General features: G+C 54.9%; 214 protein-coding genes, 1 tRNA gene and 2 riboswitches (1 of these 217 cut by a window edge). Of the genes, 132 read left to right on the forward strand and 83 right to left on the reverse strand.

Annotated features, from left to right (window positions below):
- Nucleotides 1–85 precede the first annotated feature (85 nt).
- Genes hpxZ through ACT3RR_RS00020 form a run of 4 tightly spaced genes read right to left on the reverse strand, consistent with a single transcriptional unit; the run spans nt 86 to nt 3,690 of the window.
- Nucleotides 86–469: an oxalurate catabolism protein HpxZ gene (hpxZ, locus tag ACT3RR_RS00005; protein WP_496199484.1), complete on the reverse strand. Its 384-nt coding sequence runs from the start codon at nt 467–469 to the stop codon at nt 86–88.
- A 19-nt stretch (nt 470–488) separates the two neighbouring features.
- Nucleotides 489–1,889 carry an AtzE family amidohydrolase gene (locus tag ACT3RR_RS00010; RefSeq protein WP_496199485.1) on the reverse strand — a complete coding sequence of 467 codons (1,401 nt, stop codon included), beginning with the start codon at nt 1,887–1,889 and terminating at the stop codon, nt 489–491.
- Nucleotides 1,886–2,083, reverse strand: a complete 198-nt coding sequence (hpxX, locus tag ACT3RR_RS00015; protein WP_353501140.1) for an oxalurate catabolism protein HpxX — start codon at nt 2,081–2,083, stop codon at nt 1,886–1,888. The genes ACT3RR_RS00010 and hpxX overlap by 4 nt, the downstream gene beginning before the upstream one ends.
- A gap of 20 nt (nt 2,084–2,103) precedes the next feature.
- Complete coding sequence (locus ACT3RR_RS00020; RefSeq protein ID WP_353501141.1) at nt 2,104–3,690, reverse strand: gamma-glutamyltransferase family protein; 1,587 nt, start codon at nt 3,688–3,690, stop codon at nt 2,104–2,106.
- Nucleotides 3,691–3,842: 152 nt separating this feature from the next.
- Between ACT3RR_RS00020 and ACT3RR_RS00025 the strand changes: the two genes are divergently transcribed.
- The 7 genes from ACT3RR_RS00025 to hpxK all read left to right on the forward strand — a co-directional run bounded on the left by ACT3RR_RS00025 (nt 3,843) and on the right by hpxK (nt 10,368).
- The gene (locus tag ACT3RR_RS00025; protein ID WP_353501142.1) at nt 3,843–4,682 is read left to right on the forward strand and encodes a MurR/RpiR family transcriptional regulator; all 840 of its coding nucleotides are present in this window, start codon (nt 3,843–3,845) and stop codon (nt 4,680–4,682) included.
- A 282-nt stretch (nt 4,683–4,964) separates the two neighbouring features.
- Nucleotides 4,965–5,756 carry a transporter substrate-binding domain-containing protein gene (locus ACT3RR_RS00030; protein ID WP_353501143.1) on the forward strand — a complete coding sequence of 264 codons (792 nt, stop codon included), beginning with the start codon at nt 4,965–4,967 and terminating at the stop codon, nt 5,754–5,756.
- 21 nt (nt 5,757–5,777) lie between these two features.
- Nucleotides 5,778–6,443 (forward strand): amino acid ABC transporter permease, encoded by a 666-nt coding sequence (locus tag ACT3RR_RS00035; protein ID WP_353501144.1) that lies wholly within the window; start codon nt 5,778–5,780, stop codon nt 6,441–6,443.
- A 2-nt stretch (nt 6,444–6,445) separates the two neighbouring features.
- The gene (locus ACT3RR_RS00040) at nt 6,446–7,096 is read left to right on the forward strand and encodes an amino acid ABC transporter permease (protein ID WP_154146353.1); all 651 of its coding nucleotides are present in this window, start codon (nt 6,446–6,448) and stop codon (nt 7,094–7,096) included.
- Nucleotides 7,096–7,845, forward strand: a complete 750-nt coding sequence (locus ACT3RR_RS00045) for an amino acid ABC transporter ATP-binding protein (RefSeq protein WP_396130068.1) — start codon at nt 7,096–7,098, stop codon at nt 7,843–7,845. The genes ACT3RR_RS00040 and ACT3RR_RS00045 overlap by 1 nt, the downstream gene beginning before the upstream one ends.
- A 43-nt stretch (nt 7,846–7,888) precedes the next feature.
- On the forward strand, nt 7,889–9,127 hold the full coding sequence (locus tag ACT3RR_RS00050; RefSeq protein ID WP_496199486.1) for a pyridoxal-phosphate-dependent aminotransferase family protein: 1,239 nt from the start codon (nt 7,889–7,891) through the stop codon (nt 9,125–9,127).
- Complete coding sequence (gene hpxK / locus ACT3RR_RS00055; protein WP_496199487.1) at nt 9,127–10,368, forward strand: allantoate amidohydrolase; 1,242 nt, start codon at nt 9,127–9,129, stop codon at nt 10,366–10,368. The genes ACT3RR_RS00050 and hpxK overlap by 1 nt, the downstream gene beginning before the upstream one ends.
- A 57-nt stretch (nt 10,369–10,425) precedes the next feature.
- Here hpxK and ACT3RR_RS00060 read toward each other — a convergent pair whose 3' ends face one another.
- From ACT3RR_RS00060 to ACT3RR_RS00120, 13 genes are all read right to left on the reverse strand, one after another.
- Nucleotides 10,426–11,697 (reverse strand): glutamine amidotransferase-related protein, encoded by a 1,272-nt coding sequence (locus ACT3RR_RS00060; protein WP_353501147.1) that lies wholly within the window; start codon nt 11,695–11,697, stop codon nt 10,426–10,428.
- Between the two features lie 166 nt (nt 11,698–11,863).
- Entirely contained in the window at nt 11,864–12,637 is a 774-nt protein-coding gene (locus ACT3RR_RS00065) for an amidohydrolase (RefSeq protein WP_353501148.1), read from the reverse strand.
- Nucleotides 12,625–13,785, reverse strand: coding sequence for a pyridoxal phosphate-dependent aminotransferase (locus ACT3RR_RS00070; RefSeq protein ID WP_485901866.1), 1,161 nt, complete (start codon nt 13,783–13,785; stop codon nt 12,625–12,627). Before ACT3RR_RS00070 ends, ACT3RR_RS00065 begins: the two co-directional genes overlap by 13 nt.
- A 124-nt stretch (nt 13,786–13,909) precedes the next feature.
- Complete coding sequence (locus ACT3RR_RS00075; protein WP_496199488.1) at nt 13,910–14,722, reverse strand: prepilin peptidase; 813 nt, start codon at nt 14,720–14,722, stop codon at nt 13,910–13,912.
- Between the two features lie 21 nt (nt 14,723–14,743).
- Complete coding sequence (locus tag ACT3RR_RS00080) at nt 14,744–15,772, reverse strand: type II secretion system F family protein (RefSeq protein ID WP_353501151.1); 1,029 nt, start codon at nt 15,770–15,772, stop codon at nt 14,744–14,746.
- A complete protein-coding gene (locus tag ACT3RR_RS00085; protein ID WP_437341989.1) occupies nt 15,756–17,285 on the reverse strand; it encodes an ATPase, T2SS/T4P/T4SS family in 1,530 nt (509 codons plus the stop codon). The genes ACT3RR_RS00080 and ACT3RR_RS00085 overlap by 17 nt, the downstream gene beginning before the upstream one ends.
- Nucleotides 17,282–17,776 (reverse strand): hypothetical protein, encoded by a 495-nt coding sequence (locus ACT3RR_RS00090; RefSeq protein ID WP_496199489.1) that lies wholly within the window; start codon nt 17,774–17,776, stop codon nt 17,282–17,284. Before ACT3RR_RS00090 ends, ACT3RR_RS00085 begins: the two co-directional genes overlap by 4 nt.
- The gene (locus ACT3RR_RS00095) at nt 17,758–18,585 is read right to left on the reverse strand and encodes a hypothetical protein (RefSeq protein ID WP_496199490.1); all 828 of its coding nucleotides are present in this window, start codon (nt 18,583–18,585) and stop codon (nt 17,758–17,760) included. The genes ACT3RR_RS00090 and ACT3RR_RS00095 overlap by 19 nt, the downstream gene beginning before the upstream one ends.
- 6 nt (nt 18,586–18,591) lie before the next feature.
- Entirely contained in the window at nt 18,592–19,152 is a 561-nt protein-coding gene (locus tag ACT3RR_RS00100; protein ID WP_496199491.1) for a hypothetical protein, read from the reverse strand.
- Nucleotides 19,149–20,618 (reverse strand): type II and III secretion system protein, encoded by a 1,470-nt coding sequence (locus tag ACT3RR_RS00105; protein WP_496199492.1) that lies wholly within the window; start codon nt 20,616–20,618, stop codon nt 19,149–19,151. The genes ACT3RR_RS00100 and ACT3RR_RS00105 overlap by 4 nt, the downstream gene beginning before the upstream one ends.
- Before the next feature lie 18 nt (nt 20,619–20,636).
- The gene (locus ACT3RR_RS00110; protein ID WP_496199493.1) at nt 20,637–21,047 is read right to left on the reverse strand and encodes a TcpQ domain-containing protein; all 411 of its coding nucleotides are present in this window, start codon (nt 21,045–21,047) and stop codon (nt 20,637–20,639) included.
- A gap of 24 nt (nt 21,048–21,071) precedes the next feature.
- A complete protein-coding gene (locus ACT3RR_RS00115; RefSeq protein ID WP_496199494.1) occupies nt 21,072–22,643 on the reverse strand; it encodes a type II secretion system protein in 1,572 nt (523 codons plus the stop codon).
- Between the two features lie 62 nt (nt 22,644–22,705).
- On the reverse strand, nt 22,706–23,383 hold the full coding sequence (locus ACT3RR_RS00120) for a type IV pilus major pilin (protein WP_353503910.1): 678 nt from the start codon (nt 23,381–23,383) through the stop codon (nt 22,706–22,708).
- 503 nt (nt 23,384–23,886) lie between these two features.
- On the opposite strand from ACT3RR_RS00120, the gene ACT3RR_RS00125 reads away from it, so the two are divergent.
- A complete protein-coding gene (locus ACT3RR_RS00125; RefSeq protein ID WP_353501158.1) occupies nt 23,887–24,357 on the forward strand; it encodes a YehS family protein in 471 nt (156 codons plus the stop codon).
- 89 nt (nt 24,358–24,446) lie between these two features.
- On the opposite strand, the gene fadE is transcribed toward ACT3RR_RS00125, so the two are convergent.
- Nucleotides 24,447–26,903, reverse strand: a complete 2,457-nt coding sequence (gene fadE / locus ACT3RR_RS00130; RefSeq protein ID WP_485901847.1) for an acyl-CoA dehydrogenase FadE — start codon at nt 26,901–26,903, stop codon at nt 24,447–24,449.
- Between the two features lie 248 nt (nt 26,904–27,151).
- Between fadE and lpcA the strand changes: the two genes are divergently transcribed.
- Together lpcA and ACT3RR_RS00140 are read left to right on the forward strand one after the other, a co-directional pair.
- Nucleotides 27,152–27,733: a D-sedoheptulose 7-phosphate isomerase gene (gene lpcA, locus ACT3RR_RS00135; protein WP_496199495.1), complete on the forward strand. Its 582-nt coding sequence runs from the start codon at nt 27,152–27,154 to the stop codon at nt 27,731–27,733.
- A 26-nt stretch (nt 27,734–27,759) separates the two neighbouring features.
- Nucleotides 27,760–28,527 (forward strand): class II glutamine amidotransferase, encoded by a 768-nt coding sequence (locus ACT3RR_RS00140; RefSeq protein ID WP_034787904.1) that lies wholly within the window; start codon nt 27,760–27,762, stop codon nt 28,525–28,527.
- Here the strand turns inward: ACT3RR_RS00140 and dpaA are convergent.
- Together dpaA and ACT3RR_RS00150 are read right to left on the reverse strand one after the other, a co-directional pair.
- Complete coding sequence (gene dpaA, locus ACT3RR_RS00145; RefSeq protein ID WP_034787907.1) at nt 28,498–29,223, reverse strand: peptidoglycan meso-diaminopimelic acid protein amidase; 726 nt, start codon at nt 29,221–29,223, stop codon at nt 28,498–28,500. The two genes, ACT3RR_RS00140 and dpaA, sit on opposite strands and share 30 nt — an antisense overlap.
- A 297-nt stretch (nt 29,224–29,520) precedes the next feature.
- Nucleotides 29,521–30,420 carry a glycerophosphodiester phosphodiesterase family protein gene (locus ACT3RR_RS00150; protein WP_496199496.1) on the reverse strand — a complete coding sequence of 300 codons (900 nt, stop codon included), beginning with the start codon at nt 30,418–30,420 and terminating at the stop codon, nt 29,521–29,523.
- Between the two features lie 231 nt (nt 30,421–30,651).
- On the opposite strand from ACT3RR_RS00150, the gene dinB reads away from it, so the two are divergent.
- Complete coding sequence (dinB, locus tag ACT3RR_RS00155; protein ID WP_353501162.1) at nt 30,652–31,710, forward strand: DNA polymerase IV; 1,059 nt, start codon at nt 30,652–30,654, stop codon at nt 31,708–31,710.
- Between the two features lie 76 nt (nt 31,711–31,786).
- Here the strand turns inward: dinB and pepD are convergent, their stop codons facing one another.
- The gene (pepD, locus tag ACT3RR_RS00160) at nt 31,787–33,247 is read right to left on the reverse strand and encodes a beta-Ala-His dipeptidase (RefSeq protein WP_496199497.1); all 1,461 of its coding nucleotides are present in this window, start codon (nt 33,245–33,247) and stop codon (nt 31,787–31,789) included.
- A 307-nt stretch (nt 33,248–33,554) separates the two neighbouring features.
- Here pepD and gpt point away from each other — a divergent pair, with 307 nt between their 5' ends.
- The 6 genes from gpt to ACT3RR_RS00190 all read left to right on the forward strand — a co-directional run bounded on the left by gpt (nt 33,555) and on the right by ACT3RR_RS00190 (nt 38,801).
- A complete protein-coding gene (gpt, locus tag ACT3RR_RS00165) occupies nt 33,555–34,013 on the forward strand; it encodes a xanthine phosphoribosyltransferase (RefSeq protein WP_353501164.1) in 459 nt (152 codons plus the stop codon).
- A 298-nt stretch (nt 34,014–34,311) separates the two neighbouring features.
- On the forward strand, nt 34,312–35,559 hold the full coding sequence (frsA, locus tag ACT3RR_RS00170; RefSeq protein WP_496199498.1) for an esterase FrsA: 1,248 nt from the start codon (nt 34,312–34,314) through the stop codon (nt 35,557–35,559).
- Between the two features lie 64 nt (nt 35,560–35,623).
- Nucleotides 35,624–36,025, forward strand: a complete 402-nt coding sequence (crl, locus tag ACT3RR_RS00175; RefSeq protein ID WP_034787922.1) for a sigma factor-binding protein Crl — start codon at nt 35,624–35,626, stop codon at nt 36,023–36,025.
- Between the two features lie 142 nt (nt 36,026–36,167).
- Nucleotides 36,168–37,271: a glutamate 5-kinase gene (proB, locus tag ACT3RR_RS00180; protein WP_396130089.1), complete on the forward strand. Its 1,104-nt coding sequence runs from the start codon at nt 36,168–36,170 to the stop codon at nt 37,269–37,271.
- A gap of 23 nt (nt 37,272–37,294) precedes the next feature.
- A complete protein-coding gene (proA, locus tag ACT3RR_RS00185; protein WP_496199499.1) occupies nt 37,295–38,548 on the forward strand; it encodes a glutamate-5-semialdehyde dehydrogenase in 1,254 nt (417 codons plus the stop codon).
- Between the two features lie 177 nt (nt 38,549–38,725).
- Nucleotides 38,726–38,801, forward strand: a tRNA-Thr gene (locus tag ACT3RR_RS00190).
- A gap of 30 nt (nt 38,802–38,831) precedes the next feature.
- Here ACT3RR_RS00190 and mdlD read toward each other — a convergent pair.
- Entirely contained in the window at nt 38,832–40,142 is a 1,311-nt protein-coding gene (gene mdlD, locus ACT3RR_RS00195; protein WP_496199500.1) for an NAD(P)-dependent benzaldehyde dehydrogenase MdlD, read from the reverse strand.
- 392 nt (nt 40,143–40,534) lie between these two features.
- Between mdlD and ACT3RR_RS00200 the strand changes: the two genes are divergently transcribed.
- From ACT3RR_RS00200 to ACT3RR_RS00220, 5 genes are all read left to right on the forward strand, one after another.
- Nucleotides 40,535–41,971: an amidase gene (locus tag ACT3RR_RS00200; protein WP_496199501.1), complete on the forward strand. Its 1,437-nt coding sequence runs from the start codon at nt 40,535–40,537 to the stop codon at nt 41,969–41,971.
- Between the two features lie 31 nt (nt 41,972–42,002).
- On the forward strand, nt 42,003–43,322 hold the full coding sequence (locus ACT3RR_RS00205; protein ID WP_496199502.1) for a purine-cytosine permease family protein: 1,320 nt from the start codon (nt 42,003–42,005) through the stop codon (nt 43,320–43,322).
- On the forward strand, nt 43,323–44,012 hold the full coding sequence (gene biuH / locus ACT3RR_RS00210) for a biuret amidohydrolase (protein ID WP_496199503.1): 690 nt from the start codon (nt 43,323–43,325) through the stop codon (nt 44,010–44,012).
- Nucleotides 44,013–44,153: 141 nt separating this feature from the next.
- Nucleotides 44,154–45,524 carry a 2-oxoadipate dioxygenase/decarboxylase HglS gene (gene hglS / locus ACT3RR_RS00215; RefSeq protein ID WP_496199504.1) on the forward strand — a complete coding sequence of 457 codons (1,371 nt, stop codon included), beginning with the start codon at nt 44,154–44,156 and terminating at the stop codon, nt 45,522–45,524.
- A gap of 296 nt (nt 45,525–45,820) precedes the next feature.
- A complete protein-coding gene (locus tag ACT3RR_RS00220; protein WP_496199505.1) occupies nt 45,821–46,303 on the forward strand; it encodes a RidA family protein in 483 nt (160 codons plus the stop codon).
- A gap of 3 nt (nt 46,304–46,306) precedes the next feature.
- On the opposite strand, the gene ACT3RR_RS00225 is transcribed toward ACT3RR_RS00220, so the two are convergent.
- Genes ACT3RR_RS00225 through ACT3RR_RS00240 form a run of 4 tightly spaced genes read right to left on the reverse strand, consistent with a single transcriptional unit; the run spans nt 46,307 to nt 52,891 of the window.
- Entirely contained in the window at nt 46,307–47,962 is a 1,656-nt protein-coding gene (locus ACT3RR_RS00225) for an ABC transporter ATP-binding protein (RefSeq protein WP_496199506.1), read from the reverse strand.
- Nucleotides 47,959–49,674 carry an ABC transporter ATP-binding protein/permease gene (locus ACT3RR_RS00230; protein ID WP_353501177.1) on the reverse strand — a complete coding sequence of 572 codons (1,716 nt, stop codon included), beginning with the start codon at nt 49,672–49,674 and terminating at the stop codon, nt 47,959–47,961. Before ACT3RR_RS00230 ends, ACT3RR_RS00225 begins: the two co-directional genes overlap by 4 nt.
- Nucleotides 49,671–50,762: an ABC transporter substrate-binding protein gene (locus ACT3RR_RS00235; protein ID WP_496199507.1), complete on the reverse strand. Its 1,092-nt coding sequence runs from the start codon at nt 50,760–50,762 to the stop codon at nt 49,671–49,673. The genes ACT3RR_RS00230 and ACT3RR_RS00235 overlap by 4 nt, the downstream gene beginning before the upstream one ends.
- 11 nt (nt 50,763–50,773) lie before the next feature.
- Entirely contained in the window at nt 50,774–52,891 is a 2,118-nt protein-coding gene (locus ACT3RR_RS00240; protein ID WP_486031993.1) for a TonB-dependent siderophore receptor, read from the reverse strand.
- Between the two features lie 271 nt (nt 52,892–53,162).
- On the opposite strand from ACT3RR_RS00240, the gene ACT3RR_RS00245 reads away from it, so the two are divergent.
- Nucleotides 53,163–54,050, forward strand: a complete 888-nt coding sequence (locus ACT3RR_RS00245) for a helix-turn-helix domain-containing protein (protein ID WP_496199508.1) — start codon at nt 53,163–53,165, stop codon at nt 54,048–54,050.
- A 13-nt stretch (nt 54,051–54,063) separates the two neighbouring features.
- Here the strand turns inward: ACT3RR_RS00245 and ACT3RR_RS00250 are convergent, their stop codons facing one another.
- Together ACT3RR_RS00250 and ACT3RR_RS00255 are read right to left on the reverse strand one after the other, a co-directional pair.
- Nucleotides 54,064–55,011 (reverse strand): sulfonate ABC transporter substrate-binding protein, encoded by a 948-nt coding sequence (locus ACT3RR_RS00250; RefSeq protein WP_100937870.1) that lies wholly within the window; start codon nt 55,009–55,011, stop codon nt 54,064–54,066.
- 107 nt (nt 55,012–55,118) lie between these two features.
- Nucleotides 55,119–57,023, reverse strand: coding sequence for an aliphatic sulfonate ABC transporter substrate-binding protein (locus ACT3RR_RS00255; RefSeq protein ID WP_496199509.1), 1,905 nt, complete (start codon nt 57,021–57,023; stop codon nt 55,119–55,121).
- Nucleotides 57,024–57,297: 274 nt separating this feature from the next.
- Here ACT3RR_RS00255 and ssuD point away from each other — a divergent pair, with 274 nt between their 5' ends.
- From ssuD to ACT3RR_RS00320, 13 genes are all read left to right on the forward strand, one after another.
- A complete protein-coding gene (gene ssuD, locus ACT3RR_RS00260) occupies nt 57,298–58,470 on the forward strand; it encodes an FMNH2-dependent alkanesulfonate monooxygenase (protein ID WP_496199510.1) in 1,173 nt (390 codons plus the stop codon).
- Between the two features lie 13 nt (nt 58,471–58,483).
- Nucleotides 58,484–59,902 carry an FAD/NAD(P)-binding protein gene (locus ACT3RR_RS00265; RefSeq protein ID WP_496199511.1) on the forward strand — a complete coding sequence of 473 codons (1,419 nt, stop codon included), beginning with the start codon at nt 58,484–58,486 and terminating at the stop codon, nt 59,900–59,902.
- Nucleotides 59,903–59,989: 87 nt separating this feature from the next.
- On the forward strand, nt 59,990–61,399 hold the full coding sequence (locus ACT3RR_RS00270) for an LLM class flavin-dependent oxidoreductase (RefSeq protein WP_100937868.1): 1,410 nt from the start codon (nt 59,990–59,992) through the stop codon (nt 61,397–61,399).
- Nucleotides 61,396–62,412 carry a methionine ABC transporter ATP-binding protein gene (locus tag ACT3RR_RS00275; RefSeq protein ID WP_496199512.1) on the forward strand — a complete coding sequence of 339 codons (1,017 nt, stop codon included), beginning with the start codon at nt 61,396–61,398 and terminating at the stop codon, nt 62,410–62,412. The genes ACT3RR_RS00270 and ACT3RR_RS00275 overlap by 4 nt, the downstream gene beginning before the upstream one ends.
- Nucleotides 62,409–63,116: a methionine ABC transporter permease gene (locus ACT3RR_RS00280; RefSeq protein WP_496199513.1), complete on the forward strand. Its 708-nt coding sequence runs from the start codon at nt 62,409–62,411 to the stop codon at nt 63,114–63,116. Before ACT3RR_RS00275 ends, ACT3RR_RS00280 begins: the two co-directional genes overlap by 4 nt.
- Nucleotides 63,113–63,988, forward strand: a complete 876-nt coding sequence (locus ACT3RR_RS00285) for a MetQ/NlpA family ABC transporter substrate-binding protein (protein ID WP_496199514.1) — start codon at nt 63,113–63,115, stop codon at nt 63,986–63,988. Before ACT3RR_RS00280 ends, ACT3RR_RS00285 begins: the two co-directional genes overlap by 4 nt.
- A gap of 185 nt (nt 63,989–64,173) precedes the next feature.
- Nucleotides 64,174–65,637 (forward strand): MFS transporter, encoded by a 1,464-nt coding sequence (locus ACT3RR_RS00290; protein ID WP_496199515.1) that lies wholly within the window; start codon nt 64,174–64,176, stop codon nt 65,635–65,637.
- A complete protein-coding gene (locus ACT3RR_RS00295; RefSeq protein ID WP_496199516.1) occupies nt 65,630–66,838 on the forward strand; it encodes an acyl-CoA dehydrogenase family protein in 1,209 nt (402 codons plus the stop codon). Before ACT3RR_RS00290 ends, ACT3RR_RS00295 begins: the two co-directional genes overlap by 8 nt.
- 79 nt (nt 66,839–66,917) lie before the next feature.
- Nucleotides 66,918–67,937, forward strand: coding sequence for a sugar ABC transporter substrate-binding protein (locus tag ACT3RR_RS00300; protein WP_496199517.1), 1,020 nt, complete (start codon nt 66,918–66,920; stop codon nt 67,935–67,937).
- Entirely contained in the window at nt 67,927–69,468 is a 1,542-nt protein-coding gene (locus ACT3RR_RS00305; RefSeq protein ID WP_496199518.1) for a sugar ABC transporter ATP-binding protein, read from the forward strand. Before ACT3RR_RS00300 ends, ACT3RR_RS00305 begins: the two co-directional genes overlap by 11 nt.
- On the forward strand, nt 69,465–70,493 hold the full coding sequence (locus tag ACT3RR_RS00310) for an ABC transporter permease (RefSeq protein ID WP_496199519.1): 1,029 nt from the start codon (nt 69,465–69,467) through the stop codon (nt 70,491–70,493). Before ACT3RR_RS00305 ends, ACT3RR_RS00310 begins: the two co-directional genes overlap by 4 nt.
- A complete protein-coding gene (locus tag ACT3RR_RS00315) occupies nt 70,486–71,478 on the forward strand; it encodes an ABC transporter permease (protein WP_496199520.1) in 993 nt (330 codons plus the stop codon). The genes ACT3RR_RS00310 and ACT3RR_RS00315 overlap by 8 nt, the downstream gene beginning before the upstream one ends.
- 10 nt (nt 71,479–71,488) lie before the next feature.
- Nucleotides 71,489–72,829: an LLM class flavin-dependent oxidoreductase gene (locus tag ACT3RR_RS00320; protein WP_496199521.1), complete on the forward strand. Its 1,341-nt coding sequence runs from the start codon at nt 71,489–71,491 to the stop codon at nt 72,827–72,829.
- On the opposite strand, the gene ACT3RR_RS00325 is transcribed toward ACT3RR_RS00320, so the two are convergent.
- Nucleotides 72,826–73,242 (reverse strand): hypothetical protein, encoded by a 417-nt coding sequence (locus ACT3RR_RS00325; protein WP_496199522.1) that lies wholly within the window; start codon nt 73,240–73,242, stop codon nt 72,826–72,828. The genes ACT3RR_RS00320 and ACT3RR_RS00325 overlap by 4 nt on opposite strands.
- A gap of 182 nt (nt 73,243–73,424) precedes the next feature.
- On the opposite strand from ACT3RR_RS00325, the gene ACT3RR_RS00330 reads away from it, so the two are divergent.
- Complete coding sequence (locus tag ACT3RR_RS00330) at nt 73,425–73,634, forward strand: hypothetical protein (RefSeq protein ID WP_496199523.1); 210 nt, start codon at nt 73,425–73,427, stop codon at nt 73,632–73,634.
- A gap of 57 nt (nt 73,635–73,691) precedes the next feature.
- Here the strand turns inward: ACT3RR_RS00330 and ACT3RR_RS00335 are convergent, their stop codons facing one another.
- Entirely contained in the window at nt 73,692–74,423 is a 732-nt protein-coding gene (locus ACT3RR_RS00335; protein WP_496199524.1) for a Type III secretion system effector HopBA1, read from the reverse strand.
- 389 nt (nt 74,424–74,812) lie between these two features.
- Here ACT3RR_RS00335 and trpC point away from each other — a divergent pair, with 389 nt between their 5' ends.
- Nucleotides 74,813–75,598: an indole-3-glycerol phosphate synthase TrpC gene (trpC, locus tag ACT3RR_RS00340; protein ID WP_496199525.1), complete on the forward strand. Its 786-nt coding sequence runs from the start codon at nt 74,813–74,815 to the stop codon at nt 75,596–75,598.
- Nucleotides 75,599–75,705: 107 nt separating this feature from the next.
- Here the strand turns inward: trpC and ACT3RR_RS00345 are convergent, their stop codons facing one another.
- The 3 genes from ACT3RR_RS00345 to ACT3RR_RS00355 form a co-directional block, all read right to left on the reverse strand.
- Complete coding sequence (locus tag ACT3RR_RS00345; RefSeq protein WP_485901774.1) at nt 75,706–76,560, reverse strand: helix-turn-helix transcriptional regulator; 855 nt, start codon at nt 76,558–76,560, stop codon at nt 75,706–75,708.
- Between the two features lie 20 nt (nt 76,561–76,580).
- The gene (locus ACT3RR_RS00350) at nt 76,581–77,207 is read right to left on the reverse strand and encodes a YbhB/YbcL family Raf kinase inhibitor-like protein (protein WP_396130121.1); all 627 of its coding nucleotides are present in this window, start codon (nt 77,205–77,207) and stop codon (nt 76,581–76,583) included.
- A gap of 155 nt (nt 77,208–77,362) precedes the next feature.
- The gene (locus ACT3RR_RS00355; RefSeq protein WP_154146284.1) at nt 77,363–77,632 is read right to left on the reverse strand and encodes a hypothetical protein; all 270 of its coding nucleotides are present in this window, start codon (nt 77,630–77,632) and stop codon (nt 77,363–77,365) included.
- A 187-nt stretch (nt 77,633–77,819) separates the two neighbouring features.
- On the opposite strand from ACT3RR_RS00355, the gene ACT3RR_RS00360 reads away from it, so the two are divergent.
- Nucleotides 77,820–78,110, forward strand: a complete 291-nt coding sequence (locus ACT3RR_RS00360; protein ID WP_396130124.1) for a hypothetical protein — start codon at nt 77,820–77,822, stop codon at nt 78,108–78,110.
- 135 nt (nt 78,111–78,245) lie between these two features.
- Nucleotides 78,246–78,695, forward strand: a complete 450-nt coding sequence (locus tag ACT3RR_RS00365; protein ID WP_496199526.1) for a GFA family protein — start codon at nt 78,246–78,248, stop codon at nt 78,693–78,695.
- Nucleotides 78,696–78,778: 83 nt separating this feature from the next.
- Here the strand turns inward: ACT3RR_RS00365 and msrA are convergent, their stop codons facing one another.
- The 7 genes from msrA to ACT3RR_RS00400 form a co-directional block, all read right to left on the reverse strand.
- Entirely contained in the window at nt 78,779–79,498 is a 720-nt protein-coding gene (gene msrA, locus ACT3RR_RS00370) for a peptide-methionine (S)-S-oxide reductase MsrA (RefSeq protein ID WP_496199527.1), read from the reverse strand.
- Nucleotides 79,499–79,518: 20 nt separating this feature from the next.
- Nucleotides 79,519–81,258 (reverse strand): cytochrome c biogenesis protein DipZ, encoded by a 1,740-nt coding sequence (locus ACT3RR_RS00375; RefSeq protein ID WP_496199528.1) that lies wholly within the window; start codon nt 81,256–81,258, stop codon nt 79,519–79,521.
- 362 nt (nt 81,259–81,620) lie between these two features.
- A complete protein-coding gene (locus tag ACT3RR_RS00380) occupies nt 81,621–81,956 on the reverse strand; it encodes a biofilm/acid-resistance regulator YmgB/AriR (RefSeq protein ID WP_353501202.1) in 336 nt (111 codons plus the stop codon).
- Nucleotides 81,937–82,230, reverse strand: a complete 294-nt coding sequence (locus ACT3RR_RS00385) for a hypothetical protein (RefSeq protein WP_353501203.1) — start codon at nt 82,228–82,230, stop codon at nt 81,937–81,939. Before ACT3RR_RS00385 ends, ACT3RR_RS00380 begins: the two co-directional genes overlap by 20 nt.
- Before the next feature lie 157 nt (nt 82,231–82,387).
- On the reverse strand, nt 82,388–82,633 hold the full coding sequence (gene ycgZ / locus ACT3RR_RS00390; RefSeq protein ID WP_353501204.1) for a regulatory protein YcgZ: 246 nt from the start codon (nt 82,631–82,633) through the stop codon (nt 82,388–82,390).
- A 273-nt stretch (nt 82,634–82,906) separates the two neighbouring features.
- A complete protein-coding gene (locus tag ACT3RR_RS00395; protein ID WP_496199529.1) occupies nt 82,907–91,474 on the reverse strand; it encodes a GH36-type glycosyl hydrolase domain-containing protein in 8,568 nt (2,855 codons plus the stop codon).
- 156 nt (nt 91,475–91,630) lie between these two features.
- On the reverse strand, nt 91,631–91,855 hold the full coding sequence (locus ACT3RR_RS00400) for a hypothetical protein (RefSeq protein ID WP_353501205.1): 225 nt from the start codon (nt 91,853–91,855) through the stop codon (nt 91,631–91,633).
- Between the two features lie 126 nt (nt 91,856–91,981).
- Between ACT3RR_RS00400 and ACT3RR_RS00405 the strand changes: the two genes are divergently transcribed.
- The 4 genes from ACT3RR_RS00405 (at nt 91,982) to ACT3RR_RS00420 (ending at nt 94,801) form a co-directional block, all read left to right on the forward strand.
- Nucleotides 91,982–92,155, forward strand: coding sequence for a helix-turn-helix domain-containing protein (locus ACT3RR_RS00405; protein WP_496199814.1), 174 nt, complete (start codon nt 91,982–91,984; stop codon nt 92,153–92,155).
- Between the two features lie 63 nt (nt 92,156–92,218).
- Nucleotides 92,219–93,049, forward strand: coding sequence for an AraC family ligand binding domain-containing protein (locus tag ACT3RR_RS00410; RefSeq protein ID WP_496199530.1), 831 nt, complete (start codon nt 92,219–92,221; stop codon nt 93,047–93,049).
- A gap of 119 nt (nt 93,050–93,168) precedes the next feature.
- Nucleotides 93,169–94,143 carry a DMT family transporter gene (locus tag ACT3RR_RS00415; protein ID WP_496199531.1) on the forward strand — a complete coding sequence of 325 codons (975 nt, stop codon included), beginning with the start codon at nt 93,169–93,171 and terminating at the stop codon, nt 94,141–94,143.
- A 160-nt stretch (nt 94,144–94,303) separates the two neighbouring features.
- Nucleotides 94,304–94,801 carry a GNAT family N-acetyltransferase gene (locus tag ACT3RR_RS00420; protein ID WP_496199532.1) on the forward strand — a complete coding sequence of 166 codons (498 nt, stop codon included), beginning with the start codon at nt 94,304–94,306 and terminating at the stop codon, nt 94,799–94,801.
- 238 nt (nt 94,802–95,039) lie between these two features.
- On the opposite strand, the gene ACT3RR_RS00425 is transcribed toward ACT3RR_RS00420, so the two are convergent.
- Nucleotides 95,040–95,315: a hypothetical protein gene (locus ACT3RR_RS00425; RefSeq protein ID WP_496199533.1), complete on the reverse strand. Its 276-nt coding sequence runs from the start codon at nt 95,313–95,315 to the stop codon at nt 95,040–95,042.
- Between the two features lie 90 nt (nt 95,316–95,405).
- Complete coding sequence (locus ACT3RR_RS00430) at nt 95,406–96,146, reverse strand: DUF3053 domain-containing protein (protein WP_485901751.1); 741 nt, start codon at nt 96,144–96,146, stop codon at nt 95,406–95,408.
- Between the two features lie 146 nt (nt 96,147–96,292).
- Between ACT3RR_RS00430 and ACT3RR_RS00435 the strand changes: the two genes are divergently transcribed.
- The 3 genes from ACT3RR_RS00435 (at nt 96,293) to cspE (ACT3RR_RS00445) (ending at nt 98,790) form a co-directional block, all read left to right on the forward strand.
- Nucleotides 96,293–97,390 (forward strand): DUF1615 domain-containing protein, encoded by a 1,098-nt coding sequence (locus tag ACT3RR_RS00435; protein WP_496199534.1) that lies wholly within the window; start codon nt 96,293–96,295, stop codon nt 97,388–97,390.
- A gap of 110 nt (nt 97,391–97,500) precedes the next feature.
- On the forward strand, nt 97,501–98,226 hold the full coding sequence (locus tag ACT3RR_RS00440; RefSeq protein WP_496199535.1) for a YnfC family lipoprotein: 726 nt from the start codon (nt 97,501–97,503) through the stop codon (nt 98,224–98,226).
- 351 nt (nt 98,227–98,577) lie between these two features.
- A complete protein-coding gene (gene cspE, locus ACT3RR_RS00445) occupies nt 98,578–98,790 on the forward strand; it encodes a transcription antiterminator/RNA stability regulator CspE (protein ID WP_034788110.1) in 213 nt (70 codons plus the stop codon).
- Nucleotides 98,791–99,827: 1,037 nt separating this feature from the next.
- Here cspE (ACT3RR_RS00445) and ACT3RR_RS00450 read toward each other — a convergent pair.
- Nucleotides 99,828–100,028 (reverse strand): hypothetical protein, encoded by a 201-nt coding sequence (locus tag ACT3RR_RS00450; RefSeq protein ID WP_353501213.1) that lies wholly within the window; start codon nt 100,026–100,028, stop codon nt 99,828–99,830.
- 128 nt (nt 100,029–100,156) lie between these two features.
- Complete coding sequence (locus ACT3RR_RS00455) at nt 100,157–101,395, reverse strand: L-lactate MFS transporter (RefSeq protein ID WP_353501214.1); 1,239 nt, start codon at nt 101,393–101,395, stop codon at nt 100,157–100,159.
- Between the two features lie 522 nt (nt 101,396–101,917).
- On the opposite strand from ACT3RR_RS00455, the gene ACT3RR_RS00460 reads away from it, so the two are divergent.
- The 8 genes from ACT3RR_RS00460 to glnB all read left to right on the forward strand — a co-directional run bounded on the left by ACT3RR_RS00460 (nt 101,918) and on the right by glnB (nt 111,541).
- Entirely contained in the window at nt 101,918–102,265 is a 348-nt protein-coding gene (locus ACT3RR_RS00460) for a YuaE family lipoprotein (protein ID WP_396130137.1), read from the forward strand.
- Nucleotides 102,262–104,226 (forward strand): FKBP-type peptidyl-prolyl cis-trans isomerase N-terminal domain-containing protein, encoded by a 1,965-nt coding sequence (locus ACT3RR_RS00465; protein WP_496199536.1) that lies wholly within the window; start codon nt 102,262–102,264, stop codon nt 104,224–104,226. The genes ACT3RR_RS00460 and ACT3RR_RS00465 overlap by 4 nt, the downstream gene beginning before the upstream one ends.
- A 260-nt stretch (nt 104,227–104,486) precedes the next feature.
- Nucleotides 104,487–104,771: a hypothetical protein gene (locus ACT3RR_RS00470; protein ID WP_353501217.1), complete on the forward strand. Its 285-nt coding sequence runs from the start codon at nt 104,487–104,489 to the stop codon at nt 104,769–104,771.
- A gap of 237 nt (nt 104,772–105,008) precedes the next feature.
- Complete coding sequence (gene mrdA / locus ACT3RR_RS00475) at nt 105,009–106,958, forward strand: peptidoglycan DD-transpeptidase MrdA (RefSeq protein WP_353501218.1); 1,950 nt, start codon at nt 105,009–105,011, stop codon at nt 106,956–106,958.
- Between the two features lie 562 nt (nt 106,959–107,520).
- On the forward strand, nt 107,521–108,960 hold the full coding sequence (locus ACT3RR_RS00480; RefSeq protein WP_496199815.1) for a sensor histidine kinase: 1,440 nt from the start codon (nt 107,521–107,523) through the stop codon (nt 108,958–108,960).
- Complete coding sequence (gene qseG / locus ACT3RR_RS00485; RefSeq protein WP_496199537.1) at nt 108,953–109,744, forward strand: two-component system QseEF-associated lipoprotein QseG; 792 nt, start codon at nt 108,953–108,955, stop codon at nt 109,742–109,744. Before ACT3RR_RS00480 ends, qseG begins: the two co-directional genes overlap by 8 nt.
- Nucleotides 109,741–111,078 (forward strand): two-component system response regulator GlrR, encoded by a 1,338-nt coding sequence (gene glrR / locus ACT3RR_RS00490; RefSeq protein WP_353501220.1) that lies wholly within the window; start codon nt 109,741–109,743, stop codon nt 111,076–111,078. Before qseG ends, glrR begins: the two co-directional genes overlap by 4 nt.
- Before the next feature lie 124 nt (nt 111,079–111,202).
- Nucleotides 111,203–111,541, forward strand: a complete 339-nt coding sequence (gene glnB / locus ACT3RR_RS00495) for a nitrogen regulatory protein P-II (protein WP_013574351.1) — start codon at nt 111,203–111,205, stop codon at nt 111,539–111,541.
- Between the two features lie 83 nt (nt 111,542–111,624).
- Here the strand turns inward: glnB and hmpA are convergent, their stop codons facing one another.
- Entirely contained in the window at nt 111,625–112,815 is a 1,191-nt protein-coding gene (gene hmpA / locus ACT3RR_RS00500; protein ID WP_496199538.1) for an NO-inducible flavohemoprotein, read from the reverse strand.
- Between the two features lie 351 nt (nt 112,816–113,166).
- On the opposite strand from hmpA, the gene glyA reads away from it, so the two are divergent.
- Complete coding sequence (gene glyA / locus ACT3RR_RS00505) at nt 113,167–114,420, forward strand: serine hydroxymethyltransferase (RefSeq protein WP_353501222.1); 1,254 nt, start codon at nt 113,167–113,169, stop codon at nt 114,418–114,420.
- A 198-nt stretch (nt 114,421–114,618) separates the two neighbouring features.
- Complete coding sequence (locus tag ACT3RR_RS00510) at nt 114,619–115,767, forward strand: 3-phenylpropionate MFS transporter (protein WP_353501223.1); 1,149 nt, start codon at nt 114,619–114,621, stop codon at nt 115,765–115,767.
- Here the strand turns inward: ACT3RR_RS00510 and csiE are convergent.
- A complete protein-coding gene (gene csiE / locus ACT3RR_RS00515; RefSeq protein ID WP_496199539.1) occupies nt 115,764–117,059 on the reverse strand; it encodes a stationary phase inducible protein CsiE in 1,296 nt (431 codons plus the stop codon). The genes ACT3RR_RS00510 and csiE overlap by 4 nt on opposite strands.
- 253 nt (nt 117,060–117,312) lie before the next feature.
- On the opposite strand from csiE, the gene ACT3RR_RS00520 reads away from it, so the two are divergent.
- A complete protein-coding gene (locus tag ACT3RR_RS00520) occupies nt 117,313–117,933 on the forward strand; it encodes a DUF1007 family protein (protein ID WP_496199816.1) in 621 nt (206 codons plus the stop codon).
- Entirely contained in the window at nt 117,924–118,943 is a 1,020-nt protein-coding gene (locus tag ACT3RR_RS00525) for a nickel/cobalt transporter (protein ID WP_496199540.1), read from the forward strand. Before ACT3RR_RS00520 ends, ACT3RR_RS00525 begins: the two co-directional genes overlap by 10 nt.
- A 67-nt stretch (nt 118,944–119,010) precedes the next feature.
- Here the strand turns inward: ACT3RR_RS00525 and suhB are convergent, their stop codons facing one another.
- Nucleotides 119,011–119,814: an inositol-1-monophosphatase gene (gene suhB / locus ACT3RR_RS00530; RefSeq protein WP_034788147.1), complete on the reverse strand. Its 804-nt coding sequence runs from the start codon at nt 119,812–119,814 to the stop codon at nt 119,011–119,013.
- A 127-nt stretch (nt 119,815–119,941) separates the two neighbouring features.
- On the opposite strand from suhB, the gene trmJ reads away from it, so the two are divergent.
- The 16 genes from trmJ (at nt 119,942) to ACT3RR_RS00610 (ending at nt 136,356) form a co-directional block, all read left to right on the forward strand.
- Nucleotides 119,942–120,679: a tRNA (cytosine(32)/uridine(32)-2'-O)-methyltransferase TrmJ gene (trmJ, locus tag ACT3RR_RS00535; RefSeq protein WP_353501226.1), complete on the forward strand. Its 738-nt coding sequence runs from the start codon at nt 119,942–119,944 to the stop codon at nt 120,677–120,679.
- Between the two features lie 206 nt (nt 120,680–120,885).
- Nucleotides 120,886–121,380 carry a Fe-S cluster assembly transcriptional regulator IscR gene (iscR, locus tag ACT3RR_RS00540; RefSeq protein ID WP_353501227.1) on the forward strand — a complete coding sequence of 165 codons (495 nt, stop codon included), beginning with the start codon at nt 120,886–120,888 and terminating at the stop codon, nt 121,378–121,380.
- A gap of 187 nt (nt 121,381–121,567) precedes the next feature.
- The gene (locus ACT3RR_RS00545; RefSeq protein WP_496199541.1) at nt 121,568–122,737 is read left to right on the forward strand and encodes an IscS subfamily cysteine desulfurase; all 1,170 of its coding nucleotides are present in this window, start codon (nt 121,568–121,570) and stop codon (nt 122,735–122,737) included.
- 103 nt (nt 122,738–122,840) lie between these two features.
- Nucleotides 122,841–124,151, forward strand: a complete 1,311-nt coding sequence (gene pepB, locus ACT3RR_RS00550) for an aminopeptidase PepB (RefSeq protein WP_396130145.1) — start codon at nt 122,841–122,843, stop codon at nt 124,149–124,151.
- A 70-nt stretch (nt 124,152–124,221) separates the two neighbouring features.
- Nucleotides 124,222–125,082, forward strand: coding sequence for an enhanced serine sensitivity protein SseB (gene sseB, locus ACT3RR_RS00555; protein ID WP_353501230.1), 861 nt, complete (start codon nt 124,222–124,224; stop codon nt 125,080–125,082).
- Nucleotides 125,083–125,258: 176 nt separating this feature from the next.
- The gene (gene ndk, locus ACT3RR_RS00560) at nt 125,259–125,684 is read left to right on the forward strand and encodes a nucleoside-diphosphate kinase (RefSeq protein ID WP_013574367.1); all 426 of its coding nucleotides are present in this window, start codon (nt 125,259–125,261) and stop codon (nt 125,682–125,684) included.
- Between the two features lie 246 nt (nt 125,685–125,930).
- Nucleotides 125,931–127,139 (forward strand): dual-specificity RNA methyltransferase RlmN, encoded by a 1,209-nt coding sequence (locus tag ACT3RR_RS00565; protein ID WP_034788173.1) that lies wholly within the window; start codon nt 125,931–125,933, stop codon nt 127,137–127,139.
- A 153-nt stretch (nt 127,140–127,292) separates the two neighbouring features.
- Nucleotides 127,293–128,060, forward strand: a complete 768-nt coding sequence (gene pilW / locus ACT3RR_RS00570; RefSeq protein WP_496199542.1) for a type IV pilus biogenesis/stability protein PilW — start codon at nt 127,293–127,295, stop codon at nt 128,058–128,060.
- Complete coding sequence (gene rodZ / locus ACT3RR_RS00575; RefSeq protein ID WP_486032065.1) at nt 128,050–129,042, forward strand: cytoskeleton protein RodZ; 993 nt, start codon at nt 128,050–128,052, stop codon at nt 129,040–129,042. The genes pilW and rodZ overlap by 11 nt, the downstream gene beginning before the upstream one ends.
- A 42-nt stretch (nt 129,043–129,084) precedes the next feature.
- Nucleotides 129,085–130,206 (forward strand): flavodoxin-dependent (E)-4-hydroxy-3-methylbut-2-enyl-diphosphate synthase, encoded by a 1,122-nt coding sequence (gene ispG / locus ACT3RR_RS00580; protein ID WP_353501233.1) that lies wholly within the window; start codon nt 129,085–129,087, stop codon nt 130,204–130,206.
- A gap of 86 nt (nt 130,207–130,292) precedes the next feature.
- On the forward strand, nt 130,293–131,567 hold the full coding sequence (gene hisS, locus ACT3RR_RS00585) for a histidine--tRNA ligase (RefSeq protein WP_353501234.1): 1,275 nt from the start codon (nt 130,293–130,295) through the stop codon (nt 131,565–131,567).
- Nucleotides 131,568–131,580: 13 nt separating this feature from the next.
- On the forward strand, nt 131,581–132,201 hold the full coding sequence (locus ACT3RR_RS00590; protein ID WP_353501235.1) for a YfgM family protein: 621 nt from the start codon (nt 131,581–131,583) through the stop codon (nt 132,199–132,201).
- An 11-nt stretch (nt 132,202–132,212) separates the two neighbouring features.
- On the forward strand, nt 132,213–133,394 hold the full coding sequence (gene bamB, locus ACT3RR_RS00595; RefSeq protein WP_353501236.1) for an outer membrane protein assembly factor BamB: 1,182 nt from the start codon (nt 132,213–132,215) through the stop codon (nt 133,392–133,394).
- A 209-nt stretch (nt 133,395–133,603) separates the two neighbouring features.
- Nucleotides 133,604–135,094 (forward strand): ribosome biogenesis GTPase Der, encoded by a 1,491-nt coding sequence (gene der / locus ACT3RR_RS00600; RefSeq protein ID WP_353501237.1) that lies wholly within the window; start codon nt 133,604–133,606, stop codon nt 135,092–135,094.
- 62 nt (nt 135,095–135,156) lie between these two features.
- Nucleotides 135,157–136,113 (forward strand): AEC family transporter, encoded by a 957-nt coding sequence (locus ACT3RR_RS00605; RefSeq protein WP_353501238.1) that lies wholly within the window; start codon nt 135,157–135,159, stop codon nt 136,111–136,113.
- Nucleotides 136,114–136,128: 15 nt separating this feature from the next.
- Nucleotides 136,129–136,356 (forward strand): zinc ribbon domain-containing protein, encoded by a 228-nt coding sequence (locus ACT3RR_RS00610; RefSeq protein ID WP_353501239.1) that lies wholly within the window; start codon nt 136,129–136,131, stop codon nt 136,354–136,356.
- On the opposite strand, the gene ACT3RR_RS00615 is transcribed toward ACT3RR_RS00610, so the two are convergent.
- From ACT3RR_RS00615 to ACT3RR_RS00625, 3 genes are all read right to left on the reverse strand, one after another.
- Nucleotides 136,353–136,685, reverse strand: coding sequence for a protealysin inhibitor emfourin (locus ACT3RR_RS00615; RefSeq protein WP_496199543.1), 333 nt, complete (start codon nt 136,683–136,685; stop codon nt 136,353–136,355). The genes ACT3RR_RS00610 and ACT3RR_RS00615 overlap by 4 nt on opposite strands.
- Nucleotides 136,685–137,722 carry a M4 family metallopeptidase gene (locus ACT3RR_RS00620; protein WP_496199544.1) on the reverse strand — a complete coding sequence of 346 codons (1,038 nt, stop codon included), beginning with the start codon at nt 137,720–137,722 and terminating at the stop codon, nt 136,685–136,687. Before ACT3RR_RS00620 ends, ACT3RR_RS00615 begins: the two co-directional genes overlap by 1 nt.
- A gap of 98 nt (nt 137,723–137,820) precedes the next feature.
- The gene (locus tag ACT3RR_RS00625; protein WP_496199545.1) at nt 137,821–138,927 is read right to left on the reverse strand and encodes a LacI family DNA-binding transcriptional regulator; all 1,107 of its coding nucleotides are present in this window, start codon (nt 138,925–138,927) and stop codon (nt 137,821–137,823) included.
- A 223-nt stretch (nt 138,928–139,150) separates the two neighbouring features.
- Here ACT3RR_RS00625 and ACT3RR_RS00630 point away from each other — a divergent pair, with 223 nt between their 5' ends.
- Nucleotides 139,151–140,464, forward strand: a complete 1,314-nt coding sequence (locus ACT3RR_RS00630; protein ID WP_353501243.1) for an MFS transporter — start codon at nt 139,151–139,153, stop codon at nt 140,462–140,464.
- A complete protein-coding gene (locus tag ACT3RR_RS00635; RefSeq protein WP_496199546.1) occupies nt 140,461–142,824 on the forward strand; it encodes a glycoside hydrolase family 31 protein in 2,364 nt (787 codons plus the stop codon). Before ACT3RR_RS00630 ends, ACT3RR_RS00635 begins: the two co-directional genes overlap by 4 nt.
- A 57-nt stretch (nt 142,825–142,881) precedes the next feature.
- On the opposite strand, the gene xseA is transcribed toward ACT3RR_RS00635, so the two are convergent.
- On the reverse strand, nt 142,882–144,258 hold the full coding sequence (xseA, locus tag ACT3RR_RS00640) for an exodeoxyribonuclease VII large subunit (RefSeq protein ID WP_496199547.1): 1,377 nt from the start codon (nt 144,256–144,258) through the stop codon (nt 142,882–142,884).
- 168 nt (nt 144,259–144,426) lie between these two features.
- On the opposite strand from xseA, the gene guaB reads away from it, so the two are divergent.
- From guaB to ACT3RR_RS00655, 3 genes are all read left to right on the forward strand, one after another.
- Nucleotides 144,427–145,893 (forward strand): IMP dehydrogenase, encoded by a 1,467-nt coding sequence (gene guaB, locus ACT3RR_RS00645; protein ID WP_441655842.1) that lies wholly within the window; start codon nt 144,427–144,429, stop codon nt 145,891–145,893.
- A 119-nt stretch (nt 145,894–146,012) separates the two neighbouring features.
- The gene (gene guaA, locus ACT3RR_RS00650; protein WP_353501247.1) at nt 146,013–147,590 is read left to right on the forward strand and encodes a glutamine-hydrolyzing GMP synthase; all 1,578 of its coding nucleotides are present in this window, start codon (nt 146,013–146,015) and stop codon (nt 147,588–147,590) included.
- A 466-nt stretch (nt 147,591–148,056) separates the two neighbouring features.
- Nucleotides 148,057–148,350, forward strand: a complete 294-nt coding sequence (locus ACT3RR_RS00655; protein WP_496199548.1) for a HigA family addiction module antitoxin — start codon at nt 148,057–148,059, stop codon at nt 148,348–148,350.
- 249 nt (nt 148,351–148,599) lie between these two features.
- Here ACT3RR_RS00655 and ACT3RR_RS00660 read toward each other — a convergent pair whose 3' ends face one another.
- On the reverse strand, nt 148,600–149,172 hold the full coding sequence (locus tag ACT3RR_RS00660) for a hypothetical protein (RefSeq protein WP_496199549.1): 573 nt from the start codon (nt 149,170–149,172) through the stop codon (nt 148,600–148,602).
- A gap of 316 nt (nt 149,173–149,488) precedes the next feature.
- Here ACT3RR_RS00660 and ACT3RR_RS00665 point away from each other — a divergent pair, with 316 nt between their 5' ends.
- Together ACT3RR_RS00665 and ACT3RR_RS00670 are read left to right on the forward strand one after the other, a co-directional pair.
- Complete coding sequence (locus ACT3RR_RS00665; RefSeq protein WP_496199550.1) at nt 149,489–151,795, forward strand: ATP-dependent nuclease; 2,307 nt, start codon at nt 149,489–149,491, stop codon at nt 151,793–151,795.
- Nucleotides 151,792–153,681, forward strand: coding sequence for a UvrD-helicase domain-containing protein (locus tag ACT3RR_RS00670; protein ID WP_496199551.1), 1,890 nt, complete (start codon nt 151,792–151,794; stop codon nt 153,679–153,681). The genes ACT3RR_RS00665 and ACT3RR_RS00670 overlap by 4 nt, the downstream gene beginning before the upstream one ends.
- A gap of 439 nt (nt 153,682–154,120) precedes the next feature.
- Here ACT3RR_RS00670 and ACT3RR_RS00675 read toward each other — a convergent pair whose 3' ends face one another.
- The 3 genes from ACT3RR_RS00675 to ACT3RR_RS00685 form a co-directional block, all read right to left on the reverse strand.
- On the reverse strand, nt 154,121–155,551 hold the full coding sequence (locus ACT3RR_RS00675) for a 6-phospho-beta-glucosidase (protein WP_496199552.1): 1,431 nt from the start codon (nt 155,549–155,551) through the stop codon (nt 154,121–154,123).
- 14 nt (nt 155,552–155,565) lie between these two features.
- Nucleotides 155,566–156,456 (reverse strand): beta-glucoside kinase BglK, encoded by an 891-nt coding sequence (gene bglK, locus ACT3RR_RS00680; protein WP_353501249.1) that lies wholly within the window; start codon nt 156,454–156,456, stop codon nt 155,566–155,568.
- A 337-nt stretch (nt 156,457–156,793) separates the two neighbouring features.
- Nucleotides 156,794–157,513 (reverse strand): GntR family transcriptional regulator, encoded by a 720-nt coding sequence (locus ACT3RR_RS00685; protein ID WP_034788239.1) that lies wholly within the window; start codon nt 157,511–157,513, stop codon nt 156,794–156,796.
- A gap of 197 nt (nt 157,514–157,710) precedes the next feature.
- On the opposite strand from ACT3RR_RS00685, the gene ACT3RR_RS00690 reads away from it, so the two are divergent.
- The 4 genes from ACT3RR_RS00690 to ACT3RR_RS00705 all read left to right on the forward strand — a co-directional run bounded on the left by ACT3RR_RS00690 (nt 157,711) and on the right by ACT3RR_RS00705 (nt 161,587).
- Nucleotides 157,711–158,025, forward strand: coding sequence for a PTS sugar transporter subunit IIB (locus ACT3RR_RS00690; protein WP_496199553.1), 315 nt, complete (start codon nt 157,711–157,713; stop codon nt 158,023–158,025).
- 170 nt (nt 158,026–158,195) lie between these two features.
- Nucleotides 158,196–159,518 carry a PTS sugar transporter subunit IIC gene (locus ACT3RR_RS00695; protein ID WP_353501251.1) on the forward strand — a complete coding sequence of 441 codons (1,323 nt, stop codon included), beginning with the start codon at nt 158,196–158,198 and terminating at the stop codon, nt 159,516–159,518.
- A gap of 19 nt (nt 159,519–159,537) precedes the next feature.
- A complete protein-coding gene (locus ACT3RR_RS00700; protein WP_353501252.1) occupies nt 159,538–159,849 on the forward strand; it encodes a PTS lactose/cellobiose transporter subunit IIA in 312 nt (103 codons plus the stop codon).
- Between the two features lie 64 nt (nt 159,850–159,913).
- Nucleotides 159,914–161,587, forward strand: a complete 1,674-nt coding sequence (locus ACT3RR_RS00705; protein ID WP_485901694.1) for a carbohydrate porin — start codon at nt 159,914–159,916, stop codon at nt 161,585–161,587.
- 62 nt (nt 161,588–161,649) lie between these two features.
- Here ACT3RR_RS00705 and ACT3RR_RS00710 read toward each other — a convergent pair whose 3' ends face one another.
- Nucleotides 161,650–162,267, reverse strand: coding sequence for a LysE family translocator (locus ACT3RR_RS00710; RefSeq protein WP_496199554.1), 618 nt, complete (start codon nt 162,265–162,267; stop codon nt 161,650–161,652).
- Between the two features lie 204 nt (nt 162,268–162,471).
- Between ACT3RR_RS00710 and ACT3RR_RS00715 the strand changes: the two genes are divergently transcribed.
- From ACT3RR_RS00715 to ACT3RR_RS00725, 3 genes are all read left to right on the forward strand, one after another.
- A complete protein-coding gene (locus ACT3RR_RS00715) occupies nt 162,472–163,392 on the forward strand; it encodes a LysR family transcriptional regulator (protein ID WP_496199555.1) in 921 nt (306 codons plus the stop codon).
- A gap of 239 nt (nt 163,393–163,631) precedes the next feature.
- Nucleotides 163,632–164,849 (forward strand): MFS transporter, encoded by a 1,218-nt coding sequence (locus ACT3RR_RS00720; protein WP_496199556.1) that lies wholly within the window; start codon nt 163,632–163,634, stop codon nt 164,847–164,849.
- Between the two features lie 88 nt (nt 164,850–164,937).
- On the forward strand, nt 164,938–165,933 hold the full coding sequence (locus ACT3RR_RS00725; protein WP_485901687.1) for a LacI family DNA-binding transcriptional regulator: 996 nt from the start codon (nt 164,938–164,940) through the stop codon (nt 165,931–165,933).
- A gap of 85 nt (nt 165,934–166,018) precedes the next feature.
- On the opposite strand, the gene ACT3RR_RS00730 is transcribed toward ACT3RR_RS00725, so the two are convergent.
- The 4 genes from ACT3RR_RS00730 to ACT3RR_RS00745 form a co-directional block, all read right to left on the reverse strand.
- The gene (locus tag ACT3RR_RS00730; RefSeq protein WP_034788271.1) at nt 166,019–166,450 is read right to left on the reverse strand and encodes an OsmC family protein; all 432 of its coding nucleotides are present in this window, start codon (nt 166,448–166,450) and stop codon (nt 166,019–166,021) included.
- A gap of 72 nt (nt 166,451–166,522) precedes the next feature.
- A complete protein-coding gene (locus ACT3RR_RS00735) occupies nt 166,523–166,879 on the reverse strand; it encodes a type II toxin-antitoxin system HicB family antitoxin (protein ID WP_353501258.1) in 357 nt (118 codons plus the stop codon).
- The gene (locus ACT3RR_RS00740) at nt 166,876–167,133 is read right to left on the reverse strand and encodes a type II toxin-antitoxin system HicA family toxin (RefSeq protein ID WP_154146338.1); all 258 of its coding nucleotides are present in this window, start codon (nt 167,131–167,133) and stop codon (nt 166,876–166,878) included. Before ACT3RR_RS00740 ends, ACT3RR_RS00735 begins: the two co-directional genes overlap by 4 nt.
- Before the next feature lie 279 nt (nt 167,134–167,412).
- Nucleotides 167,413–168,084, reverse strand: coding sequence for a DUF3313 domain-containing protein (locus ACT3RR_RS00745; protein WP_485901684.1), 672 nt, complete (start codon nt 168,082–168,084; stop codon nt 167,413–167,415).
- A gap of 565 nt (nt 168,085–168,649) precedes the next feature.
- Here ACT3RR_RS00745 and ACT3RR_RS00750 point away from each other — a divergent pair.
- The 3 genes from ACT3RR_RS00750 to ACT3RR_RS00760 are packed head-to-tail and all read left to right on the forward strand — an operon-like array spanning nt 168,650 to nt 172,048.
- Nucleotides 168,650–169,159: a sugar dehydrogenase complex small subunit gene (locus tag ACT3RR_RS00750; protein WP_496199557.1), complete on the forward strand. Its 510-nt coding sequence runs from the start codon at nt 168,650–168,652 to the stop codon at nt 169,157–169,159.
- Between the two features lie 16 nt (nt 169,160–169,175).
- Nucleotides 169,176–170,783, forward strand: a complete 1,608-nt coding sequence (locus tag ACT3RR_RS00755) for a GMC family oxidoreductase (RefSeq protein WP_353501261.1) — start codon at nt 169,176–169,178, stop codon at nt 170,781–170,783.
- A 2-nt stretch (nt 170,784–170,785) separates the two neighbouring features.
- Nucleotides 170,786–172,048 carry a c-type cytochrome gene (locus tag ACT3RR_RS00760; RefSeq protein ID WP_496199817.1) on the forward strand — a complete coding sequence of 421 codons (1,263 nt, stop codon included), beginning with the start codon at nt 170,786–170,788 and terminating at the stop codon, nt 172,046–172,048.
- Nucleotides 172,049–172,729: 681 nt separating this feature from the next.
- Here the strand turns inward: ACT3RR_RS00760 and ACT3RR_RS00765 are convergent.
- Nucleotides 172,730–173,155 carry a GNAT family N-acetyltransferase gene (locus ACT3RR_RS00765; RefSeq protein ID WP_496199818.1) on the reverse strand — a complete coding sequence of 142 codons (426 nt, stop codon included), beginning with the start codon at nt 173,153–173,155 and terminating at the stop codon, nt 172,730–172,732.
- A 72-nt stretch (nt 173,156–173,227) separates the two neighbouring features.
- A riboswitch (TPP riboswitch) is annotated at nt 173,228–173,330 on the forward strand.
- 34 nt (nt 173,331–173,364) lie between these two features.
- Between ACT3RR_RS00765 and thiM the strand changes: the two genes are divergently transcribed.
- Nucleotides 173,365–174,174, forward strand: coding sequence for a hydroxyethylthiazole kinase (gene thiM / locus ACT3RR_RS00770; RefSeq protein WP_496199558.1), 810 nt, complete (start codon nt 173,365–173,367; stop codon nt 174,172–174,174).
- Nucleotides 174,171–174,971 carry a bifunctional hydroxymethylpyrimidine kinase/phosphomethylpyrimidine kinase gene (gene thiD, locus ACT3RR_RS00775; RefSeq protein ID WP_496199559.1) on the forward strand — a complete coding sequence of 267 codons (801 nt, stop codon included), beginning with the start codon at nt 174,171–174,173 and terminating at the stop codon, nt 174,969–174,971. The genes thiM and thiD overlap by 4 nt, the downstream gene beginning before the upstream one ends.
- Before the next feature lie 17 nt (nt 174,972–174,988).
- Here thiD and ACT3RR_RS00780 read toward each other — a convergent pair whose 3' ends face one another.
- The 8 genes from ACT3RR_RS00780 to ACT3RR_RS00815 all read right to left on the reverse strand — a co-directional run bounded on the left by ACT3RR_RS00780 (nt 174,989) and on the right by ACT3RR_RS00815 (nt 182,315).
- Nucleotides 174,989–175,852 (reverse strand): hypothetical protein, encoded by an 864-nt coding sequence (locus ACT3RR_RS00780; RefSeq protein ID WP_485901677.1) that lies wholly within the window; start codon nt 175,850–175,852, stop codon nt 174,989–174,991.
- Between the two features lie 127 nt (nt 175,853–175,979).
- Nucleotides 175,980–178,073 (reverse strand): flagellar biosynthesis protein FlhA, encoded by a 2,094-nt coding sequence (flhA, locus tag ACT3RR_RS00785; protein ID WP_353501266.1) that lies wholly within the window; start codon nt 178,071–178,073, stop codon nt 175,980–175,982.
- The gene (gene flhB / locus ACT3RR_RS00790; RefSeq protein WP_353501267.1) at nt 178,057–179,199 is read right to left on the reverse strand and encodes a flagellar type III secretion system protein FlhB; all 1,143 of its coding nucleotides are present in this window, start codon (nt 179,197–179,199) and stop codon (nt 178,057–178,059) included. The genes flhA and flhB overlap by 17 nt, the downstream gene beginning before the upstream one ends.
- On the reverse strand, nt 179,189–179,962 hold the full coding sequence (fliR, locus tag ACT3RR_RS00795; protein ID WP_496199819.1) for a flagellar biosynthetic protein FliR: 774 nt from the start codon (nt 179,960–179,962) through the stop codon (nt 179,189–179,191). Before fliR ends, flhB begins: the two co-directional genes overlap by 11 nt.
- A 9-nt stretch (nt 179,963–179,971) precedes the next feature.
- Entirely contained in the window at nt 179,972–180,244 is a 273-nt protein-coding gene (fliQ, locus tag ACT3RR_RS00800) for a flagellar biosynthesis protein FliQ (protein ID WP_353501268.1), read from the reverse strand.
- Between the two features lie 27 nt (nt 180,245–180,271).
- Nucleotides 180,272–181,027: a flagellar type III secretion system pore protein FliP gene (gene fliP, locus ACT3RR_RS00805; RefSeq protein WP_353501269.1), complete on the reverse strand. Its 756-nt coding sequence runs from the start codon at nt 181,025–181,027 to the stop codon at nt 180,272–180,274.
- Entirely contained in the window at nt 181,024–181,377 is a 354-nt protein-coding gene (fliN, locus tag ACT3RR_RS00810; RefSeq protein WP_437342021.1) for a flagellar motor switch protein FliN, read from the reverse strand. Before fliN ends, fliP begins: the two co-directional genes overlap by 4 nt.
- 29 nt (nt 181,378–181,406) lie before the next feature.
- Nucleotides 181,407–182,315, reverse strand: coding sequence for a FliM/FliN family flagellar motor switch protein (locus tag ACT3RR_RS00815; RefSeq protein WP_353501271.1), 909 nt, complete (start codon nt 182,313–182,315; stop codon nt 181,407–181,409).
- Nucleotides 182,316–182,751: 436 nt separating this feature from the next.
- On the opposite strand from ACT3RR_RS00815, the gene ACT3RR_RS00820 reads away from it, so the two are divergent.
- Genes ACT3RR_RS00820 through ACT3RR_RS00860 form a run of 9 tightly spaced genes read left to right on the forward strand, consistent with a single transcriptional unit; the run spans nt 182,752 to nt 190,953 of the window.
- On the forward strand, nt 182,752–183,756 hold the full coding sequence (locus ACT3RR_RS00820; RefSeq protein ID WP_353501272.1) for a sigma-54 interaction domain-containing protein: 1,005 nt from the start codon (nt 182,752–182,754) through the stop codon (nt 183,754–183,756).
- A gap of 34 nt (nt 183,757–183,790) precedes the next feature.
- Nucleotides 183,791–184,144: a flagellar hook-basal body complex protein FliE gene (locus ACT3RR_RS00825; RefSeq protein ID WP_353501273.1), complete on the forward strand. Its 354-nt coding sequence runs from the start codon at nt 183,791–183,793 to the stop codon at nt 184,142–184,144.
- Between the two features lie 21 nt (nt 184,145–184,165).
- Nucleotides 184,166–185,809: a flagellar basal-body MS-ring/collar protein FliF gene (gene fliF / locus ACT3RR_RS00830; RefSeq protein ID WP_353501274.1), complete on the forward strand. Its 1,644-nt coding sequence runs from the start codon at nt 184,166–184,168 to the stop codon at nt 185,807–185,809.
- Nucleotides 185,787–186,809 carry a flagellar motor switch protein FliG gene (locus ACT3RR_RS00835; protein ID WP_353501275.1) on the forward strand — a complete coding sequence of 341 codons (1,023 nt, stop codon included), beginning with the start codon at nt 185,787–185,789 and terminating at the stop codon, nt 186,807–186,809. The genes fliF and ACT3RR_RS00835 overlap by 23 nt, the downstream gene beginning before the upstream one ends.
- A complete protein-coding gene (gene fliH, locus ACT3RR_RS00840; protein ID WP_353501276.1) occupies nt 186,809–187,528 on the forward strand; it encodes a flagellar assembly protein FliH in 720 nt (239 codons plus the stop codon). The genes ACT3RR_RS00835 and fliH overlap by 1 nt, the downstream gene beginning before the upstream one ends.
- Nucleotides 187,521–188,843, forward strand: coding sequence for a flagellar protein export ATPase FliI (gene fliI, locus ACT3RR_RS00845; RefSeq protein WP_496199560.1), 1,323 nt, complete (start codon nt 187,521–187,523; stop codon nt 188,841–188,843). Before fliH ends, fliI begins: the two co-directional genes overlap by 8 nt.
- A 24-nt stretch (nt 188,844–188,867) precedes the next feature.
- A complete protein-coding gene (gene fliJ, locus ACT3RR_RS00850) occupies nt 188,868–189,305 on the forward strand; it encodes a flagellar export protein FliJ (protein ID WP_496199561.1) in 438 nt (145 codons plus the stop codon).
- 8 nt (nt 189,306–189,313) lie between these two features.
- Nucleotides 189,314–189,706: an FAD synthase family protein gene (locus ACT3RR_RS00855; RefSeq protein WP_353501279.1), complete on the forward strand. Its 393-nt coding sequence runs from the start codon at nt 189,314–189,316 to the stop codon at nt 189,704–189,706.
- Between the two features lie 47 nt (nt 189,707–189,753).
- Entirely contained in the window at nt 189,754–190,953 is a 1,200-nt protein-coding gene (locus ACT3RR_RS00860; RefSeq protein ID WP_496199562.1) for a CDP-glycerol glycerophosphotransferase family protein, read from the forward strand.
- Between the two features lie 31 nt (nt 190,954–190,984).
- Here ACT3RR_RS00860 and ACT3RR_RS00865 read toward each other — a convergent pair whose 3' ends face one another.
- The 7 genes from ACT3RR_RS00865 to flgA form a co-directional block, all read right to left on the reverse strand.
- Nucleotides 190,985–191,521 carry a GNAT family N-acetyltransferase gene (locus ACT3RR_RS00865; RefSeq protein ID WP_496199563.1) on the reverse strand — a complete coding sequence of 179 codons (537 nt, stop codon included), beginning with the start codon at nt 191,519–191,521 and terminating at the stop codon, nt 190,985–190,987.
- Nucleotides 191,502–191,813: a type II toxin-antitoxin system TacA family antitoxin gene (locus ACT3RR_RS00870; protein WP_353501282.1), complete on the reverse strand. Its 312-nt coding sequence runs from the start codon at nt 191,811–191,813 to the stop codon at nt 191,502–191,504. The genes ACT3RR_RS00865 and ACT3RR_RS00870 overlap by 20 nt, the downstream gene beginning before the upstream one ends.
- A gap of 129 nt (nt 191,814–191,942) precedes the next feature.
- Nucleotides 191,943–194,504 (reverse strand): glycosyltransferase, encoded by a 2,562-nt coding sequence (locus tag ACT3RR_RS00875; protein ID WP_353501283.1) that lies wholly within the window; start codon nt 194,502–194,504, stop codon nt 191,943–191,945.
- A gap of 42 nt (nt 194,505–194,546) precedes the next feature.
- Entirely contained in the window at nt 194,547–195,494 is a 948-nt protein-coding gene (locus ACT3RR_RS00880) for a hypothetical protein (protein ID WP_496199564.1), read from the reverse strand.
- Nucleotides 195,495–195,680: 186 nt separating this feature from the next.
- Nucleotides 195,681–196,121 carry a flagellar export chaperone FlgN gene (locus ACT3RR_RS00885; RefSeq protein ID WP_353501285.1) on the reverse strand — a complete coding sequence of 147 codons (441 nt, stop codon included), beginning with the start codon at nt 196,119–196,121 and terminating at the stop codon, nt 195,681–195,683.
- A gap of 3 nt (nt 196,122–196,124) precedes the next feature.
- A complete protein-coding gene (locus ACT3RR_RS00890; RefSeq protein ID WP_353501286.1) occupies nt 196,125–196,397 on the reverse strand; it encodes a flagellar biosynthesis anti-sigma factor FlgM in 273 nt (90 codons plus the stop codon).
- Nucleotides 196,398–196,487: 90 nt separating this feature from the next.
- Entirely contained in the window at nt 196,488–197,300 is an 813-nt protein-coding gene (flgA, locus tag ACT3RR_RS00895; protein ID WP_496199565.1) for a flagellar basal body P-ring formation chaperone FlgA, read from the reverse strand.
- Nucleotides 197,301–197,395: 95 nt separating this feature from the next.
- On the opposite strand from flgA, the gene ACT3RR_RS00900 reads away from it, so the two are divergent.
- The 12 genes from ACT3RR_RS00900 to ACT3RR_RS00955 all read left to right on the forward strand — a co-directional run bounded on the left by ACT3RR_RS00900 (nt 197,396) and on the right by ACT3RR_RS00955 (nt 207,801).
- Nucleotides 197,396–197,746, forward strand: coding sequence for a flagellar basal body protein (locus tag ACT3RR_RS00900; protein WP_353501288.1), 351 nt, complete (start codon nt 197,396–197,398; stop codon nt 197,744–197,746).
- Between the two features lie 3 nt (nt 197,747–197,749).
- A complete protein-coding gene (gene flgC / locus ACT3RR_RS00905; protein WP_353501289.1) occupies nt 197,750–198,175 on the forward strand; it encodes a flagellar basal body rod protein FlgC in 426 nt (141 codons plus the stop codon).
- Nucleotides 198,175–199,017, forward strand: a complete 843-nt coding sequence (locus ACT3RR_RS00910; protein WP_353501290.1) for a flagellar hook capping FlgD N-terminal domain-containing protein — start codon at nt 198,175–198,177, stop codon at nt 199,015–199,017. The genes flgC and ACT3RR_RS00910 overlap by 1 nt, the downstream gene beginning before the upstream one ends.
- 15 nt (nt 199,018–199,032) lie before the next feature.
- Nucleotides 199,033–200,217, forward strand: a complete 1,185-nt coding sequence (gene flgE, locus ACT3RR_RS00915) for a flagellar hook protein FlgE (RefSeq protein WP_353501291.1) — start codon at nt 199,033–199,035, stop codon at nt 200,215–200,217.
- A gap of 40 nt (nt 200,218–200,257) precedes the next feature.
- On the forward strand, nt 200,258–200,992 hold the full coding sequence (locus tag ACT3RR_RS00920; protein WP_353501292.1) for a flagellar basal body rod protein FlgF: 735 nt from the start codon (nt 200,258–200,260) through the stop codon (nt 200,990–200,992).
- A 27-nt stretch (nt 200,993–201,019) separates the two neighbouring features.
- Nucleotides 201,020–201,802 carry a flagellar basal-body rod protein FlgG gene (gene flgG, locus ACT3RR_RS00925; RefSeq protein WP_496199566.1) on the forward strand — a complete coding sequence of 261 codons (783 nt, stop codon included), beginning with the start codon at nt 201,020–201,022 and terminating at the stop codon, nt 201,800–201,802.
- A 92-nt stretch (nt 201,803–201,894) separates the two neighbouring features.
- Complete coding sequence (gene flgH / locus ACT3RR_RS00930) at nt 201,895–202,497, forward strand: flagellar basal body L-ring protein FlgH (RefSeq protein ID WP_437342022.1); 603 nt, start codon at nt 201,895–201,897, stop codon at nt 202,495–202,497.
- A gap of 57 nt (nt 202,498–202,554) precedes the next feature.
- Complete coding sequence (locus ACT3RR_RS00935; RefSeq protein ID WP_353503919.1) at nt 202,555–203,631, forward strand: flagellar basal body P-ring protein FlgI; 1,077 nt, start codon at nt 202,555–202,557, stop codon at nt 203,629–203,631.
- 12 nt (nt 203,632–203,643) lie between these two features.
- On the forward strand, nt 203,644–203,952 hold the full coding sequence (locus ACT3RR_RS00940; protein ID WP_353501295.1) for a rod-binding protein: 309 nt from the start codon (nt 203,644–203,646) through the stop codon (nt 203,950–203,952).
- 92 nt (nt 203,953–204,044) lie between these two features.
- Complete coding sequence (flgK, locus tag ACT3RR_RS00945; protein ID WP_353501296.1) at nt 204,045–205,418, forward strand: flagellar hook-associated protein FlgK; 1,374 nt, start codon at nt 204,045–204,047, stop codon at nt 205,416–205,418.
- 417 nt (nt 205,419–205,835) lie between these two features.
- Nucleotides 205,836–206,756, forward strand: a complete 921-nt coding sequence (gene flgL, locus ACT3RR_RS00950; RefSeq protein WP_353501297.1) for a flagellar hook-associated protein FlgL — start codon at nt 205,836–205,838, stop codon at nt 206,754–206,756.
- 19 nt (nt 206,757–206,775) lie between these two features.
- Entirely contained in the window at nt 206,776–207,801 is a 1,026-nt protein-coding gene (locus ACT3RR_RS00955) for a flagellar hook-associated protein (protein WP_353501298.1), read from the forward strand.
- An 8-nt stretch (nt 207,802–207,809) separates the two neighbouring features.
- On the opposite strand, the gene ACT3RR_RS00960 is transcribed toward ACT3RR_RS00955, so the two are convergent.
- The gene (locus tag ACT3RR_RS00960) at nt 207,810–208,286 is read right to left on the reverse strand and encodes a hypothetical protein (protein ID WP_496199567.1); all 477 of its coding nucleotides are present in this window, start codon (nt 208,284–208,286) and stop codon (nt 207,810–207,812) included.
- On the reverse strand, nt 208,264–209,226 hold the full coding sequence (locus ACT3RR_RS00965) for a winged helix-turn-helix domain-containing protein (RefSeq protein WP_496199568.1): 963 nt from the start codon (nt 209,224–209,226) through the stop codon (nt 208,264–208,266). The genes ACT3RR_RS00960 and ACT3RR_RS00965 overlap by 23 nt, the downstream gene beginning before the upstream one ends.
- A 418-nt stretch (nt 209,227–209,644) precedes the next feature.
- Between ACT3RR_RS00965 and ACT3RR_RS00970 the strand changes: the two genes are divergently transcribed.
- The 10 genes from ACT3RR_RS00970 to ACT3RR_RS01015 all read left to right on the forward strand — a co-directional run bounded on the left by ACT3RR_RS00970 (nt 209,645) and on the right by ACT3RR_RS01015 (nt 218,187).
- Nucleotides 209,645–210,538 carry a flagellin N-terminal helical domain-containing protein gene (locus tag ACT3RR_RS00970; RefSeq protein WP_353501301.1) on the forward strand — a complete coding sequence of 298 codons (894 nt, stop codon included), beginning with the start codon at nt 209,645–209,647 and terminating at the stop codon, nt 210,536–210,538.
- Between the two features lie 238 nt (nt 210,539–210,776).
- Nucleotides 210,777–212,114: a flagellar filament capping protein FliD gene (gene fliD / locus ACT3RR_RS00975; protein WP_496199569.1), complete on the forward strand. Its 1,338-nt coding sequence runs from the start codon at nt 210,777–210,779 to the stop codon at nt 212,112–212,114.
- A gap of 26 nt (nt 212,115–212,140) precedes the next feature.
- Complete coding sequence (gene fliS / locus ACT3RR_RS00980; RefSeq protein ID WP_353501303.1) at nt 212,141–212,533, forward strand: flagellar export chaperone FliS; 393 nt, start codon at nt 212,141–212,143, stop codon at nt 212,531–212,533.
- 3 nt (nt 212,534–212,536) lie between these two features.
- On the forward strand, nt 212,537–212,848 hold the full coding sequence (locus ACT3RR_RS00985; protein ID WP_353501304.1) for a hypothetical protein: 312 nt from the start codon (nt 212,537–212,539) through the stop codon (nt 212,846–212,848).
- On the forward strand, nt 212,845–214,101 hold the full coding sequence (locus ACT3RR_RS00990) for a flagellar hook-length control protein FliK (RefSeq protein ID WP_496199570.1): 1,257 nt from the start codon (nt 212,845–212,847) through the stop codon (nt 214,099–214,101). Before ACT3RR_RS00985 ends, ACT3RR_RS00990 begins: the two co-directional genes overlap by 4 nt.
- A 10-nt stretch (nt 214,102–214,111) precedes the next feature.
- Nucleotides 214,112–214,585: a flagellar basal body-associated FliL family protein gene (locus tag ACT3RR_RS00995; protein ID WP_353501306.1), complete on the forward strand. Its 474-nt coding sequence runs from the start codon at nt 214,112–214,114 to the stop codon at nt 214,583–214,585.
- A 25-nt stretch (nt 214,586–214,610) separates the two neighbouring features.
- On the forward strand, nt 214,611–215,351 hold the full coding sequence (locus tag ACT3RR_RS01000) for a FliA/WhiG family RNA polymerase sigma factor (protein ID WP_353501307.1): 741 nt from the start codon (nt 214,611–214,613) through the stop codon (nt 215,349–215,351).
- A gap of 39 nt (nt 215,352–215,390) precedes the next feature.
- On the forward strand, nt 215,391–216,257 hold the full coding sequence (gene motA, locus ACT3RR_RS01005) for a flagellar motor stator protein MotA (protein ID WP_353501308.1): 867 nt from the start codon (nt 215,391–215,393) through the stop codon (nt 216,255–216,257).
- Complete coding sequence (gene lafU / locus ACT3RR_RS01010; protein ID WP_496199571.1) at nt 216,257–217,267, forward strand: putative lateral flagellar export/assembly protein LafU; 1,011 nt, start codon at nt 216,257–216,259, stop codon at nt 217,265–217,267. The genes motA and lafU overlap by 1 nt, the downstream gene beginning before the upstream one ends.
- Nucleotides 217,268–217,272: 5 nt before the next feature.
- Nucleotides 217,273–218,187: a C40 family peptidase gene (locus ACT3RR_RS01015; RefSeq protein WP_485901938.1), complete on the forward strand. Its 915-nt coding sequence runs from the start codon at nt 217,273–217,275 to the stop codon at nt 218,185–218,187.
- Between the two features lie 8 nt (nt 218,188–218,195).
- Here the strand turns inward: ACT3RR_RS01015 and ACT3RR_RS01020 are convergent, their stop codons facing one another.
- On the reverse strand, nt 218,196–218,882 hold the full coding sequence (locus ACT3RR_RS01020) for a GntR family transcriptional regulator (protein ID WP_353501310.1): 687 nt from the start codon (nt 218,880–218,882) through the stop codon (nt 218,196–218,198).
- Nucleotides 218,883–219,312: 430 nt separating this feature from the next.
- Between ACT3RR_RS01020 and ACT3RR_RS01025 the strand changes: the two genes are divergently transcribed.
- From ACT3RR_RS01025 to cspE (ACT3RR_RS01050), 6 genes are all read left to right on the forward strand, one after another.
- Nucleotides 219,313–219,492: a hypothetical protein gene (locus tag ACT3RR_RS01025; protein ID WP_185688334.1), complete on the forward strand. Its 180-nt coding sequence runs from the start codon at nt 219,313–219,315 to the stop codon at nt 219,490–219,492.
- A gap of 259 nt (nt 219,493–219,751) precedes the next feature.
- Nucleotides 219,752–220,780 carry a Ppx/GppA phosphatase family protein gene (locus ACT3RR_RS01030; RefSeq protein WP_496199572.1) on the forward strand — a complete coding sequence of 343 codons (1,029 nt, stop codon included), beginning with the start codon at nt 219,752–219,754 and terminating at the stop codon, nt 220,778–220,780.
- Between the two features lie 61 nt (nt 220,781–220,841).
- Nucleotides 220,842–222,914, forward strand: a complete 2,073-nt coding sequence (locus tag ACT3RR_RS01035; RefSeq protein ID WP_496199573.1) for a prolyl oligopeptidase family serine peptidase — start codon at nt 220,842–220,844, stop codon at nt 222,912–222,914.
- 244 nt (nt 222,915–223,158) lie between these two features.
- On the forward strand, nt 223,159–224,289 hold the full coding sequence (locus ACT3RR_RS01040) for an ABC transporter substrate-binding protein (RefSeq protein WP_353501313.1): 1,131 nt from the start codon (nt 223,159–223,161) through the stop codon (nt 224,287–224,289).
- Nucleotides 224,290–224,507: 218 nt separating this feature from the next.
- Nucleotides 224,508–225,296: a DUF2076 domain-containing protein gene (locus ACT3RR_RS01045; RefSeq protein ID WP_496199574.1), complete on the forward strand. Its 789-nt coding sequence runs from the start codon at nt 224,508–224,510 to the stop codon at nt 225,294–225,296.
- A 168-nt stretch (nt 225,297–225,464) separates the two neighbouring features.
- The gene (cspE, locus tag ACT3RR_RS01050) at nt 225,465–225,674 is read left to right on the forward strand and encodes a transcription antiterminator/RNA stability regulator CspE (RefSeq protein ID WP_353501315.1); all 210 of its coding nucleotides are present in this window, start codon (nt 225,465–225,467) and stop codon (nt 225,672–225,674) included.
- A 68-nt stretch (nt 225,675–225,742) separates the two neighbouring features.
- Here the strand turns inward: cspE (ACT3RR_RS01050) and ACT3RR_RS01055 are convergent, their stop codons facing one another.
- From ACT3RR_RS01055 to crcB, 3 genes are all read right to left on the reverse strand, one after another.
- Nucleotides 225,743–226,936: a multidrug effflux MFS transporter gene (locus ACT3RR_RS01055; protein ID WP_353501316.1), complete on the reverse strand. Its 1,194-nt coding sequence runs from the start codon at nt 226,934–226,936 to the stop codon at nt 225,743–225,745.
- A 52-nt stretch (nt 226,937–226,988) separates the two neighbouring features.
- Nucleotides 226,989–227,639, reverse strand: coding sequence for a TetR family transcriptional regulator (locus ACT3RR_RS01060; RefSeq protein ID WP_353501317.1), 651 nt, complete (start codon nt 227,637–227,639; stop codon nt 226,989–226,991).
- Between the two features lie 424 nt (nt 227,640–228,063).
- Nucleotides 228,064–228,447, reverse strand: coding sequence for a fluoride efflux transporter CrcB (gene crcB, locus ACT3RR_RS01065; RefSeq protein WP_496199575.1), 384 nt, complete (start codon nt 228,445–228,447; stop codon nt 228,064–228,066).
- A gap of 65 nt (nt 228,448–228,512) precedes the next feature.
- A riboswitch (Fluoride riboswitch) is annotated at nt 228,513–228,575 on the reverse strand.
- A 75-nt stretch (nt 228,576–228,650) separates the two neighbouring features.
- On the opposite strand from crcB, the gene ACT3RR_RS01070 reads away from it, so the two are divergent.
- Nucleotides 228,651–229,073, forward strand: coding sequence for a GNAT family N-acetyltransferase (locus tag ACT3RR_RS01070; RefSeq protein WP_485901624.1), 423 nt, complete (start codon nt 228,651–228,653; stop codon nt 229,071–229,073).
- Between the two features lie 8 nt (nt 229,074–229,081).
- Here ACT3RR_RS01070 and ACT3RR_RS01075 read toward each other — a convergent pair whose 3' ends face one another.
- Nucleotides 229,082–229,198, reverse strand: the end of a protein-coding gene (locus ACT3RR_RS01075) for an aminotransferase-like domain-containing protein (protein ID WP_496199576.1). It continues 1,227 nt past the right edge of the window; the window shows 117 of its 1,344 coding nt (coding positions 1,228–1,344); the start codon falls outside the window, past its right edge; its stop codon occupies nt 229,082–229,084.

Raw genomic sequence — 229,198 nt, forward strand, 5'->3', positions numbered from 1 at the left:
CGGTGTGGGCCGGCGCCCACGGTTTTGAATTTGAAGTTAAGAAAGTTTCCTCAGCTTTCCAAAAGCTGAACCGCCCATGGTTCGGTCAAACCATCAAACTGACATGTGCCGCCACGATCTTCCAGCCACTCGGCATCTTCACCCATGTCTGCTGCTGGCGGCCGATTTTGTCGCTGCCTGCGCGGCGGAACTCGGTACTGGCGACAGCCATATCGTCGCCGAAGGTGGTGATGATGGTATTGACCAAATCACGGTCCAAACCCTGTGAAGGGCGGGAGGCGCGGAACGCGCGAATGGCTTCGATGCCGTATAGATTCTCGCCTGCGCCGAAGCGTACGGTGCGCGGGTCGTGCCAGAACAGCTCGTCGAGCACGTCAATATCATTGCTGATCAACGCCTGCTCATAACGGTAAAACGCGGCGTTCATTTCGGCCAAAATCGCCGGGCGGTCAATATTGTCAGTTTTCATTTTTTCTTCTCTGGTCAAATTATTCAGTTACCGGTGAGGTCAACACCTTCACCACGCCCTGTTGCTCAAGCGCCCACGCGGCGCGCAGACAGAGGTCTTCACGCCACGGTGGGGCAATCAGCTGTAAGCCAATCGGCAGGCCGCTGGCGGTTTGCACTGGTACCGAAACCACTGGCAAACCAAGGAAGGAGATGGGCTGAGTCAACATGCCCATGCTGGCGCGGGTTGGCAGGTCGGTGCCGTTAATATGAATCGTTTCCTGACCAATCAGCGTGGCGCTGCACGGCGTCGAAGGGGCGATCAAGATGTCCCAGTGCTCGAACAGCGGCAGAATTTTCTGCTGGAACTGATGGCGGAAACGCTGGGCCTGAACATACCACGCGGCGGGGATCATCGCCCCGGCTAATAAACGTTCGCGGGATAAGGGTTCGAACTGTTCTGGAATGGCGCGCAGCAGCGGCAAATACTGGTTGCCGCCTTCGGAAGCGGTGATCAGGAATGCCGCCGAGCGCGCCAGTTCGGCCTGCGGCATCTCCACCTCTTCTTGAGCTTCCAGCGCCTTCGCGACTTGCTTCACGGCGGCTTTGGCGTCGTCGTCACACCAAGTTGAGAAATAACCGCCGAGCACCGCCGTGCGAAGGCCCTGGTGCCCGCGGGTCAGGCGGCTGAAGGTTTCGGTGGTGGGTTTGTCGGCCTGAAAAGCATCCTGCGGGTCGGTGCCTTGCATGGCGTCATACACTTGAGACAGGTCAGAGGCGCAGCGGGCCAGTGGGCCGATATGGTCGAGGCTGGCGACAAACGGCTGGCTACCGCTGCGGGAGATGCGGCCGAAAGTGGGTTTCAACCCCAGAATACCGGAGAGAGAAGAGGGCACGCGGATGGAGCCGTTGGTGTCACTGCCGAGGCTGAAATGCACCAAGCCCGCAGCCACGGCTGCGGCGGACCCGCCGGAAGAGCCGCCCGCAATGCGTGAAGTGTCTCGAGGGTTGCGGGTCACGCCGTAGTGGCTGTTCTCGGTGGTGAAGCCGTAGGCGTAGGCATCCATATTCAGCATGCCGGAGAGCAGCGCGCCTTGGCTGGCAAGGCGTGAAACCGTCCACGCATCCTGTTTGGCGACCGGATTATTGCTGTTGAGGCTGGCTCCCGCCAGCGTTACCTGCCCGGTGACGTCGAGCAGGTTTTTCACCGCATAGGGCACGGCGGCCAGCGGTGGTAAAGTGCCGCCGCTGGCACGCAGTTTGTCGACTTTCGCCGCTTCGCTCAGCATGCGATCGCCGGTGACGTGGGTAAAAGCGTTGAGCGTCGGGTCACTCTTCTCAATATTATCCAAGGTGGCGCTGGCGATGTCAGTGGCCGATAGGTCGCCGCTTTGCAGCGCGTGGTGCAGCTGGCTGATGGTCAACTCTTCATAGGTTTTCATGCGCGATAAACCCCGGCAATCTCCAGACGCGGGTCGAGCGGCAGGTCCATCAGCGGCTGCGCCATCTGCGCGATGCGGCTGAACTGTGCCAATAATTCCCGACGACGGGCGTCGTCGAGCTCTAGCGCCAGCACGGACTCCATCTGGCTGATGTAGGCGGCCCAGTCGGCTGGGCGCGATGTTGTTTTGCTCATAGTGTTTCCCCTGTCAAAAATTAGAATCCGGCAGCGCTGCCGTTGCTGCGTGGGTCAAACGCGCCTTCAAACATGCCGTTGGTGTGGCGCACAATCGCCCCCGCGTGCCCGACCGCCTCGCTGTAATCCGCCAGCAGTTCTACTTCGTGGCCGCGCTGGCGCAGACCGGCTAGCGTGGCGTGTTCGAAACGCCCCTCCAGCTTTAATGAGTCCGAGCTTTCGCCCCAGGTGCGGCCCAGCAGCCAGCGCGGGCCGCTGATCGCCTGCTGCAATGACTGGCCTTGCACCACGTGGCGGATAAACACCGCCGCCTGGGTCTGCGGCTGGCCGTCGCCGCCCATTGCGCCGTAAACCATGGTGCGCCCGTCATACAGGCGCGCGGCGGCGGGGTTGAGGGTGTGGAAAGGCTGTTTGCCCGGCGCCAGCGCCAGCAGGTGGTCGGCGTCGAGGCTGAACGAGGCGCCGCGGTTCTGCCACAGCACGCCGCTCTCCGGCAGCACCACGCCGCTACCAAATTCGTGATAAATGCTCTGGATGAAGGAAACCGACAGCCCGCTGCTGTCCATCACGCCCATCCATACCGTGTCGCCCGGCCCTTTGCCTTTGCCCCAGTCGGCGGCGCAGTGCGGGTTAATGCGCGTGGCGAGGGCGTCGAGGTAGTCGGGTGCCAGCAGGCTTTGGGCGTCCTGAGTCATCATTTTTGGGTCGGTGATGTAGCGATCGCGCAGGCCGAAGGCCAGCTTGGTGGCTTCCACCACGCTATGAATGGTCGCGCCTTCATCCATGGTTTCCAGCGGCAGGCGGTCAGTCAGGCCGAGGATCGCCAGCGACACCAAACCCTGCGTCGGCGGCGTCAGGTTGAAGATTTCCCCTTTGCTGTGTTTGAGGCGCAGCGGATTACGACGCTGCGGGCGATAGGCGGCTAAGTCGTCACGGGTCAGCGGCATGCCCAATTTCTGCATGTCGGCGGCAAGGCTGTCTGCCAGTTCGCCGCGATAGAAGCTGTCCAGCCCGTCTTCGCACAGCATGGAAAGCGTCGAGGCCAGCTGCGGCTGGGTAAAGCGCGTACCGGCGCGCGGGATCTCGCCATAGGGCAGGAAGACGTCGGCGAAGGAGCGGATGTCGCGCAGCTCGTGATGCTTGGCGCGCGTGGCGGCCTCCTGCGAGGCGGTCACCGGAATGCCGTCGGCGGCGTAGCGAATGGCATCACCCAGCAGGCGCGACAGCGGCTTTTGCTCGCCCCCCAGCTCGGCAGAAACCTTTAGGGCTTCGTGCCAACCGCCGACGGTGCCCGCCACGGTCAGGGCGGCTTTCGGGCCGCGATGGGGGATGTGCGTCTCACCGGCGTAGAAATCCAGCGTGGCGTGCGTTCCGGCTGCGCCGCTGGCGTCGATAGCAATCGGGTTGCCCTGCGGCGGCACAATCAGCCAAAAACCGTCACCACCCAGCCCGTTCATATGCGGGTAAACCACCGCGATAGTCGCGGCGGCGGCGACCATGGCTTCAATGGCGTTCCCCCCTTCGCGCAGCACCGCGAGCGCACTTTGGCTGGCGAGATGATGAGGCGTGACCGCCATACCGAGCGGCGAACTATTACTGTTGATCATGGGTGGTCCTTGGCTTGTTTTTCTGCTGAATAACAAGCAAGAGATGTTCCACATCGGCAGGAATTCACTACTTTGGTGAATAATTTATGTTGCAAGGATAGATGCCGCGCATGATATGTTCGCCCTGAAACGAGAGTTGCGTAGGAGCAACAATGAAACAAATCGATGAGCGGCTGCGCGAGCACTATCCCGAGCTGACGCCGCAGGAGCAGCGGGTGGCGGACTTTATCTTCGCCAACATTGATGACCTGATGAGCTACAACAGCGCCGAGCTGGCGCGGCTGAGCGATGTGTCGAAAGCCACGGTCAGCCGCTTGTTCAAGCGTCTTGGTTACCCGAGCTACCGCGATATGCGCGACGAAGTGCGCACCCTGCGCCAGAGCGGCATGCCGCTGACCGACAGCCGCGATGCCGTGCAGGGCAACACCCTGTTATCGCGCCACTATAAGCAGGAAATGGCCAATCTGACCCAGTGGATGAATCAGATTGATGACCAGCAATTCACCGCGGTAATTGCTGCGCTGAGCAAGGCGCGGCAGGTGCGTTTACTGGGATTCCGCAACAGTTATCCGGTGGCGCTGCACCTGCGCCAGCAGCTGGTGCAGGTGCGTCAAGGCGTGATGATGATGCCGCAGCCGGGGCAAACGCTGGCGGAAGAGCTGGTGGATTTAACCGAGCAGGACGTGGTGATTTTCGTGGCGTTTCGCCGCAGGCCGCGCGCGGCAAGGGCTATCCTCAGCCAGCTTCAAGCCTTGAATGTGCCGGTATTGCTGATTTGTGAACCTCAGGCGCAGTCCCTGTTACCCATGGCGCGCTGGCATTTGGCGGCTTCCCTCGACAGCGTGTCGGCCTTTGACTCCTACTCGGCGGCGATGAGTTTGGCGAATCTGCTGAGCAATGCTTTGCTGCATGAAATGCTGGCTTCAGGCCGACAAAGAATCCATCAAATCAGCGACCTTTATAGCGACCTCGACGAGCTAGAACAGCGCTAAACCCCGCCTCTTTTTTCTCTGCTTCACCGTTGTGCATCATTTCAGGCGCTTTTTTGGTGCCTGCGCACAACGGCAGTGCAACAACTCACCCACTTCTTTTACCTCATTGCCCCGTAACGAGGCAACTGACTTCGCCAACTCTCCTTTTCTAGCAGGCTTTTTACCGCCTGAGGGGCGGCCGTGGCGCTATTTCACCAGACTCATCGTTTTTGGCACATTAGTTGCAAAACACATTTTATAAGAATCTAACGTTTCACAAATTTAATCACCGGAGATAATCTAATGAAAATGAACAAACGGTTGTTGGCTTGGGTTGGTGCAGCAATGTTGGTTTTCCAGGCGTCGAGCGTGATGGCCGATCAGCTGCAAGATATTCAAAAGCGCGGCGTGCTGCGGGTTGCGGTGCCACAGGACTTCCCGCCGTTTGGTTCAGTGGGCAAAGATTTGCAGCCTGAAGGTTATGACATCGACATGGCGCATTACCTCGCCGACAAGATGAAACTTAAGTTGCAACTGGTTCCGGTGAGCAGCGCCAACCGCGTGCCTTACCTGCAAACGGACAAAGTGGACTTGGTTATCTCAAGTCTGGGTAAGAACGCCGAACGTGAAAAAGTGATCGACTTCAGCAATGCCTACGCGCCGTTCTTCCTCGGCGTATTTGGCGCGAAGGGCGATAACGTCACTGACCTTAATGGTCTGGCGAACAAAACCGTTGGCGTGACACGCGGCGCGGTTGAAGACCTGGCCCTGACCGCCGTGGCACCGAAAGACACCAAAATTCAGCGTTACGAAGATAACAACACCACGCTGTCGGCTTACCTGTCTGGTCAGGTGGAACTTATCGCCACGGGTAACTTAGTGGTGGCGGCGATTGCTCGCCAGAACCCGGAAAAAGCGCCGGTTTCTAAAGTGTTGCTGAAGGATTCGCCGTGCTTCGTTGGCCTGCGTAAAGACGAGCCGGCGCTGAAAGACAAAGTGAACGCGCTGATTGCTCAAGCCGTGGCTGACAAGACCCTCAACGCGCTTTCCGAAAAATGGATGAAAGCGCCGCTGCCTGCGAATCTGGGTTCCTAAGCAGGATAGGGGAGAAATAGCATGACCTATCAGCTGAATTTTCTTGCGCTGTGGCCGTATATGCCGGAGCTGTTGTCCGGCCTTTGGACCACAATCCAGCTGACAGTCATGGCGACGGTTGGCGGTATCGCAATCGGTATCTGCGGGGCCGCCATCCGTTGCGGCAGTAACAAAACGCTGCGCGCGGTGTGGGGCATTTATGTCGAAATCATCCGTAATACGCCGTTCGTGGTGCAGCTGTTCTTCATCGTGTTTGGTCTGCCGGGCATTGGCCTGAAAATGACCGCCGGTGAGGCGGCGCTGCTGGCGATGCTGATTAATCTGGGTGCTTACAGCACGGAGATCATCCGCGCCGGGATTCAGGTGACGCCGAAAGGCCAGTGGGAAGCCGGGCGGGTGCTGGGGTTGACCCGCAGCCAGACCTTTTTGCGGGTGGTGCTACCGCCGTCGCTGAAGCGGATTTATCCGGCGCTGGTCAGTCAGTGCATCATTGTGATGCTCGGCTCGTCGGTGGTGTCGCAGGTGTCGTATGAGGAATTGACCTTCGCGGCCAACTTAATTCAGTCGCGCACCTTCCTGAGTTTTGAGGTGTATTTGGTGACAACGCTGTTCTACCTGCTGTTGTCGGTGGCGATGCGTCAGCTGCTGTTGTTTGCAGGCCGCCGCTTCTTTGGGAGTTACAGCTGATGATGACCTTTACCGATTGGGACATCGTGCGCAACCTGCTGTTGGCGGCGCGCTGGACCATTTTGCTGTCGCTGACGGCGTTTATCGGCGGCACATTAGTGACTTTGCCGCTGTTGTTGATTCGCCTGACCAAGCGCAGCTGGCCGACCCGCGCGGTGCGTTTGTACTCAGAGCTGTTTCAGGGAACGCCGCTGCTGATGCAGCTGTTTTTGGCCTTCTTCGGACTGGGGCTGTTTGGCATTGATGTCAGCCCATGGACCGCCGCCGCGCTGGCGCTGACCCTTTATACCAGCGCCTACTTGGTTGACATCTGGAGTGGCAGTATTGAAGCGTTGCCGAAGGGCCAATGGGAAGCCTGCCGCTGTCTGGGGCTGAGTTTCAGCCAGACCCTGTGGCGAGTCATTGCCCCGCAGGCGCTACGGATTGCGATTGCGCCGACGGTGGGGTTCTCGGTGCAGGTGATTAAAGGTACGGCGCTGGCGTCAATCATCGGTTTTGTCGAGCTGACCAAGGCCGGCACCATGTTGACCAACGTGACTTATCAGCCGTTCAAAGTGTTTGGATTAGTGGCGCTGGGCTACTTCCTGATGTGTTATCCGCTGTCGATGTACAGCCACTATCTTGAAAAATCGCTGCGTGGAGAGAACAAATAATGCCGCTGATCACGATTAACCAAGTGCAAAAATATTACGGTCAGAACCACGTATTGAAAGGCGTGGATCTGGACATCGACGGTGGTGAAGTTATCTCGATTATCGGCCGCAGCGGGTCAGGGAAAAGCACCTTGCTGCGCTGCATTAACGGGCTGGAAGGATATCAGGACGGCAGCATCAAGCTGGGCGGCATGACCATCACCAACCGCGATTCCCAAGCGCGTGAAATCAGCCGCTCGGTGGGCATGGTATTCCAAAACTTCAACCTGTTCCCACACATGACCGCGCTGGAAAACGTCATGCTGGCTCCCCGCCGCGTGCTGGGGAAATCAGCCGCCGAGTGCCGCGAGCTGGCGGCGCAGATGCTGGCGAAAGTGGGGCTGGCGGACCGGATGGACTATTACCCTTCCAACCTGTCTGGCGGCCAGCAGCAGCGCGTGGCCATTGCCCGCGCGCTGGCGATGAACCCGAAAGTGCTGCTGTGTGACGAAATCACCTCGGCGCTGGATCCCGAGCTGGTGGGCGAAGTGCTAAAAGTGCTGGAGCAGCTGGCGAAAGAGGGCATGACGCTGGTGCTGGTGACGCACGAAATGAATTTTGCCCGCGAAGTGGGCGACCGCGTGGTGTTTATGCATCAAGGCACCGTGTGGGAACAGGGCGAAAGCCGGGCGCTGTTTGCCAATCCGCAAACCGCCGAACTTAAACAATTTATCGCGTCAGTGCGCGGCTTAAACGAGGTCGCGGTCTGATGAGAAAAACACAACCCTACTCAACGACTTTAAAGGACTAACCATGTTGGATATTCAGAAATTTGGCCAAATCAATCCGCCAACTCGCCTGCTGATGGGGCCGGGGCCGATCAACGCCGATCCGCGCGTGCTGCGGGCGATGAGCAGCCAGTTAATCGGTCAATACGATCCGGTGATGACCGGCTATATGAACGAGGTGATGGCGCTGTACCGCGCGTTGTATAAAACCGACAATCAGTGGACTTTCCTGATCGACGGCACCTCGCGCGCGGGCATTGAAGCCATTCTGCTGTCGGGCATTCGCCCCGGCGATAAAGTGTTAGTGCCGGTGTTTGGCCGTTTCGGCCATCTGCTGTGTGAAATTGCCCGTCGCTGCCGCGCCGAAGTCCACACTATTGAGGCACCGTGGGGCGAAGTGTTCGACCCGCAGCAGATTGAAGATGCCATCAAGTCAGTGAAACCGCGCTGGTTGCTGACCGTACAGGGCGACACTTCAACCACCATGTTGCAGCCGCTGGAGCAGCTCGGCGAGATCTGCCGCCGCCACGGCGTGCTGTTCTACTCTGACGCCACCGCCTCCTTCGGCGGCAACCCGCTGGAAACCGATGCCTGGGGCTTAGACGCCGTGTCTGCCGGATTGCAAAAATGCCTCGGCGGCCCGTCAGGTAGCGCGCCGGTAACGATCGGCCCGCGCTTTGAAGAGCAGATCCGCCGCCGCAAGTGTGTCGAGGAGGGGATTCGCACCGCCGAGCACGCCGACGGCGATGAAGAGATGATCTACTCCAACTATTTTGATCTCGGCATGATCATGGATTACTGGGGCCCGGAGCGTCTCAACCACCACACCGAAGCGACCAGCATGCTGTTCGCTGCCCGCGAATGCGCCCGCATCATTCTTGAAGAAGGTTTGGATAACAGCATTGCGCGCCACAAGTTGCACGGCGATGCGCTGCTGGCCGGGATTCAGGGCATGGGTCTGGAAGTGTTCGGCGACCTGAACAACCGCATGAATAACGTGCTGGGGGTGGTTATCCCGCAGGGCATTCCGGGCGAGCAGGTGCGCCAGATGATGCTCAACGATTTCTCGATTGAAATCGGCACCTCGTTTGGCCCGCTGGCCGGCAAGATCTGGCGCATCGGCACCATGGGCTATAACGCCCGTAAAGACTGCGTGATGCAGACGCTGGTGGCGCTGGAAGCCGTGCTCAATCGTCTCGGTTTTGCGTCGAAATACGGCGCGGGTTCACAGGCCGCGTGGGACAGCTACGCGGGAGGCCAGTAATGGTTGCAGCTTCTACGCTGCTGGCCGCGCAGCGCGTGATGTCGCGCTGCGATGCCCTGGCAGAAATCACTGAAACGCCGGGTCAGCTGACCCGCGTTTACCTGTCGCCGGAGCATCTGCGGGCTAACCAATTGGTGGCCGAATGGATGCAGGCGGTAGGCATGAGCACCTGGACCGACAGCGTCGGCAATATTTGTGGCCGCTATGAAGGGTTGAACCCTGACGCACCCGCGCTGCTGCTGGGTTCACACCTCGACAGCGTGCGCAATGCCGGTCGCTACGACGGCCCGCTGGGGGTGCTCACCGCCATTGAAACCGTGGCTTATCTGCATCAAAACGCCATTCGTCTGCCGATGGCGGTAGAAGTGGTGGGCTTTGCTGATGAAGAGGGCACTAGATTTGGCATTACGCTGCTCGGCAGCCGTGGGCTGACCGGCACCTGGCCGGAAGGCTGGCTGGAGCGCACCGACGCGCAGGGCGTGTCCGTTGCCAACGCGATGCGCCAGATTGGGCTAGACCCGCAGAATATCTTGGCTGCGCGCCGTGCGCCGCAGGATTTTTGCGCCTATCTCGAGCTGCATATTGAGCAAGGCCCGTGCCTGCAATCGGCGGATTTACCTCTCGGCGTGGTGACGGCGATCAACGGCGCGCGCCGCCTGAACTGCCGTTTTATCGGCTATGCCGGACACGCGGGAACCGTGCCGATGGGTCAGCGTCAGGACGCCCTGACCGCCGCCGCAGAATGGACCTTAGCCATTGAAGCTATCACTTCGGCGAAAGGCGGGGATTTGGTGGCGACCGTTGGGCATATCGAAGCCTTGCCGGGCGCGGTCAATGTGATTCCAGGGCAGGTGAATCTGTCGCTGGACGTGCGCGGCCCGCAGGATGCCCCTCTCAACGCCTTGCTGGCGGAATTGCTGGCGAAAGCCCAAGAAATCGCCGCACGGCGCGGGCTGACCTTCGACGCCGAGCAGTTTTACAGCATCGACGCCACCGCCTGTGACGCCGAGCTACAGCAGCGTTTGGGCCACAGCGTGGCAAATCTGCAAGGCCAGTCGCTATTCCTGCCGAGCGGCGCGGGGCACGACGCCATCGCCATCGCCGAGTGCTGGCCGGTCGCCATGCTGTTCGTACGCTGCAAAGACGGCGTCAGCCATCACCCCGATGAATCCGTCACCGTCGAGGATGTCGCGGTGGCGACTCAGGCTTACATTGATACTTTGCTGAGCTTCGCGGAGTAATCCCTTCCTCAAACCCTCTGCCTAACACCAGAGGGTTTATTCAACTATTCCATCCCACTATCCCATCGAGAAATAGGACTGCTTGAGGCGTACGCTTTTGCTCAGGGTGGCGTGGCTGATGTCGCGTTGTCGATTGTTGTTGCGGATCTCTTGCAGGAAGGCCATTAGCAGTGAACTGGCGCGCTCGCGGCGAGATTGCAGCTCAGGATGGCTCTGAATGCCGACGAAGAAAGGATGATCGCGCAGCTCAACGGCGGCGATACCCCGGCCTTTTTCGCCGGTGGCGCTGACGTCAAGGCCCGCGCCCTGCAGTTCATCCACCAGTTCCGGGTTGAGGCTCCAGCGCTGGTTGTAACGCTGGGTCGATTCACGGCCGAGGATCTGCGCCATGCGACTGCCGGGCTGGCTGTAAATTTGCTGATTGCCCATGCTGCGCGCCGAGTTTTGCGGTACCGGCAGGCAGGTTTGTAAGGCATTGAGGGTGGCTGGCCCGTGCATCACCACGCGTTCGCGGCCGAGCGTTTTCTGGCCGAGAGCCGCCACCATGTGATGCATTCCCTGATTAATTCCCAGCGCGGGCAGACGATTATCCAAAGCCCAAGTGGCGATAGCCAGCAGGCCATTTTGCGGGTTTTCCCCCTGCGCGGGCAGCAGGCCCGGTAACAAAACGCCATCAATATCAAACAGCGTGCTATCGAGCTGGCTGCCCGACAGCGTTGGCGCTACGCCGACCACCTCAATGTTCAATGCCAGTGCATCGGCGGCGTCTCCTAGTGCAGCGAGCAGCGCCGGATAACTCTCCCGGTGCTCGCTCATTTCGCCCACTATTGCGACGCGTAATTTCTGCCCCGCACGCATCACCGGCTGTAATACTGAGCCAAAAGCCCAGCGACCGAAGATGTCCCTTGCCCAGCCGTTGCTGCGCATTTTTCCTGTATCGACATCCTCTAAATGGAACTTTTCCTGCTGTTTAACCACTTGTAATGATTCAACCTCGATGCCGTTTTCGGCGGCTCTTAGCGCCAGCTCGCGGTCCAGCGGTTGAATGGACGGAATAACGATATCTTCACGCAGGGCGCGGGTTATCAGGCTATCGAAGTCCATCTCTGCGCCGGGACTGCGTCCGGTCAGGCGCTCCAGCCACACCAGCCCGCTGGTCACTTGCTGCCCCTGTGCGGTGACGTGTTGGCGCGCATTAGTGAAGCGTTTGGCATCGTGAGTGACGGGCAGGTGACACAGCGGTAACGCGCGCAGTTCAGCAAGTATCGCGGCCATCGCGCCGTACAACGCAGGTTCGGGCGTGGAGTGTGCAATAAAGGTGATAGTCATCAGTAAGCCTCTGTCAGATGTTTTCGCGGATTAAAGGGATGCAAGAAGCGATCCACGTTAGAGAACCCTAAACAGCAGGAAGGGGATGACGCGCGACCAATCGTGGTGAAAATGCGAACCAGTTCGGCAGTAAGAGATCCCGGCCATCTCTGGCCGGAATAGATGTTTACTCGTGACGTAAGAAGGTATCGGCGTCGCGCCACGCCGGGAAGGCTTCGCGGTAGTCTTGCAGCGCCTCCAGCGACAGTTCAGCACTCAGCACAATGGCTGCGCCCGGCTCGGCGCGGGTCAAATCTTCCCCCTGCGGGTTGATGATCACGCTGTCGCCGCTGTAGTGATGGCCGTAATCGTCATCCCCCACGCGGTTACAACCGGCGACGTAAGCCTGATTTTCAATAGCGCGGGCGGTCAACAATGCCGACCAATGGCGGCTGCGCGGCGCTGGCCAGTTAGCCACATACAGCGCCAAATCATAATCTTGCTGATTGCGCGACCAGACCGGGAATCTCAGGTCGTAGCACACCTGCGGCAGAATTCGCCAGCCGCGCCACTCGACGACTTCACGCTTTTTCCCCGCCACATAATAGTTGTGCTCACCGGCCATGCGGAACAGGTGGCGCTTGTCATAGAAGTGAACTCTGCCCTGCGGCTCAACCAGCAGGAAACGGTTTACCGCGCCTTTATCGGTGTTCAGCGCGACGCTGCCGCCAATCATGGCATTCAGGGTTTTCGCCCACTTTTGCAGCCACTCCACCACGCGAACTTCCGGCAGTGCACGGTCGGGAGCCTGCATCGCGAAACCGGTGGTGAACATCTCGGGCAGCACAATCAGGTCGCGGTCGGTTAAAGGCGCCAGCAGGGCGTCGAAGTGGGCGAGGTTGGCTTCGCCGTCCAGCCAGACCAAGGGTTGTTGCAGTAATGAGAGTTTTAAAGTTGACACAGTCGCTCCGCAGCAGCGTCCAGCGTGGTTTCTTGTTTGGCGAAACACAGCCGGATCAGTTTGTGTGGGAAAGGTGCGGCGCAGAACACCGACATCGGGATCGCCGCGACACCAACATGTTCGGTCAGCCAGTGGCAGAATGCAACGTCATCTAAATCAGAGACATCGCTGTAATCGACCAGCAGGAAATAGGTGCCTTGGCTCGGCAGCACTTTCAGGCGACTGTTCGCCAGGCCCTTGGCTAAACGATCGCGCTTGGCCTGATAAAACTCGGGCAGCGCCTGCCAGTGTTGCGGCTCTTGGCGCAGCATGTCGGCCAGCGCCAGCTGCACCGGGGTGGTGATGGAGAAGGTCAAGTATTGATGCACTTTACGCAATTCGGCAGTGATGATCGCGGGGGCAATGCAGTAGCCGACGCGCCAGCCGGTCATGTGGAAGGTTTTGCCGAAGGAGGAGACGGCAATCGCGCGCTGGCGCAACTCAGGGTGGCGCAGCACGCTGGCATGGCCTTCGGGCGCGAAGCAGATGTGCTCGTAGACTTCATCGCTGAGCACGAAGATGTCGTGCTCAGCGATGTGCTGCCAAAGCTGCTCGATATCCTGATGACTTAGCGTCGTTGCCGAAGGGTTATGCGGCGTATTGATAATAACCAGCTTAGTGCGACTGCTAATTTGGTCGGCAAAGGCCGCCCAGTCGATGCTAAATTCCGGCGGCTGGAGCTGAATGCGCTTCATCACCCCGCCCGCCAGTTCAACGGCTGGTGCATAGCTGTCATAGCTTGGGTCGAAGGCAATCACTTCGTCACCTTCGCGGATCAGTGCGGTGATGGCGATATATAAGGCTTCCGTGGCCCCGGCGGTGATGGTGATGTCGCTGGCGGCATCCGGCGCGTAGCCATAAATCTGCGCCGTTTTCTCGGCAATAGCTTCGCGCAGCGCGGCGGTACCGGTCATCGGCGCGTACTGGTTGGCACCCTGACTGACGTGATGCGCAAGGCGCTGTTTGAGGTAGTCCGGGCCGTCAAAATCGGGAAAACCTTGTGACAGATTAATGGCATTGTGCTGCTGGGCGAGGGCACTCATCTGGGTAAAAATGGTCGTGCCCAAGGCCGGAAGTTTACTTTGTGGGATCAGCGCTGCTTTACTCATGGCGTGCCTGCATTAGGGTCTTAAGTTTCCCCGATGATAACACGCTGTTTTCATATGGCAATCAAGACGCTTAGATGGCTAAATGCCAATTTCATCTAGCCCAGCGCTAAACTGTCTATGCCCGTCACGACAGATTTAGATGGAACAGCAGCAGGGTCGCCAAGGCAATGGACGGCCCAAAAGGGAAGTAGGGCGGCTCTGACCCGGTGGGCTGTTTAAGGCGACGTCGGCGCATTACTGACAGAATATGTGCCACGATGCCAAACAGCGCCGAGGCCAGAATCAGCTGCGGCAGGGCCTGCAGGCCACACCACGCGGAGCCCGCAGCGAAGAGTTTGATGTCGCCCCACCCCAAGCCTTCCATCCGACGGGCTTTCTGATATCCCCAACCCAGCGCGCTAAGTACGCCCCAGCTCACTATCACGCCCAGCACGGCATCGGCCAGCGGCAGGGGCAGATAGCCCATTGCCGACGCGGCAAGGCCACTCCACAGCAGCAGAAACACCAGCGGATCGGGCAGCAGCAGATGGTGAAAATCAATCACCGACAGGCAGAGCAAAATGGCGAACATCAGGGCAAACAGGCCCAGTTGCACTTCACTGTAGGCTGGCACGTAGCGGAGTGCTAACAGCAGGAAAGCCAGTCCGGTGAGGGCTTCAATCAGCGGATATTGTACGGATATCGGCATGTGGCAGTGACGGCAGCGGCCGCGCAGCAGTAGCCAACTCAGCACGGGAATATTGTCGCGCTTCGCCACCTTTTCCTTACAGTTCGGGCAGTGCGAGGCGGGCCAGCTTAGGTTTATGGCAGGCGCGGCGGCGTCGTCGCGGTACAGCATCAGCGGCAGTCGGTAGATCACCACATTTAAAAAACTGCCAATGATCAGGCCAATCAGGCACATCAGCGGGGGGTAAAACAGGCGCAAAAATTCGGTCACGGGCGTAGTCCAGACAGGTGGTTAGAAGGAGGTCATTTGGGAGATGGCGTCTGATAGGGCAAACAGTGAGATAAAGACCCAAATCACGCAGCCGCCGAGCACCAGCGTGGCGAGGGATTTCAGCAATCCGGACAATTTATGAATATATTCCTGAATCTTGTCCCGCGAGCGGCTGGAAACTGAGTTAAGCACCTGATTAAAAGAGGGAAGTCCGGCGTACAGGCTGATGTTTAACAGCTCCTCATGCCCAAACAGGCCGCTATCGAGGGCTTCCCCGTAGTTTTGGCCGTGGGACATCTTATACAGCATGCTATCGATATGGTGTCTGAGCCAGCGATTGGAGTTTAACTTGATGATTTCCAAAGCATCGTTAATGGGAATACCGTTTTTCAGCATCAGCGCCATATTGTTAAGAAATACCGATGCGCCAATCTGTTTATAGGTGGAGAAGGGCAGGATTTTATCCAGACAGCGATCGCGGAAGAAGCCCGTCAGGTTGCCCATGGTAAAGCGAATCAGGAAAACGCCAGCGATGACGCCCACGACGATTTTTAGCCATAAGCCTTCAACCAGCGCCTTGCCGAAGTGGTACAACGCCTGCGTCACGCCCGGCCAACTGTTGATGGGCACCACCGCTTCAAAGGCGGGAAACACCTTGACGGCGTAACCCGCGATCACGATAAACGCCAGCACCAGCATGATGATCGGGAAGATCACCGCCGAAATAAGTTTTTTACTCAGTTCGGCGTTGTAGCGAATGACGTTAACCAGCGTCAGAAAGCCGTCGGCGAGGCTGCCACTGCGCTCGGCGGCGTGAATAACGCTGAGCTCATCGCGCGGGATAAGTTCTTCAAAAACCGCGGATATCGAGGTGCTCTCGCGCATTCTGTCGGTAATGTTTTTGAGCTTATGGCTGAAGCCTTTGCCCAGCAATTTTGCCCCTTCTTGCTGGAGTTTGAGCAGCGTGTCATACAGCGGCAGCTCGGCATGGATCATGTCGGCGCAAAATTGGTAAAGATAAAGACGCTGCGATTTAGCTAATTTTCTCAAGCAGAACCTCCATGTCCTCTTCAAGCAGGGTGCCAAACTCCATGGCAAACCAGTTGGCGCAGACGCGTCCTTCCAGCACGGCGGCCAACACTTTCTCTTTGATTTCAAAACCCTCGGTGAGTGAGGTCGAAAGGGCGCGTTTGTTGCGCCACAGGCCATAGACTTTGAGCCACTGCTCTTTGGCGATACATTCCAGCTCGGCGTGAGTTGGCAACATGTATTCCACCACCAGTTGCCTACCCGCCACGCCGGTATGCTTGCAGGCGTCGCAGCCATCGCTATTCCGGGCAAACAGGGCGTAGGCCTTGCCGTAGTCGGTGGCGCGGGTGGATTTTTTGCAGGCGTTACACAAGATAGGGACCAGCTTTTGGCACTGGAGTCCGGCAATAAAGCCGGGCGTCGAGAGCTTATCGCTGGTGATGCCCATGGCGCACAGGCGCTGCAACAGCGAAACAATATTGCCGGCGTGGACCGTGGTGAAGCAGTAGTGACCACTTTCGACGGCTCCGGCCAGCGCGTTGGCGGAGATGCTGTCGCGAATTTCCCCCACCATCAGCACGTCCGGGTCGCGGCGCAGCGCGGATTTGATGGCGACGTGAAAACCGCCGTCTTCGGCATTCAGCACCGAGCTTTGCTTCGCGCCGTAGATTTGATACTCCACCGGATCTTCGACGGTGAGGAAGCAGCCTTTGTCGCCATAGCGATTGATCTGCAACCACTCCATCAGATTCTTTAAGGTGGTCGATTTCCCCGATCCCGTGGTGCCCGAGATGATGTAGGCGCCGTACGGGTTGCGCAGGATTTTTTTCAGGTCGTCCAATTCGGCATGGCTGATCCCCAGCTTATCCAGGCTGGCGACCACGGTTTTTGACACGCCGGAGGGGATGATGCGCAGCACGGCGTGGTAGCAGCCATCCTCTTCGCCAAAAATCGGAAAGTGGGCATAGCGAAAGCGATAACTCTTCTTGTTCAGCATGTAGAGAATGTTGGCGCTCTGCGGAATGTTGCGATTCCAGGTGGTGTCTTTGGTGCTGGCCTCCACGTTGTAGAGCACGAAGACCAGCTCATCGCATTTCTGCGATTTCATCTGCATGTAGAGTGTCAGCACGCCATTGATGCGCAGCTCAATGATCGCCACCACTTCATTGCGGGTGATATGCAAATCGCTGGCGCCGGAGTCCACGGCGTAGAGCAGGATCTGCTCCAGCGTTTTTTGGGTTGAGCTGGTGCCCAGCGCGGCTAACTGGCGATTCTGCGAGGATAGCTCTTCAAGGATTTCGTAATACGCGCCGTCGCTGACCTGCACGATGCCGCTGATGTTCGGCGACTGGGCTTTGCTCAGCCGCCAGAGATCAAATTGGATCAGCGGCAGATACTCCAGCAGCGGGCGCGGGCAAATCAGGTAGTGCTTATCTGCCAAAGAGGCCGTGAGCAGGTGCTCATCATATTCTTTAAACAGCCAGCCGCTGCCGGTGATATCGGGAGACTCAAGTTTCAGGTATTCAAAGCTCACGGCGTGACTTCCTTAATGGTCACTAACCCATCCGGAGCGCCGGGGAACAGCCTGTACGCCTTGCCGTTGGCGTGAAAAACGTCGTCGAGGCGCATCATTTTGACCTGTTTGCCCGTCGACACGGCTACGCGCTGAACCCCGGCGATATTAGAAACCAGCAGGACTTTAGGCTCGCTGGAGAAGGGCATTTGGGCGCTGCTGGCCTGACTGTAGGAGGGCGATGACGATGACTCATCGTCTAGAAAGGGCGCATTTTTAAGCTTATGCAGCTTGCTTCTTAGCTCTTCCAGCGCCAGCTCGTTAGCCAGCTTTCTATGCTCCGTTTCAAAGAAGAAGTTATCTTCCATCATGCTGGCAATGTGATCCTGCTCGGGCGCCTCTGCCGGAATTTCAACATTAGGCTTTGCCAGAGGCGGGAAGATATTTTCGGCCTGCGCACTCAGGGTAGCGGGGAATAGCAACAGCGATGCTATCAATGTCCATTTTTGCATAACAATCCTCCTGATATTTTTGTCCCTTTTTCACTCACGACGACCTCTTTAATAAAGAAGGCATCCGGATAGGCGAGCGTGGTGAAATATTGCATCACATAAATAGACGCCCTCGGAAGTTCTATCTCCCATGTGGCATTTAATATGTTGTACCGCCGGGCAAGGCGCGCGCCGATCTCTTGCTCTAGGGGCGCAACTGAAGACTCCGGCGCGGTAAGGAGGTTTAATTTCTCTTTATTCGCCACGGTGGTGTTGTGGGAGTGAATATAACTCAATAAATTGACGCATTGCGGCAATGTAATAGCGTCGCCAGATTGATATTTTTGCAGCAAAGGATGATTTTCCAGCTTTGATGGCACCCCTTGATAGTCGATTTCGCTCGCAGAGAAGCTGGCCATAAAATAGTGATGCCAAAATTTCTTTAGCTGTAAGCTAAATATCGCATGATCTTTCAATAGATATTGGAAATTACAGCTGGTGCTGTCGCAGGTAATGTTTTCTTCCCGGTAGCCTGCTATTTCCAATGGAACCCGGCTGCGGGCGATCTCGGTCAGCAGCCTGTTGAGGCTACTGATATGCCCGCCGGTAAGACTGTCGAGATAATATTGTTTGACCTGTTGTACCTTCTGCTCAATCTGTTGTTGGGCAATCTGCTCCTGCGCCAGCCGCTCTTTTTTAGGGACATAAAGCAGGAAATAGGCTCCGCTGATCGACAGTAGAATAAAAATCACCAAAACCGTGACGATAATAATCGGCAGCCTGCGAGCGGAGAGGGTGATGTCTTTCCAGATATAGTCTTTATTCAGCATGGTTATTTATCCGGAGAAAAAGAAGTCCAACAGCACCAGGGTTAAACCCAATATGCCAATGCCAGCCAGCAGCAGGGCGCTATAGAAAAAGACGCGCTGTTTGCGCAGCCTTTTCTTGCGTTTTTCACACAATAAAACAACGGTTTCAATATGCTTATCTTGCAAGGGAATAATCTCTAAATGGCAATAAGCAGAGGTCGGCACCAGCCGTATCACCTCATTAAAAAAAGCTTTGCTCATTAACCGGTCCGTCCCGCTCATAATCTGGCCGTTATTAATGATTAATAAATAATAGTGATCCTCCGCGGTGGCGGCGTAATAAATGCCGTCGCCAAACTGCGTGTTGATATAGGTAGCGAAAGGATCATGTTGTAAAACCGGTTTATCCGTATAGCCATAGTGATTTTTATTTTGCTTATCAGCATAGACCACCTGATGATGGCTTTTTTTTGTGGCTTCTATCCATTGGCGATACCCCTTGGCGTTGCTCTCTGAGTTGGAATTCTCCCAGATTAACCCCGTCACGATATTGTTCTTGGTGAGTTGTTCAATAAAGTTATTTTTCATTTGTAGGTATAGGGCGCCTGATGATAATCAATACCCACCACCATCACGACGGTGGCATCTGACTGGTTGCTCTCGCCGCCCGCACCTAACAGCATGGCGCGCTGGCCGTCTGACGTCTCCGTGGCTTCATATTTGCTCACCATTAATAATGTGCCCGCCGTAACGGTGGAAACATTAAAAGTTTCAGTGGTAGTGACTACCGGAAGCTGAATCAAATCAAAGGTATCCAGACCATTTAAAAAGCGTTTGGTAAAACCACTGGAGACTTCTATTCTCCCGTCGGACAGAACTCGTGGGGTAATAATAAAGCTGGTGCCCGTAATGATTTTGTCGGTGGTAATTTCAATGGTTTCGCGGTTAGTCGTTTCATTAATGGTTCTGGTGCGGCCGGAAACATAATTTTGTCTCTTGGTCATATTTAACGGGATCGGCACATTATTGCGAGTGACGAAGGTGCCGCTCTGCAAAACCCGTGAGCCAGAAAGCTCATATAACGCGTCAAGCTGGGCATTAATATTCAGCATGCGCCCGGAGTCGGGCGTGTAGAACTGGCGCGATGCTTTAAGGCTTCCCTCTGCCGATTTCATCATCGCCGTGGAGAGGTTAATTCCCGTGCCACCGTTAACAAAGGCGAGGTTCAACGCTGCACCGGCTTTTTTAATTTTCCGCTTATCCAGCACAAAGACTTTATAGCTCACAATAAATTGTCGGCTATTGTCCGTCTGGTATTTTTTCAATATGGCGCTCAGCGTCTTATATTCAGAAGGTCTGGCGGTAAAGGTTAAAATAGAGGCATCTTTGAAAATGCTATACACGCCGCTGGAAACATACTTCTCCGCCATATCTTTAACGTCTTCCCAGAAGGAGGATTCAAACTTGGTTTCTGACTTGGCAACTAAGCCGCCTTCTGAGCTGACCTCATTACTCGACAGGTCGAGTGACGTTTCGGATTTATTATTTTGCCCATAGAAATCGAGTTTGATGGCATAGGTTTCATACAGCTTGGTGGTCAAAACATTATTGTGATCCAGACTGGCTGCTACATCATAAAGCGATGAGATGTAACGCATAAACTCTTCGAATGTGCCCTTAAAACTGATGCTGTGTGCTTGATCCTCAGGCTCTTGGTTGCTCGTTTTTTCGCTATTGGGCAGTGAATCATTGATGCGATAACTTATTCCCGCCTGGGCGGCGACGGTATCAAGCAAGGTCTGGAGATCGATAGGTTCATAGGATTCAATATTGATATTTTGACTCAATAGCTGCTGTTTTTTGGCGCTATATTCAACACGCTTGCCGAGGAAGGCCATGTTGTATTTTTGATAGGGGCGCGTTTTAGTATCATCTGCCTCGACCACCTGCGGCAGCTTATTGGCTTCGCTATCCAAATCATATTTTTGGTCAAAGTAGTGAGTGCAACCCGGCAACATGGCGGACAAGCAAAGTATCCATAATTTATTCTTCATCACTGTTTCCCTGTGAGATCACTGCCCATCAACGATTAATACTTTATTTTTGCTGTAAAACTTAATCACCAGGCCATAGTTTTCTGAGGCAAACATGTTTCCCAGGTCAGTAAGTATTTCATCATTGTTTTTTCCTGATATCACCGTATCGGTAAATATCATGTAATCACTGTCGCTATTCCACAGCAGTTTGTAGCCGACTTTATTGGCCCAAGTTTTAATTTCCTGACTTAATAGCCGGTTCTCATGCAGCACCAGAATTTGGTTCTGAATCGTCACTTCGGCGTGCAGCAGCGGTTTATTTAATAGCGAGCCAGATAACGTCGCGTTATCGTTTTTTACCGAGTGAGTGTCGCTATGCAGTGACGCGTAAGGCGTTGTGCTAATGAAAAAAATAAGTGCAGATAACGTTTTAAATATCCCTGTCATAATCACATCCTGAAGTTGCACTGATTAATTAGGTTGTCCAAATGGGTTTCTGAAATAACTACGTGAATAATCCACTTCAATAGTGCTACACCATCTGGTGATCACCACAGACACGGAACTTGGGTTACGGTAGCTAAAGGTTTTTTCATAGGCCCGGTTATAAGCCGCCACGGTGGAGGTCACGACCCATATCTTTCCGTAACGGTTAACCTGAATTTCAACTTTACTAAAATCAGAAGATATGGAGCTTGGAGCAATGGAACGAGTTAATGCCGGATTGGAATAATCTCTAAGGTGTGTCGCCACATTCTGTTTCGAGTTATAGGAAACATCGGACGATACGGAAGAAATGGCTGCCGCAATTCGCGGATAAAGCTGGCGATTATTTGGGCCAAGGGGGCAGCGCTGGACGGGCAGGGTGATTCTGCCCCCTTCTTCTAGCAGCGGTCCCATGTAATCTTGGTCATATCTGGCTCCCGCTAAAGGGGGAGCATCGGTATTCATGCTATTACCGAAGGCGGCATAGCTGATCAGCGGAATGGTGGTTAGTTCCGGCTTAGAATGGGTATATCTGCCCGGGCTTTCGAGGATCACGTTTGAAAGCAGGGTGCCCACCGTCTTGGTACCGTCGGGATTTTCTGCTTGCAGAACCAGCAGTTGGTTATCGGAATGGTTATAGCCTTGCCCGTCTGCACTTGAGAGGCAGAGCGTTGATTTTGATTTGGTGCCATCCCAGCAGAGCTTGTCAGCCCCGTTTTTACCTGTGTGCTCGTTTTTCGTGCTAACGGAGAAACGAATACCAAATTGCTGTTGCAGATGGCTTTCGGCACTGGCGATATAGCGACTCATGTCGCCAAAATTCACCGGCTCTCTTTTACTGTCGCTACCCGTCATCAGCAGCGTCCAGGCTGAATTCGCCGAGCTACCCAGAGGGCGAACCAGAATATGGGCGTGTGAATAGCTCAGTCCCGTACTCTCAAAGGCCTGATTAAAAGCCTGAAGGTAGCTATCGAACTTCAGCTTATCCTCTGCTTTTTGGGTCAAAGGCGTGTAGCTGAGAATAAAATCTACCCGATCGATATCCAAACGTGAGGGATCGCCGACAACATCAACGCGGACAATATTTAATACATCATTCTTAAGCTGGCTGGGGTAGGCGCAAGGAAGGTACTCTTTCTCGAAATGGTAGGGCGTATTTAATGATTCAGGCCCGCAGCTATTGCTGGTGAAATAGCTCCTTTGGCTTACAGAACTGTGCCATTCAAAGAATTTGGCGGTTTGCAGGGGATCCGCAAATTTATAATTAGTGACTCTTTTACTGTAAATATCTTTTCTGGCTCCGGTTAATGCTAAGTCATAAAGCGGATTGGTTTTTAAATGATTCCCTTTACCGTTTTCAATAACAGAAATCTTACCTTGCTGAATAAAGTCAATCAGGCCGCGTATCTCACCGGTTATCAGTTTTGCCGTCTGTCGTTGTTTAATTTCTTCAACTTTCTTTTGCTTTAAATCCATTGTAAAAGCCATGCCAAGGCCGATGATTGCCAGCACAATTAACATTTCAAGCAATGTGAAACCGCGAGAGAATTTATACACGATGAGGCCAATGTTATGGTCAGCAAAGAGATCCCTTCTCCCGCAGGAGAAGGGGGCGAGGCTTAGCGACTACCTAGCACAATGGCGTTATTGGCGTTGGCAGAACAAACGCCCAAGGTTGCCGCAGGGGTGATAGTGATGTTGCCGTTAGAATGCAGGCTTCTCAACACGGCAGGGCCCGGTGCGACATCAAGAGAGGCTGGCGCGGCGGCATCAACACCCGGCGCGGCGGACACCACGCCAACGTAGTCCCACTGATTACCGATTTGGGTAATGATGTTACGACACTGGGTTTGATCTAAACCGTTTACAGTCAGGAAGAAGCCTTTCAATCCTGCGGTGGCGACGGTGCTGATTCGGGTACCACCCATATGGAAGTAGTCGCCAGAAATGCCGTTTTTCGCTTCGGATTCAGACAGCTTGCCTAACTGCACTAATGCCGCGATCATCACTTTCGAGTTAGTGGTGTTGAGGATAGTGGTTGGCGTCATGTTAACCCCGGCGGTTGCTGAAGGAACCGGGTAGCTGGTATTTCGATAGGCTTCCTGTGCAGCCAAACGGATGCTGTTGGTGTTACTCACCAATTTAGTGATGGACTGGCTGCTGAAGGCGCGCTGTGCAAGCACCACCACCCCTGCGGCAATCGTCCCGACAATACCCAGAACGATAATGACTTCGAGTAATGACATCCCTCGCTGTTTTCTAAATTTTTTATACGCGTTAGCTTTATTCTTAAGCATATTAATTTGTTCTTTCACGACACATTCCTTATGTATGCTAATGGCGATTTGGAAAGACTGTAATTTTTGGCATTAAATAGATAATAAATAACCCCTGGTGCAGTGATTATTTAATCGCAGATATCTAATGGCAGAGAGATTGTTATGTATGCGCGAGATAAAATGCAATGGTTTTTTTGTCGAGAGTTAATGCTCTTATAATATTTTAATGGTTTTTATTCTGAGGTTTATTATCTGTTGTTTTTATATATTCGATTAATTAATTCTATTTTTTGTTTTTGATTTATAAAATGAAATTAACAGGGGGCGAGTTTATTATGATGGGATATATCGATTAGCTGTTTAGATTAGTCATCTCAGAGGCTTTTTTTTTGTATAGATGCCGGACGTGAACGTCAGTTCAGCGAAGCGCGCCAGTTTCTTGTATAATCTGCCGCTTCGAGGTGCGAAGGGGTGAACCCAGTGGCATTTCCTCGGTTTACTCCATACAGGAATACAGAATTATGATGCATAACGACGTCTTGCGCAGCGTGCGCCACATGCTTGATTTAAGCGAAGGCAGACTGATTGAGATCCTCAAAACGACCGGCGTGCCCGTCAGCCCGGAAGTGATGTCCCGCTATCTGAAAAAAGAGGACGAAGAGGGCTATATGGAAGTGCCTGACGAAGTCATGGCTAACTTCCTCAACGGTTTGATCACCTTCAAACGTGGTAAAGACGACCGTTTCCCGGTGCCAGAAGTAGAAAAACGCGTTACCAACAACATCATGTTGAAGAAGCTGCGCGTGGCTTTTGAACTGAAAACCGAAGATATGCTGAGCGTGTTGGCCGCCGCCGATTTCAAAATGTCCGAAGGCGAACTGAGCGCGTTCTTCCGCAAAGAAGGCCACAAGAACTACCGTCCTTGCGGCGATCAGGTTCTGCGCTACTTCCTGAAAGGTTTGACCGCGCGAGTCCGCCCGTCTAAAGCCTAAAGCCAGCTGGCCGTCTTATCGGCTTTGCCGCAAATAAAAAGCCTGAGTGTGTTATGCACTCAGGCTTTTTTGTGTTGCGGCTCGCCGTATTATGCGGCTTCAGTCTGCCGTGGTTTCACCACTTTCTTCTCTTCCTGCTCTGGCTTTTTTGCCGCCAGCTCGTCGGCTTCGAACTCATCCACGTTGATAGAACGCAGGCGGCTCTCTTCGGCGCGGCTTAGAATTCGGGCTTCATCCGGGGTCAGATGACCAGCATCCAGCCCTTTTTGCGCCAGAATATCCAGACGGGTGAATGACAGCTTTTTACCCATCGCGTCGGACAGACGTTTATGCACCGGCTCGGCGGCCAAAATGTCCATCAGGGCTTGTTCCAACTGACCAATCGGGTTGTGCTCGCTTGGCGTCAGATACTGGCCGCGACCAATGCGGCTGCGGGTAGCTGAGGGTACTTGCAGAATGCGCGCCAGCTCGTGGTCCAGTTGGTCAGAAGGGGCGGCCTGAGCACGGCCCAGCGGGAAGATAACAAAGCGCATCACGCCCGCTACCAGTCCGTTAGGGAAGTTACGCAGCAGCTCTTCAATGGCGATTTCCGCCTGATTCAGGCAGTCCTGCACGCCCCAATGCACCAGCGGCAGGTCTTCCTTATTGCGACCTTCCTCTTCGTAGCGTTTCAGCGTCGCCGTCGCCAGATAGATTTGGCTGAGGATGTCACCCAAACGGGCCGAAATGCGCTCGCGGCGTTTCAGGCTGCCACCCAGCACGCCCATGGAGATATCGGACAGCAGGGCCAGGTTGGCGCTCAGGCGGTTAATCTGCTGATAGTAGCGAGCCGTCGCGTCTTTGGCCGGCGTCTTGCTGGTGCGGCCGTTGGTCAGGCCCAGCCAGAAGCTGCGCACTTTGTTGCTGCCGACGTGGCCGATATGGCCGAACAGCGCGCGGTCGAAATCTTGCAGATCGTTGCTTTCCGCTGCCGCCATTTCACGCAGCACGTATGGATGGCAACGGATAGCGCCTTGGCCGAAGATAATCATGCTGCGAGTCAGGATGTTGGCGCCTTCTACCGTGATGGCAATTGGCGCACCCTGATAAGCACGGGCCACGAAGTTACTTTTGCCGAGCATAATGCCTTTACCGCCGGTGATATCCATGGCGTCCATCACGGCGCGCTGGCCACGGTGGGTACAGTGATATTTAACGATGGCTGACAGCACCGCCGGTTTTTCACCGAGCATAATGCCGTTGGTGATCAGCGTTGCCGCGGCATCCATGACATAGGCGTTACCGGCAATGCGCGCCAGCGGCTCTTCGATACCTTCCATTTTGCCGATAGGCAGTTTGAACTGGCGGCGAATATACGCATAAGCGCCGGTCGCCATCGCCAGTGATTTCAGGCTGCCGGTGGCGTTGGATGGCAGGGTGATACCGCGCCCAACCGACAGGCATTCAACCAGCATGCGCCAGCCCTGACCGGCCATTTTCGGACCACCGATGATGTAATCGATAGGCACGAAAATGTCTTTACCGCGCGTCGGACCATTTTGGAAAGGCACGTTCAGCGGGAAGTGACGGTGGCCGATTTCCACGCCTTGGGTATCCGTTGGGATCAGCGCACAGGTGATACCCAGCTCAGTGGTATCGCCCAGCAGGTGGTCCGGGTCTTTCAACTTAAAGGCCAGTCCCAGCACGGTAGCGATAGGCGCCAGCGTGATATAGCGTTTGTTCCAGGTCAGGCGCATGCCCAACACTTCTTTGCCTTCCCACTGGCCTTTACACACCACGCCAACGTCGGGAATGGCACCGGCATCAGAGCCTGCTTCCGGGCTAGTTAAGGCGAAGCAAGGGATTTCCAAACCTTGGGCCAGACGTGGCAGATAGTGATCTTTCTGCTCATCGGTGCCGTAATGTTGCAGCAGTTCGCCAGGGCCGAGGGAATTAGGCACGCCGACGGTGATGGCCAAAATGCCGGATACACCCGCCAGCTTTTGCAGCACGCGAGCCTGAGCGTAAGCCGAGAATTCGAGGCCGCCGTACTCTTTCTTGATAATCATCGCGAAGAAGCGGTGCTCTTTCAAATAGGCCCACAGCTCTGGCGGCAGGTCTGCCAGCTCATGGGTTATCTGGAAGTCATCCGCCATGCGGCAGGCTTCTTCCACCGGGCCGTCAATAAAGGCCTGCTCTTCTTCCGTCAGGCGCTGCTGCGGGTAGTCCTGTAACTTTTTCCAGTCAGGCGTGCCGCTGAACAGGTCGCCTTCCCACCAGGTGGTACCGGCTTCAATCGCCTCTTTTTCCGTGCGCGACATGCTTGGCATGACTTTACGGAAGGTGCGCAGAGCCGGCGCGGAGAACAGTGAACGGCGCAGAGCCGGAATGTTGAACGGCAGCAAGATAATCGCCAGCGGCACCAGCAGCCAGAGAGTCCACAGGTGAATTGCGCCCATGGCGGCAGTAAAAGCCAGAATAATCAAGCTACTAAGTTGTAAGTTCACGCGGTGATAGAACAACACACCGATGATAACGAGCAAGGCAACAATACTAAGAACCATCATGATGAATCTCCCCAGTTGTAGGAGGTCTGACCTGTTAGAGTGATATATTGGTTTTAGTTCAGGTCCATTTCTTTATCAATGTATTTACATCTTAATTACAACTTGGCTCACAAACCGATCGCACTAAGGGTCAAAATCACAAACATTCAGATTGATTACCGCTTCTTGGCTTCTCGCTGTTTCGGCAATCCGTTACACTGCGTAGCGGAACGCTTTATTGCTGAAAATGGACATAAAAAGAGGCTGCCATGTACCTAGATATTATCCGTAATGAACTGAACGAAGCTGCTGACACACTGAATAAATTCATCAGTGACTCAGCAAACATTGAGTCAATTCAACGTGCTGCCGTGCTGCTAGCGGATTCTTTTAAAGCGGGTGGGAAGGTGATTTCCTGCGGTAATGGCGGTTCGCACTGCGACGCCATGCACTTCGCTGAAGAACTGACTGGCCGTTACCGTGAAAACCGCCCGGGCTATCCGGCAATTGCCATTTCTGACGTCAGCCACATTTCCTGCGTAGGTAACGACTTTGGTTTCGACCATATTTTCTCTCGTTATGTTGAAGCTGTAGGGCAGAAGGGCGACGTGCTGCTGGGGATCTCCACCTCTGGCAACTCCGCCAACGTGATCAAAGCGATTGAAGCGGCGCGCACGAAAGGCATGAAAGTCATCACCCTGACCGGTAAAAACGGCGGCAAGATGGATGGCTCAGCTGACGTTGAAATTCGCGTACCGCACTTTGGTTTCGCGGATCGCGTACAGGAGATCCACATTAAAGTGATTCACATTTTGATTTTATTAATCGAAAAAGAGATGGCAAAAGCCTAAGGCTTTTGATGTAAAGGAGACTGGCAATGTGCGAATTGCTCGGGATGAGCGCCAACGTTCCTACTGATATCTGTTTTAGTTTCAGTGGGTTGGTGCAACGAGGTGGCGGCACGGGTCCGCATAAAGATGGCTGGGGTATTACTTTCTATGAAGGTAACGGTTGTCGCACCTTTAAAGATCCGCATCCGAGTTTTAATTCGCCCATTGCCCGTCTTGTTCAGGAGTATCCGATCAAATCCTGCGCGGTGATTTCGCACATTCGTCAGGCGAATCGCGGCGAAGTGTCGCTGGAAAATACCCATCCATTTACCCGCGAGCTGTGGGGCCGCAACTGGACCTACGCACACAACGGGCAGCTGCGCGGCTATCGCCAGCTGGACACCGGCACTCTAAGGCCCATCGGCCAGACTGACAGTGAATTCGCTTTCTGCTGGTTACTGCATAAATTGACTGAGCGCTATCCGCGCACGCCGGGCAACTGGCCTGCGGTGTTTCGCTATATTGCGTCGCTGGCTGACCAAATGCGGCAGAAGGGCGTGTTCAATATGCTGTTGTCGGACGGGCGCTTCGTGATGGCTTACTGCTCGACCAATCTGTATTGGATCACGCGCAGAGCGCCGTTTGGCAAGGCAACGTTGTTGGATCAGGATGTGGAAATCGATTTTCAGCAGCAGACGACACCCAATGATGTCGTCACGGTGATCGCTACCCAGCCATTAACGGGTAACGAAACCTGGAACAAGATTGCGCCAGGTGAATTCGCCTTATTTCACTGTGGTGAACGCCAACTGTGATCCCAGCGGCGTGGTTTGCACCGGCTGAGTCAGTACATACTTACCTGAACTGACTACCACGTTTGGCGGCGTATGATACTTCTGGAAGTAGTCATAGCCCGGCTTCAACTCGTTCCAGAAGCTGATGTAAGAAGAGTTTCTGTGCGACGCCATATTGGCATCCGTCATGCGGAACGGGTAAATGCTGATTTGCACGTTACGCTGGCCGTATTGGAAAGCCGCCTGCACATAAGTGAAAATTTCATCCATGTATTGATCGGTCATCGCATAACAGCCGATAGACTTACAGTTACCGTGGATCATTAAATATTTGCCGGAATAGCCCTGAGCCGTGTCGTAGGCATTCGGGAAACCGATGTTAATCGCGCGATAGAATTTGCTGTCAGGCTTTAAATGGTGAATATCGACGCTGTAAAAACCTTCCGGACTTTTGAAATCCCCTTCGCGGCGTTTATTTCCTAAACCGCCCGAGAAATCACAAATACCATAAGTGCCGATCAGGCGATATTCGCCCTGAAGTTCGGCATAAAGCTCAAGTTTGCGTTCCTGTTTAAAGATCTGGATATAAACCGGGGAACCCAAAAGTTTCTGTTTTAACGCTTGATCAACCGGGACAGGCTCACTGGCGGCCGCGGTGCCGAGGGTAAAAAGGGGCAAACTGAGGAGCATCGCAAGTAACAGCGCGATTCTGATCATTCTTATTCCTGCTTAACGATTCCCCTTGATAGTTGCTGTTGCTGCTGACATCGCGGCAATCTCAATTATGTGGGGTTTAGGTCTGATTATTTTGTCTACAGATACGAAGATCTTTAAGACCGCCACTGATATACAATCGGCATTAAACATGCATGATTCGATGCCATATTAATGCTGGTGGCTTTTTTAGCAATCCCACTAGGAATAAATTTACAGTTAAAGTGTGAAAAAATGATTTAGTTTACTTTTTGAGCAGCTTTTTTGTGAATACCCCGACATTTCTGCCGGGGAATATCTTTAGCGAGGAATGTTTTTGAAGTCAGCCGGTGAATTCACTAACACGCCGTCAGCCCCCAACGCTTTGGCCTGTTGATAGTCAGCCTGATTATTAATGCCGATCAGAATAATGTGCGCCTCTCCCTGTGAACGGAAGCAGTCCATCGCCTCTTTATCCCACGCCAGCGTTGCTTTAGAGCGCGCCTCACCCAAGGTGTATTTTTCCACCACTTCCACTTCACGTTTCATTTCCAACGCATACCAGCGGCTTTTGTCATCAGCTTTAATCTGGCACAAGTGCGCCATGGTGATATTAGCCAGCGCGGTGCGAGTGGTATCGCGGCTCTCAAAGCGTGGAATAGAGGCCGGAAGGGCTTCGAGATATTGGTTGTCGGTGGAGTAAATCCGCACTCTGCGCTGGCTATGCGTGTTGTCGAGCACCTTATTTAAGGCTTTGGCCATCTCGGCAGGTTTAGCGTCCGGTGTTTTGATATCAATATAGAAAGTGGTTTTGGGGAAGGCGTTGAGCACAGTTTCCAGACGGGGAATGCCGATGTTTTTGCCGCGATAAGGGTGATTATCGCCGTTGCCAAAGGCCCAACCTGCATCCATTTTCGACAGCTCCATCGCCGTGTACTGCGACACCGGACCACTCTGATTAGTCAGGGATTTTAAATCGGACGGGCGATACAGCACCGCGACGTTATCTTTGGATAGCTGCACGGTGATCCAAATGGCATCCGCGCCATTTTTTAGCGCCAGTTCGATGGCGGCAACCGTGTTCTCTGGAGCATCAGCCGTGCCGCCGCGATGGGCAATGATCTGCGGCGCGCCGCTAATCGTTGCTGTAAAGCCAGTCAGCGGGAACAGAGCGCTGCACAACAGAGTGGTGCATAACAATTTTCGATTAAAGCTGATCATAACTAATTCCTTTTAGAGACAATGGAGCAATTAATATACAGCGTGATTGTGAAAATAATATTAAATCCATGCCTAAAAACGATTATTTCTCTTTATCCAATCTGAAATTGAGATAACTATTATTGGGATAAATAAGCGGTATTTTTAATATTTGTCTACCCTATGGTTTAATCGAGCGGACTTGAATTTCCATCTTGATACTGTATGCTTGTACAGTCATTGGGAGGGGCTATGCGTAAAATTATTCACGTTGATATGGATTGCTTCTTCGCGGCAGTTGAAATGCGCGACGATCCTTCATTGCGTGATATCCCCATTGCCATCGGCGGCAGCCGCGATCGCCGCGGTGTGATCAGCACGGCAAACTATCCGGCGCGCAAGTTTGGCGTCCATAGCGCGATGCCCACCGGCATGGCCCTCAAGCTCTGCCCGCACCTCAAAGTGATCCCCGGCCGGATGGAAGCCTATAAAGAAGCCTCCAACCATATTCGTGAAATCTTCTCCCGCTACACTTCGCTGATTGAACCCCTCTCGCTCGACGAGGCTTACCTCGATGTCTCTGAATCGACCCAGTGCAATGGCTCTGCAACGCTTATCGCCGCTGAGATCCGTCAGGCTATTTCTGATGAAATCAACCTCACGGCGTCGGCCGGGATCGCGCCCATCAAGTTCCTCGCTAAGATCGCCTCCGACTTAAATAAGCCCAACGGCCAGTTCGTGATAACGCCAGATAAAGTTGCCGACTTCTTGCAAGACCTGCCGCTGAGCAAAATCCCCGGCGTGGGCAAAGTGACGGCAAAACGTTTGCAGGAGCACGGCCTGATCACCTGTGGCGACGTGCAGCGTTATGATTTGGCGAAGCTGCTAAAAGGCTTCGGCAAGTTTGGTCGCGTGCTGTGGGAACGCTGTCAGGGCATCGACGAGCGCGAAGTCTCGTCAGAACGCCTGCGTAAATCTGTGGGGGTCGAACGCACGCTGGCCGAAGATATTCACAGTTGGGAAGAGTGCGTGGCACTGATCGACAGACTCTATCCCGAGCTAGAAACCCGGCTCAGCCGCGTTAGCCCTGATCTGCGAATTGCCCGGCAGGGTATAAAGCTGAAGTTTCACGATTTCCAGCAAACCACCCAAGAGCACGTGTGGCCGGTGTTGAATAAAAATGATTTGTTGAAGGTGGCGTATGAAGCTTGGGAACAGCGGCGGGGCGGTCGAGGTGTACGGCTAGTGGGGTTACATGTGACTTTGCAAGATCCGCAGATCGAGAGGCAGTTGCTGCTGCCTTGGGAGTAAGGCTGAAAACGATTTATCTTCTTTGGTTTTGGTTTTGATTCCTCCCCCTTCTCAGGGGGAGGAGCAAAAGAAACTATTACTTACGCTCTGGGATCGCTTTCAGCAGGGCGGTCAGCAGCTTCCAGTACAGGTCAACGCTATCGATCTCAACTTGCTCATCCGGCGAGTGTGGGCCAGTGATGGTTGGGCCGATAGACACCATGTCCATGTCTGGATATGGCTTTTTGAACAGACCACATTCCAGACCGGCATGGATAACCATGATGTTTGGCGTCTTGTCGAACAGCTGCTGGTAGGTTTCGCGTACCAGCGTCATGACCGGAGAGCTTGGCTCTGGTTTCCAGCCAGGATAGCTGCCTTTCGCCAAAGTTTTAGCGCCAGCCAGCTGGCCGAGAGAAGTCAGCATGCTGACTACGTACTCTTTGCCACTGTCGATCAGGGAGCGGATCAGGCAGTTGATCGCCACTTCGCCGTCGGTCATGGTGACAACGCCGACGTTCAGAGAGGTTTCAACTACGCCTTTCACGTCGTCGCTCATGCGGATCACGCCGTTTGGCGTGGCGTTGAGCAATGACAGGAAGTGGTGCTGGTTCTCTTTGTTCAGCGCTTTTGCGTCGCTTTGCGCCGCTTCTACTACGAAAGCAATTTTCTTCTCAACCGCAGCCAGTTCGAATTGAACCGTCGCCAGAAACTCTTGGGCAGCGGCTTTCAGCGCGTCGGCTTTGTCAGCAGCAACGGCAACGATCGCAATGGCTTCGCGTGGGATAGCGTTACGCAGCGTACCGCCAGTGAAGTCAATCAGGCGCAGGCCGTGAGCTTCAGCGTTGTCAGCCAGGAAGCGAGCAAGCAGTTTGCTGGCGTTGCCCAGACCTAAGTGAATGTCAGCGCCGGAGTGGCCGCCTTTCAAGCCTTTGAAGGTCAGTTTCAGCAGGCTGTAGCCCGCAGGAACGGCTTCGCGAGTCAGGGAAAGGGTAGAGGTGAAGTCGATGCCACCGGCGCAACCCATGTAGATTTCGCCTTCGGTTTCTGAGTCAGTGTTGATCAGAATTTCAGACTGTAACCAGTTTGGCTGAAGGCCGAATGCGCCTGCCATGCCGGTTTCTTCGGTCATGGTCAGCAGCACTTCCAGCGGGCCGTGCTCCACGGATTCGTCAGCCAATACTGCCAGCGCAGAGGCTAAACCAATGCCGTTATCAGCACCCAGCGTGGTGCCGCGTGCTTTTACCCAACCGTTATCAATGTACGGCTGGATGGGATCTTTGGTGAAATCGTGAACAGTGTCGTTGTTCTTCTGCGGCACCATGTCGAGGTGAGCCTGCAGGGCGACGGCTTTACGATTTTCCATGCCTTTAGTGGCTGGCTTACGCAATAATATGTTGCCGACTTCATCACGCTCAGCGTGAATACCTTTTTCCTGTGCCCATTCAACGATGTGTTTTGCCAGCGCTTCTTCATGATAAGAAGGGTGTGGAATCGAGCAAACTTTGGCAAAAATATCCCACAGCGGTTGTGGCGAAAGTTGAGACAATTCAGACACTATGAGTCTCCTGTAACAGTCAGCTCAGTCAGAAGGCATTGGCCGGTGAACTGATTGAGGTGCTGTAGGTTTAAGGTTAATTATTCATCCGATCCAGTTGCCATCCTGTGTGGCGGCTGGTCAAACAGAATATCACTTAATCCTAAGCTGTGCGCGTAAGGCAGTGGAAAATCCTTGGCGTTTGCGGGGTTCCGGCCTCATAACCGCTGGTTTTTGTGAGCTGGACTCACTATAATCTCGCGCAACCTTTTTTCTTCCCCCCGAATACATTTTTAGAAGCCGTCATTTCACTGGCTGGGACACCTATATGAGCGAAAAATACGTTGTAACTTGGGACATGCTGCAAATCCACGCCCGCACCATGGCAAAACGCCTGCTGCCGGCAGAACAATGGAAAGGCATCATCGCGGTGAGCCGTGGCGGTTTAGTTCCTGCCGCCCTGTTGGCCCGTGAACTGTGCATTCGTCACGTTGATACCGTGTGCATCTCAAGCTACGACCACGACAATCAGCGCGAAATGAAAGTGCTGAAACGCGCCGAAGGTGACGGTGAAGGCTTCATCGTAGTTGACGACTTAGTAGATACCGGCGGCACCGCCAAAGCTATTCGCGATATGTATCCGAAAGCGCACTTCATCACCATGTTCGCCAAGCCGGCCGGTGCGCCGCTGGTTGATGACTACGTGATTGATATTCCGCAGGACACGTGGATTGAGCAGCCGTGGGATATGGGGATTGCTTTTGTCCCTCCTTTAGTCGGCAAATAAAATCCTCGTCATCCTTCGAGCTGTCTCTGCGTTGGCTGCCTCACCTCACCCCAGTCACTTACTGGAGTAGGCTCCTGAGGATTCGGTTCGTTGCCGTCTGGACACAACTCGAATGATTTAGAGGATTTTGAGCTGGATTGAGAGTATACAATTCCAAAAAACGCCTGACCTTTTGGTTGGGCGTTTTTGTTTTTGGATGGCGTTCATTTCATCGCGCTTGACCTGCGTCCTGAGTTATCGCAACGTGTCCCTGTTATAATTCTCGTCCACGCAGCTGGTTAACGGAGGATTTTGCATCATGGCACCAGCCAACCTTACGGAAAAACTGTTCAAACCCACCTTCAAATATCCTGAAACCTCGACGCTGGTTCGTCGCGTGCACCACGCCGGAGTGAATACCCTGCACTCGGCGCTGGAAGGGGACTCGGCGCCTTGCTGGTATCGCACGATTAACCGTTTGATGTGGTTGTGGCGCGGTGTGGATCCGCTGGAAGTGGAAGAGGTGCTGTCGCGCATTGCCGTTTCTACCGCCAAGCGCAGCGACGAACGTTTACTGGATACCGTGATTGGTTATCGTGGCGGTAACTGGATTTATGAGTGGTCGCAGCAGGGTATGGCGTGGCAACAAAAAGCGCTAGAGGCGCAAGATTTGGCCCTTGCCAGCGAGTATTGGCTCAAAGCCGCCAACCTTTATAGCATTGCGGGCTATCCTCATCTGAAAGGCGACACGCTGGCCGAACAGGCCGAAGTGCTAGCCAACAAGGCTTTCGAGCAGTCTGCTTTAAACTCACCGTATCAATTGAAAGAGATCGACTTCGGCATTGAAGGCGGCAGTGCGATCACCGGTTTCCTGCATCTGCCCAATGAAGGCAAAGCGCCATTCCCAACGGTGTTGGTGTGTGGCGGTTTAGACACCTTACAGAGTGACCATCAGCGGCTGTTTCGCGACTACCTTGCGCCGCGTGGCATTGCCATGTTGACCATCGACATGCCGTCGATTGGCTTCTCCGCCAAGTGGAAACTGACGCAGGACACCAGCTTCCTGCATCAACAAGTATTGAAGAAACTGACCGACGTGGTGTGGATAGACTCGACCAAAGTCAGCCTGCTCGGTTTCCGCTTTGGCGCCAACGTCGCCGTGCGTCTGGCCTATTTAGAGCCGCGACGAGTTCGCGCTGTGGCCACCCTCGGCGCGTTAGTTCATACGCTATTATTTGACGCCAAATGTCAGGACAAAGTGCCCGACATGTATATGGACGTGCTGGCCAGCCGGCTGGGGATGTCCAATGCCAGCGACAGCGCGCTGAAGACTGAACTTAATAGGTATTCTCTGAAAACGCAGGGCCTGCTGGGGCGCAGAACGCCGACGCCAATTATCGCCGGTTATTGGGATCAAGACCCTTTCAGCCCGAAAGATGAATCGCGTTTAATCGTTGATTCTTCGGGGGATGGCAAGCTGTTGAGCATTAAAAGAGAGCCGCTTTATCAGAATTTCGACAAGGCGCTCCACGATATTTGTGATTGGTTATCGGCTCACATGCGTTAAACGAAAAGGTTGCTAATTCTTAAGGGTTTGCTACAAATAAAGCCCCCAAAAAGGAGAATGTGTAATGACGTTACCAAGTGGTCACCCTAAAAGTAGGCTAATGAAACGTTTCGGCACGCTGGGGCCCTATATCAGGGAAGCCAAGTGCGAGAACGATCGCTTTTTCTTCGACTGTTTGGCGGTATGCGTTAACGTAAAACCCGCGCCGGAGAAGCGTGAATTCTGGGGCTGGTGGATTGAGCTTCAGGCTGAAGAAGAGCGTTTTACTTATGTTTATCACTTCGGGTTGTTCGACAAAGAGGGCGACTGGAAGGAGCAAAACATTAAAGATGCTGAAGTGCGTGACAAGCTGGAGACTACGCTGCGTGGCTTCCACAAAAACCTCAACGCCATGATTGTCGAGATGTCGTTGAAGCTCGAACCTGCAGAAGATTTTGGCGACGAACCTTTGAAACTGTCGGCCTAAAGTCCGCGATTTTCCCCTGTCTGAACCCTGCAATTTAGCGTTATGCCCTGCGGCATAACGCTGTTCTCCTTTTCCAAAGACAACAGTACACTTCATCATTTAAACTCTATTCAATTCTTCAAACGCAAACGGCAGAAAGATTATGAGTGGCAGCCAAACATTGGTTGTAAAACTGGGCACTAGCGTGCTCACCGGCGGCTCCCGTCGCCTTAATCGTGCTCACATTGTTGAGCTGGTTCGCCAGTGCGCGCAGCAACACGCGGCAGGGCACAGAATTGTTATCGTGACGTCGGGCGCTATCGCCGCCGGGCGCGAACATCTGGGCTACCCCGAACTCCCCGCCACCATCGCCTCCAAGCAGTTATTGGCGGCGGTGGGGCAGAGCCGTTTGATTCAACTGTGGGAACAGCTGTTTTCCATTTATGGCATTAATGTCGGCCAGATGCTGCTGACTCGCGCCGACATGGAAGACCGCGAGCGCTTCCTCAACGCGCGTGACACCATGAACGCGCTGCTCGATAACCATATCGTGCCGGTCATTAATGAAAACGACGCCGTTGCCACCGCCGAGATTAAAGTCGGTGACAATGACAACCTGTCGGCGCTGGCGGCGATTTTAGCCGGTGCGGACAAACTGCTGTTGCTGACTGACCAGCGCGGCCTGTTCACCGCCGACCCGCGCAACAACCCGCAGGCTGAGTTGATTCGCGAAGTGACCGCCATCGATGACGCCCTGCGCGGCATCGCGGGCGACAGCGTATCAGGCCTCGGCACCGGCGGCATGGCCACCAAACTGCAAGCCGCCGACGTGGCGTGCCGCGCCGGCGTCGACACCATTATTGCCGCCGGTAACCTGCCGGGCGTGATTGCCGACGTCATCAATGGCGTGTCAGTGGGGACTCGCTTCCACGCCATGCAAACCCCGCTGGAGAACCGCAAACGCTGGATCTTCGGCGCGCCGCCTGCGGGTGAAATTACTATTGATGATGGCGCGGTTGCCGCCATGCTGGAGCGCGGCAGCTCGCTGCTGCCGAAGGGCATCCGTGAAGTGAAAGGCGATTTCTCGCGAGGGGAGGTGATCCGCATTCGCAATCTGACTGGTCGCGATTTGGCCCACGGGGTCAGCCGCTACAACAGCGACGCGATGCGCATGATTGCCGGTCACCACTCCCAGCAGATTAGCGAAATCCTCGGTTACGAATATGGCCCGGTCGCCGTACACCGTGACGATATGATTGTCAGTTAAGACTGGTTTTTAAGGATATACCCATGTTAAACGCAATGGGCCAGGCCGCCAAACAGGCCTCTTATACGCTTTCTACACTGAGCACCGCGCAGAAGAACCACGCGCTGCAAGTGATTGCCGATATGCTGGAGGCCAACAGCCAGAGCATTATTCAGGCCAACGAATTAGACATGTCCGCCGCCCGCGCCAGCGGCATGAGCGAAGCCTTGCTCGACCGCCTGCTGCTGACCCCTGCGCGCCTGGCCGCCATCGCCAGCGATGTGCGCGACGTGTGCCGCCTGAGCGACCCGGTCGGCCAGATTATTGACGGCTCGACCCAAGACAGCGGCCTGAAGCTGGAGCGCCGCCGCGTGCCTTTGGGCGTGGTCGGGGTGATTTATGAAGCGCGTCCCAACGTCACCATTGACGTCGCCAGCCTGTGCCTGAAAACCGGCAACGCGGCGATTCTGCGCGGTGGCAAAGAGACGCATCACACCAATCAGGCGACGGTAAAAGTGATTCAGCAGGCGCTGGAGCAGTGTGGTCTGCCTCGCGCGGCGGTGCAGGCGATTGAAAGCCCGGATCGCCAGCTGGTCGCCAAGATGCTGCGTCTGGACAAGTATATCGACATGCTGATCCCGCGCGGCGGCGGGGCGCTGCACAAGCTGTGCCGCGAGCAGTCGACCATTCCGGTGATCACCGGCGGTATCGGCGTGTGCCATACCTTTGTTGATGAGAGTGTGGATTTCGCCAAAGCGCTGACCCTGATTGAAAGCGCCAAAGTTCAGCGCCCAAGTGCCTGTAACAGCCTCGAGACCCTGTTGGTTCATCAGGCCATTGCGGCCCGCTTCCTGCCTGAGCTGAGTGCCAAAATGCATGCCGCAGGCGTCACGCTGCACGCCAGCGAGTCGGCATTGCCTTATCTGCAAAATGGCGCGGCGAAGGTGGTGGCAGTGACGGAAGAAGATTATCAGGACGAGTGGCTGTCGCTGGATTTGAACGTCACGCTGGTGGCGGATATCGACGAGGCTATCGCCCACATCCGTAAATACGGCACCGAGCACTCTGACGCTATTTTGACGCGCTCTATCAGTCAGGCCGACCGTTTCGTCAATGAAGTGGACTCCTCGGCGGTTTACGTCAACGCCAGCACCCGCTTCACTGACGGCGGACAGTTTGGTTTAGGCGCAGAAGTGGCGGTCAGCACGCAAAAACTTCACGCCCGTGGCCCAATGGGCTTAGAAGCGCTGACCACCTACAAGTGGATTGGCTACGGCGATGATTTAGTGCGCCCGTAAAAGCCCAAAAAATAGCCCCGAATCACTGGGGCTATTAACAAAAACTATACAGAAATCATCATTTCCAAGCCTTCCATCACCCGCTGTGACGAGAAAAGCAGCAGTCGATTCTTTGCCTCTTGACTTGCGACTCGGATTTCAATAATTTGTCACCCCGAAGTAACCCGCAGTAAAAATGCCGACTTAGCTCAGTAGGTAGAGCAACTGACTTGTAATCAGTAGGTCACCAGTTCGATTCCGGTAGTCGGCACCATTTCAAAGCAAGCCCCCTCTAGATTTATCCTTATTTATTAATCACCACCGATTTGCGATGAGTAAACGCCAGATAGCTGTAATGCCCGTGATATTCACCCACGCCTGAGTTACCGATGCCGCCGAATGGCAGATACGGTGAGCTTGCCTGCTGCATGACGCCATTCACGATGGCATCGCCCGAAGGGATTTTGGACGTGATTTTACGGCCTTTCTCAATGTCATTGGTAAAGACATAAGCCGCCAGAGGTTTCGGGTGATGCTTATTCACGCCCTCGGCAATCTGCTCAATCTCAGTGAAAGTCATCACTGGCAGAACCGGGCCAAATAGCTCTTCGCGCATCAATGCGTCATCCCAACCCACATTATCCACTACCGTAGCCTGCATGTGGCGCGTTGCGGCATTGGCCTCGCCGCCATAGATGACTTCCCCTTGGGTCTGCTCAAGCATGCCGGTCAATCTTTCAACCTGTTTGCTCGAAACCAGCTTACCGATTGAATCGACGTTAGGGATGGCGGTTTTGATACGCTCAACCAGTTTGGCGAGCAGGGCGTCTTTTACGCTTTCGTGGGCCAACACGTAGTCCGGTGCAACACAGGTTTGGCCGCTGTTGGAGAATCGGCCGAAGGTCAGCATATCCACTGCGCGATCTAAATTGGCATCTTCCAACACGATAAATGGCGATTTCCCGCCCAGTTCGAGGATCACCGGCGTCAGGTTTTTGGCTGCGGCGGTCATGACAATCTTCCCAACCGCAGGGCTGCCGGTGAAGAAGATGAAGTCAAACGGCAGGCTCAGTAGAAATTCATTCTCGTCACGGCCCCCTTGGATAACCGCAATGTACTCTTCATCAAATACAGACTGAATGATCTTCTGGATAACCAGCGCGGTTTCAGGAACGGATTCAGAAGGTTTGATGACGGCGGTATTGCCACCCGCAATCGCCCCCAGCAGTGGGCAAAACACCAGATTGATCGGGTAGTTGAACGGGCCAATGATGTAGCTCACACCAAAGGCTTCGTGCTCAATAAAGGCTTCAGAGAAGGTGGTGCCAGGATAAGAAGGCACGGTTTCAGGCACTGCCCATTCGTCGAGATGCGCTAGGGTGAAATCCAGTTCTGAGATGACCCGGCCTATCTCGGTGCGATCAACCAGATCCTTGGATTTCCCGAGGTCGCTATCCAACGCGGCATACAGGTCTTCAGTGTGACTGACAATAGACTGCTTGAGCTTTTGCAGGCTCTCCTTCCTGAAGGCAACGCTTTTGGTCGCTTCAGTTTTGAAGAAATTCTTCTGCTTAGTAAAAACGGCCTGAATGGTCGAGTTATCAGTTTTTAACATTTCAATTCTCCGGTGTTGGGTACCACTTCATGATCAATCTTAGACAGCGATGGTTCTGGCGGCTCTAAAGCTAAGTGCACATTCCATTTAGTCTACTTGGTGGTCGTGGCACTCTCCTAGGTTCCAATTGTTACCATCCAGCACGGCCGCCCATCCTCAGTGCACCCCCTGCCTTTTTTCCGTGCAGTGCTAGCAATCACCGCTATCCCTCGCTCAATTCCCTCTGTTCACCTCTCTGCTTCACGCCGCGCAAAGCTTGTATTCAAGTCAGTATCCATAAGCCCGCTAGCTATTTCTTACTCTCATTTTGTGAAGTCGATCAAATAGTGGCCTGCTTTATGCATTTCTCACCACATTGGATAGTCATGTGGGTTTGATAAGGCAGCGCGGCGATGAACGAGATCCTGAATTTTGATGCACAAAAGCTGGCGCGGCTGATTCGCCAGCGCGAGCTGTCTGCGGTGGAAGTCACCACGGCGTCGCTTGAACAGATGCAGCAGCTTGAACCCACTCTGCACGCCTTCTGCACCCCAACGCCTGAGCTGGCGATGGCGCAGGCGAAAGCTATCGATCTCAAACTGGCGAAAGGTGAAACCGTCGGGCCACTGGCCGGGGTTCCTCTTGCAGTAAAAGACCTGATTAACACCGCCGGGGTGAAAACCACCTCCGGCTCATTCGTCTATGAACACTTTATTCCCGACGAAGACGACATCGTGGTCGAACGCGTGCGTAACGCCGGGGCGGTTATCCTCGGTAAAACCACCGCGCCGGAGTTTGGCTATAGCGGCGTGGGCCACAACCCGTTGTTCGAATCGCCGCGCAACCCGTGGGATATCAGCAAAACCCCCGGTGGCTCCAGCGCGGGTTCCGGCGTGGCGTTGGCGGCACGCATGTGCCCGCTGGCGCTGGGCAGCGACGGCGGCGGCTCGGTGCGCATTCCGGCAGCCCACTGCGGCGTCTATGGCTTGAAAGCCTCAATGGGGCGAGTGCCGCTCTATCCGGGATGCCGCGACGAACGCTATCCGGGCGTCTCTAGCTGGGAATCCCTCGAGCACATTGGCCCGATGACCCGCAGCGTGGCCGACGCCGCGTTGATGATGTCGGTGATGGCTGGCCCTGACGCCCGTGACCGACACTCGATTCCAGCAGGCGATGTCGACTGGCTGGGCGCAACCCAACGCGACATCAAAGGCCTGCGCGTCGCCGTCAGCGCCGACTGGGGATACGCCGCCGTTGACCCTGAAGTGCGCGACGTTTTTGCTCAGGCGGTCAGCGTGTTTGAACGCGAGCTGGGCTGCGTGGTGGAGTACGCCCATCCCGGCTTCAGCGACCCGCGCCGTGCCTTTATGGCGCTGGTGGCGATGGACACCGACCTAGTCGGCATGCGCCGCCTACTGCCGAAGTTCGGCGACAGGATGTCTCCCCATCTGGTGGACATGTTGAGCCGCAACTGGACGGCGGAGGACTTCACCAACGCCATCACCGAGCGCAAAGCCGTGACCAACCAGATGTGGCGCTTTATGCAGCGTTACGACCTGCTGCTGACACCGACGCTTGCCGTCGCGCCATTTCCTCTACACATGCAGGGGCCGGAAGTGATTGAAGGCCGCATGGTCGCCAACAACGAATGGCTGAGCCTCTGCTTCCCAATGAATTTAACCGGCCAGCCAGCGGCCTCTGTTCCTGCTGGTTTTACCCCGTCTGGATTGCCCGTCGGCTTACAGCTGGTGGGGCGGCATTTGGATGATGCCACTGTTCTTGCCGCCAGTGCGGCGTTTGAGCAAGCGCAGCCGTGGAACCACCTGCAACCCGGTGTTCTGTCGCGCTGATTTTTCATCTTATTGACCAGGAATCGCCACTATGAAAACTAACAACAAAAACGACGCAGCGGGAAAAGGGCTTGAGCAGGAGTTTGAGCACAGCCCGGTTCCGCTCACCCATCGCCACTCAACCCGCTCGGTGTCCGCCGTGTGGTTTGGCTTCCCGATGATCCTCACCAACGCGCTGTTCGGCGGCATCATCACCTGGCATCTCGGCTTTTGGCCCGCGATAGCCGCCATTCTGCTGGGTAACCTGGTGCTGTTTGGCTATGTCGGCGCGCTGAGCCACTTCGCCGGTTCAACCGGGCTGAACTTTGCTCTGCAAGCCAAAAAGACCTTTGGTACCAAGGGTTACGGCTGGGTATCCGGTTTTCTCTCGACGGTGGTGATTGGCTGGTACGCCTTCCAGACGGGTTTAACCGGCACGGTAATTCATGAAACCTTTGGCTGGAATGAGCTGGGCGTCAGCGCCTTCGCCGCCGTGCTCTACATTGGCATCACCTTTCTCGGCGTGCGCGCGCTCTCCCTGCTGGGCATGATTGCCGCGCCGATGTACGTGATCCTCGGGCTGGTGGCGCTGTGGCTTATCTCCGGCACCCATGACTTAACGCAGATTGTGAACTGGCACGGTTCGGCGGCAGTGGCCGGTGGCATGACCATGGGCACGGCAGTGACGATGGTGGTGGCAGGCTTTGCTGACTCCGGCACCATGACCGCTGACTTCACCCGTTGGTCGAAGGACGGCAAGTCGGCGGTGATCGCCGCATTCTCGGCTTTCCCTGTGGCTAACGTGATTTCCTATCTGTTTGGCGTGGTGATTGTCGCGGCGGGCGCGGCTATCGATCCGCTGCAAAACGGCGGCAATTTCCTCTCTCTGTTGATGGGCCACGGCGCGCTGCTGGAAGTGCTGGCCTTCGTCTTCGTGTTCATCAACCTCGGCTCGGTCTGTACGCACTGCCTCTATAACGGCGCGATGGGCTTCAGCCACCTGTTTGGCAGCAAGATGCGCTTATGGACGGTGATTCTGGGCGTGATTGGCGGCGTGCTGGCGCTGGTGGGTGTCTGGCACTACTTCTTAAACTGGCTGAGCCTGCTCGGCGTGGCCGTGCCGCCGTTTGGTGCGGTGATGATTGTTGACCTGATCCTGATGGGTGAAATCAGCCGCCTGCGCACCGAGCAGCGCGTCCGCGCCAGCGCCTTTGTGGCATGGGCCATCGGCACCTGCTGCGCCACCGTCGCACATATTTGGTTCCCGTCAGTGGGCGAGGCCATTGTTGGGCTGGTGGCCGGTGCTGTCTCTTATTACGCAATCACCATGCTGGCAATTAAATCGCCGGTCGTCGCGCTGGAGAAGAAATAAATGGCCGAATTTACTGTTAACGCTGACCCGTACCGCTGGCCGTTCGACGGCTCGCTGTCTGCCGCGAACACGGCGCTTATCGTCATCGATATGCAAACCGATTTTTGCGGCAAGGGCGGTTATGTCGACACCATGGGCTATGACATTGCCTTGACGCGCGCGCCGATTGCGCCGATTGCCTCGGTGCTAGCCGCGATGCGTGCGCAGGGCTTCACCATTATTCACACCCGCGAAGGGCATCGCCCGGATCTCAGCGATTTGCCCGCCAATAAACGCTGGCGCTCGAAGCAGATTGGCGCGGAGATTGGCTTTGCCGGGCCTTGCGGGCGCATCTTGGTGCGCGGCGAGCCGGGCTGGGAAATCATCCCCGAGCTGGCGCCTTTGGCTAATGAAACCATCATCGACAAGCCGGGCAAAGGCTCGTTTTACGCCACCGATCTGGAGCTGGTGCTGCACACGCGTGGCATCAAAAACCTGATCATTACCGGCATCACCACCGATGTTTGCGTGCACACCACGCTGCGCGAAGCCAACGATCGCGGTTTCGAATGCATGGTGCTGTCCGACTGCTGCGCGGCGACGGAGCAAAAGCATCACGAAGCGGCACTCAGCATGATCAAAATGCAGGGCGGGATCTTCGGCGCGGTGGCGGATTCCGCCACGCTGCTGGATGCTCTCGCCACGGCGTAATCTTTTCCTGACAGCTTCGGCCAAGAATTTTAAACCTCAAAGCGTGAGCGCTTCGTTTGAATATTTTCACAATATCGAACAGAGTTGATTGAAGCGCTCACGTGAGTGAGAAAGGCCAATGTTGTCATGGAGAAGAGTCGAATGAACGCAGTAGGCTATGTCAGTAGCGATGCCATTCGCGCCAATTTTTCGCGCGCGATGTCCGACATGTATAAGACGGAAGTTCCGCTCTATGGCACCTTGATGGGGCTGGTGGCCGACACCAATCAGCGGGTGATGGCGCAGTCGCCGGAGATAGCCAGCAGTCTGGCGCAGACCGGCGAGTTGCAGCGTCTGGATATGGAGCGGCATGGCGCGATCCGCGTCGGCACCGCCGAGGAGCTGGCGACCCTGCGGCGGTTGTTCGCCGTGATGGGCATGGAGCCGGTGGGCTATTACGATTTGAGTTCTGCCGGAGTGCCGGTTCATTCCACCGCCTTTCGCGCGGTCCACGAAGCCTCGCTGCAAGTCAGCCCGTTCCGCGTTTTTACTTCTCTACTCCGACTTGAACTTATCGAAGACCCGGCGCTGCGCGACTTTGCCAGCAAAGTGTTGGCGAAACGCAATATTTTCACCCCACGCGCCCTTGAGCTGATTGAGCAGCACGAGCGCGACGGCGGCCTCGGGCCGCAGCATGCCGACGAGTTTGTGCAGCAGGCGCTGGAAACTTTCCGCTGGCACCCTACTGCGACCGTCACGCTGGAGGAGTATCAGCAGCTTAATGGGCAGCATCGCCTGATTGCCGACGTGGTGGCTTTTCGCGGGCCGCACATTAACCACCTGACGCCGCGCACGCTGGATATCGATCACGTTCAGGCCGATATGCCCAAACGCGGCATTCCGCCGAAAGCGGTGATTGAAGGGCCGCCGCGCCGTCAATGCCCCATCTTGCTACGCCAGACCAGCTTCAAAGCGCTGGATGAAAAGATCACTTTCAAGGGGCAGGCGGCAGGGGAGTCTGGCAGCCACTCGGCGCGCTTTGGCGAGATAGAGCAGCGCGGCGTGGCGCTCACCACCAAGGGGCGGGCGCTGTATGACGAGCTGCTCAACCAGGCGCGAGAAGAGCTGGGCGCGTTTCCCAATGAGGCGAATGCGGCGCAATACGTGGCGATTCTGGAGAAGGTGTTTGCCGCCTTCCCCGACAACTACGCCGAGCTGCGCCAGCAGGAGTTGGCTTATTTCCGTTACTTCGTCGAAGAAAAGTCCGAGCAAAGTTTTGACTCGCTGGAGCAGGCGATTCAGGCCGGGGCAGTTTCTTTCGAACCTCTGGTGTATGAAGATTTTCTTCCCGTCAGTGCGGCAGGGATTTTCCAATCAAATCTGGGGGATAGCGCCCGTTCGCATTACGCAACTCATTCGAACAAGCATGAGTTCCACAAAGCGTTAGGGCGCGAAACCATCGACGAACTGAAGCTTTACGCCGACACCCAGCAGCGCTCATTGCAGGAGTGCGCGCGAGTGTTGAGGCTCTGACTGGAATTCCCATTCAGTCATTAGGAAGACAAACCCAACCCAAAAAAAAGCCCGCACTGCTAGCGGGCCAAGTATCCTTGCTTGAGATACGGCTCTTGGGCCGATGGGCTGCATTCTAAAGTGGCTGGGGAAAAAGCAGCTATAACAGAGGATTAAAAAAACTGACGAACAGTTGTGGCAAATATTTCTTCACACTCGCTGGCTTCTTTCCGGAGAAATACGCGCTATCTTGATCTGACTTAGCACGCTTCGCCTTTGCAATATCAACCCCAGATGTAGCCACCATAAGGATCATTATGTCTAAAATTTATCAGGCATTAGAAGACGCTGGCTGGGTTTTGCCGCCAGAGCTGGTTCCGCCTCCGGGCGTGGTTTTCCCGTTCAAAGCCGTGCGGATAGTGAATAACCGCGCCTACGTGTCGGGGCATGGGCCGCAAAATGCCGATGGCTCGCTGTATACCACGCTTGGCAAAGTCGGGCGGGAAGTGAGCGAGGAGCAGGCCTACAGGGCGGCGCAGCTCACCGCGCTATCGATTCTCGGTAGCCTGCACCGCGAACTTGGCTCACTGGACAGAATTGTGGCGTGGAATCGCCTGTTCGGCATGGTCAATGCCGCGCCGAGCTTCAACCGTCTGCCGCCGGTGATAAACGGCTGCTCCGACGTTATCCTGCGCGTCTTCGGCCCAGAGATTGGCGCTCACAGCCGCAGCGCCGTGGGGCTGGCGGAACTGCCGTTTGATATCCCGGTAGAAATCGAGGCGGAAGTCGAAATCCGTTAACCCTCAACTGGCCCGCGAGTTCTCCATTTTTACCACCCGATCCGCCCGGCGAAGCGTTGCCGGGCGATGGGCGATAAGGAGGATAGTGCGCTGGTGGCGCAGGCTCTCAAGCGCCCGCTGGAAAGCCAGCTCGTTAGGGTTATCCAGGCTGGAAGAGGCTTCGTCGAGAATCAAAATCGGCGCTTCGGTCAGCAGCGCGCGGGCAATGGCAATGCGCTGCCGCTGGCCGCCGGAAAGCTGCTTGCCGCCTTCGCCGCACTGGCTTTTATAGCCCTGCGGCAAGGTGCGAATAAAGGCATCTGCCTGCGCTAATCTCGCGGCTTCCACTACCTGCGCCTGACTGGCCTGCGGGCAACCAAGGCGGATGTTTTCCTCAATCGTTCCGGCGAAAAGATAGACATCCTGCGGCACCCAGCAGACGAGTTGGCGCAGCGTCGCCAGTGGCAGAGTGCGAATGTCGCGATCGCCAATGAAAATCGCGCCGCTGTCTGGGTCCCAAAAACGCAACAGCAGGTGGGTTAAGGTGCTTTTGCCCGCGCCCGACGCGCCGCTCAGCGCGACGATTTCTCCGCTTTTCACTTCAAAACTTAGCTTATCCAGAACGGCCTTTTGATGGCGGTCATAGGCAAAGCTCACCTGCTCGACGCGCAGGGATTTCTCAACCGGGGCCGATGCCTTGCCTTCATCACGGACCTGCGCCGACTGCTGCATAATGGTTAAAATCCGGGCTGCGCCAGCGCGCAACTCCCCCCACTGGCTGGCGGTCTGGGTGACGTCGACGATAGGCAGCAAAGCGCCGACGCTGAGCACCAGCACCACCGGCAGCATCAGCGTTTCAAGCTGGCCCTGCGCCAATAAATGGCCGGCTGATAACACCGTCGCCACCAACGTCGAGGCACTCAGCAGGTCAATTGCCGCCTGCTCCAGACCACTGCGCGAGCCGTATCGGCGCTGGGCTTTGCTGAGATTCTGAGTGTCCCGCACCAGCCGCTGAACCACATTTTCACTTTGGCCGAAGACGGCCAATTCGCGCTGCCCGGCAATAAATTCGACCGTGTCGGCATTAAGCTGCCCGAGCTGGGACATCACTTGCTTTCCCTGATGCGCCGCGAGCCGAGATAGCCATAGTGGCACGCTCGCGATCAGCAGCAGGAAAGGGGAAACGACTAACGCCAGTTGCGGATGAATGCCATACAGCACAGCCAGCGCGGCGAGCGGGACGATGACCGCGCCGACATAATCTGCCAGCGTATGGGCATAAAAACGCTCCATTAGCTCGGCATCGTGAGTCGCAATCGAGGCCAGATCGCCAACGCGCTGCCCCAGCAGCCTGCCCGGCGCGGCGCGTTCTAGCCCGTCAAAAATCCCTATCTGTAGCTTCTCAATCAGGGCGAAAGCCAAATCATGGGACGACCAACTCTGCAGCCAGCGCGCCGCGGCGGTCAACAGCACCAGGCCCAACATCCAGCCAATAATGGGGATTAAGCCGCTGACGGAGGGGGTAACGATGGCGCAGCCAGTGAGCCACGCCGCCAGCGCGATGCTCGCCAGCGTGCCGCTTTGTGCCACTATTCCCGCCAACAGGGTGAGCGCCAATAGGCCCTGTTGGCCTTTCATTAGGCGGACAAGTCCCCACATTTCGGTCTGCTTCGTGCTCATAACATCTCCTCCTGTGCGGCGAGCAGGCGGCCATAGCAGCCGCCGTTGGCGCTGAGTTGCGGATGCTGACCCTGTTCGACCAGTCGCCCCTTGTCGAACACCAGAATCAGATCCGCGTGTTGAATGCTTTCGAGCCGATGGGCAATAGCAATCACCGTGCGCCGCCCGCGAAACTGCGACAAGGCTTGGCGCAGCGCCCGTTCGCTGTCGCTATCAATGCTGGCGGTGGCTTCATCGAGCAGTAAAATCGGCGCATCTTTAAGCAATGCGCGGGCAATGGCTAACCGCTGGCGCTGGCCGCCGGAGAGCTGCGCCCCGCGCTCGCCAACCTGCGTCTGATAACCCTGCGGCAATTGTTCGATGAAATCGGCAATTTGCGCCGCTCGCGCCGCGGTGGCTAACTCCTCGTCGCTGGCATCGGGTTTGGCAATGCGCAGGTTGTCGGCAATCGAGCCGTGAAACAAAAACACCTCTTGCGATACTAAACTGATGCTTTGCCGCAGGGCCTGAAGCTCGAGTTGGCGGATATCCACGCCGCCGAGGCTAATAGCCCCCAGCTGCGGGTCGAAGCTGCGCAGCAGCAGAGCCATCAGGGTGGATTTACCGGCACCCGACGGCCCGACTATCGCCACGAACTGCTGTTCCTCAATGCGAAAAGAGACATCAGTCAGCGCGGGCTGGCCCTGCGGATAAGTAAATGACAGCTTATCGACGCTAAGTGAATAACTGTCGGCGCGCGCCTTAGGCTGGAGAGGATCAGCAACCGGCGGGCGGAGGGACAATAGCTCGGCAATAGGCCCCTGCGCGCCGCTGGCAGCCCATGCGGTATGAAAGGCGTTTTCCAGCTTACCCAGCGGGCGAAACGCCTCGCGGGCGAGAAACAGGGTGAGCAGTAACACCATCGGCGAGAGCTGCTGCCCGGCGACGCGCCAGGCATTGAATGCCAGCACCAGCGCAATGCCGCTAAGGGTGATTAAGCGCGTGATGCCGCCGCGCATTAGCGTGACGTTTAGCGTCGCCATCGACGCGCATCGCAGCTCGGCGGCGTCCTGCGCCAGCTTTGCCCGCCAGCGCGGCGATGCGCCAAAGGCTTTCAGCGTGGCTAGCCCTTGCAGGGCATCCAGCAGCCGGTTGCTAAAGACGCCCATTGCGGCAAAAACGCCGGTTGCCTGAGGCCTCTGCCAGCGCATCCATCCCCAGTCGAGCAGCGGGAAAGCCAGCACAAACAGCGCCAGCAGTAAGCCCGAGGGCCAATCAATCCAGACCATCACGCCAAGCGCCAGCCCGCAGCCGAGCAGGGCGGTCCAGGCGGCAGGCAGGTAGCGGCTGTAGTAGCTTTCTATGGCTTCAACGCCGCCAATCACCGTAGCCTGTAAGTCACCGACCTTATGTACTAAGCCAATTCCCGGCCCGAAGCGCGTTAATTGTTGCAGTAAGCGTCGGCGCAATACCGTTTTGCAGGTTGCCGCCACCCGCTGGGCCGCGATTTCACTTAGCCACAACAGCCCGGCGCGAAGGGCTATCACGCCCACCAACAGCATGAGGGGAGTGGCTATCCTGGCCGAACTTCCTGCCATCATTAACCTGTGTAGCAGCAGAGCCGTCAGCCCGGCCTGAGCGAGATAACAGGCGATCACCGCCACATTGATGGTGATCGCCTGCGCCAGTGGCGGCAGGAGTGAAGCTGTTAATCCCTTAACCGGTGCTCTCATTGGGCCGGGCCGCTCCAGAAAGTGCCTCGCAGCGGGAAGGCCAGAAAGCGCTGATTTATTTCATCCAGCGTCTGAGCAGGATCCAGCTCGGCAAAGGCGCTTGGGTGGAACATTTTTGCCATCTCTTCAACGCCCACAAAGAACAGCGGGTTGTCGAAGAAGAACAGCCAGATCCCCGCCGCGCGCTGATTGCGAATTGCCGACAGGCTGGCGAGGGTCGGCTGCTCAATGATGGCTTGCAGCGAGCGCGCACTCTGCTCCGGCGTGACGTCAGGGCCAACCAGCAGCCCTTTGCGGGTGACGGTGGATCCACCGCCGGCCAGATAAAAGTCCGGCTTTTTCGCCAGCACGTATTCCAGATTCAACTTACCAATGCCGCTGGTCAGCGCTTCTGCACCTAAATTACGCCCGCCCGCCGCCGCGATAAAATCGCTCATATTGCCAGTGCCGGAGGTAAAGCAGCAGTCATCGCCGCCGGGATTCAGATGGAAAAACACCAGCGGGCGCGGCAGGTTGGCCAGCCGTTGGGCGAGGTTATCCATGTGCTGCTGGTAGAGCTGGGCAAAGGCCTCGGCCTCCGGCTGGTGGTCAAGAAGCTTGCCAAGCATCAACATGCTCGGGACGGTGTTGACCAGCGGACGGCGGAAGAAGTCGACGAAAACATAGGGAATATGCGCCGCGTCGAGCTTATTCAGCCCCTCGGGGATGCGGCCATACAGGGTGAAAATCACCAGATCCGGCTTGGCGGCGATGGCCGCTTCCATCGAAAAGGTCCCACTGTTCAGATCACCGATTTCCGGCACCGTTGCTGCCTGTGGAAAACGCTGCTTCAGGGCGTCGAAGGTGGAAGGGGAGTAGCGTTGCAGGTCGGTACCCCACGCGACGATATTCTCCAGCGGGTCCTTTTCCAGCAAGGCCAAGGTGATGATATGGCGGCTTTCCGCCAGCACAATGCGCTTGGCGGGAGCAGGCAGCGTCACGCTGCGATTAAGCATATCCGTCACGGTGATGGGCGCGGCGGCGCTGGTAAAGCTGGCGATAAACAGCAGCGAGGCCGCCAGCGCCATGAGTGATTTCAATCGGGTCATTCTTCTGTTCCTTACCAGCGATAGCTGACGGTTGCGGTGAGCGTGCGGTCAAAGCCTTGACTACAGCTGGTGGTGCCGCAACCTGAGTAATAATCTTTGTTAAACAGGTTGTTAGCGTTAACCGCCAGTTTTACCCCGTGCAGCGAGCGGTCCAGTTCGCCAAGGTCATAGTGCAAGGCGGCATCAAACAGGGTGTAGTCCGGCACGCGAATGCTGTTGTTGGTATCTGCCCAGGTTTTGCCGACGTAGCGCACGCCCGCGCCGAAGCCGAGGCTGGTGAGCGGCCCCTGCTGAATGCTGTAATCAGCCCAAAGAGAAGCCATCTGCTCCGGCATGCCGGTCGGCGTCTTGCCCTGTGCGCCCGCCACCGTGCTTTTGGTGGTTTCCAAATCATTCCAGGTATAGCTGGCGATAACCTTCATGGCCGGAGTGAGATTGGCGGCGGCCGAGGCTTCAATCCCCTTCGACGTCACTTGCCCGGTCTGCACCGTATTCAGGTTGTTGTTAGGGTCAGTGGTGGAGACGTTATTTTGCTCGAGGTTGAACCACGCCAGCGTGAACAGCCCGTCAAAGCTGTCTGGCTGGTATTTCACGCCGGTTTCAATCTGCTTGCCGGTGGTTGGTTTGAAGGTTTCACCATAGAAATTGGTGCCAAGAACCGGCGCAAAAGAGGTGGTGTAACTGACATAGGGCGCGACGCCGCTGTCTGTCAGCCACGTCAGCCCGGCTCGCCACGTGAAGTGGTGGTCATCCTGACTGGTTGAGGTACTTTTCAGCCGATTATCGGTGCTGACCGAGGCCCAATCCTCGCGTGCCGACAGGTCGAGCATCAGGCGCTCGGCCAGCGCCAGCGTGTTGCCCAAATAGACGCCGGTTTCATCGGCTTTTTGATAGGTCGAGGTGAAAGGCGTCGCGGCGGAGAAATTGCCCCCGTAGGTCGGGTGGTAAATGTCCACCGACGGCGCTGCGCCATAATTCAGATAGTAATCCTCCCCGGTGCGGCGATAACCCACGCCGAGTACCGTGGTTCCGGTCACCGAACCCGCGTCCCAGTGCGCTTTCACATTATTGTCCGTGGCCCACACTTTGCCTTTAATACCAAACTCATAGGCTGCGCGGTTCAGCGTGCGCATGTCCGCCGCCAGTCGGGTACCCGACCAGGTTTGGGTCAGCAGGTCGTTAGAGGTGTAGCGGCTGGCGGAGTGGAATGACCAAACGTCGTCGAAGCGGTGATCAAACTCATAGCCGATGTTGGTTTGGTTCATGTGATTGTCTAGCCCGCTGTTGTCGAGATAAACATCGCGCGGCAGCTTGCCGTTCGGGTTACTCAGCAGGGTGCCGTATATCGGCGTGAAGTTGCGCGGCGGGCCAAACTTGTCGCGGCTAAAGGAGGTCAGCAGCGTCAGCGTGGTATCGCGGTCGGGCTGCCAGGTCAGGGAAGGGGCTATGTATCCGGTGTCATCCGGCACGTTTTTAAACTGGGTGTTGCTGTCGCGACCTACGCCGACCAGCCGATAGAGCAGGGTTTTGTCATCATTGACCGGTCCGGAGAAATCAAACTGCCCCTGATATCTGTCGTGATTGCCCACCTGTACGCCCACTTCGTGCAGCGTCTGCTCGGTAGGGTGCTTGCTGATGCCATTCACCACGCCGCCCGGCGAGCCGACGCCGTAGAGAAAACCGGTCGGGCCGCGCAGCACGTCGATACTTTCTAGTCCATAAGGCTGATAGCGCACATAGGATTGCGCGGTGGTGGAGCGCAGCCCGTCGAGCAGCGCGCCGTTCAGCGTGGCGTCGAATCCGCGCAGGCTGAAGTAGTCAAACCTTGAGCTGACGGCGGAGGTCGAGGCGAACACGCCCGGCGTATAGCGCAGCGCCTCGGTGGTGGTTTGAACGTTGCGATCGGTCAGCTCATCGCGGCCAATCACGCTCAGCGACTGCGGGGTTGCCAGCACCGACGCGTTGGTTCGGCTGCCGGTTTTACTCTGTTTCGCCACATAGCCTTCGCCATGCGCCGAACTGCCGTCGGCGGTGACGGTCAGCGTCTCTTCTTCCCCGCTATTTTGTGCCCATCCTGGTATAGAAACGGCCAGCGAGCTTGCGCCAACGCACGCGGCCAAAAGAGTCATTTTATGTTTTTTATGCTTTAACACCGGTTATCTCCAAGGCGAATGAGAATTATTTCAGCGCTGGCTATTCTCACCCTGAGGATTTTTCTGGCAATGGCGAAGGCTTTCGCTGGCGGAACTCTTTCTTTCGATAAATAGCCTTGGGAACCTTGCGTGTAGCGCCTTGGCGCGCGATATCTGGAAGTGCAAGGCAAAGGCTGATAATGTGAGAATAAGAATTATTAGCAACAACTTGCGGCGGCGTCTCCCGCCCTTTTCAACAGGTCGTCAGATGAAAAACAGCAGCGGCGAAGTGGGTCAGTCGGCCAATGAGGCCATTTTTGAGGGTTCGATTGCCTTTAGCAGTGGTTCAATTTGCCCGCAGAACGGGGAATGGGAAACCGAACGTCTCCAGCAGGGGCTGAAAATCATTATTGTCGATCGCGGCGAATTGCTCTGTAAGTTGCCAGGCGCATCAGGCAGCCAGCGCATTAGCGGCCCCTGTCTTTGTGCGGTGTGGAACCAAGGTGAGAGTGAAGGGATGCAGCGCTTTGAGCCGGGGCGGGTGCTGGAGCATACCGCGATTTCGCTTTCGCCGTCGGCTATCGACAGCCGGCTGGCGGTTGAGGTGCAGCAGCAACTTCAGCACGCTTTCCAGCTGGAAACATTCACCGGCCCCAGGCTGATGGTGATGGCGTCCTCGCCGGCCATTAAGGCGCTGCGCGCTCAGGTCGCCAGCTGTCCGCTGCAGGGAATTTCGCGGGCGCTCTATCTGTCTGGCAAAGCGCTGGAGATCATCGCCTATACGCTGGACGCCTTTGCTGCCCCTCCCGCGCTGACGGAAAACGACCTGCTGCGCCTCTCTTCGGCGGATATCGACAAGCTAAATCGCGCCAAACTGCTGTTGAGTGAGCGGATGCTCAATCCGCCGACGCTCGCCGAGTTGGCGCTCACCGTGGGGATGAACACCCGCAAGCTGACGGTCGGTTTTCGCCGCCTGTTTGGGGAAAGCGTGTTTGAATATCTGCAATCGCTGCGCCTGCAAACGGCGTGGCAAATGTTAACGGCGGGGGACGTGAGCGTCTCCACCGCCGCTTATCAAGTGGGTTATAGCCCCGCGCATTTCTCCGTCGCGTTCCGCAAGAAGTTTGGCGTGTCGCCAAAATCGCTGCGGGGCTGAGTTAGTCTTTAACTTACTTTTTATCCAGCGACCAGGTAGCGCTAGAGACATTCACTTTCACCGGCAACAGGCCGATTTCGCTGAACTTGTCGGCCAGAGCTTGCTGCTCTTTGAACACCTCCGGGGTCATGCGCTCGGCGCCAAACGGCATCCGGGCGACGGCTTTGGCCCAGATGGCTTTATCAAGACCGGTGGATGTCGACAAAATATCCGCCGCGCCGTCCGGGTTTTTGTTCGCCCAGTCGCTCAGCTGTTTCAGTTCGTCCACCACTTTTTCGGCGGTTTGCGGATAGGTGTCGGCAAACTTACGGCTGGCGAGATAGAAGGTGTAGTGCGGCACCAAACCTTCGGCATTCTTCACCAAGCGCGCTTTTTCATGAGTTTCCACTTCGGCCAGATACGGGTCCCAAATCACCCATGCATCCACCGCGCCGCGTTGAAATGCCGCCCGGGCATCGCTTGGCGGCAGGTAAACCGGGGTCACGTCTTTATATTTCAAACCGGCATTTTCCAGCGCGCTGACCAGCAGATAGTTGACGTCAGAACCCTTGTTCAGCGCCACGCGCTTGCCTTTCAAATCCGCCACGGTTTTGATTGGCGAGTTCTCCGGCACCACGATGGCTTCGGTTTGCGGGTTGGCCGGTGAGTGCGCCAGATAGACTAAATCCGCTTTGGCGGCCTGAGCGAACGTCGGCGGCGCGTCGCCGGTGGCGGCTAAGTCGATGCTGCCGACGTTCAGCCCTTCGAGCATCTGCGGGCCAGCCGGGAATTCCACCCAGCGCACGGTGATCCCCTGTTTGCTGAAGTCGCTGTCGAGGGTGCCACGGTACTTGAGCAGGGCGAAAATATTGGCTTTCTGATAGCCAATATTGACGGTTTTCGGGGCGTCTTCGGCCCATGCCGCGTTGAAAGAGCCGAGCAGAATGGCGGCACTCAGGCCGCTGAGCAGTAATTTTTTCATGAGGTTTCTCTGGTAACCGGATTATGTCAGCGAACATAGCAAAGGCTGAAAAAAGTGCTTAATGAGAATAAAACCTAAGCTTTGCGAATTTTTTGCTTACCGCCGCGCTACTGGTTCCACACCGCGTCGCGCACTTTAATGGCGCGAGGCAGCAGCCCCAGCGCGTAGAAACGGTCGGCGATGGCCTGCTGGTCGCGAATGATCCCCAAGTCCATGCGCTGGGTCTGGTGGCTGCGCCGCGCCAGCGCGTGCAGCAGCGAGCTGGTTTCCAGCCCCAGCTCGTCGGAGAGCAGGGCGGCGGCCTCTTCGCGGTTGGCGTCGATATAGCGCCCGGTCTGCTCCAGCGCGCGCATCAGGGTGTGCAGCAGGTCCGCCGAGCGAGCCGCAAACTCGCGGTGTGCCAGATAAAACTGGTGATTGTTGACCCGCCCACTGCCGTTGGCGATCACCCGCAGCTTGCCGCCGTGCTCGGCGTCGCTCAGCAGCGGATCCCACATCATCCAGGCGTCCACGGCGTGATGGTCGCTCGGCGTCAGCGGATATTTCGGCGGCGCGTAGACCACCCGCACGTCGTCAAGCGTCAGCCCCGCCTCATCCAAAATCTGCACTAACAGATAATGCACATTGGAGCCTTTATTCACCGCGATGCGCTTACCGCGTAAATCTTCAATAGAAACAATCGGGCTGTCCTGCGCGACGAGCAGCGCCACGCTCTGCGGCGCGGCGGGTTCCCACGCCACGTAGGTCAGCATGCTGCCGTTGGCTTGGGCGAATACCGGCGGCACTTCGCCGGTGGTGCCGAAATCGATCTCGCGGTTGTTCAGCGCGTGCAGCAGCTGCGGGCCAGCGGGGAACTCACTCCACAACACGCTGATATCGCGGTCGGCGAACTGCGCTTCCAGCGACTGGCGGGCTTTTAAAATGCCGAGATTGCCAAACTTCTGATAACCAATGCGCACTTCGCGCTCGTGCTGCGGGCGCTCGGTCACGCCGCGCGGGCCGAGGCCGGTGACGCTGCGCCGGGCCTTAATCAACCCGAGATGCCCGAGGTGGGTGCGCAGGGTATTGCGGCTGACGCCAAGCAGGGCGGCGGTTTGCAGCTGATTGCTGTTACTCAGCTCAAAGGCGTTGCGCACCAGCGCGTCAATTACCCGTTGGTACAGCGGGTTGTCGCTGTTCTGCTCCTGCTGGCGGGTAAGCTGCTGGCGCATAAACTCATCCAGCCCGTCTTGCCCCATCGGCAGGTGGTCGATACCCACCGGGCCGAGCCTTAACTGGCGCGGGGTGATCAGCGGATCTCTACTCAGCAGGACCGCGTTGTGCAGGGTGTTTTCCAGCTCGCGGACATTGCCAGGCCACGGGTATTCCATCAGTTGGTCGAGGGTGTCGTCGGCCAGCCGCAGCTGTGGTCGCCCCAGACGGCGGGCGTAGAGGGTCAGAAAGTGCTCTGCCAGCAGCGGGATATCTTCCCGGCGCTGGCGCAGCGGCGGCAGGGTGACAGCCGCCACGTTGAGGCGGTAATAGAGATCTTCGCGAAAGCGCCGCTCGCGAATGGCGTGGGTTAAGTCGACGTGGGTGGCGGCAATCACCCGCACATTCACTTTGACCGGGCTGCGCGAGCCGACCCGCGTCACCTCGCGCTCCTGCAACACGCGCAGCAGTTTGACCTGCAGCGGCAGGCTCAGCTCGCCAATTTCATCCAGCAGCAGCGTGCCGCCCTCGGCCGCCTCGAACCAGCCCTGATGGCGCTCCGTCGCGCCGGTAAACGCCCCTTTCTCATGCCCGAACAGTTCTGACTCCGCCAGACTTTCGGTCAATGCCCCGCAGTTAACCGCCAAAAAAGGCTCATTACGCCGCAGGCTGTGATGATGCAGATAGCGCGCCACCACCTCTTTCCCGGTGCCGGTTTCCCCGACGATCAGCACCGTGGCGTCAGTGGGCGCAAGGCGGTCAAGCACGCTTTGAAAAGCTATCGATGCGGGATCGACAAGGGTTGGGCCGTGGCTTTGCATCTGAATCACTCCTGCGGGGTAGGGGAAGAAAACCATACCGCTGTCCAAGGGCGTCGGCGAGGGGGTAAAACCGCCAGTTGTTGCAAATGCATCAGTTTGCGTTCAACGCCTGCTGCATTTGCAGCAAAACTTCAAACAGTGAAAATATTTAACTTACTGATAATAAATAGGAAATTAAATTGTCACGATTGGCACACTTCCTGCTCATGGGGTTATAACCAAACAGTAACTTTCTATCAAATAAATTTAGATATCGTTATATAGGAAAGAGATAATGAGCGACGCAACGCAGGACAACATCAACGTATTCTGGTTTTTGCCCACTCACGGTGATGGCCGCTACCTTGGCACCACCGAAGGCGGGCGCGCAGTCGACTTGCCGTATTTACAGCAGGTTGCCATTGCTGCCGACAATCTGGGCTACTACGGCGTGTTGATCCCAACCGGCAAAAGCTGCGAAGACTCATGGCTGGTGGCCTCGGCGCTGGCCCCTATCACCAAGCGTTTACGCTATCTGGTGGCGGTTCGCCCGGGCCTCCAGCCGCCAAGCCTCGCCGCGCGCATGGCCGCCACGCTGGATCGCCTCTCCGATGGCCGTCTGCTGATTAACGTCGTCACCGGCGGCGACCCGGTAGAAAACAAAGGCGACGGCATTTTCCTCAGCCACGCCGAGCGTTATCAGGTCACTCGCGAATTTCTTGACGTCTATTCCCGCCTGCTGAAAGGCGAAAAAGTTGATTTCAACGGCGAGCATATTCGCGTCGAAGGTGCCGAAGTGCTGTTCCCGCCGGTGCAGGAAAATGGCCCGCCGCTCTACTTTGGTGGCTCTTCCGAAGAAGCCATCGACGTGGCGGCCAACCAGATTGATACTTACCTGACGTGGGGCGAGCCGGTAGAGCAGGTGGCGGAAAAACTGGCCGTGGTGCGCCAGCGCGCCGAAGCGCAGGGCCGCAAACTGACCTTCGGCATTCGCCTGCACGTGATTGTGCGTGAAACCGAAGAAGAGGCGTGGGCCGCGGCTGACCGCCTGATCTCCCATCTTGATGACGACACCATTGCCGCCGCGCAGAAGATTTTCGCCCGCATGGACTCCACCGGGCAGGCTCGCATGAGCGCGCTGCACGGCGGTTCTCGCGATGGCTTAGTGATTGGCCCGAACCTGTGGGCCGGCGTTGGTTTGGTGCGCGGCGGCGCAGGCACTGCGCTGGTCGGCAACCCGCAACAGGTGGCCGAGCGTATCCGCGAATATCAGGCGCTGGGCATCGAAAACTTTATCCTTTCAGGCTATCCGCATCTGGAAGAAGCCCACCAGTTCGCCGATTTAGTCATGCCTTTGCTGCCGCTGGCCTCCAACGCGGAGAAGCGCCAGCGCACGGTAAACACTGGCCCGTTTGGCGAAACCATCGGCGGCGACCGTCGCCCGGTTAAGCATTCCAGCGCCAGTTAAGAGGAGCAAGATCATGGCTGAACGTCACATTGTGATTGTGGGCGGCGGGTTTACCGGCACCGCGTTAGCCATTCATCTGGCCCGTCGCGGCGCGGCCGGTTTGCAGGTGACGGTGATTGAGCCGCGGCCCGCGCTGGCTCGCGGCGTGGCCTATGGCACCCAAGACCCGGCGCATCGGATCAACGTTCCCGCCTCGCGGATGCAGCTTTCTGCCGCCGAAGAGGGCGATTTTGACCGCTGGTATCGCGCCTCACAGGCCTTTCCGGCTGACCCCGACGCCCAATGGCAGGATGGAAAAGTCTATCCGCAGCGCGGCCAGTTCGGGGCTTATATCGCCGAGCAGTTCGACAAAGCCGCCGAGCATTCGGCTGTGAAGCTCACTCACGTGCGCGACCACGCGGTGGCCCTGCGCCACGGCGGCGTGGTGACGGCGTCGGGCGCGGTTTATCAGGCTGATGAGGTGGTGCTGGCTATCAGCCATCCGCCACCGGCAGTGCCCAAGCCGATTGCCCACGCGCTGGGCCAGCATCCGGCATTGATTGCCAACCCGTGGCGCGCCGACGCGTTGGCGGCGGTGCAGCCTCAGGACCGGGTGGCAATCATCGGCACCGGTTTGACTATGTCTGACGTGGTGGCCTCGCTTTACCGGCAGGGGCATCGAGGCAGGGTGCTGGCGTTCTCCCGCCGTGGTCAGATGCCGCGGCCCAATCTGAGTGGCGATTTCCCGCTATGGACGCTGGACTATCAGCGCCCGCAGGCCGACACCGCCCGCGGCTGGCTGCACCGCGTTCGTCAGGAAGTGGCGCAGGCGGCGGCCTCCAACCTGCCGTGGCAACTGGTGTTGGATGATATTCGCGGCAACGGCCAGCACATCTGGCAGCGGCTGTCGCTGAAAGAGCAAAAACGTTTTCTGCGCCACCTGCGCTCGTGGTGGGACGTTCATCGCTATCGCATCGCGCCGCAGGTCAGCGCGGTGCTGGCCCAGTCGCAGGCCGACGGGCGCTTACAGGTCTTGGCGGCAAGGCTGCAACAGGTCAGCGCCGAAGGGGAGCAGGTGCGGCTGACCCTGCAACCGCGCGGCGCGGCGGCGCAAAGCCTGCTGGTCGATAAAATCATCGTCACCACCGGCCCGGCCCACGGCGCGCTGCTGGAAAGCGACGCGCTGCTGCAACAGCTGGCGGCCGACGGCCTGATTCAGCCTGACCCGCTGGCGCTGGGCATTCTGGTCAACGGGCGCTCGCAAACGGTGAATCTGCATGGCGAGGCCAATCCGCATCTGCACGTGGTCGGCCCGGCGGCGCGCGGTCGCTTTGGCGAACTGATGGGGCTGCCGCAGGTGGCCGAACACGCCGAGTCGCTGGCGCACCAACTGCTTGAACCGCAATCACTTTCTGCCGACGGGCGATGTCCGGCTTCGCTTAAAACCTGCTGATTTATCGAATTTTCGAACTATCCCTTTAAACATAAAAATGAGGACGCGGGCGGCTCGGCCGGACCACGTCTCCAATGGAGTAACGCTATGTCATCGCAACGTGAAATTCGCCTTAACGCATTTGATATGAACTGTGTCGGCCACCAGTCGCCGGGGCTTTGGGCCCATCCGCGCGACCGTTCATGGCAATACAAGGATCTGGAATATTGGACAGATCTGGCGCGTTTGCTGGAGCGCGGCAAGTTCGACGGCCTGTTTATCGCCGACGTGCTCGGGGTGTATGACGTCTACAACGGCAGCAATGACGCGGCGATTCGCCATGCGACACAGGTACCGGTCAATGACCCGCTGGCCTTGGTGACGCCGATGGCGCTGGTGACTGAGCATCTCGGTTTTGGCCTGACCGCCTCGCTATCGTTTGAGCACCCGTATCCTTTTGCACGCCGCCTTTCGACGCTGGATCACCTGACCAAAGGCCGCGTGGGCTGGAATATCGTCACTTCTTATCTGGAGAGCGGCGCGCGCAACATTGGCTACAAGGCGCAAACCGATCACGACGCGCGTTATGACTACGCCGACGAATACCTGCAGGTGGTGTACAAACTGCTGGAAGGCAGCTGGGAAGAGGGCGCGATTCTGCGCGACCGCGAGCGCCGTATTTTCAGCGACCCGAGCAAAATCCACCCAATTAACCACGAGGGCACCTTCTTCCAGGTGCCGGGCATTCACCTGTGCGAACCTTCGCCGCAGCGCACGCCGGTGCTGTATCAGGCCGGGGCGTCGAGCCGGGGTAAAGACTTTGCCGCCGGACACGCCGAGTGCGTCTTTGTCGCCGCGCCGTCCAAAGTGCTGCTGAAAAAGCTGGTGGCAGATATCCGCCAGCGCGCCGCCGCGCTGGGCCGCGACCCTTACAGCATCAAGATCTTCAACCTGCAAACGGTGATCGTCGGCGAAACCGACAAAGCCGCGCAGGCCAAATGGAATGAATACAAAAGCTGGGTGAGCTATGAAGGCGCGCTGACGCTGATCTCCGGCTGGACCGGCATCGACTTCAGCCAGTACCAGCCGGATCAGGTGCTCAAGCACATCCACACCAACGCCATTCAATCGGCGGTGGAAACCTTCTCTACCGCCGACCCCGATCGCCAGTGGACGGTGCAGGCGCTGGCCGACTGGGTGGGTATCGGCGGCTTTGGCCCGCTGCTGGTCGGCAGCCCGGAAACCGTGGCCGACGAGCTGCAAAGCTGGGTGGAAGAGACCGACGTCGATGGCTTCAATCTGGCCTACGCCGTGACTCACGAAAGCTTTACTGACGTGGTAGAACTGCTGATCCCCGAGCTGCAAAAGCGCGGCGTCTACAAGAAGGATTACCAGCCAGGCACCCTGCGCGAAAAACTGTTCGGCGCAGGCCCGCGCCTGGCGGCTCCGCATCCGGGCGCCAGCTACCGTCGCACCTCTAACAGCGAAATCCCGGTCGGGGGCGAGGTGGCGTCATGATTGAAATCGACAATCTGCATAAACAGTACGGCGCGCCGGGTGGCAAGGTGGTCGAGGTGCTGAAAGGCATTTCGCTCACCGTGCCCGACGCCTCAATCACCGCCGTGGTTGGCCCGAGCGGCGCGGGGAAATCCACGCTGGCGAAGTGCATTAGCCTGCTGGAAAAGCCGACCTCCGGCAGCATTCGCGTCAATGGCGAAGATCTGTCGCGGCTCTCCGGGGAAACCCTGCGCCGCGAGCGTCGCGCCATTGGCACGGTGTTTCAGTCGTCGGCGCTGCTGCAACGCAAAACCGCGTGGGAAAACATCGCGCTGCCGCTGGAGTGGCTGGGCGTGGTGCCGGGCGACATCATGCGCCACGTCGGCCAACTGCTGGACAGCGTCGGCCTGAGCGAAAAGGCGCACTACTACCCGTCGCAGCTCTCCGGCGGCCAGCGCCAGCGCGTCGGCATTGCCCGCGCCTTGGCGCTCAAGCCCTCGGTGCTGCTGGCGGATGAGGCCACTTCGGGGCTGGATCCTGACGCCACTACCTCGATTCTGACCCTGCTCAAGCAACTGCGCGATCAGTTTGGTTTGTCGATCATTTTAATCACTCACGAGATGGACGTGGTGCGCCGCGCCGCCGACGCCGTGGCGGAAATTCGCGACGGCCAGCTGCTTCAACAAGGTTCACTGCGTGAACTGCTGGCGACGCCGGGTTCACGCATCGGCCAGCAGCTGTTTCCGTTGCAGCCGCTGGCGGCCAATGGCGACCTGCAATTGCAGCTGACCTACGGCGACCGGGCGATTGCCACCGACTGGATCAGTCAGGTCAGCCAGCAGCATCAGATTCAGGTGGACGTGCTGGCGGCCCACGTCGAGCAAGTGGGGGAGAGACTGGCGGGAAGAATGCGGGTTGGCGTGCGCTTCAACCAGCGTCCGGTTGGCTTGCAGGTGCTGATTCAGCAGCTTTACCAGCTGGGAATTAATGCCGAACTGATTGAAAGCCAAAGCGAATTCAAGGAGGCGGTATGAAGCCCGCGGTGGATGTAATGAGTCAGGACACGCCGTGGAGCCAGCTGCATACGCTGATGCTTCCGGCCTATTTGGAAACCTGGCTGATGGTCGGCATCGTGATGCTGTTTGTGGTCACCCTCGGCGGGCTGTTAGGTATTGTGCTGTTTAACACTTCGCGTCGCGGGCTGTTTCCGCGTCCGGGGATCAACCGCACCCTGAGCTGGATAGTCAATATGGGGCGATCGCTGCCGTTTCTGGTGCTGATGGCGGCGATCATTCCGTTCACCTTCTGGCTGACCGGCACCACCATCGGCATCCCGGCGGCGGTGATCCCCATGGTCGTGGCCGGGACGCCGTTTTTCGCCCGCCTGCTGGAAAACGCCCTGCGCGAACTGCCGTCTGAAGTCACGGCGGTCGGGCTGGTGTCCGGCGGCTCAACCTGGCAAATCATCGTTTACGCCCAGCTAAGCGAAGCCTTGCCCGCCATCGTCGCGGCCATCGTGCTCAATGTGATTTCAATGATTGAGTACTCGGCTATCGCGGGCACCATCGGCGCGGGCGGTATTGGCTATCTGGCGGTGGTGTACGGCTATCAGCGTTTCGACAACCACATCATGATCGCCACCATCGTGGTGCTGATCGCTACCATTCAACTGGTTCAATTTATTGGTGATCGTTTGGTCACCGCGTTGCAACACTCCAAGGGATCATACGCATCATGACACAGCACAATTTTGAAATTAAAAAGAAGAAAAGCTGGCCGTGGCCAGTGGCCGCCATCGCAGTGGTGGTGATTGCCGGATTGGGTTGGCACTTCGCGTCGCAGAAGAGCGGGGCCGTGACCTTTGGCACTACGCTGAAAGTGCATTTCGAACCGGCGATGGCCGGGGAAGAGCACATTATTCAGTACGTGGGTGAGCACATCGCGCCGGATTACGGCATCAAGCTGGAGGCCGTCGGCTTGCAGGACCCGGTGCAGTCTGACCGCGCGGTGGCGGAAGGGCAGTACGCCGCGACGGTGTATCAGCACCAGTGGTGGCTCAAGCAGGTGGTGGATGCTAACAAGTTCCAGCTGACCTCGGCTCTGCCGATTTTCCAGTGGGCCTTTGGCATCTACTCCGATCGCTACCGCTCGGTGTCTGACCTGCCAAACGGCGCGCTGATCGTGGTGCCGGACGACGGCGCCAACCAGGGGCAGGCGCTGTGGTTGCTGCAACGCATTGGCCTGATTGGGCTGGATCCGGCGGTCGAGCCGCGCACCGCCAAGCTGAAAGACATCAAGCAGAACCCGCACAACTTCAAGTTCAAAGAGCTGGACCTGCTGACCATGCCGCGCGTGCTGAACTCGGTGGACGCCGCCATTGGCTATGTCTCGGAATTCGACGCCGGTAAGGTGCCGCGCGACAAAGGCATTCTGTTCCCGCCCGCGCCGAAAACCTTCGCCTCACAGTTGGTTATCGGCACGCCTTATTTGAATGACGAGAATATCGTGAAGCTGAAAAAAGCCTTTGCCGACCCAAGGTTGCAACAGTGGTTGAAAGAGACCACTGACCCACTGGTGAAGGATGTGTTAGTGCCCGTTTCAGCCGAATAAATTCTGGATTTTACCTTTGCTCTCACCGGATTAGCCCTAGGTTAATTCGGCTTTTGTGTTTGTTGAAATTAACATTTAACTTATTGAATTTGTTAATTTTAATAGCCATTTTTGTTGTTTGTTTTCCGCCTTTATTCCCTCTATAAATCCTCGTATCACCTGCCAATAAAAAACAAGAGGGTATGATGAGCACGATAAATCTTGACGGCGACGTAACGTCTCCGCTGTCGCATTCAACACCCGTTCGTTCCGTCAGCGACGTGGCGAATTTGATCAATAGCAGTACCAGTAAAAACAGCTACGCGCGCTGGATTGTGTTTTTGGCGCTCGGCGGCGTGTTCCTTGATGCTTATGACCTGACCACCTTGTCCTATGGCATTGACGACGTGGTGAAAGACTTCGGCCTGACGCCCACGCTCACCGGCCTGGTAACCTCTTCCATCATGATTGGCACCATCGTTGGCAACCTGCTGGGCGGCTGGCTGACCGACAAATATGGCCGCTACTCGGTGTTTATGGCCGACATGCTGTTCTTCGTGGTGTCGGCGATTGCCGCCGGATTGGCGCCCAACGTCTGGGTGCTGATTGGCGCGCGCTTCCTGATGGGCGTTGGAGTTGGGATAGACCTGCCGGTGGCGATGGCCTATCTGGCGGAGTTTTCCAAATTCACCGGCAAGGGCAATAAAGCCGCGCGCTTAGCCGCCTGGTGCCCGATGTGGTACGCCGCCTCATCGGCCTGTTTCTTCATTATCTTCGCGCTCTACTTCCTGCTGCCAAAAGAGCATATCGACTGGCTGTGGCGCGCCTCGCTGCTATTTGGCGCGGTTCCGGCGCTGCTGATCATCGCCGTGCGCAGCAAGTTTATGAATGAGTCTCCGCTGTGGGCCGCCAACCAAGGCGACCTGACCGGCGCGGTGCGCATTCTGCGTGACTCTTACGGCATTCTGGCCCACGAGGCCAAACCGGAGCAGCCGGAAGTCGAGAGGAAAGCGCCGCCAAAAGTCAGTTTCCGCGTGTTGTTCCAGAAGCCATACCGCGAACGCACTATCGTCACCGGCGTGATGAACGTCTGTATCTCCTTTGAATACACCGCCATCGCCTTCTTCCTGCCGTCGATTCTGGCGCAGTTCCTCGGCGCGGGCGTGTTCGAAACCATCTCGGCCTCCCTCGGCCTGAACGCGCTGTTTGCCTTTACCGGCGGCCTGCTGGGTATGCGTCTGGCGTGGAAATACCCGTCGCGCCACGTGGCCATCGCCGGTTTTGCTTTGCAGTTTGTCGCGCTGGTGGCGCTGGCCTTGATTGGTCACCCGCAGGCGGCGCTCGGCGTGGTCTTCGCCATCGCCATGCTCGGCCTGTGGCTGTTTGCCGAAGGCTTTGGGCCGGGCGCGCAGTTGATGATCTACCCAGCACTCTCTTACCCAACCCACATTCGCGCCACCGGCGTCGGCTTTGGCCGCTCGCTGTCTGGCATTGGCAGCGCGGCGGCGCTGTTTATCCTGCCGATCCTGCAAGCCCGTTTCGGCACCAACATGTTCTGGATAGTTTCCCTGAGCGCCATCATTCCTATCGTCTTCCTGTTGGTTATTCGCTTTGAGCCAACCCGTCAGGATATTGATTCACAACCAGAAATTGGAGAACACCATGTCTGAATCCACCACCCCTGAATACCTCGCACTGGCGGAGCGTTTCCGCCCGGTTTTCGCCCGCATCGCCGAAGGGGTTGTTGAGCGCGAAAACAGCCGCACGCTGCCGCTGGAGCCGCTGCGCTGGCTGAAAGAGGCCGGTTTCGGCACCGTGCGCATTCCGGTGGCGGATGGCGGTTTAGGTGCCACCTTGCCCCAGCTGTTCCTGCTGCTTACCGAGCTGGCCGAGGCGGATTCCAACCTGCCGCAGGCGCTGCGGGCGCACTTCGCGTTTATCGAAGACCGGCTGAACCAGCCCGACAGCGAGGAGCGTCGCGGCTGGTTCCGTCGCTTTGTCGACGGCGAGCTGGTGGGCAGCGGCTGGACGGAAATCGGCAACCTGAAACTGGGCGAAGTGCTGACCAAAGTCACCCCCGAGGAGAACGGCTGGACGCTCAACGGCGAGAAGTTCTACAGCACCGGCACGCTGTACGCCGACTGGATTGACGTCTACGCCCAGCGTTCCGACAACGGCCGCGACGTGATTGCACTGGTCAACACCCACCAGGACGGCGTCGAGCGCGACGACGACTGGGACGGTTTCGGCCAACGCCTGACCGGCAGCGGCAGCACCCGCTTCAAGCAGGCCAGGGTGGAAGCGCCGCACGTCTACGACTTCAGCGACCGTTTCACCTACCAAACGGCGTACTACCAGCAAATCTTGTTGGTGACGCTGGCGGGCATCGCCCGAGCCATTACCCGTGACGCGGCGCAGGCCGTCGCCAGCCGCAAGCGCATTTATAGCCACGGCAACGCCAAGCAGGTGCGCCACGACGCGCAGGTGTTGCAGGTGGTGGGGCAGCTTTCTAGCTGGGCTTGGGCGGTCGACGCAGCGGTACAGCAGGCCAGCTATTCGCTGCAAAAAGCCTTTGAGCTGCACACCAGCGGCGACCAAGCCTTGAGCAAGCAGGCCAATATCATTGCCGAGGTGGAGTCCGCCAAGGCGCAGGTGATCGCCACCGAATTAGTGCCGCGCGCGGCGACCGAGCTGTTTAACGCGCTGGGGGCTTCCGACACGCGCATCAGCAAGTCGCTGGACCGCCACTGGCGCAACGCGCGCACCATTTCGTCGCACAACCCGGTGATCTACAAAACGCGCAATGTCGGGGATTGGGAAGTTAACCGCGCCGAACCGACGTTTATCTGGCAGATCGGCAACGGCGAGTGATCAGCACTTTTTCTAGCAATGTCGGCGGGCCAATACCTGCCGACTTTTAAAACAACAACACCAATCAGGGTTAATCAAGATGATGGCAAAACAAAAAACCAATAAAAAATCGTGGCTGCAACACGGGTTGAAAACCTCTGCGGCGCTGGTCGCCAGCGCCATGCTGCTGCTGACGCTCCCGGCCCATGCCGATGATCAAGAGGTGCCGTCGCTGAAAGGCAAGCGTATCGGCATCACCGTGGCGGGCACCGACCACTACTGGGACTTAAAGGCTTATCAGGGGCAGGTGGATGAAGTCAAACGCCTCGGCGGTATTCCGATTGCGCTGGACGGCGGCCGCAAAGAAGCCCAGCAAATCTCACAAATTCAGACGCTAATCGCCCAAAAGCCGGACGCCATTATCGAAACGCTGGGCACGGCTTCCGTGCTTGAGCCGTGGCTGAAGAAGATCCGAGCCGCCGGGATCCCGCTGTTTACCGTGGACACCGCCAGTCCGTCGAGCATCAACGTCACCACCTCGGATAACTTCTACATCGGCGAACAGCTGGCGCTGAAGCTGGTGAACGACCTGCGCGGCGAAGGCAACATTTTGGTGTTCAACGGCTTCTACGGCGTGCCGGTGGTGGCGATGCGCTATGACCAGCTGAAAGCCGTGCTGAAATGGTATCCGAAAATCAAAATCATCGAGCCTGAGCTGCGCGACGTGATCCCGAACACCGTGCAGGATGCCTATGCGCAAATCAGCCAGCTGCTGAACAAATACCCGAAAGGCTCGGTGCAGGCGATTTGGGCCGCGTGGGACGTGCCGCAGATTGGCGCGACGCAGGCGGTAGACGCCGCAGGGCGCTCTGAAATCAAAACTTACGCCGTGGACGGCAGCCCGGATGTGGTTTCGCTGGTGAAAGATCCGAAATCCAGCGCCGCCGCCGTGGTGGCGCAGCAGCCTTACCTGATTGGTAAAACGGCGGTGCAGAACGCCGCGCGTTATCTGGCGGGTGACACCTCACTGCCGCCAGCCACCTACGTGCCTGCGCTGGTGGTGACCAAAGAAAACGCCGCCGAGGCGCAGAAAACCTTGGGCCAGACCGATGCAAAATGAGTCGCCACTGCTGGCGCTTAATCACATCAGCAAGGCGTTTGACGGCGTACCGGCACTGCGTGACGTCTCCCTCGAGCTGCGCTCGGGGGAGATCCACGGCCTGATTGGTCACAACGGTGCGGGCAAGTCGACGCTGATTAAGATCTTGGGAGGCCTGCACCGCGCCGACCACGGGCAGATCTCGCTCGCCGGGCAGGCGGTGGGGATAGATTCCCCCCGCGTGGCGCAGGCGCACGGCATTGAAATTGTTCATCAGGAGCGGCTGCTCGCGCCAACCTTAACCGTCGCCGAAGCCCTGCTGCTGGGGGAAGAGACGGCGTTGCGCGGCTTGCCGCTGGTCAACCGTCGTCGCCTGCGGCGCATCGCCCGCGATGCCATCAAGCAGCACTTCGGCCTGCACATTAACCCCGACAGCCTGATTAGCGACCTCAGCGTGGCGGAGCAGCAGGTGGTGCAGATCACCCGTGCGCTGCGCCACTCGCCGCGCATTCTGGTGTTCGATGAGCCAACCGCCGCGCTGGCCCGCCATGAGGTGGCGTCGCTGTTCCGCGCTATCAAAGCCCTGCGCCAGCGCGGGTTGGCCATTCTCTACGTCTCGCACTATCTCGACGAAATCAGCGAACTGTGCCAGCGCGTGACCGTGCTGCGCGACGGGCAGGACGTGGCGCGTCACGATGTCAGCCAAGTGACCACCCAGCGGCTGATCACCGACATGCTGGGCGACGAGCAAAAATCGCTGGTCGAGCGGCAGGCGCATCGCCGCGACGAGGTGCTGCTCAAGGTGACGAATTTGGCGGCGGCGGGGCGTTTTTCGGCGGTGAGCTTTGCGGCGCATCGTGGAGAAATTCTCGGCGTCACCGGCCTGCTAGGCTCCGGCGGCAAGGCGCTGGTGCGCTCGCTGTTCGGACTGGAGAGCGGAATTAGCGGCAGGATCGAGCTGGCGGGAGACGCTTTTTTACCCCGTTCGCCACGCGACGCGGTTAAACGCGGCATTGCCTTTGTGCCGGAAGACCGCCGCGCCAACGGCATCGCCCCGGAACTCAGCGTGCGGGAGAACATCGCCCTGACCAGCCTGAGTTCGCTGGTCAAAGGGCTGTTTGTTGACCGCGCCCGTGAGCAAAAGCTGGTGGCGGCCAATATTGCCGATTTAGGCATTCGCACGCCGGGGCCAGAGGCGCCGCTGCGTTCGCTGTCGGGGGGCAATCAGCAAAAGGTGGTGCTGGCGAAGTGGCTGAACACTGACGCGCATGTCTACTTGCTGGATGAGCCGACGGTGGGGGTGGATATCGGCGCGAAAGCGGAAATCTATCAGGCGCTGCAACGGCTGGCGGCCAAAGGGGCGCTGGTGGTGATTTTCTCCACCGACCTGCTGGAGCTGCAATCGCTGTGCGACCGGGTGCTGGTGATGGCGCGCGGCAGGCTGGTGAAATCCTTGCAAGGGGCCGACACCGACCACCATGAAATTCTCGCCTGGGCCTCTGGCGCGGTGCAGAAAGACGCAGTTTTGGCCTCTGAAGGAGAGGTGACATGAGTGAATTAACGTCGCGCGAGACAGTGGCCGAAGCCGCGCCGCTCGCGCCGAAATCTGAGCGCCGCGCCCACTGGCTACAGGGCGGCGCGCTGCTGATTATCATCGCCGTGCTGGCGGTGTTTGTGTTTTTGTCGCCGATATTTCTCACGGCGGGCAATCTGGGCAACGTGCTGCAACAGACGGTGGTCACCGGCACGCTGGCCTTCGGGCTGACGCTGGTACTGAGCGGTGGCGGTAGCCACTCGCTGACCGGCGGCATTGACCTGTCGGTGGCGGCCAATATGGGGCTGAGCGGCGCGGTGTTCGCCACCCAACTGAGTCACGGCGCGCCCATCACTTCCGCCATCCTGTTGGCCCTGCTCAGCGGCGGTGCGCTGGGGCTACTTAATGCGCTGGCGGTGGTCTGGCTGCGCATCCTGCCGCTGCTGGCTACCCTGACCACCATGAACATTGCCATCGGGCTGGAAATGGTGCTTACCGAGAACGCCACGGTGCCGGTCAGCGGCCCGCTGTTTGACACTTTGATTGGCGCGGGCCCGCTAACGCTGCCGTGGCTGGCGTGGATTTTCGCCGGAGTGGCGCTGGTATTTATCGTGCTGGCGCACTTCACCTCAATTGGCCTGCGGCTACAGGCGGTGGGCAGCCACCCGATTGCCGCGCGGGCGCAGGGGCTGTCGGTGTCGCGCTACGTGGCGGCGAGTTACGTGCTTTGCGGGCTGGCGGCGGGGATTGCTTCTCTGGCTTCCGTAACTTTACTCAGCGGCAGTTCGCCGGGGGCCAATGACAGTTTATTGATGGTGATCGCCTCGGCGCTGCTCGGCGTGGTGTTCTCGCGGCGCTTGGTGCCAACCGTCGGCGGGACGCTGGTGAGCGCGCTGTTTCTTAGCCTGATTGCCAACGGTTTTCAGTTAATCAACATTTCAAGCTACTGGATAAACGGGGTCGAGGGTTTGCTGATCCTGCTGGTAGTGTCGCTGACCGCCGTGCTGCGCCAGCGCCAGCAAAGGAGAAAAGTCCGTGTCTGAGCTATCTGCAAACGTCGCCCATTCCGGCACCGCCAAAGGGCGCGGCAACCTGCTGCGCACCTTATTGATTCTGACATTTACCGCGCTGCTGCTGTTTTTCAGCCTGTTCGCGCCGGGCTTTTTCACTCTGAGCAATATTGAGAGCGTGTTGCTCAATAATGTCGCGCCGCTGGCGATTGCCGCGCTGGCGATGACGCTGGTCACCTCGATGGGCTCGGTGGATTTGTCGATTGGCACTTCCATTGACTTCGCCTGTCTGGTGCTGGTGACGCTGGTGCTGCATCAGGTGGCGCTGCCAATTGCGCTGTTCGCCGCGCTGCTGGCGGCCCTCGGCGTCGGGCTGTTTAACGCCTTTTTGGTGGCGATTCTGGGCGTCGAGCCTTTCCTCGCCACCCTCGGCACGCTGTTTATCGGCCAGAGCGTACAGCAGTTATCTTCCAACGGCGGCCAGCCTATCTATTTGTTGAGTCAGGTGTTGCCGGAGGGCTTCTCGGCTATCAGCCACGGTGCGCTGCTCGGCGTCCCACTGCCGCTGTGGTACGTGCTGGTGCTGGCATTGGCGCTGCATTTATTGCTGCATCGCACCCGACACGGTCGGGCGTTGACCTTTATCGGCACGCAGGCCAGCGTCGCGCGCTACTCGGGGATTGGCGTCGGCCGCCTGACCGCCGTGGCCTTTGTGCTTGGCGCGGTGATTGCCGGCGTGGTCGGACTGATGCTGGCTTCTAACGTTAAAGCCTGGGTGCCATTGTCGGGGAATGCCTACCTGCTGAATGCCATCGGCGCGGCGTTTATCGGTACCACGTTCTCCAGCTCGCGCCGCGCCAACGTGCCGGGCACGCTGCTCGGGGTGATCCTGCTGAGCTTTGTCGCCAACGGGCTGCTGCTGATCGGCTGGAATTTCTACTGGCAGCAGGTGGCTTCCGGCGTGCTGATTTTCGTGGTGCTGGCGGCGGGCGCGCTCAGTGCTCGCCAGAAACATTGAGGAGCATGGCATGAGCAATCAAAGCGGCCAGCGGCCCTTTATTTTGTTTGGTTTTATGATGAATGTGGTGGGACATATTTCCGCCGGGCTGTGGCGGCACCCTGAGGATCAGGCGCATCGTTATACCGATATTCATTACTGGGTGGAAATCGCCAAACTGCTGGACGACGCGGGCTTTGACGCGTTGTTTATCGCCGACGCCCTCGGGCAGCTGGACGTTTACCAGCAGCAGCCGAACGCTGCTCTGCGCCATGCCGCGCAGATGCCAGTTAATGACCCGATGCTGCTGGTATCAGCCATGGGGGCGGCTACTCGTCACTTGGGTTTCGGCATCACGGTCTCCACCACCTATGAGCAGCCTTACCTACTGGCGCGGAAATTCACCACCCTCGACCATCTGACCAAGGGGCGGGTGGCGTGGAATGTGGTGACGTCTATGCTGGATTCCGCCGCGCGCAATCTGGGGCTGAATCAGCAACTCCCTCATGATGAAAGGTATGACCGCGCTCAGGAGTTTCTCGACGTGGCGCGCAAGCTGTGGGAGTCGTCGTGGGAGGAGGGCGCGGTGCTGCGCGATAAAACCGCCGGAGTCTATACCGACCCCGCCAAGGTGCACCCGATTCACCATCACGGGCGCTATTATCAGGTGCCGGACGCCCATCTGAGCGAGCCCAGCCCGCAGCGCACGCCGGTGCTGTTTCAGGCCGGGGCCTCTTCGCGCGGCAGCCAATTTGCCGCCGCCAATGCCGAAGTGGTATTTATGGCCGGGCTGACGCCCGAGGCCATTCGCAAAGATATCGCCACCATTCGCACGCTGGCGACAGAGATGGGCCGCGACCCTAACTCGCTGCGGTTTATCGCCGCCGTAACCGTGGTGACGGGCGCGACGGATGAGCAGGCCGAGGCGCGGTATGAGGATTTCCAGCAGTACATCAGCGAAGAGGCGGCGCTGGCGCTGTTTTCCGCCTGGACCGGCGTCGACTGGTCACAGTACGACCTCGACCGCCCGCTGGAATATATTGAAACCGACGCCTGCCGCTCGGCGCTCGCTAGCTTGACGCGCATTGATGCCGGTCGCCAATGGACCCTACGCCAAGCCGCGCGCTACATCGGTATTGGCGGATTACATCCCACTTTGGTCGGCGGCTCAAGCTCCATTGCCGACCAGCTAGAGAGCTTCGCAAGCCAGTCCGGCGTCGACGGTTTCAACCTCGGTTACGCCATCAGCCCCGGCAGTTTCGAAGATTTCGTGCAGTTCGTCATGCCAGAATTAACCACCCGAGGTCGGGTGAAACCCCGTCCTGCAACGCCGGAGACATTGCGGAGGAGGTTGTTTGGGGGATTGGTTTAATCATTCCGCGTATCCTGCCCGCCAAAGATGTTTTCCTGGCTGCTAGAGGAGCGGCCGTCGCTGTAGCGAATGTCTTGGCCGCCGAAGATATTGGCTTGGCTGGTGGAGCTGCTGCCGTCGCTGTTCTGGGTGTCTTGTCCGCCAAATATATTCGACTGGCTGCTGGACGTGGTGCCATCGCTAAAGCGCGTATCTTGGCCGCCGAAGATGTTGGCTTGGCTGCTGGAGCTGCGCCCGTCGCTGTAACGAGTATCTAATCCGCCAAAGATATTTTTCTGGCTGGTGGAGGTGGTGCCGTTGTCATAGGTGCAGTCGTAGCCGTCGAAAATGTTCTTCTGGCAGCTGTCGGCGAAGGCGGCGTTGGCCACGCCCATGGTAAATAATGTAGTTAGAAATATTGATTTGAAACGCATAGCTTCCCTCTGCTCAATGAGCCTCAACACACTGATTCAGATGCTATCTCTTTCTTTAAAATCTACGATGTAATGGAATCATCAAAGTATGTAAATCTCGGTATTGAAACACCAAGATGTTCAGAACAATGGAATTTCCGTCGAAAATAATCTGAGAGATTCGTCTTATTCCGAGTGCGCTGGTGAAGGATCTGGCGGAAGGCTTACAGCTGTATGACGTGCGCAGCCTGTCCGCTGATCCAAGCCTGAAGTATACCGATGGTTATCATCAGCCGACCTCTTTCGATGCCATGAGCAGTAGCCAGCTGGCGGGGAAAAAGTCAGTAGTGCGCGAGTACAACCAAAAAGTCAGCAGCAATCCGGGGCTGTATGGCCGTTTTAAAGATGTCTAAACGCCGTTGATCGCAGCAAATGTGCCGCCACGCCCGTGGCGGCATTGTGCAAACTGCTTAGGCGCGTGGCTGGCGCGAGTAGTGGATCAGTATATGGCTATTGTCATCTCTGTCATTGAGCGAGCAGCCCGTGCCTCCCTGAGTGTTGGCAAAGGCCACCACAGGGCCGGGGCGCATGTCTTTAGGGCCATTTTCGAAGCTATTGACGAAATGCCCGGTGCCCGCCCAAACCAAGGTTTTTGACGCGCCAATCGCACGCTCCTCCCTCTCCGCCGCGGCGTTCCACGCAATATTCAAGGCTAATCGCCTGTTCATGTAGCTGATGGCTTCCATTGGGTTTTTCGGCGCGCCGCCCGCCATATGACGATCAATCCCAGCCACGGCAATCCCGGCGTTGTGCACTTCAGCGAGTGCGCTGGCGATGCTGTCGACCCAAGCCCCGCCCTGTGTTGGTGCCCAGGCATTGTAGATGAAGTTTTTGATGGCGTTTTTACCGCCAGCCAGTGCTTCGCGGAACGCCGCGTTGTCGCTATATTTAACGAATTCTATGGCCAGTAAATCGACCCCGGCCTGTTTCAGCTCTTTAGCCGATCTACCCACTAACTCAGGAATAAAACACTGGCCGTGGACATCACCCAAGTAGGTGACTTTGTTGTCTTTACACAGCGTCGCCAGCATTTTGACTGGGTCATTCACCGGTGGCCTGATTTTGATGAAGGGATGAATGCCACCGCGAACGATCTGCGGCGTGTACTGAATTCGGTTCGATTGACCGATGGAGGAAAACATAGTTCTTGCACCTGTAGGGGAGTGTCTTTGTTAGTGGCGGGTGAGGGATTTAGTTCCTTTTTTCGGCGCGAAGAAAGTGTAACCTGGGGCGAAATTGTTTCATTTTCTGAGTAAACCTGCCGATTTTCATTTATCGCATTCCTGACCCACGGCTTATGGCCGCAGTGTCATTATCTGCAACAAGACTGTGGGAGTTTTTTGCCAGCCAAATATTCAAATAATAATGTTTTATCAGCAGTTTACTTTGAACACTTTTGTCACAAATCGGCAGTAAGCTGGGGAGTGGCGCTGAAGCAGTCGATTGATATACTGCGGCGCAGGCATCCGCGATGCCGACCCTACCCATAATCAAAATTTCTAAGACCTATCACCTGAATCTGGAGAGTACCGTGTCAGACATCCTTGCCAAAATCATCGCCGTGAAGCGTGAAGAAGTCGCCGCTGCCAAAAAAGCGGTTTCCGTGGCGCAGCTTACGGAGCAGGCTGCCCAGCAAAATCACCGTGACTTTGTGGCGGCTCTGCGTAATAAGCGCGACGCGGGCGTGGCGGGGGTGATTGCCGAGGTGAAAAAGGCCAGCCCTTCGAAAGGTTTGATTCGTCCGAATTTCATTCCAAAAGAGATCGCGACTTCTTACGAGAAGGGCGGCGCAGCCTGCCTGTCAGTGCTGACCGATGAGCAGTTCTTCCAAGGCAGCGCGGCTTATCTGGCCGAAGCCCGTGCCGCCTGTGGCCTGCCGGTGCTGCGCAAAGACTTTATGGTTGACCCTTATCAGGTGCTGGAAGCCCGTGCAATGGGCGCTGACTGTATCCTGCTGATTGTCTCCGCGCTGGAAGATGCTCAGATGCAGGAGCTGGAAGCGCAGGCCCACGAGCTGGGGATGTCGGTGCTGGTGGAAGTTCACGACGCCGAAGAGCTGGAGCGTTCGCTGAAGCTGACCACGCCGCTGATTGGCGTGAACAACCGCAATCTGCGCACTTTCGAAACCACCATTGAAACCACCATTAGCCTGCTGACTCAGCTGCCGTCAGATCGCATGGTGGTCACCGAGTCAGGCATTGCGACCCGGGAACACGTGATCCGCCTGCGCGAAGCCAAGGTCAACAGCTTCCTGGTGGGCGAAGCCTTTATGCGTGCCGAAGATCCGGGCGCAGAACTGGCGAGAATGTTCTTCTGATGAAATAAATCATTGGGGAAATTGATTTTACAAGGTTATGGCTCCGCACTGCGCGGAGCCATTTTTTTATGTGGTTTTTAGGCCGCAGGAAATGGTTGGATTGTGTCTTAGCGTATGTCGGCCGGTGAGCAACCGAAACGCTGTTTAAAACGCAGGGAGAAGCGCGAACTGGCGCGATAGCCGCAGGCATCGGCGATCTGCGACAGGCTCCAGCGGGTGGTTTGCAGCAGGGTCATGGCGTGGTGCATGCGGATGTCCTGCAACAGGGTGCGGAAGCTGGTTTGCTCCTCCACCAAGCGCCGACGCAGGGTGGCTTCGCTCATCGCCAGCTGCTGACTGGCACTGGCCGCCGTCCAGGCAAATTCGGGAGCGGCGGACATCAGCGCGGTCAGTTTACTGCTCAGCGGTTCTGAGGATCGCGGCATAAACAGCACGCCGCGCTCGGCCAGCGCAATCAGAATCCCGGTCAGGCGATGCTGCTGCACGGTGGGGCTGGGCAGAGGCTGTTCGCCATGGCCGATGCCGCGCAGGCAGTGCTCTAAGGTGTCGCGCAGTTCATCATCCATTGGCACAGTTTTGAAGCCCGCCAGTGGCGCAAGGCTTGCGACCAGCTCCGAGTGATCGCGGTAAAACGCGGCGATCACGGTGGGAGAAAATCCCAGATAGAGGGAAGAGAAAAAGCCTTTTTCGGCACTGGGGCGCTTACTGACGTGGGTCAGAGTGTGCTGGGCAACCACTACAAGATGCTCAGCGTTATCCAGCTGGAGAAAAGCGTTTTGCTGATGGCGCAGGGTCAATTGCCCTGAACGCACCAGCAGGATCGACGGCTCGAAAAAGCGAAAATCGGCGATTTGGTGTGGGTGCTGCAAGTAGGGCTGAGCCATGGAAAATAGCCGGCTGTGGTCAGCCGGCCACTGAACGGGCAGGGGAGCGCTGCTATTTTCTTGATTTGAAGGCTGCATTCTCTCTCCTGCCTAAAGGCTTAGCGCACGTTCGGGTTCAGGCTGTAAGTGCCGGTCAGGCTGGCGGAGGCCAGAACGTGGCCTTCCAGCGCGGCCAGTGCGTCCGGGCCGTAGAACTTGGTTGGCAGTTCCAAATGTGGAATGTCCAGTGCGTAAAGGGTGAAAACGTAATCATGAACGATTTCATCATTCCACGGCGGGCAAGGGCCGTCGTAACCGTGGTAGTCGCCCCCCATGTTTTCGTCATCGCCGAACCACGCGGTGTAGCCATTAATGCCGTGGCGCATTGCCGACTCGGCAGGCAGCGCCGGTTTACCTTTTGGCGTGACGGCGTCGCTGTGGCTGCCTGCGGCAATGTCTCGCAGGTCGGCAGGAATATCGACTAACACCCAGTGGAACAGGTCGGCGCGCGGCAGGGAGGCGGGCACCACTTTGCCTTCCTGATTCACATTGTCGAGGCTGGTCGGCACGTGCGGATCAACACATACCAGTGCGAATGACTGGGTGTTGGCCGGTACGTCGCTCCAGGCCAGATGCGGGTTCTTATTGCTGGAAAGCGTCAGATGAGTAGCGGCATCCGGTACGGCAAAAGCAAATTGGCCGGGAATAGCGGCACCATTCTCAAAACTTTGGCTGGTCAATTTCATGGGTAAATCCTTTATAAGCCGGGGGCGAGACTTCCCCCGACAGAGCGTGACTGTGAGCCATGAGTATAAAGAGAATGCCGCCGACGTGAGTCACTTAACCCGTCAGATTACTCACCGTTTCACTCAATATGACGGGAAAGGTGATTTTGCCCGGCTTATTCCAGCGATCTACGCCAAAGATAGAACGCCAGCGCCGCCGGAGGCAGGAAGATCAGCAGCATAATGGGTAACTCTTCGCCCACGCCGTAGCCCGCTTGCAGCACGCCGCCCAGCATGTTCGCCAGCGCCACGCCCAGCCACACCACAATAAATGTCCACAGCCCCCAGCCATTCAGGGCGGGAGTGCGGCGCGAAAATAATTTAACCACCAGATAAAACAGTGCCAGCAGCAGGTAGCCACTCAGCAAAAACAGCAGGGTGCGCATCGATAGTTTGACTCATTGTGAATTTGAATAATTCCGTTTGTAACTATATTGCCACTGAATGAAAAATACGGGAATGGGGCGCAACATCTTTCTTTGCTATCAGCGTGATAGAAGGGACGAATTCAAGTTAATCTGATTGCTGCCGTTATCTACTCTTTAGAGAGTGCTCACTTTATTTGGAATGATTATGAAACCTCACAGCCTTTTGGTGATTGCCGCCTGCCTGCTGGCGGGCTGTTCCAGCATTGATAAGCCAGTGGGCGCGTCGGTTTACCGGCCACTCAACGCCAGCGGCATCACCGGCGAAGCCAGTTACACCACGTCAATCCTGCCGCCGCTAGAGCGTAGCCGCCGACAGGACACCTTTAAGAAAATCCACGACTTCTGCGGCGGTAAGTACGATATCACCGGCGAAAGCAATGACGGCCACGACGTGCATCTGGCGTTCTTGTGTACTAATAAGGTCAGTTATCAGTAGGCCTCGGCAGCCTCTTTTTATGCAGTGCGTGATCGTCCTCATACGATTAATCTTAGGTCCATGCTTTTGTTTAAAAGTTTGTAATACTAAGAGCATCTTGAGGTTGAATATGCATTGCAGTGAAAAGGAAAAACCATGTCCGAACAAAACGTTAGCCACAGAGGCCACTGCCGCTGTGGCAAGGTGGAGCTGACCATCACCCACCCGCCAATCATGACCGCCGCCTGCCACTGCACCGGCTGCCAGCGTATGACCTCTAGCGCGTTTTCCATGGGAGCTTTAGTCCCCGCCGACGCCTTTGCCGTCACGCGCGGTGAGCCTGAGATTGGCGGCCTACACGGAGAGTCCAATCACTATCACTGCGGCCATTGCAAAAGTTGGCTGTTCAGCCGACCAACCGGCTTTGAAACCATTGTGATTGTCAAAACGGTGATGTTCGACGACCTGCGAGATTTGCCACCCTTTATGGAAACCTGGACCAGCGAGAAGCTGCCGTGGGCCAGCACGCCTGCTGCGCACAGCTATGAGCAATTCCCGCCGCCAGCCGACTTACCTAAGCTTATCCAGCAGTTTGCCAGCCGTTAATCGGCTGCGCTAAACGCGCCAAACAAAAAGGGCGCAGCCGGAATTGCCGACTGCGCCCTTATTATTGCTGCTAAACACTTACATTACAGCACCGGATCATCCTGATAGCGCGAGGCGAACAGTTTCTTCAACTGAGCCAGCTTCGGCATATCGTTGATGGCGATATAAGGGTTGTCCGGGTTGAGCGTCATGTAGTTCTGGTGGTAATCCTCTGCCGGATAAAAGTGATTTTGGCTTTCGATTTTCGTCACCAGCGGCTTAGAAAACGCATGGCTGGCGTCTAACTGGGCGATGTACGCCTTGGCGACTTTCTCCTGCGATGCACTCAGTGGGAACAGCGCCGAGCGATACTGCGGCCCGCTGTCCGGCCCCTGACGGTTCAACTCGGTAGGGTTGTGCGCCACGGAGAAAAAAACCTGTAGCAGGTCGCCGTAGGAAACCTGCGTCGGGTCGAAGGTCACCTGTACTGACTCGGCATGCTCGGTTTTGCCACTGCTGACGGTTTCATAATCTGCCGTTAACGCCGTGCCGCCGGTGTAACCCGCCACCACGCTGGTTACGCCTTTCACATGCTGGAATACCCCTTCGACACCCCAGAAACAGCCACCGGCGAACAGCGCGGTTTCACTGTGCGAGGTGGTAGCAGGCGCTTCGATTTGCACCGGCGGGGCAATGGCGACGGCTTCTTCCGCGCCGCCAAAGGACCAGGCAATGCTGCACCACATCAGCGCGGTGATGGCGATAAAGACGCCCCAGACACCGGATCGGCGCAGAGAAGAAAATTGTTTATGAGTCGTTTGCATTCGGGTTGCCTCGCAGGTTTTTAACCAAAGGTGAAGGCGTAAGCCGTCACGCCGCTGTCTAAGAATTCGATGGTGAAGGTGTGGTCGCCCTGATTATCCGACTGGCGGATCAGCTGATATAAACGCTGGTCAGTCACCACGCCGTCACCTTCAGGAGAGACATCCGTGCCGTGCATCGCGCCCGGCGCTTTGCCGTCGAGCAACACTTTGAAATGCACCGGCTTGCCGTTTTTCCCCGGACCCAGCACCAAGTGCAAATCACGCGCATGGAACTGGTAGGAGATGCGCCCGGCCGGGCCATTCAGCTGAATGTTCTCGCCGCCGATGGTCCAGCGACCTGCCAGCCCCCACGAGTTCAAATCCAGATGCGTTGGCAGGGTGTAATCCGCCGGGGCGTCGCTCACCGCGCTCTCTGAGACAAAGTTCTCGGCGCGCATATAACCCAAATAGGTCTCTGGAGAGAGTGGGGCGCTGTTCTGATCCGCCGCCTGCTCGACGCCTTGACCCTGCACCTGACTGAGGGTGGTGGTGACGTTTTTGGCTCCCGCTTCACGCAGCAGCTGTTGGATCACCTGCTCGGACTGGGCGTAATCCCCTTCACCGAAGTGGCTGTGGCGAATCTGCCCCTTGGCGTCGATAAAGTAGTGCGCAGGCCAATATTGGTTGTTGAAGGCGCGCCAGATGCTGTAGTTGTTGTCGATAGCAATCGGGTAGTCGATGCCCAGCTTCTGCGCTTCTTTGGTGACATTATTGATGTCGCGCTCGAAGGCGAACTCCGGCGCGTGGACGCCAATCACCACCAGGCCCTGATCGCGATATTTGTCCGCCCAAGCTTTAACGTAGGGCAGGGCGCGCAGGCAATTGATGCAGGAGTAGGTCCAGAAATCGACCAGCACCACCTTGCCGCGCAGAGACTCCGCCGTCAGCGGCGGCGAGTTCAACCACTGCACAGCGCCGTCGAGGGAAGGCATCGGGCCTTGGTTATCCAGCAGCGGTGCGCCGTTTTCAGTGCTGGCCGAGGCGGTTTTCACCGGGCCATTGGCAGCGAATTTATTGATTAAGCTCTGCTCGAAGTCCCCCGTAGAGGCGGTGGAAATGCGCGCCAGCACGCCGGTATCCAGCCCGAGGGAGATTGCCACCACGCCGAGCAGCATTGCGGCACCCAAGCCCCGGCGGATCCACTCGCCTGCGCCCAAAGAGCGTTTCATGGCGCTAAACACTTTGCCACCAATCAGCAGGGCCAGCGTCAATGACGTCACGGCCCCCGCCGCGTAGGCCAGCAGCAGCAAGGTTGAGCCAACGTTAGCCCCTTGCAGCGCCGCCCCGGTCAACACCAAGCCTAAAATCGGTCCCGCGCAGGGTGCCCACAGCAGGCCGGTGGCGATGCCGAGTAAAAATGATGTACCGACCTGCGGCTTCTTACCGACGGTCAAAGCATCGGTCATGCGATTTCCTGCCGACACCAGCGGGTGCATCATGCGTTCGCCAATGCTTGGGAACAGCAGCGTGACGCCAAACACCGCCATCAGCACCAGCGCCAGCCAGCGACCATATTGGTTAGCCTGCACCACCCAGCCGCCGCCCACTGCCGCCAGCGTCGCCACCAGCGTGAATGTCAGCGCCATCCCCGCCAATAAAGGCAGGCCGGTGCGGGCGAAAGATTGGTCTGAACGCGCAAACACGAAAGGCAGCACGGGTAAAATACAGGGGCTGGCGATGGTCAGCACGCCACCGAGGTAGGCAAGGATAAGGATCAGCATGGTGTTTCCTCACAGCAGGATAAGGGCACAAATTTTTATTGTTTTGGACGGTGACAACTTCGCACGCTGTTATCCTGCCAAACCAACAAGGGCCAATGAATGACGGCTGAATGACAAAAATGTCATAAACACCGCTCTGATTTTATTCTGCCTGCAATTGAGGTGTTAAAGGGGGGTGTCACGAAAAGTTTAAGGTTGTCACTGATGTATAAACGGTTGTTTTTGGAGTTGTTTGTGGCGCGAGGAGTGGGGCAGAGAGTGATCGAAGGAGAGGGAGGATTAAACAAAAAACGCATCCCAACATTGTCCAAAAATGGCTAATGTTGGGATGCGTTTACAATAACGCTAGGCTGCGCCCGCGATCAAAACACCGCGTCGTCAGGCGTAATGCCGACCACCAGTTCCAGCGCGTTGCGCAGGATGTCGAGCTGAACAACATCGTTGGTAGTTTCAAGCTGCATGATCAGATGCAGAATAATGTCTTTATTCGTCACTTTGCCGCGTTGGGCCAAGATGGCGCGGATGGCGCCGCCCAGCGCTTCAGTTTCGGAGGAGTACATATCTCCTGATTTAGCAAAGTGTTGGTAAACATGGTGCTGTGTGACTTCGTCGGAAATTGACCCCATGCCTCGCGTGGCGTTGGTGTCTTGGTGCTCAAGCATATCCAAATCGGTGGTGTTAGTGCTTTTTACGTTCATCGGATGGCCCTTCAGCATTAAAAAAGTGTCGCACGTTGTCCGTGCTGTAGATTTCGTAAGTGAACCGCCCCTGCTGGTCTTTCGCACCGTGGCGGATCTCGTTTATGACCTGTTCGCACATCCGTTTCCGTTGAGGGTCATTCTCGCGGCCAGCCATAAATTGCAGCTGGGTGAGAAGACGCTCAATGGAAATGGCGCTCTTAGACTTGAGCAGGGCGACGACGGCTTCGCCCAGAAGCAGGTCCGTCAGTTTTTCATCTTCACTTCTAAACATAGTAATGACCTCTAATGCCTTACCTGGACAAACGCATATCGGTGTCAGGCTCAGAGTTGCTCTCTAGCCCCTCTCCCTAAACGCACGTGCGTTAATGAGGAATGACGGTGCATCAAGAGGAAATACGGTCGTGCCAACATCTCAAAGTGGTTTGTTTCTAGGCGTCGCGCTCAAGTACCAGCTGCAGGCAGGCTAAATAGTGTTTTTCCTGCGCGCCAGACTTTGCGGTTTCAATTCGGTTTAACAGCTTATCGCACAGTGCTTTACGGTTAAGATTTCTGCCAGCCGTTAAAATCTCAACGACGATCTGTCCCATGGTTTCTTCTTCTGAAAACAGCACCTCGGTGGAGAAGTGTGCCGCATCCATTACAGACAGATTTTGCTTCGAATTTGATTGCTGCATATGTTCCCTCACCCTTCAAATATATGGCTAATAGTCACCTGCGTGACGACAAAGCTATACAAGAATCTAAAACCTGTACAGGCTTAGTCGCACTAAATGATCAAGAATCGCGCGAGGGCGGGAAGATTTGTAAGCAAAGTAACTATTGTATCTTTATGAAATTATTCATTTATTTTTGAAGGGTACAGAATAGTCTTAAAGCGGGGAACCGACGTGAGGGGCCTTCTCCTTTTTAGGGAGAAGGCTGAGATACGCTGAAATAGGGAAAGAGAATTACTCTGCCAACCAAACCTCCACCTGATGGTTTACGCCATCATCCCGCACGGGGATCATACCGTCAGATACAGGTTGCCCGTCCATCACCACCTGATAGTCATTTTCGCCGCGTTTCACCGTGATGTGGTACTGGCTGCTGCCCTGTTGATAGGTCAGGCTGACCTGCGGCCAGTCGGCGGGCAGGCGGGTATAGATGGAGATAAACTCGCCGTGGCGCTTAATGCCCAGCAGCGACTCGGTGATTAGGCGATAGGTCCAGCCTGCCGAGCCGGTGTACCAGCTCCAGCCGCCGCGCCCGTTGTGCGGATCGACGGTGTAGATGTCGGCGGTGATGACGTAAGGCTCGACCTTGTAACGGTCTACCCCTTCGGCATTCAGGCTGTGGTTGATCGGGTTGATGAGCGACATCAGCTGCCACGCCCGTTCAATATCGCCCATTTCGGCGAAGGCCATTACGGCCCAGATCGCGCCGTGGGTATACTGCCCGCCGTTCTCCCGCACGCCCGGCAAGTAGCCGCGAATGTAGCCGGGGTTTGGTCCGTCGCCGTTAAACGGCGGGGTGAGCAGGCGAATCAGCCCGGCCTGATCATCCACCAAACGGTTATCCAACTGTTTCATCGCCTGCTGGCTGCGCTCGGGGTCGCCCGCGCCGGAAAGTACCGACCAACTCTGGGCGATGGCGTCAATCTGGCACTCATTGTTGAGATGAGAACCCAAGGTTTCGCCGCTGTCGAAGTAGCCGCGCAGGTACCATTCGCCGTCCCACGCGTTATCGTGCAGGTTCTGTTTCAACGTCGCCGCCTGCTGCTGGCACAGGGTGACGATGTCGGATTTGCCCAAGCGTTCGGCCAGCGCCGCAAAGCGCTGCAACACGTTGTAGAGGAAGAAGCCCAGCCAGACGCTCTCTCCCTGACCTTTGATGCCGACGTTGTTCATGCCGTCATTCCAGTCCCCCGCGCCCATCAGCGGCAGGCCGTTTTTGCCGAAGTTCAGGCCATGTTTGATGGCGCGCACCCCGTGCTCGAACAGTGTCTCGTTGAGGTTGCTGAGGGTCGGCTGCTCGTAGAAAGACTCCTCTTCCGGTGCCAGCAGCCGCGCTTCGATATACCCCACCGGCTGGTCGGCAATCGCCACGTCCCCCGTCACGTCAATGTAGTGGCACATCGCCAGCGGCAGCCACAGATAGTCGTCTGAGCAGCGCGTGCGCACGCCGTTGCCTGACGGCGGATGCCACCAGTGCTGGACATCACCCTCGGCGAACTGGCGGGACGCGCAGAGCAGGATCTGTTCGCGCATCCGCTCCGGCGCGGCGTGGGTCAGAGAGAGGGTGTCCTGCAACTGGTCGCGGAAACCAAAAGCGCCGCCGGACTGGTAGTAGCCGCTGCGCGCCATAATGCGGCAGGCCAGCGTCTGGTAAATCAGCCAGCCGTTGGTCAGCAGGTTGACGGACGGCTCCGGCGTGTGGATCTGAATTTTATCCAGCACCTGATGCCAGTGGTGGTGAATGTTGTCCAGCTCGCGGCGGGCCGCGTTTTCATCAAGGAACTGTCGGATCAGCTGTTCAGCGTCCTGCGCGTTTTGCCCAAGGCCGAGGGTGAAGACGAAGGTGCGCTGGTCGCCGTCAATCAGCGTGGTGGCCGACTGCACTGCGCCACAAGGGTCAAGCCCCGCGCCGGTTTTGCCGGACAGACGCTGAAACTGCATCGCCGCCGGGGCGCGCGGAGAGCCGTTGCGCCCCAAGAATTCGCGCCGGTCGCCACTCACCGAGCAGTGAACGCCGGTGACGGCGAAGAAGGCGGTACGCTCCGAGCCATTGCTGCCGTAGTAGTTGGTCGCTAACACGCCGCAGCCTTTGTCCACCGAGGCGCTGCGCGTCATCACGTGCATGGCGGATTTCGCCCGCAGATCGGCCATGATCCATTCGACATAGCCCGTAGCCGACAGCTTACGCGGACGGCCCGAGCTGTTGCTCAGAGTTAGAATAAACAGTTTCACCGGCGCGTGTTCCGCCACCAGCACGGTTAACTCGCTGTCGATGCCACTCTGGCGATGCTCAAAGCGGCTGTAACCAAAGCCGTGGCGGGTTAAATAGTCGCCGTCGCCGCGAACTGGCAGCGGCATGGGCGACCAAACTTCGCCACTCTCTTCGTCACGCAGGTAGAAAGCCTCGCCGGAGCCGTCGGTCACCGGGTCGTTTTCCCACGGCGTCAGGCGATATTCGTGGGCGTTTTCAAACCAGGTGTAAGCCTGCCCGCTTTCGGAGATCACCGTGCCGAAGTTGGCGTTGGCTATCACGTTGGACCAAGGGGCAGGGGTGTTTTTGCCCTCTGGCAGCAGGATTTGGTACTCGCGGCCATCCGGCGAGAAACCGCCCAGGCCGTTGAAGAAGCTCAGCGAGTGAGTGTCAAACTCGCGCGGCGCGTGCAGGTTCTTCGGCAGAATCGACATCGGCACCAGCAGCGGCTGAATGTTCTGCGGCTGCTGCATTTTTTGGTTGAACTGGTCAAGCAACCCGCCGTGGCGGTCGTCGAACCAAATGCTGGCGACGCTCATCAGCAGGGTGCGGTCTTCCGAGGTCATGTGCTCGCCTTTGCGCACGAAGATGCCGCCCGGCTTGTCCATCAGGCTCGACTCGGCACCGGCCGCAACGCGGCTCATGATCTCATTGTGCAACTCTTGCTGATAGCCGCCCTGATCGTTACTCAGGATCACCAAATCCACGCTCAGCCCTTTTAGACGCCAGTAGTTATGGGCACGAATCAAATGCGTGACCATCAGGATGTTCTCCGCACTGGTGATCGACAGCAGCACGATCGGCAAGTCGCCGGAGAGCGCGTGGCCCCACAGGCCGGACTGCCCGCGACGGTTCCGACCCAGGGTTTGGGCATCGGCGCGCAGTTCGGCGCTTGGGAACAGCACCGCGCTGGCCAGCCGATTGTAGAAGTTGGCGTCATCCTCATTGGCGTTTATCTGGCGCAATGTCACCTGACTGTGCGACCAGGCCAGCTCGAACACGCGGTCGGCGATGTTGTGGTCACGGTATTTCTCCATCATCGCCAGACTAAGGTGGCGCTCAGGGGTGATGCCGTAAACCATATCGATCACCAGCGGCACGCCGGGCTTGAGCACCACCCGCTGGCGGATAGCGACGATAGGATCCAGCACCGGCCCCGCGCTGTTGCCGAGCGGGCCGGGGTTGGCCAGCGCCTGTGGGTCAGCGGAAGTATGCCCACGGCCAATAAAGGCGGCGCGGTCAGTTTCAAACGAGGTTTCGCGGTCGGTCGGGCCATGAATAGCCAGCATGTGGAACAGCCACGGGCAGGCCTCGTTCTCCTCACGCGGGCGGCGGTGGCACAGAATGCCTTCGCGATCGGCCACCAGCTCGGTCTGGATAAACAGGTTGCTAAAGGCCGGGTGGGTGAGGTCATTGGCGGCCGGGGCCAGCACCACTTCCGCGTAAGTCGTTATCTCAATGACGCGCGGCTGGCGGCCTCGGTGAGTCAAGGTCATGCGGCGAAGTTCGACGTCATCTTCCGGCGATACCACGATTTTGGTGTGCATGATCAGCTGGCCTTCGGTGCGCTTAAACTCCACGCTGGCGTCGGTAAACACTGCCTGATAAAGACTGGCCTTTTGCCCCATCGGCTGCCACGCGTTGCTCCACACCTCGCCGGTCTGTGGGTCACTGATATAGCAGAAGGTGCCGCGCTGGCCGCGGGTGGCATCTTCGCGCCAGCGGGTCAGCGCGAGATTGTGCCAGGTGCTGTAGCCGCCGCCCGCCTGCGTCAGCATCAGGTGGTAATGGGTGTTCGACAGCAACTGTACTTCGGGAATAGGGCTGTCCACATTGTTGAATTCGCGAATATCCACATTCACCGCCTGTAGCGAACCCTCCACCGATTCAAACTGGCGGCGCGGGCTGTAGAGATCCACGGCGTCAGGCACGCGCTCTTGCAGCAGCAGGCGCGCCGACTGGAATGAGGTATTGGCGGCGAAGCGATCGACCATCGGCGCGTCGAGCAGCAAATGCGACAGCGCGAGGAAGCCCATACCCTGATGGTGCGCCATATAAGAGCGCACAATCACGTAGCTTTGCCCACGGTTGAGGCGCGACGGGGTGTGGTCCAGCGCCTCGTAGAAGCCATACTGGCCGCGCGCGCCCAGCGCCTCCAGTTCCAGCAGGTTGCCGCAGGCTTTTTGCGGCTCGACTACCAGCGCCATCAGCGTGGCATACGGGGCGATCACCATGTCTTCGCCCAAGCCGCGCTTCAGGCCCAGGCCCGGCACGCCGAACGCGTGATACTGGTAGTTATGGTTGGGGTCGAAGGAGGCGTAGGCCGATTCAGAAATCCCCCACGGCACGCCGTGCTCGTTACCCCAGTCAATCTGGCGTTTCACGGCGGCGCGGCACATCTGCACCAGCAGGGTGTCGGGATAGCCCGGCATCACCAGCTGCGGCATCAGATATTCAAACATCGAGCCGCTCCACGACATCAGCGACGGCTTTTTGTCTATCTGGGTAAACAGCCTGCCGAGGGCAAACCAGCTTTTCAGCGGCAGTTGGTTGGTGGCAATGGTGAAGTAGTTGGTGAGGCGAATCTCCGAAGGAAGCAGGTCGTAATGGCCGCTATCCAGCTTATTAATGTCGCAGTTATAGCCGACACTCAGCAGGCTAGTGGTGGTGTTGTAGAGGAATTTGAAGTCCATCCGCGCATGGTCGGCGAGGCGTTTTTCCAGTTCGCTAATCAGCACCAGCCGCTTGCGCGCCAGGGTGACGGTCAGCGCGATTTTGGCCCGGTTCAGCCCTGGCACCTTGCCTTCCAACTGAGACAGCCAGACCAGCGAAGGCAGCACTTTGCCCCCCGGCTCTTGCTGCATCCAGCCATAAAGCAGCGCCCACTCCTGGCAAAATTCGCTCAGTTGCACCTTGAGTGCACTCAGCCAGCGCACGTCGCCATTGGGTTCTAGCAGCAGCGTCGAGGTCAGAGTCAGCATGGCATTTAGCTCATTGAACACCTGATGCTGCGGCAGTCCGCTGGCGTTAAGCCAGTGCTGGCGCAGTGGCTTGAGGGTTTCCCGTTTGCCGGTCCCCGCGCCGCTTTCCACCAGATAGAGGGTATCTTCGATCCCCGCCAGTACCTGTTTGATGTCAATCGCGGGCAGATGGCGCAAGGCCGCCAGCCCGGTGCTCAGAGTGAGCAAGTGCCCGGCCAGATTGCCGCTATCGACGCTGGAGATATAGCGCGGATTGAGCGGCGCGAGGGTGCGGGTGTCATACCAGTTATAGAGGTGGCCGCGATAGTGCTCGAGCTTGTCCAGCGTATCCAGCGTATTGGTGGTGCGCAGCAGCAGATCGCCCTGCGTGATATAGCCGAAGTCCATCGCCGTCATGTTGGCCAGCAGCGACAGGCCGATATTGGTCGGCGAGGTGCGGTGAGCAATCACCGGCTCCGGCACCTCCTGATAGTTATCCGGCGGCAGCCAGTTCTCGTCTTTATTCACGAATGTGGCGAAGAAGGCCCAGGTTTCGCGGGCGGTCTGGCGCAGGAAGCGGCGCTGTTTCAGGTTGATATCCGCCTGAGGCTTGCCCGGCGTTTTGCTCATCCAGCTCAGCAGGCGCGGCGCGAAGAACCACAGGACGCCCAGCGGCACGGCGAGCGTCATATACAGAGGGTTGAAGTGCAGGGTCAGCAGCACAAACAGCACCCCGGCCAGCGGGTTAACCCACATGGCGCGGTAGAAGTTCTCCGGCGACAGCGAATAGCGGGTTTTACTGGCGTCGAAGCTGGCCCACTCATTGAGATGCTTATGGCTGATCGCCAGCCGCCACAGGGTGACGAGGATAGCCTTCAGGTTGTAATAGCTCTCGTGCGGCAGGGTACTGAGGGTCAGTAACAGGTGCGACAGGCGGGTCAGCGTCGAGGCCAACACGGTTTTGACATGCTGCAACAGCGGGCGTCGCGGACCTTTATTCAGCAGGTCTAACAGCAGCGCCACCGCCGTCGGGAATAGCAGCAGCGTGGCGATAAAGCCCAACCAGTAGGCCGGATTGGGCACTATCGTGATAGTGCAAAACAGCATCACCAGCAGGCTTGGCGCCACCAGACTGCGGCGCAGGTTGTCGAGCAGTTTCCAGCGCGACAGGGTACTTAGCGGGTTGGCGTGGCGCGTGCCATCGGCCCGCCGCACCCGCAGGCGCAGCCAGTTGAGCAACTGCCAGTCGCCGCGGATCCAGCGCGAACGGCGCGCCGCGTCCACCAGATAGTTGGCCGGATATTGCTCATACAGCACCACGTCGCTCAGCATGCCGGAACGGGCGTAGCAGCCTTCCAACAGGTCGTGGCTGAGCACCAGATTTTCCGGGCAGGTGTTGTGGGTGGCCTGAGTGAACATATCGACATCGTAGATGCCCTTGCCGACAAAAGATCCCTCGCCAAACAGGTCCTGATAGATGTCTGACGACATGGAGGAGTAAGGATCATTGCCCGGCTTACTGCTGCTCAGGGCGGCGTAGCGCCCCTGACCGTAACGCGGGATCTCCTCAGCCAGTCGCGGTTGCAGGATGGCGTAGCCCTCGACCACTCGACCAAGTTCAGCGTCAAAAATCGGATGGTTGAGCGGGTGGGCCATGGCGGCAACCAGCTGATGGGCCGTGGCGCGGGGCAGCACGGTATCGCTGTCGAGGGTAATAACGTACTTCACCTTGGAGAGCTGTTGCTGAGTGGCACCAATCACGGTGGAGAAAGCGTTGCTCTGGCCACGCAGCCAGTGGTTAAGGGCGCTCAGCTTGCCGCGTTTGCGCTCATAGCCCATCCATACGCCTTGCGACGGGTTGAACTCACTTTCGCGATGCAGCAGGCTGAACAGTCCGTCGGGTGCCTGCGGATAGCGGCGATTGAGCAGCTCGATTTGCGCCGTGGCGTATTCCAGCAGGCGATCGTCGGCGTCGCGATAACGGGTGTTACTGTCGTGAAAATCGGCGATCAGGGCGAAATAGAGGTGAGCGCGGGTGTTACCGAGATAACAGACTTCGAGGCTGTTGACCAAGGTGTCAATCCCCGCGCGGCTGCCGAGCAGGCAGGGAATGGCTACCAGCGTGCTGAAGCGTTCGGGGATCTCTTTGGAGAAATCCAGCCGTGGCAAAGGGTGCGGCGTGCGGCTGCGGGTGGTGGCTTCGCTCAGTAAACTCATCACAAACTGGCTACAGACAATCACAATCGGAATAGCCAGCAGCCACAGCGGCCAGGTCATGCCTCGATCGTGGGTGTGCAGCAGCAGATCGGCGGTGAGGGCGGTGATTAGCAGGCTCAGGCTGCCCAGCCATGAAAGCAAAGGGGTTTTGTTGAGCTGCTGGCGAAAACGGCTGAGGGCTGAATAGCGGATATCCAGATGCTTCTCGAGCGCGTCGCGGCCTTTATCCACCAGAAAATAGCCGACGTGGCGCATGCGGCTGTCCGGCGGCGCGGCTTGGGTCAGGGCAATCACCTGCCGGGCAACGCCGGCTTCATCATAAATACAGTGGCGCGCCAGCATCTCAATCACGTGGCGATAATTATCGCGGGTGTCGAAGTGCATGGTCGGATAAATGCCCGCCGGGTCCTGGTGCAAGATGCTCTCCACCAGACTCATGCTTTCGGCGAAGTCCGCCCAGTCCATCTCATTCAACTGGCGCAGGCCAATAATGCTGTTACTGACGGAGAGCTGGCTGACGGCTAACTGCTGGTTGAAACGGGCAATCAGCTCAGAGGTGGTCAGGCCGACCTCGGTCAGACGCTGCTCAATCCAGGTCAACGGCAGGGCCAGCATCGAGCCGTGGCCTTGCAGTCGGCGCACTAACTCGGCGACAAAGGCACTGGTGCGCGGCGGGTTGGTGCGCGCCATGTCGGCGATCACGATGATCAAACGCGCCGGGTCGTTTTCGGCGGTGTCCTGCATTTTGTTCACCCAGCGGTCGGCCAGATTGCGCTCTTGCTGGGCCTTCGCCACGTCGATACTCACTCGCCGCAGATTCTCAATCAGCGCCAGACGCAGCATGCCGGGCAGCGCCCACAGCTCGCCCAGTTTCAGCGGCGTGACTTTCTGGTAGGCGGTCATAAAACGCGTCAGGGTGGTGGCATCCCAGTGGCCGTCGCTGTGGGCGATAACCTCGGTAGCGATGTCATAGATGCGCGGGCAGTTGTGCGGCGCAGCCAGCGCGGGCAGGCCTTTACCGAAGTTTTTCGGCAACAGCTGACGCACCAGGCGAATCTGTTCTTCAATCAGATAAAAGTTATCGAGCAGCCACTCGCCGGCCGGGGCGATGCTTTTTTTGTCGCCCGTGCTGAGGATCTGACAGTTACGCGTCAGCATGGTTTCATTGGCATCCAGCCGTTTGAGCAGGTAATAAGGCGCTTTTTTGCTCGACAGCTTATGGGATTGCGCCAGCTTTCGGCCGTAGCGCTCCATCTGATCTACTGAGAATAACTCCGCCTGAATGGCGGAAGTTTCCTGATTTTCTTTCGTACTACCGGCTGAAACCGGCTGATCTTTATGACTTTTAAACCAATCACTGAACGGGATTTTCACGCAAACATTCCTTATGCGTACGCAAAAGGACAGGCTTAGACACGACGATGTGGGTACGCAAATTGAGTGAAGAAATAGCGAGGAAGCTTCACGGATGAACGGTGTAGAAAATAACCGGTTGGTTTAAGCTTAGCAGTGTTCTGCGTGGTGCTGAGTTTATATTACAGAGTTGCGAATGGGCTTGGCTTTGCCTTTGACGATTTTCAGCGCTTTATCCGGGTCGCCCGCCACAAATTCAAAGGTCGGTGAATAGTAAAAAGGCAGCCAGCCGCCGTAGCCGCTTTCCCATTCCCAACGGACCGGGCAAGGCCACAGAATATCTTCATACATAATGTAGTAAGTCCATCGTCCGTGAGGGCGACGTGGTTTGGGTGTTTTCATAAATTGGCCGGGCGGAGTTCCTACAGGACACAGGTTATATTTTGAACCCCTGAGCCCTAGGTTTCAAGCCTTGTCCCGCGCGCGGCGTCAGACGATCGGACGCGTCCCTCGGGCTTAGCCCACCGCATCAGTGCCTGTGAGCTTCAGGGTAAGTCGAACAACGAGATCAGCCAAATTCTCAATCGAAGCCCGAAAACAACCAGTGCGCAGAAGAAAAGCGTGCTGCAAAAACTCAACGTAGGCAGCATTGCCGAACTGATTTCCGTCAGCGCTATTAATAAGCGGGTGAATCCGCTCTGAAGTTAAAAATGCTATCCTTATTGGACTCACTTAACCGCCAGTCTGATAGAGGAGGGCAAAACGATGCAGGGCGTACCGGAGCTTTTCCCCTACGACAAGGACTGCGCGCAGTTTAAGGCCTTGCCACAGCTGCCCGGCGTGGAGCTGTATCACGCGCACATTGATCGCTATGCTTTTGAGCCTCACTCCCACGAGGCTTTTGGCATTGGCGCGATTGAACACGGCGCCGAGCGTTTTCGCTATCGCGGCGCTGACCATCTGGCGTCGGCGGGTTCACTGGTGATGATGAACCCGGATGAGATTCACACCGGCCAGTCGGAAACCGAAGGCGGCTGGCTCTATCGCATGATTTACATCGAGCCGCAGGTGTTTGAAGAGTTGTCTGGCGAACGCGCACGCTGGTTCACCGACGCCGTGCGCCATGACCCGCGTGCTGCGCGCCAGCTGTCGCAACTGCTCTCCGGGTTGTGGGATACTAACGACGCGCTGACCCGCGACGGCCTGATGCTGGCGGTGACTGACCTGCTGCGCCCGCACTCTCACGTCGGGCATCGGCTGTGCTCCGAGCCTGCCCACCGTTTTGACCGAGTAACCGAGTATCTGCGGGAAAACTTCGCCAACAGCATCACCTTGGATGAGCTGGCGTCGCTGGTCAGCCTCAGCCCGTACCACTTCCTGCGTAAATTCAAACAGCAGATGCACGTCACGCCGCACCAGATGCTGATGGCTATTCGCCTCAATGAAGCCAAGCGCATGCTGAGTTTTGGCATCCCTGCCGCGCAGGTGGCCTTCAGCGTTGGCCTGACCGATCAAGCGCACCTGACACGCGCCTTCTCCAACCGCTATGGCTCGACCCCGGTGCGTTATCAAAAGCAGGTCGCGTCCGGTAAATAACCCTCCAATGCGTTAACTCCTCGCTTTACCCTTCTTCGCCAAGTGCGCAATTTCCTACAATACAGCGCCCACGCCTCTCTTTACCCTGACGGCATGTAAATGTTTTCTAGAGGTTAAAAATGTTAAAAGGCGTCCTGTTCGCCCTGGCTTCGGGTTTAATGTGGGGACTGATTTTTGTTGGGCCGATGATTGTGCCGGACTATCCGGCGTCAATGCAGTCGACTGGCCGTTATGTGGCTTTTGGCGCGATTGCGCTGGTGGTGGCGTGGATCAAACGCGACGCGCTGCGCGACCTGTCGCGTGCCGACTGGATTGAAGCGCTAAAGCAGACGGTGATCGGCAACCTTATCTATTACTTCTTCCTCGCCAGCGCCATTCAGCGCACCGGCTCGCCGATTTCCACCATGATTATCGGCACGCTGCCGGTGGTTATCTCGGTTTCGGCCAACCTGTTTTATGGTCAGAAGGAGGGCAAGTTGTCGTGGCGTAAGCTCACGCCGGCTCTGCTGGTGATTGCGTTGGGCCTGGGGTTGGTCAACGTCGCCGAGCTGAAGGGCAATACCGAGCCGTTTGACGCGTGGCGCTACGGCACGGGTATCGCCATGGCCTTAGCCGCGCTGGCCTGCTGGACCTGGTTCCCGCTGCGCAATGCCCGCTGGCTGCGCGAAAACCCGGACAAGTCGCCAATCACCTGGTCGGCGGCGCAGGGCCTCGTGACCCTGCCTCTGGCGACGGTCGCTTTCCTGCTGGTTTGCGCCCAGCTGTCGATCAGCCACTCCGGCATCGCGCTGCCGTTCGGCCCGCGCCCGTGGGTGTTTATCGGCCTGATGATCGCTATTGGCGTGTTCTGCTCATGGGTAGGTGCACTGTGCTGGAACGAAGCCAGCCAGCGTCTGCCGACCGTGCTGCTCGGGCCGCTGATCGTGTTCGAAATTCTGGCCGGTCTGGGCTACGCCTTCCTGCTGCGCCACCAGTGGCCGCCGCTGATGACCTTAGCCGGTATCGCCTGTCTGGTGATTGGGGTGATTGTTGCAATGCGCATCAAACCTGAGCCGGTGCAGCCACTGGCGCAAAAGAATCTGCATACGCCATAATTAAGCGTCGGGCTTCTAAGGCTATAAAGGATGAGATGTCGAATCCCTACCGGATTTGAAATTTTGCGAAAATAGCCACTTTTTCCACATTTCCTCCCTGCTTTTTTCCTCATTCTGCATAAACTGCTGACAGGGCAGTGAATTCAATGACGGGGGAGAGATGGCAGCAGAGAGCAAAGTCAAGATAGCGCGGTTCGCACGGGGGGACACCCCGGCGGTCGTCGCGCTTATTTTACCGATTCAGAATCAAGAGTTCGGCGTGGCGATCACTGCCGAGCAACAGCCCGATTTAAGCGACATTCCCGGCTTTTACCAACAAGGTCACGGAGATTTCTGGGTAGCGAAAGTTGAAGATGAAGTGGTTGGCTGTATCAGTCTGAAGGATATTGGCGAGCAGCAGGCCGCGCTGAGAAAAATGTTTGTAGCCAAGCCGTGGCGCGGCAGCGAGTATGGGGTAGCAGGTCGCTTACTTGAGACTCTGCTGGACCACGCGCGAGCGCAGAAGCTGCAGGATATTTATCTCGGGACTACCGAAAAATTCCTCGCCGCACATCGTTTCTATGAGAAGAAAGGTTTTGTTGAAGTGGATGCGTCAGCACTTCCGGCGACTTTTCCCCGCATGTCCGTGGACGTGAAGTTTTATCATTTTTCAATTTGAGAATTGAGTGATGTTAAGTTGGCGAAGGATTCAGGTTAAAAAGGCCTTTGTGCTGTTGCTCGGGGCCATGATGTTGACGGGGTGCGTGGCCGATAGTCGCTTGTGGGGATTGATCCCTAACTCGTCGGATGTTTGCGCGCACGGCAAAGACAGTATTACCGGAAATTGTCGCGATTAATCGCGTAAAACGTCAGGCTAGCAGTAAAGCGGCCTGACGTTTTTTATGCGTCGCAATAGCTTAGGCTTTGGTGCCCGGCAGCAGGGATTGCGCACATTTGAACACGTCGCCGCGGAATTTCTTCGAGGCATCGTCGAGATCTGGCGTGTTGGCCAGCTCGGCTTTGCCCGCGTCGATAGTCTCATTAACGGCGATGGTGAAGGCATTTTCACTCTCTTGGTTAATGACGCTGCCTGCGACGCCAAACAGAATGCGCATGGCAGAAATCTGAACCAGCAATTCGCGGTTTACGCGCTCAAGTTGGTCAATACGTTTTGACTGAATATCGTCGCTCATGGTGCTCTCCTTCAAAGTAGTGGCGCACACCTTAACAAAATTGCGCGGCCAAAAAAAACCGCCATGGGCTGCCAGACGCCGGTTGCGCGATTAATGCACCATTTTCTGCATTTCGCCGCTGAGCTGAATCAGGTCGGCATTCAGCGGGACAAGTTGCTGCTGAATGGCATTGTATTTGTCGAGCGTGGCCTGTTTATCGAATTGCAGCCGATTGCCAGAAATAGTGACATTTTTGCCCTGCGCCTTGATGAAATCTGCCTTGGCGACCACCAGAGTCAGCACTTTTGGCAATAAGGTGAAGGCCTGCTCGGCCACGGCGCTAGGCTGGACCACCACTTTTTCATAAGCCTGGTCATAGACCTTTTTCAAATCATCCGGCTGCTTCAACGCGGCGTGACGGGTGTCCGCCTGTTTGCGCAGCACCACCAATTTTTCCCGCCAGTTGCTGCTGCTCTCCGCCATTTTTTGCAGCTCATCGCGTTTTTCCAGCAGCTTGTTCACCGTCACGGTTTCATTCAGGCTGGCAAACACCGGCCCCAGCGACGCATTCATCTCTTCACTCATCTGGCGATGAAAATCAGTGATCAGCCCATAGTCATCACTGTATTTGCCGAAATCTTTACGCTCTTCTTCGGTCAATTGCGGCACGGCGACGGTTTGCACCGCCATAATCCGAGTCTGTAAGAAGTCGATAAAGGCTTTGCGCTGGGCGGGCTCTTTATCGCCACAGCCGCTGAGGGCAAGCAGCAGGGCCAGCATAATGAAAGGCAGCAACAGATAACGCAGGGCGATGCCCCGACTTGATGAAAAGGGCAAAGATGACGTGTGCATTGAAATTTTCTTCCTTATTTGAAACATTTCAACCTACAAACATAGACTATAACCTCTGCAACGCGCATTGCGTTGCGCATTCCTGCCTGTGGGCGAGGGTCTTCACCTGCTCTCGGCGGGATAACGTAATGATCAACAGGGAAACTATGATCCGACGTAAAAGTAAGTACTGGCTTTCACTCACGGCCTTGCTGGTTCTGGCGGGATGTAGCACCAAGAAGCAGTCGGAGACGGCAGTAACCCGCCCGGCAGACACCAAAGCGCAGATAGTTCGATTGATGCCGGCTAGCGTGCCTGACCGTCAGGGCTGGGCGACGGATATCACGGCGGCATTTAGCGCGCAGAACATTGCGCCGACTACCGAGAACATCTGCTCGGTGCTGGCGGTGGCGCAGCAAGAGTCAAACTTTAGTGTCGATGCGCCGGTGCCGGGGCTGGGGAAAATTGCCTGGAAAGAGATCGATAGGCGCGCCGACGCGGTGCATGTGCCTAATTTTCTGGTCCACACCGCGCTATTAATAAAGTCGCCAAATGGTAAATCCTACAGCGAGCGATTGGACAAAGTGCGCAGCGAAAAAGAGCTGAGCGCGATTTTCGATGATTTCATCAGCATGGTGCCTATGGGGCAGAAGCTGTTTGGCAATCTCAACCCGGTACACACTGGCGGGCCGATGCAGGTGAGCATTGCCTTTGCCGAAGCCCACGCCAAGGGCTATCCGTATCCTATCGACGGGAGCATTCGCCACGAAGTGTTTAGCCGCCGTGGGGGGATCTATTTCGGCACGCTGCACCTATTGGGCTATCCGGCCAATTACAGCCAGACGCTTTATCGCTTCGCGGACTTCAATGCCGGTTGGTACGCCAGCCGCAACGCCGCATTCCAAAGCGCGGTGAGCCGCACGTCCGGCATCCCACTGGCGCTCGATGGTGATGTCATCAATTACGGCACGGATAAGGCTGGGTCTACCGAGCTTGCCGTGCGGGTACTTGGCAAACGGCTGGGAATGAGTAATTCTGCTATTCGCCGCGCATTAGAAAAGGGTGACTTGCCGGAGTTTGAGCAAACCTCCCTCTATAAGCAGGTTTTCGCCTTAGCGGATAAAACGGCTGGTAAGCGCTTACCTCGCGAAATACTGCCGGGTATTCAGCTAGAAAGCCCGAAAATTACCCGTAAACTCACCACGGCGTGGTTTGCCAAACGGGTCGACGAGCGTCGTCAGAAATGCGTCGCCAGCGCAGGCTAAGGCGTAAATTTTATTCGGCTGGTTTTGTGACAGCGCAGAGCGATAGGTCCATGGGCGCCTGCATAATGATCGTGTTGGTTTGAACCTCAATCCTTAATCGAGAATTTTACATGAAGAATGTCGCCGCCCTGACGATATCCACGCTGTTCCTTTATGGATGTGATACGCAAGCCAGCCTCGAGCCGGTAAACCCAATTTTTGCCAGCTACTCCAATATCTTTGGCTTCGAGCCGATTCGCGGCAAAGTAAAAAGCTTCCTGCAACAGCAGCATGATGAGCAGGGCAAAGTCAGTTCCTTGTTTCAAGGCGCGCTATCGGCAACCGGCTGTTTTAATGAGTTAAAAGTGGTAGCACCCCTGATGGGGCTAGATGTCGATCTGCTCAAAGAGGGTAACTTCCTGGTGAATCGGGGAGATAAGCAGAAGCGTTATGCTTTGAAAGATAACTGCTTACCCGAACGGGATCTCACCGACGACACACGCTATGAAAGCAATGATAAAGGCTATGTCACGGCTGCTATCAAGGAAAAAGATACGAGTAAAAACAGTTATTTTGAGTATGACGCCTCGGGATTCCCTTCGAAAATATCTCAACCGACGCCGACCGGGCCTTTTGTCGCCATCATTAAAGCGACAGAATCCGAAGAGAAAAAACGCAATAACACCATCGAAACCCGAGTTAAAGATGTCCTGCTTGGGGAAGTGATCACCCGCTGTGACTATGATGACCACTTCAACGCAACTCACTGTAAGATAACCAGTAAGTCAGCAGAAAAAGACAAACCTTTGCCGAAGAGACTCGATGATCCCGAGACAACTACGATAGAGTATTACTAAAAAGACGAGGGAGCAGAGGGGCATAAAAAGGCTTTCAACCTGCTTAATTTATTCTCTGTGATTAGCCGTCTGGCAGTATATATCGCTGTAGAATAAAAACCGGCTAACTAAAGTTAATCTGAAATAAAGCTTGCGTCTAAAAGTTATCTATGTGTAAATAGCGTCAACGGTTTGTCGTTAAGACCTATTTATGAAAGACATTTTAGTAAAGCAGTTCCTAGTTCAAGTGATATAGCAAATCTCTTCTCCGACGAATTTTCTTCTCTAGTGCCCCCATAAGTAACTCATAATAAAAACAGACCCTCATTGCCCTATGGCATCTAAAAAATAAAATTCAAGAAGGTATTTCTTATGTCTAATAAAATGACTGGTTTAGTAAAATGGTTTGATGCTGGTAAAGGTTTTGGTTTTATCAGCCCTGCAGACGGTAGCAAAGACGTGTTCGTTCACTTCTCTGCAATCCAGAGCAATGATTTCAAAACCCTGGATGAAGGCCAAAACGTTGAATTTACCATTGAAAATGGTATGAAAGGCCCTTCAGCTGGCAACGTAGTCGTACTGTAACAATCGTCTGTCATAATGGTTTTAACCTGCAATAGCGATGATGGGCCAGACCCGGAGCAGACAGGAAAATAATTAAGACAGCGTTACAACGATTCAAATAAACCTCGATGAAAATCGAGGTTTATTGCTCTCTGGAGCATGTAAAAATTTCCGAATATATTATTCACTGCTCGTTTAATAAAATTATCGTTTACCAACAGAAAAGACGATTTGCGAATTTTCCTAACGATTATCCATTTTTAAAAAATAGGGTTTTGGGAGATTGCCTGAAATAGGCGAAGTCGATTTTTCTGTTGTGAAACAGTTTTGCTCAGACTGCGCAATGTTGGAGTGTTCGATGGACGCTTGCGCCACAATATGACGGCCGGGAAAGTAACCGGCACTCATTTTTAACCTGAATACTTCAGATTGCAGATGCGTTGGGTGGACGAACTTGTCGCCTTCCGTGCAACTCGATTTTTGGGTGAAATCAAAACCGCACTCTGTTGCGGTTTTTTTGTGCCCGAAAATCACCACCGGCTCTGAGATTGGCAAAAAACAGATAAAAAAAAGCCCGCACGAAGCGGGCAAAATAACAGGGTTCTACAGGGGTTTTCTACACAGGGACATCACACAACATCTTGATGGCTCTAAGGTATCAAACGCTCTGTATGGTTTTGTCATCGCTCGGTAAGGTTAGGGCAGGAGTTGTAAAATCCAGCGTTACTCGAACGATTAACGCGATGCGTGATATGAACTAGAGCAATTCCATGAGCATGGCCATCACATAACCTATTGCCATCGAACCGCCAGCCATCGTCAGCCAGAATACTGTTGCTTTCATAACTCCCTCCATGAGACGGGGAAAGTGGCCCCGGTGTCTATCGAGCTTTGGCGCACGGCTCGTGCCAAAGTCCTACTGAACTCGCGAATTTATATTCATTTCGCAAATTCATGATAGCAAACCCATACTAAAAGCGGATGAATAGACGGCGTTTCTTTGACCTGTCCCGTGCTTTTAGCTTTAGGGGGCCGTTTTCGCCTTATTCACAGGAGGCTCAGTTCAGGTAATCAGTATGTGCTGACAACTTGTTGTAAGCGCTTGCTTCAACCGTTGTGCAGTGCGGGCGGCCGCCTTCTTTAGCCTTGCGGCTAAGCTCGGAGGCAACATCTTTAGCGTTGGTCGGCTGTGCTGCCGCGAGATTGAAGCTCAGGGTGCCAAGAAACAGGGAGAAGATAATCAGGGTGATGCGGTTCATGTAAAGCTGTCCGGTTAATGCGAGATCCTTAAAGGTGCAGCCAGCTACTAGTCATAACAGTTGTAGTAATAAGAAACGGGAGCGATTTATGCTCCCGTTCATCATTTTAACTGCATGTAAGAACTGCGCTACACGTGCTGGAGCGCATTATGCCCTTGTTCGGCTTTGTTCGGAAGGCGAATTGTGGCTGAAAGCACCAAAGAGAGCACTAAAAGTACAGCGATGAAGGTGAAGGTCACGATGAAGCCGCCGAACAGGGAGGCGATAAGTGAACCCATGACGCTGCCGATGCCGAAGCCGAGATACAGCAAACCGTAGTTTTTGGTCAGGTTATTCAGCCCGAAGAAGTCACTCACCAGCGATGGATAGACGGTGATAGTACCGCCGAAGCTGAAGGCCACACAGGCTACGGAGATGAAGAACAGCGTCTCATTCATATTGGAAAACAGCAGAATGCTCATGCCGACCAGTGAGATGACCTGCGCCATGGAAATCACCCGGATGCGCGCCATTTTGTCTGACAGCACTCCGAGGATCAGTCGGCCGCTGAGGTTAGCAATGGCAATCACGGTGACGGCGTTGGCGGCGGTGACCGCGTTGAGATGCACCAGACCTTCGCCGATGTCCTTCGCCACGCCGATAACATACAGGCCGCTCATGCAAGAGGTGAGGAACATCATTGCCAGCATCCAGTACTGTGGCATGCGCACGGCTTCTGACAGCGTGAAGTCACGGCTGCTGGTCAGGTTGTCTTCATTACAGTTGATGGTCTGAGGAGCCTGCTTAGGCGCGTCTGTCATCATTAGGCCGCCGATGATAATCATGGTCATCGCCAGCAGACCCCAGATAATAAAGGTGCTTTCCAGAGAATAAATGCTGAGTAAGTGGCCGCAAATAAATTTAAAACCTAAGCTGCCGAGGCCGTAAGCGCCGATGGCACAGGCTGAAATTACCCCTTTACGCTCCGGGAACCACTTCACGCAGTTGGACAGTGTCATCAGATAGCCCGCGCCGTCTGCCAGCCCGACCAATACTCCCGCGCTGAGATACAGCATGATTAAATTGTTGGATTGGGAGGTGAGCGCAAAACCTATCGCCATCACCACGCCTGCCGCCATCGTGACTTTCTTAACCCCGAATCGGTCTTGCAGCTTGCCCGCGACAGAAGAAGCAATCGCCAGGCCCAGGCTCAGTAAGCCGAAGGAGAAGGCCACGCGGCTGATCGGTTCATCCAGCTTTTGGGACAGCTGTCCGTTAAACAAACTCCACGTATATACAGAGCCAAGAGCAAATTGGGTAATGATGGTGCCAAACAGCGTTAGCCAGCGTGTGCGGTTGTCGTTTTGCATTCCAGATTTGTCACTCATAGTGGGTTCTCCCGAGCGAAATAAAGTCAATTAAACTGTTTGTATGATAAATCTTTCGCCGCACAGCGATCGGTTTCGGGCATGAGATGCCTTGGTACAGGAATGAAATGCACAGGGGAGGGTATGAAACACATTTTTTGCTGAAAAATAGCCCATAAATTGCGCTTAAAACGCCTTTCCAGCCCAGTCTGGGCGCGGGTTTTGTTTGATCTGAGTCATGCTTTTAGCTTTTATTTTTTCGCCAGCCTAAGGATGCCCATAACAGAGGGTAGCCGCCGCCGACTCCCGCTACGCCATCAACTCTCCTGACAAGGGTGGGAAATTGAATGAGGCGCACGCCTTTTACACCCCCTCATGAAGTTTTGATTAAACATAGATTAAGTAGTTGGGTTTTTCTTATTAGTCGTCTTCTTATTAAGATGACGGGAATTTTGTGACGTTTAAAAGAATACAGAGAATATATAATTATTTTTTAAATCATTAATCGATTCGAATAGGGAACATAATGCAATGAGAAGAAATATGGCACGTTTGTTAATACTTTTTCCGCTTCTTACCTTAATTGGGTGTACAACGCCGAAAGCAGGAATAAAAGGGAAAGTGGCAAATGCCAGTGAACAATCCTGCATTAACGAATTTAAAGCGCTAAAAAATATTGATCCTGCTTCCTACGAAATCTATCAGAAACAATTCTCCAAGGTAAACCAAGCCTATGAGGTTTACCGAACTAACAGTCTGAATATTAACAAGGATTCTAAAGATATCCTCGGTATGGAGTTGAGTAACAAGATTAAATTGATCTGCGCGCGGGTCAAAGATGCGTCATTTAAGAACATGGAAAAAAGATCACAGGAAATTAACAATCTATGATGAAGCGTACTCTTTGTATCTGCGTTTTTCTTGCTCTTGCTAGTATGAGAGGGGCAGTGGCGGAAGATAATACTAATAACCTCAATCTTCTAAATAAATTACGAGAGGAAAAATTAGTAAAACCGGCTCTTCAGCCAGTATTTAGTTCATCTGGCGTTAGCGAACAGGATTCGTCTGGGGAATTATCCAAGGATATTCCGAAAAAAAAAGATAACTCGCAGAATACTCCGCTAACTGCTCAATGGTATAAGCAGCAGCTTTCTGAACTCAATAATAAAAATAAGAAGCTTCAGTCTGAAATTATTACCATTAGAAAAAAACTTGCGGCGATCAGCGGTGAGCCAGTACCTGAAACGCTCGAGGTGAAAGCCAAAGAGATCGCGCGGCAGCTGAGTGATGCACAGCAGGCATTGCTAAAGGCCAATGAAGATAACGCCCGACTGTCAGCATTGGCCAGACAGGCCGAGCAGGAGAAAGCCAAGCTGGATGCGCAGATTGCCAAACTGACTGCGCAGCAACAGCAAGGAGCATCTCAATCGGCTAAGCAATTGGCAGATGCACAGGCGGCGGGGAAGAAGGCCAGCGATGAAAACGCTCGTCTACAGGCAGCAGTGAAACAGGCCGAGCAAGACAAAGCCAAGCTGGATAAACAGATTTTCGAACTGAAAGCACAGCAACAGCAAGGAGCATCTCAATCGGCTAAGCAATTGGCAGATGCACAGGCGGCGGGGAAGAAGGCCAGCGATGAAAACGCTCGTCTACAGGCAGCAGTGAAACAGGCCGAGCAAGACAAAGCCAAGCTGGATATACAGATTGCCGAACTGACTGCGCAGCAAACCCAAACGGCTGCGCATGCTGCTAAACATTTGGCAGAGGCACAGGCTGCGGCGAAAAAATCTGCAGATGAAAATCTTCGTCTACAGGCTGAAGCCAAACAGTCTGCGCAGGGCAAGGTTAAGCAGGATAATCAGATCGCCGCTCTTACCGCCCAGCAGTCTCAGATAACCAAACAGCTGGTGGAATCTCAGGCCGCAGAGAAGAAAGCCAGTAATGAAAATCTGCGCTTACAGGCGGTAGAGAAACAAGCCGCGCAGGATAAAACCAAGGTTGATGCGCAGATTGCTTCGCTCAACACAGAGAAAACTCAGCTTGCTGCCCAAGTTGCCAAACAACAGGCAGATGCACAGGCTGGCAGTAAAAAATGGGCCGATGAGCAAGCCGCGCTGGCGACTGAGTTGGCCAATGTGAAGAAACAACTGGCAGAGAAATCAGCGGCTAATGTGACCTCTGGCATACCAAGCAGTGAGCAGGTCAAAGAAGCAATTACTGCCGATAGCAAAGCTGGAAGATTGGCGAAACGCGCCTATTCCTTGGGGTATTTCATCGGGCTGGAGTCTGAGCAGGAGTTGAGAAAGATCACCGCTTACACTGCCCCGGTGGATCAAAACATCGTCCTCAAAGGCTTGTTGGATCGTTTTAATCACACCCCGTTGCTGACCGATAAAGAGATCGAAGCTTCTCTGGCGGTAGTCGATAAGGAAATTAATGAGAATGCGGCTGATAAAGGGAACAAAAACAGAGCTATAAATGAGCAGGTTATGGCCAAGGCTGCGAAAATGAAGAACGCCGTGAAAGCGAAAAGTAACTTCATTTATGTGATCACCAAGCCGGGTTCTGCGCTAAAAGTGAAACCGACTGACAGCGTCCGTATCAAAATTATCGAGAAATTAGGTGACGGTACGATCATTGCCAGCGAAAAAAACAACAATGTTATTGCTGCTGCCGTTAAAGATATTCCACTTACCTTGCAGGAGGTGATTGTGAAGATGGGGATTAATGGAGAAGCGACGCTCTATATCCCACCTAATTTAGCGTATGGAGAAAAGGGCATTGCGGGGAAAATCCCACCTAACTCATTGTCCATTATGACAATTAAGGTTCTTGGCATTAAAGAAGATTAATAACCATCCGCAGCAAAATGCTTAAGCAGGCTAAATTACCGGCCTGCTTAAGCTTGGGTGGTTTAATTACCGCCTTAATCCAAATAAGGCTGAGACTTAGGCTTTTTTTCTCAGACCTCTTCCTATAAAAAGCGCAAGTGATAGGATGTGCCGCAACTTTACAGGGTAGGACTATTCTCATGTTCAGGTTGGGTGCTTTCGTTGCAATTTTGCTGGCGTTGACTTCCTTTTCAGCGTCCGCCGTAACGGCCTATAAATGTGTGTTAACGCATAACGTACAAGCCGCGGATGGTACAGAAACTGCCGATGTGATTAATAAAGACGCGCACGTGTTTGACGCTGGCAATACTTTTACCTTCTCCCCAGACGGTACTAAAATGATCACCAGCCCGGAGCTGACGGATATCATTGGTCAGAATAACCAGCCTATGAAGGCCGGGGCGCAAGATAACCTGATGTATATTCACGTTAAAAACAACTTTGTGGTCGCGACAGAAACCGACGGTTATGTGTATGGCGACTGTGTAGAAATCGCAACGAAATAAGCCCTGCTGACTTATCCCTTCTTCTGCGAATCTGGCTTTTGATAGCGGGATTCGCATCTCAATTTGTTTTAACTGTTACTTTTTCCTCTTACATTTTCATAAATAGAAACATTACTGCCAGTTCATTAGCACACTTCTTATAGTCGGGGTATGCCTGAGCCGATAGACTTGCGGCCTTTTCACCATTCCGTTTCCGCCACTGCTTTATAAGCCGATTAGAAAGGGTTTTGCGCGCCTATGGCTCTACTTAATGACGAAATTCGCGACCATACCGCTGAGTCCGTCCTTTTTGTCCGCCGTGCCGTCATCGCCTTTGTGGTCGTGGTGCTGCTCTCTTCCGTACTGGTTTATAACCTGTATCGTTTACAGATTGGGATGCATGATTTTTACCAAACGCGTTCCAACCAAAATGACATCAAAATGCTGCCGATCGCCCCGAGCCGCGGGCTTATCATGGATCGCAATGGTGTGGTTCTGGCGCAGAATATCACCCTGTATCAGATAGAAATTATTCCCGGCAAGGTGGATGATCTTCAGGCCACGCTAAAAGCCTTGACCCCCATCGTGGATCTTACGCAGGACGATCTGGATAACTTCCACGATGCCATGATCCACGGCCGTAAGTTCGCTGAGATCCCGCTGAAGCTGGCGTTGACCGACGTCGAGGTGGCGCGCTTCTCAGTCAATCAATTCAATTTCCCCGGCGTGTCCATCAGCACCTACCAGCAGCGGCAGTACCCTTACGGGGCGGAGCTGGCGCACGTCGTCGGTTATGTGTCGAAAATCAATGACAAAGACGAAAAACGTCTCGAAAAAGAAGGAATTGCCGAAAACTATGCCGCTGACCATGACATAGGTAAGCAGGGCGTGGAAAAGTATTATGAAAATATTCTCCATGGGCATACCGGCTATCAGGAAGTCGAAGTGGATAACCACGGTCACGTAGTGCGCCTGCTGAGGGAAGTGCCTCCCCAGGCTGGGCAAAATATCTATCTGACGCTGGATTTAGGTCTACAGCAATATATTGAGAAAGTGCTGAAAGGCCAGCGCGCCGCGGTCGTCGTGATGGACCCGCGAGACGGCGGCATTAAGGCGATGGTTTCCAGCCCGAGCTATGATCCCAACCCCTTCGTCAACGGCATTTCCAGCAAACAGTACAGCGCGCTGCTGAAGAACCCTGACCTGCCGCTGATTAACCGCGTGACTCAGGGCCTTTACCCGCCGGCGTCCACGGTTAAGCCATTTATGGCCACATCGGCGCTGTTTGCCGGGGTTATCACGCCGCAAACCACCTTCTTCGGCGCGCCAACTTGGACACTGCCCGGCACCGAGCGCCGCTACCGTGACTGGCTGAAAACCGGCCACGGCATGCTGAATGTCACCAAAGCTATTGAGGAGTCGGCGGATACCTTCTTCTATCAGGTGGCCTACGAGATGGGGATTGACCGCATTCACGAGTGGCTGAGTAAATTCGGCTATGGGCAATCGACCGGGATTGATCTCGACGAGCAGTACAACGGCGTGCTGCCAAGTCGCGAGTGGAAGCAGAAAGTCCATAAGAAGGGTTGGTATCAGGGGGATACGGTTTCCGTGGGTATCGGCCAGGGTTACTGGGTCGCGACGCCAATCCAGATGGTGCGAGCTCTAAGTGCCTTGGTGAATAACGGTAAATTGCAAACGCCGCACTTGCTTTACTCAAGCCAGAGTGGGAAAGTGATCACGCCATACGTGCAGCCGCCGACCACGCAGATCGCTGATCCTAAATCCCCTATCTGGGGAATCGTGCGCAACGGCATGTTCGGCATGGCGAACTTCCCTAACGGGACGGGCTACAAACTGTTCCATACCGCGCCTTATCAAATCGCTGCGAAATCAGGGACATCGCAGGTGTTCAGCCTGCGTGAAAACCAAATCTACAATGCCAAAATGACGCCAATCAGACTGCGTGACCACATCTTCTACACGGCCTTCGCGCCATATAAAAATCCCAAAGTCGTGATGGCGCTGATCCTCGAGAACGGCGGGGGAGACGGCGTGGTGGCCGGGCCGACGGCGCGCGCTATTCTCGACCATATCTTCTTGCCGCCGGAAGTGGTGGCGAAATGTGACCCGGCCAAGGTCGATAATCCGGCCAACTGTGAGCAAGATGTGCCTGCGCCCAATGCGCTGGGCTTTAGCGAACATTAATAATGCGCTGAGTGTCGGAAAACAGAGACAAATCCTTAAGAGTAGTGTCTCTAAAAAGAGACATTTAACTAATTGATATTGAATGTCTTTATTTTTGTGATTGTGAAGTGTTGCTTTTTAGCGACACCTTGTTGAATAAATGCACTTTCTTTTAAGGCAGCAGACAACGATTAAAAATAAAAGGAATTATTTTCCCTCTACTAATCAATCATTTATTTTTGAAGTTTAATTTGTGGCACGAAGCATGCATAATAAGCGCAGTTGCTCATTCAATTGATTATGATAGCCTGCGCTAATCCGCAAAATGTGCCCATAATGCCCGAATGACGCCAAAGCAAGGTGCCTATCGTTCACCAGACTGATAATCGTTGCGCAAGCACGTTATCAAACATCGAACGACACGTTGAGTGAGGCACCACCTATTCTGGATGACTGAACACCTTGGCCTTGAAGGGTGTTCAGTCCCCCTCCTAAAAGTGCTCTAACACTCCTTTTAATTTGACTCTTTTCTGGCTGTAAATCAGTTACTCAGTTAGCATTTAGACATCGGTTTACCAATGAGATAAATGCGTTGAAAAGAGGAAGAATATTTCCCGGCTCCCTGCGCCAGCTCGTGTTGATGGCCTTCCTGTTTGTGCTTCTACCCCTGCTGGTATTGGCTTATCAGGCATATCAAAGTCTGGATCACCTCAGTTCTCAAGCCGCTGAAATCAATCGCACCACGCTAACCGATGCGCGTCGCAGTGAAGCGATGTCGAGCGTTGCCTTGGAAATGGAGCGCAGCTATCGGCAATATTGCGTGTTGGATGACCCGACCTTGTCTCGTTTATACGACAGCCAGCGCAAGCGCTACGCGCAGATGCTCGACGCCCATGCCTCCGTGCTGCCCGACGTTCGCTATTACCAATCGCTGCGTAGCTTACTGACCCAACTCGCCCAATTAAAATGCCAAAACAACAGCCCGGATGCCGCCACCTCAGCCCAACTGGAAGACTTCGCCCGTTCGAATGCCGAAATGGTTCAGGCCACGCGTGAAGTGATTTTTACCCGCGGCCAGCAGTTGCAGCGCGCCATCGCCGAGCGTGGCCAGTTCTTTGGCTGGCAGGCGTTGGTGCTGTTCTTGCTTAGCGGGGCGCTGGTCTTGCTGTTTACACGGATGATTATCGGCCCGGTTAAGCGCGTAGAGCGGATGATTAACCGCCTGGGTGAGCGAGGCACGCTGGGCAATGCCGACAAGTTTAAAGGGCCACGAGAAATTCGCTCCCTGGCTCAGCGTATCGTCTGGCTCAGTGAGCGTCTGGCGTGGCTCGAGTCACAGCGCCACGAGTTTTTGCGCCATATTTCTCATGAGTTAAAAACCCCCTTGGCCAGTATGCGCGAAGGCACCGAGCTGTTGCAGGATGAAGTCGCAGGCCCTTTAACGGCCGATCAAAAAGAGGTGGTGGCGATCCTCGATGACAGCAGCCGCCACTTACAAACGCTGATCGAACAGCTGTTGGACTACAACCGCAAACTCGCCGATGCGCCAATGGAGAAGGAGCGCGTGGATTTAGCGGCCATGGTCGACAGTATCGTGGCATCCAACAGCCTTCCCGCCAGAGCCAAGCAAATTAGCACCGAGGTCAATATGGCGGCCCAATTCTGCTGGGCGGAACCGACTTTATTGATGCGCGTGCTGGATAATCTCTATTCCAATGCGGTGCACTATGGCGCTGAATCCGGTACCATTTGGGTCCGCAGTCGGCATTCACAAAACCAAGTGATCATTGACGTTGCCAACACGGGAAATACCATCCCTGAGGCCGAAAAAACGATGATTTTCGAACCTTTTTATCAGGGAAGTCAGCAGCGCAAGGGTGCCGTAAAAGGCAGTGGTTTGGGGCTGAGCATTGCACAGGATTGCATCCGCAGAATGCGCGGAGAATTACGGTTGGTCACTATTGACCATGCCGACGTGTGTTTTCGTATCGAATTGCCATTAACTGCTGAGAAAAATGATTAAAAAACGCCAAATTAAGCAGGACGGCCTGTTAAAAAGCGCCGCATCTTTTTTATTCCGTATTCAGCACGGGTTGAAAACCGCAGTATGCCGCGCCACTTTGGCGGTCATTGTTGCTCCAACCCTCCTCGCAGGCTGTACTTTGCACTCTTCCAGTGACAGCTATTATCGCCCGGTCGAGGATGTGATCCCGACCACCAAAGTGGTGGATTTCCGCCTCGCGCCTTGTGAAACCCTGTGGGCGCTGGATGATAGCGACGCCATAAATAACTCGCTTTTCTGGCTGCGGGCGATGGATTGCGCGGACCGAATGAATGACGCTCAGGCGCGCTATCAGGCTGAGCAAATCAAAGCTAACTCGTGGGATACCGTGTTCAAGCAGAGCATCCTGCGCGCCGGGGCCGATCCGGACCAGCAGCAGCGTCGCGCGCTGTTAGCTCGCGTTAATGAATACCGCGTCCAGATGCCCGGCTCCATTCGAACCTTGGTGCAACTGTGGCGCGAGCGGCAAACCCTGCAAGTGACGCTGGGGGATGAGAAAGCGCGTAACGCGCGGCAGGCCGCCGTGTCCGAAAGCAAAATAGAGCAGCTCACCGAGCAGCAAGTGGCATTGCAACAGAGCTTGACGGATACTCAGCGTAAGTTAAAAAACCTGACGGATATCGAGCGTCAGCTCTCTTCGCGCAAGCAGATGCAGAGTGATTTGCCGGACAACGATTCGGCCTCTGCAACGGTTAAGCCGGAAGAGACTTACCAGCCACCGATTAAAGGGCAGAAGAAACCATGACGTTACGCAAAGCCGCCAGCCTGTTGCTGGTCGATGACGACCCGAGCCTGCTGAAGCTGTTGGGTATGCGCCTGACCAGCGAGGGTTTCCGCGTCACTACCGCCGAAAGCGGAGCCGAGGCGCTACGTCTGCTTAATCGTGAACGTTTTGACTTAGTGATCAGCGACTTGCGCATGGATGAAATGGACGGCATGGCGCTGTTCGCCGAGATCCAACAGCATCAGCCGGGCATGCCGGTGATTATCCTCACCGCCCATGGTTCCATCCCCGACGCGGTTGCCGCCACCCAGCAGGGGGTGTTTAGCTTCCTTACTAAGCCCGTTGATCGCGACGCGCTGTATAAAGCGATTGACGCCGCGCTGTCTCTCTCCTCGCCGAGTGGTGATGAGAGCTGGCGTGAGGCGATTGTCACGCGCAATCCGGTGATGCTGCGGCTGCTGGAGCAGGCCAATATGGTGGCGCAGTCTGACGTCAGCGTGCTGATTAACGGCCAAAGCGGCACGGGGAAAGAGGTGTTGGCACAGGCGATCCACGCCGCCAGCCCGCGAGCCAAGAAGGCTTTCACGGCGATTAACTGTGGCGCGCTGCCCGAGCAGCTTCTGGAGTCTGAACTCTTTGGTCACGCCAAAGGGGCCTTTACCGGCGCGGTCAGTAGCCGGGAAGGACTATTTCAGGCGGCGACGGGGGGGACGCTGTTTTTAGATGAAATCGGTGACATGCCGCTTTCGCTTCAGGTCAAACTGCTGCGCGTGCTGCAAGAGCGCAAAGTGCGCCCGGTGGGCAGTAATCACGACATCGATGTGGATGTGCGAATTATCTCCGCGACCCACCGCAATTTGCCGAAAGCCATGGAGAAGGGCGAGTTTCGCGAAGATTTGTTCTATCGCCTGAATGTCGTTAGCTTAAAATTACCGGCATTAAATGAGCGTGCAGAAGATATTCCCTTGCTGGCGAACCACCTGCTGCGGGTCGCCGCGCAGCGACATAAACCTTTTGTACGCAGCTTCTCAACCGACGCCATGCGACGCCTGATGGCTGCCAGCTGGCCGGGCAATGTTCGCCAGCTGGTTAACGTGATTGAGCAGTGCGTGGCGCTGACCTCCGCGCCAGTGATTGGCGAAGCCTTGGTACAGCAGGCTTTGGAAGGGGAGAACACTGCGCTGCCGACCTTCGTCGAGGCGCGTAATCAGTTTGAACTCAATTACCTGCGCAAGCTGTTGCAGATAACCAAAGGCAATGTGACCAACGCGGCGCGTATCGCCGGGCGCAACCGAACCGAATTCTACAAGCTGCTTTCTCGTCACGAGTTGGAAGCGACCGACTTTAAAGAGTGACCACGACGCTCTTCGACTATGTTACCTTTACCGTCTGCCTGTGCATTGCCGCTGGCAATCAGAATGTGAACCACGCTGCCGCTCAGGAAGGCGGAGAGCAAATGAATGATTATAAGGGTCCGCCATGAAGAAAATTGATGCGATTATTAAGCCGTTTAAACTCGATGATGTCCGTGAAGCCTTGGCCGAAGTGGGTATTACCGGCATGACCGTGACAGAGGTGAAGGGTTTTGGGCGTCAGAAAGGCCATACCGAACTCTACCGCGGCGCTGAGTATATGGTGGACTTCCTGCCTAAAGTGAAGATTGAGATCGTAGTGGCTGACGATATCGTTGATACCTGTGTCGAAACCATTATGACCACTGCCCAGACCGGCAAAATCGGCGATGGCAAAATCTTCGTGTTCGACGTGGCGCGCGTAGTACGTATTCGTACTGGCGAGCAGGATGAAGAAGCGATCTAATTGCCGTTTTCAGTCTTATGACCAGAAAACGCCAATAAAAAAGGCTGACGCGATGTCAGCCTTTTTTTATGCATCTGTTTTAATTACAGCACTTTATGCGGGCCGAAGCATTCGTAATGAATGTGGTCGACGGCAACCCCGAGCGCCACAAGCTGCTGGGCCGCGAACTGCATAAAGCCCACCGGGCCGCAGAGATAGAATTCGGTCGTCGGGTCGGCGAGCTGGCTTTTCAGCAGGTTAAGGTCCATCAGGCCCTGAGACTGATACTGCTCACCCGGCAAATCTTCCGCCTGCGGCTGGTTATACCACACGTGGCTTTGCAGCTGCGGCAGGCGATTTCCCAAAGATTTCACTTCATCCGCGAAAGCGTGAACCCGGCCATTTTCAGCGGCGTGCAGCCAGTGAATAGGGGCCTGATGTTGTTTGGCGACCAGCACGTTGAGCATCCCGAGCATGGGCGTTTGGCCGACACCGGCGGAAATCAGCGCGACGGGCGTCTGAGGCGTCACCTCGAGGAAGAAATCACCGTGCGGCGCGGCCAGATGCACCACGTCCCCTTCCTGAGCCTGGTTATGCAGGAAATTCGATACCTGACCTTGCTCTTCGCGCTTCACCGCAATGCGATAGGTTTTGCCGTTTGGTGCCTGAGTCAGTGAATACTGGCGAATTTCCTGATTTTCTAACTGCTGGCTGCGAATATAGACCGCCAGATATTGCCCGGCGTTAAAATCTGCCACCGGCTGGCCGTCTACCGGCTCCAGCACAAAACTGGTGATTAAATCACTCTGCGGACGCTTCTCCTTGATGCGGAATTCGCGGGTGCCAGACCAGCCGCCTTTCTTCTCGGCGCTCTCTTTATAAATATCGGCCTCACGCTGAATAAACACCCCGGCCAACACGCCGTAAGCTTTGCCCCAGGCATCCAGCACTTCCTGACCCGGACTGAACATCTCATCCAGCGTCGCCAGCAGGTGAGTGCCGACAATGTTGTACTGCTCGGGTTGGATGGTGAAACTGGTGTGCTTTTGCGCGATGCGCTCAACGGCAGGCAGCAGCGCGGCGAGATTTTCGATGTTAGCGGCATAGGCACAGATGGCGTCAAACAGTGCCTGCCGCTGATCGCCGTTGCGCTGGTTGCTCATATTAAAAACGTCTTTCAGCTCAGGGTTATGCGCGAACATGCGATCATAAAAGTGGGCGGTTAATTTCGGTCCGGTGGCGGCGAGCAGGGGGATGGTGGACTTCACGGTGGCGATAGTTTGGCTGTCTAGCATGGTGTTAGCTCCCTGGGCTTAGGCCCGTATCTCAGCGATAAATTCTTAAACATGTATTTTTAATGCATCTTATAGTGAGGATTTATTGTTGTAAATAGCCATGCCGGAATCATGGGTTTCATAAAGCGTGCGGGCGGGGTCACAAAGCTGAAAAATATGCATGTTATGGTGAAGAAAACTCCCTTGATTACGCTAAGTCCCTAACGGATAAAAGCCTTGCCGTGTCTGAAGCCAATCGATTGCCTAAAAACATTAAACCGACTCTATCCGCAGGCGTCTTAAACATTTACACTGTTGCGCAGAACCCGGAAGGGGCATTTATTTTTTAGTTTGTTGAGTCAGGAGATGCGGATGTTAAAGCGTGAAATGAACATTGCCGATTATGATGCTGAGCTGTGGGCAGCAATGGAGAAGGAAGTTGTTCGTCAGGAAGAACATATCGAGCTGATTGCGTCAGAAAACTACACCAGCCCGCGCGTCATGCAGGCTCAGGGTTCGCAACTGACTAACAAATATGCCGAAGGTTATCCGGGCAAACGTTATTACGGCGGCTGCGAATACGTGGATATCGTTGAGCAACTGGCTATCGACCGCGCAAAAGAGCTGTTTGGCGCAGACTTCGCTAACGTGCAGCCACACTCTGGCTCACAGGCTAACTTCGCGGTTTACACCGCGCTGTTGCAGCCGGGCGACACCATTCTGGGGATGAACCTGGGCCACGGTGGTCACCTGACTCACGGCTCTCCGGTAAACCTGTCTGGTAAGCTTTATAACGTGGTGCCTTACGGCATCAACGAAGGCGGCGATATCGACTATGAAGACGTTAAGCGTCAGGCCGAAATCCACAAGCCAAAAATGATCATTGGCGGCTTCTCTGCATTCTCTGGCGTGGTTGACTGGGCCAAGATGCGTGAAATCGCAGACAGCGTTGGCGCCTACTTCTTCGTCGACATGGCACACGTTGCCGGTCTGATTGCAGCTGGCGTTTACCCGAACCCAGTGCCACACGCACACATCGTCACCACCACTACCCACAAAACGCTGGCGGGTCCTCGCGGTGGTTTGATTCTGGCGAAAGGCGGCAGCGAAGAGTTCTATAAAAAACTCAACTCAGCCGTATTCCCTGGTGGTCAGGGCGGCCCGCTGATGCACGTGATTGCCGGTAAAGCGGTAGCCCTGAAAGAAGCGATGGAGCCTGAGTTCAAAACTTACCAACAGCAAGTGGCTAAAAACGCACAAGCTATGGTGGCCGTGGTGATGGAACGTGGTTACAACGTGGTTTCTGGCGGTACGCACAACCACCTGTTCTTGATGGACTTGGTTGATAAGAACCTGACCGGTAAAGAAGCCGACGCCGCGCTGGGCCGTGCTAACATCACCGTCAACAAAAACTCCGTGCCAAACGATCCGAAGTCTCCTTTCGTGACCTCTGGCGTGCGTATCGGTACTCCGGCTGTTACCCGTCGTGGTTTCAAAGAAGCCGAAGTTCGCGAACTGGCTGGCTGGATCTGTGACGTTCTGGACAATATCAACGACGAAGCCACTATCGAACGCGTTAAGAAAAACGTGCTGGATATCTGCGCACGCTTCCCTGTTTACGCGTAATGTCTGACCGAGTCTGAGTGTGATCACTCAGGACTTGCAGCGTTTTGATCTGAATAAATAAACCCGCCTCGGCGGGTTTTTTGTTAATAGCCAGCCATAACTGTGAGCCGCCTTACATTCCTCTCTTAACACCTTCACTGCTGATTGCTAGCTAGTGTGACCTCTGTCAAAGTATCGGCCATAAAAACCGGAGGAACTATGGTATTGCGTTCAACGTATTGGCTAGGGCTTAGCTATTTCACCTACTTTTTCAGCTACGGTATTTTTCTGCCTTTCTTTGGGGTTTGGCTAAAAGGCGAGGGTATCTCTTCTGAAAATATCGGGTTATTGCTGGGGGCCGGCTTAGTTTCACGTTTCCTCGGTACCTTAATCATTTCTCCTGCCATTAAAGATCCCGCCCATTTAATTACCGGCCTGCGCATTTTGGCACTGCTGACACTGGCCTTCGCGGTGGGCTACTGGTTTGGCAACGGCTGGGCGTGGTTGATGATCAACATCGCCGGGTTTAGCATCTTCTTCGGCCCGTTAGTGCCCCTGACCGATGCCCTTTCTGGCACGCTACAGCGCCAAATCACCATGGATTACGGCAAAGTCCGCGTCTGGGGATCAATAGCCTTTGTGATAGGTTCGGCGCTGACCGGCAAGCTGGTGTCGGTATATGGCCATAATGCGATTCTTTACACGCTGACGGTCGGCATTGCCGCCATGCTGCTGGGGATGCTGTTCCGCCCGAGCGTTAAGCCGGTGGGAGCCAAGCGCGAAAACAACGAGCCGGCCATTTCCTGGAAAGCCTTGCTGAGTGAAACGCCGGTCTGGCGCTTCTTACTCTGCGTCTCCTTGCTGCAAGGTGCCCACGCGGCCTATTACGGTTTCAGCGCGATTTACTGGCAGGACCAAGGCTATTCCGCCTCGGTGGTGGGGTATCTATGGTCGCTGGGCGTGGTGGCGGAAGTGCTGGTGTTCACCTTCAGCAATAAGCTGTTCCGCCGCTGGAGCGCGCGCGATTTGCTGCTGCTCTCCGCCTGCTGTGGCGTGGTGCGCTGGGCATTGATGGGGGCATTCATCGAGCTGCCTTGGCTTATCCTGATTCAAATCCTACACTGCGGCACTTTCACGGTTTGCCATCTGGCGGGGATGCGCTTTATTGCCTCGCGCCCTCGGGATCAGGTTATCCGCCTGCAATCGGTTTATTCGGCGTTAGCCATGGGCGGCGGCGTAGCGGTGATGACCATGATTTCCGGCTTCTTGTTTGAGCATCTGCACGCTGGGCTGTTCTTCGTGATGGCGCTGGTGGCGGCACCGGCCATTTTCCTGCGGCCGAAAGTGACGCCAGTCGCGATCGATTAATGAGCTTCGAGCAGCGAGCGAATGCGTTTTCGCTGCTCTTTTGCCAATGGCAGTTGGGTGTGAATGACCAGCGGGTCGGCGTCGGTGATTCGTGTTGCGTAAGGCGTGACAATCATGGCGACGCCGGCCGGTGCGCCGAGCTGCTGGAAATCCGCCAGCGTCTGATATTGAATATTAAGTGGCAGCAGGGTCGCCTCGCGGATCTGCTGTTCAACCGCCTCTTCCAGCTGCGGGTTATTGTCGGTCAGCAGTAAAATCTGCTTTTCGTGCAGGGCGTTACCTTGCATCAGCCACGCGCCGAAGGTCACGGCGACTAAGCCCACTTCCTCCTCCGAAAGCCGAATCTGGTACTCCAGTTGGAAATCCTCCAGCGCCTCGCGAGTGGTACGCACCAGCCTTGGATACATACGCGTGACTTCATCTTGCAGCAGATTGTCGATACCAATCGCAAAATGGCAGCGTTCAATCGCCGGGCCAAGATGAGCAAAAAGCTGGCGAGCTAGCCCCTCATCGCTGCTGAACTTCATTCCGGCAACTTCTTGGAAATTGGCAATTAATCGCGCCACTTGCTGAGTGAGTTGCTCATCTTCCAACGAGCCGCTACTGCTGTACTGGTGGTTTTTCAGCAATCTCAGCAGCAGGGTGAAGAAGTCGCGTTCACCCTCGGCTAGCTGCCCGCCGCTGATGTGCTGAAGCTGAGTGAACAGGCGACTGGCGGCAGTAAACTCCGGTTTTTCGCGCAGCCACTGGCACTGTAAATCAGTCAGTTTGGCGGGCTCGAAGCTGTTATCCCCTTGAGACAGGTTCTGCCACAGGCAATACTGCAAATAGACGCGCAAAAAAGTCTGGTCGCGCTCACTGAACTCCCGGCTAAGCTGGGCGGCGCACTGGCTTATCAGCCGATTCAGCTCGTGCTCATAAAAATGGCTGTCGGCGAAGCGATAGGGGGCCAGCGCCTGATGTAGCCACGGCGAGAAGTGCTGATTAATAAAGGCCGGAGAGGTGCGCAGGGCGCGGCGCAGGCCGTGAAACAGGCACAGCCGCAGGTCAAGCTGTTCGCCCTGTAACTGGCATTCAGAATCGCCAAACTCCAGAATATTCAATCGATGCAGGCGGTTTATATCTCGGTGGACATCGGCAAGATCCTGCCGAGTGGTGGGGAGGTCAGTGCCATTTATTTGGCTGATCGTCTCCAGTTGCATTGCCGGTAACGGCGCATACAGCATCAACAAAACATGGCAGCGCCGTTGTTGACCGGAGAGCTCAGGCACGGGGGCGGTGTCCAGGCTCATAAGACCTTCTATATACTTACGCGTGAAATTATATGCAAAGCATAGCAAACCACGGGTTGAGCGACGCGGCGAAGCTCACGGTTTTACACCGGCTTACAACTCTGATCACAGTTATTTTTCTCATCCGCTTAATTGCACCAGTAAAAACTGTTACTTTGTAACAATTAGCAGCAGGTATTCACTGACTTTACGGGCCTTAACCATGGAAAAGACCTTTATTCGCGCCAGGAACCGGCGTTCTTCCTGCCTGAAAATGAGCTTATTGGCGTGCAGTCTGTCACTGCCGTTGGCAGCTCAGGCGCATCCGCACAGTTTTATTGATATGCAAACCACGCTGGTGACCAAGGACCAGCAGCTTACCGGCCTGAAAATGGTCTGGACGATGGATGAAATCACCTCGGCGGATCTGCTTTATGACGCGCAGAAGGCCAAGTCAGATTCTACCGTGTGGAAAAAGCTGGCCGCCGAAGTGATGGCGCGGGTGCTGAGCCAGCACTACTTCACTGACTTTTACCGCGACGGCAAACCGATTAAATATCTCGATTTGCCGAGCGAATATCAGCTGTCGCGCAAAGGCGATCAGGCGGTGCTGGAGTTCGTCATGCCTTTGGCGGCCCCGCAGCCGCTGTCCGGCGCGCCGATGATCTTCTCCACTTTCGACCCAAGCTACTTTGTCGATATGACCTATAAAGATAAAAACGCGCTGCACATGCCGCCGGAGCTGGCACAGAGCTGCAGTCTGGCGCTTTTCACTCCGAAACCTGACGCGTCGCTGCAAAGCTACGCGCTGTCGCTGGATAAGGCCGACGCGCCGCCGGAAGACATGGATTTGGGCCAGCAGTTTGCGCAGAAGGTGACCCTGCAATGTCATTGAATTTGATGGAAAACCGCAAGCGCCACTGGGCGTGGGATCTCTGGCCGCTGGCAGTATTCCTGCTGCTATTGGTCGTCGGCGCGGCCGCCCTGTGGCAATACTGGCCGCGCATTCTGCTCAACAGCATTATCTGGCAGAGGCAGTTGCATCAGGAGCTGGCGGGGCTATTGCAGCAGGTGAAAGCCAATCCGCAAAAAGCCGGGCTGACTTTGATGGGCTTCAGCCTGATCTACGGCATTGTCCACGCTATTGGGCCGGGGCACGGCAAAATCGTCATTACCACTTACCTGGCGACTCACCCCTCGCGGCTGAAAAACAGTTTAAAGCTGACCTTCGCCTCCGCCGTGGTGCAGGGCTTAGTGGCGGTTTTACTGGTGACGCTGATGCTCGGCGTGTTGCAGCTCTCCTCGAGGCAGCTGCATCAAAGCAGCTTCTGGCTGGAGCGGGGGAGTTTCATTCTGGTGATGCTGCTGGGCGTTTTGCTTTGCTGGCGGGCGCTTAAGCGTTGCTACTTCACCTTGAAAAGCCTGAAACCGCGACGAGGGTTGACCATTAACAGCCTGCGCCCGCTGGCTGATAACCACGTCCACGATGAGCACTGCGGCTGCGGGCATCAGCATCTGCCGACTGACCAGCAGCTTCAAGCCGGGAGCGACTGGCGCACTCAGGCGACAATTGTGCTGGCTATGGGACTGCGGCCTTGCTCCGGGGCTATCATGGTGCTGCTTTTTTCCAAGGTGATTGGTGTCTATCTGTGGGGCGTGCTGTCCGCGCTGGTGATGGCGCTCGGCACGTCGATTACCGTTTCGCTGATTGGCTTGCTGGTGTTTTACAGCAGGGCGATGGCGGTGAAGCTGAGTGCCAAACGCACACCTGCCGCGTGGCAGACCGTGGCGTGGTCGGCACTGGCCTTGGCGGGAGGCTTAATCTTGCTGTTGGCTGGCGTCCTGCTCTACACCGCGGGCGGTGCTGCGCCAGATGGCGGTATCGGGCCATTTGGCCGTGGCTAACGGCGGAAAATAGGCATAAAAAAACGGACGCCTAGAGCGTCCGTTTTTCATGGCGAGGCGGAAGGAATTAACGCTTCAGGGCTTCGCTCAGTTCTTCACGCATGGTATTCAAAATACCTTTAACAACGCGCGGGTTGCCAGCAACTACGTTGCCTGACAGGTAGTGGTTGTGGCCGCCAACGAAGTCAGTCACCACGCCGCCAGCTTCACGAACCAGCAGTTCGCCACCGGCGAAATCCCAAGGTTTCAGGCCGATTTCGAAGAAACCGTCAACGCGGCCAGCTGCCACGTAAGCCAGGTCCAGCGCAGCAGAACCGGTGCGGCGGAAGTCAGCGCACTCGTTGAACAGCTTGCCCAGCACGTTGATGTAGCTGTTAGCGTGTTGCTTGGATTTGAACGGGAAACCGGTGGCCAGAATGGTGCCATCGAGATCTTTTGCATTGGTGCCGCGCAGGCGATAACCGTTGAGCTGTGCGCCCTGACCGCGAGTGGCGGTGAACAGTTCGTTACGCATTGGGTCGTAAACTACCGCAACTTCAGTGCGGCCTTTGATGCGCACGGCGATAGAAACAGCGAAGTGAGGGAGACGTTTAACGAAGTTGGTAGTGCCATCCAGTGGGTCGATAATCCATTGTACGTCTTTGTCTTCGCCAGCCAGTTCGCCACATTCTTCACCAATAATGGTGTGTTTTGGGTAGGACTTGCGAATAACGTCAATAATCAGATGCTCAGCATCGCGATCAACGTTGGTAACGAAATCGTTAGTGCCTTTCTGAGTGGTTTCGACAGAATCAGGCGTTTCATAATGTTTGGCAATTAAGTTACCGGCCTTGCGCGCAGCGCGCACGGCGATGGTTAGCATCGGATGCATGGATATCTTCCAACTAGGATGTTAAAGAACGGGAATACGGGAAACGGCGCGCAGTATAGCAGGGGTTCTGAAAATTGACTACCGTTGTGTTAAGCTGCTGTGATTTTCCGCTACGCTTAGAGTCTGTATGCTGCACAATATCCGCATCGTTTTAGTAGAAACGTCCCACACGGGCAATATGGGTTCCACTGCTCGTGCCATGAAAACCATGGGCTTATCGAATTTATATCTGGTAAATCCGTTAGTTAAGCCGGATTCCCAAGCCATTTCTTTAGCTGCAGGTGCCAGTGATGTCATTGGTAACGCCACCATCGTCGACACCCTCGACGAAGCACTGGCGGGTTGTAGTCTGGTGGTGGGAACCAGCGCCCGATCGCGAACCCTGCCTTGGCCGATGCTCGAACCGCGCGAGTGCGGCGAGAAAAGTGCCAAAACCGCAGAAACCGCGCCGGTAGCCTTGGTATTTGGCCGCGAGCGCGTCGGGTTGACCAACGAAGAGCTGCAAAAATGTAACTACCACGTCTGCATTCCCGCTAATCCTGAATACAGCTCGCTGAATTTGGCGATGGCGGTTCAAATTATCGCTTATGAAGTGCGCGTCGCTTATCTTGCTCTGCAAGAGGCGGGCAAACCACAGGTCGAATATGAAGAGCCCCCTTATCCTTTGGTGGATGACCTCGAGCGTTTTTACCAACATTTGGAGCAAACCTTGCTACAAACCGGGTTTATTCGCCAGTCGCATCCTGGCCAGGTTATGAGCAAATTGCGCCGATTATTTACCCGTGCGCGTCCTGAATCTCAGGAGCTAAACATCCTTCGTGGCATTTTGACCTCGATCGACAAGCAGCATAAAGACGCGGAATAAGCCTGAAATTAGCAAGGATTACTCATTTTAATCTATATAAATCAATGGATTGATTTTTCCTTACGGGCGGCGAAAAAGACGCGCTACCCGTAAGGAATAATACTTGAGTAAATTACTAGGTTAAATAGTTGACTGAAATACTCGGGAATGGCAGACTCGTTTGCATGTTCTACCCCCAACGTATTTTTTCAACAGGTAACCATGCTATGAGACTGACATCCAAAGGCCGTTATGCCGTAACCGCTATGCTTGATGTAGCACTGCATTCACAGGAAGGTCCGGTTCCTTTAGCCGACATTTCCGAACGCCAGGGCATCTCTCTTTCTTATCTGGAACAGCTGTTTTCGCGTTTGCGTAAAAACGGTCTGGTTGCCAGTGTGCGTGGTCCGGGCGGTGGTTATCTGCTGGGTAAAGACGCCAGTGAAATCGCAGTAGGCGCGGTGATCACGGCTGTTGACGAGTCAGTCGACGCCACCCGTTGTCAGGGTAAAGAAGGCTGCCAGAACGGCGAACGTTGCCTGACCCACACCCTGTGGCGCGACCTGAGCGAACGCATTAGCGGCTTCCTCAACAACATCACGCTGGGTGAATTGGTGAACAACCAAGAGATTCTGGAAGTGGCGGATCGCCAAAATGGTGAAACGCGTCGCCATCCTTCAGGCCGCATCCTGGAAACGATCAATGTGAATTTAAGAGCTTAAGCCCTGCACCAAATGGCTTGAGGTCGAAAATCGCGAAAGGGCTGCCATGGGCAGCCTTTTTTATTCCTGTAGAGAATGTCAGTAGGGCACTATTTTCCTTTTAAGATTCAGTGCAGCCGTTTTAAACTAGCCCTCGTTTTTAACTCTCTCGTTCGCTCTTGAACGTGCAGTACGGAGCATGCCCGCCATGAAATTACCTATTTATCTGGATTATTCAGCCACCACGCCTGTTGACCCGCGGGTAGCCGAGGCCATGATGAAGTGTCTGACTTTTGACGGTACTTTTGGTAATCCAGCATCCCGTTCCCACCGTTTTGGCTGGCAGGCGGAAGAGATTGTCGATGTCGCTCGCAACCAGATTGCCGAACTGATTAATGCCGATCCGCGTGAAGTGGTGTTCACTTCCGGCGCAACCGAGTCCGATAACCTCGCCATTAAAGGCGCGGCGCATGCCTATCGCGACAAGGGTAACCACATTATTACCAGCCAAACCGAACACAAAGCGGTGCTCGATACCTGCTTGCAGCTGGAAAAAGAGGGTTTCGACGTCACCTATCTGGCCCCGAATGCTCAAGGTGTGATCACCCCAGCGGCTATTGAATCCGTACTGCGCGAAGACACAATTTTGGTGTCAATCATGCATGTAAACAATGAGATAGGTGTGATTCAGGATATCGCGGCTATTGGCGAACTCTGCCGCAGTCGTGACATTATTTTCCACGTCGATGCCACCCAAAGCGTCGGCAAGCTGCCGGTAGACCTCAATGAGCTGGCGGTGGATCTTATGTCTTTCTCCGCCCATAAAATCTATGGCCCGAAAGGCATCGGCGGCCTGTATGTTCGCCGCAAACCCAAGGTGCGGATTGAAGCGCAGATCCACGGCGGCGGGCACGAGCGCGGTATGCGTTCCGGGACTCTGCCGGTGCATCAGATTGTTGGCATGGGTGAAGCTTTCCGCATTGCTAAAGAGGAGCTGGCCGATGAGGCGCAGCGCCTGCATGCATTGCGTGACCGTCTGTGGCAAGGTATCCAGCAATTAGAGGGCGTGCAGATTAATGGCTCGCCTGAGCATAGCGCGCCAAACATTCTTAACGTCAGTTTCAGCGGCGTTGAGGGCGAGTCGCTGATTATGGCGTTGAAAGATTTGGCCGTTTCTTCTGGCTCTGCCTGTACTTCGGCAAGCCTCGAACCATCTTATGTTTTACGTGCACTGGGGTTAGGCGAGGATCTGGCTCACAGTTCTCTGCGTTTCTCCCTCGGACGTTACACCACGGCGGAAGAGATAGATTACGCTATCGACCTGATTGTGAAATCAGTCCGTCGTTTACGCGAGCTACCGCCGGTATTCTCGTCTTAAGTGACACGATCACAGCAACAATGTATTAGAGAACATCAGGGCTAAACGCCTGTTATTGAAGATAATACTTTTCATTGAAAAATAAAAAAGCAGGAGTGCAGTTATGAGTTCCGAAGTCACCACCAATGAATCCATGCCGATTTTCTTGTCTTCTCAGCCTGCCGACGCACGCTGGGGCGAAAAAGCGACATTAAGCACGAATGCCGAAGGCATGACTATTCATCTGACCTCCGACAACCCGCTGGTGACCATTGCCCGCGCAGCTCGCCGTATCGACGGTCAGGGTGTGAAAAATGTAGCGCTGGCCGGTGAAGGCTGGGATCTGGAAAACAGCTGGGCGTTCTGGCAGGGCTTCCGCGGGCCAAAAGGCAGCCGCAACGTTGAGTGGGCTGAACTGTCAGCTGAAGACACTCAAACCCTGAATCAACGTCTGAAAATTATCGACTGGGTTCGCGACACCATCAACCTGCCAGCAGAAGAGTTGGGGCCAGAGCAGTTGGCGACTCGCGCGGTGGATTTGATGTGCGAATTCGGCAATGGCCATGTTAACTATCGCATTACGAAAGGCGACGACCTGCGCCAGCAAAACTACGCGGGTATCCACACCGTGGGCCGTGCTTCAGACCGCGCTCCGGCATTCCTGGCGCTGGATTACAACCCAAGTGGCAACGCCGATGAGCCGGTGTATGCGTGTCTGGTCGGCAAAGGTATCACCTTTGATACCGGCGGCTACAGCCTGAAACCAAGTGCAGGCATGGACTCGATGAAGTCCGACATGGGCGGTGCAGCGACGCTGACGGGTGCTCTGGCACTGGCTGCGGCTAATGGCCTGAACAAGCGCGTTAAGCTGTACCTGTGCTGCGCGGACAACATGGTCAGCGGCAACGCGATGAAGCTGGGCGATATCATTCGTTATCGCAATGGCAAAACTGTTGAAGTGATGAACACCGACGCCGAAGGCCGTTTGGTGCTGGCTGATGGCCTGATCGACGCTTCTGAACAGAATCCAGAGTTGTTGATTGATGCGGCAACTCTGACCGGTGCCGCCAAAATGGCGCTGGGCAACGATTACCACGCGCTGTTTAGCTTCGACGATGAGCTGGCCGCTGAGCTGCAAAACAGCGCGAAAGAAGAGTTTGAACCCTTCTGGCGTCTGCCTTTGGCTGAGTTCCACCGTTCATACCTGCCATCTAATTTCGCTGAATTGAACAACATGGGCAGCCCGTCACACACAGCCGGTGCCAGCAACGCAGCGGGCTTCCTGTCCCATTTCGTCAAGAACTACAAAAAAGGCTGGTTGCACATCGACTGTTCAGCCACTTACCGTAAAGGCGCCGTAGACCAATGGGCCGCTGGCGCTACCGGCATCGGGGTGCGTACCGTAGCTAACCTGCTGTTGGCTAAAGCAAAATAAATCAATCGGTAAGATAGAAAGACCCTAGCGGGGCACTGAGAAGTGCCCCGTTTTATCGGAGTGAAACAACATGAGTGTCCCGCACGATCACCTGCCAGCGGCAGCCGCGGCCAATAATGGCGAAAATGAACTTGAGCGTCTGCTGCGCCTTTCCGTGACAGAAGCGGCTTATCGCCCGGCGTTTTACCAGACTCTATTAGAAGCTACTGTCTACGTGCTGGGTGACGCGGGTCAGGAAGAAGAGGGCGCGGGAGAAGTCGCGATCCACGCGGGTAGCGAGTTGAACCTGCTGCATTGGGAAAAGCAGGATGGCACCTCCATCATTCCTCTGTTTTCCTCGCTGGAAGTGCTCGAGCGCGCCAGTGCCGGTGAAAGCCCCGACGAGCAGGCTTTTGTTGCACTTCCTGCGCGGGTGTTGTTTGAAATGACCCAGGGCGAAGAGCTGTTCCTCAATCCGAAGTCAGAATACGGCAAAGAATTCACCCCAAGTGAAGTGACGCTGCTGCTGAATACCGGCGGTTTGACCGCACCGGCCGAGTTGGTGTTGGACAAAGAGAGCCAGCTGATGATTGGTCAGCCAGAAGAGTATCCCTCAGCGATGATTGATGCGCTGACCACCCTGTTCAGCCAGAAAAAGCCGGTGCGCCGTGCCTTTCTGGCACTGATTCATGACAAAGCCGTGGATGAGCTGCCAAACCTGCTGGTGGGCGTGGAAGCTGATGGTACTGACGCCGAAGTCGACGCGTTAATCCGCGAAGCGGGCAACGTGGCGAGCGAAACCTCGCCAGACGACCAACCGGTTGATTTCTGTATTGTTTCTGAGAAAGAACGCGGCATTAGCCACTATCTGATCAGCCACACTCAGCCTTTCTATCAGCGTAAGTGGGGCAGTTGGCTGCGTAACATTATTCCGTCTTCCGGCAAGGCGTAATGATCATGAAAGTGGGCTTTAGGTTACAGATGTAGTCTCAGCTCACTTTTTTTTAACGAAATGTTGTGATTCGGGTAGGCAAGCGTAACTTCGCCCCCTATAATCGGCGCCATTTTACGGCAGGTATAACATTAAATTAACCGGCCCTACCTATAAGAGTCAGCCAGAGGTTTTTCATGACTATCGAACGTACTTTTTCCATCATCAAGCCAAACTCAGTAGCTAACAACGACATCGGCGCAATCTACGCGCGTTTCGAACGTGCTGGTTTCACCATCATTGCTTCTAAAATGCTGAAACTGACCAAAGAGCAGGCTGAAGGCTTCTACGCAGAACACAAAGGTCGTCCTTTCTTCGACGGTCTGGTTGAGTTCATGACTTCTGGTCCAATCATGGTTCAGGTTCTGGAAGGTGAAAACGCCGTTCAGCGTAACCGTGACATCATGGGCGCAACTAACCCAGACAACGCACTGGCTGGCACTCTGCGTGCTGACTTCGCTGACAGCTTCACTGCTAACGCCGTTCACGGTTCTGATGCAGTTGAATCTGCACAGCGCGAAATCGCTTACTTCTTCACCGAAAGCGAAATCTGCCCGCGTTAAGATTTTCTGGCCGGGCTTTTTTGCCTCTGTTCACTCATATGTACAATAAATATGTGAGTGAGACGCAGCAAACATAGCAACCTCGCCTTAAAATTTGTACAATGTTGCGCCCCGAATGAGTCAGTCTCTTCGGGGCGCAAGTATTTTAAATACCAAATATTGAAATACACTACATTGCAGGTCGCCACTCAATGACTCTGCACTTCCCTGACGCCATAACGTGTAACAACGAGGCTAATTCGAATTATGTTTGAAACAAACACGCCTGAGCAAAACTTGTCTGATATGACTGCACAACCGACTCCACAGCCAGCCGATGCAGTGAATACTGTCAAGCCTGACGCTGCCAAAATTAACCTTCTTGACCTTAACCGTAAGCAAATGCGCGAGTTCTTCATCAACATGGGCGAAAAACCGTTCCGTGCTGATCAGGTCATGAAGTGGATGTACCACTATTGCAGCGATGATTTCGAGCAAATGACCGATATCAACAAAGCGCTGCGTGAGAAGTTGGCCCGCGTTGCTGAAATTCGCGCGCCGGAAGTAGCTTCTGAACAACGCTCCACCGATGGCACCATCAAATGGGCTATTCAAGTCGGCGGGCAGTTGGTCGAAACCGTTTATATCCCTGATGGCGATCGCGCCACGCTCTGCGTTTCTTCCCAAGTAGGTTGTGCCCTTGAGTGCACTTTCTGCTCCACGGCACAGCAGGGCTTCAACCGTAACCTGCGCGTGTCCGAAATCATCGGGCAAGTCTGGCGAGCGGCGAAAATCATTGGTGCCGCCAAGGTTGCCGGGACCCGCCCAATCACCAACGTGGTGATGATGGGAATGGGGGAGCCGCTGCTTAACCTCAACAACGTGGTTCCGGCAATGGAGATCATGCTGGACGATTTCGGTTTCGGTCTGTCAAAACGTCGCGTTACGCTGTCAACCTCAGGCGTCGTGCCTGCGCTGGACAAGCTGGGCGACATGATTGACGTCGCGCTGGCTATCTCTCTTCACGCGCCGAATGACACCATTCGCGATGAAATCGTACCGATTAACCGCAAATACAACATTGATACTTTCCTCGCCGCCGTTGAGCGTTACATTGGTAAATCCAATGCTAACCAAGGCCGCGTGACCATTGAGTACGTGATGCTTGACCATATTAACGATGGCACCGAGCACGCGCACGAATTGGCTGAACGCCTGAAGAACACCCCGTGCAAGATCAACCTGATCCCATGGAACCCGTTCCCAGGCGCGCCATATGGCCGCAGCTCTAACAGCCGTATCGATCGCTTCTCTAAAGTATTGATGGATTATGGATTTACCGTCATTGTGCGTAAGACCCGTGGTGATGATATCGATGCCGCTTGTGGTCAGTTGGCGGGCGATGTTATCGACCGTACTAAACGCACGCTGAAGAAGAAAATGGCCGGTGACGCTATCGCTATTAAAGCCGTCTAAATTCAGCAGCCTATCTATAATAGGCGAGTAACTAGTTGTGTTTTCTGGAGCCCGGTCAGCCAGTTCGCCGGGCTTAATCTGAACAGCATCTGCTGGAGCCAATAGGCTTCACCAAGATGAAACGTGGTCGGTGGCAGAATAAAGGGATTTAGCATGACGATTAAAACCAGATGGACCAAGGCAATTGCGCTAAGCTTTACAGTCTGCCTGTTGGCGAGCTGTTCCAGCTCTCCCAAGGAGTCTGAACTCGCCGCGCCGGGCAGTGCTTCACAGACCCGTTTGCAGTTGGGCATGGCCTATTTGTCTCAGGGCAATATGGCCAGTGCGAAGCAGAATCTACAGAAAGCAGTGGATAGTGCACCAAACGATTATCGCACCCAGTTAGGCATGGCGCTTTACGAGCAAAAAAACGGCGATAATGGCGCAGCAGAAAGCCGTTATCAGCAGGCATTGAAGCTGGCTCCGCAAAATGGAACTGTGCTTAATAATTACGGTGCGTTTTTGTGTGGTTTAGGGCAGTATGTACCGGCACAACAGCAGTTTAGCGCCGCTGCCAATGTCCCTGATTACGGTCAGGTGGCTGACAGTCTGGAAAACGCAGGCTACTGTTTTCTGAAGGCCAATCAGAATGAGGAAGCACGTGTGTTACTGAGTCGGGCATTGAAAATTGATCCTGATAAAGGTGCGCCTTTGCTCACTGAGGCAACCAAACAGTTTGGTGAAGGGAACCGCGCTCAGGCGCAAGTGTTGCTCGATGTCTACCAACATGTTCTGCCAGTCAGTGCTGAAAGCCTCATGTTACAAATTCGTTTCGCTGCGTTAGCAAGCAACCCGGTTAGCGTTCAACGCTACGGCAAGCAGCTGGCGCGAAGTTTTCCACAATCCCAACAGTACCAGCAGTTCTTAGCTAATGAATACTGAAGCCTCTCAAGAAAATAAAGCCACAATGACGACGGGCGAACGCCTGCGTCAAGCTCGTGAACAGCTGGGACTTAGTCATCAGGCCGTTGCAGAACGCCTATGCCTGAAAGTCTCGACTATTCGCCAAATTGAAGAAGAAACCACGCCGGCCGACCTCGCGCCGACTTTCCTGCGTGGCTATATTCGCTCGTACGCTAAATTAGTTCACGTTCCTGAAGAAGAGCTTTCAAGCATGATTGGCAAACAAGCGCCAATCAAAGTGCCGAAAGTTGCCTCGATGCAAGGGTTCGCACTCGGCAAATCTCGCAAGAAGCGCGATGGCTGGTTGATGGGCTTTACCTGGCTCGTGGTGTTCGTGGTGATTGGTTTGACTGGTGCGTGGTGGTGGCAAAATCATCAAGCCCAGCAGCAAGAAATCGCCACGATGGCTGACCAGTCAACGGCTCAGCTGAATCAGGACAACGGCCAGGGGCAGTCTATTGCTCTGAATACGGGTGATAACCCAAATTCAGCCCCGGTTGAAACCACGCCAACGCAGGGTACAGCACCTGCTGACGCCACGGCGGGCGCGGCTTCTTCACAGCCAGCTAATTCAGTTCCTTTAGATACGTCTACTGCAGCCAATGCACCGGCCAGCAATACTGAGCAAGCGCCTGCTGCCGTATCGCCAAGCCAGCCAGTGGCTCAAAACGGCCTGCCGACGGGAAATGCAGACTCTGCTACCCCAGCGGCCGACGCCGATGCTGTTGCGATGACCTTTAAGTCAGACTGCTGGTTGCAGATTGACGATGCCTCTGGCAAGACTTTGTTCAGCGGCATGAAGAAGGGCGGTGAAACCTTGAGCGTTAAAGGTACTGCGCCTTACAAATTAAAAATCGGGGCACCTGCTGCTGTTGAAATTCAGTATCAAGGTAAGCCGGTTGATTTAAGTCGTTTTATCAAGTCCAGCCGTGTTGCTCGTCTGACTTTGGCTGCCGAATAATCGGCAGCTGTTCAGATTCTTTGCAACTGTGGAGAGTAAGTAATGCATAACCAAGCACCCATCACCCGTCGGAAATCAACCCGGATTTACGTCGGCAAGGTGCCTATCGGTGATGGTGCGCCGATTGCTGTGCAATCAATGACCAACACCCGTACCACCGATGTCGCCGCAACCGTGGCACAGATCAAAGCCCTTGAACGTGTTGGCGTTGATATCGTCCGTGTTTCTGTTCCTACCATGGACGCCGCCGAAGCTTTCAAGCTCATCAAGCAGCAGGTTAATGTCCCGCTGGTCGCTGATATCCATTTTGACTACCGTATTGCGCTGCAAGTTGCCGAGTATGGCGTTGACTGCTTACGTATCAACCCGGGTAATATCGGTAATGAATCTCGCATTCGCTCGGTAGTCGATTGCGCGCGCGATAAAAATATCCCGATTCGTATCGGTGTTAACGGCGGCTCGCTCGAGAAAGACATTCAGGAAAAGTACGGCGAACCTACGCCGGAAGCCCTGCTTGAGTCGGCGATGCGCCACGTTGATATCCTTGACCGCCTGAATTTCGACCAGTTTAAAGTCAGCGTGAAAGCTTCCGACGTGTTCCTCGCCGTGCAGTCTTATCGCTTACTCGCTGCACGCATTGATCAACCTCTGCACCTTGGGATCACCGAGGCGGGTGGCATGCGTAGTGGATCGGTTAAGTCAGCGATCGGCTTGGGTATGCTGCTTTCTGAAGGGATCGGCGACACGCTGCGTATTTCTCTGGCGGCGGATCCGGTGGAAGAAGTTAAAGTTGGCTTCGATATCTTGAAGTCACTGCGCATTCGTTCGCGCGGTATTAACTTTATTGCTTGCCCGACCTGCTCACGTCAGGAGTTTGACGTCATTGGTACCGTGAACGCCTTGGAACAGCGCCTTGAAGATCTGATCACGCCGATGGACGTGTCGATCATTGGCTGCGTGGTTAACGGCCCTGGCGAAGCGCTGGTGTCGACCATTGGTGTGACCGGCGGCCACAACAAGAGCGGTTTCTATGAAGATGGCGTGCGCCAGAAGGATCGTTTCGACAACGAGCAAATGATCGACCAGCTCGAAGCCAAGATCCGCGCCAAAGCAGCCATTATGGATGAAAGTAAACGTATCGTTATCAATCATCTTGAAAAGTAACATCGGTTGCAGGCACCCATCCGCGCCTGCATTATATTGAACCCGACTATCGGGTTCATTTTTTATAAAAACGATAGAGAATTGACGTGGCAAAGAATATCCAGGCCATCCGTGGCATGAACGACTACCTGCCGGAAGATACCGCGCTGTGGCAACGTGTCGAAGGCATCCTTAAGCAGGTGCTGGGTAGTTACGGTTACAGCGAAATCCGTATGCCGATTGTAGAGCAGACCCCGTTATTCAAACGCGCCATCGGTGAAGTTACCGACGTGGTTGAAAAAGAGATGTATACCTTCGAGGACCGCAATGGCGAAAGCCTGACTCTGCGCCCGGAAGGGACTGCTGGCTGCGTGCGCGCCGGTATTGAACATGGTCTGCTGTACAATCAAGAACAACGCCTGTGGTACATCGGCCCGATGTTCCGCTACGAGCGTCCGCAAAAAGGCCGCTATCGTCAATTTTTCCAGATGGGTGTTGAAGTCTTTGGCTTGCAAGGCCCGGACGTTGACGCTGAACTGATCATGATGACTGCACGCTGGTGGCGTGCGCTGGGTATCGCCGATCACGTTGCGCTGGAACTGAACTCTATTGGCTCTCTGGAAGCGCGTGCGAACTACCGTGAAGCACTGGTGGCTTTCCTTGAGCAGCATAAAGAGAAGCTGGACGAAGACTGCAAACGTCGTATGTACACCAACCCAATGCGCGTTTTGGACTCAAAAAATCCAGACGTTCAACTGTTGTTGAATGACGCGCCGGCGCTGGCGGACTATCTTGATGCTGAATCTAAAGAACACTTTGCTGGCTTGTGTGAACTTTTAGAGCAAGCAGGTATCCCATATACGGTTAACCAGCGTCTGGTTCGCGGTTTGGATTACTACAACCGCACCGTGTTCGAATGGGTAACGACCAGCCTCGGCTCACAGGGTACTGTGTGCGGCGGTGGCCGTTATGATGGTTTGGTCGAACAACTGGGTGGGCGTGCAACGCCAGCCGTCGGTTTTGCTATGGGGCTTGAGCGTCTGATCTTATTGATTCAGGCTGTTAACCCAGACTTTAAAGCACCTGCGACAGTAGATGCTTATGTGATTTCTGTCGGCGCTGGAACTCAGGGCGCAGCAATGCAATTAGCAGAGTCACTGCGTGACGAGCTTCCTGCATTAAGAGTGATGACTAACTACGGCGGCGGTAATTTCAAAAAGCAATTTGCCCGCGCTGATAAATGGGGAGCGCGCGTCGCTCTGGTATTAGGTGAAAACGAAGTCGCGGCCCGTCAGGTAGTGGTTAAAGACCTGCAAAGCGGTGAGCAAGAAACGCTGGCGCAAAGCGAACTCGCTGCGCGCTTGGCCTCGATGATAGGTTAAGGAGAAGGACCACGTGGAAGTCTATACCACTGAAAACGAACAAGTTGACGCTGTACGTCGTTTCTTTGCAGAAAACGGTAAAGCGCTGGCGATTGGCGTAGTACTCGGGATCGCCGCTTTAGGTGGTTGGCGTTATTGGCAGTCCCATGAGAGCTCGGCCATGGCTGACTCTTCTGTTGCTTTCCAGCAGGCCAATCAGGCCGTGACGGATAAGAAAGCGCAGGGCGTTGAAGATTTAGAGAAATTCGCGCAGAGCAATAAAAACAACTACGGCGTGTTCGCTTCGCTCCAGCTTGCTGATCATTTCGTGGAAGCGAAAGATTTCGCTAACGCGGAAAAGCAGCTGGTTGCTGCACAATCTCAGGCGAAAGAAGAGAATTTACTCTCTCTGGTCAGCCTGCGTTTGGCTCGCGTTCAATCGCAGCAAAAGAAATTTGATGACGCACTCAAAACGCTCGACGGCGTTAAGGGTGAGGGCTGGATTGCACTGCAACAAGATGTTCGCGGTGACGTTTTGCTGGCGAAAGGCGATGCCAAGGGCGCGCGTGAAGCCTTCAGCAAAGGCCTTGATTCTAAACCTTCTCAGACGCTACAGAACGTGTTGCGTATGAAATTGAACAACTTATCCAGCTAAGGGGAACCCCGATGCAATTGCGTAAAACACTCTTGGTAGGATGGGTTTCCGTTGCCCTGTTGAGTGGCTGTTCTTTGTTTAACAGCGAAGAAGACGTCGTTAAGATGTCCCCGTTGCCGAAAGTTGAAAATCAGTTCACACCAACCAAAGTGTGGAGCACGTCGGTGGGTGATGGCGTAGGCGATTTCTACTCTCATCTGCGTCCGGCCTGGCAGGACAATACTATCTTCGCCGCCGATCGTTTCGGTATTGTGAAATCTCTGGATGCTGACAGCGGCAAAGAAAACTGGAAAGTGGATCTGTCGGAAAAAACCGGCTTCTTCTCCAAAAATCGTCCTGCTCTGCTGTCTGGCGGCGTGACCGCTGCTGGCTCACACATCTACGTGGGCAGCGAAAAAGCGATCGTTTATGCACTGAACAGCGCTGACGGTACTGTGGCATGGCAGACCAAAGTGGCGGGTGAAGCACTCTCTCGCCCAGTGGTCAGCGACGGTCTGGTGATCATCCACACCGGCAACGGTATGCTGCAAGGCTTAAGCGAGACTGACGGGACTATCCAATGGACCGCCAACCTCGATATGCCAACGCTGTCACTGCGCGGTGAGTCAGCCCCTGCAACTGCCTTCGGTGCAGCCATTGTCGGTGGCGACAACGGACGCGTGAGCGCGGTGCTGATGAAAGAAGGCCAGCTGATCTGGCAGCAACGTATTTCTCAGCCAAGCGGCGCGACTGAAATCGATCGTCTGAGCGACGTGGACACCACGCCAGTTATCGTTGACGGCGTAGTTTACGCGCTGGCTTACAACGGCAATCTGGTGGCAATGGATCTGCGTTCTGGCCAAATCATGTGGAAACGTGACGTTGGCTCTATCAATGACTTCATCGTCGACGCCGGTCACATCTATATGGTTGACCAAGATGACCGCGTGATGGCGCTCGACACCCAAGGCGGCGTTAGCCTGTGGCGTCAAAGTGATTTGCTGCACCGTAACCTGACCGCGCCAGTGTTGTATAATGGTTATATTGTGGTTGGTGACTCGGAAGGCTACCTGCACTGGATCAACACCACTGATGGCCGTTTCGTGGCTCAGCAGAAAGTTGACAGCTCCGGCTTCTTGGCTGCGCCAATCGTGGCAAGCGACAAGCTGGTCGTGCAGGCGAAGGGCGGTGAGGTTTACTCCTTCACCCGCTGATCGTCGCAAATAGTCGCTCGTCGCGTCTGGCCCAGTCGGGCTTAAAAACGGCTCCTGAAAAAATCAGGGGCCGTTTCGTATTCTGAAATATGCGCAGGTGAATTTCACAGCCTGCGATGTAATGATTTGATTTATAGCGTTTTATGGCTTTATGCCGTGCTGTAACTCTTTGCGTTTTGCACTTAGTTTATAAAAACAGAGGCTTTAAAATGATACCTGTCGTCGCGCTTGTTGGGCGCCCGAATGTGGGTAAATCCACCTTATTTAACCGTTTAACCAAGACGCGTGACGCGCTGGTTGCGGATTTCCCGGGGCTAACGCGTGACCGCAAGTACGGTCGTGCTGAAATTGAGGGTAATGAGTTCATCATTGTTGATACCGGCGGTATCGACGGCACTGAAGATGGTGTCGAAACTCGCATGGCAGGCCAGTCTCTGTTAGCCATTGAAGAAGCCGACATCGTGCTGTTCATGGTGGATGCGCGTGCAGGCTTGATGCCTGCCGATCAGGGCATCGCCCAGCATCTGCGTAGCCGTGAAAAAGCCACCTTCCTAGTCGCTAACAAAACTGACGGTCTGGACCCAGACACCGCCACCGGCGATTTCTACTCGCTGGGCCTTGGTGATGTGTACGCCATTGCTGCCTCACATGGCCGTGGTGTAACTCAGCTTATCGAACACGTATTAGTGCCGTTCGTCGGCGAGAAGCCTGAAGAAGTTGAGCTGACTGAAGAAGAAGCCAACGCCGCGTACTGGGCGGAGTTGGAAGGCGGTCAGGACGACGATGAGATCCCAGCCGACGTTGAAGATGACTTCGACCCGCAATCTCTGCCAATCAAACTGGCTATTGTCGGCCGTCCGAACGTAGGTAAGTCCACACTGACTAACCGTATTCTCGGCGAAGAGCGCGTGGTGGTGTACGACATGCCGGGCACCACTCGCGACAGTATCTACATCCCGATGACCCGTGATGAGCGTGAATACGTTCTGATCGACACCGCAGGTGTGCGTAAGCGCGGAAAAGTCACTGAAATCGTTGAGAAGTTCTCAGTGATCAAGACCCTGCAAGCGATTGAAGATGCCAACGTGGTGATGCTGGTTATCGACGCCCGCGAAGGCATCTCTGACCAAGACCTCTCGCTGTTAGGCTTCATCCTCAATAGTGGGCGCTCACTGGTTATCGTGGTGAACAAATGGGATGGCATGAGCGAAGATGCCCGCGCTCAGGTGAAGGATCAGTTAGACCTGCGCCTCGGCTTTGTCGATTTCGCCCGTATCCACTTCATTTCTGCTCTGCACGGCAGCGGCGTAGGCAATCTGTTCGAATCCGTCATTGAAGCCTATACCTGTGCTACCACCCGTGTAAGCACTTCCTTACTGACGCGCATCATGCAGATGGCGGCCGACGACCATCAGCCACCGTTGGTGAATGGTCGCCGCGTGAAGCTGAAATATGCGCATGCCGGGGGTTATAACCCGCCTATCGTGGTTATCCACGGTAATCAGGTGAAAGATCTGGCCGATTCGTACAAACGCTATCTGATGAACTACTTCCGTCGTTCACTGAAAGTGATGGGTACGCCAATTCGTATTCAATTTAAAGAAGGCGAAAACCCGTATGAAGGCAAGAAGAACACGCTCTCTCCGCACCAGCAGCGTAAGCGTAAGCGCCTGTTACAGCACCTGAAAAATAAATCTTAATCTGATGAGGTACATGAAAATGTACCTCGTTTTTTTTTGCCTCGACGGCAGGGAAGGAACAGATGTTTTGGGAAACCTGGAGTTTTGCGTTTGGCGTTACGGTTCCTAATTTATTGATATTAATTCTCGGCATGTGGTTGCGTCGTACCGGACTGATGGACGACAACTTCAATGAAAAAGCCAGCCGTCTGGTATTCAATATCGCGCTGCCCTGCCTGCTGTTTTTCAGCGTGGCGCAGGGGCACGACACCTCGGGTTCTAACCTGCCGCTGGCGGTCTATGGCGCAGTCGGTACTATCATTTCATTTCTGCTTTTAGAACTGGTCGCCATCAAGCTGGTTAAAGATCCGCGCGAGCGGGGCATCTTTGTGCAAGGCGGATTTCGCGCCAACACGGGGATTGCCGGGCTGGCCTATGCCTCGCTGGCTTTCGGCAATGACGGTATCGCGCTGGGGTCGATGTATCTGGCAGTCACGGTGATTCTGTTCAACGTGCTTTCAGTTATAACCTTAACCCGCAGTTTGCAGGGCGGCTCCGGCAAGCGCGTCGGGCTACGCCCGATTCTGCGCGGCATTGTCACTAACCCACTGATTATTGGATTGCTGCTCGGGCTGGCCTTCCAGTACAGCCACCTGCCGATGCCTGACACCATTGGCAAAACCGGCGAATTTATTTCAGGCATGGCGCTGCCGTTGGCGATGCTCTGTGCCGGAGCCAGTCTGGATTGGCGAACCATGTTCCGCAGCTCAAACGTGGCGGCCTGGTCCTCGGCGTCGCGGGTGATTTTTGTCCCGGCGTTGATGACTTTAGGCGGCTGGCTGCTCGGCTTTCGCGGCGCGGCGCTCGGGGTGATTTTCCTCTTCTCCTGTACGCCAACGGCGGCGGGCAGCTATGTTATGACGCGCGCGCTAGGCGGAAATGCTACGCTGGCTGCCAACATTATTGCTGTAACCACGCTAGGTTCATTTTTCACCACCGCGCTGGGGCTTTATCTGTTACGAGCCTTGGGCGTGATTTAACGGGAGCGAGAGAAGATGGAAGCACTTTGCCCGGTTTGCACTCAACCTATGAGTTGGGTGAGCAATCACTTTCACTGTGACAGCTGTAACGCCGACTATCAGCAGACGGCGCTCTGCCCGGATTGCCAGCAGCCGCTGCAAACCCTAAAAGCCTGCGGCGCGGTGGATTATTTCTGCCAAAACGGCCACGGCATGATCTCCAAAAAGCGGGTGCTGTTCAGCTACCAGCCCTACAGCGACTAGCCCTCGGGCTGGGCCGATTTCCACAATTCGATTAGCTCAGCGGGTGTCTGGGTCTCCGGAATAATCAGCACCTGACTGCCCGACTGCTGGGCAGTGGCATAAGAGATCTCCAGCCGGTAATAGCGCTGGTCGCCGCGCCCGGCCTGCTCCGGCGGCTCGGCGTAGGGCAGCGACTGATTGATTAATTGGCAGATCTGCTGGCGTTTGTCCTCACTCATCCCCGCCATAGCGACCCGGCGAGGCCCGTTGAGTTTAGGGATAAACGCCACGCCGCCTTCGCGATACATTTCGATGACGGCGCTGCTTTCCAGCGATTCCAGTGGTTTCATTAGATAACCCCAACTTGCCCCCACGCCTCTTTCACCGCCTGTGCTACAGCGGCGTCGAAGCGCTTCTCAGCATGTTCGATTGTTTTCTTGGCGAAAGTTGCAAAATCGGCATCCTGCGGCAGCGATTTATCACACACCGTGTCGTACCAGACGTAGCCCGCGCGCTCCCACGCAAAGCCGCCCAGCGCGGTGGCAGCCAGATAGAAGGCGCGGTTAGGGATGCCGGAGTTGATGTGGACGCCGCCGTTGTCGTCGCGGGTGTTCACATAGCCTTTCATGTCGGCGGGCTGTGGGTCTTTGCCAAGCAGCGGGTCGTTGTAAGCTGTCCCCGGATGCGCCATCGAGCGCAGCCCCTTGCCTTTAATTCCCTTAGCTAACAGGCCTTCGCCGATGATCCAGTCGGCTTTATCCGCCGTCTGTTTTTTGCTGAACTGCTTGACCAGAGAGCCGAACACGTCGGACAGCGATTCATTCAACGCGCCAGACTGGCCGCTATAAACCAGCCCGGCCTCGCTCTCGGTCACGCCGTGCGACAGTTCGTGGCCAATGACGTCGATGGCGATGGTGAAACGGTTAAAAATCTCACCGTCCCCGTCGCCAAATACCATCTGCTGGCCGTTCCAAAAGGCGTTTTGATACTCCTTGTCGTAATGCACCGAGCCAAGCAGCGCCAACCCTTTATTGTCCAAAGAGTTGCGTTGGTACGCCTGCCAGAAGAAATCATAAGTCACGCCAAGATAGTCATAGGCTTCATCAACCGCCACGTCGTCATTGCTCGGCTGCCCCTCTTTTCTCACCGACTTGCCGGGCAGGCGAGTGCCGTTTTCGGCGTCATAAATATCTCGCTCGACATGACCCGCCTTAGCGGTTTTCACGCCTTTGGGTTTGGCGTAAGCCTCGGCCATCAGGGTATTGACGTGAACCAGCGTCAGGCGCGCGCACTTTTTCTGCGGCTCTGAGCCGTGCTCAATAATGCGATTGAGGATATAGGGAGGAATAACGCCGAGGGGGGATCTCTGTTTGGTACCGTGACTCATAACAACTCTCCTTATCGATAAGTGAAGCTTAAGAGTGACAAGTATTCATTGATATTGAGTATAGTCCGGCTGCGCTCCCCGCCAGCGAAAGATGGGATTTATCTGTTCTCTACCGACTCTTGGTTATCATCATAAAGCTGATGATTGTGCGAGGTGACGGCAGGATGAAGCGCGCTGCCTCTGACCTTGCGCACGGAGTTGCGTGTCACCAGCTTGCCCTGTAGCAGCACGCTAGAGCAGGGGGCTTCGGGGCGGAACAGGCGGCGCTGGAGCAGGGCGATTGCTTCCACACCCAGCTCGTCGCGCGGCACGTGCACGGCGGTGAGCGCCACATCGTGAATTTCTGCCAGATTAAAGCCGTCGGTGCTCATCACGCTGATGTCCGTCGGCACCGCAAACCCGCGTTTTACCAAGGCCGCCACGGCACCGGATGCCATAAAATCGCCTCCCGCCAGAATCGCCGTCGGCATGGGCTGGCCGCCGGGCAGGGTATCCAGATAATTCAGCATGGCCTGTTCAGCTTCCTGCGCGCCAAACCCCGAGGTCGTGACCAGATGCTGGCCGTCGTCAAAGGCCAGATTATGCCGCGAGAAGGCCTCTTTGATGCCCGCCAGGCGCAGCTCCATGGTGTGGCGGCGCAGACATTGCAGGGTCAGAATTCGGTGATGCCCCTGACTGAACAGATAATCGGTGGCGAAGTCGCCCATAGTTTGATGATCCGGCGACACGCTGTCGTGGCGCATCAGCCGATCGCGGCAGTTGATCAACACGCAGGGTTTAGCCAAGTCGGTCGCAAGCTGGTGGATATGCGGATCGTCAATGCCAACCAGCAGCGCGGCGTCGGTTTGGGCATCGGTCATTTTGGCGATAAACAGCGCCACGTCGGCGTCGCTCTCTTCCAACGCGCAGTAGCGAACCCGCACGTCGTGCTGGCTGACGGCGGCAACAATCCCCTGAATCACCTTGTAGTAGAAGATATCACTGCGAGCGTCGAAGGCGCGGGCCGGGGCGAAGACCACAATGTTATTCAGCATCAGCCGCCCGGTGGACAGGCCGCTGAGCACGCCCTGCGACGTTGCATAGCTCAACACCTGCTCTCTGGCGCGCGCGCTGGTATTGCTTTTTCCAGCCAACACGCGCGAAACCGTGCTGATCGACAGCCCCGTATGGTCAGCAATTTGCTGGATTTTTAGCTTTCCGTTCAAATTGTGATCTCCTTCAAATTCGAAAATGAAAAAATTTTCATGAAGGATTTTGTGCGTAATCTTAGGCATTTTCAGGGCGAGGCTCGCAAATTTGTCTAGTCCATGAAAATTCTTGCAAAGAATCACGTTCCGCTCACAAATCAGCCTGCATACAGTCGTCTAGGGTACTCAAACAATAACCATCGCTGGCAGCTAGCCTGCTGACCAGGGAGGAGAAATAACAATGACGATTGAGATCAATACCGACGCCGTGACGTCAGGAAGACGCAAAATCAGAGCCTTACGCTGGTGGATGCTGGCCCTATTTCTACTTGGGGTGACGGTCAACTACATCACCCGCAACTCACTGGGTCTGCTGGCGGCTGAACTGAAAACCAGCCTGAATATGACCACCGAACAATACTCTTACATCGTGGCGGCATTTCAGGCGGCCTACACCATTTTCCAACCTCTATGCGGCTGGCTGATTGACGTCATTGGCCTGAAACTCGGCTTTCTGATCTGTGCGTCCGTCTGGGCCGTGGTCTGTATGCTGCACGCCGGAGCCGGGGGTTGGATCCAACTGGCTATTCTGCGCTTCTTTATGGGCAGCGCCGAGGCCGCCGCCACGCCCGCCAACGCCAAAGCCATCTCCGACTGGTTCCCGCGCAAAGAGCGGCCGGTGGCCGCAGGCTGGGCCGGGGTGGGCTTCTCCATTGGCGCCATGCTGGCACCGCCGATTATTCTGGTGGCTCACCTCTCTTTCGGCTGGCGCGGCGCTTTCCTGTTTTGCGGGATTTTGTCGATGCTGTGGGTGCTGCTGTGGTGGAAGTTCTACCACGCGCCGGAAAACCACCCGAACCTGAGCAAAGAAGAGCTGGCGCTGATTCGCCAGGACAATGAGCCTCAGCAGACCCGTTTACCTTTTATCAAATCGCTGAAAATCGTCTGCAAAAACAAGAAATTCTACGGCATTGCCATCCCGGCATTTCTGGCGGAACCCGCGTGGGCGGTGTTTAGCTTCTGGGTGCCGCTCTATCTGGCAAACGAGCGCGGCATGGACCTCAAGCACATTGTGATGTTCGCGTGGCTGCCGTTCTTGGCGGCGGATTTGGGCAGTGTTGCCAGTGGCTATCTCACCACGCTGTATCGCAAATTCTTCGGCTGCACCCGCATTAACTCGATTGTTGCCAGCTCGGTGACCGGGGCTTTCTTGATGCTGTCACTGGCGCTGGTGGCGCTCACCGAAAGCCCGTACGCCGCCATCGCGCTGATCTCCATCGGCGGATTCGGACATCAGGTGATCTCCTGCATGCTGAGCGCGGTGGTGGTGGAGTCATTCGATAAAAGTCAGGTGGCGACGGTTAACGGCATGCGCGGCTCCTCCGCGTGGATCGCCAGCTTCTTGTTTTCATTACTGATAGGTGCGGTAGCCGACAATATCGGCTTCAACCCGCTGTTTATCGCGATGGGATTTTTTGACCTGATTGGGGCGGTTTTCCTGATTGCCCTGATAGCAGAACGCCGCACACCGGCAGATAAAAGGAAAAGTGCATGAAGACGTTAAAGCATTGGGTGCTGGCAGCACAGGACGCCGCGGGCGTGGAGCTGCGGGTGGACGATCAACATCTGTTTTGCCTGCGGATATTGGAGCAGGGCCTATTCCGCGTGCTGATCAAACGCCGTGGCGGGTTGGCGCTGGACCGAACCTGGAGCATTGCGCCAACGGACGATGTGCCTTGGGAGGGGCGCGATCGTCTGAGTAATCATGGATTTAGTCTGCCGGGCTACACGCTGGAGCAGTTTGAGGATCGGCTGGTGATCAGCAGCGAAAAGCTGCGGGTAACGGTTCACCAGCCTTTGTGGCTCGAATGGGAATATCGCCACACCGATGGCAGCTGGCTGCCGCTGGCCAGTGACCGTAAAACCGGGGCCTATATGCTGTCGGTGAAGGGTGACGGTTCGGCCCACTATCAGCGCCGCTATCCCGAAGAGCGCTATTACGGTCTGGGGGAAAAAGCCGGGGATCTCAATCGCGCTGGTCGCCGTTTTGAAATGCGCAATCTGGACGCCATGGGCTATAACGCCGCCAGCACCGATCCGCTCTACAAGCATATTCCCTTTACGTTAACGCGCCGGGGTGACGTCAGTTTTGGCCTGTTCTACGATAATCTCAGCAATGTCTGGCTTGATCTCGGCCAAGAGCTGGATAATTACCATTTGCCCTATCGCCGCTTTAACGCCGAAGCGGGGGATCTCGATTACTATATGTTCCTCGGCCCGACGGCCCTTGACGTCACTAAAACCTTGGTGCGGCTGACTGGCAAAACCACCTTCGGCCCGAAATGGAGCCTCGGCTACAGCGGCTCGACCATGTACTACACCGACGCGTCAGACGCCCAGCAGCAGCTGATGAAGTTCATCAACCTGTGCCGCGAGCAGGATATTGCCTGCGACTCGTTCCAGCTCTCTTCCGGCTACACCTCGATTGGCAATAAGCGTTATGTGTTCAACTGGAATTACGACAAAATCCCTGAGCCGAAAGCCATGTCGCAGGCCTTTCTCGACGCGGGGATCCGCCTGGCCGCCAACATCAAACCCTGTCTATTGCAGGACCACCCGCAATACGCGCTTGTCGCCCAGCAGGGGCTGTTTATTCGCGATTCACAAGAGGATGTCCCTGAGCGCTCGGTATTTTGGGACGACGAAGGCTCCCATCTGGACTTCACCAATCTAGCGACCATTCGCTGGTGGCAGCACGGCGTTACCACGCAACTTCTGAAAAACGGCATTGGCTCAACGTGGAATGATAATAATGAATATGAAGTGTGGGACAGCAACGCGCGCTGCTTTGGCTTCGGAAAATCCATTGCTATCAAGCACATTCGTCCGGTGATGCCGCTGTTAATGATGCGCGCCTCCTTCGAGGCTCAGCAGGTATTTGCGCCCAACCTGCGGCCTTATCTCATCTCCCGCTCAGGCTGCGCCGGGATGCAGCGCTACGTGCAAACATGGAGCGGCGATAACCGCACTTGCTGGCAAACGCTGCGCTACAACACGCGCATGGGGCTGGGCATGAGCCTCTCCGGCTTGTACAACGTGGGTCATGACGTCGGCGGCTTTGCCGGGGATCGCCCGGATGAAGAGCTGTTTGTGCGCTGGGTGCAGAATGGCGTGATGCACCCGCGCTTTACTATTCACTCGTGGAATGATGACGGCACGGTGAATGAGCCATGGATGTTTAGCCAGAGCACGGCGCTGATCCGCGACGCCATCAACCTGCGCTATCGCCTGCTGCCTTACTTCTACACCTTGCTGTGGCAGGCCCATGAGGATGACGAGCCGATGCTGCGCCCGACTTTCCTCGACCACGAGCACGACGCCAACACCTTCGTCGAAACCGACGATTTTATGCTGGGGAAAGACCTGCTGGTGGCAAGCGTAGTGGAGCAGGGCCAGCGCGAGCGCGAGGTGTATCTGCCTGCTAACGAGAGCGGCTGGTGTGATTTTTATAGCGGAAAATGGTTCGCCGGTGGGCAGAGCATCAAGCTGGACGCGCCGCTGGATCGCCTGCCACTGCTGGTGCGCGCCGGTGCTGCACTGCCTATGTCTCAGCGCACGGCTTATGTCGATCAGCAGCAGGACAAGGTGCGCGAGCTGCATATATTCCCAAGCCCGGCGGCGGCCACCTCTTGCGGCATGCTGTTTGAAGATGACGGCGAGAGCCACGGCTGGAAAGAGGGCAATGCGCTGTGGCTAAGCTGGGAGATTGCAACTGACGGCGAGAAAATCAGTATCGACTTTACTCAGCGCGGCGACTTCAAACCGGCGTGGGACAGTTTGGGCATCGTGCTGCCCGCCGGAGAGACGCGCCCGCTGTGGATTAATGGCGTGAAGTCAGACAGTTATAGGTTGTAAGCTTTTAGCGCCTCCCCCGAAAAAAGGGGGAGGCTGGGAAGGGGTATACAGCGACCGTTATTGCTTCGCAGCGGGCCTGCGCGTTTTCTTCGCAAGCGTCACGACTTTCACTTCACTCTCAATCCAACCATCCGCCAGACGGGTTTTCAGCGTGTCGCCCGGCGCGGTCTGCGTGGTTTTCTTCAGCAATTCACCCTTCGGCGTGGTGGTCACGCTATAACCGCGCGCCAGCGTGGCCAAAGGACTGACGGCTTCCAGCTGGGTACAGGCGGTGCCAAAACGCTGGCGGCTGTTGGACAGTTGCAGGGCCAGCGCCTGTTGCAGGCGATATTGCAATTGCTGGACTCGCTGCTGGGCGCGATGAATGCGCGACTGCGGTTGCTGCTGGTTGAGGCGCTGCTGCAGGCGATCGATGCGACGAAGCATCTGGCGCAGCTGGTTTTGCATTGCCTCATCAAGCCGACGGCGCAGTTTGAACAGCGCGGTTTGCTGGCGAGCCAGGCGCAGGTGCGGGTGCTGTTGCTGCAAACGATGGTTCAGGCGGGTAAAACGCTGAGCCAGCTGGGCGAGGTAATAGTCCATCGCCATTTCCAAACGCTGCTGCTGAGATTGAATCTGGCGCAGCAGTTCCAGCTGATTGCGGCTAATTAACTCGGCGGCGGCAGACGGCGTCGGCGCGCGCAGGTCGGCCACAAAGTCGGCGATGGTGACGTCGGTTTCATGGCCGACGGCGCTGACAATCGGAATGGCGCTTTTGAAAATGGCCCGCGCCACGCGCTCATCGTTAAAGCTCCACAAATCTTCCAAAGAGCCACCGCCGCGCCCGACAATCAACACATCCACTTCCTGACGCGAGTTTGCCAGCTCAATGGCACGGACGATTTGCATCGGCGCGTCGACACCCTGCACGGCAGTCGGGTAGATGATGACCGGCAGCGACGGGTCACGGCGTTTCAGCACGTTCAACACGTCATGTAGCGCCGCGCCGCTCGACGAGGTGATCACCCCGACACACTTGGCAGGCGAGGGCAGGGGCTGCTTGAATTGGGCGTCGAACAGCCCTTCGGTAGCCAGCTGCTGCTTGAGCAGGTCAAATTTCTGCTGCAACAGCCCGTCACCGGCTTCTTGCATGCTTTCGGCAATCAGCTGATAGTCGCCGCGCGGTTCATACAACGTTATAGTGGCGCGAACCAACACCTGCTGGCCGTTTTGCGGGCGAAAGGTGGTGCGGCGATTGGTGTTGCGGAACATGGCACAGCGAACCTGCGCCCGGTCGTCTTTCAGGGTGAAATACCAGTGACCGGACGAAGGTTGGGAGAAGTTGGAGATCTCGCCTGAAAGCCAGACCTGGCCCATTTCGTTCTCCAGCAGCTGTCGAACCGTCTGATTCAGGCGGCTTACGGTAAAAATTGGCGGGGAAGAAGGTAGTGGCATGTGATCCAGATCAAATTCAAAAACAGAGACTTAATCGGTCGATACTACATGCCCAAACAAGGTAATCAAGAAGTTTCGTAAATAGTACTAGTCGCAATGGGCCCTCACCTGTATAATCCCGCTGCAATATTTTATCCTTTCCGCATCCACCTTGGTGAGATATTGCCCATGCTACGTATCGCAAAAGAAGCTCTAACGTTCGACGACGTCCTCCTTGTACCAGCTCACTCCACAGTTCTGCCTAATACTGCCGACCTAAGCACTCAACTGACCGCTAAAATCCGTCTCAATATTCCAATGCTGTCTGCAGCAATGGATACCGTGACTGAAGCGAATCTGGCGATTGCTCTGGCGCAAGAGGGCGGTCTGGGATTCATTCACAAGAACATGTCCATTGAACGTCAGGCCGAAGAAGTTCGCCGCGTTAAGAAGCATGAAAGCGGCGTGGTCGCCGACCCGAAAACGGTCACCCCTTCTACCACCCTGCGTCAAGTTAAAGAACTCACCGAAATTAACGGCTTTGCCGGTTATCCTGTCGTGACCGAAGGCAACGAACTGGTAGGTATTATTACCGGCCGTGACGTGCGCTTTGTGACCGACCTGGAACAGCCTGTCACCGCAGTGATGACCCCGAAAGAGCGTCTGGTGACGGTCAAAGAGGGCGAAGCACGCGAAGTTGTGTTGCAGAAAATGCACGAAAAACGCGTTGAGAAAGCGCTGGTTGTTGACGCGCAATTTCACCTGCTGGGTATGATCACTGTTAAAGACTTCCAAAAAGCGGAACGTAAACCTAACGCCTGTAAAGATGAGCAAGGCAGTCTGCGCGTTGGCGCGGCAGTTGGCGCTGGCGAAGGCAACGAAGAGCGTATAGACGCACTGGTTGCGGCGGGCGTTGACGTCCTGCTGATCGACTCCTCACACGGCCACTCCGAAGGCGTTCTGTCCCGTATTCGCGCCACTCGCGCTAAATATCCAGACTTAGAAATCATCGGTGGCAACGTGGCGACCGGCGCTGGCGCACTGGCGCTGGTGGAAGCTGGCGTGAGCGCGGTGAAAGTGGGTATCGGCCCTGGCTCAATCTGTACGACGCGTATCGTGACCGGCGTAGGTGTTCCACAAATCACCGCCGTGTCTGACGCGGTGGCTGCGCTGGAAGGCACCGGTATTCCGGTTATCGCTGACGGCGGGATCCGTTTCTCAGGTGACATCGCTAAAGCTATCGCCGCTGGCGCAAGCTGCGTGATGGTTGGCGGCATGCTGGCAGGTACTGAAGAGTCTCCGGGCGAAATCGAACTGTACCAAGGCCGCTCATTCAAATCTTACCGCGGTATGGGTTCTCTGGGCGCGATGTCCAAAGGCTCTTCTGACCGTTACTTCCAGACTGACAACGCCGCTGACAAACTGGTGCCGGAAGGTATCGAAGGTCGCGTGGCGTATAAAGGCCGTCTGAAAGAGATCGTTCACCAGCAAATGGGTGGTTTGCGCTCATGTATGGGCCTGACCGGTTGTGCTACTATCCACGACCTGCGTACCAAGGCTGAATTTGTTCGCATCAGCGGTGCGGGGATTCAGGAGAGTCATGTTCACGATGTGACTATCACAAAAGAGTCCCCTAATTATAGAATGGGTTCTTAACCCTTAAGACAGCGAGCTACGTGCTCGCTGTCTGCTTTATTGAAGTAAGCTTTTATTGTTGTTGAAAGTTTAACTCGTTGTTTTAACGCTTTTTATTGCTTTCTGGAAAACGCCCCCTCATGAGCGAAAATATTCACAAGCACCGTATCCTGATCCTCGATTTCGGCTCCCAGTACACCCAACTTGTTGCACGCCGCGTGCGTGAACTGGGCGTGTATTGCGAACTCTGGGCTTGGGACGTAACCGAAGCCCAAATCCGCGAATTCAACCCGAACGGTATTATCCTGTCCGGTGGCCCGGAAAGTACCACCGCCACCGACAGCCCGCGCGCACCGGACTACGTGTTCGAAGCTGGCGTACCGGTTCTCGGCGTATGCTACGGCATGCAGACCATGGCAATGCAACTTGGCGGCCATGTTGAAGGTTCCAACGAGCGTGAGTTCGGCTATGCGCAGGTTGAAGTTCAGACCGAAAGCGCGCTGATCCGCGACATTCAGGACGCCCTGAGCGACAGCGCCAAGCCGCTGCTCGACGTATGGATGAGCCACGGCGACAAAGTCACCGCCATCCCATCTGACTTCGTGACCGTTGCCAGCACCGATACCTGCCCGTTTGCCATTATGGCTAACGAGGAAAAACGCTTCTACGGCGTACAGTTCCACCCAGAAGTAACGCACACCCGTCAGGGCCTGCGCATTCTGGAGCGTTTCGTGATGGACATTTGCCAGTGCGAAGCCCTGTGGACCCCGGCTAAAATCATCGAAGACGCCGTTGAACGCCTGCGCGAACAAGTCGGCAACGACCATGTGATCCTCGGCCTGTCCGGCGGCGTGGACTCTTCTGTTACTGCTATGCTGCTGCATCGCGCCATCGGCGACCGTCTGACCTGTGTGTTTGTCGACAACGGCCTGCTGCGTCTGAACGAAGCCGATCAGGTGCTGGAAATGTTCGGCGACCGTTTCGGTCTGAACATCGTTCACGTGGCTGCGGAAGATCGCTTCCTGTCTGCTCTGGCCGGCGTTGATGAGCCAGAGGCTAAGCGTAAAATCATTGGTCGCGTGTTCGTTGAAGTGTTCGACGAAGAAGCCTGCAAACAAGAAGAAGTGAAATGGCTGGCACAGGGCACCATCTACCCTGACGTGATTGAGTCTGCGGCTTCTGCCACCGGCAAAGCGCACGTCATCAAGTCACACCACAACGTGGGTGGCCTGCCGAAAGAGATGAAACTGGGTCTGGTTGAGCCGCTGAAAGAGCTGTTCAAAGACGAAGTGCGCAAAATCGGTCTGGAACTCGGCCTGCCGTACGACATGCTTTTCCGTCACCCGTTCCCGGGTCCAGGTTTAGGCGTTCGCGTATTGGGCGAAGTGAAGAAAGAGTACTGCGACCTGCTGCGTCGCGCCGATGCTATCTTCATCGAAGAGCTGCATAAAGCCGACCTGTACAACAAAGTCAGCCAGGCCTTCACCGTCTTCCTGCCGGTTCGCTCCGTCGGCGTGATGGGCGATGGCCGTAAATATGACTGGGTGGTTTCTCTGCGCGCAGTAGAAACCATCGACTTCATGACTGCTCACTGGGCGCACCTGCCGTATGATTTCCTCGGCCGCTGCTCCAACCGCATCATCAACGAAGTCGACGGCATCTCCCGCGTGGTTTACGACATCTCCGGTAAACCGCCAGCTACGATTGAGTGGGAATAATTTCGCAGTAAGTATTCGCTGGCATTGACTGGCAAAGTAAAGAGTTAAGCCCATGTAAAAGTGGGCTTTTTTATTTCCTTCCTGGAATACGTACCATGATGAATCGGGGATTCAGGTTTTTTGATGACTTCAGACAGGTATTGCTGGAGGCATGCTATTTAACAAAGAACTCTGAGAAATATTGATGTCCCTGAGCATCATGCAACGATGCAAAATTGCAATTACTTTAATGCTCAACAGAGTTTTAGAGGGGAGTTGGCAACCGAGATATGTAAAGTTAGCTAATGTACCCGCCGTCTATTGCCTGCAACTCAAAGGAAAAATTTTGTCAGGACTTCCGATTCACGGTTACGCATTGAGGGCTTCCGCAAAGCAGAGACTTCCCTGAGACTTGAAGGAATGGACCCCAGTGGTACGCCACTCTATGAGTCAATTAAAGTACGTATTATTCCAGGTGAGCTGACGTATGAGCAAGGACGTTCAGAGATTCTTGCTTACTACACAAAAACAGATACCGCCGGCCCTGCGACAGTGGGGGGAAATGCTGGTAGAAGAATTCTTAAAACCGCTGAACATGTCTCATGATGAACTGGCGGAAGCTATGGGTATCTGCAAGCAGTATATTGACGATATTATCTGCGGTTTGCGTCGTCTTACGGATGATGAGGCTAGCGTTCTTGCTGACATATTTGAGACTGATGAGGATTTCTGGCGCAATCTGCAGGTGCTGCAAGATCGCCCAGAGCAACGGCGTAAGTAATCAACGGGAGAAAGTCAGCCCCTCAAGTGTCATGAAATTCGACCACTTGGTTTCACTTTTCCACCAAGGGCCGCATAGGGGGGGGACTGTCTAAGGACATTAAAGTTTGGAACTTTTGTGCTTCCTAAGTGTTTTTCTATCGTGAACACAAGACCCAATTATGACAAAAAAGATCGAAACTTAGACATCAGACGATGTGTATATCCAAAAAATTTGTGACAACAAAGTTCGAAACTAACTTTTGGACAATTAGCTTAGCCCCAACAATTTTTTTAAAAAGTTTGGTTTTGCAAGAACTGGTCTTCTCTTATTCAAGAATGCATTATCCCATTGCTGCAAATAGTCATCTCTGAAGACTTCTCCCCAATGCTGTTTACCATCCAATTCGCGAGTTCTTAAAGCATAATCATAAATATCTATTAAAATAGAAATTGATGAGCTCCATATTTCATTAGGTAATTCAATCCCTTCTCGGGCTGCGAGTTGAGGGTAAAAGTGTTGGAGGCCGATGGCATATTCTGGCTTACAGTATTCAACAAGAAAACCGTTATAGATGCCTGGTGAGTAAATTCTATCGTATCCACCATTCCATAATGTTAAAGAATTCAACCAATTGATTGCCTCTAGGTCTTCCATGTCCTCTAACAAAATACCTGATTGTATGCCCTGTTCTCGGCAATCTAACACTGAAGCCACGTTCTCCATAAGCATGGTATATGCTTCTGTTGGTTTCATTATTTTTAAATCCATCACTTGGACTATCCTTTTAAAATCTAACAGTGCCTTTAATGAAAAGTTATGAGCTTTATTGTCTTTTTTCAAACTTTAATGTCCACCGACATGTATCTTAAGTGATCAGTGCCAGACTTTGACCGTCCTGCACTTGGCGAGCATGCCGCCGCCACAGCTCGGGTAGGTTCCCTTGAGCTTTGGTTGAGCCTCTACGCGCTTTTCATTCACAACCACCAGTCTCACGTTTCGCCCCGTCTTTTGATGTGGAGATAATGCCAGTCTTGCCCTCGAATCCACTCCCTTTATCGTTGGCCATATGCTATGGTACAGCTTAAGCGATAGTTAGTAATAGATAATAAATATTCCATAATAACAAGGTGTTGCATAATCTTGCAGGGCAAACAATATGCATCTTCACTCTCTGGCGTTTAAGAATTTTCGTAGGTTGAAAGATGCGCGTATCGAGTTTGCGAACGACCTGACCATATTTGTTGGAGCTAACAATAGCGGAAAGACATCAGCAACTCACGCAGTAGACCTGTTCTTGTCTGGCTCTAAAGACAAGTTCACTGTCAATGATTTCAGCGCAGATTGCTGGCCGGCCTTTGAAAATTTCCCGGCGGAAGATGCGGTTGAGCAAGCCCACGAATTCCCGGCAATAACTCTTGATGTATGGATAAGCGTTGATCCGGATAATCTCTACCGGGTCGTGGATCTCCTGCCTAGAGCCGCATGGGAAGGTGCACTCGTCGGTGTCCGGATTGAGTTTGCCGTGAAAGACGCGGCTCAAACGCTGGCCAGCTACCGGAAGATGGCGACCGAGGCTGCGAAGTTCACCCAGAATAAGGCTGAGCATGGCTCAGATTACAAACCTTGGCCTCGCAACATGCGCGACTACCTCGCGCGTGAGCTGAAGAATGAATACGGTCTGCGCTATTTCATTCTCGACGAAGCGTCGCTATCCCCCGCTAACGCTGGCGAGACGTATACGCCGAAAGAGATCCTGGGAGACACCGAGCGAACGGGACATTCAATCATCAATTCGCTGATTAAGGTGGACTTCCTGAGTGCTCAACGACACCTGAGCGACGGTAACTCACAAGCTCGAACCGAGGACTTGTCCAAGCGGCTCAGCCGTTTCTACACTCGCAGCCAGAGCAAGCGCGAAGACGACCACAACGCCCTGCGCGCGTTGGCGCTCTCTGAAGAACAACTGACGAAGCATTTTTCGGACGTGTTCAAGGACACGTTCAAATCGCTGCGCAAGCTCGGGTATCCCGGCCTTTCCAACCCAGCACTGGAGATCCGCGCAGCCCTACGGCTGGAGCGACTGATGGGCGATCAACAGGCCAAAGTTCACTACCTACTCGAAGAAGCGACCGGTGGCGTAGAAGCCCTGTCTCTCCCCGATAGCTATAACGGGTTGGGTTTTAAAAACCTCATCTACATGGGCGTCGAACTCCTCGACCTCCACGCTGCGTGGTCGGTCACAGAGGAAGGCGAGGAAGGAAAACGCCAGCCAATCCACCTGATGTTTATTGAGGAGCCGGAGGCGCACATGCACGCGCAGCTCCAGCAGGCATTCGTTCGCAAGCTCACTGAACTCATCCCGCCCAAAGGGGCGGATGGTTACGGCACACAGTTCGTGATCACGACGCATTCTCCGCACATCCTGTACGAGCGGGGCTTCAAACCGATCCGCTATTTCCGCCGTTCGGCCGAAATCGGTTCCAAGCAATGCTCTTCTGTTTTCAACCTCTCAGCCTTCTACGAGAATAACAAGGACGACCGGGATTTCCTTCAGCGATATATGAAGCTGATGCATTGCGACCTTTTCTTCGCTGACGGCGCAATCCTTGTAGAGGGTAACGTCGAGCGCCTCGTACTTCCGTTGATGATTGGTCACGGCGCTCCGAAGCTGAACGCGGCTTATCTCAGCATTCTTGAGGTTGGTGGTGCTTTCGCCTTTCGTTTCCAGAAGCTGATTGAGTTTCTTGGCTTGCCGACTCTTATCGTGACGGACCTCGACAGCGTGTACCCGCCCAAGCCTAAGAAGGCTGCTGACGCCGCTGCCCAAGACGATAACGACGCAGGCGATGACGAGGACGATGATCTCGACGATGAGGCTGAAGGGGGTGAGCCGAAGCCAAGCTCAAAATGTCCTGCAGGAACGGCTGGAGCTGTTACGGCAAACCAGACCCTTCGCCAGTGGCTTCCCGGCAAGATACTGATTGAAGACCTTCTGACCGCAACGCCTGCAAGTAAGCTGCAAGTGCCGCAAAATGGCTCGGGAGCGCATGTGATGGTAACGTATCAGTGCCCTGTAACCGTGAAGTGGGGAGAGGAGACTGCTGAGCTGAAGAGCCGAACCCTCGAAGAGGCCTTCGCCTATGAAAACCTTGAGTGGTGCCAGAAGAAGGAGCACCACGATCTGAAGCTGAGATGGAGCAAGGCGGGAACGATGCCGCTGGCCGACCTTGCTTCGAAAATCCATACTCGCGTTAAAGGCCAGCATTTCAAGAAAACCAACTTCGCCTTGGGCCTGTTGGCTAGCAGCGACGCGACGTGGGTCGTCCCTACTTACATCCAGCAGGGCTTAGACTGGCTGACGCAGCACGTCACAATCGTAGAAGAGGTGTCGGATGGTACGGCTGAAGTCGTCGGTGTCGATGACGCTCCTATTCAACCTCAAGATCTTCAGGTGGATCAATGACCAGCCGTGCGGGAAAGCCGGATACGCCGGCTGATATCGAACTGAGAACCTTGCTAGACGATGATGCTTCTACCGGGTTCGTGATGGTTTCAGGTGCAGGGTCGGGCAAAACGACCTCGATCGTCAAAGCGCTCGATCATCTTCTCAAAACACGAGGCCCCGCTCTACGAGCTCAGTCCAAAAAGATTGCCTGCATTACTTACACAGAAGTCGCGGTCGGCGAGATTTGGGGTGATGTCGGCAACAACCAGTTGTTCCATGTGTCCACAATCCACAGCTTCCTCTGGGCGGCCGTGAAGCCGTTTCAGAGCGACATCGCAGACTGGGTCGGACGTCGGCTCGACAAGAAAATCACCGACACTGAAACTGAGATTGAAGGCTTCACGAACAAGACGCGGGCATCGACGCGAGAACGTAAACCCGCCGACCTAGAGCGGTATCGAGCCCAAAAGCTCACGATCGGTGATGTGAAGCGCTTCACCTACGGTGTCGGGAGCGACTACCCGAATGGCATTCTGGGGCATGGTGACGTTATCAAGCTTTCGACCGAGCTGATCCGGGATCTGCCGGTTATCGCCAAGGTCGTTGGGCAGAAGTATCCCTTCATCTTTGTCGATGAGAGTCAGGACACCGATCCGGATGTTGTTGCGGCATTAAAGGCGATCTCAGCTTTGCTCGGTAATAAGTTTTGCCTCGGGTTCATTGGTGATCCGATGCAAAAAATTTACATGTCCGGGGCCGGCGTCATAGCCCCTCTAGACGGTTGGAAACTTATTGAGAAGCCTGAAAATTTTCGCTGCCCCGTTGCAGTCCTCTATGTGATCAATCAAATCCGCGCGGGCGCTGACGGTCTTGCTCAGACCGGAGGCAAAACGAAAGAGGTCGGAGGTGCACGCGTTCCGGTCCAAGGTTCCGCGAAGCTGCTCGTGGTGTCCAAGGCCGACCGTACCCAGAGTCTTACCGAGGCGCGACAGTGGTTAGCCCATCACAATAACGACCCCCTTTGGCTTAGCGATGAAGCTGACGCTGACGTAAAGGTCTTGGTGATTGCCCATCGAATGGCAGCCAACCGCCTTGGCTTCGGCTCTCTTTACGAAGCCTTCCACGACAAAACGTCTGACGGTTTCAAAGACGGGTTCGATGACGGCACACATTGGTCTGTCGCCCCTTTGTTGAAGCTGCTGGCCCCCTTGATGCTGGCCAATGTCGATGACGATCAATTCGAGGTTATGAGCCTTCTGCGTCGCCATGCGCCTTTTTTGCAGCGCGAGTACATGCAGGCGAACGCCGTGCCCGGCATTTTGAAGGATATGGACACTCGAGTGAAGGCGCTCGCGCAAATCTGCGGAGAGTCTTCAGCAACTCCTGCATTCGCTGCGTTCGAACACCTGCGAGATGGAGGCATGTTTAAGCTGGATGAACGCATCCTAGCGGCAATGGCCGAATACGATGCTGCGGTTCCATCGGCTGAGAGCGGCAACCATGCCGCTTTGGTGAAGCTCCTTCACACGCCGATCCGGCAACTATGGGGCTATCGTCGCTACATTGAGGAACAGTCGCCGTTTGAAACGCATCAGGGGGTAAAGGGGGCGGAGTTCAACCGGGTCCTCGCAATCCTCGATGACGAAGAAGGTCGCCATAACCAGTTCCATTACGGAAAGTATTTCGGAATAACGCCTCTCTCCGACGCGGACGAGCAGAATATCCGGGATGGCAACGAAACGACGATTATGCGCACCCGTCGACTTCTGTATGTCTGCTGTTCCAGAGCTGGCGAGGATCTGGGAGTCGTGTTTTTTGCGGATGATCCTGCGCAGGCTCATGCTGCCATCGTCGCGTCGGGTCTCTTCCCCACTCAGGACGTGATCAATCTTGCCGCGCCCTAATCTGTTACAGGCCTACCGTCCTGCCAGAAGGGCTATCGACGTGTGGTGCTTAGAAGATCTTTCTGTGTCCTCGTTCGGTGAGATGTCGAATATCCGCTACTGGTCTGATGTATCGTTCGACAAATCGCGAGGGCACGCCTGAAATGTCCCAGACCCAGTCATGCTTCCAACGTCCGATTGTAGTCGTGGCTAATTTGTTTTGTTTCATGATAGGAAGCGCCGACGGGTCCTTAGCTCCAGGCATGGTATTAATCATGGTATTGGTGACTAATTTTTTATAAGCCAATGATAAGTAAGGTTATAATATTATTATCAACAATCGAGTGGGAATGATCCCCCAACCGCAGCCAGCCTGACAGAGTTCCAATAAAACGAAAGCCCGCAATCGCGGGCTTTTTTTTTGTACTGAATTCAGCAAGCAGCCATCAACCATCAACAATCAGAGCTTTTCGCCGTTGGTGGCAATCACCTCTTTATACCAGTTAAAGGACTTCTTACGGCTGCGGTTCAGAGTGCCGTTGCCGTCATTGTCTTTATCGACGTAGATCAGGCCGTAGCGTTTTTTCATCTCGCCGGTACCGGCGGAGACCAAATCGATACATCCCCACGGCGTATAACCCATCAGCTCGACGCCGTCCTCGACCACGGCTTTCTTCATTTCGGCAATATGAGCGGACATATAGTCGATGCGGTACTGGTCATTGACCGTGCCGTCGCTCTCTTGCACGTCAATCGCGCCGAAGCCGTTTTCCACGATAAACAGCGGCAGTTGATAGTGATCCCAGAACCAGTTCAGCGAATAGCGCAGGCCGACGGGGTCAATCTGCCAGCCCCAGTCGGACTTCTGGACATAAGGGTTAGAGACCAGACTCTTGGTTTCGTCGTAATCCAGCTGCGGGTTGTCGTCAGTGGCTTTGGTAGCAAACGACATGTAGTAGCTAAAGCCGATATAGTCGACGCAGCCCTGTTTGAGTGCCGCCAGATCGTTCTCGGTGATATCTAGCTCGAAGCCCCGGCGTTCGAAATATTTCAGCAGGTGCTGAGGATATTCGCCGCGCACGTGAACATCGGTGAACCAGTAGCGGCGGTGCATCGCGGTCATCGCCATCATCATATCGCGCGGCGCACAGGTCAGCGGGTAGATAGGGCACATGGCTATCATGCAGCCAACCTGCAAATCAGGGTTAATGGCCTTGGCGGCGCTGACTGCCAGCGCACTGGCGACCAGCTCGTAATGGGCGGCCTGATACATCACCGGCTCGCGATCTTCCCCCGCGACATACTTCAACCCGGAGTTGGTGAAGGGGGCGAAATCTTCGTGATAGTTGGCCTGATTATTGATCTCGTTGAAGGTCATCCAGTACTTCACTTTGTGCTGGTAGCGCGTAAACACTACTTTGGAAAAGCGCACGAAGAAGTCGATCAGCTTGCGATTGCGCCAGCCGCCGTACTCGGCCACCAAGTGATAAGGCATCTCGAAGTGCGACAGGGTGATCACTGGCTCAATGCCGTGTTTCAGGCACTCGTCGAACAGGTTATCGTAAAATTGCAGGCCCGCCTCGTTTGGCTCTAACTCATCCCCCTGTGGGAAGATGCGCGTCCAGGCAATGGAGGTGCGGAAGCATTTAAACCCCAGCTCGGCGAACAGCCCGATATCTTCTTTATAGCGATGATAAAAATCGATGGCTTGGTGGTTAGGGTAATTTTTGCCCGGCAACACGCCATCGGTGATCACGCGCGGGACGCCGTGCGCGCCAGCGGTCATGACGTCAGCCACGCTGACCCCTTTGCCACCTTCTTTCCAACCTCCTTCCAGCTGGTGCGCGGCCACCGCGCCTCCCCACAGAAATCCTTCTTTGAATCCGGACATATTCTTCCTCTCAATTAGAGATCGCTTATCGGCGACCGATACTGTTGATTGAAATGGTAGACCGCGCCGATGAGTCCGGCGTCATTGCCGTGGCTGACAATATCGACATAATCATCAATCCCGAACCAGGCCAGATGTTGACGAAGTAACGCAAGAAATCCGGGGCGCTCAACAATGCCGCCGCCCACCAGAATGATTTGCGGATCAAACAAATTCACCAGGTTGTAGAGGCCGCTGCCGATATCATTCAAAAACTCGGACACCAAGCGCTGGCAGACGACGTCCCCGGCCTCGTAGCAGTCGAAGATCTCCTCTCCGCTCACCTCATTGAGCGGCTTACCAACGTGCCCTGCGTAGTTCTGGCGCAGAGTGCGCAGGGTGCAATTGTCATTCATGGTGTACTGGCGAACATCGCGCGGGCCGGGGCGCTCGGTCAGCATGTAACCGAATTCTCCGGCGCGGAAACGGGCGCCGTGAACCAGCTGGTTATTGCAAAAAATAGCCCCGCCGATGCCCGTGCCGATGGTCAGCACCAAAAAGTTAGCCATCTCGGTGGCCTTGCCTTGCCAACGCTCGGCAAGTAGCGCGCAGTTGGCGTCATTTTCGATGGCGACGGGAAGCTGCGTTTGCTGCTCGAGCCACTCTTTCATGGCGAAATTATCAAAGCGGCGAATGGCTCCGCCCATTTCGATAAAGCCGGTATGAGGATTCACATAACCCGGCGCGCTGATGGCGATCCCTTCACAGTCAGGATGCGCCGCGACCCATTGCACCATCGCCTGTAAAATCTGTTCTCCGTCGCTGTCGTTAATGGGCTGGTTGGCCTTTTCTTGTACTTTTCCATCAGAGGTAAGGACGCCCATTTTTAACGCCGTGCCACCAATATCAAATGCGGCAATCTTCATGTGGTTAATTCCTTCTGAGTTTTTATTTCTGCACAGTGAAAGAATTCAATCTTATTTATTTTTAATTATTCGTTCTGAAAGCGAATAAAAGCTTAATCAATTGAAAGGAGGGTAGGCAAGGTTGTGCCTCATCTTGAATTGCACCTCTTTTGCACTTCTTTAACATTAGGTTATACAAAGAGTTATGTCTTCTTTCAGAGGCTTAAAGATGGGAGGTGCATTTATTATCTGATTTGTGAACCACTTTTTTGAGCGGAACTGTGATCAATATGACGCTAGGGGACCAAACCCAAGCGTCGGATTTGGTCGATTAAATTAAATAACTTTTATTGAGCCATTAAGCTGGCTGGCGGGCCATCTTGCGCGGAAGGAAATACTTCACTTGGAATTCAAACACATTGGTATAGAGGATGGAAAAATCGATGGGCGCATGGTTGGCATCAACAGATTGGGTTTCCATTCTGATAATTGGATCCCGGACGCTGATATTGAGCATTTTGGCCACTTCGAGGGGAGGAAGCACGGGGTGGAGTGATTCATAGCAGCCGTGTATTTTGACGCCACACTCATGCTCGATATAGAAAAACTTGGATTTTTTCATATGGTTAATCGTCAAATCTGGGAAGCGATTAACCGAAAGCCACGTCTCTTCCAGCTGCATCGGAACATTGTCGATGTAACGCAGCCGCTTGGCATAATAAACCGGTTCGCCGATAGCTAAATGCAGACGGCTGGCAATGTCCTCTGAGGCCTGCTGCAATTCAAATCGCAATACCTGGCTAGTCGGTTTTTTCCCTTCGCTTTTGGCAATCTCGGTAAAACTGTCCAGGTGGGTGACCGAGGCTTGAAAATGTTTATTGCGCAGATAGGTGCCCGAGCCGTGCCTACGCTCAATAAGTTCCTCATCTTCAAGAACTTTCAGCGCCTTTCTCATGGTATTTCGCGACACATTATAAAGTTTAGCCAGCTCTATTTCCGCCGGAAAGATATCGCCAATATTGTATGTCGGACTACTAATTCTTTTTTTTAGTAAGTTCACAATATCTTTGTATACCACTTTTGAACCTCCTTAATTCTTTATAAAACAGTAAACTACAAGTTTCCGAGACAAAAAATTAATCACACGTTCATTTATATCGATTTTTTTAAACAACTCCGCGCTTTCTAACTGTGATCGCAATGGCAAACTCTTTCATTGAAATTCATTAAGTTACCTGACGGGTCGACTATCAACATATATTAATTGGGTGACAAATGAAGAATATTTTATTGGTCTGCGCTGCCGGCATGTCCACCAGTATGCTGGTCAAGAGAATGAGAGAACACGCCGCAGCGGGAAACGTTGCCGTAAAGATCGACGCTTTTTCCGTTCCTGAGGCCAAGGAAAAAATAAAAAGAAATGAGGCTGACGTTGTCCTATTAGGACCGCAGGTTCGCTTCCAAAAAAGTGAAATAGAAACTGCTGCTCAAGGGAAAATCCCCGTTGTAGTTATCGATATGAAGCATTATGGGCAGATGGATGGTAAAGCCGTTTTAGAGAGTGCTTTAGCGCTTTTGTCAGACAACTAAACTATTACGCTGTAGATAATTATAAAATAAATTAAATTTCACCGAGGTGTATTTCGGTGATTGCTTATGGACACAATATAGTCAGGCGGCTTTTAAAAATATAATGCCTGATTTTATCAATTGATCAAAGTGCACGTTTAATAATTCATTCTACTATAAAAGGACTCATCATGAGTTTAATGAATGCCTTTGAACGCGGTATGGAGAAGATCCTTGTTCCAATCGCGATTAAATTAAATTCTCAGATACACGTCTCTGCTATTCGCGATGCGTTTATTTTGTCATTCCCCATCGTAATGGCAAGCTCCCTTATCGTGTTAATTAACTTTGCGATTCTCTCGCCGGAAGGCTTTATTGCTTCTATTCTGCATTTGGGGACGATATTCCCGAATTTAGCCGAAGCACAAAATATCTTTGCGCCGGTGATGAATGGCTCGGTGAATATCATGTCCATTATGATCACCTTTCTGGTAGCAAGAAATATCGCGATTAGCTATCAGCAGGATGACCTATTATGTGGTCTGACGGCCATCGGCGCTTTCTTTGTGGTTTATACCCCTTATCATATGGAAGGGGAGCAAGCCTATTTAACCACGCAATATCTGGGTCCACAGGGGCTATTTGTTGCCATTATAGTGGCGATGCTAACCAGCGAGATTTTCTGCCGTCTGGCGCGCAACCCTAAAATTACCATCACCATGCCGGACACGGTTCCGCCAGCCGTGGCGCGCTCCTTTAAAGTCCTTATCCCCATTTTCTTCGTGATGGTGTTTTTCTCGGTGGTTAACTACTGCTTGACGAAAATATCACCCAATGGCCTGAACGAGCTAATTTACAACTTCATTCAAGCCCCGCTGAAAAATATGGGCACCAATATCGTTACGGTTCTAATACTTGGCGTGGTGGCTAACTTCCTGTGGGTGCTGGGAATTCATGGCCCGAACACCGTAGCGGCGGTCCGTGAAACGATTTTCTCCGAAGCCAATCTGGAAAATCTCTCTTTCGCCGCCAACAACGGCACCACTTGGGGCGCACCATATCCCATCACCTGGGGCGGCATTAACGATGCCTTCGCCAACTATGGTGGTTCGGGCATGACGCTGGGTCTGGTGCTGGCGATTTTTATTGCCTCGCGCCGCGCTGATTATCGCGATATGGCAAAAATGGCCTTTGTGCCAGGGTTGTTTAATATCAATGAGCCGATTATTTTTGGCCTGCCCATCGTGCTTAACCCCATTCTTATTATTCCCTTTATTATGGCGCCGTTTGTTAACTCCATTGTTGGCTATTTCTTTGTGAGCTTGGAAATTATCCCGCCAATTGCTTATGCCGTCCCTTGGACAACGCCCGGACCGCTAATTGCATTCTTTGGGACAGGAGGGAACTGGATGGCGCTATTTGTCGGCATGCTCTGCCTGGCGATATCGACGTTAATTTATTTACCGTTCGTCATCGCTGCAAATAAGGTTAACGCCGCGCAGGCAGCACAATAATAGATCAAGGAGAAGCAAGATGTTTGCTGATGAAAGTACCGTTATGGAGTTACTTATCTACGCCGGTCAGGCGCGTTCCGATGCCATGGAGGCGATACGTGCCTCACGCCAAAAATTATGGGACGAGGCTGAACAGCTAATGGCCTCGTCGGAAGCGGCCTGTCGCGAGGCACACAAAATCCAAACAGCGCTTATTGGGCAGGATGAAGGTTGCGGAAAAATAAACGTCAACCTGATTCTGGTTCATGCTCAAGACCATTTAATGACCGCCATGCTGTGTCAGGATTTAGCAAAAGAGATTATTAGTTTACGAAAAGAAGTCTTTGCTTAATTTCACCCGCCTTTAGTCGTAAAGGCTAAAGGCAAAATAATAACTATATTTCTGGGATACTATAATGCATTCAAGTTCATTGAAAGTTAGATTATTGTATTTATCAATCCTTCTTGCTTTATCCTCTACTGATGCCACGGCTGCTAAATTAACCGTTGAACAGCGTCTTGAACTTCTAGAGAATCAATTATCAGAGAATAAATCAGAGCTTAAAAAAACGCAGGCAGAGCTGGCGGTTTATAAAGATAGAGTGACGCTTTTACAAGGTGGCGCTCAAGGGAATAAACCAACAGTAGAATCTCCGACCACACAAACAGCACTTTCACCGGTGGCGGACAATATCAAAAATGAAAATAATGAGATTGGTACCGCGCCAGCGCGAACGCCGGTGAAAGGATCGCAGAGCGTCGCGGTAGTGAATAACGATGGCGGGAAAACCAGCGTTGAAAACGTCACCCTGACTGACATCAGTAAATTCGTTAAAGAGGATATCGGATTCAGCTACGAGGGTTATTTCCGCTCCGGCTGGGCGGCCTCTAATCGCGGATCGGCACAAACTTATGCCGCAGGCTCGCTGGGCCGTTTCGGCAACGAAATGAGCGGCTGGTTCGATTTAACCCTCAACCAGCGCGTCTATAATCAGGACGGAAAAACCGCCAACGCCATCGTCACCTATGATGGCAACGTCGGCGAGCAGTATAACGATGCCTGGTTTGGCGATACCAATAATGAAAATATCCTGCAATTCAGCGATATATTCCTGACCACCCGAGGATTCCTGCCATTTGCCCAAGAGGCTGATTTTTGGGTAGGCAAACATAAATTGCCGGAATACGAAATCCAAATGCTTGACTGGAAATCGTTAACTACCGACGTCGCCGCCGCCGTGGGGATTCAAAACTGGGACTTGGGGCCGGGCCAGTTAGACGCGTCACTGAGCCGTAATGACGTGGATGTTTATTCGCGGGATTTCAACCGCACCACGCAGATGAACACCAACTCAGTGGACTTACGCTATCGCAATATTCCGCTGTGGCAGGATGGCTCGCTGTCACTGATGGCGAAATATGCTTTCGCCAATAAAACTGACGAACAGAAGGACAACGAAGACAGTGGCGACTTCTTTAAGCTGAAAGACACCTGGATGACCACCGCCATCGTGCGCCAAGAGCTGCCTCGCGACGCATTCAACGAGTTCACGCTACAGGTGGCCAATAACTCCTATGCTAGCAGTTTCGCCAACTTCTCTGGGGCCAGCAACTCCATGGCGCAGGGGCGTTACTACTATGGCGACCAAACCAACGGCATTGCATGGCGCCTGATCTCGCAGGGGGAAATGTATCTCGCCGACAGAATCATCATGGCTAACGCGCTGGTCTGGTCGCACGGCAGTGATGTCTATAGCTATGAGAGCGGGGCGCACAGCGACTTCAACAGCTTCCGCGCTGCCGTTCGCCCGGCATGGATTTGGGATACCTGGAACCAAACCGGCGTCGAGTTAAGCTGGTTTACCCAGAAAAACAAAACCGAACAGGGTGAAGACCTGAAAGAGTCTGGCTATAAAACCACGCTCTACCACGCGCTGAAAGTCGGCCCAAGCCTGCTCGGCTCCCGCCCAGAAATCCGTTTCTACGGCACTTATCTCAGCATTTTGGACAACGAACTGTCGCAGTTCAGATTCAATGACAACAGCAAAAACGAGTTCATGGCCGGGGTGCAAGCCGAGGTGTGGTGGTGATGGTTTGGTAAACTGTTTAGCCCGCAAACGCGGGCTTTTTTACGCCTTCCCTCAAGCCAACTTCAATTAAAAAACGCCAGCTTTATCGCGAAGATAGCGAGGAACAGCCCGGCGGTTTTCTCCAGTATGAAGATCATGCTGGGGCGGGCTTTGACCTTTTCGGCCAGTGATGAAGTCAGGGCAATCATAATGGTGCCGTAGATTAGCGTCAGTATGGCGGCGGTGCCCGCCAGCGTGCCGAAAGTTAGCAGGCCCTGGCTGTGAACCGGGTCGATAAACAGCGGCAAGAACATCACGTAAAATAGAATAGGTTTGGGGTTAGTGAGGGTAATAACCATGCCTTGCAGGAAAGGCGTTCTCTTGCGCGTTACCGGCGGTGGTGGGGCGGTGGCGCGCGATTTCATCAGCAGTTGTATACCCAGCCACAAGAGGTAAGCCGCCCCCAGCCATTTGATAGCCTGAAACACATGGGGAGAGGATTCCAGCAGGGCCGCTACGCCTGCGATCGCCAGCCACAGCAGTACCTGATCGCCGAAGATGATGCCAAACAGACAGAGCAACCCGCTGCGCGGCCCGCCTTTACTGGTGCTGGTGATCAGTATCAGATTGCCCGGCCCCGGGATAATTAACATAAAAATGAATGACAGGATGTAAGTCCCGTAGTTGATGATGCCCGGCATGCTCAGATGTCCTTTAAAAACTTATTGCTTAAGGTGATTTCTTATTAGTTTGGTCTCTCGGAGAGGGGAGTGACGGCTTCCCGCTCTGCCTACATCATGAAAATCCCTCCCATGACCGGCAACCGAAAATCGTGATATGTTTGATGCTTCTATGAAGAAATTCGATTTGTCATTGCAACCTGATCCTGAGAACTGACTGACACAATGTCCAAGATAAAGCTCAATCAGCTGGAAATGTTGATTGCTGTAGTGGAAAACAACGGTTTTAGCGCCGCAGCTGCGGTATTAGGCTGCACGCAGTCGCGCATCAGTCACGCCATTGCCGAGCTGGAGCAGCACCTCAAGACTAGACTGTTACACCGTTCCCGCACCGGATGTGTGCCGACTCCGGCCTGTACTCGCATCCTGCAAGATGCGCAAAAAGTGATGCAACTGCTGGCGGGCATTGAGCAAGTCGCCGCAGAGATGCCGCAAATCGCTGGCCGACTGCGCGTCGCCTGCTTTCGCAGCGCGACGGCTTATATCCTGCCACCCTGTCTGGAAGCGTTGGCGAAGTCGTGGCCGGACATTCATCTGGACATTGATGATAGCGCCACCGAGTACCACCACATCGACGAAGCCGTGGCGTCGGGCCGCGCCGATATTGGTGTGACGATAAACGGTCAGTTGCCCGATATGCACAGCGTGCCCTATGTCAGCGACCCTTACGTGCTGATGGTCCCGCGCTCGTTCCGGCTAAAACATCCGTTAAGCTGGCAGCAGCTGGAAACTCTGCCTTTCATCCAGCCCAGCGTGAATACATTGACCACGGTGATTGAACGCTGTCGGGAGATGGGGCTGCGCAATGAGGCCACGCACAAATTGGCCAGCGATAGCGGCATTGTTGGGCTGGTAAATCAGGGGATTGGTTTTTCGGTTATGCCGTGGCTGTCGGTGCTGCCGGTGCCTGAAAATATCCGTATTCTGGAGTTGCCTCAGCCCTTGCGCCGCCACTCTTACATCATAACTCGCGCCGAAAATCGCCACGACCGGCTTATCTCAACCCTGATTAATTTCCTACGAGATAAATCCCTGATCCGCACCACCAGCGTCTGGCGCTCCGGGATGATGGCCTTGGATTATTGATAATGCCCTCGAGCAATGAGGGCCTTTCTCCTCAGGTCGAAGTTCATTACCCGCTAAAACTGTGTTCTCCCGACTAGTCATTTTATGCCTTTGGTGTCTTTTTAGCCGCTCCCCTCATTGTGTAACGCGTTACACCTAATCTAAGATGCCACGACAGTGAAAGGTGAGCGCCGTCAAGTTTTGCAGACTGAAACGCCGTCGTGCCGCCTGCTGAGCATCCTCAACATTTGATGAATCCTATGAACTCAACATCAAAATCAACTGACTCACAGACTGCCATCCACCCTGCGTGGGGCGCGGTATTCGCTATGGCGATGGGCGTTTTCAGCCTGGTCACGGCAGAGTTTTTGCCTGCCAGTTTATTAACCCCGATGGCAATCGGATTGCATATGTCAGAAGGGTTGGCCGGGCAGGCCGTGACCACCACGGCGGCGGTGGCGTTGGTCACCAGCCTGCTGATTTCAGCCGCGACCAAGGGTATTGATCGCAAATACGTGCTGCTGGCTTTCTCATTGCTGCTAGTGGTCGCTAACCTGTTCGTGGCGCTGGCGAATGGCTTTACTGCCGTGTTGATTGGCCGAGTGCTGTTGGGTGTCGCGCTGGGCGGTTTTTGGACCATGGCCGCGGCCACGACAATGCGACTGGTGCCTGAAGATAAAGTGCCAAGGGCGCTGTCGATCATCTTTAGCGGCGTGTCCGTTGCCACTATCGCGGCGGCGCCGATGGGTAGCTACTTCGGCAATCTGTTCGGCTGGCGCAGCGTGTTTTTCGCCGCCAGCGCGCTGGGCGCGGTGACTTTTGTCGCCCAGTTGCTGACCCTGCCTTCACTGCCCGCTAAAGGCAGCGCCGGGTTGAAAACGATTATCGACGTGCTGCGCCGTCCCTCGGTCGGCATTGCTATGGTGGCGACCATTCTGGTCTTCACCGGCCACTTTATTTTCTTCACCTATATGCGGGCTGCTTTGGAGCAGGTGGCGGGAGTGGGCGTGAATACGCTGTCGGCGATTCTGTTGGGCTTTGGGGTAGCGAACTTTATCGGCACGGCGCTGGCTGGCCGAGTGCTTGAGCATCGGCTGCGTTTAATGCTGATTGCCATGCCCGCGCTGATGGCCGTTCTTGCGGCTCTGTTAGCGCTCTTCGGCTCATCTTCGGTGCTGGACTTCGTGCTGGTGGCGCTGTGGGGCATGGCCTTTGGTGGCGTTCCCGTTGCCTGGTCAACCTGGGTAACGCGCGCAGTGCCCGACGAAGCAGAAAGCGCCGGTGGTCTGATTGTGGCGGCGATTCAGTTGGCCATCAGCCTCGGTGCGGCCTTTGGTGGAGCGATGTTTGACCTCAACGGGGCCAACGGCATCTTCTCCTCTTCGGCGGTGATCTTACTGCTCGCCATGCTGCTGATTATGTACAGCGTACCCTCAAAAGCACCGGCACAGGGCGCCAAAGCCCAGAGTTTTCATTGAGTAAACTGCGAGAGGCGTGATCGTTTTTGCACCTGGAGACATGTTATCCTGCGACTGTTTCAAGACCTTTATCTCAAGAGAAGGCAACATGAGCAGGATAAACATACGGCAAGTGGCGAAGGCTGCGGGTGTTTCGACCGCGACTGTATCGCGGGTGATTAATGGCACCGGGCCGGTAAAGCCAGAAACTCGTGAAAAAGTCATGCGCGTCGTTGAGCAGGAAGGCTTTTATCCTAATCGTCTCGGTCAAAAGTTGAGGAATTCCCACAGCGGCATGCTGTTGGTAATGGTTTCAAGTATTGGCAATCCGTTCTGTGCGCTGGTGGTCTGCGGAATCGAGTCCGAGGCCGAGCGGCGCGGATATCACATCATTCTGTGCAATTCAGAATCCAGCCCGCAGCGGGAAGCCGCCTACCTGAAGTTGCTGCACGAGCGCACCGTGGACGGCGTGATCACCATGGATGCCACCACCCAAATTGATGCGCTGAAAGAGCATATTGGCCACCACCCTTGGGTGCAGTGTGGTGAGTACAAGCAGGGCGCTGCGCCTTTTGTTTCTATCGATAGTTATTCCGCTGCCCGTGCCGCCGTCGACCATTTAGTTCAATCCGGCAAAAAGCGTATCGCGATGATCAGCGCCCGCGAAGGCTATAAGTACGCGCAAGAGCGTGAGCAGGGCTATCTCGACAGTCTCGCCGAGGCCGGGCTGTCATGGCATAAAATTGTTCATGCCCGCAATGTAATGAGCTTCACCGACGGGGCATCGGCCTATGAGGCGCTGACGTCAGGCGATGAGCCTTGCGATGCGATTTTTGGGATCTCAGATATCCTGGCCTGTGGCGCATTGAACGCCGCAGTTAAAGCAGGTAAAGCCATTCCCGATCAACTGGCGCTGGTGGGTTTTGACGGCGTGCCCTGTTCTGAAATCACATTGCCAATGCTAACCACTATTCAGCAGCCGATGTTGGAGATGGGGTGTAGAAGCGCGGGATTGTTAATCGATCAGATTGAAGGGAAGGCGTTGACCAGCCACGAAAGCGAGCTTCTTCTCCCTTGGAATCTGGTTCCGAGGGATTCCACCTGATAAAGCCAGTGGTGTTTGTGCCGCCATTCGTGACTGTTTATTCAGGCATTGATGTCAGATCAATGCCTCTTCAGGGAACCGATTTCTAGTTTTCGAGCTGATAGTCGAGGGTGATTTCGGCTTTCAGCAGCTTAGAAACCGGGCAACCGGCTTTGGCTTTCTGAATGATCTCGTCGAACTTCGCCTTATCAATCCCCGGCAGCTTCACTTTGCTTTGCAGCGCGACTTTGCTAATCGCGAATCCGCCGTCCACTTTATCTAACGAGACGTTAGCCTCGGTATCAATGCTCTTGGCAACATGCCCAGCTTCTGTGAGCATCAAAGAGAGCGCCATAGAGAAGCAAGCCGCGTGCGCCGCGCCAATCAGCTCTTCCGGGTTAGTGCCGGGTTTACCTTCAAAGCGAGTGTTGAAGCCATAGGGTTGTTTATCCAGAGCGCCACTCTCCGTGGAGATAGTCCCTTTACCTTCCTTAATGTTACCTTCCCAGTGAGCCTGTCCTTTCTTGTGAATGGTCATGTTAATCCTCCGGTTTGTGAACATTGAGGATAAGTATAGTCATGAACTCGGAGGTTGAAGGGCTGAAGGGGATTAAACAGATTTATCTGTGTGCATTGGGTCATACACCATGCGTGAGAGCATATCGTTAATCCATTGATTAACACTTTTGCCTGAAATCTCCGCGGCAACATTAATGGCTGAATGGACTTCAGGTGGGATGCGTAAACTGATTTTTCCGCTGGCTGGGCGCTGTGGTGACCTGCCTTGTTCAGCGCAATAGCTGAGATAGTCATCGACAGCTTCCTCAAAAGCATTTCGCAAATCAGTCACATTATCGGCATGAAAGCCTATGACGTCCCTAATGCCAGCGATATGCCCGATCAGGCATTGGTCTTCTTCGCTGTATTCAATTTTTGCCGCATAACCCTGATAAATCATGGTACTCATGGAATGACTCCTATTGTTTCAAGAAAGATTCTGGCACTTCTGACTTGATAAACTTTTGCCTCTTTCTCTGGATGGGGACGATGAAATGAGGCAACCACTCGCTGAATTTCAAACCTCACTCGCGATCCTTTCCCTTCTGTAACGAGTGCGCCAAGCGCAACAAATAAATTCTCGATCTTACGCCATTCCAGCGTGCGAGATGTTGGTGTGGAAAAGATGATATTCAATGTCTTTAGATGGTTAGCGTTCAACATGCTGGTGCCCTAAATCCTTTTAGTTGCAATGCGCCATGTTGGCTTAATGATATCATTTTTTGATATCGTCTGCGGCATTTGAGTTGAATTATTAATCAATAACAATATTCAAGGATTAGAGACCAATCTCGGCGCTACATAAAGTCATTGGCTTAATTTTCAAAAAATTACATGCTTATTTGCGAGACATTTTCCAACCATTTTCCGATTTTTTTCCAACACCCGTCCTAAAAACAAAAAAGCAGCCCGCAGGCTGCTTTTTCACTTCCACTCGAACACTTACTTTTGCGGGGCTGGGTTGAACTGCACGGCGTCGGTCGCCAGGCTGTCTACCACGCCTTTCAGGTCGTTCAGGGTCACTTTTTGGCTGTCGTTAGAGACTTGTTTACCCAGGCCTTTACGCACCACTTTCACAACCACTTTACCGGTGCTGGCGTCGATCAGCTCAGCTTCGAAATAGAGTTCGGTATCGCGGGTGCGGTGGCCACTGGCGGTTTCTGCGCCAGCAACAACTAACGCCACTGGGATCACTTCATAGAACTGCAAACCCTCTGCCGCAGTGCTCACCCCGGTGATGGCACCTTTAAAGATTAAGGTGCGAGGACCAGCGTGGTCGGTCAGCGGAAGACGCTGCGCGATAGACGATTTCAGACGGTTATTGGTGTAATCCAGCACGCCATCCAAGGTCTGTTTGTCGATTTGCGCATTTGGCTGAGGCTGCGGGTAGAAGGTGATTGGCTGGTAGAGAACATGTGAATAGTTAGAAGCGTTGAAGGACGGATCAACCCAGCGTAATACCGTTTTTCCGGACGGTGTTTTGGTCTCTTTTAAACCAGAATAATCGCCGAGGAAGCCAGAATATTTATCCGATTTAGTGATCTGACTTGTACACCCTGCAAGCAATACTGCACCGGCAATGAGCGCAGCTTGCAAAATCTTCGTTTTTTTCATTGGAGGAGCCTTAAGTGTGTAAGTGGCGTGTCAAATTATGTATAGCACTAAAAGCAAATTTCACCGTGCGATAATCATCAAAAACGGCGTGAAAGCAGAATAGCAAAATAAAAGTCTGTGCTATCAACAACAACAAGATTTTTTGACGTAGAGGGGTAAAAAATTACGGTTGCCCTGAGACAGCTAAAAAATGCGCATCAAACAAGAAAAATTTGCTGATTTATTTCACGCTATAAAATAAATAAAAAACAACTAACTACTTGTATTTATTGATTTAATTTTTTGTGTAAATCAATATTTAGCACGAAATGAACCACATCAACATATTATCCCTGCATATCGTGTTGTATCATGCCGACGTTTCTTTACATATCGGCTACTTTTATAACAATGATGCGCATAAAAAATAATCCTCTCCGCATTATACAAGCCGGTAGATAACACCGCGTACAACCATTGAATTGTGCACTTTACTCACCCGTTAGGGTGACAGCGCGTTGATGAAGGGCGCAGCCCACGGATGTCCGTTCATCCGTCATCCCGTTGTTTTTTAGGAGAAAATGCAATGTCTGATACCCCTTCGAAGACGCTTCGCGTCAGCGGCGTTTCACGTCGTCGCTTATTGGGTTATATCGGCGTCGGACTGGCCAGCAGCCTGATGATGCCTATTCCGCTAAAAGCTTTTGCCGCCGACGGCGAACCTTCGCCAGTTGATGTCGACAAGTTCTTACGTATTTCCCGCGCGCTGACCGGCAAAAAGCACCTCAACCCGGTGATTGGCCAACGTCTGTATGCGGCGATTTTACAGCGCAAACCTGACATCGCCGCGCAGTTGGACTCACTGCAAACCCTGCCTGCCGGTGCGCCATCGAGCTGGGCTCAGCCACAGCAAGACGCCGCGCGCATTATCCTGCAAGGCTGGTATTTGGGGCAGGTGGGCGAAGGGCAAGACATTGCAGTCGTGACTTATGAAAAAGCGCTGATGTTTGAGGCGGTCTCCGATGTGCTGGTGATCCGCTCTTACTGTACCAATCGTCCTGGCTACTGGGCTGCCAAGCCCGATGTCGCGCTTTAATTAAGGAAAAAAGAACATGGCTGACACATTAAAAGCTGACGTCGTTGTCATTGGCTCAGGCGTTGCCGGTGGTTTAGTGGCAAACGAACTGGCGAAAGCCGGGAAAAACGTCTTAATTTTGGAAGCAGGCCCGCGCCTGTCTCGCTGGGAAATTGTCGAGAATTTCCGCAATCAGGCCGACAAGTCGGACAACATGAAGCCGTATCCGTCTACCGACTACGCGCCGCATCCTGAAGCGAATCCAAGCAATAACTATCTGATTCAGAAGGGTGAACACCCGTACGACGCGCAGTTTATCCGCGTGGTGGGTGGCACAACCTGGCACTGGGCGGCCTCCGCGTGGCGCTTCCTGCCGAACGACTTCAAGATTAAATCTCTCTACGGCGTTGGCCGCGACTGGCCGATGGAGTACGGCGAGTTGGAGAAATGGTACTTCCGCGCCGAGCAAGAGCTGGGCGTGTGGGGGCCGAACAATGAAGAGCTGGGTTCGCCGCGCAGTGCGCCATACCCGATGGAGCCTCTGCCGCTCTCTTACAACGAACAGCGCCTGAAAACCGTGCTCAACAACAACGGTTACTACGTAGTGACCGAGCCTGTGGCGCGTAACAGCCGCCCTTACGATGGCCGCCCGACCTGCTGTGGTAACAACAACTGCATGCCGATTTGCCCGATTGGCGCGATGTACAACGGCATCACCCACGTTGAGAAAGCCGAGAAAAACGGCGCAGTTCTGCGTCCTGAATCCGTGGTGTACAAGCTGGAAGTCAATGACAAGCAGGAGATCACCGCCGCGCTGTTCAAAGACCCGCAGGGCAATGAGCATCGTGCTGAAGCGAAATACTTCGTGTTGGCGGCGAACGGCATCGAAATCCCTAAACTGATGCTGATGTCCACCAATGACAAGAACCCGAACGGCGTGGGTAACAGTTCTGACCAAGTGGGCCGCAACCTGATGGACCACCCAGGCGTCGGCGTTGAGTTTTACGCCAATGAGCCGCTGTGGCCGGGGCGCGGGCCGCAGGAGATGACCTCCATGGTGGGCTTCCGCGACGGTGATTTTCGTAAAGAGTACGCCGCGAAGAAAATCCACCTGTCGAACGTCTCCCGCACCGATCAGGAAGCAGGGCGTCTGCTGAGCCAAAAGGGCGAGCTGATCCTTGGGCCAGACCTCGACAAGCGTATTCGCGATCGTTCTTCGCGCTACGTGCGTTTCGACAGCTTCCACGAGATCCTGCCGCACGCGGAAAACCGCATCATTCCGAGTGCCACTGAGAAAGACAAACTGGGTATTCCGAAGCCGGAGTTCTACTACGCGATGGACGACTATGTGCGTAAAAGTGCTGAGCACACCTACAAAGTCTATGCCGATGCTGCGCGCCTGATGGGCGGCACCGACATCACTTACTTCAAAGACTTCGCCAACAACAACCACATTACCGGCACCACTATCATGGGCCACGACCCGAAAGACTCGGTGGTGGATACCGACTGTCGCACCCATGACCATAAGAACCTGTTTATCGCCAGTAGCGCGGTCATGCCGACCGTCGGCTCGGTAAACTGTACCTTGACCATTGCGGCGCTCTCGCTACGGATTGCAGAAACATTAAAGGCGGAGGTGTAATGATGAAAAAGTTAACCCTTAGCCTGATGGCTGCTGTTGGTCTGTTCAGCTTTGCGGCACAGGCCGAAGAGTCTGGCGTGGACCTGATTAAACGCGGTGAATACCTGACGCAGGCCGCGGACTGCGTGGCCTGTCACACCACCAAAGACGGTAAACCTTTTGCCGGTGGCTTAGCCTTTAAAACCCCTATGGGTACCCTATATTCGCCAAATATCACGGCGGATAAAGAGACGGGCATCGGCACATGGAGCGACGAAGACTTCCTGCGCGCGGTCCACGAAGGTAAGAACAAAGAGGGGCAGCACCTGTATCCGGCCTTCCCGTACACCTCTTACACGCTGTTGAAAGATGACGACGTGAAAGCCATTAAGGCCTACTTGTTCAGCCTGCCGCCGGTGCATCAGCAAAATCGCGAAAACGAGATGCCGTTCCCGTTCAACCAGCGCTGGGGTATGTGGTTCTGGAATCTGGTGAACTTCGACAGCAAGCGTTTTGAGCCAGACACCGCGCAGTCAGCCGAGTGGAATCAGGGTAAATATCTGGTCGAAGGCTTAGGTCACTGCGGCGAGTGCCACACCCCGCGTAACATCACCATGGGGATGAAAGACGGCAAGCCTTACGCCGGAACCGAGGTTGACGGCTGGACCGCGTTCAACATCTCTTCCGACAAAAACGCCGGGATTGGTAGCTGGAGCAAAGGCGACATCGTGCAGTATCTACGTTCTGGTCACGTCAGTGGCAAAGCGCAGGCCGCAGGCCCGATGGCGGAAGTTATCGAGAACAGTACTCGTCATCTGACCGATGCCGACCTGAACGCGATGGCGACTTACATCCAGACGCTGAAGCCGCAGGCGGATTCATCCGTCACCAAGAGCCGTTCTGATTGGGGCCATGAGAGCACCAGCGTAGACAACCTGCGCGGCGTGCCATTCAAAGCCAGTCAGGAAACCGACGGCGCGCGCCTGTTCCTCGGCAACTGCGCAAGCTGCCACAGCTTCGGCGGTCAGGGCAGCCAAGACGGCTATTACCCATCGCTGATGAAAAACAGCGTAGTAGGTGCCCAGACGCCAAACAACTTGGTCAATGTTATCCTGCACGGCGTATCGCGCAAAACTAACGACGGCGACGTGTTTATGCCGGGCTTTGCTGACACCCTGAGTGACAAGCAGATCGCCACGCTGAGCACTTATATGTTTAAAGAGTTTGGTGCTCAGCCAGCGTTAAATGTGAAAGATAAAGATGTGAAGGATTTGCGCGGGGAGTGATCCCCGGTTGATCATCACTGCCCAGTGAAGGGGGGAGTGGGGTAAACGTTGCGGCGTTTAATCCCGCTTTCCCCTTTTTCTATTGCATCTTTAAATTCAAATTCAAATTCAAGGTCGTGGGCGTCGGCCCACACCGACCAAGGGAGGCGTAAACGCGCCTCCCTTGGAACCCTGCGTTTTTTCTGTTGTGAGATCGAGGCTGCGCAGGGTTGGAATGAACGTGTTTCAGCAGCCATTGTGATCGTCGCGAAGTGCCGCCGCTTAGGCGGTTCCCGAATTTCAGGCTTCGAGCCTTTGGTCTCGAACCATTCATTCGGCGTCACTTCTGAACGCGACCTACTGGCATTTACACCGAACCTTCCCATCCCCCTTCACAAACTCGAATTTGCCTGAAACGGCACGGTAGAGAAGCCCCAAAACCGCAGTCAAAAATGGCGCTGAGCAAGAGGTTCAAGACCTGAGGCTTGAATCCCGCAGCGAAGGTACCGCCTAAGCGGCGACATTTTGCGGTGTATAACGGAAGTAGCTGAAACATGTTCGTTTCACGAGCGGAGCGCGCAGTAAAGAGCCGGGGATTCTCAAGGGGCGCGGCGATAGGCGCCCCTTGAGGCCGGTGTGGCGGCAGCGCACGGTTTTGAATTTGAATTTGAATTTAAAGATTTAGCCCGCCCGCCAAGGGCATTATTTCTTCAAGAAATGAAAAAGATAATAATCCCCTTTTGGACTCTCGCCCTCGGCGACAACCTCCCATCCCTTGGCGAGATAAAATCCGACGGAGTTTTTACTCTTGATCAAACACTTCAGTGAGCCTGTGCCGGTGAACAGGGCTTCGCTGGCGTGGAGCAGGGCGCTGCCGACGCCGGTGCCTTTGTGGGCAGGATCAACGAACAGGTTATGCAGGAAATTCTCTTGGGTGAAGATGGACGCAAAACCTAGCAACTTTCCTTGATGTTCGGCGACGATCACAGTTTCTCCAAGGATGGCGCGGTCGAAATCTTCGAGTTGAAAATCATCAGTGTCCATCCAAGTCCACGTATCCTTGCGTGACGCGAGGTACAGGGTGCGTAAAAAAGGGCGATCGGCTTCTTCATAAGGGCGTATCTGCAAGACATCTTCTCCATTGTTACCCGCTTCGACGATTCTAGGTTGATCTTCCAGACGTGCCAACCAATAATGGCTTTCGTTGACTCGGGGTGTCCTTCTTGTGAAAGAAAGGGCTGAGACCTTACCCGTATTACCTGATCTGGATTATGCCAGCGTAGGGAAGTCAGGTATCTCTCCCGATACCGCCTTCTTTAGCGCCGGTTGGGAGAAATATGAACACTCGACCTTCCGTTTTTTCCGGCAACTCTGCTGCCGCTGCCCTCGAAAACCTGCGTCACGCTAAGCCGCTGGTTCACTGTCTGACTAATGATGTTGTGCAATCCTTTACGGCCAATGTGCTGCTGGCGTTGAATGCCTCCCCCGCGATGGTGGTGGACCCAACCGAAGCCGCGCAGTTCAGCGCCATTGCTGATGCGGTGCTGATTAACGTCGGGACGCTGACTCAGCCTCATGCCGACGCCATGCTGGCGGCGGTTAACTCGGCTAATCAAGCTGGGAAGCCTTGGGTGCTGGACCCGGTGGCCGTCGGCGGGCTGGGTCTGCGCACTGAGTTTTGCCGCCAGTTAATCAAACTTCATCCTGCCGCGATTCGTGGAAACGCCTCTGAGATCCGTGCGTTAAGTGGCTTAACCTCTACCGGGCGCGGCGTGGATAGCGGCGACGACTCGCTCTCCGCGCTGCCCGCCGCCGAAGCCTTGGCTCGCGAAACCGGGGCTATCGTGGCGGTGACGGGGGAAGTTGATTATGTCACTGACGGCGCGCGTAGCCTTGCTGTGACAGGCGGCGACGCCCTGATGACCCGCATTGTCGGCACCGGCTGCGCGCTGTCGGCGGTGGTGGCGGCTTTTGTTTCCCTGCCCGGCGATCTGCTGGATAACGTCGCGGCGGCTTGCCGAGTGATGTCCTGTGCGGGGGAAAGGGCGTGCAGCGAAGCTCGAGGGCCGGGCAGCTTTACCCCGGCTTTTCTCGACAACCTGTGGCTGCTGAATGGCGAGATGCTGACGTCGGGGGAAGTAATATGAAACGTATCAATGCATTAACTATTGCCGGGACGGACCCGAGCGGCGGTGCGGGGATTCAGGCTGACCTGAAAACCTTCTCGGCGCTGGCGGCTTACGGCACCAGCGTTATCACCGCGCTGGTGGCGCAAAACACCCGTGGCGTGCAGTCGGTTTACAACATCGACCCGGCTTTTGTGGCGGCGCAGCTGGACTCGGTGCTCAGCGACGTGCGTATTGATACCGCCAAAATCGGCATGCTGGCTAACAGCGATATTGTCGAAGCCGTGGCCGAGCGCCTTCGGCACTATCAGCCGCCGTTTGTGGTGCTGGACACCGTTATGCTGGCTAAAAGCGGCGATCCGCTGCTGTCGGCGGATTCGGTTGAAGCTTTGCGACGCCTGCTGCTGCCGCAGGTAGCGATTATCACGCCAAACCTGCCGGAGGCGGCGGCGCTGCTGGAGTGCGACATGGCGCAGAATGAGCAAGAGATGCGTGAACAGGGCGAGGCGCTGTTGGCGATGGGCTGTGACGCGGTGCTGATGAAGGGCGGGCATTTAACGGATAGCGAAAGCCCGGACTGGCTGTTTATGCGCGGATCCCGCGAGCGCTTTACCGCGCCGCGGGTTGAGACTCGACACACTCATGGCACAGGCTGCACGCTGTCGGCGGCGTTGGCGGCTCTGCGCCCGCGCCACGATAACTGGCCGGACACCGTCCGCGCCGCGAAGGCTTATCTGCAGCAGGCGCTGGTGCAGGCGGATTCGCTGGAGGTGGGGCAAGGTATCGGCCCGGTTCACCATTTTCACCAGTGGTGGTAACCGCGCGAACTCTGCCGTCAGGCTCGGATTTTGTTATGGCATAACTCAGGTTCTACCTGTTTGAACATCGACAGCGCCTGCTGCAAATGCTCGGCGTCGAACGGATTCAACGGGTAGAACTTCTCCTCTTTGCGCGGGCGCAGTGACAGCCGAATCTGGTTGGCGGTCACTCGCTCATACAAGTAGCTGGCGATGTCGTCATTCTCCTCGTCGCGCCAGGAAATCAGCAGCGCCGCGTGCTCGCCGGTGCGGCGGCCGAGAAAACGATTCTTGGTCCACATCCCTTCAAAATCGCCATCCTTTTGCAGTTTCTTACCGCTGAACAGATCGCTGTCAGCCAGATACCACAGGGCCTGCGGAGAGATCTCCCTTTGCACGCTACGCCACATTGGCTGATTGTTTTCCATCTGCCAGCACGCCATGCCGAGGTAGTCATTAAGCTCGCGCCAGTCGTTTTCCAACTGCTGTTTCAAACTTTTGTCGGCCAGCGTGTGGAACTGCTGCAAGCCGGTAGCCTGTGCGCCAAGACGGGTATAGCCGACCACCGACATGGTGCGCGGCCTGCGGCGCAGCGTCATCCACAGCAGGAATTTGGGAATGCGGAACTTGATGGCCTGCACGCTGAGCTTGTAACGCTGGCCGCGTGACATCACCAAGCCGTTAGACGCGCCGCGTTTGTCTTGATAATTGCGTACCAGCACCACGCTGTTTTGCCCCATCCAGCCGGTGACGTAATGCTCTTTGTCGCTGGCTGAAATATCCAAATCACGGGCGATCTGCTCGATTTTCTCCACGTCCAATTGGCCGAGGGAGAGGCTTTGATCCGCGCTGTAATAGCTCTTCTTTAAAACGGAGGAGGTCGGGTGAGTGGCTAACGACATAACCGGGCTTCCAGCAAAATGACATTATTTATAGCGTAGCCTAAGTTGTCGGACATATTTATGTCAGTGCTAGCAAAAACCACAATTTTAATATCCCGCGCCCAAAATAAGGCGCGGGGGAAGGGCGTTACGTCAGACTGCCTTCAATACGCAGTTCGTGTTCATCGGGGATTTCATTGAAGGAGAGCACGTGCAGCCCCGGCGCGAATAAACGGGCATAGCGCGACAGCAGCGGGCGCAGCTGCGGCGGCACCAGCAGCACCGGCTCTTTACCAATGGCTTTCATCTGCTCTTTGACTTTTGGCAGCGTATTTTGGAACTGTGTCAGCAGGTTAGGGTCCAGCGGAATGCTGTCGAGCGGCGTTTTACCCGCCGTTTGCGTCTGATTAAAGGCGGTCATCAGCAGCGTTTCCAGCTCGTGATGCAGGGTGTAAACCGACAGCGCGCTGCCCTGAACCATGCCCGCCGTGATGCTGCGGCGTAGGGCATAACGCACGTCGGCCGCCAGCAGGAAGGCGTCTTTGGTGGTGGCTGCGCTTTCCAGCAGCGTAGTGCCGATCACCACGATATCGCGCAGCGACACCCCTTCTTGCAGCAGCATGCGATAGATGCGCAGCAGCTGGCTGTAATTGAGGGCGCCGTTGAGATCTTCCGCCAGTTTGGGGGACATCGACGCCAGCCGGTTGTGCAGCAGGGTGATGTCGTCATAGTTAAACAGGTCAGGAATATGCTGGCGCAGCACCTTGTTGACGTGAGTTGCCACTACGCTGGCGCAGTCCACCACCTGATAGCCCAGATTAAGCGCGTGCGGCTTCTGGTCCGGCGTTATCCAGGTCACCGGCATGCCGTAGGCCGGGTCATTATCCAGCTGGCCGTCCACCTCGCCATAGGTTTCGCTGGAGGGCAGCGCCATCAGTTTATCGGCGGGCAGCGTGCCGCTGGCCTGCTTGATGCCGTTGACCGTGATGATGTACTGGGTCGGCTTAAGGCGGAAGTTCTCGCGAATTCGCACCTCGGGCAGCAGCACGCCGTAGGTTTCCGACACCACCTGCCGCACCCCGCGTATTCGCTGAGTGAGGGGGCTGCCTTTAGATTTATCAACCAGCGTCACCAGCTTGTAGCCAAGGCTAATTGCCACCGGCTCAATCAGCGGAATGCTTTCCCAGCTAACGGTTTGCTCAATATCTTCGCTGATATTTTTCGAGATTTCCGCCAGTTGCTCGGCTTCATTGACTGCCGCCTTAGGCTGGCGGCTGATGCGCCACGCGGTGTAAGCCAGCATCGCGGTGAAAGAGAGGAAGGGCAGATGCGGCATGCCTGGCACCACCGCCAGCACAAACATCACGCCCGCCGCCGTGTAGAGCGTCATTGGCGAGGCCAGCAACTGACGCTTCATCTCCGTGGCCATATCGCCGCTGTCGTTGACGCGGGTAACAATAATTGCCGCCGCGGTAGAGAGCAGCAGGGACGGGATTTGCGCCACCAGACCATCACCAATGGTCAGTAACACGTACTGCTGGAAGGCGGCGCTGGCGCTCAGGTCATATTTAAAGATACCGATACAGATACCGCCGATCAGGTTGATCATTAAGATCATCATCCCGGCGATGGCGTCCCCACGGACAAACTTCGACGCCCCGTCCATTGCGCCGTAGAAATCCGCCTCGCTGGCGATCTCTTTGCGGCGGGTTCGCGCCTGCTCTTGGTTGATAAGCCCGGCATTCAGGTCGGCGTCGATCGCCATCTGTTTGCCCGGCATGGCGTCGAGGGTGAATCGCGCCGATACCTCGGAAATACGCTCGGCCCCCTTGGTCACCACCACGAAGTTGATGATCATCAAGATCACGAACACTACGAAGCCAACCACGAAGTTACCGCCGATCACCACCTGACCGAAGGATTCAATCACCTTACCGGCGGCGCCAACCCCTTCATGACCAAACAGCAGCACCACGCGGGTAGACGCCACGTTGAGCGACAGGCGCAACAGGGTGGTTATCAGCAAGACGGTGGGGAACAGCGCGAAATCGAGCGGGCGCTTGGTCGATACGCTGACCAGCAGCACCAGCACCGCCAGCACGATGTTGAAGGTGAACAGGACGTCGAGCACCATCGGTGGCAATGGCAAGATGATCATTGCCAAAATACTCAGCAGTACCAAAGGTACGCCGACGCTGCCTCCCCGGAACACTTTAAAGAACCTGCTAGTGAATTTCTGCATCCTGTTTTAACACCTCTTTCGGGATCGTCATGAATCGGTTTAATTGCGGGCGCGAGCTGCTATTGCCCACGCGCCAGGATTTGAGCTGCAATACATAGGTCAGCACGTGCGCAATGGCGCGGTAGAGCTGAGAAGGGATCTGCTGATTAACCTGCGTGGTGTAATAAACCGCGCGGGCCAACTTAGGAAACTCGACGATTTCAATCTGGTTTTCCTTCGCGACCTGACGGATATAAAGCGCGGTTTCATCACTGCCTTTCGCCACCACGTAAGGGGCAGCGGCGCGGGAGTGGTCATACTTCAGCGCCACGGCAAAGTGCGTCGGGTTGGTGATAATCACGTCGGCTCCCGGCACGGTGCGGCGGATCTGCCCCATGGCGACCTGCCGCTGGAGCTGGCGAATGCGGGATTTCACCTCCGGCTTACCTTCGCTGTTCTTGTATTCGTCCTTCTGCTCTTGCTTGGTCATGCGCAGTTTTTTGTTGAACATGTACTTGGTGATCGGCAGATCCACGGCGGCAAAGAAGCCAACCAGCAACACGAAGTTGAACATCACATCGCCATACAGCGAGAGGCTGTGGAACACCGCCTCTTTGAAAAACAGTGACTGCATGGCGAGGTAATCCGGCAGGTAGCTGCTCACCATGTGGTAGAGCAGGGCCAGCATGATGATGCTTTTGAACATCATTTTGAGCGTTTCAACCAGATGCTGGGCGCTAAACAGGCGGCCAATTCCGGTGATAGGGTTCAGTTTGCCGAAGTTCGGCAGCAGCTTTTTCGGCGTGAATATCCAGCCGCCGGGGATCAGCGATACTGCCGACGCAGCCAACGGAATGGGGATCAGCGTGACAACAAATTTCAAAAATATCAGCATATTGTATTTAAGGAACTGGGCGATAATGCCCGGTTCGACAATGTGCTGGGAGTACTGATTGAGTGACACAAAGGCTTCACGCACGAAATCCCGGTAGTGGGGCATGCTGCTGCTCACCACAAAGAACGCCGCAAACAGGCTGCCCGCCAGCGAGATATCTTTTGAGCGAGCAATTTCGCCCTCTTCGCGCGCCTTGCGCTTTTTCTGCGCCGAGGCCTTCTCACTCTTTTCTCCTGCTGAATCATCCGCCATTGGAGACCCTCATGCTGTCGAGCATCGCCAATATTTGGTTGGTGAAATGCAGATAATGGTCCGGCAGGTTGTAGAACAGCGCGGCCAGACAGCCCAGGCCGAACAGCATATTAATAGGGAAGCCGAGCGAGAACAGGTTGAGGGTGGGCGCAATGCGGTTAAGCAGGCCAAACACGCCCTGAACCGTCAGCATAATAAAAGTTGTCGGCAGCGCCAGCAGCATGGCGGAGGAGAAAACCCAGCCCAGCGCCAGCGCCATCACTTTAAAACTTTGCGGGTGCAGCGCGTTGCCAATCGGCCAATAGGTGAAGCCTTTGAACAAGATAGTCACCAGCAGCAGGTGGCCGTCCATCACGAAGAACAGCAGTCCGGCAAAGATATACACGGTTTGTGAAATCACGGTGGTGGACGCGCCGCTGTTGGGGTCATTCATGACGGCCATGCTCATGCCCATATTAAACGACAGGATTTGGCCGGCGGTCTGTAACGCCAGAAACACCAGTTGAAGCGTCATGCCAAACACCAACCCCCAGATAATCTGCTCGAAGGTCAGCAATATGCCGCGCATGGAGAGCAGGCTGACTTCGACAACATTGGGAACCAGCGGGGCCATGATGATCGCCAGCGCCAAAGAAATAATAATGCGAATGCGGACGTTCAGCGCCTTGTTGTCCAGAATGGGGCAAAAATGGACAAACGACATGATGCGCACAAAGGGAAACCAGAGTGAGAACACCAGGGCGGTTAGCGCGTCAATCGGCATCATGATTCCTTAATGCACCAGCACGCTGGCTTGGGTAAAGATGGCGATGCAGAAGTCACTGAGCTGCACCATCATCCATTTCCCACAGATGATCAGTATCAACAGGGTGACAATCAGGCGCGGCAGAAAGCTCAGTGTCTGTTCATTAATTTGGGTGGCGGCCTGGAAAATACTGACGCATAGCCCAACCAGCAGGCTGGGAACGACCAGCACGCAGACCAGCGTGATCACCGTTTTGATGCCACCTGCGACGACATCCGCCGCGGTATCGATGGTTAACATGTTATTTCCTCGTAAGAGGCGGGAGCCTTAGCTCAGGCCAAGCCCTTGAATGCTGTGGGTCAGTGTGCCGACGGTCAGCGACCAGCCGTCTATCAGTACAAAGAGCATCAGTTTGAAGGGCAGCGAAACGATCAGCGGTGACAGCATCATCATCCCCATCGCCATCAGGACGCTGGCGACGATCAGGTCAATCACTAAGAACGGGATGTAAATCATGAAGCCAATCTGGAAGGCGGTTTTCAGCTCGCTCAGCACATAAGCGGGCACCACAATCGATAAGTCTTGCGCCTGCGGATCACCTTTCTCTCCTGCGATATCCATGATTTGCGCCATGGCCTTTTTGTCGGTCTGCGCCAGCATGAATCTCTTGAGTGGCACGGAGGCGGTGCTCAGCGTTTCTTGCAAGGTAATTTGGTCATTCTGATAAGGCACGATGGCGTGGTCATAGATATTCATCCACACCGGGCGCATCACCAATAGGGTCAAGGACAGGGCAATACCAATCAGGATCTTGTTCGGCGGGGTCTGCTGTAGCCCCATGGCCTGGCGCAAAATCGACAGCACGATGATGAACCGGGTGAAGCAGGTCATCATCAACACCATAGTCGGCAACAGGCCGAGCAGGGTCATCAGGATCAGCACCTGAATCTTGACGCTGTACTCTTGGCCGCCACCGGCCTGATTGATAACGTTCAAAAAGGCGATATCTCCACCCTTGGCGAGGACCAGGGGTGAAAACAGGCCGAGTGCGAGGCCGAGGAGGATCAGCCGTGATCTCTTCATAACGCTAATTCATCTATTTCTTTACTGTTAAATTCCAGCACGCGGATGCCGTATTTCTCGTTCAGCACCACCACTTCGGCTTTACCAAACAGAATACCGTTGACCTTAATGTCCAGTGGTTCACCGGCGAGCTTGTCCAGCTCGATCACCGAGTCGTCATCTATGCGCAGCAGCTCAGACAGGGCGATTTCTACCGACGCCACTTCCAGCGTCAGGGTGACGGGAATACGGCTGAGCAGTGAGGTGTGGCGACGGGCCAGCGCGTTCTGGGCGTCGGGCTGTGAGGCCGGCACCGACGGTGCGGCGTTGTCGGTTGAGTCATCGTCCAGGGAGAAGTTGAAATCGTCCATATCCGACGTTTCGATGGCGTCTTTTTTACTCATAAGGCTTTATCCTCGGTGATATTTTCTACGATCTCAGTTAAATACAAACGAGTTCGGTCTTCGACAATCAGCGCGTTGAAGAGCTGCTGTTTACCGACAAACACCGGAAATTTCTGCGCTAAAGAAACGGGCAAAATATCGCCGGGCTTAATGGCGGCGAGCTGCGCCACCATCATCTGTAATTGAGCGACGCGAGCGTTTAGCTCAAGCGGAAGGGTGTCGACCAGCAGCTTTATCGAGCGGGCGGCCTTGTTTTCTTCATGGGCAGTAGGCTGGCTGCGCGACATTTTGCGGCGTATTTCCGCCAGCAGCAGGTCAGCATGATGATGGTCGAGGTAAATATGAAACTGGCCTGACGGATAGCCGTTGAGGCTGAAACTCACTTTATATGACCACTGGCTGTTTACCGCCGACAGGTCGGGTTTCAACTCCAACTGGGTGCCCATCATGCCGGGATGAATAATGAGTCGCACGATATCCAGCGCCAGTTTCGATTTCAGGCGCTCTTCAGTGCGGCTGAGCGGGAAAAGGGCGGACTTTTCGCCATCTTGTGGTTCTTCGCCAATGTCTTCCGGGCGAGCCAAACCGTAATAATCATTTAATATGCAGGATAATAAGTCACGGTCAACATCAAAGCCGATCATGCCAAATTGCGAAATAATAATTTCCGCATGTTTTTCTTCTTTATCCATAGCAAAGTTAAAGGCACCGAGCGTGGCATTAACGCGGAACTTTCTGAGGAAATAAGTGTTCAGCTTGGCATCGGTAACATCAAAATGAAGCAGGAAAGCTTTTGGCAAACGATGATAAGGTCTGCCGAGCTTATTCCCTTCCAGTTTAAATATGTTTGGTGTCTGGCTGTATTTAACAACCTTTACCTTGCTACGTGGATTTCTCGCACTCATGGACTGGTCACTTACCCTGTTAGCGATGATGGATAATCAGTGGCGTCATTTATATTGAAAGTAATTTTCAATGCCTATTAAAGAAGCTTGCCGTTGAGGTCGCTTTGTTTCTGTATGCACCCAGACGTTGCTCTTTATTTTTGAATGGCTTCATTAAACATTGAGTGGGTGAATAAAACAATGCGAGTTGCCTTATTAAAAAGTTATTAAAAAATTATTAAATAAGGCGTTAAACCCGGAGTTGCTGCTGGATTTAATGGTATGTTGTTGTTTTAATTGGTTTAAGATCTAAATAATGTCTTATTAATAAATTTCTCATTAAATGTGTGTAATCATTTGCGCAGATTGATTGACGGGCACAATGTTTAACGTCAATAAGTGTTTCCTAAGTCAATCTGATTTCCTGATTTCCACATCGCAAAAGTGAGAAAATCCGATGACAAATAATGACGCCAATTTCGTAATAAACACGCCAGCCAGTGCTAATGTATTTTCTCTAGCCGAGCGCGTTGCCAGTTTTAATGTCCCGGTACTTATCTGCGGGGAAACAGGAACAGGTAAAGAGTGCGTGGCGAAATATATTCATCAGAATGCCTTTAATGAAGACCAGCATCCTTATATTGGGGTTAACTGTGCGGCTATTCCCGAAGCTATGCTGGAATCTACATTGTTTGGTTATGAGAAAGGCGCATTTACCGGCGCAATAAATAGCGTCGCAGGTAAGTTTGAAATGGCTAACGGCGGCACGCTGTTACTCGATGAAATCGGTGATATGCCGCTTTTATTACAAGCCAAGCTATTGCGTGTTTTACAAGAGCACGAGGTGGAACGCCTTGGCAGTAATAAACGCATCAAACTTAATTTCCGCCTGATTGCCTGCACCAATAAGAATTTACAGGAAGAAGTGGCCGCTGGTCGCTTTCGTGAAGACCTCTATTACCGCCTTTCCGTTGTGCCTATTAACATCCCACCGCTGCGTGAGCGCCGCGAAGACATCATGCCGTTGGCCTGGTCATTCATTACGAAATACTCCCGCGCTATCCGCGCCAACCTGACACTTTCCGAAGCGGCGAAAACGGCGCTACTTAACTACCTCTGGCCGGGCAACGTGCGCGAGCTGGAGAACGTAATTCAGCGCGGCATGATCATGAGCACCAGCGAGGTGATCACCACGCAGAATCTCGGTTTTGACGAGATGGAATTCGCCCGCCAGCGCGCTAACAGCATGCTGATTGAGCACCCCGGCGTGGACTGCGACGCCGAAGCTACGCTGCTGCGCACCGGCAAGCGTGCTCAGCATCTGCATATTGCTGACCTGATGAAGAAGTATCAGGGCAATAAATCGCAAATCGCCGCCTCGCTCGGCATTACCACTCGCGCACTGCGCTACCGTCTGGCCGCCATGCGTGAGTCCGGTATCGATACTGACGTCTATTTCTAATTTTCCGCCGGGCAGACCGGCCAAAGGTTTTCCGATGGAACAGATTAAATGGGCGGGTTTTGCACCTGTCCAACGGCAAATGATGCAAGAGATGCAGCGCATGAGCGGCGCGGCGAACACCTCCGCTGCGGATAGCATGGCGATAGCCCATAACGGCGAATCGTCGGATTTATCATTCAAACGGGTAATGTCGCAGGCATTGGGCACGGTTAACAACATTCAGCAAGAGGCTTCCGATAAGCAGACTGCGATGAACATGGGCACCAGTGATGATCTGGTGGGGACCATGCTCGCCAGCCAAAAAGCCAGCATCTCCTTCTCCGCACTGGTTCAGGTACGCAACAAAGTGGCCTCGGGCGTTGAAGAAATCATGGGCCTTTCCATCTAATCCGCCATAAGAGAGTTCAGCGTGTTTGAACGTTTAAAAGGCCGGATCCCGGCATTGAAGGGCACTCCCGGTGATAAAAAAAGTTTGCTGGTTCTGGCGCTGGTCGCGGTGCTTGCCACTGGCGGTATCGTCGCCTGGATGTGGATCGGTGGGCAAGATTACACCGCGCTGTTTGGCTCTCAGGAGAAGATCCCGGTAGCTAAAGCGCTGGAAGTGCTCGACGCAGAAAAAATCAGCTATCGCATTAGCCCCTCCGATGGCCGCATTTTGGTGCCCTCTTCCGATGTCTCCCGCGCGCGAATGACACTGTCGGCCAAAGGCGTGCAGTCGATTCAACCCGCCGGCTATGAGCTGATGGACAAAGACGAGCTGCTTGGTAGCAGCCAATTTGTTCAAAACGTTCGTTACAAACGCAGTCTGGAAGGGGAGTTGGAGCAAACCATCATGTCCCTCGACGGCGTGGAAGAAGCGCGGGTGCAGCTGGCTATCAACGAATCCAGCTCTTTTGTGGTCAATGCCGGGCCAGAAAATAGTGCCTCGATTATGGTCAAACTGCGCGCCGGAACCCAGCTTGCTGACGACCAAATTAACGCCATTGTGCATTTGGTGGCGACCAGCGTGCCGTCGCTAAAACCGGAGCATGTCAGTCTGGTCGATCAGGCGGGGAATCTGCTTTCCGACAGCGTGAGCGGCGTGGCAGCCACGGGCGGCAAGAAGCGTAACTCGATGCTCTCGACCCTGCAGGATCAGACGCATCAGGCCTTAGCCAACGTGCTGACGCCGCTGGTGGGCGAGAAAAATTACCGCATCAGCATCATGCCTGAGCTGGATATGAGTGACATCGAAGAGACGCGTGAGAATTACCAAGGCGATCCTAAGGTCACTAATGAGCATGTGCAGAGTGATGACACGCTGGACAGCGTGGCGATGGGTATTCCCGGCTCACTGAGCAACCGCCCACCGGCAGCCGCCGCGGCAAATACGCCAGCCGCGCCAGTCGACAAAAAAGACCAAAGCGCACGCAATAGCCACATGGATACCACCAAGGTCTATCACTACAACACGGTGATCAGCCACGTTAAGCATCCAGGTTTTGAAATCAAACGTCTCAGCGTCGCGGTGGTGCTTAACCAGAGCGCGGTGAAAGAGTGGAAAGATGACCAAAAAGCCCAATTGCAGGAGGTGTTGAAAAACGCCGCCGGAATTGATGCGCAGCGCGGTGACGTGCTCTCCCTCAGCATGATGCAGTTTATTGCTCCCGCCAAAGTCACGCCGCCGGCTCCGCTGAAATGGTGGCAAAACCCCGACTTGATGTCATGGGTGGAGCTGATTGGCAGCGGCCTGTTGGTGCTGTTAGCTCTGTTGCTGGTGGGTAAACCTCTCGCCAAGCGTCTGGCGACGGTCAACAGCAAACCTGTGGCGGTGGCGGTGCCAGACGATAGCCTCGACCAGCAGGTGCTTCAGGTGGATGCCAGCGGCGCCAGCGAAGAGCGCAAAGGTCTCGACCTGCCTTCCTTCCCCGGAGAGGACAACCTTCCGGCCATGAGTTCGGGCCTGGAAACCAAGATTGAATTCCTGCAAAAACTGGCCATCAGCGATACCGATCGCGTGGTGGATGTCTTCAAACAATGGATAGGCAGCAATGAGCGAAACCAGCCCAAATAACAAAAACAGCACGCCGAAAAACTACCTCGAGCAGGCCGCGATTCTGCTGCTGTGCATTGGTGAAGAAGCCGCCGCCACCGTGATGCAGAAACTGAGCCGCGAAGAGGTAGTGCGCCTGAGCGAAAACATGGCGCGACTCTCGGGGGTGCGTCTGGTGCAGGCCCGGCAGGTGATCAACAACTTCTTTAATGATTACCGCGAGCAGAGCGGGATCAACGGCGGGTCGCGCATGCTGCTGCAAAACATCCTCAACAAAGCCTTGGGCGGTGAGATAGCCAGCAGCGTGATCAACGGTATCTACGGCGATGAGATCCGCTATCGCATGGCGCGATTGCAATGGGTCGACCCTCGGCAGATTGCGGTGCTTATCTCCGAAGAGCATCTGCAGTTGCAGTCGGTGTTTCTGGCCTTCCTGCCCCCGGACATTGCTTCCACCGTGATGTCCTTTATGTCAGACGGCCAGCAGGACGAAATTCTCTATCGCATCGCCAAGCTCGATGACGTCAATCGCGACGTGGTTGACGAGCTGGAAAGGCTGATTGAACGCGGCCTTTCGGTGCTCTCCGAGCACGGCTCGAAGGTCAAAGGTATCAAGCAGGCGGCGGATATCGTCAACCGCTATCAGGGCAATCAGCAGCAGATTTTGGATCAGCTTCGCGCCCGCGATGAGACGGTACTCGAAGCCTTGCAGGACGAAATGTATGACTTCTTTATCATCAGCCGCCAGAGCGAAGAGGTTCGCGTCAAATTGCTTGATGCCGTGCCGCTTGACGACTGGGCGGTGGCGCTGAAAGGCACCGAGCCAGCGTTGCGCAAAGCTATCTTTGGCGTGATGCCGAAACGTCAGGCGCAGCAGCTTGAGGCTGCGTCGGGTCGCCTGGGACCTGTGCCGATGAGTCGCATCGAACAGGTGCGCAAAGAGATCATGGGCGTGGCGCGTGAATTAGCCGATGCCGGTGAAATTCAGCTGCAACTGTTCTCTGAGCAGATGGCGGATTGATGATGAATAAAAATCAGGAGCCGCTGACGACACTAAAAGGCCGCTATCGGCTGCACCAGTTCCCGCCGCTGCGCAGCCGGGGTTTGCGCGGCGCCCAGTCGCCAAACAAAGACTATCAGCAACAGTTGATGGACGGTTTTAAAGAGGGCTTGGATAAAGGCTTCGCGCAGGGCATGGAGCAGGGACGGGTGGAAGGTCTGGAAGAGGGGCGCGCTCAGGGCCATGACCAGGGGTATCGCGACGGTTTTGCCGAAGGTTCGCTGACCGGGCAAGCCGAGGGGCGCCGCCAGTTTAGTCAAGCTAGCTCTCCTCTGGATGCCATTGCCCACGAGGCCAATGACTATCTGGCGCACTACCAAATTCGCCAGCGCGAAGAGTTATTGCAACTGGTGGAGAAAGTCACCCGTCAGGTGATTCGCTGCGAACTGGCGCTGCAACCCAGCCAGCTGCTGGCGTTAGTCGAAGAGGCGCTGGGGGGCATGGCGACACCGCCCACGTCCCTCAGCGTGTTCCTTAATCCTACGGAGTTCCAGCGAATTAAAGACGTCTCGCCCGAGAAAGTGGAGGAGTGGGGCTTGCAACCTATGGCCGAGCTGGAGATGGGCGAATGCCGCGTCGTGACAGAATTATCGGAAGTCGATGTTGGCTGTGAACATCGTCTCGATCAGTGTATTTCGGTACTTAAAGAGAGTTTATTACCGGCGGCGAAAGATGAGTGAACTGACTTCGCTGGATGAAGCGCTGCGCTCAATTGAGTCCATTAGTCTGGCTCGCGTTGCCGGGCGGCTGATCCGCGCCAACGGCATTTTGCTCGAGTGCGTCGGCTGCCAGCTGGCGACGGGCCAGCTGTGCCGAATCGAAGCCGGCGATCACCAGCTAATTGATGCACAAGTTGTGGGTTTCAATAGGGAAGTGACCTACCTAATGCCCTTTAAACCTTTAATCGGCCTGACGGCCGGTGCCCGTGTGTTCCCGGAGAATAAGCCGCGCGAAATCGTGATCGGCGAAGGTTGGCTTGGGCGGGTGGTAAATGGGCTGGGAGAGCCCATCGACGGGTTGGGGAAACTGAGCGGCACTCAGGTGCTCGATATCCAGCCGCGCTCTATTAATCCCCTGACTCGCCAGTCGGTGAGCCAGCCGTTGGATGTCGGCGTCAAAGCCATCAATGGCCTGCTGACCATCGGCAAGGGCCAGCGCGTAGGGCTGATGGCGGGGAGCGGAGTCGGCAAAAGCGTGCTGCTCGGCATGATCACCCGCGAAACCGCCGCCGAAGTGGTAGTCGTGGGGCTGATTGGCGAACGCGGGCGCGAAGTGAAAGAGTTTATCGAACACTCCCTTGGCCCGGCCGGGCTGAAGAAATCCATTGTGGTGGCGGCCCCGGCAGACGAATCCCCCTTAATGCGTTTAAAGGCCACCGAGTTGTGCCACGCCATCGCGGCGTGGTATCGCGATCAGGGCAAAGACGTGCTGCTACTGGTGGATTCACTGACCCGTTACGCCATGGCTCAGCGCGAAATTGCGCTGTCACTGGGCGAACCTCCGGCCACTAAAGGCTATCCGCCTTCGGCCTTCGGCATCATTCCTAAATTAGTCGAAAGCGCGGGCAATAGCAGTAGCTCTGGCTCGATGACGGCGATTTATACCGTGCTGGCCGAAGGGGATGACCAGCAGGACCCGATAGTGGACTGCGCCCGTGCGGTGCTCGACGGCCACATTGTGCTGACCCGCAAGCTGGCGGAAGCCGGGCACTATCCGGCGATCGATATTTGCGCCTCCATCAGCCGCTGTATGACACAGGTGACTCAGCCCGAGCATCAGCGGGCCGCGCGTTTTTTAAAGCAAAACTACGCCAGCTATATGGAAATCAAGCCCTTGATTCCGTTAGGGGGTTACGTGCTGGGTGCCGATCCCAACGCCGATCGCGCGGTGAAAATGTTCCCCTACATTGAAGGTTTTTTACGTCAGGAAGTGACCGAGCCCGCGCCTCTGGCTTTAACCATCAGCCGCCTGACTGAGATGAACCCGCCGGCTTAAAGCTGGCATTAAGGATGACATCGGATGAAAGAGATCATTGATACCCTCCAGCGTCTGCGCCAGATCCGTCAACAGGGCGTGGACCAGCTGACCAGCCGTCTGGCGACTCAGAAACAGCTCTGCCAACGCTACGAAACCAATATCAAAACCTTGAATCTTCTGACGCAGAAAATCAGCCTCAATCCCCAGCTCACCAGCCCCGAGGCGCTGAAAAACAAGGTGAGTTATAAGAAAAATATTCGCCGCGTTATCGACTGGCAAACCCAAGAGCAGGCTATGGCGGCGATCAAAGCCAAAAGCCTGCAACGGGAGCTGGTCGCTGAGGCATGTAAAGAGAAAACCCTGTCGCTGGTGATGGAGGAAAAGCAGAACCTCTGGCAGCAGGAACAGGATACCCGCCAGCAGAAAGAATTAGATGGCATCGCGACCCAGTGCTGGCTTCGCCAGCGACAGTCCAAATAGGAAGGACCATGAAAACCATTATTACCTTCGGCACTTTTGATGTGTTTCACGTCGGCCATTTAAGCATTATCACTCGCGCACGCGAGTTGGGTGACAAGCTGATCGTCGGTGTGTCTTCCGACATTATGAACATCAGTAAAAAAGGGCGGATGCCGGTTTACTCGCAACAGGAACGCATGGCGATCATCGGCGGTCTCAAGGCGGTAGACGGCGTGTTCCTCGAACAATCGCTGGCGCTTAAAGCCGAATACATCAGCAAATATGGCGCGAATGTTCTAGTGATGGGTGATGACTGGAAGGGGCATTTTGACTCTTTTTCCACGCTGTGTGAGGTGGTTTACCTGCCACGCACACCTTCAATTTCAACCACATCGATTATTGAGGTGGTTAAGTCGATGTGAATCTTCCTCGAGGGCGATCCGCCCCTCGTTATCATAAGAGTCTGAGTATGCAAAATTTTATTTCCCCTGAGCAGATTTCTGAAGCCGTTCATTCTCTTGAGTCGCTGTCGTGCCAAGTGCCAAAAAAACGCCGGGTGCTGTTTTTTGGTCGCGAAAGTTTTAGTGATAATAGTAAATATCTCTATTTGTATATGTTGGAGAACTGTCCGCATATTGAGGTGATCTGGTGCTCGGCGGAGAGGGGGGTGATTGATCTTTTGCAGCAAAACAAGTTGCCTTGCCATTATTTGGGAGAGGATTTTAACCAGAGTGCTGACCTGCTGCTGCACGCCGCGGTGGCGGTGTTTTGCGTCAATCCTTCACAGAGTTTACTGCGCAACTTGCCGCTGTTTGCCTGTCTGCACGGCGCGAAGCAGATCCAGCTTTGGCACGGCATTTCAGTTAAGCGGTTGCTGATGCAGTTGATTCCTCATTTGGGCGTGGCCGACGTCTCGCTGCGTATTCCCTTTTACTGTGCCACCCGCGCTAACGCGGTACTCAGCACTTCGCCAAAACTCGATGGTTTCTGGCAGCAGGTATTTGGCAATAAACAGATGCTGCGTGCCGGCTTCCCGCGCAATGAAGTCTTGCTGCGTAAAGCCCGCAGCCACGAGTTGATCGGCGCGGAGCTTAAAGGCGTGCTGGCCCAGGCGATTAATCGCAAGCGCCCGAAAGTGCTGATTGTCCCGACCTGGCAGCGTGGCAAAGCCACTCTGCTTTCGTCCCCTGAATTCTTGATAAAAATACTCAGTTGGGCCGTGGCGAAGGACGTTGATTTATGGCTGAAACCGCACCCGCTGTATGTCTATCAAAATATCAATGATCAGCGGAAAATCCCCCATTTACATACGCTTCCGGCCGGGGTGGATATCTATCCGCATATGAAGAGATTTGATCTGTTGATCACGGATTACTCTTCGATCATGTTCGATTTCATGCTGACGGGAAAACCGGTAATGACGTTGGATCTTCAGCCTGGTGAGCATCAAAACTTCGAGCCAGATTACTCGTTATTGCCCGGCCAGCATGATTTCAGTTATCCCTTCACGCTGGAAACATTAGAAACCACCCTCAACACCGCGCTGCAAAAGGATCATAAACAAGCCGCCCGGCAGGCATTGCTGGAGGATATTTTCCCAACGCCTGTTCATGAAGCCTGTGCCACGTTGGCGGCGGGGATTGAAAGGGAGATGGCGTCAGTGAAGTGAAATAGGCCCGCCCTGAGGGCGGGTTTTGTCATTACGCGGCGAGGATGTGCTGGATAGCGAGAAACATCGGTACTGCGCCGAATGTGTTAGCCGGTTCATTGAGCGCAACGAAGCCGAGGCGGATATAAAAATTAACCGCTTCGGGTGCGGCATCTAGATACACCCCCTTTATCGGTAAAGCTTGATGGATGACCTTCACCTGCTCAAAGAAGGCCAGCAACAGATCTTGCCCATAGCCTTTGTTTTGCTCTTTGGCGGCGACACCCAACATAATCAGGCGAACTACGCCAATATCATTGGGGTGTGAACCGGCAATAACTCCCGTCACTTTACTTTTTTGCAGCGAGTAGGCGGAAAAAGTGCAAACGCCCAACAGCTCGCCGGTTTCAGCGTCAATCAGCGCCTTGGCCGCGCAGTTCCCTTCCTTGACGCTCTTCTTTAGCGAATTACGCACATAGGCGTTAATGACTGCGTTGCCGCAATCAAAAAGCTTATTGCCCGGATAGATAATATCCGCCTGATACCCACAAACTATGGCACTACTGGTTTCATTTTGCGCTTTGGCCATTGCTATTTTTTCTCCGCATCAAGGCTTGTAAGGCCAATGTTGGTGCTGCTGGTTCAGAAAGAAGCTGATTCACTTCTTGCCAACTTTGTGCGGAAAGTTGTCGACTTCTTTGGTTGTCGAGTACGGTTTCTGCGCGTTCCATGGCGGCATTTAAGATAAATGCGCTCAAATCCAAACCCGCCGCTGCTGCGGCTTCCCTGAGAAGATCTTTAATATCCGCGCTCGTTTTCAACTCAACCCGAGCATTTTTAACGCTACGAACTTCATTGGAGAGAGTAGCTGCTTTAGGCATAACGACCTCATTATCCCGCCCTTAACGGCGGGCAAATTAACATTCAATACGGCTAATGGCCGTATGCTTATAATTTAAGCGCGGCTGAACCTGATGTCAACGTGTACGGCTGACAGCCGTATGATTAAATCAACCAAACATCTTCTCCCGCAGGCTGCGCAGGAAATGGTTTTCTGCCAGCGCGGCGCCGACGGGTTCACTCATCAGGGTTTGCAGGCTGTGGGCGATGCGCTCTCCGGCCTGGCCGTCTTGAAAACTATCGCAGTAGTGGTGGCGAATGCGTTCAAGCCCCGTGTCGTGTTGGTGCCAATCAAAGTGGGGATCAAGGGCACGGCGCAGATCGCTGATGTCATCAGCGACCGGCAGCAACTGTTGGATCTGCTGCTCGGCGCTTTGCGAGTTTGACAGGGAATGTGGCTCTTGCAGCTTTTGAACCTGTGCCGGAGATCGCAGCAGCACAGTTTTTTTCCCAGCCTGAACGGCGTCGAAAATAAAACCGCTATTGTCGCTCAGCACATAATCCGCCCGATGAAGCAGGGGGAGGTTTAAATTGGCGTCACTGACGCATTTGCGGAACAGGGATTTTGCCTGCTTCAGCGCGGCGGCTTCCTCCTGTTTGCTACAGGTGCCGTGATGCAACTTCACTACCAGATTGAATTCTCTCTGTAAGCGGCTTAACGCTTCCGACCAGTGGGGAAGGGAACTCAGCGGACCAAAGGTTGGCGCATAGAGCAGGGTAGGTTTTTTGCCGTCGAGTTTAAGGAAGTTGAGGACCGAGGTGTCCACCCTGCCTTGATACCAGTCGTCGAAGCGCGGATTGCCGACGGTTTCACAGGTATTCAACAGGTTCAGGCGGCTGCGGGTGTGTTCGCCGTAACAGTAAATCCGGTCATAAAACACGTTCCACCAGGCATGTCCCCAGTTGTCTTTTGCCAGTCCGTAAATCATTCGCGCGTTGCGCAGGCCAAGTCCGGCAATCAGCGGCGTATGGTAAGGGCTGACCACGCAGCCATACTGTAGGCCGGATTTTCGCACCACAGAAACCAGACTGACGTTGACATCGGGCCGGGCCAGATTATCCAGAAACTGGGTCATCTCTTTGACGAAGGCGGGCTGAATGCTGTCGGCAATCATCAAATGACAGGGCTGGCCGCGAGCGACCAGTGCGTCGATCACCTTCTCATAAACCGAATAGTGGAAGGCCGTTTCCATATAGAAAGCGACAGTGTTCGCCAGCGGATCCTCACCCTGTGGCACATTGACGTGAAAATCGGGCTGGCTGGCGGGACGCATAATTTTGCTGAAATAGTGCGACACGCTGTCGGTTTCCTGACGGGCAATATCGCTATAGCCCGGCGCCTGCCAGGCAAAGCCCGGTGACAGCGCCAGCCATTTGCACTGCGCCATTTCGCCGTTCCAATAGTGGTCGAAAGTAAATCGTTCCACGTCGCCGGTGCGCGTCAGCCCCTCAAGGCTTTCGCTCAACAGGCGTTGAAAATCAGCAAAATAGGGCTGATTGACGGCGTACATGCAGGCTTCTTGCGCCTGATTGACCTTCCATACGCCTGGCAGACTGCCGAGCGGCGCGGCGGTGCGAATATGGCTGCCAAACAGCACCACTTCCCACGGCAGGCGCTGCATAGCGCCCATCAGACGATTAACGGCGTCCACGGTCAGCGCCTGTTTCACGCAGCGCACGTCGTCTTCCATCAGGACATAATTCTTCCAGCCATGCTGCTGGGCTAAAGTCAGCGCGGCGAGGTGCGACAGGCTCCGACCGCGCTGCCCGCAGGCATCGGGCGTGGCGTTGATACGGCGAATCTTCTCTGGGGGCACCTGCAGCGCGGCCAGCTCTTGCTGCATCGCCTGCCAGCGATCCGGGCGGCTATCAAGATTGATCACTAAAACCTGATCGATAGCTTGCCACTGCACCGGTTTACTGGCCGTGGCGTTGTGCAGGCTGAGAAAATGGTTGCGCAGCATTGGGTCGCTGACGATATCTTCCAGCTTGGCCGACACGGCTTCACTGCTCGGCAGAATAAAGTTTTTATCGAAGGTGTTATTACTGTGCGACACGCAGAGGATGGTTTTCTCTTCACTAAGTTGCAGCACCGGCACGCTGAAATTATTGAGGAAAGATGTCTCTTCTCCCATTTCGACTTCATCGTCATAACGATGGTTTTTCAGGTAGTTACGGTGATAACAGAAGGTGCCGTTCAGCAGATGCTTCTTGCCAAAGCTGTGAGATTTAAAAATGCGATTGAGATGGCTGTACCAGATATTAATGCGGTCCGAGCCGGAAATTAGCGCGCCGCACTGCTGCATGGCGGCGACGGTCCAAGAGATTTTATCCGGCGGATAATAGTCATCATCATCCATACACAGAATGTACTCACCCTGAGCTAATTCATTGAGCATATTACGTTTTTTGCCCAGCTTCAGGCGCTCTGGATGATGGATATAACGCACATTCGCCGAAGGATCGCGCGCCAGCAGGCTGTCGATCAGCGGCTGCTGGCTGATGGCGGAATCATCGAGAATAATCAGTTCGCGGCGATCGGCCGGGTGATCCTGATATTGAAACATATACAGCAAGTAAGGCAGAAACGCGCTGCGCTCCCACGTCGGGCAAATCACGCTAACAAAAGGAATCGGGCGCTTTACCCGCAGACCGGCAGTGGACTTCTCCATAATAACAACCTGCATCTATCAAATGTCGAACAGCTTTGGGGATCAATAAACCAGAAGGGCGAATGCGGCTAAGTCAGCTTCGACCGACGGACTGCGCAATGCCTGAATTTGTTGGCTGGTGATCGGGTTGCTCTGTCGCCACTGGTGATACAGGCTGAAAATGTCTACCACCAGTTGGTCATCTAACTCACTGCCGTCCAACATCCACAGACACAGCAGGCTACGCAGCAGGAAGTAATCGGCGACGAGATCAAAGTAAACCTCGGCCAGCGGCAGGGTTTCATGCTGCGGGAAGGTGTCGTGATACAGACGGTAAAGCAGGTAGTTGTTGAGCATCCAGCGGCGCTGATTGAAGAAAGGACGACCACGCTGGCGCCAGATGTCATGAATTTGTTCCAACAGGCGGCTTTCGCCAGCTTCACCCAGGTTTCCCATCAGCGCCAGTTGCAGCATAAAGGTCGCTTTGCGCGGCGACTCCGGCAACTTCTCCCACGGGATCTCCAGGCTGTTCAGTTCACGTAGAAAGTCGAGCTGCACGCTGAGGATGATCGGCAACTCTTCATATTGCTCTTGCAGGCGACGATCGCTGGCCAACTGAGCCAGCTCCTCCGGCAGACGGGAGATTTCCGCGCAATCTTTAGCCTCTTTGCCACTGCGTTTGCTGGCATAAGAGATCATCACGCCAATGCTGTAGAGCTTCTGCGCGCTGTCGAGCTCCGGCAGTGTGCCAAGGTTCAGTGCGGCTTGGTTTAGCGTCTGGATCCACGGGGAGAGGGCGGTGTGTTCATCATTGGCGGGATGCTGAGACTCTTCCAGCCATAGGGCGTCCGGCTGGCAGAGAATTGACTCGCAACAGGCGCGTTCGCCTAATAGCAGTGTTTGGCGGATCTCATGCTGCCAGTGAATCGACATCACATCACACAGCCCTTGCGGATGCTGCTCGATAAAATGGCGGACATAGTTGGGGCGGTAGCGACTTAACTGGGTCATACAAAATCCTTTAATCAGGCATAGATGCAGCGATGCGCACATCGTTGAGGTTGCGCAGAGATTGCAATCGCTGTGCCAGAGTGGTTTAAGCTTTATATTTCAATGTGTTGTGAGTGGATGTGAGGAGGAGAGCGGAAGTGTGATTTCCGCTATTTTCCGCTTTAACTCTTCCGGGCTGGGCCGGAATTAGCGCGCCGTTTGGGCATCGTGATACAAAAAGTCGTCGGGAGTGCCGAGCAGTTTTTGCAGGATATTTTGCTGCATATTGAGCAGCACGCCGTTGCGCGCATTACGTTTTTTGCACACCCGAACTTGGCTTTCAAGGCGTTGCCACCACTGCGTTACTCGCGATTTCTCAGTAGCCGGCAGTTTGCTAATCAGATAGAGAATGGCTTTGTTGTTGGCCGGCAAGCCCAGCTCTTCGAGCAGGGTGCGGCGCTCACTGGCGTTGAAACTGATCAACCGGTGCAGTGACAGAATTTGACCATTGATGTCGTTTAGCTCTTGGCTGTTACGACGGATCATGCTGCTTGATTGCAATTCAAGCAGCGTACACAGCAGCTCGTAGTGGCGATTATCCTCGCGGATACCCAACAGGATGCGTTTGATTTGTGTCGCTTTGCTCATGACTTATCCTCGGAAGAAAGAGAGCATAGACCCGGCGATAGCGTCGCTGTCGAGGTTAAATTCGCCGGATTGCACGCTCGCCTGTAAGGCCGAAATTTGCTCGGCATCCGGCGCGCCGTCGGGTGTGACGGCCAGTTGGCTACGGGCGGCATCCATTTCGTCCTGCTGATCATCATGGCTCAGTGGCGCAACGGCGCTTTTATTCGGCGTCGTCGTTGGGCGTCGGCTGGTTAACGTGGCGGCCTGTGGCGCGGCAACATTAGGGTTAATTTTCATATCTGCCTCGTAAATGCTGGGACAAAAGTGCTGTTACCTGAGTAAAGCGGCACGAGGGCAGGGGATCTTTAAGTCTATTTCACCCTTGCTTTACAAATTAGCCACCGTCGCATTGATCGCGACTGAGCCGTCGGCCTGAATTTTGCCTTTTACCACCTGATTGCTGCTCTCATTGCGCACGCTAATCACCTCGTCCTGATGGCCATTTTTCATCGCTAATCCCTTAGTCCGCGCATCAATCCCCTCAATGCTAATGTCGATGATCACTTCGTCTCCGCGCTTCACCAGCAGAGGCATCTCAAGCTGTTGCGGCGTGACAGGCTTGGAGGCGCGCAGCTGCGAGCGAGTCTGTTTGCCAATCACCTGTGACAGATCGGTCATGAATTTCCCATTGCCGCTGCTGACGTTGTAGCGGCGCAAGGTCAGATTCGACTCGGTTAAGGTTTCGCCACGAGGAATATCCCCCTTGGTCATCACCACTGGCAGGGTGATGTCGGGGCGAACATTGACCGTCACCGCCCAGCTGTCGCCACAGGCTACCTGATAGTGCTGATGATTGAGCTGGAACCCGGCATTATCCGGCGCGCTGACTTTCAAAGGCTGTGTGCAGAGGGGATAGGCGCTGACGGTTGGCGGAACGAACAGCGACAGTTTTATTTTCTCATCCTTCCAGCCCTGCTTATCCGCGTAGTCATGCAGCACTTTAATGGCGTGTTGAGTGACATCGCGGGTGATTTGCTGCTGCGCGCTGGTGGCAACAGGCGGTGCGGCAAGGCTGGCTTGAGCCGACGCTGCGAGTCCCAAAGCCGCGATGGCAGCACAGTGAATCGGGAAGGAAATTTGCCGACGTAAACGGAAAGAAAAGCGGAAACGCGGGTTCCGGTTTGGCTGAGGATTTTTCATAAATTCACCTTGAATCAATAAGTTAAAAAACTGGCACGCGACTTGCTCTACAAGCGCTACACGAGATTTTTTAATACCGTTTCAAGGTGAGGAAGATGGGAATTAATTTTCAGCAAGCACTGGGTCAAAGTCCACTGGCTGCAGAGTTACGTCTTGAGAGGACGGAGATACTTTCTGCAAATATGGCGAATGTCGATACGCCAAATTTCAAGGCCAAAGATATGGATTTTGCGCAGGAGATGCAACGTGCAAATGATAATTCTATGCCTCCTTGTGCTCCTCATCTGGAATTTCGTGTGCCTTATCAACCTTCTGAAGATGGAAATACCGTCGAACTGAATATTGAGCAGGCGGCGTTCTCCCAGAACACCATGAGTTTTCAGACCAGCCTGTCGTTTCTCAACATGAGTTTTCGCGGGCTTGAATCCGCCATTGAAGGGAAATAACTGATGTCATTTGCCGATATTTATAAGGTTTCAGGTTCGGGCATGACTGCCCAGACCCTGCGTCTCAATACCGTCGCCAGCAATTTGGCTAACGCTGAATCCCCGGCGGCCAGCGCCGACAGTGTCTATCAGGCACGCAGCCCGGTGTTTGCCGCTATCTACAATAACAGCGAGCACGAAGAGGGCGATCACCTCGCCAGTGCCAGCGTGCAGGTCGCGGATATCGTCAAGTCCGGCGGTTTTGTTCGCCGCTACGAGCCGAACCATCCGCTGGCCGATGCCGACGGGAATGTCTATTACCCCGACGTGAACGTGGTGGAGCAGATGGCCGACATGATGTCCGCGTCGCGCAACTTCGAAACCAACGTTGACGTGATGAACAATGTGAAAAGTATGCAGCAAAGCGTGCTCAAGCTGGGAGACGCCTGATGATCCAGGACACGTCAGCCAGCATGCAAAATGCTGCCATGTTGCTGGCTGCCAGCCAGCAAAGCGCGGTTAAAAAGCCAGTGGCGAAAGCCAAAACGGTCGGCGCGCAAGCCCCAGCGGCCAGCAATAATGTCGGAGCCAGTAGCAATGTCGGGGCCAGTAATAACGTCGGCAGCTCCGGCGGCGTGGGCGATGACAGTAGCGATGTGCCGCAGACCGATGAGCCGTCTATGGCAGACACCTTCCTGACCCTGTTTGTGGCAGAAATTGAGAATCAGGACCCGACCGAGCCGACCGATCCTACCGAATACATCACCCAGCTGGCCTCCATGGCGCAGGTAGTGATGGCGGAAGATCTCTCCAGCCAGATGTCCAACAACTCGATTTTGATGAGCAATCTACAAGTCATGATGCTGGGCAAAATGATTGGTGATGATGTGATGGTGCAGGCGTCAACCGTCACCGTCGCCGACGGCCAGAGCATCACCGGGCGCGTCACCATTACCGACGCCAGCACCACGGTCGATCTCAATTTCAAAGACTCTGCCGGCAACGAGTACACCGTGCCGCTGGGCGAGCAGTCTCCCGGCCCGGTTGATTTCAGCATCGATCCCGCCGACTACGGCATTCCGCCGGGAGATTACGACATCTCCGTGGTGACCAATACCGGCGAATCCAACATCCCTATTGAGGTCGAAGGCCGCGTCACTGACGTGCGCATTCCGCTGGATGGTAGCACGCCGGTCCTTAACGTTTCCGGCGTGGGTGAAGTGCCTTTCATCATGTTGACCGAATTTTTAACCCCTGTAACAGACGGTGACATCCCCGTTTCTTTCTCTTAATTTTGGAATCTCACTATGAGCGCAAGCATTGCAGCCTCCGGGCTTAACGCGGTCAATGACCAGCTAGACAGCATCAGTAACAACATTGCGAATGCGGGTACTGTTGGCTACAAATCCAGCACCACCCAGTTTTCTGCCGTCTACGCCGGGTCACAGGCGATGGGCGTGACCACTGCCGGTACTGCGCAAAGCATCACCCGCAGCGGCAGCATGATGAGCACTGGCAACGCGATGGATTTAGCCATCAGCGGCAACGGCTTCTTTATTACCCGCAGCCCGTCAGGGGACGTCAGCTATACCCGCGCGGGATATTTCGAGACAGATCTCAACGGCAAAATCGTCGATAACCAAGGCAATTTCGTGCAGGGCTATCCGGTCGATGCGAACGGCAATCTGCAAACCGGTACCGTGACTGACCTGAGCGTCTCGACCGGCAATATTCCGGCCAAGGCATCCAGCAAAGTGGATTTCACCGCCAACTTCGATGCTTCTTCTACCGTGCCGACGGTCACGCCTTTCGACTCAGCAAACAGCGCCAGTTACAACAATACCTATACCTCACAGGTGTATGACTCTCTCGGTCAGCAGCACACTCTTACCCAATACATGGTGAAAACCGGCGATAACACCTGGGAAATGCACTACGGCATGGATGGCAAGAATCTTGACCAAACCACCACGCTGACCTTCGACACCAACGGTGCCTTGGTGGCAACGCCGCCGACCGTTCTGACCGTGCCGGTGCCGGGCGCGGCTGACCTGAGTATCTCTCTGGATTACTCCTCTTGTACCCAATACGGCTCTGAATTCTCGGTGACGGCGAACAACGCGGACGGCTATGCCTCGGCGGAACGCACTGGCGTGGCGATTGATGATGACGGCGGCGTTTACGCCACCTACAGCAATGGCGAGCGGATGTTGCAGGGCCAAATCGTGTTAGCGAATTTTGCCAATCCGAATGGGCTGGTTGCGCAGGACGGCACCTCATGGACCGCAAGTTCAGAGTCCGGCGCGGCGGTGATTGGCACGCCAGGCACCGGCATGTACGGCTCGCTCGATTCCGGCATGTTGGAAAGTTCAAACGTGGATATCACCAGTGAGCTGGTGGAGCTGATGGGTGCCCAGCGCAACTATCAGGCCGATACCAAAGTGATCGCCACGGATGACGAGCTGATGCAGTCGCTGTTCCAGTCTATCTAACGGTATTTCATCGCTCTTTGACTGAAGGAGTTATAGGTCTATGGACCATCTTATTTTCACCGCCGTCAGTGGGGCATCTCACACCCTGATGGAGCAGCAGATCCGCGCTAATAATCTGGCGAATGCCAATACCGACGGCTTTCGTGCTGATTTGGATCAGGCGCGAAGCGAGGCGGTACCGGGCGAGGGTTACAGCAGCCGTTTTCTGGTGAAGCAGGAGGACGGCGGCGTCGATATGACACCCGGCGTCATCGTGCAAACCGGCCGACCGCTTGACGTCGCCATAAAAGGTCAGGGGCTGATTGCTCTGCAATCGCCGCAGGGTGAGGTTTATACCCGCAGCGGCAATATGCAGCAGGATGCCGACGGCGCACTGACCATCGGCGGACTGCCGGTGTTGGGTGACGGCGGGCCTATCGTGCTGCCGCCCAACGCGTTGGCCTCAGTGGGCACCGACGGCACCATCTCCGTGTTGCCAGATGACGGCGATGTGGCCGCGACGATGGAAGTCGACCGTATCAAGCTGGTCAACGTGCCGACCAACCAACTGAGCAAAAACGCCAGTGGGCAGATAGTTACCCGTACCGGCCTGCCCGCGGCGGTGGATGAGAACGTCGCGCTGGTGGACAACAGCCTCGAGAGCAGTAACGTCTCGGCGGTCACCGAAATGGTGTCGACTATCTCGCTGAACCGGCAGTTCGAAGCGCAGATCAAGATGATGAAAGCCGCCGAAGATCTCAGTGATGCAGGCAACCGCCTGCTGCGAGATTCGTGATCTCCTCTTTATTAAGGAAAACCCGCCATGAACCCGGCGTTATTTATCAGTAAAACCGGCCTGTCGGCTGAAGACGCGAAAATGAGCGCCATCGCCAACAACATTGCCAACGTTAACACCAACGGTTTTAAACGCGACCGCGTGGTATTCGAAGATTTGTTCTATCAGACCCACCGGGCGCCCGGCACCCAGATGGACCAGAACAATATGGCGCCCAACGGCATTCAGTTCGGCAGCGGTGTAAAGATTATCGGCACCCAGAAGCAGTTCAGCGAAGGTAATGTGCAAACCACGGAAGCCAAGATGGACGTTGCCATCATGGGGCAGGGCTTCTTTCAGGTACAAAACGCCAACGGCGACACCGCCTATACCCGCGACGGCCAGTTGAGCGTCAATGCTGACGGTCAGCTCACCAACGCGCAGGGCCTGCCGTTGCAGCCTGAAATCAGCGTGCCAGACGGCACGGCGGATTTGACCATTGGCGACGACGGTACGGTGACGGCCACCGACGGCAGCGGAAATCCGTCCGAACTGGGGCAGATCACGCTGGTGAACTTCGTCAATCCGGCCGGTCTTCAAGCCGAAGGCGGCAACCTCTATTTGGAAACCGCCGCCAGCGGGCAGGCCGTTGAGGGCACGCCCGGCGAGGATGCTTTTGGCACCTTAAAGCAGGGAGCATTGGAAGGCTCAAACGTCGATGTCGTGAACGAAATGGTCGATATGATCACCGTTCAACGCGCCTATGAAATGAACGCCAAGATGGTCTCGGAGGCGGATGACATGTTGCAGTACATCAGCCAGAACTTGTGATCATCGACTAACTAGCAGGTAACGTTTTGAATAAATTACTCCCGCTTTGCGCCGTGCTGCTGCTCTGCCTGACCGGCTGCGAATCGCAAACCATGACCGTCCATAAAGACGACGCGGAATATGCCCCGCCGCCGGTGGATACCCAAACGACGTCACAGGGCAAAGACGGGGGGCTTTATCAGAATGACTACAGCTGGTCACTGGTGGCAGACCGGCACCCGTACCGCGTCGGCGATATTCTGACCATTGTGCTTGATGAGTCCACGCAGTCGAGCAAGCAAGCCAAAACGGATTTCGATAAGAACTCCGACGCCACTATTGCGCCCGCCACCTTCGGCACTCATACCTACAACGGCGTGGTGGGCTCGACTTCCGCCAAACGTAACTTCAGCGGCGAGGGCACCACCGAGCAGCAAAATAGCCTGCACGGCTACATCACCGTTTCGGTTCATCACGTGATGCCTAACGGGGTGCTGGAAATTAAAGGCGAGAAGTGGCTGACGCTCAATCAGGGCGATGAGTACATCCGCCTGACCGGGCTGGTGCGCGTGGATGATATCAGCAATGACAACAGCATCTCTTCGCAGCGCATCGCCAACGCCCGCATCTCCTACGCGGGGCGCGGGGCGCTGAGCGATGCCAACTCCGCAGGCTGGTTAACTCGTCTGTTTAACCATCCGCTGTTCCCGGTTTAACACATGAGGTTAATCATGCAATACCACACATTTCGGCGGTTAGTGCTGTGCGCCGCCATGCTATTCGGCACTCTGCCTTTACAGGCTCTTTGCGACCAGCCGCTGGAGAACCTGGTGGACATTCAGGGCATTCGTGGCAACCAACTGGTGGGATATAGCCTGGTGGTCGGCCTTGATGGCACCGGCGATAAAAATCAGGTCAAGTTCACCAACCAGTCATTGGTCAACATGCTGCGCCAGTTTGGCGTACAGCTTCCGGCCAAGATTGACCCGAAAGTGAAAAATGTCGCGGCGGTGGCGGTCAACGCCACGCTGCCGCCGATGTACGCACGCGGGCAGAATATCGACGTCACAGTTTCTTCTATCGGTGATGCGAAAAGCCTGCGCGGCGGCACGCTGCTGCTGACCCAACTGCGCGGAGCCGACGGCGAAGTCTACGCGCTGGCGCAGGGCAATATCGTGATTGGCGGCGTCAGCGCCAGCGGCGCGAGTGGGTCGAGCGTCACGGTTAACACCCCGACCGCCGGACGCATCCCGGGCGGAGCCAGCGTCGAGCGCGAAATCCCTACCGACTTCGTGCAGAACCCGCTGGTGACGCTGAATCTCAAAACGCCCAGTTTCAAAGATGCTGGCAACATCGCCAGCGCCATCAACCGCTCCTTTGGAGGCGGTATTGCCACCGCGCAAAGCGCCACCAGCGTCAGCGTGCGGGCACCTGCCGACGCTGGTTCGCGGGTGGCTTTTATGTCGCAACTGGAAGATTTAACCATCAGTCCTGAAAAGGCCCGGCCGCGCGTGGTGTTCAACTCACGCACCGGTACGGTGGTGATCGGCGAGGGCGTGGTGGTGCACGCGGCGGCGGTGGCTCACGGCAATTTGACCGTGACGATCAAAGAGAGCAAAGGGGTTAGCCAGCCAAACGCCTTAGCTGGCGGGCGGACGGTAACGACGCCGGAAAGTGATATCCAGATAAGCCAGGGGCACGGCCATCTGGTGCGCCTGCCGGGCAGCACCAAGCTGCAAACGATAGTCGATACGCTGAACGGATTAGGCGCGTCACCGGACGACATCATGTCGATTCTGCAAGCCTTGCATGAAGCCGGCGCGCTTGATGCCGAATTTGTTGTGATTTAACGGAGCCAAAGCATGCCACTGCATTCCAGCGCGGGGATCTCCGCACCGACCATCGCCGGGGATTTGTCCGGCGATATGAAACCAGATTCGATCAAAAAAGCCGCCGAACAGTTTGAGGGCGTGTTTCTGCGCGACATGTTGAAAGAGATGCGTAAAGCCACCGACGTGCTGGACGACAAGAACGATCCGTTCAACAGCAAAGAGCAAAAAATGATGCGCGATTACTACGACGACATTCTCAGCAGCACGCTTTCCAAACAGCATGCTATCGGTATCGCCGACATGCTGGTGAAACAGCTGAGTCCGAAGGGCAAGGCCTGAGCGGATAAAGTTCCCGGCACGGCGTGCCGCTTTATATCTTTTAATCAGGCTGTTTTGCATCGCTAGCATAACCAACCGAGTGTGGAAATTTTATGGACATGATGTATATCGGCGCCTCGGGTGCCAGTGCCGCGCAGACCCAATTAAACGTCACCGCGCAAAATACGGCTAACGCCTACACCGAGGGTTATACCCGCCAGCGGGCTGAAACCAGCGCGGTTGGCCCAAGCTGGGGCAACAGCAGTAGCGCTGGCAATGGGGTGCAAGTTGACAGCATCGTGCGCGTATCGGACCAGTGTCTGGTCAGCCAAATCTGGAGCGCCTCCTCAGACAATGGCTATTACAGCACCACCCAGCAATATCTCGGGGCGCTGGAAAGCGTACTGAGTTCGCCTGACAGCAGCCTGAGCGCGGGTTTCGATAACTTCTTCGCGGCGCTGAATGAGGCCACTACCGAACCGGACTCTGACTCGCTGCGCGCGCAGGTGATCAGCGAATCCAACGCCTTCTGCCTGCGTCTGGATAACACCGACAAATATATCGACTCGCAGCGCTCTCAGGCTCAGGACCAGTGCCAGGCGGCGGTGGAGCAGGTCAATACCCTCACCGACGGCATTGCTGATTACAACCAGCAAATTGCCGAAACCGAGGCCAATGGCGGTAATGCGTCAGCGCTGTACGATGCCCGCGATCAGCTGACTAATGAGCTGAGTTCGCTAGTGGACGTACAGGTCACGGTGGACGACAAAGGGGCGTATAACGTGGCGCTGCCTGACGGACAGCCGTTGGTCAGCGGTGATACCTCCTCAACGCTGGGCCTGAAAACCAATGAAGACGGCAGCCAGAGTTTGGAAATGAACTTTGCCGGCACCACTTACGATTTGGATACCAGCACTGGCGGTACCTTGGGTGCACTGTTTGACTATCAAGATCAGATACTTGACCCCTTGGATGACGCGGTGAACGGCATCGCCAGCGCCTTTGCCACGGCGGTGAATGACCAACTTGCTCAGGGCTACGATCTCAACGGCAATCCCGGCAAGCCGCTGTTTGTGTATGACGAAACGGACCCAGACGGCCCGCTGACGGTAAACCCGGATATTGACCCTGACGAGCTGGCCTTCTCCAGTGACCCCGATGCACCAGCCAACGGCGATAACCTGACGGCGCTGATTGGCTTAGCTAACGAACCTATTGATATTCCCGACATGGGGGAAATGAGCGTAAATGACGCCTGTTCCACCATCATCAGCCAAATCGGTATCGCCAGCCGCCAAAATCAAACCGAAGAGACTGCCGCCAGCAACGTGCTGTACGAAGCACAAAGCCAGCAGGCCAGCGTCAGCGGCGTAAATATGGATGAAGAGGCGGTCAATTTGATCACCTATACCCAGTCGTATCAGGCGAATTTGAAGGTGATTTCAACTAGCGCCGAGATATTCGATGACGTTCTCCAAATGTTCTAACCCGCTTCGCCTTTCGCGCCGTGGGGGTGTTAGCTGCGTTCGCTCACCCGAATCACATACTTTTGTATGCTCATCGGGATTCGCTTACTTGCCGCCTACCCACGACGCGAAAGGCTTTGCGGGAGGTGGGGGTGTTGGCTGCGTTCGCTCACCCGAATCACATACTTTTGTATGCTCATCGGGATTCGTTCGCTTGCCGCCTACCCACGGCGCGAAAGGCTTTGCGGGAGGTGCGGGGTGTTGGCTGCGTTCGTTCACCCGAATCACATACTTTATGTATGCTCATCGGGATTCACTTACTTGCCGCCTTCCTGCCTCAAGAATGGCTTTGCGGGGAGCTTGGATGGCCTCAAACACAAGGCAAAAGGCTTTTAGGGCTGAGCAGTGCTAACTAATTTAATGATTTAAGGAATTTATATGCGTGTCAGTAGTTCACAGACGTCGAGCATTATGTTGCAGAGCATCGATCATTCGTCGCAGCAGATGGGTAAGTTGATGACTGAGATGGCGAGCGGCAAGCGCGTGTTGGTGCCGTCGGATGATCCGATTGCCAGTACGCGAGTGACTCAGCTGAATCAGGAAGAGTCGGCTATTGACCAGTATCAGGAGAATATCACTACTGCCTCGGGCAGTATGGCGCAGCAGGAAACGGTGCTAGGGACGGTAAGTGACTCCTTGCTGGCCGTACGTGATGATCTGGTGCAGGCGGGAAATGGTACGAACGATGCCGAAGCCTTGAACAGTTTCGGCAGTGAAATTGAATCACTGACGGAGTCGATGGTGGCCGCCCTGAATTACGCTGACGGCGACGGTCATTACATGTTCTCCGGCACCGCCAGCGATCAGCAAGCCATCACGCAGGATGCTGACGGTAACTATGTTTACAACGGCAATGAAGAGCATCGCACCGCCACGGTGTCGAACGGTGTGGAAATCGATACCAATGTTAGCGCCGGAGAGATGTTTTTCAGCGGCAGCGAGGGCTCGGATATTTTCAACACCCTCAATGACTTAGCGACCATGCTGCAAGACCCGGATATCGACCCGACGGATCCCGACGTGCAGGCCAGCATTTCCAGCGCGATTGATAGCGTTGATCAGGCTATCGACCAGGTTTCCGGTGGCATTTCCCAGCTGGGTGAAAACCAGAACACGCTAGAGATGATATCTAATGCGCAGACCGGCATTTCGACCACTAACCAGACCGTTATTGGCTCGATGACCAATTTGGATTACGCCACCGCCGCGACAGAGCTTGATGGCCTGATGGTGTCGGTTCAGGCCACTCAGGCCACTTACGCCAAAATCAGTCAGCTGAGTCTGTTCAGCGTAATTTAACGTTTCCCCAGAGGCTTTTATGCAGGTCGGCTTACGTACTTCCACATCCACCGCACTGGCATCGCCGCTTAATCGCGGCGTGATTGGCGCCACCAGCGTCACTCACGCGCCTAAAATGAATAACGGAGATTTTCCTGCGTCGCCGGTGATTGCCACCCGTCCGCAGCGTTATAGCGTCCAGCTGAACGATCAGCTCACCCGTTTACAGCAGGCCGATGCTTATTTGGCGAATGTCGAAAACGCCACGCTGAACTACCGCCACAGTTTAAACGGCGGCCATACTAAGCAGCCTGACGCCCTGGCGCACGATAGCCAACAGTTGCAAAGTCTGCTTAACAAGCGCAGTCAGCTTTCCGGCGGCACGGTGGATAGCCAGCTCAACAGCGTGGTGCAGGGGAACGCGCAGGTCGATTTTGGCCTGCCGGAAGTGGATAGCTGGCTGACTTCGCCCCCTGAGGCGACGTTGCTGTTTAGCCGCGACGGCAGCCAGAAGAAGGTGATGACGGCGATAAACCTGCCGCAAGAGGCGAGTTCGGCCCAGCGTTTGCAAGCCCTGAACCACAGCCTGCGCCGTATCGGCGTACGGGCGCAGACCGGCGAACAGCCGGGGCAGTATCGCTACAGCTGTAATGAAAGTCAGTGGGCATCGGTGAAAAGCAGTTTGAGCGTGTCGATTAACGGCGATGGAAAGTTGGCGCGGGCCGATAAGAAACTCCAAATGATCGAACCGCAAAGTATCAGCAGCCAATTGAGCGATTTGCCGCAAATGGACAATCGCAGCGCGCAGTCGGTGCTGCAAAGTACGCTGGATAAAATCAGCAGTCAGCGGCAATCGCTGGCCCGTCAGCAGGAACAGGCCCGTTCGGCAATCAGTAATATGGCTGACTATGGTAATGATGACTCCGCCAGCCGCGCGGCTGAAGGGCTTTCCAGCCTGTTATCTGGCGTAAATCAGCACTATCAAACGCTGGCTGAGGCCGTCAATGGTCAGGCAAATCTGCCTGCTGCGACAGTAAGAACCTTACTGGGCGAGCAAGAGTATTAAATTTTTATCTACTTATCGCCGTTGCAGTTTTGTGACGGCAGCGGGGATAAGTCCTCGCCAAGCATCATGATCAATTTTAAACCACTACCTACCAGCACCTGTTGGCTGCCCTCCGCCGTATAGAGCCACATTGGCAATGGGCGGTTACTGAGGTAGCTATTTTGAATATCGCCTATACGCGGCTTTGAATCAGGCTGAAAGAACATTGGCTTAAGCATATAGACACGTTGGTTTTCGGATGGGGTACCCGGGTAGGCGCAGCGAATGATCGCCGCGCGGTAGCGAAAGTCGTTATCCCCAGACATGTTGATTTCTAACTGCTTTTTATCCTGCGAAGCGACCAACGAAATCTGATAAATCTCTTTTGAATCATCACGAAGATTGTAATAACCATATTCGGTGCGCTGAAAGGTGCTGGCATGAACGGCAAAGCCAAGGCACACCAGCAGGCCGACGCATAACTTATGGGCAATTCGGCAGTTCATTGAGCGTTCTCACTGATTCGTTATAAATAAGCATGGGCAGTTTTTCGGAATATTGAGCCCAGTTGTGAATATCCATCAGCAGCTGCGAATGGATATTACAGCGGTTGGTAAGGCTTAGGTTGAGTGACATGACATTGACCCCGAGGTGATACCGCATCTGCATCTTGGCCTGCCGTTTTTCCAGCTCGGTATCCAGTCGAGTGAGCTGATTTTGCAGGTCGCTGGAGATAGGTTTGGTGCCGATATCCTGTGAGACGTCGCCCGGCATCTGCAAAGCAAAGATCTGAGTATGCTTGGCGTTAAATCGCATGTCGGGCAGCTCTTTGACTTGCAGCTCGCTGGAGGAGACGTCGATTTTCTTCGCGTACCATCCCCAGGCCGCCGCAACCACCACAACCGCAACCAGTGCGCCAAGCGTGATGGCCCATCGCCGATGTTTATTCCGCGCTTGGACAGGGAGGGAGGGGGCAACCGGCGCGGGAATATAAGCTGACGGCGGTTTCTCTGGCTCGCTGTTGAGCACCTGCTCTTTATTCTCACTTCCATTCTCAATCTCAACCTCGCTCTGACCCCTATCCTCTGCCAGCAGGGGGGCAGGGGGAGCAGGCGGTTGATTTTGCGTATCGGGAGACAGGAAGCTGCCGTCTAACAGATAGCCTTTTTTAGGAACGGTTTTGATGATCTGCTGCTGCTTACCGTCATCCCCCAGCGCGTTACGCAGGGCGTGAATAGCATTCGGCAGGCTGTTATGACCTACCACTCGCGTTTTCCACGCATGCTGGGTTAACACTTCACGAGTGAGCACCTGATTGGGATGCTCAAGCAGCAGAGACAACAGCGCAAATTGATATTCGCCCAGACGTTTGGTTTCAGCAGTATCGGCATGGGTTATGCCATTTAAAGAACTATCTAAACGCCAGCCGTTGATAAGAAAAGACATAATAGGGTTCGCATCACTCTGAATTAATTAATTCTATTATAGGAAGATGAGTATTGTGGGGCGTTTTTGCCGACTCTCGCAGAAATCTATCGTGAATATGATTTATCTCAATTATCCCTGTAGAGCTGCCGTACTCCTCGCCGATTTTAGTGATTTTGGCACTTAATCCTAGAAAGGACAGTTTTTGAATAGGTAAAAAATGCCAATCTTTCAGATGGTTGCAGATAAATCATATGTTAATAGGATGATCTTTATAAAAAGCCAATAATATTCAAAGGCTTGAGGCTGCTTTTTGCTGGGAAAATTTTTTTCGATCTATTTTTAGTTTGCGACTTCATTTTTGTCTCCGCTGTACCGTTTTATCTCAGTGTAACGTTCATTAGGACGCTTTTAATTTAATACGCTAAGGAGATTTAAAATGGGCTTATCAATTTATACCAATGCTGCTTCAATGGCCGCTAATAACGCACTGCAGAAAAGTAACAATAGCCTGGCTACTTCAATGGAACGTCTGGGTACCGGTAAGCGCATTAACTCCGCGTCTGACGATGCGGCCGGTTTGCAAATCGCTACCCGTCTGCAATCTCAGTCAAACGGTATGGATGTTGCGATGCGTAACGTCTCTGACGCGACTTCCATGTTGCAGACTGCCGAAGGCAGCTTCGACGAAATGACCAACGTGCTTTACCGCATGAAAGACCTGGCAACGCAAGCAGCTAACGGCACGAACTCACAGGATGACCTGGATGCGATGCAGGCTGAATATGACCAGTTAGGTCAAGAAATGAACAGCATGATGAACAACACCACTTACGGCGGCCAAAGCCTGCTGGGTGTTTCCGGTACTCTGGGTAAATCTGGCGGCGTAACCTTCCAGATTGGCGCACAAAGCTCAGATACCATGACCGTTAACCTGAGCAGCCAAATGGGTAAACTCGATACCCAGTTGAAATCCGTCAGCGCGGCTTACACTAACCCATCTAAAGCAGCTAATGCTTCTGGTGTACAGGGTAATGAGTTGACCAACGCCAGCAGCGCTAACGCCATGATTGACCAGCTCGACAGCGCGCTGTCAGCCGTCGGTTCCGTGCAGTCAGCGCTGGGTGCGTCTATCAACCGTATGGGCCACACTTCCGCTAACCTGCAAAACATGAAGGACAACACTGACGTGGCTATCGGTAACATTATGGATACCGACTACGCGGCAGAAGCCTCCAACATGACGCGAGACCAAGTGCTAGAACAGACCAGTATGACCATGTTGAAACAGTCCAACTCCATGTCCAGCATGGTGATGTCACTGCTGCAATAAGTGATGCTAAAACCCTCGAGCAAAAAAGAACACTGCCCTCGGGCGGTGTTTTTTTTCGCCGAGTATTTCCTTTCTGCCCGCCAAAAGGACCGGAAAATTTCCGCCAAAGCGGAAGTGACTTTTCCGTGTGAATTTTAAAATTCCTTATAAATCAGTTAATTAATAATTGGCACGCCGATTGCTATTACAAGCTATATCCGCAGGCGATAGCAACTCAATGGCGAAGGAGCCCAAAGTCATGATTAACCCGCAACAGTTGGCGACTCAGTTCGCCACGCTCGACGTACAGACTCAGGTCGACCAGCTGAATCGCCAGCAAAGTACCCTTAACAGCGAATCTACGGCGCTAACCACATTACAGACCGCGCTGACTGACTTTCAGACCGCGATTGATGTCTTGAACGATACCGAGTCCGGTGCCTTGGTTAACGCGGCCACGGTAAGCAATGACGCCGCGGCGACGGTTAGCGCCGACTCTACCGCGCAGCCGGGCAGCTACTCGTTTTATGTCGAATCACTGGCCAGCGCCCAGCAGTTTGCCTATCAGGGCATCGCTGAAAATGACGTCCCAACCAAGGGGGTGGTGTCGATTTCTCTCGGTGATTCCGAGGACGTTATCTCCATCGACCTCTCCACTATTGATGAAGACGGGGATGGGTTGAACTCCGTGAATGAATTTGCCGACGCCATTAATGACAGCCCGGACAATCCCGGCGTCACCGCCTCGCTGGTGAAATCTAATGGGCAGACTTCCTTGTTGCTGACCAGCGACGACACCGGTGCGGCTAACACCCTGCATGTCGAAATGACCGGCGTGCCGGACAGCACCTTCTCAAAATCGCTTTTGGCCCCGCAGCAGCTCTCCCCGGCGAGTGATGCGGTGGTGTATCTCGGCGGTGACTCGACTTCGGGCCTGAAGATGACCAACAGCAGCAATACTTTTGACGACCTGATTGAAGGGGTGTCGATCACTTTCAACGAGGTCAATGCGCCAAACAGCGCGCCGGTGAAAGTCAGTATCAGCACCGATGAGAGCGCCTCACAGGCTCAGGTGCAAACCTTCGTCGATGCTTATAACGCCCTGGTTGACTCACTTGACTCCCTAACCGCCTCCGGCGGCGGGGACGATAACGCCACGCGCGGCGCGATGGCGGGGGATGCTGGCATCACTTCACTGGAAAGCCAGATGCGCAATTACATCCGTCAGGACTACGACGGCGTATCGCTGATGGACTACGGCGTTTCAGCCGATACCGACGGCCATTTGGAAATTGATGGCACCGAGTTCGACGACATGATGAAAACCAATCCTGAAGGATTGAACAGCATTTTTGTCGGCGACGACAGTCTGGTCGGCAAGCTCGATGCTTCCCTCGATACCTTCCTCGACGACGATAACGGCGTGATCAAAATGCGCCAGGACGCCATTGATGACTCGCAAGAGAGGCTCGATACCAGCGCCGACTCCTTACAGCAGCGCTATGACAGTGCTTATAACCGTTACCTGACCGAGTACACCAATCTGATGGTTACGATGACAGAAATGGAAAACACCATGGCCGCGTTTCAAGCGTAGTGCACCACATTAAAGAGAACCCAAGTATGAACCCCTCATTGGAAGGTTATTCGCAGTATCAGGAACTTGATTTGGCTTCAAAAACGGCCAGCGCTTCCCCCCATCAACTAGTGCTGGTGCTGTATGCCGGATTAATGGATGAGCTGGTGCGAGCTAAAAGCCACATCGAAGCCAAACGTTATGAACGCAAAGCCAAAAGCATCAATAAATGCATCGATATTCTCAATGCATTAACCAGCGCGCTGGAGTTCGATACCGGCGGCGACGTGGTGCTCAATCTGGCCCGTCTGTATGACTACTGCGTTTATCGCCTGTACGAAGCCAGCGAAGCCATGTCGGTGAGCAAAATCGATGAAGTGCTGCATATTCTCGGCAATTTGCGAGAAGGCTGGGAAGGTCTGGCACAGAAATTAGGATAAGCCATGAAAGAAGAAAAGCTAAAAATCCAACAGCTTGCTGCCCTGATGACACGCGCGGTGCGCGAACATCGTTGGTTAAAACTGCGCGCGCTGAATGTTGAAATGACGCTGCTCTTACAGCATTGCAACGACAGCGGCGCGGCGGACGACGAGTTCCGCGCGCTGGAGGCCAGAGTCCATCGCCATTATCAACAGATGATGGCGCAGTGCCAGCAGGATAGCGCCGCGCTTCAGGTCAAAATGACTCGCCATCGAGAAAACAGCGAAGGCATGAATGCCTACGGTCAGCTGGCTCTGGTTACGGGGGCGAAATGAAAGCTGCCACTGCATTGATCGGTAAATTGATGTCCAACCCCACCATGCAGGGGAAAGGTGAAAAAGCCATTGCCAACATCAAACAAAATACCCAGCCGACGGCGAAATCTGACGGGCAGGGGTTTGATTTCAGCAATCTGATGCAAAACAAACCGGCGCTGAAAGCATTGGCCGAGCGTTTTGCGACTCAGGCTAAACCGAGTCAACAAGACGCCGACAGCAGCACGGTTGTAGCGGGTGATGATACCCAGCAGGCCCAGCAGTGGCTGGCGCAGCTCCTGGCATCTCCCCAGAATCTGCCATTGCCCAGCGGCACGCTGTTTAGCGGGCAGCTGGCTGATAGGCAGAGTGGGGCCGTTGCGCTGCCCGCTAGCTTATTACCCGGCTTGATGAAGCAGGCCCAGCAGGCGGGCGGAGCCGATTCGCAAAAATTATTGCAGCAGATGATGCAAGTGCAGGGCGGCAACCAGCCGACGCAGAACCCGCTTTCCGGCGCGGATAAAAACGCGCTGGTGGCGATGATGCAGACGTTAATGCAGCAGCAGTCGCCAACCGCCACCGCACTGCCGGATACCGCCACGCCTCTTCAGCAGGTACAAGCCACGCTGGCGAGCGCGCTCAATATCAACGGCCTGCAGGGCAGTGCGCCGAAAGGTGTACGCCAGCCAGAGTTGCGTCAGAGCGATCGGCCGGTATTAGAGGCGATAACGCGCGGCAAAGTGCTGAATGCCACCCCCGTCAACGACGGCCCGTCGCTGCCGGTTACCCAGTTGATGAGTGGGGCACAGGTCGACGATCGCGCGGCGAACACCACTTTGCCGACTCTCACCGCCACGCTGGATCCGCAGCGTGAAGACTGGGACCAGCAGCTGTTCTCTCTGCTGAAAGATCGCATTCAGGTGCAGATGGACGGCCTACATCAGACCGCCACCATCCGTCTTGATCCGCCTTCGCAGGGGAAAATTGATATTTCGATTCAGTTCGAAGCGGGCAAGTTGCTGGTCAATATCAATGCCGGTCAGGCCGATGTCTATCGAGCACTACAACAGCTCAGTGAGTCACTCCGCCACCAACTGACGGCACAGAATTTTGTGCAAGTTCAGGTGCAGGTGTCGACCGGCGATTCGTCCCAGCAGCAACAGCATCAGCGAAATACTGCCCGAGAGCAGGAAAATGGCGTCAGCCAGGCACAAGAGATCACTTCGAAGGATAGCGAAGGGCCGGTTGACAGTACCCTTATAACCAAAGTGTGAGATGAGGATTATGGTTAAGAAAATACTCGGTGGCCTACTGTGTTTGATTTTATTAGTGGTCACCGTGGCCGGTGTCAATATTGGTACGCATTTCTATTTTAAAAAGGCTGATGAAAAAGCCGCGACGGTGAAACATGGTGCGGATGACGTAATTGTCGAAGATCCGAAAGCGCCTGAGCCAATATTTGTTTCGCTTCCTGAAGTGGTTATTACCCTGCAAGGGCCTAATGAGCACTACATGCTGACTGAAATTGTTCTTGAGGCAAAAGATATTAAAGCGCAAGAGCGTTTGAACTCCATGCTGCCTTTATTACAGAGCATTACGGTGAATAGTCTCTCCAATGAGGATTATGAGCATTTGCGTCAGAAAAAAATAAGTGATTTACGCATTGAGTTGGATAACGCCTTTAAGCAGGAGTTTAAAAGCCGAAAAATGAACGTGCCTTATAAAACCTTGCTGCTGAAGCGTGTGATATTCCAATAAAACAGCCATTTATTAGGGCCCTATTATGCAAGCTGACTATTCAACGGCTGAGTCACCCCTATCCGGATTTCAGGATGTGCCGCTATTAACGCCGCAGCAGGAGAGCCTCTACCTGCAAAATTATTTGCCGCTGGTGAAGCGCGTCGTTAGGCAGCTCAGCCCTCAGTGTAGTGCGGTACTCGACAAGCAGGATATGGAGCAAATCGCGCTGATGGGGCTACTGGACGCGCTGCGCCGCTACGGTCAGCCAGACCACGGCTTCGGCGGCTATGCGGTGTTTCGCATTCGCGGATCGATTCTTGATGCCCTGCGTGAAATGGACTGGCGGCCGCGCCGTCTGCGCCAGCAGGTGCATCAAACCCATGATGATATTAAGGCGCTGGAGAAGAGTCTGGGACGTGAACCAACCTTCAGTGATATCTCGAGCGCGCTGCATCTAAGCGCAGAGGAATATCATGAATATCTGCAATTGGAGAGCGCGCGAACGCTAGCGAGTCTGGATGAGTTACTGGACAACGGACAGGAAGACATTGGCTCCAGAAGCAGAAAACTGGAAGAGGAATTTGTCACTCAGGAAACGCTACGCGAGGCGATAAATAAGCTAGAGCCTCGCGAGCAAACTATTCTGGCGCTCTATTACCAGAAAGAGTTAAGTCTTAAAGAGATCTCCGTCGTGCTGAATATTTCAGAAGGCCGAGTTTGTCAGATTAATAAAATTATCGCCGAAAAAATAAAACAGCATTTTTGCGGCGACTCATGCGTTTAAATGCATCTCATTCTTAATGGTTAAAGCAGGAAAAAAATAATGCAAAAGCTCATCGGTGGACTCATCGTTTTACTCTGTGTTTTTGGTGGATATATGTCCGCAGGTGGCGAAATTATTGCAATATGGCAGCCTGCCGAAATCGTCATTATTCTCGGAGCCGGTTTAGGGGCCATGGTTATCGCTAACCCGGTCCATGTATTAAAAGATATTTGGCATCAATTAAAAGCCGTATTTGGTAAACGCGATACCGGAGAAGAGTTTCAGCGTCAGTTATTAATTACACTGTATGAGCTGCTGGAAATGGTGCAAAACGGCGGTCTTCGCGTGCTGGATCAGCATATTGAAAACCCAGCTGAGAGTGAGCTATTTCTTAAATACCCGATGATCCTCAAACAGTCTCGCTTGGTGGGCTTTATCTCGGATAACTTCCGCCTAATGGCCATGGGTAAAATCAACGAGCACGAGCTGGAAGGGATTCTGGAGCAGGAGCTGGCGGCCATTGAAGAAGAGATGCTGGCCCCGTCGAAAGCCCTTCAGCGTATCGGCGAAGCGATGCCGGGCTTTGGTATTTGCGCGGCGGTGCTGGGTATCATCATCACCATGTCCTCTATTGACGGCTCTATCGCCATGATCGGTCTACACGTGGCGGCGGCGCTGGTGGGGACCTTCCTCGGCGTCTTCTTCAGCTACTGCTTTATGGACCCCCTCGCCAGCGCGATGGATTCACAGGCCAAGTCTGAACTCTCAATGCTGGAGTGCGTGCGTACCGTGCTGGTAGCGCATGCAGCAGGCAAACCCACCCTGCTGGCAGTGGATGCCGGGCGTAAGTTGCTGCATCTGGCCTCTAAACCGACGTTCGCCAATCTGGATGCTTGGGTGAATGCTATGGTGGAGCAGGAAGAATAATGAAAAAGTCCGGACGCCCTACGGTCCACACCACCATCATCAAACGCTCCGGTAAGAAGCACCACGGCGGGCATCACGGCGGCGCGTGGAAAGTGGCTTTTGCCGACTTTACTCTGGCGATGATGGCCCTGTTTATGGTGTTGTGGATTGTCAGCTCAGTTAACCAAAAAGAGCGCGAAGAGATTGTCGCCGCGCTGCATGACCAGTCGATTTTCAAAGGCAATGTGTTTGCCCCCCTTAGCTCGATTGGCAAGAACAATTCTGTTATCGCCAAGCCGCTGCCGGTGACCTATAAAGAGCCGCAAAAAACGCCGCCGGTCATTGAGAAACCTAAGCCGACGCCGCCAAAACCGGAAGAAAAGCCGCCGGTGAATGTGCGCCAGCAAGAGGTGAACGCCGCCGACAAGATGGACGCGCTAAGCAGCAAAAAATCGGCCCGCGAGCTGAGTGAACTGGCGGCCAATATCAACACCATCGCCAAGAAAAACCATATGGAAGCCAATTTGGAGATTGAAGTGATCCCGCAGGGCTTGCGAGTACTGATTCAGGACGGCCATGATCGCGATATGTTCCAGCGCGGCAGCGCCAGCCTGACGCCGTTCTTCCGCACCTTGCTGACCGAATTGGCGCCGACCTTCAACAACATTGATAACAAAATCATTATCAGCGGCCACACGGACGCGGTGATGTACAAAAACCAGGCGATGTACAACAACTGGAATCTGTCCGGTGACCGCGCACTGGTGGCACGTCGCGTGCTAGAGCAAGCCGGCCTTGCCAAAGGCAAAGTGCTACAGGTTAACGCTATGTCCGATCAGATGCTGCTGGACCCGAAAAATCCAGAAAGCGCTCGTAATCGCCGGATAGAAATTATGGTGCTAACCAAAACCGCGTCAGATTCGCTGTACGAATTCTTTGGCGATCGCGGCGATAAAGTGGTCGAGCCGCTGACGCAAAAAATAGAGAAGCGGGAGGGGCTGTCGACATCGACTTCGGCGTCCGCAGAGTAAATGTGATGAACATCTTCAACCTGATATGTGAACCTTCGGTGCTCTTGCCGACGCTGCATGAGCCGGGGGCCTCAACGGCACGTCGCCTGCTGGCTGCTTTTGTGATGAGCGGCTGTCTGCTGCTGGCGATGACGCCGCTGCGCGCCATCGCCGCGCCGACCCAGCGTAGTCAGGTGGTGAAGAAGAAGGTGCACAAAGTCAGCAGTAAACCCAAGATAACCAGTAACAAGAAAACCCCTGCGCCGACGGTGAAGCTAAGCTTCGCCGCCCAGCAGCGGGCCAAAAATCGTGAGCTGCTGATGCACCATCCGGTCAAGGTGGTAGCGACCAGCTACGGCGATAAGCCGCTGAAAACGGCCAGCACCTCAAACCTGCACAGCTCGGCGGCGCAGCGGCAGGCTAATCGCCAACTTATCGCCCAACATCCCGACTGGTTTAGCCATCAGAAACGGGAAAGCGTAGCTCCCGAGGCGCTAGGCAGCGACAGCATTGCGCTGGCTTATCGCGACCATCTGCAACAGACCACGCAAAAAGCCATGTCGACCCTGATGAAACAGTTGGGGAAACCCTATGTCTGGGGCGGAACCTCGCCGAGAATTGGCTTTGATTGCAGCGGATTGGTCTACTTCGCCTACCATGGCCTGCTGACGGAAGGGATGCCGCGCACCGCCAACGGCATGTATCGCCGAGCCAGAGGCAAGACCATTACTCAGAGCCAGTTAAGGCGCGGAGATCTGATCTTCTTCCACATCCATACCCAGCAAAACGCCGACCATGTGGGCGTTTATCTCGGCGACGGCAAATTTATTGAATCGCCGAGAACCGGCGAGGATATTCGCATTAGCACTCTGAATGAGCCTTTCTGGCAGGATCACTATCTCGGTGCCAAACGGGTGCTGACACCGGAAACCATTATCTAAACCGCCGTTTACTCCGCATCAAACCAATCGTGGTTCTGCTCGGCAATCGGCGTGATGGTGGAAATCATCTCTTGCAGGTGAATACGCATCGCGCGCTCGGCAGCGTCAGGATTGCGGGCTTTCAGCGCGCTAAGAATGTTGTCGTGCTGCTCAATCAGGCTCTCCGGCGGCGAGACTTTGCTCAGCGTCAGGAAGCGCACGCGGTCCATGGTCGCCTTGATATGCTCCACCGTTTCCCATGCCAGGCGGCAATCAATGATCTGCGCGATTGAGCGATGAAACTCATCATCTAACAGCAAGAACTCCTGCGTTTGTTGGCTCTTCGCCGCCAGCCGCTGGCGCTGCAAATTGTGCTCCAGTATCAACAGGTCATTGTCAGTGGCGACACTCGCCGCGCGGCGCACCACGGCGGTTTCCACGGCTTCGCGAATAAAGCGGCCATCGGCGACGCGCTTGGCTGAAATCTTCATCACAAAGGTGCCGCGCTGTGGCAAGACCTGCACCAAGCCTGCTTCCGCCAGCTTAATAAAGGCTTCGCGCACCGGCTGGCGCGACACGTTGAACCGCGACGAAATCTCTTTCTCCGATAACAGGGCGCCGGGGGGGATCGCGCAAGTGACAATATCCTGACGCAGGGTGCGGTAGATCTGCTGGTTAACCGGCACATTATTGAGAAATTCGTAAGTTTCAGTCATGGGCACATTGATGTTGTAGCGGCTGGAATAGGCCGAATAGTACCATGACTTTTCACAGGATTTTGCGAATGCATTAGAAGGGCGTGAACCAAGGGGCAAAAACAACAGATAAAAAAATCCCGCTCAAGGTGGGCGGGATGTCGTAATGCTTTACGAGGGGATAGTCCAATGAGATGCAACGTCTTATAGGGGAATAAGTGCTTGCAGACTCATAATAACGTTCGGTATTAGCGCTTCAAGATGAAACTGGTAAATTTCACTTAAGTTTGGTGATTCAGGATTTATCCTAGCGTCCGGCGCGGAGCCCGTATGCCTGTCGCGGGCAGGGCCAAAACCAAAGCCGCTGGTTATGTGCGCCATTAAAGCCTACTCTCTAAAGGTAAGAAATGGGTACTTTGAAGTTAAGCGATTGTAAGTATTAAGGATTAATATGAGCGAAGTCGAAAGTTCGATCAGTGTAGGCGATATTATTACTGTTAAGAACGGCTCTACCCACGAGGTAACAGGCTTTGTTAAAAAAGGGGAAAGGATTTACCCGACGATCAAAACCGATCATGGCAATACTAATTACAGCCAGATCAAAGAAATTGTCTCAGTGAGTAAAAGCTGATTTTAATTAGCTGAGCGCGACCACGGCCTGCTGCATCTGTGATGCTGGCGGGCTGTGTAAAACAGCCACCTTTGCCTTATCTCTACTCCTCCCGCCATGGCGATATATTCTCTTCCGACCTTTATCTCATTATAAATTAAAACTATTTATCCTCCGTGGCGAATCTCTTTATAGTAAGAATGCTGCACTGCGGCTTGAGATTCCTTCTATTTATGATGGGTCGTTCCTCATCGATTAATTGATTTCAGGGTAGGGAAGAATGAATAAAATTTTGCACGGAGTAATAGGGCTGACGCTGGCCTGTGGCGTTTTCACCACCTTGCCGGTGGCGGCGGCGGTCAAGAGCTGTATTGAGAATCGCGCCGGGATAGATATGGGGTCCGGCAGCACCAAGATTCAGGTGACACAGGTGGATGTATGCCAGCATCGGCTGGGCAAGGTGCTGTATGAAGATCAGCGCCCGGTGGGTTTTAACGCCGATTTGGCGAAATCGACCAATAACCAGCTGAGCGAGGAGATCCAGCAGCAGGGCGTCGCCGCGCTGTCTGAGATGGTGAAGAAGGCCGAAAGCTTTAGGCCAACCCGCGTGACCGGCGTAGCGACGGCGGTATTCCGCACGGCGTCTAACGGCGAGCAGGTGATTGATCGCTTCAACCAGCAGGCACATGTGAATTTGAAGATTATCACTCAGCAGCGGGAAGCCGAGCTGGGATTCCAGTCTGCCAAGGCCGCGCTGAATGAGCCAAATGTCAAAGATGAGGATCTGCTGGTGTGGGATATTGGCGGGGGATCGATGCAGATGACCTCCTACCACGAGCAGGCGGGCAAACCCTCAGTGGAGGTTTATCAGGGCAAGCTGGCCTCGGTCACGCTGAAAGACTTCATCACTAATGTGCTGCAGAACAAAGATTTAGCGGCTGATAGCACGCCAAACCCGATTGGCTCGCTGCGCAATACCGTGCTGCGTTATGTCAATTTCTATGCTCGCACCCATGTCAGCGCGCAGATGAAAAAGGATGCCCAAACCAAACGGGTGATTGGCATTGGCGGCGTGCACGGCTTCTCTATCAAGAGTCAGGTGCATTTGCACAACAACAGCTATGGCCTTGCTGACCTCGAGCAGGCGTCGAAAAATAACGTCTGGAAAGGGGATTCTGAGTTAAAAGGTGACTACCGCGCGACCGACGTCAGCAACCTGTTGCTGGTAGAAGGTTACATGCAGGCGCTGAATATCCCTCAGGTTACCGTGGTGAAAGCCAGTCTAATTCAGGGTATTTTGTTGCAGTAAGCCATTAAACCTAAGGCAGCAGGCTGAACGCTTAACTTTCAATTTTGCAGGAGCAAAGATTATGACAGTAGGAAAAAAAGAGTTAGTCGCAGTTCAAGATCAGGATGATTTTATCTGGCTGGAGGGCATTCGCGACCAGCCTGCGCTGGAGTGGGCAGAGCAGCAAAACCCGAAAACCACCGCGCAGTTCGCCACTGGCGAAGATTTCGAGCGCATTCGCCAGCAGGTGCTGACAGGCCTGAACTCCCCGGCGCAGATCCCCGGGATCACTAAGCGTGGCGAGCACTGGTACAACTTCTGGCAGGATGAGAAAAACCCGCGCGGTCTGCTGCGCCGCACCACCCTTGAGGAGTACCGCAAGGCCGAGCCTGCGTGGGAAACCGTGCTGGACATCGACGCGCTGGGCGCAGCCGAAGGGCAGGACTGGGTGTACCACGGCATGTTGCACCTCAAACCCGACTATCGCCGGGCGCTGTTAGTGCTTTCCCCAGACGGCGGCGATGCTTCGGCAGTGCGCGAGTTTGATCTGCAAACCCTCAGTTTTGTCGAGGACGGCTTTAATCTGCCGGTGGCGAAAAGCCTTATCTCGTGGATTGATCACGACCACCTGTTTGTCGCCACCGATTTTGGCGAAGACTCGATGACCACCTCGGGCTACCCGCGCACGGTGAAAATCTGGCAGCGCGGCACGCCGCTCAGTGCCGCCGTCACCCAGTTTAGCGCACAGAAAAGTGACATGATGGCGTTGGGGTATCACGCCGATAGCACGGGCTTTGAGCAGGACTTTATCATTCGGGTGATCGACTTCTATCGTCGTGAAGCCTTTTTGATTGATGCCGAGCAGGGGCTGGTGGCCGTCGATTTACCCGCCGACGCCAAATTCAGCCTGTGGCGCGAGTGGATGATTGTCGAGCCGTCGAGTGAGTGGCAGGTTGGGGGCGAAATCTATCCGTCTGGCTCGCTGTTGGCGATTGATTTCGCAGACTTTATGGCCGGAAAGCGCCAGATGACCAGACTGTTTGTGCCGGGGGAAACCACGGCGCTCAGCGGCTACTCCTCCACCCGCGACCACTTTATTATCAGCGTGACCCAAGACGTGGTGAACCAGCTGGAAGTGTTGACCCCGCGCGAAGGGGAGTGGCTGCGCGAAAGCATTGGCGACGCGCCTGATCTGAGCGAAATCCAGATTTATGGCATCGACGAAGAGACGAACGACTACTTCATGACGGTCAGCGGCTTCTTGCAGCCGACCACGTTGTACATCGGCAGTCTGGACGATAGCCAGTCGCCGCCGGAGGTTCTCAAGCAGGACCCGGCGCACTTCGACGCCTCAGGGTATCAGGTGAGCCAGCACTTCGCCCAGTCTGACGATGGCACCCGCGTGCCGTACTTCGTGGTGTCGAGCAAAGAGGTGGTGTACGACGGTAAAAATCCGACGCTGCTGTATGGCTACGGCGGTTTTGAAATCTCGCTCACGCCTTATTATCTCGGCACCAGCGGCCTGTCGTGGCTCAATCGCGGCGGCGTGTATGTGTTAGCGAATATTCGCGGCGGCGGCGAATACGGCCCGCGCTGGCATCAGGCCGCGCTCAAAGAGAATCGCCTGCGCGCCTATGAAGATTTTTCCTCAGTGGCCAAGGCGCTAATCGCCAGCAACATCACGTCGGCCAAGCATCTGGCGGCGGAGGGCGGCAGCAACGGCGGCCTGCTGGTGGGCAATATGCTGACACTTTACCCTGAACTCTTTGGCGCGATTGTTTGTGAAGTGGCCCTGCTCGATATGCAGCGCTACACGCAGATCTCCGCCGGGGCATCGTGGATTGCCGAGTACGGCGACCCTGCAATCCCGGAAGAGTGGGCGTTTATTCGGCAATTCTCGCCTTACCACAATCTGGATGCCGGCAAAAAGTACCCGCCAATCCTGATAACCACCGCCACCAGCGACGACCGCGTTGGCCCCGGCCACGCGCGTAAAATGGCCGCCAAAATGCAGCAGTTAGGCATTCCTGACGTCTGGTTCTTTGAAAACACCGAAGGCGGCCACAGCGCGGCGGCAGACAAAGCCCAGTCCGCCTTCAAGGGCGCTATGGTCAGTGAGTTCTTACTGCACTATATCGGCCGCGACGCGCACTAACCCGCGTGTTATGACGAGCAACCCGCCCGGCTATCCTTGCCGGGCGGGGTATCTCTGCATTCCCTCTTTTCTCCCCCGCAATTTACATTTCGACATGTTTTATCAACCTGTTAGCAACAAAAAAAGTTTCCCTGCTAATTAGTGTTTGTTTATGATTTGGGCATTATTTGATAATGGTTATCAAAATCAATTTTATTCCATTCTCATCTCAGGTTTTTTTCAAGCTCATTTCAAAGGAACAAACATGCTCAAGAATACTGTCCGCACGCTTTCTGTTGCCGGCCTGCTCGCTACCTCCTTTGCCAGTTTCGCTACCACTTATCCGTTGAATGTGACTGACCTTGATGGTCAAAAGCTCACTTTTGAAAAAGCGCCGCAGCGTATTATTTTGCAGGATGGTCGCGATATTCTCTCTCTGGCGGTGTTGGATAAATCCAATCCGTTCCAGCACGTGGTGGCGTGGAATAACCTGCTGAAGAAAACCGATATCGGCACCTGGGACATGCTGAAAAGCAAATGGCCGAGCGCGGACAAGATCCTCGACATGGGCTTTAGCGACAAAGGTCAGGTGGATCTCGAGACGGTGATTGCTCAGAAGCCTGACCTGATGATTGCCCAGCTGCGTGCCAAAGCGTCTCTGCAACAGGCGGGCGTGCTGGATAAACTCAAGTCCCTGAATATCCCGGTGCTGTTTGTTGATTATGAGCTGGACCCGGCCAAGGACACCGCGCCAAGCATCGACCTGCTGGGTAAAGTGCTGAACCAAGAGAAAAACGCCAAAGCCTATTCTGATTTCTACACCCAGCACTACCAGCATCTCCAACAGGTGGTGGCGGCGGTGAATCCAAAACCTAAAGTCTTTGTGGAAGCCATTGCGGGCCGCTCCGACTCTTGCTGCTTTACCCACGGCGACGCGGGCTGGGGCAAGTTGGTGAAAGCCGTGGGGGCGACCAATATCGGCACCGAACTGCTGCCGGGCGCGTCTGGCGATGTGTCGCTGGAGAAGGTGATCAGCATGAAGCCTGATGCCTACATCATGACCGGCTCATCACGCCCAAGTAACGGCAGCGTGTCGCACATCCTGCCGCTGGGCTACGGCGCAGAGCAGGCCAGCGTGGATAAAGAAGCCAAGGCGCTGCTGGCGCGCAACGGCATTTCGCAGATTTCTGCCGTGACCGACAATCGCGCCTATGGCATCTATCACCAGTTCTACAACCATCCGTACAACATCGTCGGCATGGAATATCTGGCGAAATTTATCTATCCGCAGCAGTTTAAAGATCTCGACCCAGCGAAGACTTACCGCGATCTGGTGCGCAACTACACCGACCTGCCGGACACCGGCTTTATCTTCGGTTGGTCGCAAGCCAAGTAATCCCCTCTATCCCTTCCAAGCCGGCAAGCTTGCCGGCTTTTGTATGCCGCCAGACCAGGCATACGGCCTATCTTTACGTGGATCACATTTGTTGACACTCGGTTAATTCATCCCTGAAACTAATTGTATTAGTGTGACTGATAGACTCCTGCTATTGGTGAACGCTTTGCCATCGCAAAGCTCAAGGGCGGAGTAATACCTAAAGAGAAGGTGAATTTATGCAATCTGAAGAACAGCGTTTAATCGAAGGGCTTTTTAGTCGTCTGCAACAGGCTGAGTCCGCAACGGCACCGCGTGATGCCGAGGCAGAGCGCGTGATTCAGGCCTGCGTCAGCAAGCAGCCCGCTGCGCCTTACTACATGGCGCAGGCGATGATTATTCAAGAAGCGGCGTTGACTAAGCTGAATCAGCAGATTCAGGCGCAACAGCAGCAGATAGCGCAACTGCAAGAGCAGGCGAAGAACGCCCGCCCACAGAGCACCGGTTTCTTGGCCGGGCTGTTTGGCGGCGGCGCGGCGTCACAGGCGCAGCCTCAGGCCGCACCGCAGAGCAACTCAGGCAGCCAGCCGATCCCAGGCACCAGCGGTTGGGACAACCGTGGGCAGCAGCAGGGCTACCAGCAGCAACAGCCCTACCAGCATGCGACTCCACAGCAGGCCGCGCCTCAACAGCCGGGCTTTTTGGGCAGCGCGCTGCGTACCGCCGCGGGCGTGGCGGGTGGGGTGGTGTTAGCTGAGATGCTGACCGGCATGTTCCATCAGAGCCAGCCACAGGAGATTGTGAATATTATCGAAGAGCCGCCGGTGCAGAATCTGAACGACACTGACAACGGTTTCCTCGGCAATAATGACGTCCAGCAGTCTGATTTCCAGCAGCAGGATTTCAACAGCGGGCAGCCTTCATGGCAGGACGCCTCCCTGCGTGATGATAATTCAGACTTAGGATTTGGCTCGGACAGCTTTGACTCTTCCGATTACAGTAATGATGACGACGACTCCTTCTTTTGAATGTTTTGCATTTAAGAGTGCGGTTTGCCAGTAGGAATTGTCGTACAAAGTCTAAGAGTGAGAGGTTTATCGCTTATTGCTTTGCACATTCTGGACAAAACCTGAATCTGCTGCTGTACTCTACTTGACACACATTTTGTGTCTTACATTCACGTAAAGGTAAGTTTGATGTCAAAGATTAAAGGTAGCGTTAAGTGGTTCAATGAATCTAAAGGTTTTGGTTTCATTACCCCTGAAGATGGCAGCAAAGATGTTTTCGTGCACTTCTCTGCTATTTCCAGCAACGGTTTCAAAACCCTCGCTGAAGGCCAACGTGTAGAGTTCGAAATCACACAGGGCGCCAAAGGCCCATCGGCTGCTGACGTTAAACCTATCTAACTCTAGCCAAATTTTGAAAAACCCGCTGATGCGGGTTTTTTTTGGTCTTTTGTTAGCTGACGCTCTTGTTACGCCGTCCGTGGTTTACGCACCAGCGTGGTAAACAGCAGGATGGCAATGGCGAAGCAGCCCATAATAGTGAAGCCCATCGACAGCGCCGAGGTGCCACCCAGGCCACTGATCGGCACGCTAATTGAACCCAGCGCGAACATACACACCCCAATCAGCGCTGACGCGCTACCGGCGTTTTTCCCCTGAGTTTGCATCGCCAGCGATGAGGCGTTCGGGCCGACAATCCCGATGGTGATCACCGAGAAGAATAGCGGCACCAGCAGCGTCACCAGCGGCGCGTGCAGGCTGGCGGCGATAACCAGTGAAATCGAGCCGAGCGCCGCAATGGTCAGCCCAGCCTTGACCAGCGCCAGTTCGCCAAACTTGCCACTCAGGCGGGTAGAAATTTGCGCCGCCAGCACCAGACCCACGCCATTAATCGCAAAGCACAGGCTAAACATTTGCGGGCTGAGGCCATAAATCTGCTGTAAGACGAAAGGCGACGCGCCGATATAGGCAAACATCCCCGCCATGGTGAAGCCCTGCGCCAGACACAGCCCCATAAACTGGCGATCTTTAAGCAGCCCGCCGATGGCGCGCACCATCGCCATCACGCCGCCCTGAGAGCGCCTTTCGGCAGGCAGGGTTTCATGCAGCTTGAGCAGCGACGAGGCGAACAGCAGCACGGAAATCACCCCCAGCGCGCCAAAAATCCCGCGCCAGTTCATGAAATTCAGCAGCCCGCCGCCGAGTACCGGCGCAATAATCGGCGCCAGCCCGTTAACTAGCATCAGCAGTGCAAAGAACTTGGTCAGCTCGTGGCCGTTATACATATCGCGGGCCACCGCGCGCGAAAGCACCGCGCCGCCTGCTCCGGCGATGCCCTGAAGCAGACGCGCGGCGATCAGCTGTTCAATGCTCGGCGCCACGGCGCACCAAACGGACGCGGCAAACAGCAGGGCCAGCGACCAGAGCAGCGGGCGCATGCGGCCATATTTATCGCTCAGCGGGCCAAAGATAAGCTGGCCCAGGCCTAGCCCAAGCAGGCCGGTGGTCAGGCTGAGCTGGCTGGTGGCGGTGTTGGTGTTGAGTTCATGGGCCATTTGCGGCAAGGCCGGCAGATATAAGTCAGTGCATAGTGGGCCAAGTGCGGCAAGTGACCCTAAGACCAAGATATAGCCCAAGCGTTTTTCTGTCAGGTGAGCGCTCATTAATTTTCCGTTTCCCGGTTATTTTGTGGTGGTTAAAACGATGTGTGTGACATTAGGATTGGCCCGGCGATGGCGGGTTAAACAGTTGACCAAACAATTGGTTGTAGAGCTTTTCTAGCGCCTGAGCGTTGGCATGTTGGGTGGTGAGATGGCGGAAGGCGGTGCCTTCGCAGATAACCGCCACCACTTCGACGCGGTTATTTAGCTCTTCGTCGCTCCAGTGCGGGTAGGCTTTGCACATGGTGGCTTTGGCCTGATTGAACAAATCGCACTCGGAGTCGCGCCAGATCTTCTCCACCAGCGGATTGCGCGTCGCTTCGGCGGCCACTTCCAGCATCAGTGCGTGGTCGATTTCCGTCTGCTCGTCCGGGGTTTCTTGCTCGCCCGCGCGCGGCTCGGTGAGGTGGAACTCGCCGATGCGGCGATTGGCGAGATTCTCCGCCATTTGCAGCAGGTTGTGGGCATTGCCGGTGATCAGCGCAATCTTCTTCGCCACCATGCGGCGCACTATCTCTTCGATAATGGCCTCTTTATTGGCGAAATAGCGATAAATCTGCCCCACGCTAAGCTGCGATAATTTGGCGATCTCGGCCATTCCCGCGCCGTGAAAACCGTGCTTACGAAAGCAGATCCGCGCGGCGGCAATGATCTGATCGCGTCGGGCGCAGATGCGTTTTTCCTTGGTGTCCTGTGGAGGCAACATAGAAGTCCTGATGGCAAGAGCTGGCAAAATAAAAATGAGTATGAACGTTCATTCTCAATTATAAGCAGACATGGCTAGCAGGTAAATATCAAAACAAACGGCGCAGCGTGTTAAGCGCTGCGCCGTTGGCGAAATGAGGTAAACGAGGGGACTTAGGCGGCGAAATAGGCCTGCAAAAAGGCGGCGACGATCAGCACGCACAGTGAAGTCACCATAATTTCAGATAACGTTTTAGGGGTAGTAAACATAATCACTCCAGATGGCATCATTAAAATGAATCAATGGAGACGATTGTGCAGATTTAAGATGAAGGAAACATTAAGACGCGCTTAAAAGGTGAAAAAATGTTCGGCGCCAGCGAGAAGGAAATCATTGAAGATTCACGATGCCTTTGTCATAAAAAAGGCATCGTTGAGGGATAGAATCAGTGCGCGTTGTACCAGCTGACCACCATAAAGCCCAGCAGGGTAAGGGCGAGGGAGCCAAACAGGTTCAGGCAGATGTTCAGCACGGCATCACCGAAACGCCCGGCTTGCAGCATGTAAACCACTTCCAGAGAGAAGGTGGAGAAAGTGGTGAAGCCACCGCAAAAGCCGTTGGTGATCACGGCTTTGAGTACTGGGTCGACATTGCTCATGCGGCCAAAAATCGCGATGGCGAAGCCAATGACAAAGGCACCAATCAGGTTAACGGCCAGCGTGCCAAGAGGAATGGTCGGCGAAATGCTGTTCATCTTCAAACCGAGATACCAGCGCGCTGCGCTGCCGACACCGCCCGCAATGAGGACTGCAAGAAAAGTAGTAAACATGGAAAACCTTTATAAACAGGTGGAATTCAGAAAGGTCCGGGCACGACGCTACGAACCTCTCGCGAGATTGCGTAGACATCATTAGCCCGTAAAGGCGGTTTCGGAGGAATGTCATCTCCATCATTTTGCCGCGCAATTTTACACCGCAGACCAAAATTTTGTAGTGCTTTGTGAAAAGCCGCTGAGAATAAAAAGGAAACACAATGTTAATACGCGACGCGCTTGCCGCCGATGCTCCTATTATCACCGAGCTGTTGGCCGATCTGGATTATCCCAATGACCCACAGGACGTGGCGGCGAGAATCGTCAACATGGCGAACAACCCGGACAGCCGCCTGCTGCTGGCGGAAGAGCAGGGCGCAGTGGTCGGCTTTATCTCATTGCACTTTATCCCGCAGATTGCGCTGGCCGGGGAGTTTTGCCGCATCAGCTATCTGTGCGTCAGTGGTGAAAGCCGCGGTGGCGGTATCGGGCAGAAGCTGGTGGACGAGGCCGAACGCCTGTCCATCGAGCGCGGCTGCGACCGGATGGAAGTGCATAGCCACAGCCGCCGCGTGCGGGCACATCAGTTTTATGCCCGCGCCGAATATGAAGAATCGCCGAAGTATTTAATCAAAAAGTTTTAATTCCGCTGTTAACCCAGTGCCAGCACGATGGCGTCGGCAATGAAATCCACCTGCTCCGCTTTTAGCTGAGAGGTGCTGATGCGGATAAACTGCCCCGGCCCGATGCGGCTGCGCTCGCCGGGCAG

The organism is Ewingella sp. AOP8-B2-18, assembly GCF_052376015.1.
GTDB lineage: Bacteria > Pseudomonadota > Gammaproteobacteria > Enterobacterales > Enterobacteriaceae > Ewingella > Ewingella allii.

Bases quoted from the DNA above. Each gene is read 5' to 3' on its own strand.
- hpxZ (WP_496199484.1), bottom strand. From the start codon at position 469: ATGAAAACTGACAATATTGACCGCCCGGCGATTTTGGCCGAAATGAAC.
- ACT3RR_RS00010 (WP_496199485.1), bottom strand. From the start codon at position 1,889: ATGAAAACCTATGAAGAGTTGACCATCAGCCAGCTGCACCACGCGCTG.
- hpxX (WP_353501140.1), bottom strand. From the start codon at position 2,083: ATGAGCAAAACAACATCGCGCCCAGCCGACTGGGCCGCCTACATCAGC.
- ACT3RR_RS00020 (WP_353501141.1), bottom strand. From the start codon at position 3,690: ATGATCAACAGTAATAGTTCGCCGCTCGGTATGGCGGTCACGCCTCAT.
- ACT3RR_RS00025 (WP_353501142.1), top strand. From the start codon at position 3,843: ATGAAACAAATCGATGAGCGGCTGCGCGAGCACTATCCCGAGCTGACG.
- ACT3RR_RS00030 (WP_353501143.1), top strand. From the start codon at position 4,965: ATGAAAATGAACAAACGGTTGTTGGCTTGGGTTGGTGCAGCAATGTTG.
- ACT3RR_RS00035 (WP_353501144.1), top strand. From the start codon at position 5,778: ATGACCTATCAGCTGAATTTTCTTGCGCTGTGGCCGTATATGCCGGAG.
- ACT3RR_RS00040 (WP_154146353.1), top strand. From the start codon at position 6,446: ATGACCTTTACCGATTGGGACATCGTGCGCAACCTGCTGTTGGCGGCG.
- ACT3RR_RS00045 (WP_396130068.1), top strand. From the start codon at position 7,096: ATGCCGCTGATCACGATTAACCAAGTGCAAAAATATTACGGTCAGAAC.
- ACT3RR_RS00050 (WP_496199486.1), top strand. From the start codon at position 7,889: ATGTTGGATATTCAGAAATTTGGCCAAATCAATCCGCCAACTCGCCTG.
- hpxK (WP_496199487.1), top strand. From the start codon at position 9,127: ATGGTTGCAGCTTCTACGCTGCTGGCCGCGCAGCGCGTGATGTCGCGC.
- ACT3RR_RS00060 (WP_353501147.1), bottom strand. From the start codon at position 11,697: ATGACTATCACCTTTATTGCACACTCCACGCCCGAACCTGCGTTGTAC.
- ACT3RR_RS00070 (WP_485901866.1), bottom strand. From the start codon at position 13,785: ATGAGTAAAGCAGCGCTGATCCCACAAAGTAAACTTCCGGCCTTGGGC.
- ACT3RR_RS00090 (WP_496199489.1), bottom strand. From the start codon at position 17,776: ATGCAAAAATGGACATTGATAGCATCGCTGTTGCTATTCCCCGCTACC.
- ACT3RR_RS00095 (WP_496199490.1), bottom strand. From the start codon at position 18,585: ATGCTGAATAAAGACTATATCTGGAAAGACATCACCCTCTCCGCTCGC.
- ACT3RR_RS00100 (WP_496199491.1), bottom strand. From the start codon at position 19,152: ATGAAAAATAACTTTATTGAACAACTCACCAAGAACAATATCGTGACG.
- ACT3RR_RS00105 (WP_496199492.1), bottom strand. From the start codon at position 20,618: ATGAAGAATAAATTATGGATACTTTGCTTGTCCGCCATGTTGCCGGGT.
- ACT3RR_RS00110 (WP_496199493.1), bottom strand. From the start codon at position 21,047: ATGACAGGGATATTTAAAACGTTATCTGCACTTATTTTTTTCATTAGC.
- ACT3RR_RS00120 (WP_353503910.1), bottom strand. From the start codon at position 23,383: ATGCTTAAGAATAAAGCTAACGCGTATAAAAAATTTAGAAAACAGCGA.
- ACT3RR_RS00125 (WP_353501158.1), top strand. From the start codon at position 23,887: ATGATGCATAACGACGTCTTGCGCAGCGTGCGCCACATGCTTGATTTA.
- fadE (WP_485901847.1), bottom strand. From the start codon at position 26,903: ATGATGGTTCTTAGTATTGTTGCCTTGCTCGTTATCATCGGTGTGTTG.
- lpcA (WP_496199495.1), top strand. From the start codon at position 27,152: ATGTACCTAGATATTATCCGTAATGAACTGAACGAAGCTGCTGACACA.
- ACT3RR_RS00140 (WP_034787904.1), top strand. From the start codon at position 27,760: ATGTGCGAATTGCTCGGGATGAGCGCCAACGTTCCTACTGATATCTGT.
- dpaA (WP_034787907.1), bottom strand. From the start codon at position 29,223: ATGATCAGAATCGCGCTGTTACTTGCGATGCTCCTCAGTTTGCCCCTT.
- ACT3RR_RS00150 (WP_496199496.1), bottom strand. From the start codon at position 30,420: ATGATCAGCTTTAATCGAAAATTGTTATGCACCACTCTGTTGTGCAGC.
- dinB (WP_353501162.1), top strand. From the start codon at position 30,652: ATGCGTAAAATTATTCACGTTGATATGGATTGCTTCTTCGCGGCAGTT.
- gpt (WP_353501164.1), top strand. From the start codon at position 33,555: ATGAGCGAAAAATACGTTGTAACTTGGGACATGCTGCAAATCCACGCC.
- frsA (WP_496199498.1), top strand. From the start codon at position 34,312: ATGGCACCAGCCAACCTTACGGAAAAACTGTTCAAACCCACCTTCAAA.
- crl (WP_034787922.1), top strand. From the start codon at position 35,624: ATGACGTTACCAAGTGGTCACCCTAAAAGTAGGCTAATGAAACGTTTC.
- proB (WP_396130089.1), top strand. From the start codon at position 36,168: ATGAGTGGCAGCCAAACATTGGTTGTAAAACTGGGCACTAGCGTGCTC.
- proA (WP_496199499.1), top strand. From the start codon at position 37,295: ATGTTAAACGCAATGGGCCAGGCCGCCAAACAGGCCTCTTATACGCTT.
- mdlD (WP_496199500.1), bottom strand. From the start codon at position 40,142: ATGTTAAAAACTGATAACTCGACCATTCAGGCCGTTTTTACTAAGCAG.
- ACT3RR_RS00200 (WP_496199501.1), top strand. From the start codon at position 40,535: ATGAACGAGATCCTGAATTTTGATGCACAAAAGCTGGCGCGGCTGATT.
- ACT3RR_RS00205 (WP_496199502.1), top strand. From the start codon at position 42,003: ATGAAAACTAACAACAAAAACGACGCAGCGGGAAAAGGGCTTGAGCAG.
- biuH (WP_496199503.1), top strand. From the start codon at position 43,323: ATGGCCGAATTTACTGTTAACGCTGACCCGTACCGCTGGCCGTTCGAC.
- hglS (WP_496199504.1), top strand. From the start codon at position 44,154: ATGAACGCAGTAGGCTATGTCAGTAGCGATGCCATTCGCGCCAATTTT.
- ACT3RR_RS00220 (WP_496199505.1), top strand. From the start codon at position 45,821: ATGTCTAAAATTTATCAGGCATTAGAAGACGCTGGCTGGGTTTTGCCG.
- ACT3RR_RS00225 (WP_496199506.1), bottom strand. From the start codon at position 47,962: ATGAGCACGAAGCAGACCGAAATGTGGGGACTTGTCCGCCTAATGAAA.
- ACT3RR_RS00230 (WP_353501177.1), bottom strand. From the start codon at position 49,674: ATGAGAGCACCGGTTAAGGGATTAACAGCTTCACTCCTGCCGCCACTG.
- ACT3RR_RS00235 (WP_496199507.1), bottom strand. From the start codon at position 50,762: ATGACCCGATTGAAATCACTCATGGCGCTGGCGGCCTCGCTGCTGTTT.
- ACT3RR_RS00240 (WP_486031993.1), bottom strand. From the start codon at position 52,891: ATGACTCTTTTGGCCGCGTGCGTTGGCGCAAGCTCGCTGGCCGTTTCT.
- ACT3RR_RS00245 (WP_496199508.1), top strand. From the start codon at position 53,163: ATGAAAAACAGCAGCGGCGAAGTGGGTCAGTCGGCCAATGAGGCCATT.
- ACT3RR_RS00250 (WP_100937870.1), bottom strand. From the start codon at position 55,011: ATGAAAAAATTACTGCTCAGCGGCCTGAGTGCCGCCATTCTGCTCGGC.
- ACT3RR_RS00255 (WP_496199509.1), bottom strand. From the start codon at position 57,023: ATGCAAAGCCACGGCCCAACCCTTGTCGATCCCGCATCGATAGCTTTT.
- ssuD (WP_496199510.1), top strand. From the start codon at position 57,298: ATGAGCGACGCAACGCAGGACAACATCAACGTATTCTGGTTTTTGCCC.
- ACT3RR_RS00265 (WP_496199511.1), top strand. From the start codon at position 58,484: ATGGCTGAACGTCACATTGTGATTGTGGGCGGCGGGTTTACCGGCACC.
- ACT3RR_RS00270 (WP_100937868.1), top strand. From the start codon at position 59,990: ATGTCATCGCAACGTGAAATTCGCCTTAACGCATTTGATATGAACTGT.
- ACT3RR_RS00275 (WP_496199512.1), top strand. From the start codon at position 61,396: ATGATTGAAATCGACAATCTGCATAAACAGTACGGCGCGCCGGGTGGC.
- ACT3RR_RS00280 (WP_496199513.1), top strand. From the start codon at position 62,409: ATGAAGCCCGCGGTGGATGTAATGAGTCAGGACACGCCGTGGAGCCAG.
- ACT3RR_RS00285 (WP_496199514.1), top strand. From the start codon at position 63,113: ATGACACAGCACAATTTTGAAATTAAAAAGAAGAAAAGCTGGCCGTGG.
- ACT3RR_RS00290 (WP_496199515.1), top strand. From the start codon at position 64,174: ATGAGCACGATAAATCTTGACGGCGACGTAACGTCTCCGCTGTCGCAT.
- ACT3RR_RS00295 (WP_496199516.1), top strand. From the start codon at position 65,630: ATGTCTGAATCCACCACCCCTGAATACCTCGCACTGGCGGAGCGTTTC.
- ACT3RR_RS00300 (WP_496199517.1), top strand. From the start codon at position 66,918: ATGATGGCAAAACAAAAAACCAATAAAAAATCGTGGCTGCAACACGGG.
- ACT3RR_RS00305 (WP_496199518.1), top strand. From the start codon at position 67,927: ATGCAAAATGAGTCGCCACTGCTGGCGCTTAATCACATCAGCAAGGCG.
- ACT3RR_RS00310 (WP_496199519.1), top strand. From the start codon at position 69,465: ATGAGTGAATTAACGTCGCGCGAGACAGTGGCCGAAGCCGCGCCGCTC.
- ACT3RR_RS00320 (WP_496199521.1), top strand. From the start codon at position 71,489: ATGAGCAATCAAAGCGGCCAGCGGCCCTTTATTTTGTTTGGTTTTATG.
- ACT3RR_RS00325 (WP_496199522.1), bottom strand. From the start codon at position 73,242: ATGCGTTTCAAATCAATATTTCTAACTACATTATTTACCATGGGCGTG.
- ACT3RR_RS00335 (WP_496199524.1), bottom strand. From the start codon at position 74,423: ATGTTTTCCTCCATCGGTCAATCGAACCGAATTCAGTACACGCCGCAG.
- ACT3RR_RS00345 (WP_485901774.1), bottom strand. From the start codon at position 76,560: ATGCAGCCTTCAAATCAAGAAAATAGCAGCGCTCCCCTGCCCGTTCAG.
- ACT3RR_RS00350 (WP_396130121.1), bottom strand. From the start codon at position 77,207: ATGAAATTGACCAGCCAAAGTTTTGAGAATGGTGCCGCTATTCCCGGC.
- ACT3RR_RS00355 (WP_154146284.1), bottom strand. From the start codon at position 77,632: ATGCGCACCCTGCTGTTTTTGCTGAGTGGCTACCTGCTGCTGGCACTG.
- ACT3RR_RS00360 (WP_396130124.1), top strand. From the start codon at position 77,820: ATGAAACCTCACAGCCTTTTGGTGATTGCCGCCTGCCTGCTGGCGGGC.
- ACT3RR_RS00365 (WP_496199526.1), top strand. From the start codon at position 78,246: ATGTCCGAACAAAACGTTAGCCACAGAGGCCACTGCCGCTGTGGCAAG.
- msrA (WP_496199527.1), bottom strand. From the start codon at position 79,498: ATGCAAACGACTCATAAACAATTTTCTTCTCTGCGCCGATCCGGTGTC.
- ACT3RR_RS00375 (WP_496199528.1), bottom strand. From the start codon at position 81,258: ATGCTGATCCTTATCCTTGCCTACCTCGGTGGCGTGCTGACCATCGCC.
- ACT3RR_RS00380 (WP_353501202.1), bottom strand. From the start codon at position 81,956: ATGAACGTAAAAAGCACTAACACCACCGATTTGGATATGCTTGAGCAC.
- ACT3RR_RS00385 (WP_353501203.1), bottom strand. From the start codon at position 82,230: ATGTTTAGAAGTGAAGATGAAAAACTGACGGACCTGCTTCTGGGCGAA.
- ycgZ (WP_353501204.1), bottom strand. From the start codon at position 82,633: ATGCAGCAATCAAATTCGAAGCAAAATCTGTCTGTAATGGATGCGGCA.
- ACT3RR_RS00400 (WP_353501205.1), bottom strand. From the start codon at position 91,855: ATGAAAACACCCAAACCACGTCGCCCTCACGGACGATGGACTTACTAC.
- ACT3RR_RS00410 (WP_496199530.1), top strand. From the start codon at position 92,219: ATGCAGGGCGTACCGGAGCTTTTCCCCTACGACAAGGACTGCGCGCAG.
- ACT3RR_RS00415 (WP_496199531.1), top strand. From the start codon at position 93,169: ATGTTAAAAGGCGTCCTGTTCGCCCTGGCTTCGGGTTTAATGTGGGGA.
- ACT3RR_RS00420 (WP_496199532.1), top strand. From the start codon at position 94,304: ATGGCAGCAGAGAGCAAAGTCAAGATAGCGCGGTTCGCACGGGGGGAC.
- ACT3RR_RS00425 (WP_496199533.1), bottom strand. From the start codon at position 95,315: ATGAGCGACGATATTCAGTCAAAACGTATTGACCAACTTGAGCGCGTA.
- ACT3RR_RS00430 (WP_485901751.1), bottom strand. From the start codon at position 96,146: ATGCACACGTCATCTTTGCCCTTTTCATCAAGTCGGGGCATCGCCCTG.
- ACT3RR_RS00435 (WP_496199534.1), top strand. From the start codon at position 96,293: ATGATCCGACGTAAAAGTAAGTACTGGCTTTCACTCACGGCCTTGCTG.
- ACT3RR_RS00440 (WP_496199535.1), top strand. From the start codon at position 97,501: ATGAAGAATGTCGCCGCCCTGACGATATCCACGCTGTTCCTTTATGGA.
- cspE (WP_034788110.1), top strand. From the start codon at position 98,578: ATGTCTAATAAAATGACTGGTTTAGTAAAATGGTTTGATGCTGGTAAA.
- ACT3RR_RS00450 (WP_353501213.1), bottom strand. From the start codon at position 100,028: ATGAACCGCATCACCCTGATTATCTTCTCCCTGTTTCTTGGCACCCTG.
- ACT3RR_RS00455 (WP_353501214.1), bottom strand. From the start codon at position 101,395: ATGAGTGACAAATCTGGAATGCAAAACGACAACCGCACACGCTGGCTA.
- ACT3RR_RS00460 (WP_396130137.1), top strand. From the start codon at position 101,918: ATGGCACGTTTGTTAATACTTTTTCCGCTTCTTACCTTAATTGGGTGT.
- ACT3RR_RS00465 (WP_496199536.1), top strand. From the start codon at position 102,262: ATGATGAAGCGTACTCTTTGTATCTGCGTTTTTCTTGCTCTTGCTAGT.
- mrdA (WP_353501218.1), top strand. From the start codon at position 105,009: ATGGCTCTACTTAATGACGAAATTCGCGACCATACCGCTGAGTCCGTC.
- qseG (WP_496199537.1), top strand. From the start codon at position 108,953: ATGATTAAAAAACGCCAAATTAAGCAGGACGGCCTGTTAAAAAGCGCC.
- glrR (WP_353501220.1), top strand. From the start codon at position 109,741: ATGACGTTACGCAAAGCCGCCAGCCTGTTGCTGGTCGATGACGACCCG.
- glnB (WP_013574351.1), top strand. From the start codon at position 111,203: ATGAAGAAAATTGATGCGATTATTAAGCCGTTTAAACTCGATGATGTC.
- hmpA (WP_496199538.1), bottom strand. From the start codon at position 112,815: ATGCTAGACAGCCAAACTATCGCCACCGTGAAGTCCACCATCCCCCTG.
- glyA (WP_353501222.1), top strand. From the start codon at position 113,167: ATGTTAAAGCGTGAAATGAACATTGCCGATTATGATGCTGAGCTGTGG.
- ACT3RR_RS00510 (WP_353501223.1), top strand. From the start codon at position 114,619: ATGGTATTGCGTTCAACGTATTGGCTAGGGCTTAGCTATTTCACCTAC.
- csiE (WP_496199539.1), bottom strand. From the start codon at position 117,059: ATGAGCCTGGACACCGCCCCCGTGCCTGAGCTCTCCGGTCAACAACGG.
- ACT3RR_RS00520 (WP_496199816.1), top strand. From the start codon at position 117,313: ATGAGCTTATTGGCGTGCAGTCTGTCACTGCCGTTGGCAGCTCAGGCG.
- ACT3RR_RS00525 (WP_496199540.1), top strand. From the start codon at position 117,924: ATGTCATTGAATTTGATGGAAAACCGCAAGCGCCACTGGGCGTGGGAT.
- suhB (WP_034788147.1), bottom strand. From the start codon at position 119,814: ATGCATCCGATGCTAACCATCGCCGTGCGCGCTGCGCGCAAGGCCGGT.
- trmJ (WP_353501226.1), top strand. From the start codon at position 119,942: ATGCTGCACAATATCCGCATCGTTTTAGTAGAAACGTCCCACACGGGC.
- iscR (WP_353501227.1), top strand. From the start codon at position 120,886: ATGAGACTGACATCCAAAGGCCGTTATGCCGTAACCGCTATGCTTGAT.
- ACT3RR_RS00545 (WP_496199541.1), top strand. From the start codon at position 121,568: ATGAAATTACCTATTTATCTGGATTATTCAGCCACCACGCCTGTTGAC.
- pepB (WP_396130145.1), top strand. From the start codon at position 122,841: ATGAGTTCCGAAGTCACCACCAATGAATCCATGCCGATTTTCTTGTCT.
- sseB (WP_353501230.1), top strand. From the start codon at position 124,222: ATGAGTGTCCCGCACGATCACCTGCCAGCGGCAGCCGCGGCCAATAAT.
- ndk (WP_013574367.1), top strand. From the start codon at position 125,259: ATGACTATCGAACGTACTTTTTCCATCATCAAGCCAAACTCAGTAGCT.
- ACT3RR_RS00565 (WP_034788173.1), top strand. From the start codon at position 125,931: ATGTTTGAAACAAACACGCCTGAGCAAAACTTGTCTGATATGACTGCA.
- pilW (WP_496199542.1), top strand. From the start codon at position 127,293: ATGACGATTAAAACCAGATGGACCAAGGCAATTGCGCTAAGCTTTACA.
- rodZ (WP_486032065.1), top strand. From the start codon at position 128,050: ATGAATACTGAAGCCTCTCAAGAAAATAAAGCCACAATGACGACGGGC.
- ispG (WP_353501233.1), top strand. From the start codon at position 129,085: ATGCATAACCAAGCACCCATCACCCGTCGGAAATCAACCCGGATTTAC.
- bamB (WP_353501236.1), top strand. From the start codon at position 132,213: ATGCAATTGCGTAAAACACTCTTGGTAGGATGGGTTTCCGTTGCCCTG.
- der (WP_353501237.1), top strand. From the start codon at position 133,604: ATGATACCTGTCGTCGCGCTTGTTGGGCGCCCGAATGTGGGTAAATCC.
- ACT3RR_RS00605 (WP_353501238.1), top strand. From the start codon at position 135,157: ATGTTTTGGGAAACCTGGAGTTTTGCGTTTGGCGTTACGGTTCCTAAT.
- ACT3RR_RS00610 (WP_353501239.1), top strand. From the start codon at position 136,129: ATGGAAGCACTTTGCCCGGTTTGCACTCAACCTATGAGTTGGGTGAGC.
- ACT3RR_RS00615 (WP_496199543.1), bottom strand. From the start codon at position 136,685: ATGAAACCACTGGAATCGCTGGAAAGCAGCGCCGTCATCGAAATGTAT.
- ACT3RR_RS00620 (WP_496199544.1), bottom strand. From the start codon at position 137,722: ATGAGTCACGGTACCAAACAGAGATCCCCCCTCGGCGTTATTCCTCCC.
- ACT3RR_RS00630 (WP_353501243.1), top strand. From the start codon at position 139,151: ATGACGATTGAGATCAATACCGACGCCGTGACGTCAGGAAGACGCAAA.
- ACT3RR_RS00635 (WP_496199546.1), top strand. From the start codon at position 140,461: ATGAAGACGTTAAAGCATTGGGTGCTGGCAGCACAGGACGCCGCGGGC.
- xseA (WP_496199547.1), bottom strand. From the start codon at position 144,258: ATGCCACTACCTTCTTCCCCGCCAATTTTTACCGTAAGCCGCCTGAAT.
- guaB (WP_441655842.1), top strand. From the start codon at position 144,427: ATGCTACGTATCGCAAAAGAAGCTCTAACGTTCGACGACGTCCTCCTT.
- guaA (WP_353501247.1), top strand. From the start codon at position 146,013: ATGAGCGAAAATATTCACAAGCACCGTATCCTGATCCTCGATTTCGGC.
- ACT3RR_RS00655 (WP_496199548.1), top strand. From the start codon at position 148,057: ATGAGCAAGGACGTTCAGAGATTCTTGCTTACTACACAAAAACAGATA.
- ACT3RR_RS00665 (WP_496199550.1), top strand. From the start codon at position 149,489: ATGCATCTTCACTCTCTGGCGTTTAAGAATTTTCGTAGGTTGAAAGAT.
- ACT3RR_RS00670 (WP_496199551.1), top strand. From the start codon at position 151,792: ATGACCAGCCGTGCGGGAAAGCCGGATACGCCGGCTGATATCGAACTG.
- ACT3RR_RS00675 (WP_496199552.1), bottom strand. From the start codon at position 155,551: ATGTCCGGATTCAAAGAAGGATTTCTGTGGGGAGGCGCGGTGGCCGCG.
- bglK (WP_353501249.1), bottom strand. From the start codon at position 156,456: ATGAAGATTGCCGCATTTGATATTGGTGGCACGGCGTTAAAAATGGGC.
- ACT3RR_RS00690 (WP_496199553.1), top strand. From the start codon at position 157,711: ATGAAGAATATTTTATTGGTCTGCGCTGCCGGCATGTCCACCAGTATG.
- ACT3RR_RS00695 (WP_353501251.1), top strand. From the start codon at position 158,196: ATGAGTTTAATGAATGCCTTTGAACGCGGTATGGAGAAGATCCTTGTT.
- ACT3RR_RS00700 (WP_353501252.1), top strand. From the start codon at position 159,538: ATGTTTGCTGATGAAAGTACCGTTATGGAGTTACTTATCTACGCCGGT.
- ACT3RR_RS00705 (WP_485901694.1), top strand. From the start codon at position 159,914: ATGCATTCAAGTTCATTGAAAGTTAGATTATTGTATTTATCAATCCTT.
- ACT3RR_RS00710 (WP_496199554.1), bottom strand. From the start codon at position 162,267: ATGCCGGGCATCATCAACTACGGGACTTACATCCTGTCATTCATTTTT.
- ACT3RR_RS00715 (WP_496199555.1), top strand. From the start codon at position 162,472: ATGTCCAAGATAAAGCTCAATCAGCTGGAAATGTTGATTGCTGTAGTG.
- ACT3RR_RS00720 (WP_496199556.1), top strand. From the start codon at position 163,632: ATGAACTCAACATCAAAATCAACTGACTCACAGACTGCCATCCACCCT.
- ACT3RR_RS00725 (WP_485901687.1), top strand. From the start codon at position 164,938: ATGAGCAGGATAAACATACGGCAAGTGGCGAAGGCTGCGGGTGTTTCG.
- ACT3RR_RS00730 (WP_034788271.1), bottom strand. From the start codon at position 166,450: ATGACCATTCACAAGAAAGGACAGGCTCACTGGGAAGGTAACATTAAG.
- ACT3RR_RS00735 (WP_353501258.1), bottom strand. From the start codon at position 166,879: ATGAGTACCATGATTTATCAGGGTTATGCGGCAAAAATTGAATACAGC.
- ACT3RR_RS00740 (WP_154146338.1), bottom strand. From the start codon at position 167,133: ATGTTGAACGCTAACCATCTAAAGACATTGAATATCATCTTTTCCACA.
- ACT3RR_RS00745 (WP_485901684.1), bottom strand. From the start codon at position 168,084: ATGAAAAAAACGAAGATTTTGCAAGCTGCGCTCATTGCCGGTGCAGTA.
- ACT3RR_RS00750 (WP_496199557.1), top strand. From the start codon at position 168,650: ATGTCTGATACCCCTTCGAAGACGCTTCGCGTCAGCGGCGTTTCACGT.
- ACT3RR_RS00755 (WP_353501261.1), top strand. From the start codon at position 169,176: ATGGCTGACACATTAAAAGCTGACGTCGTTGTCATTGGCTCAGGCGTT.
- ACT3RR_RS00760 (WP_496199817.1), top strand. From the start codon at position 170,786: ATGAAAAAGTTAACCCTTAGCCTGATGGCTGCTGTTGGTCTGTTCAGC.
- thiM (WP_496199558.1), top strand. From the start codon at position 173,365: ATGAACACTCGACCTTCCGTTTTTTCCGGCAACTCTGCTGCCGCTGCC.
- thiD (WP_496199559.1), top strand. From the start codon at position 174,171: ATGAAACGTATCAATGCATTAACTATTGCCGGGACGGACCCGAGCGGC.
- ACT3RR_RS00780 (WP_485901677.1), bottom strand. From the start codon at position 175,852: ATGTCGTTAGCCACTCACCCGACCTCCTCCGTTTTAAAGAAGAGCTAT.
- flhA (WP_353501266.1), bottom strand. From the start codon at position 178,073: ATGCAGAAATTCACTAGCAGGTTCTTTAAAGTGTTCCGGGGAGGCAGC.
- flhB (WP_353501267.1), bottom strand. From the start codon at position 179,199: ATGGCGGATGATTCAGCAGGAGAAAAGAGTGAGAAGGCCTCGGCGCAG.
- fliR (WP_496199819.1), bottom strand. From the start codon at position 179,962: ATGCCGATTGACGCGCTAACCGCCCTGGTGTTCTCACTCTGGTTTCCC.
- fliQ (WP_353501268.1), bottom strand. From the start codon at position 180,244: ATGTTAACCATCGATACCGCGGCGGATGTCGTCGCAGGTGGCATCAAA.
- fliP (WP_353501269.1), bottom strand. From the start codon at position 181,027: ATGAAGAGATCACGGCTGATCCTCCTCGGCCTCGCACTCGGCCTGTTT.
- fliN (WP_437342021.1), bottom strand. From the start codon at position 181,377: ATGGACGATTTCAACTTCTCCCTGGACGATGACTCAACCGACAACGCC.
- ACT3RR_RS00815 (WP_353501271.1), bottom strand. From the start codon at position 182,315: ATGAGTGCGAGAAATCCACGTAGCAAGGTAAAGGTTGTTAAATACAGC.
- ACT3RR_RS00820 (WP_353501272.1), top strand. From the start codon at position 182,752: ATGACAAATAATGACGCCAATTTCGTAATAAACACGCCAGCCAGTGCT.
- ACT3RR_RS00825 (WP_353501273.1), top strand. From the start codon at position 183,791: ATGGAACAGATTAAATGGGCGGGTTTTGCACCTGTCCAACGGCAAATG.
- ACT3RR_RS00835 (WP_353501275.1), top strand. From the start codon at position 185,787: ATGAGCGAAACCAGCCCAAATAACAAAAACAGCACGCCGAAAAACTAC.
- fliH (WP_353501276.1), top strand. From the start codon at position 186,809: ATGATGAATAAAAATCAGGAGCCGCTGACGACACTAAAAGGCCGCTAT.
- fliI (WP_496199560.1), top strand. From the start codon at position 187,521: ATGAGTGAACTGACTTCGCTGGATGAAGCGCTGCGCTCAATTGAGTCC.
- fliJ (WP_496199561.1), top strand. From the start codon at position 188,868: ATGAAAGAGATCATTGATACCCTCCAGCGTCTGCGCCAGATCCGTCAA.
- ACT3RR_RS00855 (WP_353501279.1), top strand. From the start codon at position 189,314: ATGAAAACCATTATTACCTTCGGCACTTTTGATGTGTTTCACGTCGGC.
- ACT3RR_RS00860 (WP_496199562.1), top strand. From the start codon at position 189,754: ATGCAAAATTTTATTTCCCCTGAGCAGATTTCTGAAGCCGTTCATTCT.
- ACT3RR_RS00865 (WP_496199563.1), bottom strand. From the start codon at position 191,521: ATGGCCAAAGCGCAAAATGAAACCAGTAGTGCCATAGTTTGTGGGTAT.
- ACT3RR_RS00870 (WP_353501282.1), bottom strand. From the start codon at position 191,813: ATGCCTAAAGCAGCTACTCTCTCCAATGAAGTTCGTAGCGTTAAAAAT.
- ACT3RR_RS00875 (WP_353501283.1), bottom strand. From the start codon at position 194,504: ATGGAGAAGTCCACTGCCGGTCTGCGGGTAAAGCGCCCGATTCCTTTT.
- ACT3RR_RS00880 (WP_496199564.1), bottom strand. From the start codon at position 195,494: ATGACCCAGTTAAGTCGCTACCGCCCCAACTATGTCCGCCATTTTATC.
- ACT3RR_RS00885 (WP_353501285.1), bottom strand. From the start codon at position 196,121: ATGAGCAAAGCGACACAAATCAAACGCATCCTGTTGGGTATCCGCGAG.
- ACT3RR_RS00890 (WP_353501286.1), bottom strand. From the start codon at position 196,397: ATGAAAATTAACCCTAATGTTGCCGCGCCACAGGCCGCCACGTTAACC.
- flgA (WP_496199565.1), bottom strand. From the start codon at position 197,300: ATGAAAAATCCTCAGCCAAACCGGAACCCGCGTTTCCGCTTTTCTTTC.
- ACT3RR_RS00900 (WP_353501288.1), top strand. From the start codon at position 197,396: ATGGGAATTAATTTTCAGCAAGCACTGGGTCAAAGTCCACTGGCTGCA.
- flgC (WP_353501289.1), top strand. From the start codon at position 197,750: ATGTCATTTGCCGATATTTATAAGGTTTCAGGTTCGGGCATGACTGCC.
- ACT3RR_RS00910 (WP_353501290.1), top strand. From the start codon at position 198,175: ATGATCCAGGACACGTCAGCCAGCATGCAAAATGCTGCCATGTTGCTG.
- flgE (WP_353501291.1), top strand. From the start codon at position 199,033: ATGAGCGCAAGCATTGCAGCCTCCGGGCTTAACGCGGTCAATGACCAG.
- ACT3RR_RS00920 (WP_353501292.1), top strand. From the start codon at position 200,258: ATGGACCATCTTATTTTCACCGCCGTCAGTGGGGCATCTCACACCCTG.
- flgG (WP_496199566.1), top strand. From the start codon at position 201,020: ATGAACCCGGCGTTATTTATCAGTAAAACCGGCCTGTCGGCTGAAGAC.
- flgH (WP_437342022.1), top strand. From the start codon at position 201,895: ATGACCGTCCATAAAGACGACGCGGAATATGCCCCGCCGCCGGTGGAT.
- ACT3RR_RS00935 (WP_353503919.1), top strand. From the start codon at position 202,555: ATGCTATTCGGCACTCTGCCTTTACAGGCTCTTTGCGACCAGCCGCTG.
- ACT3RR_RS00940 (WP_353501295.1), top strand. From the start codon at position 203,644: ATGCCACTGCATTCCAGCGCGGGGATCTCCGCACCGACCATCGCCGGG.
- flgK (WP_353501296.1), top strand. From the start codon at position 204,045: ATGGACATGATGTATATCGGCGCCTCGGGTGCCAGTGCCGCGCAGACC.
- flgL (WP_353501297.1), top strand. From the start codon at position 205,836: ATGCGTGTCAGTAGTTCACAGACGTCGAGCATTATGTTGCAGAGCATC.
- ACT3RR_RS00955 (WP_353501298.1), top strand. From the start codon at position 206,776: ATGCAGGTCGGCTTACGTACTTCCACATCCACCGCACTGGCATCGCCG.
- ACT3RR_RS00960 (WP_496199567.1), bottom strand. From the start codon at position 208,286: ATGAACTGCCGAATTGCCCATAAGTTATGCGTCGGCCTGCTGGTGTGC.
- ACT3RR_RS00965 (WP_496199568.1), bottom strand. From the start codon at position 209,226: ATGTCTTTTCTTATCAACGGCTGGCGTTTAGATAGTTCTTTAAATGGC.
- ACT3RR_RS00970 (WP_353501301.1), top strand. From the start codon at position 209,645: ATGGGCTTATCAATTTATACCAATGCTGCTTCAATGGCCGCTAATAAC.
- fliD (WP_496199569.1), top strand. From the start codon at position 210,777: ATGATTAACCCGCAACAGTTGGCGACTCAGTTCGCCACGCTCGACGTA.
- fliS (WP_353501303.1), top strand. From the start codon at position 212,141: ATGAACCCCTCATTGGAAGGTTATTCGCAGTATCAGGAACTTGATTTG.
- ACT3RR_RS00985 (WP_353501304.1), top strand. From the start codon at position 212,537: ATGAAAGAAGAAAAGCTAAAAATCCAACAGCTTGCTGCCCTGATGACA.
- ACT3RR_RS00990 (WP_496199570.1), top strand. From the start codon at position 212,845: ATGAAAGCTGCCACTGCATTGATCGGTAAATTGATGTCCAACCCCACC.
- ACT3RR_RS00995 (WP_353501306.1), top strand. From the start codon at position 214,112: ATGGTTAAGAAAATACTCGGTGGCCTACTGTGTTTGATTTTATTAGTG.
- ACT3RR_RS01000 (WP_353501307.1), top strand. From the start codon at position 214,611: ATGCAAGCTGACTATTCAACGGCTGAGTCACCCCTATCCGGATTTCAG.
- motA (WP_353501308.1), top strand. From the start codon at position 215,391: ATGCAAAAGCTCATCGGTGGACTCATCGTTTTACTCTGTGTTTTTGGT.
- lafU (WP_496199571.1), top strand. From the start codon at position 216,257: ATGAAAAAGTCCGGACGCCCTACGGTCCACACCACCATCATCAAACGC.
- ACT3RR_RS01015 (WP_485901938.1), top strand. From the start codon at position 217,273: ATGAACATCTTCAACCTGATATGTGAACCTTCGGTGCTCTTGCCGACG.
- ACT3RR_RS01020 (WP_353501310.1), bottom strand. From the start codon at position 218,882: ATGACTGAAACTTACGAATTTCTCAATAATGTGCCGGTTAACCAGCAG.
- ACT3RR_RS01025 (WP_185688334.1), top strand. From the start codon at position 219,313: ATGAGCGAAGTCGAAAGTTCGATCAGTGTAGGCGATATTATTACTGTT.
- ACT3RR_RS01030 (WP_496199572.1), top strand. From the start codon at position 219,752: ATGAATAAAATTTTGCACGGAGTAATAGGGCTGACGCTGGCCTGTGGC.
- ACT3RR_RS01035 (WP_496199573.1), top strand. From the start codon at position 220,842: ATGACAGTAGGAAAAAAAGAGTTAGTCGCAGTTCAAGATCAGGATGAT.
- ACT3RR_RS01040 (WP_353501313.1), top strand. From the start codon at position 223,159: ATGCTCAAGAATACTGTCCGCACGCTTTCTGTTGCCGGCCTGCTCGCT.
- ACT3RR_RS01045 (WP_496199574.1), top strand. From the start codon at position 224,508: ATGCAATCTGAAGAACAGCGTTTAATCGAAGGGCTTTTTAGTCGTCTG.
- cspE (WP_353501315.1), top strand. From the start codon at position 225,465: ATGTCAAAGATTAAAGGTAGCGTTAAGTGGTTCAATGAATCTAAAGGT.
- ACT3RR_RS01055 (WP_353501316.1), bottom strand. From the start codon at position 226,936: ATGAGCGCTCACCTGACAGAAAAACGCTTGGGCTATATCTTGGTCTTA.
- ACT3RR_RS01060 (WP_353501317.1), bottom strand. From the start codon at position 227,639: ATGTTGCCTCCACAGGACACCAAGGAAAAACGCATCTGCGCCCGACGC.
- crcB (WP_496199575.1), bottom strand. From the start codon at position 228,447: ATGTTTACTACTTTTCTTGCAGTCCTCATTGCGGGCGGTGTCGGCAGC.
- ACT3RR_RS01070 (WP_485901624.1), top strand. From the start codon at position 228,651: ATGTTAATACGCGACGCGCTTGCCGCCGATGCTCCTATTATCACCGAG.